Origin of the sequence: Massilia sp. LMS1-1-1.1 (assembly GCF_040815535.1) — a bacterium.
Lineage (GTDB): Bacteria > Pseudomonadota > Gammaproteobacteria > Burkholderiales > Burkholderiaceae_D > Janthinobacterium > Janthinobacterium aestuarii.
In genome coordinates this window covers 1-227,596 of record NZ_JBFPNG010000023.1, presented here as the reverse complement: position 1 = coordinate 227,596, position 227,596 = coordinate 1, and the positions used below count along the sequence as shown (strand labels likewise).

At 63.3% G+C, this 227,596-nt stretch carries 208 protein-coding genes, 3 tRNA genes and 1 rRNA gene (1 of these 212 cut by a window edge); 138 read left to right on the top strand and 74 right to left on the bottom strand.

Annotated features, from left to right (window positions below):
* The 5 genes in view from MRBLMS1_RS16045 to mutM are tightly spaced (at most 23 nt apart) and all read right to left on the bottom strand, a layout consistent with a single transcriptional unit that may run on beyond the window.
* Positions 1–562: the 5' portion of a response regulator transcription factor gene (locus MRBLMS1_RS16045; protein WP_128141093.1), read on the bottom strand. The gene continues 53 nt to the left of window position 1, outside the view; 562 of the gene's 615 nt are visible here — the first part of the coding sequence; its start codon is at positions 560–562; its stop codon lies off the left edge, out of view.
* Positions 559–2,361: a sensor histidine kinase gene (locus MRBLMS1_RS16040; protein WP_485880366.1), complete on the bottom strand. Its 1,803-nt coding sequence runs from the start codon at positions 2,359–2,361 to the stop codon at positions 559–561. The genes MRBLMS1_RS16045 and MRBLMS1_RS16040 overlap by 4 nt, the downstream gene beginning before the upstream one ends.
* Positions 2,361–3,524 carry an A/G-specific adenine glycosylase gene (gene mutY / locus MRBLMS1_RS16035; protein WP_485880364.1) on the bottom strand — a complete coding sequence of 388 codons (1,164 nt, stop codon included), beginning with the start codon at positions 3,522–3,524 and terminating at the stop codon, positions 2,361–2,363. The genes MRBLMS1_RS16040 and mutY overlap by 1 nt, the downstream gene beginning before the upstream one ends.
* Before the next feature lie 23 nt (positions 3,525–3,547).
* Positions 3,548–5,449 (bottom strand): dynamin family protein, encoded by a 1,902-nt coding sequence (locus MRBLMS1_RS16030; protein WP_485880362.1) that lies wholly within the window; start codon positions 5,447–5,449, stop codon positions 3,548–3,550.
* A gap of 21 nt (positions 5,450–5,470) precedes the next feature.
* A complete protein-coding gene (gene mutM / locus MRBLMS1_RS16025) occupies positions 5,471–6,307 on the bottom strand; it encodes a bifunctional DNA-formamidopyrimidine glycosylase/DNA-(apurinic or apyrimidinic site) lyase (protein ID WP_046681687.1) in 837 nt (278 codons plus the stop codon).
* A 167-nt stretch (positions 6,308–6,474) separates the two neighbouring features.
* Here mutM and MRBLMS1_RS16020 point away from each other — a divergent pair, with 167 nt between their 5' ends.
* From MRBLMS1_RS16020 to pth, 7 genes are all read left to right on the top strand, one after another.
* Positions 6,475–8,265: a tetratricopeptide repeat protein gene (locus tag MRBLMS1_RS16020; protein WP_485880360.1), complete on the top strand. Its 1,791-nt coding sequence runs from the start codon at positions 6,475–6,477 to the stop codon at positions 8,263–8,265.
* A 78-nt stretch (positions 8,266–8,343) separates the two neighbouring features.
* The gene (locus tag MRBLMS1_RS16015) at positions 8,344–8,994 is read left to right on the top strand and encodes an outer membrane lipoprotein LolB (protein WP_485880358.1); all 651 of its coding nucleotides are present in this window, start codon (positions 8,344–8,346) and stop codon (positions 8,992–8,994) included.
* A complete protein-coding gene (gene ispE / locus MRBLMS1_RS16010; RefSeq protein ID WP_485880356.1) occupies positions 8,991–9,875 on the top strand; it encodes a 4-(cytidine 5'-diphospho)-2-C-methyl-D-erythritol kinase in 885 nt (294 codons plus the stop codon). The genes MRBLMS1_RS16015 and ispE overlap by 4 nt, the downstream gene beginning before the upstream one ends.
* A 78-nt stretch (positions 9,876–9,953) precedes the next feature.
* A tRNA-Gln gene (locus MRBLMS1_RS16005) sits at positions 9,954–10,030 on the top strand.
* Between the two features lie 149 nt (positions 10,031–10,179).
* Positions 10,180–11,130 (top strand): ribose-phosphate pyrophosphokinase, encoded by a 951-nt coding sequence (locus tag MRBLMS1_RS16000; RefSeq protein WP_034753270.1) that lies wholly within the window; start codon positions 10,180–10,182, stop codon positions 11,128–11,130.
* 166 nt (positions 11,131–11,296) lie between these two features.
* Positions 11,297–11,905, top strand: coding sequence for a 50S ribosomal protein L25/general stress protein Ctc (locus tag MRBLMS1_RS15995; RefSeq protein ID WP_128141099.1), 609 nt, complete (start codon positions 11,297–11,299; stop codon positions 11,903–11,905).
* Between the two features lie 115 nt (positions 11,906–12,020).
* The gene (pth, locus tag MRBLMS1_RS15990) at positions 12,021–12,605 is read left to right on the top strand and encodes an aminoacyl-tRNA hydrolase (RefSeq protein WP_034753275.1); all 585 of its coding nucleotides are present in this window, start codon (positions 12,021–12,023) and stop codon (positions 12,603–12,605) included.
* Here pth and MRBLMS1_RS15985 read toward each other — a convergent pair whose 3' ends face one another.
* Positions 12,606–13,703 carry a serine hydrolase domain-containing protein gene (locus MRBLMS1_RS15985; RefSeq protein WP_485880353.1) on the bottom strand — a complete coding sequence of 366 codons (1,098 nt, stop codon included), beginning with the start codon at positions 13,701–13,703 and terminating at the stop codon, positions 12,606–12,608. It abuts the gene before it with no gap.
* A gap of 118 nt (positions 13,704–13,821) precedes the next feature.
* Here MRBLMS1_RS15985 and MRBLMS1_RS15980 point away from each other — a divergent pair, with 118 nt between their 5' ends.
* The 12 genes from MRBLMS1_RS15980 (at position 13,822) to MRBLMS1_RS15925 (ending at position 27,410) form a co-directional block, all read left to right on the top strand.
* A complete protein-coding gene (locus MRBLMS1_RS15980; protein ID WP_485880351.1) occupies positions 13,822–14,397 on the top strand; it encodes a hypothetical protein in 576 nt (191 codons plus the stop codon).
* Positions 14,397–14,630, top strand: a complete 234-nt coding sequence (locus tag MRBLMS1_RS15975) for a helix-turn-helix domain-containing protein (protein ID WP_034778346.1) — start codon at positions 14,397–14,399, stop codon at positions 14,628–14,630. The genes MRBLMS1_RS15980 and MRBLMS1_RS15975 overlap by 1 nt, the downstream gene beginning before the upstream one ends.
* A gap of 154 nt (positions 14,631–14,784) precedes the next feature.
* Positions 14,785–15,876, top strand: coding sequence for a redox-regulated ATPase YchF (ychF, locus tag MRBLMS1_RS15970; protein WP_034753282.1), 1,092 nt, complete (start codon positions 14,785–14,787; stop codon positions 15,874–15,876).
* 196 nt (positions 15,877–16,072) lie between these two features.
* Positions 16,073–16,591, top strand: a complete 519-nt coding sequence (locus MRBLMS1_RS15965) for a sigma-70 family RNA polymerase sigma factor (RefSeq protein WP_072457695.1) — start codon at positions 16,073–16,075, stop codon at positions 16,589–16,591.
* Positions 16,592–16,594: 3 nt separating this feature from the next.
* Positions 16,595–17,563, top strand: coding sequence for a FecR domain-containing protein (locus tag MRBLMS1_RS15960; RefSeq protein ID WP_485880348.1), 969 nt, complete (start codon positions 16,595–16,597; stop codon positions 17,561–17,563).
* Between the two features lie 103 nt (positions 17,564–17,666).
* Positions 17,667–19,433, top strand: a complete 1,767-nt coding sequence (locus MRBLMS1_RS15955; RefSeq protein ID WP_485880346.1) for an ABC transporter ATP-binding protein — start codon at positions 17,667–17,669, stop codon at positions 19,431–19,433.
* Positions 19,427–21,205 (top strand): ABC transporter ATP-binding protein, encoded by a 1,779-nt coding sequence (locus tag MRBLMS1_RS15950; RefSeq protein ID WP_485880344.1) that lies wholly within the window; start codon positions 19,427–19,429, stop codon positions 21,203–21,205. Before MRBLMS1_RS15955 ends, MRBLMS1_RS15950 begins: the two co-directional genes overlap by 7 nt.
* Entirely contained in the window at positions 21,202–22,158 is a 957-nt protein-coding gene (locus MRBLMS1_RS15945) for an ABC transporter permease (protein WP_485880342.1), read from the top strand. The genes MRBLMS1_RS15950 and MRBLMS1_RS15945 overlap by 4 nt, the downstream gene beginning before the upstream one ends.
* Entirely contained in the window at positions 22,155–23,105 is a 951-nt protein-coding gene (locus MRBLMS1_RS15940) for an iron chelate uptake ABC transporter family permease subunit (protein ID WP_485880340.1), read from the top strand. The genes MRBLMS1_RS15945 and MRBLMS1_RS15940 overlap by 4 nt, the downstream gene beginning before the upstream one ends.
* Positions 23,102–23,872 (top strand): iron ABC transporter ATP-binding protein, encoded by a 771-nt coding sequence (locus tag MRBLMS1_RS15935; RefSeq protein WP_485880338.1) that lies wholly within the window; start codon positions 23,102–23,104, stop codon positions 23,870–23,872. Before MRBLMS1_RS15940 ends, MRBLMS1_RS15935 begins: the two co-directional genes overlap by 4 nt.
* Position 23,873: 1 nt before the next feature.
* Positions 23,874–24,857: a siderophore ABC transporter substrate-binding protein gene (locus MRBLMS1_RS15930; RefSeq protein WP_485880336.1), complete on the top strand. Its 984-nt coding sequence runs from the start codon at positions 23,874–23,876 to the stop codon at positions 24,855–24,857.
* Positions 24,858–24,956: 99 nt separating this feature from the next.
* Entirely contained in the window at positions 24,957–27,410 is a 2,454-nt protein-coding gene (locus MRBLMS1_RS15925) for a TonB-dependent siderophore receptor (RefSeq protein WP_485880334.1), read from the top strand.
* 12 nt (positions 27,411–27,422) lie between these two features.
* Here MRBLMS1_RS15925 and MRBLMS1_RS15920 read toward each other — a convergent pair whose 3' ends face one another.
* A complete protein-coding gene (locus tag MRBLMS1_RS15920) occupies positions 27,423–28,259 on the bottom strand; it encodes a MipA/OmpV family protein (RefSeq protein ID WP_485880332.1) in 837 nt (278 codons plus the stop codon).
* On the bottom strand, positions 28,256–28,648 hold the full coding sequence (locus tag MRBLMS1_RS15915) for a hypothetical protein (protein ID WP_485880330.1): 393 nt from the start codon (positions 28,646–28,648) through the stop codon (positions 28,256–28,258). Before MRBLMS1_RS15915 ends, MRBLMS1_RS15920 begins: the two co-directional genes overlap by 4 nt.
* 133 nt (positions 28,649–28,781) lie before the next feature.
* Between MRBLMS1_RS15915 and MRBLMS1_RS15910 the strand changes: the two genes are divergently transcribed.
* The 3 genes from MRBLMS1_RS15910 (at position 28,782) to MRBLMS1_RS15900 (ending at position 32,042) form a co-directional block, all read left to right on the top strand.
* Positions 28,782–29,876, top strand: coding sequence for a type II asparaginase (locus MRBLMS1_RS15910; protein WP_034753307.1), 1,095 nt, complete (start codon positions 28,782–28,784; stop codon positions 29,874–29,876).
* Positions 29,877–29,998: 122 nt separating this feature from the next.
* On the top strand, positions 29,999–30,850 hold the full coding sequence (locus MRBLMS1_RS15905; protein ID WP_485880327.1) for an MOSC domain-containing protein: 852 nt from the start codon (positions 29,999–30,001) through the stop codon (positions 30,848–30,850).
* A gap of 34 nt (positions 30,851–30,884) precedes the next feature.
* On the top strand, positions 30,885–32,042 hold the full coding sequence (locus MRBLMS1_RS15900) for a GGDEF domain-containing protein (RefSeq protein WP_128141114.1): 1,158 nt from the start codon (positions 30,885–30,887) through the stop codon (positions 32,040–32,042).
* A 14-nt stretch (positions 32,043–32,056) separates the two neighbouring features.
* On the opposite strand, the gene MRBLMS1_RS15895 is transcribed toward MRBLMS1_RS15900, so the two are convergent.
* A complete protein-coding gene (locus MRBLMS1_RS15895) occupies positions 32,057–34,036 on the bottom strand; it encodes a cation:proton antiporter domain-containing protein (RefSeq protein WP_485880325.1) in 1,980 nt (659 codons plus the stop codon).
* Between the two features lie 84 nt (positions 34,037–34,120).
* Between MRBLMS1_RS15895 and MRBLMS1_RS15890 the strand changes: the two genes are divergently transcribed.
* The 8 genes from MRBLMS1_RS15890 to MRBLMS1_RS15855 all read left to right on the top strand — a co-directional run bounded on the left by MRBLMS1_RS15890 (position 34,121) and on the right by MRBLMS1_RS15855 (position 40,838).
* Positions 34,121–35,155 (top strand): KpsF/GutQ family sugar-phosphate isomerase, encoded by a 1,035-nt coding sequence (locus tag MRBLMS1_RS15890; protein ID WP_374106893.1) that lies wholly within the window; start codon positions 34,121–34,123, stop codon positions 35,153–35,155.
* Complete coding sequence (locus MRBLMS1_RS15885) at positions 35,155–35,688, top strand: KdsC family phosphatase (protein WP_046681707.1); 534 nt, start codon at positions 35,155–35,157, stop codon at positions 35,686–35,688. Before MRBLMS1_RS15890 ends, MRBLMS1_RS15885 begins: the two co-directional genes overlap by 1 nt.
* A 42-nt stretch (positions 35,689–35,730) precedes the next feature.
* Entirely contained in the window at positions 35,731–36,342 is a 612-nt protein-coding gene (gene lptC / locus MRBLMS1_RS15880) for an LPS export ABC transporter periplasmic protein LptC (protein ID WP_139092212.1), read from the top strand.
* Positions 36,343–36,367: 25 nt separating this feature from the next.
* A complete protein-coding gene (gene lptA, locus MRBLMS1_RS15875; RefSeq protein ID WP_128141118.1) occupies positions 36,368–36,949 on the top strand; it encodes a lipopolysaccharide transport periplasmic protein LptA in 582 nt (193 codons plus the stop codon).
* A complete protein-coding gene (lptB, locus tag MRBLMS1_RS15870) occupies positions 36,949–37,704 on the top strand; it encodes an LPS export ABC transporter ATP-binding protein (RefSeq protein ID WP_034753325.1) in 756 nt (251 codons plus the stop codon). The genes lptA and lptB overlap by 1 nt, the downstream gene beginning before the upstream one ends.
* Positions 37,705–37,708: 4 nt before the next feature.
* A complete protein-coding gene (locus MRBLMS1_RS15865) occupies positions 37,709–39,187 on the top strand; it encodes an RNA polymerase factor sigma-54 (RefSeq protein WP_072457685.1) in 1,479 nt (492 codons plus the stop codon).
* A 69-nt stretch (positions 39,188–39,256) separates the two neighbouring features.
* Positions 39,257–39,616 carry a ribosome hibernation-promoting factor, HPF/YfiA family gene (gene hpf, locus MRBLMS1_RS15860; RefSeq protein WP_086139003.1) on the top strand — a complete coding sequence of 120 codons (360 nt, stop codon included), beginning with the start codon at positions 39,257–39,259 and terminating at the stop codon, positions 39,614–39,616.
* Between the two features lie 136 nt (positions 39,617–39,752).
* Complete coding sequence (locus MRBLMS1_RS15855) at positions 39,753–40,838, top strand: enoyl-CoA hydratase/isomerase family protein (protein WP_485880320.1); 1,086 nt, start codon at positions 39,753–39,755, stop codon at positions 40,836–40,838.
* Here MRBLMS1_RS15855 and rapZ read toward each other — a convergent pair whose 3' ends face one another.
* The 5 genes from rapZ to ilvA form a co-directional block, all read right to left on the bottom strand.
* On the bottom strand, positions 40,839–41,702 hold the full coding sequence (gene rapZ / locus MRBLMS1_RS15850; protein ID WP_034753336.1) for an RNase adapter RapZ: 864 nt from the start codon (positions 41,700–41,702) through the stop codon (positions 40,839–40,841).
* A 243-nt stretch (positions 41,703–41,945) separates the two neighbouring features.
* Entirely contained in the window at positions 41,946–42,881 is a 936-nt protein-coding gene (gene hprK, locus MRBLMS1_RS15845; protein ID WP_034753337.1) for an HPr(Ser) kinase/phosphatase, read from the bottom strand.
* Between the two features lie 36 nt (positions 42,882–42,917).
* Positions 42,918–43,400, bottom strand: coding sequence for a PTS sugar transporter subunit IIA (locus MRBLMS1_RS15840; RefSeq protein WP_034753339.1), 483 nt, complete (start codon positions 43,398–43,400; stop codon positions 42,918–42,920).
* A gap of 344 nt (positions 43,401–43,744) precedes the next feature.
* Positions 43,745–44,587 carry an NADPH-dependent 7-cyano-7-deazaguanine reductase QueF gene (gene queF / locus MRBLMS1_RS15835; RefSeq protein WP_128141387.1) on the bottom strand — a complete coding sequence of 281 codons (843 nt, stop codon included), beginning with the start codon at positions 44,585–44,587 and terminating at the stop codon, positions 43,745–43,747.
* A 112-nt stretch (positions 44,588–44,699) separates the two neighbouring features.
* Positions 44,700–46,235 (bottom strand): threonine ammonia-lyase, biosynthetic, encoded by a 1,536-nt coding sequence (gene ilvA, locus MRBLMS1_RS15830; RefSeq protein ID WP_139092208.1) that lies wholly within the window; start codon positions 46,233–46,235, stop codon positions 44,700–44,702.
* A 201-nt stretch (positions 46,236–46,436) separates the two neighbouring features.
* Here ilvA and MRBLMS1_RS15825 point away from each other — a divergent pair, with 201 nt between their 5' ends.
* The 29 genes from MRBLMS1_RS15825 (at position 46,437) to MRBLMS1_RS15685 (ending at position 75,767) form a co-directional block, all read left to right on the top strand.
* A complete protein-coding gene (locus tag MRBLMS1_RS15825; protein ID WP_034753347.1) occupies positions 46,437–46,928 on the top strand; it encodes a YqaA family protein in 492 nt (163 codons plus the stop codon).
* A gap of 257 nt (positions 46,929–47,185) precedes the next feature.
* Positions 47,186–51,226, top strand: a complete 4,041-nt coding sequence (locus MRBLMS1_RS15820; protein WP_436483102.1) for a DUF3683 domain-containing protein — start codon at positions 47,186–47,188, stop codon at positions 51,224–51,226.
* Positions 51,223–51,666 carry an HIT family protein gene (locus MRBLMS1_RS15815; protein WP_070305338.1) on the top strand — a complete coding sequence of 148 codons (444 nt, stop codon included), beginning with the start codon at positions 51,223–51,225 and terminating at the stop codon, positions 51,664–51,666. Before MRBLMS1_RS15820 ends, MRBLMS1_RS15815 begins: the two co-directional genes overlap by 4 nt.
* A gap of 9 nt (positions 51,667–51,675) precedes the next feature.
* The gene (locus tag MRBLMS1_RS15810; RefSeq protein WP_485880314.1) at positions 51,676–52,125 is read left to right on the top strand and encodes a gamma-butyrobetaine hydroxylase family protein; all 450 of its coding nucleotides are present in this window, start codon (positions 51,676–51,678) and stop codon (positions 52,123–52,125) included.
* A gap of 97 nt (positions 52,126–52,222) precedes the next feature.
* Entirely contained in the window at positions 52,223–52,567 is a 345-nt protein-coding gene (locus tag MRBLMS1_RS15805; RefSeq protein ID WP_485880312.1) for a YciI family protein, read from the top strand.
* A 2-nt stretch (positions 52,568–52,569) separates the two neighbouring features.
* Entirely contained in the window at positions 52,570–53,811 is a 1,242-nt protein-coding gene (locus MRBLMS1_RS15800) for an RNA polymerase sigma factor (RefSeq protein WP_485880310.1), read from the top strand.
* A 29-nt stretch (positions 53,812–53,840) separates the two neighbouring features.
* Positions 53,841–54,575, top strand: coding sequence for a bifunctional demethylmenaquinone methyltransferase/2-methoxy-6-polyprenyl-1,4-benzoquinol methylase UbiE (gene ubiE / locus MRBLMS1_RS15795; RefSeq protein ID WP_034753359.1), 735 nt, complete (start codon positions 53,841–53,843; stop codon positions 54,573–54,575).
* 31 nt (positions 54,576–54,606) lie between these two features.
* Positions 54,607–55,548 (top strand): Tim44 domain-containing protein, encoded by a 942-nt coding sequence (locus tag MRBLMS1_RS15790; protein WP_485880308.1) that lies wholly within the window; start codon positions 54,607–54,609, stop codon positions 55,546–55,548.
* A gap of 179 nt (positions 55,549–55,727) precedes the next feature.
* The gene (locus MRBLMS1_RS15785; protein ID WP_128141389.1) at positions 55,728–56,339 is read left to right on the top strand and encodes a ubiquinone biosynthesis accessory factor UbiJ; all 612 of its coding nucleotides are present in this window, start codon (positions 55,728–55,730) and stop codon (positions 56,337–56,339) included.
* Positions 56,336–57,907, top strand: a complete 1,572-nt coding sequence (gene ubiB, locus MRBLMS1_RS15780) for a ubiquinone biosynthesis regulatory protein kinase UbiB (RefSeq protein ID WP_128141126.1) — start codon at positions 56,336–56,338, stop codon at positions 57,905–57,907. The genes MRBLMS1_RS15785 and ubiB overlap by 4 nt, the downstream gene beginning before the upstream one ends.
* A gap of 18 nt (positions 57,908–57,925) precedes the next feature.
* Positions 57,926–58,528, top strand: a complete 603-nt coding sequence (locus MRBLMS1_RS15775; protein ID WP_485880305.1) for a methyltransferase — start codon at positions 57,926–57,928, stop codon at positions 58,526–58,528.
* A gap of 79 nt (positions 58,529–58,607) precedes the next feature.
* The gene (locus MRBLMS1_RS15770; protein WP_070221636.1) at positions 58,608–58,916 is read left to right on the top strand and encodes an FmdB family zinc ribbon protein; all 309 of its coding nucleotides are present in this window, start codon (positions 58,608–58,610) and stop codon (positions 58,914–58,916) included.
* Between the two features lie 39 nt (positions 58,917–58,955).
* The gene (locus tag MRBLMS1_RS15765; protein ID WP_034753372.1) at positions 58,956–59,597 is read left to right on the top strand and encodes a DUF502 domain-containing protein; all 642 of its coding nucleotides are present in this window, start codon (positions 58,956–58,958) and stop codon (positions 59,595–59,597) included.
* Positions 59,598–59,666: 69 nt separating this feature from the next.
* Entirely contained in the window at positions 59,667–61,463 is a 1,797-nt protein-coding gene (gene aspS / locus MRBLMS1_RS15760) for an aspartate--tRNA ligase (protein WP_035824170.1), read from the top strand.
* 84 nt (positions 61,464–61,547) lie between these two features.
* Positions 61,548–62,012, top strand: coding sequence for a dihydroneopterin triphosphate diphosphatase (gene nudB, locus MRBLMS1_RS15755; RefSeq protein ID WP_046682129.1), 465 nt, complete (start codon positions 61,548–61,550; stop codon positions 62,010–62,012).
* A gap of 19 nt (positions 62,013–62,031) precedes the next feature.
* On the top strand, positions 62,032–62,325 hold the full coding sequence (locus tag MRBLMS1_RS15750) for a hypothetical protein (RefSeq protein WP_072457749.1): 294 nt from the start codon (positions 62,032–62,034) through the stop codon (positions 62,323–62,325).
* Between the two features lie 85 nt (positions 62,326–62,410).
* Positions 62,411–63,232 carry an endonuclease/exonuclease/phosphatase family protein gene (locus tag MRBLMS1_RS15745; RefSeq protein WP_034753381.1) on the top strand — a complete coding sequence of 274 codons (822 nt, stop codon included), beginning with the start codon at positions 62,411–62,413 and terminating at the stop codon, positions 63,230–63,232.
* Positions 63,233–63,241: 9 nt separating this feature from the next.
* Positions 63,242–64,405, top strand: a complete 1,164-nt coding sequence (clsB, locus tag MRBLMS1_RS15740; protein ID WP_034753382.1) for a cardiolipin synthase ClsB — start codon at positions 63,242–63,244, stop codon at positions 64,403–64,405.
* On the top strand, positions 64,402–64,791 hold the full coding sequence (locus tag MRBLMS1_RS15735; RefSeq protein ID WP_485880300.1) for an RNA-binding S4 domain-containing protein: 390 nt from the start codon (positions 64,402–64,404) through the stop codon (positions 64,789–64,791). The genes clsB and MRBLMS1_RS15735 overlap by 4 nt, the downstream gene beginning before the upstream one ends.
* A 258-nt stretch (positions 64,792–65,049) precedes the next feature.
* On the top strand, positions 65,050–65,652 hold the full coding sequence (locus MRBLMS1_RS15730) for a TetR/AcrR family transcriptional regulator (RefSeq protein ID WP_034753385.1): 603 nt from the start codon (positions 65,050–65,052) through the stop codon (positions 65,650–65,652).
* A 78-nt stretch (positions 65,653–65,730) separates the two neighbouring features.
* Positions 65,731–67,521 carry an acyl-CoA dehydrogenase C-terminal domain-containing protein gene (locus MRBLMS1_RS15725; protein WP_034753387.1) on the top strand — a complete coding sequence of 597 codons (1,791 nt, stop codon included), beginning with the start codon at positions 65,731–65,733 and terminating at the stop codon, positions 67,519–67,521.
* 14 nt (positions 67,522–67,535) lie between these two features.
* Complete coding sequence (locus MRBLMS1_RS15720) at positions 67,536–69,935, top strand: 3-hydroxyacyl-CoA dehydrogenase/enoyl-CoA hydratase family protein (protein WP_139092198.1); 2,400 nt, start codon at positions 67,536–67,538, stop codon at positions 69,933–69,935.
* A gap of 62 nt (positions 69,936–69,997) precedes the next feature.
* Positions 69,998–70,444: a PaaI family thioesterase gene (locus tag MRBLMS1_RS15715; protein WP_034753657.1), complete on the top strand. Its 447-nt coding sequence runs from the start codon at positions 69,998–70,000 to the stop codon at positions 70,442–70,444.
* 69 nt (positions 70,445–70,513) lie between these two features.
* Positions 70,514–71,710 carry an acetyl-CoA C-acyltransferase gene (locus MRBLMS1_RS15710; RefSeq protein WP_485880297.1) on the top strand — a complete coding sequence of 399 codons (1,197 nt, stop codon included), beginning with the start codon at positions 70,514–70,516 and terminating at the stop codon, positions 71,708–71,710.
* 73 nt (positions 71,711–71,783) lie between these two features.
* Positions 71,784–72,563 (top strand): enoyl-CoA hydratase, encoded by a 780-nt coding sequence (locus tag MRBLMS1_RS15705; protein WP_402720055.1) that lies wholly within the window; start codon positions 71,784–71,786, stop codon positions 72,561–72,563.
* 143 nt (positions 72,564–72,706) lie between these two features.
* Complete coding sequence (locus tag MRBLMS1_RS15700; RefSeq protein WP_485880295.1) at positions 72,707–73,096, top strand: hypothetical protein; 390 nt, start codon at positions 72,707–72,709, stop codon at positions 73,094–73,096.
* 107 nt (positions 73,097–73,203) lie between these two features.
* Positions 73,204–73,812 (top strand): TetR/AcrR family transcriptional regulator, encoded by a 609-nt coding sequence (locus tag MRBLMS1_RS15695; protein WP_485880293.1) that lies wholly within the window; start codon positions 73,204–73,206, stop codon positions 73,810–73,812.
* Between the two features lie 91 nt (positions 73,813–73,903).
* The gene (locus MRBLMS1_RS15690) at positions 73,904–75,067 is read left to right on the top strand and encodes an iron-containing alcohol dehydrogenase (RefSeq protein ID WP_485880291.1); all 1,164 of its coding nucleotides are present in this window, start codon (positions 73,904–73,906) and stop codon (positions 75,065–75,067) included.
* 22 nt (positions 75,068–75,089) lie between these two features.
* On the top strand, positions 75,090–75,767 hold the full coding sequence (locus tag MRBLMS1_RS15685; protein WP_485880289.1) for a type 1 glutamine amidotransferase domain-containing protein: 678 nt from the start codon (positions 75,090–75,092) through the stop codon (positions 75,765–75,767).
* Between the two features lie 30 nt (positions 75,768–75,797).
* Here MRBLMS1_RS15685 and MRBLMS1_RS15680 read toward each other — a convergent pair whose 3' ends face one another.
* Positions 75,798–76,394, bottom strand: coding sequence for a TetR/AcrR family transcriptional regulator (locus MRBLMS1_RS15680; protein ID WP_485880287.1), 597 nt, complete (start codon positions 76,392–76,394; stop codon positions 75,798–75,800).
* A 41-nt stretch (positions 76,395–76,435) separates the two neighbouring features.
* On the opposite strand from MRBLMS1_RS15680, the gene MRBLMS1_RS15675 reads away from it, so the two are divergent.
* Positions 76,436–76,963 carry a dihydrofolate reductase family protein gene (locus MRBLMS1_RS15675; protein ID WP_456148365.1) on the top strand — a complete coding sequence of 176 codons (528 nt, stop codon included), beginning with the start codon at positions 76,436–76,438 and terminating at the stop codon, positions 76,961–76,963.
* Here the strand turns inward: MRBLMS1_RS15675 and MRBLMS1_RS15670 are convergent.
* Positions 76,960–77,763: a metallophosphoesterase family protein gene (locus MRBLMS1_RS15670; RefSeq protein WP_485880285.1), complete on the bottom strand. Its 804-nt coding sequence runs from the start codon at positions 77,761–77,763 to the stop codon at positions 76,960–76,962. The genes MRBLMS1_RS15675 and MRBLMS1_RS15670 overlap by 4 nt on opposite strands.
* Positions 77,764–77,889: 126 nt before the next feature.
* On the opposite strand from MRBLMS1_RS15670, the gene bla reads away from it, so the two are divergent.
* The 3 genes from bla (at position 77,890) to MRBLMS1_RS15655 (ending at position 80,506) form a co-directional block, all read left to right on the top strand.
* Positions 77,890–78,834, top strand: a complete 945-nt coding sequence (bla, locus tag MRBLMS1_RS15665) for a subclass B3 metallo-beta-lactamase (RefSeq protein ID WP_485880283.1) — start codon at positions 77,890–77,892, stop codon at positions 78,832–78,834.
* Positions 78,835–79,112: 278 nt separating this feature from the next.
* A complete protein-coding gene (locus MRBLMS1_RS15660; RefSeq protein ID WP_485880281.1) occupies positions 79,113–80,321 on the top strand; it encodes an RtcB family protein in 1,209 nt (402 codons plus the stop codon).
* A gap of 11 nt (positions 80,322–80,332) precedes the next feature.
* On the top strand, positions 80,333–80,506 hold the full coding sequence (locus MRBLMS1_RS15655) for a hypothetical protein (protein ID WP_485880279.1): 174 nt from the start codon (positions 80,333–80,335) through the stop codon (positions 80,504–80,506).
* Here MRBLMS1_RS15655 and MRBLMS1_RS15650 read toward each other — a convergent pair.
* Positions 80,503–81,306 carry a metallophosphoesterase family protein gene (locus MRBLMS1_RS15650; RefSeq protein WP_485880277.1) on the bottom strand — a complete coding sequence of 268 codons (804 nt, stop codon included), beginning with the start codon at positions 81,304–81,306 and terminating at the stop codon, positions 80,503–80,505. The two genes, MRBLMS1_RS15655 and MRBLMS1_RS15650, sit on opposite strands and share 4 nt — an antisense overlap.
* 46 nt (positions 81,307–81,352) lie before the next feature.
* Positions 81,353–82,258 (bottom strand): LysR family transcriptional regulator, encoded by a 906-nt coding sequence (locus MRBLMS1_RS15645; protein ID WP_485880275.1) that lies wholly within the window; start codon positions 82,256–82,258, stop codon positions 81,353–81,355.
* 119 nt (positions 82,259–82,377) lie between these two features.
* Between MRBLMS1_RS15645 and MRBLMS1_RS15640 the strand changes: the two genes are divergently transcribed.
* Positions 82,378–83,244, top strand: coding sequence for a pirin family protein (locus MRBLMS1_RS15640; RefSeq protein ID WP_139092187.1), 867 nt, complete (start codon positions 82,378–82,380; stop codon positions 83,242–83,244).
* A gap of 78 nt (positions 83,245–83,322) precedes the next feature.
* Complete coding sequence (locus MRBLMS1_RS15635) at positions 83,323–84,024, top strand: isochorismatase family protein (RefSeq protein ID WP_198511246.1); 702 nt, start codon at positions 83,323–83,325, stop codon at positions 84,022–84,024.
* Positions 84,025–84,030: 6 nt separating this feature from the next.
* Here the strand turns inward: MRBLMS1_RS15635 and MRBLMS1_RS15630 are convergent, their stop codons facing one another.
* The gene (locus MRBLMS1_RS15630; protein WP_485880273.1) at positions 84,031–84,786 is read right to left on the bottom strand and encodes a substrate-binding periplasmic protein; all 756 of its coding nucleotides are present in this window, start codon (positions 84,784–84,786) and stop codon (positions 84,031–84,033) included.
* 248 nt (positions 84,787–85,034) lie between these two features.
* Between MRBLMS1_RS15630 and MRBLMS1_RS15625 the strand changes: the two genes are divergently transcribed.
* The 3 genes from MRBLMS1_RS15625 (at position 85,035) to MRBLMS1_RS15615 (ending at position 89,344) form a co-directional block, all read left to right on the top strand.
* A complete protein-coding gene (locus tag MRBLMS1_RS15625; RefSeq protein WP_485880271.1) occupies positions 85,035–85,775 on the top strand; it encodes a PEP-CTERM sorting domain-containing protein in 741 nt (246 codons plus the stop codon).
* Positions 85,776–85,855: 80 nt separating this feature from the next.
* Positions 85,856–86,446 carry a nicotinamide riboside transporter PnuC gene (gene pnuC, locus MRBLMS1_RS15620; RefSeq protein WP_485880269.1) on the top strand — a complete coding sequence of 197 codons (591 nt, stop codon included), beginning with the start codon at positions 85,856–85,858 and terminating at the stop codon, positions 86,444–86,446.
* Positions 86,447–86,776: 330 nt separating this feature from the next.
* The gene (locus tag MRBLMS1_RS15615) at positions 86,777–89,344 is read left to right on the top strand and encodes a TonB-dependent receptor (RefSeq protein ID WP_485880267.1); all 2,568 of its coding nucleotides are present in this window, start codon (positions 86,777–86,779) and stop codon (positions 89,342–89,344) included.
* Here MRBLMS1_RS15615 and MRBLMS1_RS15610 read toward each other — a convergent pair.
* Entirely contained in the window at positions 89,341–90,144 is an 804-nt protein-coding gene (locus MRBLMS1_RS15610) for a response regulator transcription factor (RefSeq protein ID WP_485880265.1), read from the bottom strand. The two genes, MRBLMS1_RS15615 and MRBLMS1_RS15610, sit on opposite strands and share 4 nt — an antisense overlap.
* A gap of 12 nt (positions 90,145–90,156) precedes the next feature.
* Positions 90,157–90,285 carry a hypothetical protein gene (locus MRBLMS1_RS15605; protein ID WP_257620510.1) on the bottom strand — a complete coding sequence of 43 codons (129 nt, stop codon included), beginning with the start codon at positions 90,283–90,285 and terminating at the stop codon, positions 90,157–90,159.
* 208 nt (positions 90,286–90,493) lie between these two features.
* On the opposite strand from MRBLMS1_RS15605, the gene MRBLMS1_RS15600 reads away from it, so the two are divergent.
* Genes MRBLMS1_RS15600 through MRBLMS1_RS15585 form a run of 4 tightly spaced genes read left to right on the top strand, consistent with a single transcriptional unit; the run spans position 90,494 to position 95,167 of the window.
* Complete coding sequence (locus MRBLMS1_RS15600; RefSeq protein WP_485880263.1) at positions 90,494–91,024, top strand: Csu type fimbrial protein; 531 nt, start codon at positions 90,494–90,496, stop codon at positions 91,022–91,024.
* A gap of 12 nt (positions 91,025–91,036) precedes the next feature.
* Entirely contained in the window at positions 91,037–91,765 is a 729-nt protein-coding gene (locus MRBLMS1_RS15595) for a fimbrial biogenesis chaperone (protein ID WP_223279080.1), read from the top strand.
* A 46-nt stretch (positions 91,766–91,811) separates the two neighbouring features.
* Positions 91,812–94,160, top strand: coding sequence for a fimbria/pilus outer membrane usher protein (locus MRBLMS1_RS15590; protein WP_485880261.1), 2,349 nt, complete (start codon positions 91,812–91,814; stop codon positions 94,158–94,160).
* Positions 94,160–95,167: a Csu type fimbrial protein gene (locus tag MRBLMS1_RS15585; protein WP_128141147.1), complete on the top strand. Its 1,008-nt coding sequence runs from the start codon at positions 94,160–94,162 to the stop codon at positions 95,165–95,167. Before MRBLMS1_RS15590 ends, MRBLMS1_RS15585 begins: the two co-directional genes overlap by 1 nt.
* On the opposite strand, the gene MRBLMS1_RS15580 is transcribed toward MRBLMS1_RS15585, so the two are convergent.
* Positions 95,164–95,400: a hypothetical protein gene (locus tag MRBLMS1_RS15580; protein WP_128141148.1), complete on the bottom strand. Its 237-nt coding sequence runs from the start codon at positions 95,398–95,400 to the stop codon at positions 95,164–95,166. The genes MRBLMS1_RS15585 and MRBLMS1_RS15580 overlap by 4 nt on opposite strands.
* Positions 95,401–95,653: 253 nt before the next feature.
* Here MRBLMS1_RS15580 and MRBLMS1_RS15575 point away from each other — a divergent pair, with 253 nt between their 5' ends.
* From MRBLMS1_RS15575 to MRBLMS1_RS15565, 3 genes are all read left to right on the top strand, one after another.
* A complete protein-coding gene (locus MRBLMS1_RS15575; protein WP_034753667.1) occupies positions 95,654–96,211 on the top strand; it encodes a winged helix-turn-helix transcriptional regulator in 558 nt (185 codons plus the stop codon).
* Between the two features lie 156 nt (positions 96,212–96,367).
* A complete protein-coding gene (locus tag MRBLMS1_RS15570; protein WP_485880260.1) occupies positions 96,368–96,805 on the top strand; it encodes a CHRD domain-containing protein in 438 nt (145 codons plus the stop codon).
* 99 nt (positions 96,806–96,904) lie between these two features.
* Positions 96,905–97,858, top strand: a complete 954-nt coding sequence (locus MRBLMS1_RS15565) for an AEC family transporter (protein ID WP_485880259.1) — start codon at positions 96,905–96,907, stop codon at positions 97,856–97,858.
* On the opposite strand, the gene MRBLMS1_RS15560 is transcribed toward MRBLMS1_RS15565, so the two are convergent.
* Positions 97,842–98,495 (bottom strand): FMN-binding negative transcriptional regulator, encoded by a 654-nt coding sequence (locus MRBLMS1_RS15560; protein ID WP_485880258.1) that lies wholly within the window; start codon positions 98,493–98,495, stop codon positions 97,842–97,844. The genes MRBLMS1_RS15565 and MRBLMS1_RS15560 overlap by 17 nt on opposite strands.
* A complete protein-coding gene (locus MRBLMS1_RS15555; protein WP_485880256.1) occupies positions 98,496–98,957 on the bottom strand; it encodes an OsmC family protein in 462 nt (153 codons plus the stop codon).
* Positions 98,958–99,063: 106 nt separating this feature from the next.
* Here MRBLMS1_RS15555 and pdxR point away from each other — a divergent pair, with 106 nt between their 5' ends.
* The 11 genes from pdxR (at position 99,064) to MRBLMS1_RS15500 (ending at position 110,381) form a co-directional block, all read left to right on the top strand.
* On the top strand, positions 99,064–100,545 hold the full coding sequence (gene pdxR, locus MRBLMS1_RS15550) for a MocR-like pyridoxine biosynthesis transcription factor PdxR (protein WP_485880254.1): 1,482 nt from the start codon (positions 99,064–99,066) through the stop codon (positions 100,543–100,545).
* 38 nt (positions 100,546–100,583) lie between these two features.
* Positions 100,584–101,147, top strand: coding sequence for a DNA-3-methyladenine glycosylase I (locus MRBLMS1_RS15545; protein ID WP_485881020.1), 564 nt, complete (start codon positions 100,584–100,586; stop codon positions 101,145–101,147).
* Positions 101,147–102,778, top strand: a complete 1,632-nt coding sequence (gene mnmC1 / locus MRBLMS1_RS15540) for an FAD-dependent 5-carboxymethylaminomethyl-2-thiouridine(34) oxidoreductase MnmC1 (RefSeq protein ID WP_485880252.1) — start codon at positions 101,147–101,149, stop codon at positions 102,776–102,778. The genes MRBLMS1_RS15545 and mnmC1 overlap by 1 nt, the downstream gene beginning before the upstream one ends.
* Before the next feature lie 185 nt (positions 102,779–102,963).
* On the top strand, positions 102,964–103,461 hold the full coding sequence (locus tag MRBLMS1_RS15535; RefSeq protein ID WP_485880250.1) for a rhodanese-like domain-containing protein: 498 nt from the start codon (positions 102,964–102,966) through the stop codon (positions 103,459–103,461).
* A 19-nt stretch (positions 103,462–103,480) separates the two neighbouring features.
* Positions 103,481–104,467 (top strand): serine O-acetyltransferase EpsC, encoded by a 987-nt coding sequence (gene epsC / locus MRBLMS1_RS15530; protein ID WP_070305407.1) that lies wholly within the window; start codon positions 103,481–103,483, stop codon positions 104,465–104,467.
* A 7-nt stretch (positions 104,468–104,474) separates the two neighbouring features.
* Positions 104,475–104,699 carry a helix-turn-helix domain-containing protein gene (locus tag MRBLMS1_RS15525; RefSeq protein WP_034784364.1) on the top strand — a complete coding sequence of 75 codons (225 nt, stop codon included), beginning with the start codon at positions 104,475–104,477 and terminating at the stop codon, positions 104,697–104,699.
* 104 nt (positions 104,700–104,803) lie between these two features.
* On the top strand, positions 104,804–105,733 hold the full coding sequence (locus MRBLMS1_RS15520) for a family 2A encapsulin nanocompartment shell protein (RefSeq protein ID WP_128141157.1): 930 nt from the start codon (positions 104,804–104,806) through the stop codon (positions 105,731–105,733).
* Positions 105,708–107,483: a family 2A encapsulin nanocompartment cargo protein cysteine desulfurase gene (locus tag MRBLMS1_RS15515; protein WP_485880247.1), complete on the top strand. Its 1,776-nt coding sequence runs from the start codon at positions 105,708–105,710 to the stop codon at positions 107,481–107,483. The genes MRBLMS1_RS15520 and MRBLMS1_RS15515 overlap by 26 nt, the downstream gene beginning before the upstream one ends.
* A 156-nt stretch (positions 107,484–107,639) precedes the next feature.
* A complete protein-coding gene (locus MRBLMS1_RS15510) occupies positions 107,640–108,359 on the top strand; it encodes a sensor histidine kinase (protein ID WP_070305412.1) in 720 nt (239 codons plus the stop codon).
* A gap of 11 nt (positions 108,360–108,370) precedes the next feature.
* Positions 108,371–110,101: a response regulator gene (locus tag MRBLMS1_RS15505; RefSeq protein WP_319992222.1), complete on the top strand. Its 1,731-nt coding sequence runs from the start codon at positions 108,371–108,373 to the stop codon at positions 110,099–110,101.
* Entirely contained in the window at positions 110,085–110,381 is a 297-nt protein-coding gene (locus tag MRBLMS1_RS15500; protein WP_223279079.1) for a hypothetical protein, read from the top strand. The genes MRBLMS1_RS15505 and MRBLMS1_RS15500 overlap by 17 nt, the downstream gene beginning before the upstream one ends.
* A 21-nt stretch (positions 110,382–110,402) precedes the next feature.
* On the opposite strand, the gene MRBLMS1_RS15495 is transcribed toward MRBLMS1_RS15500, so the two are convergent.
* The gene (locus MRBLMS1_RS15495) at positions 110,403–111,122 is read right to left on the bottom strand and encodes a PhaM family polyhydroxyalkanoate granule multifunctional regulatory protein (RefSeq protein WP_485880244.1); all 720 of its coding nucleotides are present in this window, start codon (positions 111,120–111,122) and stop codon (positions 110,403–110,405) included.
* 149 nt (positions 111,123–111,271) lie between these two features.
* Here MRBLMS1_RS15495 and MRBLMS1_RS15490 point away from each other — a divergent pair, with 149 nt between their 5' ends.
* From MRBLMS1_RS15490 to MRBLMS1_RS15455, 8 genes are all read left to right on the top strand, one after another.
* Positions 111,272–112,390 (top strand): DUF3108 domain-containing protein, encoded by a 1,119-nt coding sequence (locus tag MRBLMS1_RS15490; RefSeq protein ID WP_485880242.1) that lies wholly within the window; start codon positions 111,272–111,274, stop codon positions 112,388–112,390.
* Positions 112,391–113,155, top strand: a complete 765-nt coding sequence (locus tag MRBLMS1_RS15485; RefSeq protein ID WP_139092169.1) for a DUF3108 domain-containing protein — start codon at positions 112,391–112,393, stop codon at positions 113,153–113,155.
* Positions 113,156–113,359: 204 nt separating this feature from the next.
* A complete protein-coding gene (locus MRBLMS1_RS15480; protein ID WP_128141393.1) occupies positions 113,360–114,730 on the top strand; it encodes a hypothetical protein in 1,371 nt (456 codons plus the stop codon).
* On the top strand, positions 114,723–115,457 hold the full coding sequence (locus MRBLMS1_RS15475; RefSeq protein ID WP_034753458.1) for a hypothetical protein: 735 nt from the start codon (positions 114,723–114,725) through the stop codon (positions 115,455–115,457). The genes MRBLMS1_RS15480 and MRBLMS1_RS15475 overlap by 8 nt, the downstream gene beginning before the upstream one ends.
* An 8-nt stretch (positions 115,458–115,465) precedes the next feature.
* A complete protein-coding gene (locus MRBLMS1_RS15470; RefSeq protein ID WP_485880239.1) occupies positions 115,466–118,297 on the top strand; it encodes an ATP-binding protein in 2,832 nt (943 codons plus the stop codon).
* Positions 118,297–119,301 (top strand): DUF4424 family protein, encoded by a 1,005-nt coding sequence (locus MRBLMS1_RS15465; RefSeq protein ID WP_070305422.1) that lies wholly within the window; start codon positions 118,297–118,299, stop codon positions 119,299–119,301. The genes MRBLMS1_RS15470 and MRBLMS1_RS15465 overlap by 1 nt, the downstream gene beginning before the upstream one ends.
* A gap of 2 nt (positions 119,302–119,303) precedes the next feature.
* Positions 119,304–119,882, top strand: a complete 579-nt coding sequence (locus MRBLMS1_RS15460; protein WP_485880237.1) for a nucleotidyltransferase family protein — start codon at positions 119,304–119,306, stop codon at positions 119,880–119,882.
* Between the two features lie 86 nt (positions 119,883–119,968).
* Positions 119,969–120,784 carry a hypothetical protein gene (locus tag MRBLMS1_RS15455; protein ID WP_485880235.1) on the top strand — a complete coding sequence of 272 codons (816 nt, stop codon included), beginning with the start codon at positions 119,969–119,971 and terminating at the stop codon, positions 120,782–120,784.
* A gap of 10 nt (positions 120,785–120,794) precedes the next feature.
* On the opposite strand, the gene MRBLMS1_RS15450 is transcribed toward MRBLMS1_RS15455, so the two are convergent.
* Positions 120,795–121,313: a CcdC protein domain-containing protein gene (locus MRBLMS1_RS15450; protein ID WP_485880233.1), complete on the bottom strand. Its 519-nt coding sequence runs from the start codon at positions 121,311–121,313 to the stop codon at positions 120,795–120,797.
* A gap of 221 nt (positions 121,314–121,534) precedes the next feature.
* Here MRBLMS1_RS15450 and MRBLMS1_RS15445 point away from each other — a divergent pair, with 221 nt between their 5' ends.
* Together MRBLMS1_RS15445 and MRBLMS1_RS15440 are read left to right on the top strand one after the other, a co-directional pair.
* Positions 121,535–121,687: a hypothetical protein gene (locus MRBLMS1_RS15445; protein ID WP_181877959.1), complete on the top strand. Its 153-nt coding sequence runs from the start codon at positions 121,535–121,537 to the stop codon at positions 121,685–121,687.
* A gap of 24 nt (positions 121,688–121,711) precedes the next feature.
* Positions 121,712–121,951 (top strand): hypothetical protein, encoded by a 240-nt coding sequence (locus tag MRBLMS1_RS15440; protein WP_034753464.1) that lies wholly within the window; start codon positions 121,712–121,714, stop codon positions 121,949–121,951.
* A gap of 159 nt (positions 121,952–122,110) precedes the next feature.
* On the opposite strand, the gene MRBLMS1_RS15435 is transcribed toward MRBLMS1_RS15440, so the two are convergent.
* Both MRBLMS1_RS15435 and MRBLMS1_RS15430 read right to left on the bottom strand, forming a co-directional pair.
* Positions 122,111–126,526 carry a translocation/assembly module TamB domain-containing protein gene (locus MRBLMS1_RS15435; RefSeq protein WP_485880230.1) on the bottom strand — a complete coding sequence of 1,472 codons (4,416 nt, stop codon included), beginning with the start codon at positions 126,524–126,526 and terminating at the stop codon, positions 122,111–122,113.
* Positions 126,527–126,534: 8 nt separating this feature from the next.
* On the bottom strand, positions 126,535–128,433 hold the full coding sequence (locus MRBLMS1_RS15430; RefSeq protein WP_139092591.1) for an autotransporter assembly complex protein TamA: 1,899 nt from the start codon (positions 128,431–128,433) through the stop codon (positions 126,535–126,537).
* Between the two features lie 220 nt (positions 128,434–128,653).
* Between MRBLMS1_RS15430 and queC the strand changes: the two genes are divergently transcribed.
* Entirely contained in the window at positions 128,654–129,367 is a 714-nt protein-coding gene (queC, locus tag MRBLMS1_RS15425) for a 7-cyano-7-deazaguanine synthase QueC (protein ID WP_230516679.1), read from the top strand.
* Between the two features lie 77 nt (positions 129,368–129,444).
* A complete protein-coding gene (locus tag MRBLMS1_RS15420; protein ID WP_485880228.1) occupies positions 129,445–130,362 on the top strand; it encodes a sterol desaturase family protein in 918 nt (305 codons plus the stop codon).
* Here the strand turns inward: MRBLMS1_RS15420 and MRBLMS1_RS15415 are convergent.
* Positions 130,346–131,065: a helix-turn-helix domain-containing protein gene (locus MRBLMS1_RS15415; RefSeq protein ID WP_485880226.1), complete on the bottom strand. Its 720-nt coding sequence runs from the start codon at positions 131,063–131,065 to the stop codon at positions 130,346–130,348. The genes MRBLMS1_RS15420 and MRBLMS1_RS15415 overlap by 17 nt on opposite strands.
* 220 nt (positions 131,066–131,285) lie before the next feature.
* Between MRBLMS1_RS15415 and MRBLMS1_RS15410 the strand changes: the two genes are divergently transcribed.
* Positions 131,286–134,324: a sensor domain-containing diguanylate cyclase gene (locus MRBLMS1_RS15410; protein WP_485880224.1), complete on the top strand. Its 3,039-nt coding sequence runs from the start codon at positions 131,286–131,288 to the stop codon at positions 134,322–134,324.
* Here MRBLMS1_RS15410 and MRBLMS1_RS15405 read toward each other — a convergent pair whose 3' ends face one another.
* Positions 134,325–134,699 carry a hypothetical protein gene (locus tag MRBLMS1_RS15405; protein ID WP_051991406.1) on the bottom strand — a complete coding sequence of 125 codons (375 nt, stop codon included), beginning with the start codon at positions 134,697–134,699 and terminating at the stop codon, positions 134,325–134,327.
* 211 nt (positions 134,700–134,910) lie between these two features.
* Between MRBLMS1_RS15405 and MRBLMS1_RS15400 the strand changes: the two genes are divergently transcribed.
* Positions 134,911–135,147 (top strand): hypothetical protein, encoded by a 237-nt coding sequence (locus MRBLMS1_RS15400; protein ID WP_072457088.1) that lies wholly within the window; start codon positions 134,911–134,913, stop codon positions 135,145–135,147.
* 121 nt (positions 135,148–135,268) lie between these two features.
* Positions 135,269–135,778: a hypothetical protein gene (locus MRBLMS1_RS15395; RefSeq protein ID WP_034753470.1), complete on the top strand. Its 510-nt coding sequence runs from the start codon at positions 135,269–135,271 to the stop codon at positions 135,776–135,778.
* A 165-nt stretch (positions 135,779–135,943) separates the two neighbouring features.
* Here the strand turns inward: MRBLMS1_RS15395 and MRBLMS1_RS15390 are convergent, their stop codons facing one another.
* From MRBLMS1_RS15390 to MRBLMS1_RS15370, 5 genes are all read right to left on the bottom strand, one after another.
* On the bottom strand, positions 135,944–139,114 hold the full coding sequence (locus MRBLMS1_RS15390; RefSeq protein ID WP_485880221.1) for an efflux RND transporter permease subunit: 3,171 nt from the start codon (positions 139,112–139,114) through the stop codon (positions 135,944–135,946).
* Between the two features lie 25 nt (positions 139,115–139,139).
* Entirely contained in the window at positions 139,140–140,345 is a 1,206-nt protein-coding gene (locus tag MRBLMS1_RS15385; RefSeq protein WP_485880219.1) for an efflux RND transporter periplasmic adaptor subunit, read from the bottom strand.
* 12 nt (positions 140,346–140,357) lie between these two features.
* The gene (locus MRBLMS1_RS15380; protein ID WP_485880217.1) at positions 140,358–141,590 is read right to left on the bottom strand and encodes a TolC family protein; all 1,233 of its coding nucleotides are present in this window, start codon (positions 141,588–141,590) and stop codon (positions 140,358–140,360) included.
* A 91-nt stretch (positions 141,591–141,681) separates the two neighbouring features.
* Positions 141,682–142,056 carry a cation efflux protein, CzcI family gene (gene czcI / locus MRBLMS1_RS15375; protein ID WP_456129397.1) on the bottom strand — a complete coding sequence of 125 codons (375 nt, stop codon included), beginning with the start codon at positions 142,054–142,056 and terminating at the stop codon, positions 141,682–141,684.
* 42 nt (positions 142,057–142,098) lie between these two features.
* Positions 142,099–143,646, bottom strand: a complete 1,548-nt coding sequence (locus MRBLMS1_RS15370) for a C13 family peptidase (RefSeq protein WP_485880215.1) — start codon at positions 143,644–143,646, stop codon at positions 142,099–142,101.
* A gap of 185 nt (positions 143,647–143,831) precedes the next feature.
* Between MRBLMS1_RS15370 and MRBLMS1_RS15365 the strand changes: the two genes are divergently transcribed.
* Positions 143,832–145,778, top strand: coding sequence for a GAF domain-containing sensor histidine kinase (locus tag MRBLMS1_RS15365; protein ID WP_485880213.1), 1,947 nt, complete (start codon positions 143,832–143,834; stop codon positions 145,776–145,778).
* A 263-nt stretch (positions 145,779–146,041) separates the two neighbouring features.
* Here the strand turns inward: MRBLMS1_RS15365 and MRBLMS1_RS15360 are convergent, their stop codons facing one another.
* On the bottom strand, positions 146,042–147,547 hold the full coding sequence (locus tag MRBLMS1_RS15360) for a DUF3369 domain-containing protein (RefSeq protein ID WP_485880211.1): 1,506 nt from the start codon (positions 147,545–147,547) through the stop codon (positions 146,042–146,044).
* Positions 147,548–147,985: 438 nt separating this feature from the next.
* Here MRBLMS1_RS15360 and MRBLMS1_RS15355 point away from each other — a divergent pair, with 438 nt between their 5' ends.
* Positions 147,986–148,489 (top strand): DUF3016 domain-containing protein, encoded by a 504-nt coding sequence (locus tag MRBLMS1_RS15355; RefSeq protein ID WP_230516667.1) that lies wholly within the window; start codon positions 147,986–147,988, stop codon positions 148,487–148,489.
* 323 nt (positions 148,490–148,812) lie between these two features.
* Here the strand turns inward: MRBLMS1_RS15355 and MRBLMS1_RS15350 are convergent, their stop codons facing one another.
* Both MRBLMS1_RS15350 and MRBLMS1_RS15345 read right to left on the bottom strand, forming a co-directional pair.
* Positions 148,813–149,256, bottom strand: a complete 444-nt coding sequence (locus MRBLMS1_RS15350; RefSeq protein ID WP_034753479.1) for a thioesterase family protein — start codon at positions 149,254–149,256, stop codon at positions 148,813–148,815.
* Between the two features lie 157 nt (positions 149,257–149,413).
* A complete protein-coding gene (locus tag MRBLMS1_RS15345; RefSeq protein ID WP_485880209.1) occupies positions 149,414–150,865 on the bottom strand; it encodes a PQQ-dependent sugar dehydrogenase in 1,452 nt (483 codons plus the stop codon).
* A 275-nt stretch (positions 150,866–151,140) separates the two neighbouring features.
* Between MRBLMS1_RS15345 and MRBLMS1_RS15340 the strand changes: the two genes are divergently transcribed.
* Both MRBLMS1_RS15340 and MRBLMS1_RS15335 read left to right on the top strand, forming a co-directional pair.
* Entirely contained in the window at positions 151,141–152,247 is a 1,107-nt protein-coding gene (locus MRBLMS1_RS15340; protein ID WP_485880207.1) for an S-(hydroxymethyl)glutathione dehydrogenase/class III alcohol dehydrogenase, read from the top strand.
* A 116-nt stretch (positions 152,248–152,363) separates the two neighbouring features.
* Positions 152,364–152,597, top strand: coding sequence for a hypothetical protein (locus MRBLMS1_RS15335; RefSeq protein WP_034784311.1), 234 nt, complete (start codon positions 152,364–152,366; stop codon positions 152,595–152,597).
* Between the two features lie 4 nt (positions 152,598–152,601).
* Here MRBLMS1_RS15335 and MRBLMS1_RS15330 read toward each other — a convergent pair whose 3' ends face one another.
* Positions 152,602–153,606, bottom strand: coding sequence for a GlxA family transcriptional regulator (locus MRBLMS1_RS15330; protein WP_139092606.1), 1,005 nt, complete (start codon positions 153,604–153,606; stop codon positions 152,602–152,604).
* Between the two features lie 115 nt (positions 153,607–153,721).
* Here MRBLMS1_RS15330 and MRBLMS1_RS15325 point away from each other — a divergent pair, with 115 nt between their 5' ends.
* The 3 genes from MRBLMS1_RS15325 (at position 153,722) to MRBLMS1_RS15315 (ending at position 158,002) form a co-directional block, all read left to right on the top strand.
* Positions 153,722–156,658 (top strand): DUF6701 domain-containing protein, encoded by a 2,937-nt coding sequence (locus MRBLMS1_RS15325; RefSeq protein WP_485880204.1) that lies wholly within the window; start codon positions 153,722–153,724, stop codon positions 156,656–156,658.
* Positions 156,659–156,746: 88 nt separating this feature from the next.
* Positions 156,747–157,445, top strand: coding sequence for a dienelactone hydrolase family protein (locus MRBLMS1_RS15320; RefSeq protein ID WP_485880202.1), 699 nt, complete (start codon positions 156,747–156,749; stop codon positions 157,443–157,445).
* Positions 157,446–157,585: 140 nt separating this feature from the next.
* Complete coding sequence (locus tag MRBLMS1_RS15315) at positions 157,586–158,002, top strand: SRPBCC family protein (protein WP_034753486.1); 417 nt, start codon at positions 157,586–157,588, stop codon at positions 158,000–158,002.
* Between the two features lie 91 nt (positions 158,003–158,093).
* Here the strand turns inward: MRBLMS1_RS15315 and MRBLMS1_RS15310 are convergent, their stop codons facing one another.
* Entirely contained in the window at positions 158,094–159,710 is a 1,617-nt protein-coding gene (locus MRBLMS1_RS15310; protein ID WP_485880200.1) for a M28 family peptidase, read from the bottom strand.
* A gap of 135 nt (positions 159,711–159,845) precedes the next feature.
* Here MRBLMS1_RS15310 and MRBLMS1_RS15305 point away from each other — a divergent pair, with 135 nt between their 5' ends.
* The 3 genes from MRBLMS1_RS15305 (at position 159,846) to MRBLMS1_RS15295 (ending at position 165,182) form a co-directional block, all read left to right on the top strand.
* On the top strand, positions 159,846–160,727 hold the full coding sequence (locus tag MRBLMS1_RS15305; protein WP_139092610.1) for an alpha/beta fold hydrolase: 882 nt from the start codon (positions 159,846–159,848) through the stop codon (positions 160,725–160,727).
* 200 nt (positions 160,728–160,927) lie between these two features.
* On the top strand, positions 160,928–163,090 hold the full coding sequence (locus tag MRBLMS1_RS15300) for a DEAD/DEAH box helicase (RefSeq protein ID WP_139092611.1): 2,163 nt from the start codon (positions 160,928–160,930) through the stop codon (positions 163,088–163,090).
* Positions 163,091–163,526: 436 nt separating this feature from the next.
* Complete coding sequence (locus tag MRBLMS1_RS15295) at positions 163,527–165,182, top strand: methyl-accepting chemotaxis protein (RefSeq protein WP_485880197.1); 1,656 nt, start codon at positions 163,527–163,529, stop codon at positions 165,180–165,182.
* 67 nt (positions 165,183–165,249) lie between these two features.
* Here the strand turns inward: MRBLMS1_RS15295 and bamE are convergent, their stop codons facing one another.
* Genes bamE through MRBLMS1_RS15270 form a run of 5 tightly spaced genes read right to left on the bottom strand, consistent with a single transcriptional unit; the run spans position 165,250 to position 168,693 of the window.
* The gene (gene bamE, locus MRBLMS1_RS15290; protein WP_139248476.1) at positions 165,250–165,558 is read right to left on the bottom strand and encodes an outer membrane protein assembly factor BamE domain-containing protein; all 309 of its coding nucleotides are present in this window, start codon (positions 165,556–165,558) and stop codon (positions 165,250–165,252) included.
* On the bottom strand, positions 165,555–166,343 hold the full coding sequence (locus MRBLMS1_RS15285; RefSeq protein WP_485880195.1) for a hypothetical protein: 789 nt from the start codon (positions 166,341–166,343) through the stop codon (positions 165,555–165,557). The genes bamE and MRBLMS1_RS15285 overlap by 4 nt, the downstream gene beginning before the upstream one ends.
* Positions 166,344–166,403: 60 nt before the next feature.
* Positions 166,404–166,763, bottom strand: coding sequence for a nucleotide pyrophosphohydrolase (locus MRBLMS1_RS15280; RefSeq protein WP_485880193.1), 360 nt, complete (start codon positions 166,761–166,763; stop codon positions 166,404–166,406).
* On the bottom strand, positions 166,760–167,221 hold the full coding sequence (locus MRBLMS1_RS15275; protein WP_485880191.1) for a GNAT family N-acetyltransferase: 462 nt from the start codon (positions 167,219–167,221) through the stop codon (positions 166,760–166,762). Before MRBLMS1_RS15275 ends, MRBLMS1_RS15280 begins: the two co-directional genes overlap by 4 nt.
* A gap of 35 nt (positions 167,222–167,256) precedes the next feature.
* A complete protein-coding gene (locus tag MRBLMS1_RS15270; RefSeq protein WP_485880189.1) occupies positions 167,257–168,693 on the bottom strand; it encodes a cytochrome P450 in 1,437 nt (478 codons plus the stop codon).
* A gap of 108 nt (positions 168,694–168,801) precedes the next feature.
* On the opposite strand from MRBLMS1_RS15270, the gene MRBLMS1_RS15265 reads away from it, so the two are divergent.
* On the top strand, positions 168,802–169,659 hold the full coding sequence (locus tag MRBLMS1_RS15265) for a helix-turn-helix domain-containing protein (RefSeq protein WP_485880187.1): 858 nt from the start codon (positions 168,802–168,804) through the stop codon (positions 169,657–169,659).
* 139 nt (positions 169,660–169,798) lie between these two features.
* Here the strand turns inward: MRBLMS1_RS15265 and ilvB are convergent, their stop codons facing one another.
* On the bottom strand, positions 169,799–171,550 hold the full coding sequence (ilvB, locus tag MRBLMS1_RS15260; RefSeq protein WP_485880185.1) for a biosynthetic-type acetolactate synthase large subunit: 1,752 nt from the start codon (positions 171,548–171,550) through the stop codon (positions 169,799–169,801).
* Between the two features lie 99 nt (positions 171,551–171,649).
* Here ilvB and MRBLMS1_RS15255 point away from each other — a divergent pair, with 99 nt between their 5' ends.
* Positions 171,650–172,111, top strand: coding sequence for an Lrp/AsnC family transcriptional regulator (locus MRBLMS1_RS15255; RefSeq protein ID WP_034784295.1), 462 nt, complete (start codon positions 171,650–171,652; stop codon positions 172,109–172,111).
* Positions 172,112–172,205: 94 nt separating this feature from the next.
* Positions 172,206–174,704 carry a TonB-dependent receptor gene (locus MRBLMS1_RS15250; RefSeq protein ID WP_485880182.1) on the top strand — a complete coding sequence of 833 codons (2,499 nt, stop codon included), beginning with the start codon at positions 172,206–172,208 and terminating at the stop codon, positions 174,702–174,704.
* On the opposite strand, the gene MRBLMS1_RS15245 is transcribed toward MRBLMS1_RS15250, so the two are convergent.
* Positions 174,701–175,348, bottom strand: coding sequence for a response regulator (locus MRBLMS1_RS15245; RefSeq protein ID WP_485880180.1), 648 nt, complete (start codon positions 175,346–175,348; stop codon positions 174,701–174,703). The two genes, MRBLMS1_RS15250 and MRBLMS1_RS15245, sit on opposite strands and share 4 nt — an antisense overlap.
* A gap of 8 nt (positions 175,349–175,356) precedes the next feature.
* Positions 175,357–176,268 (bottom strand): histidine kinase, encoded by a 912-nt coding sequence (locus MRBLMS1_RS15240; RefSeq protein ID WP_485880178.1) that lies wholly within the window; start codon positions 176,266–176,268, stop codon positions 175,357–175,359.
* A 429-nt stretch (positions 176,269–176,697) separates the two neighbouring features.
* Here MRBLMS1_RS15240 and MRBLMS1_RS15235 point away from each other — a divergent pair, with 429 nt between their 5' ends.
* The 5 genes from MRBLMS1_RS15235 to MRBLMS1_RS15215 all read left to right on the top strand — a co-directional run bounded on the left by MRBLMS1_RS15235 (position 176,698) and on the right by MRBLMS1_RS15215 (position 182,854).
* Positions 176,698–177,513 (top strand): NF038120 family PEP-CTERM protein, encoded by an 816-nt coding sequence (locus MRBLMS1_RS15235; RefSeq protein ID WP_181877962.1) that lies wholly within the window; start codon positions 176,698–176,700, stop codon positions 177,511–177,513.
* 1 nt (position 177,514) lies between these two features.
* The gene (locus tag MRBLMS1_RS15230) at positions 177,515–180,679 is read left to right on the top strand and encodes a S8 family serine peptidase (protein ID WP_485880175.1); all 3,165 of its coding nucleotides are present in this window, start codon (positions 177,515–177,517) and stop codon (positions 180,677–180,679) included.
* A 157-nt stretch (positions 180,680–180,836) separates the two neighbouring features.
* Positions 180,837–181,454, top strand: a complete 618-nt coding sequence (locus MRBLMS1_RS15225) for an AIM24 family protein (RefSeq protein ID WP_181877963.1) — start codon at positions 180,837–180,839, stop codon at positions 181,452–181,454.
* Positions 181,455–181,471: 17 nt separating this feature from the next.
* Positions 181,472–182,113 (top strand): AIM24 family protein, encoded by a 642-nt coding sequence (locus tag MRBLMS1_RS15220; protein ID WP_034753503.1) that lies wholly within the window; start codon positions 181,472–181,474, stop codon positions 182,111–182,113.
* 3 nt (positions 182,114–182,116) lie between these two features.
* A complete protein-coding gene (locus MRBLMS1_RS15215) occupies positions 182,117–182,854 on the top strand; it encodes an AIM24 family protein (protein ID WP_128141197.1) in 738 nt (245 codons plus the stop codon).
* A gap of 1 nt (position 182,855) precedes the next feature.
* Here the strand turns inward: MRBLMS1_RS15215 and MRBLMS1_RS15210 are convergent, their stop codons facing one another.
* The gene (locus tag MRBLMS1_RS15210) at positions 182,856–183,656 is read right to left on the bottom strand and encodes an enoyl-CoA hydratase (RefSeq protein WP_485880172.1); all 801 of its coding nucleotides are present in this window, start codon (positions 183,654–183,656) and stop codon (positions 182,856–182,858) included.
* A gap of 42 nt (positions 183,657–183,698) precedes the next feature.
* Entirely contained in the window at positions 183,699–184,328 is a 630-nt protein-coding gene (locus tag MRBLMS1_RS15205) for a head GIN domain-containing protein (protein WP_485880170.1), read from the bottom strand.
* Positions 184,329–184,503: 175 nt separating this feature from the next.
* On the opposite strand from MRBLMS1_RS15205, the gene MRBLMS1_RS15200 reads away from it, so the two are divergent.
* Positions 184,504–185,061, top strand: coding sequence for a flavin reductase family protein (locus MRBLMS1_RS15200; RefSeq protein WP_034753508.1), 558 nt, complete (start codon positions 184,504–184,506; stop codon positions 185,059–185,061).
* 50 nt (positions 185,062–185,111) lie between these two features.
* Here MRBLMS1_RS15200 and gdhA read toward each other — a convergent pair whose 3' ends face one another.
* The 6 genes from gdhA to MRBLMS1_RS15170 form a co-directional block, all read right to left on the bottom strand.
* Positions 185,112–186,455: an NADP-specific glutamate dehydrogenase gene (gdhA, locus tag MRBLMS1_RS15195; protein WP_034753510.1), complete on the bottom strand. Its 1,344-nt coding sequence runs from the start codon at positions 186,453–186,455 to the stop codon at positions 185,112–185,114.
* Positions 186,456–186,668: 213 nt separating this feature from the next.
* Complete coding sequence (locus MRBLMS1_RS15190) at positions 186,669–187,916, bottom strand: DUF819 family protein (RefSeq protein WP_485880167.1); 1,248 nt, start codon at positions 187,914–187,916, stop codon at positions 186,669–186,671.
* A 182-nt stretch (positions 187,917–188,098) separates the two neighbouring features.
* Entirely contained in the window at positions 188,099–189,460 is a 1,362-nt protein-coding gene (trhP, locus tag MRBLMS1_RS15185) for a prephenate-dependent tRNA uridine(34) hydroxylase TrhP (protein ID WP_485880165.1), read from the bottom strand.
* 129 nt (positions 189,461–189,589) lie between these two features.
* On the bottom strand, positions 189,590–190,531 hold the full coding sequence (locus MRBLMS1_RS15180) for a hypothetical protein (RefSeq protein ID WP_485880163.1): 942 nt from the start codon (positions 190,529–190,531) through the stop codon (positions 189,590–189,592).
* 180 nt (positions 190,532–190,711) lie between these two features.
* The gene (locus tag MRBLMS1_RS15175; protein WP_485880161.1) at positions 190,712–193,096 is read right to left on the bottom strand and encodes an acyl-CoA dehydrogenase; all 2,385 of its coding nucleotides are present in this window, start codon (positions 193,094–193,096) and stop codon (positions 190,712–190,714) included.
* Positions 193,097–193,254: 158 nt separating this feature from the next.
* Positions 193,255–193,330: transfer RNA gene (locus tag MRBLMS1_RS15170), tRNA-Phe, on the bottom strand.
* Positions 193,331–193,449: 119 nt separating this feature from the next.
* Between MRBLMS1_RS15170 and MRBLMS1_RS15165 the strand changes: the two genes are divergently transcribed.
* Positions 193,450–194,220, top strand: a complete 771-nt coding sequence (locus MRBLMS1_RS15165) for a hypothetical protein (RefSeq protein ID WP_485880159.1) — start codon at positions 193,450–193,452, stop codon at positions 194,218–194,220.
* A 20-nt stretch (positions 194,221–194,240) separates the two neighbouring features.
* Here the strand turns inward: MRBLMS1_RS15165 and MRBLMS1_RS15160 are convergent, their stop codons facing one another.
* Positions 194,241–194,681 carry a hypothetical protein gene (locus tag MRBLMS1_RS15160; RefSeq protein WP_230516634.1) on the bottom strand — a complete coding sequence of 147 codons (441 nt, stop codon included), beginning with the start codon at positions 194,679–194,681 and terminating at the stop codon, positions 194,241–194,243.
* 220 nt (positions 194,682–194,901) lie between these two features.
* Between MRBLMS1_RS15160 and MRBLMS1_RS15155 the strand changes: the two genes are divergently transcribed.
* Entirely contained in the window at positions 194,902–195,885 is a 984-nt protein-coding gene (locus MRBLMS1_RS15155; protein ID WP_485880157.1) for a cytochrome-c peroxidase, read from the top strand.
* Between the two features lie 45 nt (positions 195,886–195,930).
* Here MRBLMS1_RS15155 and MRBLMS1_RS15150 read toward each other — a convergent pair whose 3' ends face one another.
* From MRBLMS1_RS15150 to MRBLMS1_RS15140, 3 genes are all read right to left on the bottom strand, one after another.
* Positions 195,931–198,324, bottom strand: a complete 2,394-nt coding sequence (locus tag MRBLMS1_RS15150) for a S9 family peptidase (protein ID WP_485880155.1) — start codon at positions 198,322–198,324, stop codon at positions 195,931–195,933.
* A 92-nt stretch (positions 198,325–198,416) separates the two neighbouring features.
* Positions 198,417–200,681 carry a putative bifunctional diguanylate cyclase/phosphodiesterase gene (locus MRBLMS1_RS15145; protein ID WP_485880154.1) on the bottom strand — a complete coding sequence of 755 codons (2,265 nt, stop codon included), beginning with the start codon at positions 200,679–200,681 and terminating at the stop codon, positions 198,417–198,419.
* Positions 200,682–200,815: 134 nt separating this feature from the next.
* The gene (locus MRBLMS1_RS15140) at positions 200,816–201,622 is read right to left on the bottom strand and encodes a YggS family pyridoxal phosphate-dependent enzyme (protein ID WP_485880152.1); all 807 of its coding nucleotides are present in this window, start codon (positions 201,620–201,622) and stop codon (positions 200,816–200,818) included.
* A 92-nt stretch (positions 201,623–201,714) separates the two neighbouring features.
* On the opposite strand from MRBLMS1_RS15140, the gene ptsJ reads away from it, so the two are divergent.
* Positions 201,715–203,016 (top strand): MocR-like B6 salvage transcription factor PtsJ, encoded by a 1,302-nt coding sequence (gene ptsJ / locus MRBLMS1_RS15135; RefSeq protein ID WP_485881018.1) that lies wholly within the window; start codon positions 201,715–201,717, stop codon positions 203,014–203,016.
* A 31-nt stretch (positions 203,017–203,047) separates the two neighbouring features.
* Entirely contained in the window at positions 203,048–203,767 is a 720-nt protein-coding gene (locus MRBLMS1_RS15130) for a glutamine amidotransferase-related protein (RefSeq protein WP_485880150.1), read from the top strand.
* Positions 203,768–203,814: 47 nt separating this feature from the next.
* Here the strand turns inward: MRBLMS1_RS15130 and MRBLMS1_RS15125 are convergent, their stop codons facing one another.
* On the bottom strand, positions 203,815–204,120 hold the full coding sequence (locus MRBLMS1_RS15125; protein WP_034753527.1) for a PsiF family protein: 306 nt from the start codon (positions 204,118–204,120) through the stop codon (positions 203,815–203,817).
* Positions 204,121–204,384: 264 nt separating this feature from the next.
* Between MRBLMS1_RS15125 and MRBLMS1_RS15120 the strand changes: the two genes are divergently transcribed.
* Positions 204,385–204,924 carry a DUF2058 domain-containing protein gene (locus MRBLMS1_RS15120; protein ID WP_034753528.1) on the top strand — a complete coding sequence of 180 codons (540 nt, stop codon included), beginning with the start codon at positions 204,385–204,387 and terminating at the stop codon, positions 204,922–204,924.
* A 99-nt stretch (positions 204,925–205,023) separates the two neighbouring features.
* Here the strand turns inward: MRBLMS1_RS15120 and MRBLMS1_RS15115 are convergent, their stop codons facing one another.
* The 3 genes from MRBLMS1_RS15115 to MRBLMS1_RS15105 all read right to left on the bottom strand — a co-directional run bounded on the left by MRBLMS1_RS15115 (position 205,024) and on the right by MRBLMS1_RS15105 (position 206,132).
* Positions 205,024–205,455 (bottom strand): VOC family protein, encoded by a 432-nt coding sequence (locus MRBLMS1_RS15115; protein ID WP_128141211.1) that lies wholly within the window; start codon positions 205,453–205,455, stop codon positions 205,024–205,026.
* Positions 205,456–205,475: 20 nt separating this feature from the next.
* Positions 205,476–205,928 (bottom strand): helix-turn-helix transcriptional regulator, encoded by a 453-nt coding sequence (locus MRBLMS1_RS15110; RefSeq protein ID WP_128141212.1) that lies wholly within the window; start codon positions 205,926–205,928, stop codon positions 205,476–205,478.
* A gap of 128 nt (positions 205,929–206,056) precedes the next feature.
* Positions 206,057–206,132, bottom strand: a tRNA-Phe gene (locus MRBLMS1_RS15105).
* Positions 206,133–206,318: 186 nt separating this feature from the next.
* Here MRBLMS1_RS15105 and dkgB point away from each other — a divergent pair.
* The 9 genes from dkgB to MRBLMS1_RS15060 all read left to right on the top strand — a co-directional run bounded on the left by dkgB (position 206,319) and on the right by MRBLMS1_RS15060 (position 216,273).
* Positions 206,319–207,143, top strand: coding sequence for a 2,5-didehydrogluconate reductase DkgB (gene dkgB / locus MRBLMS1_RS15100; protein WP_485880147.1), 825 nt, complete (start codon positions 206,319–206,321; stop codon positions 207,141–207,143).
* Position 207,144: 1 nt separating this feature from the next.
* Positions 207,145–207,279 (top strand): hypothetical protein, encoded by a 135-nt coding sequence (locus tag MRBLMS1_RS15095; RefSeq protein WP_485880145.1) that lies wholly within the window; start codon positions 207,145–207,147, stop codon positions 207,277–207,279.
* A 66-nt stretch (positions 207,280–207,345) separates the two neighbouring features.
* Complete coding sequence (locus tag MRBLMS1_RS15090) at positions 207,346–208,590, top strand: FAD-dependent monooxygenase (protein WP_485880143.1); 1,245 nt, start codon at positions 207,346–207,348, stop codon at positions 208,588–208,590.
* 171 nt (positions 208,591–208,761) lie between these two features.
* A complete protein-coding gene (locus MRBLMS1_RS15085; protein WP_223279140.1) occupies positions 208,762–209,478 on the top strand; it encodes a DsbC family protein in 717 nt (238 codons plus the stop codon).
* Between the two features lie 132 nt (positions 209,479–209,610).
* Entirely contained in the window at positions 209,611–210,069 is a 459-nt protein-coding gene (locus MRBLMS1_RS15080; RefSeq protein ID WP_099378614.1) for a (2Fe-2S)-binding protein, read from the top strand.
* Positions 210,070–210,079: 10 nt separating this feature from the next.
* Positions 210,080–212,353, top strand: a complete 2,274-nt coding sequence (locus MRBLMS1_RS15075) for a xanthine dehydrogenase family protein molybdopterin-binding subunit (RefSeq protein ID WP_485880140.1) — start codon at positions 210,080–210,082, stop codon at positions 212,351–212,353.
* A 13-nt stretch (positions 212,354–212,366) separates the two neighbouring features.
* The gene (locus MRBLMS1_RS15070; protein WP_456148435.1) at positions 212,367–212,975 is read left to right on the top strand and encodes a nucleotidyltransferase family protein; all 609 of its coding nucleotides are present in this window, start codon (positions 212,367–212,369) and stop codon (positions 212,973–212,975) included.
* Between the two features lie 27 nt (positions 212,976–213,002).
* The gene (locus tag MRBLMS1_RS15065) at positions 213,003–214,883 is read left to right on the top strand and encodes a M61 family metallopeptidase (RefSeq protein WP_485880137.1); all 1,881 of its coding nucleotides are present in this window, start codon (positions 213,003–213,005) and stop codon (positions 214,881–214,883) included.
* Positions 214,884–215,070: 187 nt separating this feature from the next.
* Complete coding sequence (locus MRBLMS1_RS15060; RefSeq protein ID WP_485880135.1) at positions 215,071–216,273, top strand: GGDEF domain-containing protein; 1,203 nt, start codon at positions 215,071–215,073, stop codon at positions 216,271–216,273.
* Here the strand turns inward: MRBLMS1_RS15060 and MRBLMS1_RS15055 are convergent.
* The 7 genes from MRBLMS1_RS15055 to rpe all read right to left on the bottom strand — a co-directional run bounded on the left by MRBLMS1_RS15055 (position 216,224) and on the right by rpe (position 222,362).
* Positions 216,224–216,688, bottom strand: coding sequence for a hypothetical protein (locus MRBLMS1_RS15055; RefSeq protein ID WP_139092641.1), 465 nt, complete (start codon positions 216,686–216,688; stop codon positions 216,224–216,226). The two genes, MRBLMS1_RS15060 and MRBLMS1_RS15055, sit on opposite strands and share 50 nt — an antisense overlap.
* A 20-nt stretch (positions 216,689–216,708) precedes the next feature.
* Positions 216,709–217,509 carry an indole-3-glycerol phosphate synthase TrpC gene (gene trpC / locus MRBLMS1_RS15050; RefSeq protein ID WP_456148437.1) on the bottom strand — a complete coding sequence of 267 codons (801 nt, stop codon included), beginning with the start codon at positions 217,507–217,509 and terminating at the stop codon, positions 216,709–216,711.
* 34 nt (positions 217,510–217,543) lie between these two features.
* Positions 217,544–218,587, bottom strand: a complete 1,044-nt coding sequence (gene trpD, locus MRBLMS1_RS15045) for an anthranilate phosphoribosyltransferase (protein ID WP_034753540.1) — start codon at positions 218,585–218,587, stop codon at positions 217,544–217,546.
* A 65-nt stretch (positions 218,588–218,652) separates the two neighbouring features.
* The gene (locus MRBLMS1_RS15040) at positions 218,653–219,216 is read right to left on the bottom strand and encodes an aminodeoxychorismate/anthranilate synthase component II (protein ID WP_092719017.1); all 564 of its coding nucleotides are present in this window, start codon (positions 219,214–219,216) and stop codon (positions 218,653–218,655) included.
* 1 nt (position 219,217) lies between these two features.
* Entirely contained in the window at positions 219,218–220,714 is a 1,497-nt protein-coding gene (gene trpE, locus MRBLMS1_RS15035; protein ID WP_485880131.1) for an anthranilate synthase component I, read from the bottom strand.
* 269 nt (positions 220,715–220,983) lie between these two features.
* Positions 220,984–221,688, bottom strand: coding sequence for a phosphoglycolate phosphatase (locus tag MRBLMS1_RS15030; protein ID WP_319992283.1), 705 nt, complete (start codon positions 221,686–221,688; stop codon positions 220,984–220,986).
* The gene (gene rpe, locus MRBLMS1_RS15025; RefSeq protein ID WP_485880129.1) at positions 221,688–222,362 is read right to left on the bottom strand and encodes a ribulose-phosphate 3-epimerase; all 675 of its coding nucleotides are present in this window, start codon (positions 222,360–222,362) and stop codon (positions 221,688–221,690) included. The genes MRBLMS1_RS15030 and rpe overlap by 1 nt, the downstream gene beginning before the upstream one ends.
* Positions 222,363–222,526: 164 nt before the next feature.
* Here rpe and apaG point away from each other — a divergent pair, with 164 nt between their 5' ends.
* A complete protein-coding gene (apaG, locus tag MRBLMS1_RS15020; RefSeq protein WP_034753698.1) occupies positions 222,527–222,901 on the top strand; it encodes a Co2+/Mg2+ efflux protein ApaG in 375 nt (124 codons plus the stop codon).
* Positions 222,902–222,926: 25 nt separating this feature from the next.
* Here apaG and MRBLMS1_RS15015 read toward each other — a convergent pair whose 3' ends face one another.
* Positions 222,927–223,073, bottom strand: a complete 147-nt coding sequence (locus MRBLMS1_RS15015; RefSeq protein ID WP_485880127.1) for a hypothetical protein — start codon at positions 223,071–223,073, stop codon at positions 222,927–222,929.
* A gap of 49 nt (positions 223,074–223,122) precedes the next feature.
* Between MRBLMS1_RS15015 and mltA the strand changes: the two genes are divergently transcribed.
* Entirely contained in the window at positions 223,123–224,349 is a 1,227-nt protein-coding gene (mltA, locus tag MRBLMS1_RS15010; protein WP_485880125.1) for a murein transglycosylase A, read from the top strand.
* A gap of 32 nt (positions 224,350–224,381) precedes the next feature.
* Here mltA and MRBLMS1_RS15005 read toward each other — a convergent pair whose 3' ends face one another.
* Positions 224,382–224,819: a universal stress protein gene (locus MRBLMS1_RS15005; protein WP_034753546.1), complete on the bottom strand. Its 438-nt coding sequence runs from the start codon at positions 224,817–224,819 to the stop codon at positions 224,382–224,384.
* 137 nt (positions 224,820–224,956) lie between these two features.
* Entirely contained in the window at positions 224,957–226,258 is a 1,302-nt protein-coding gene (locus MRBLMS1_RS15000; protein ID WP_223279143.1) for an MFS transporter, read from the bottom strand.
* A 76-nt stretch (positions 226,259–226,334) separates the two neighbouring features.
* Here MRBLMS1_RS15000 and MRBLMS1_RS14995 point away from each other — a divergent pair, with 76 nt between their 5' ends.
* Both MRBLMS1_RS14995 and MRBLMS1_RS14990 read left to right on the top strand, forming a co-directional pair.
* The gene (locus tag MRBLMS1_RS14995) at positions 226,335–227,111 is read left to right on the top strand and encodes an enoyl-CoA hydratase (RefSeq protein WP_139092644.1); all 777 of its coding nucleotides are present in this window, start codon (positions 226,335–226,337) and stop codon (positions 227,109–227,111) included.
* 376 nt (positions 227,112–227,487) lie between these two features.
* A 16S ribosomal RNA gene (locus tag MRBLMS1_RS14990) occupies positions 227,488–227,596 on the top strand; the annotation flags it as partial.

The following is a 227,596-nucleotide window of genomic DNA, read 5'->3' as shown; positions in this document are numbered from 1 at the left end:
GGCCCAGTTTTTCCATCGTGTTATGGCGGTGCACCTGCACCGTCTTGTCGCTGATGCCCAGCTCGCGGGCGATGACTTTCGATGCTTTGCCTTCGGCCATCAAGAGCGCCACTTCGCGTTCGCGCGCCGTCAATGTCGCCAATGCTGCCTGTGCCGTATTTGTGCTGGCGGCGCTGCGGCTTTCTTCCACGCTGCGGGCCACGGCCCGGCTGACGGCGTCCAGCAGCACCTGGTCCTTGCATGGCTTTTCCAGAAAATCGCAGGCGCCTGCCTTCATCGTCTGCACGGCCATGGCCAGGTCGCCGTGGCCGCTCAAGAAAATCACTGGCAGCGCGATGGCGTGGCGTGATAGTTCCTGTTGCAGTTCGAGCCCGCTCATCAAAGGCATGCGCACGTCGAGCAGCAAGCAGCCGGGCGCATGGCCTTCATAGCGCTGCAGGAAATCGCGCGCCGACTCGAACGTCTGCACTTTCCATCCGGCTGAATCGAACAGATAGGCCAGCGAGCGGCGCATGGCCGCGTCGTCGTCGACGACAAAGATGATCGCATCGCTTTCATTCATGGTGTTTCCTCTTGGTTTTCCTTGTGCGCTTCCATGCCGGTATCTTCGGGCAGGCGGAACCAGACCGTCAAGCCTGGCGCATCGGCGTTGGCGTGGGCCGACAGGCTGCCGCCGAACGATTCGATGATGCTTTTGCTGAGCGACATGCCCAGTCCAAGGCCTTCGGTCTTGGTGGTAAAAAACGGTTCGAACAATCGCGCCATCTGCGCCGCTGGCAGGCCGCATCCCGTGTCGCGCACGGCCACCGTGCAGGCGCCGTTTTCACGGTGCAGCAGCACGCCGATTGGATGCTGCGGATTGCCGTTTTCCACTTGCGCATCGAGCGCATTTTTCAGCAAATTGAGCAGCACCTGCTGTACTTGCTGCGGGTCGGCCAGCACGTGCGCCTCAAGATTGCTGCCGTCGTGGTTCCAGCTGATATGGGCGTGCGGGTGGGCCGCGCGGAACAGCGATACGGCTTGCTCGACGGCGTCGGCCAGCGCGAAGGCCGTGCTGTGCGCGGGACGCTTTTGCGCCATCGCGCGGATGTGGCGGATGATGGCACCCGCGCGCTCGCTTTGCGTGGCGATTTCCTGCGCGCCGTCGAGCAGGGGCGCCGCGTCGAGCCGGCCCGCCGTGATGCGGCGCGCCATGCCGCGCGCGAAATTGCCGATGGCCGCCAGCGGCTGGTTCAATTCGTGCGCGATGGCGCTGGCCATTTCACCCAGGATCGCCAGGCGCGCCGTGTGGTCGAGCGTGGCCTGGCGCTGGCGCGCCTGTTCTTCCAGCGCGCGCTGCTGGTGCTGGGCCGCGCGCAATTGCTCCGTGCGCCGGCTGACCAGGTATTCCACGCGCACCGTGTGCACGGCCCAGGCGACCAGCAGGGCCAGCACCAGCAGCATCCAGCCCCAGTAGCGGCGCAGCGCCGTCTCGAAGGTCAGCTTGTCCAGATAGGCGTAGGGGCCGATGTGCAAGTCGCGAAACAGTTCATCGACAATCTGGTAATCGCTGGGCACCGTCCAGCTGTAGCCTTCACCGGTGCGCGGCATGGCCAGCAGGGCTTGCGCCACTTTTTTCGCCAGCGCGGGCGGCGTCTGGCGCAGGGCCACGAAGGGCCAGTCCGGATACAGGCGCGACGAACTGGCGCAGCGAAAGCCGGGTATCGGGCGCGTCGTGATCACGCGCAGTTCCTCGGCCCGCACTTCGCCGCGTGCCACCATCTGTTCGAGCAGGCAGGTGCGCACGATGCCCGCATCCATGTGCCCGGACCTTACGGCGTCGACGATCTGCTGCGAGGGAAAGCCGCTGTAGCGCAGGCTGGCAAAATCGTGCGTGGGATCGATGCCCGCTTCGCGCAGTTCGCGCGCGGCGATCTGGTAGCCGCCAAAGGCGTCGGGCGCCACGGCCATCACGTTCTTACCTGCCAGGTCGGCCAGGTCATGCAGCGGCGACGCGCTGCGCACGACGATGGCCGAGCCGATGGCCTGGCGCGGCGAGTCCGTCCATGGCGATTCCAGGGTGGCAATGCGGCTGGCGCCGTCGCTGTGTTCGAGCGCCACGTAGTGGCCGCTGCTGGTGATGGCGAAGGCGATCGCTTGCGATTGCACGGCGCGCGTCAGGCCCGCCTGGTCGTAGTCGGCCAGGATGAAACGGATGCCGGGAATGCTGGCTTGCAGGTGGCGCGTCACGTACGACCAGTCCTGCTGCACGGCGTCGCCGCCCTTGTAGGCGAGTACGCCTATTCTCACTTCCGGCAGCACCGTGTCGGCATGCACTGGCGAGAACAGGATCGCCAGCGCCAGTACGGCAAGCCTGCGCACTAAAACATGCTGCGTTGCGCCGAACGCGCATCGCCGAACAGGTCCAGCAGCAGTTTCTTGATGGGGGCTGGCAGCGGCGCATCGGCGATTTTCGCGCCGTCGTACCAGACGTGCGTCGCTTCTCCTGCCAGCGCCAGACGGCGCGCCACGGTGATGCGGCAGGGGACGATGTGCAGCTTGTAGTGGGTGAAGACGTGGACGATGGGCAGCAGCCGTTCCTGCGATTCGATTTCGCCGAACGGCGCCACGGCGCGCACCAGCGCATCCTGGTCGATGTCGCGCGGACAGTCCTCGCCGGCCAGCACGTGGCCATCGAGTTCGGGCAGGGACAGCAAGCCGCCCCAGATGCCCGAGCCGGGACGCTGTTCCAGCAGCACCTGGCCATCGTCGATGATGACGAGCATGACAGCGTGTTTTTCCGGGCTGGTTTTCTTCGGTTTGCGCACTGGCAGATCCTTGGTGCGGCCGGTGGCGTAGGCCACGCAGCGCGGCTGCAAGGGGCAGCGGCCGCAATCGGGGCTGCTGCGCGTGCACAGGGTGGCGCCGAAGTCCATCAGGCCCTGCGTGTAGGCTTCGATGCCGGTTTCAGGCAGCAGCGCTTCGGCGCGGCGCCACATGGCTTCCTCGACCCGCTTTTCGCCGGGATAGGCGTCGATGCCAAACGTGCGCGCGAACACGCGCTTGACGTTGCCATCCATGATGGCAGCGCGCGTGCCGCTGGAAAACGCGGAGATGGCGGCGGCCGTCGAGCGGCCGATGCCGGGCAGGTCGGCCAGCAGGGCCGGGTCGCTGGGGAACACGCCGTCGTATTCGGCCACCACGCGCTGCGCGCACTTGTGCAGGTTCCGCGCCCGCGTGTAGTAGCCAAGGCCGCTCCACTGCGCCATCACGTCTTCGACGGGCGCGCTAGCGAGGTCGCGCAAGGTGGGGAAGCGTTCGAGGAAGCGCGCGTAGTAGCCGAGGACGGCGGTGACCTGCGTTTGCTGCAGCATGATTTCGGACAGCCAGATCAGGTAGGCATCACGCGTGTTTTGCCAGGGCAGCGCGTGGCGGCCATGCTGCTTTTGCCAGGCGATGACGGTGGCGGAAAAAGTCGGGTCGACATAATCTTCAAAAGGTGCCATGCCCGTGGCGGGCGAGAGCGGATGCAGCAAACGTTTCATGCAGGGTTCCAGTGTTCTGTTGTCTATGTTGCGCTGGCCGCACGCAGGGTGGCCAGCAATTGCGCCAGCTGCGCCTTGTCGCGTTCGAGCTCCGCCAGGCTCGCCTCGAAGCCGGCGATTTTCTGTTCCAGGCTGCCCGTCGCGTCGTGGATGCGCTGGATCGAGGCAAAGCGCAGTTTCAGCTGTTCCTTGTACTCGACGATCTGCGCTTCGAGCGGCGCCATGATGACTTTCAGCCAGGCGCTGGCGTCGTCATTGGCGTTGGTGAAACTGCGGCGCACGCGCGAGGCGATGGTGTCGAAGAATTTTTCCATCAGCACGACGCGGCTGGTGGTGAGCAGGGTCGCCGTGCCGAACTGCTTATGGTAGACGGCTTCGATGTCGGCGATCTCCTGGCGGTAGCGGGCCAGCGAAAACGGCATCGGCAAGGCCAGCGCCAAACCATGTTCGGAGGCGAATTTGCGGTACATCACGTTCATCATTTCCGTGATCTCGGCCGTCTTGCCTTCCGAGCGGTCCAGGTTGCTGGCGATGCGCTCGAAATACTGGCGCACGGCTTCGCGCAGGCCCGTGAAAAAGCGGCTGCGCTGCATGGCGGCGCGCACGCCGTCGATATCGTCGCGCACGATGTCCATGCCCAGGCTCGTATAGAGTTCCGTCGACAGGCGGGTAAACACGGCGCGCGTCGCCTGCAGCTTGAACAGGCTGCTGTCGAATTCCTTCTTCTCGATATCGATGCGCCGCATCATGTGCGCGATCACGCTCTGGTTCTTGCCGCGCAGGCTGTGCAGCTCATGCAGCTGCTCGGCGATGCCGCGCGCGCGGGCCGCCGCCTGCACCTGCTGCGCCGCCTCGATGGCGTCCAGGTCGAATGCCAGCTGGCGCCGGATGATGTCCTTGCGCGCGGGGATCAGCTCTTCGAACAGGGCCGTCTCCAGCGGCAGCAAGCGGCTCTTTTCCAGCAGCGCCGCATCGTCGTTGATCTTGCCCACGAGGGCCTTTTGCGCCGAGACGGGAAACACCTGGCTCGCGTCGAGTGTCAACAGATGCGCCACGCTGGCTTGCTGGCGTTCGATCGCCTGCGCCACCTCGGCATCGCCGCGCAATTCATCCCACATGCTGTCGATCTTGTTGAGCACCACCAGGCGCCCCGCACCGGCGCCGATATGGTTGCGCCATACCTCGATATCGCTGCGCGTGACGCCCGTGTCGGCCGCCAGGATGAACAGCACCGCATGTGCATTCGGAATCAGGTTCAGGGTCAGTTCCGGTTCCGTGCCGATGGCGTTCAAACCCGGTGTGTCGAGGATGACCAGGCCCTGTTTCAGCAGCGGATGGGGGAAGTTGATGATGGCGTGGCGCCACATGGAGATTTCCACCTGGCCGTCCTCGTCGAGCATGGCGGGAGCATCCGCGTCGTCCGCGTCGTACAGGCCGTAGCGCGCCGCTTCCTCGACGCTGACTTTTTTCGTCAGGCTGACCTGGCGGATCGCTTCCTGCATGTCGCCGCCCGCCTCGATATTCAGTGGCAGAATGGTCCAGGCGGCGGGCAGGTCGCGGTAGTCGCTGGTCGACAGGTTCTGCGCGCGCGTCTCGATGGGCAGCAGCCGGATCGATGGCGGCCAGGCCGCGTCGTACAGCAGCTCGGTGGGGCACATGGTGGTGCGGCCCGCGCCCGATGGCAGGATGCGCTGGCCGTAGCCGGCAAAGAAGATGGCGTTGATCAGTTCGGATTTGCCGCGCGAGAATTCCGCCACGAAGGCGACGGATAAACGGTCATCGAGCAGGCGGGAACCACAGCGCGCCAGGCGCAGCGCGGACGCGCCGTCGACCAGGCCTGCCGCGCTGGCGGCTTGCCGGTATGCCTGCAAGGCGGCCTGCACGTCCTGCCGCCATGCGCTGTACTGTTCCAGGTCTCTGACCATCTGCTCCCCTTTACCTATGACTTACTTTTGACAATTCACGCAGTAGAACGTGGAACGCTGTCCCTGCACGATCTGGCGTATCGGCGCGCCGCACACGCGGCAGGGCTTGCCCGCGCGGTTGTACGTGAAATACGTCTGCTGGAAGTAGCCGGACTGGCCGTTCACGCCGATGAAGTCGCGCAGGGTACTGCCGCCCTGCACGATGGCTTCGGCCAGCACGTCGCGGATCGCTTGCGCCAGTTTCTCATAGCGGGCCAGCCCGATGCGCCGCGCTGGCGTCTTCGGGTTGATCCCCGCGCGGAACAGGCTTTCGGAACAATAGATATTGCCCACGCCGACGACGATGTCGCCCGCCATCAGCACCTGCTTGATGTTGGTGCCCTTGTTGCGCGTTTTTTCGAACAGCAGCTGGCCCGTGAAGCCGCCTTCCAGCGGTTCCGTGCCGAGTCCCCGCAGCAGCGCGTGGCCGTCCAGCGGGCCGTCGGCCTCGTCGTGCCACAGCACGGCGCCGAAGCGGCGCGGATCCGTCATGCGCAGCACCTGGCTGCCGCCGTCCGCGTCTTCCACGACGAGGTCGAAATGGTCGTGCTTTTGCGCTTCCGTCCCCGTCGGCAGCACGCGCAAATGGCCGGACATGCCCAGGTGGATGATCAGGGTGCCGTGGCGGAAGTGGATCAGCAGGTATTTGCCGCGCCGCCCCGTCAGGCCGATGGTTTGCCCCGACAATTGTTCGCCCAGGGCAGGGGGGAAGGGCCAGCGCAAGCCGTCGCGGCGCAGCACGACGGAGCGCACGGCGCGCCCTTCGAGGTGGGGCGCGACACCGCGCCGTGTGACTTCGACTTCTGGCAATTCTGGCATAGGGCTCGAATGGTTGAAAACCGGGTAAAAAACAGGAGGCTTGCAGGCCGAGGGCTGGCCCTGGCAAGCTACGCCGCCACGACGTATATATTTCGTTACATACGTGAAGTACGCGATAGCCGCGTTGGGCGTAGAATCAAACTTTGCCGTTTAGCCAGGATCAGCCTTTGAAAAACGCTTTCGCCATTGTAACCTTGTCCGCCCTGATGGCCACGCATGCCATGGCACAGACGCCTGTCGCCCCTGCCGATGCCGCGGCCAGCCCCTCTGCGTCCGCGCCCGCCGCGCCGCAGGAGGAGGGCGCCGAGTCCAAGGTGGACGCCAAGGCGGACGGCTTGCCCAAGGTCGAATTGAGCAGCGACTTGCTGTACAAGCTGACCCGCGCAGAAATGGAATTCAAGAGCGGCCAGTGGCAAGGGCCGTACGTGACGATGATGGTGGCGGCGCAGCAGACGCGCGACCCGCGCCTGGCGCGCCGCGCGTCCGAAATGGCGCTGGCCGCCAAGCAGGGCAGCGAAGCGCTGGCGGCCATCCGCCTGTGGCGCGAGCTGGCGCCCGACTCGGACGAGGCAACGCAATTCTTCCTCGGCTTTGTCGTCCTGACCGACAAGATCGAGGAAGCGGAACCGATCTTCGCCGAACGCCTGGCCAATGCGCCCGCAGGCGCGCGTGGCGTGGCCCTGTTCCAGATGCAGCAGATTTTGTCGCGCTCGAATGACAAGCTGTATGCCTATTCGATGATGACGCGCCTGGTGCAGCCTTACCTGGACATGTTCGAAGCGCACCTGGTGCTGGCGCAGGGCGCCTTGTCGCTTGGCGAGCGTGACCGCGCCATCCGTGAAGCGAACAAGGCGCTGGCCATCAAGCCGAACTCCGAACTGGCCGCGCTGACTCTGGCGCAGGTGACGGGCGAACCCGAGGCGGCAAACAAGGTGCTGGCCACGTTCCTGCAAAAGAATCCGGACGCCGTCGAAGTGCGCGGCGCGTATGCGCGCCTGCTGGTCGAGCAAAAGCAGCTGGAGCCGGCGCGCGAACAGTTCCTGCTGCTGCTGAAAAGCCAGCCCGATAACGTGGGCGCCCTGTACGCGCTCGGCATCGTGGCGCTGCAACTGGAAGACACCAAGGGCGCGGAGCAGTACTTCAAGCGTTTCCTGGCCGTGCTGGAGAAAAATCCTGGCGACACGCGCGATCCGTTCAAGGCCCTGATGATACTGTCGCAGATCGCCGAGACGCGCGGCGACACGGCCGGCGCTATCGCCTGGCTCGATAAGGTCGACAACAGCGCGTCGGCCGGCTATGTCGAGGCGCGCTTGCGCCGTGCCCAGCTGATCGCCCGTGGCGGCAATCTCGATGCGGCACGCAAGGCGCTGACGGAAATCGAAACGGACGATCCGGCCAGCCAGGCGCAGGTGCTGCTGGTCGACGCGCAATTCCTGCGCGACGCCGGCTACGTGCAAAGCGCGTACACGGTGATGGAAAACGCCCTGCTGCGTTTCCCCGACAATCCGGAACTGCTGTACGACTACGCCTTGCTGGCCGAGCGCCTGGACAAATTCGAGCTGATGGAAGCGAGTCTGCGCCGCGTGATGGCGCTGGCGCCCGACAATCAGCACGCGTACAACGCGCTCGGTTATTCGCTGGCCGAACGGGGCCTGCGTCTGGAAGAAGCCCATGCGCTGATCGAGAAAGCCTTGCAGATGGCGCCCGGCGATCCGTTCATCATGGACAGCATGGGCTGGGTGCAATTCCGCATGGGTAACCTGGCCGCCGCGGAAAACGCGCTGCGCCGCGCCTATGCCGTGCGCAGCGATCCGGAAATCGCTGTCCACCTGGGCGAAGTGCTGTGGCAGAAGGGCGACAAGGCCGAAGCGCAAAAGCTGTGGCGCGAAGCGCAAAGCAAGGACCCGAAAAACGATGCGCTGAAAAGTACGCTGGCGCGCTTGAATGTCAGTTTGTAGCGCAATGTTAACTAAAATCAGGGGTCAGACCCGCCGGGTCTGACCCCAGCTTTAAGCTGCTGGTTCTTTATAATTCCCATGTCAAAAAACCTCTTTGCTCTCACCGCCCTTTGCCTGTCCCTCTCGGCCTGTTCGACCCTGACTTCCCCCTTTTCGTCCGGCGCCGCGCCATCCGCTCAAACCGTCGCCCCCTACCGCGAACAGGTCGAGCTGACGGGCCGCCTGAACGTCGTGTACCAGAAGGATGACAAGCCCGAATCGGCCACCGTCAATTTCAACTGGCAGCAGACTGCACAGCGCACGGACGTGACCCTGTATTCGCCCGTCGGCAGCACCCTGGCGACGATTGCCGTCACGCCGCAGCAAGCCGTGTTGACGCAAAGCGGCAAGGCGCCGCGCAGCGCGCCCGATGTCGATGCCCTGAGCGCGCAGCTGCTGGGCTGGTCCTTGCCCGTGTCGGGCTTGCGCGACTGGCTGCAAGGCCATGCCGTGGGTGCCGACGGCAAGCGCTTCGTCGCTTCGCCGGCCAACGACAGCGTCACCACGAAAGACGGCTGGCGCTTGCGCTATGTGTCGTGGCAAGAAGTAGGGCAAAATGCGGCCGACAATACATCGGGCGCTTTGCCCCAACCGCGGCGTATCGATGCCGAACGCAATGCCAGCGCGCAGGCCGATGCTGTCTCGCTGCGCATCGTGCTCGATCCCGCTCCATCGGCTCAAGCACAATGACGTTGACTACCCTGAATAACTGCCCGGCCCCGGCCAAGCTGAACCTCTTTTTGCACGTCAACGGCCGCCGTGCCGATGGCTACCATCTGCTGCAGACGGTGTTCCAGTTGCTCGACCATGGCGACACCCTGCACTTCGTGCTGCGCGACGACACGGCGATCCGCCGCGTGACGGAACTGGCCGGCGTGCCGCAAGAGCAAGACCTGATCATCCGCGCCGCGACACTGCTGCAGGCCGAAGTGCTGCGCCGCACGGGCGCCTTGCCGCGCGGCGTCGATATCGCCATCGACAAGGTGCTGCCCATGGGCGGCGGCCTCGGTGGCGGTTCGTCCGACGCTGCCACGGCCCTGATGGCCTTGAACCGCCTGTGGCAGGCGGGTTTGAGCCGCGAGGAATTGATGGCGCTGGGCTTGCCGCTGGGCGCCGACATCCCGTTTTTCATCTTTGGCGAGAATGCCTTTGCCGAAGGCGTGGGCGAGGCCTTGCAGCCCGTCGCCACGCCCGAGTGCTGGTATGTCGTGATCGAGCCTGGCGTGCAAGTGCCGACCGCCGCAATTTTTTGCGCGGAAGGCTTGACGAGAAATACCGAACCCGTCACAATAGCGGACTTTTCCAGGCACCTCGCAGAAGGAAACGATGCGGGCGGGTTTGGTAAGAATGATTTACAGCAAGTGGCATGCAGTCTTTTCAAGCCGGTAGCAGATGCGGTAGAATGGCTGGGTGCTTACGGTGAGGCCAGGATGACTGGTTCCGGTGCTTGTGTGTTTAGTGCGTTTGGCAGTCAGGAAGAAGCGGATGCGGTGCTCAGCAATGTGCCACCAGTCTGGATCGCCTGGAAGGCAAAAGCCCTGAATCGCCACCCGATGCTCACCATGTTGTAGAGAGCAAAAAAAGATTTTGCTTAGCGTCAAATAGTCGGTATAATACTGGCCAACATGACGGCAAGCAGTCAGTAACGTAGGGGAATCGCCAAGCTGGTTAAGGCACTGGATTTTGATTCCAGCATGCGAAGGTTCGAATCCTTCTTCCCCTGCCACCATTTCACCGTAGTCTGTCGATGCGAAGTTGGCGTCCAGTACGGGAAAAAGCAGATGTGCCGCCACGCGGCATATTCTAAACATGACTGACCGGGCCTATGCCCGGTTAGTGCTTTTCAAGACTTCTATATCACCTCTTGGGACTCCCATGGCTTACGAAAACCTGATGGTTTTTACCGGCAACGCGAATCCAGCGTTGGCAGAGGGGGTCGCAAAAAACCTCGGCATCCCTCTCGGTAAAGCAAACGTTTCGAAATTCTCCGACGGCGAAGTAATGGTCGAGATTAACGAAAACGTACGCGGCAAGGATGTTTTTGTTTTGCAATCCACCTGTGCTCCAACCAACGACAGCCTGATGGAAATCATGCTGATGGTTGATGCCTTGAAACGTGCTTCCGCTGGCCGCATCACCGCCGCCATTCCTTACTTCGGCTACGCCCGCCAAGACCGTCGTCCACGCTCCGCGCGTGTGGCGATTTCGGCCAAGGTGGTGGCGAACATGCTGGAAGAAGCCGGTGTCGAGCGCGTCCTGATCATGGACTTGCACGCTGACCAGATTCAAGGTTTCTTCGATATCCCAGTCGACAATATTTACGCTTCGCCAATTTTGCTGGGCGACCTGCAAAAGAAAAACTACCAGGATCTGCTGGTGGTGTCGCCGGACGTCGGCGGTGTGGTACGTGCGCGCGCCCTGGCAAAACGCCTGGGCTGCGACCTGGCCATCATCGACAAGCGTCGTCCAAAAGCGAACGTGTCCGAAGTGATGAACATCATCGGTGAAGTCGAAGGCCGCAACTGCGTGATCATGGATGACATGGTCGACACGGCAGGCACCTTGACCAAGGCTGCCGAAGTGCTCAAAGAGCGCGGCGCGAAAAAAGTCGTGGCGTATTGCACACACGCGGTGCTGTCGGGCCCGGCGATCGACCGTATTTCGGCCTCGCCACTCGATGAGCTGGTCGTGACCGATACGATCCCACTGTCCGAAGCGGCCCTGGCCTGCGGCAAGATCCGTCAATTGACGTGCGCGCCGCTGCTGGCCGAGACGTTCAAACGCATCATCAAGGGTGACTCCGTCATCTCGCTGTTCATCGACTGATTCGATCAGCAGTAACAGACGTAATGCCTGCGGCGCGACCGGCTTTTTGCCTGTTGCGCCGCAGTGTTTTAATTTTCGGGGTGTTTTGCACCCCATTTCCGAGGATTCCTGGTCGCGGGCATCCTCATAACACAAGGCGCAAGCCTTGTTCTTCTTGGAGTTTCACATGAAAGTTATCGCATTTAAACGCGAATTGCAAGGTTCCGGAGCGAGCCGCCGCCTGCGCATTTCCGGCCAAACCCCTGGTATCGTCTACGGTGGCGCTGAAGCCCCTGTGCTGATCTCGCTGGATCACAACGCCCTGTACCACGCGTTGAAAAAAGAAGTGTTCCACTCGTCGATCCTGGATCTGGAAATCGACGGCGTTTCCCAGCAAGTTCTGCTGCGCGACTTCCAAGTCCACGCATACAAACAACTGGTTCTGCACGCTGACTTCCAGCGCGTTGACGCTAAGCAAGCTATCCACGTGAAAGTGGCGCTGCACTTCGTAAACGCTGACGTTTCCCCAGCAGTCAAACTGCACGGCGCGACCATCAGCCACGTAGCCAACGAAATCGAAGTTTCGTGCCTGCCAGGCCAACTGCCAGAATTCATCAACGTTGACCTGTCGAACATCGACGTCGGTCACTCGCTGCACGTAGGCGACCTGGTCCTGCCAGCTGGCGTGACCGCTGTCACCCACGGCGCCAACCTGACCATCGCTACCGCTTCGGTACCGGCTGGCCACGTTGCTGCTGAAGCCGCTGCTGCTGAAGTTGTTGCTGACAAGAAGTAATTTTGCCGCCGCAGCAATGCGGTAGTCGCAAGGAAAAACCCGCCAGGTTCGCCGCGCGGGTTTTTTTCTGCCTGTTTTCACCGATAATGCTTTCTTTTACATTGCAGACACAGCCATGCCCATACGCCTGATCGTCGGCCTCGGCAACCCGGGACCCGAATACGAACAAACCCGCCACAATGCCGGCTTCTGGCTGGTGGACAATCTTGCCAACAGCTTGCCCGGCACGCGCTTGCAGCGCGACTCGCGCTACAACGCCATGCTGGCCAAGACCTCCATCGGTGGCAACGAAGTCTGGCTGCTCGAACCGCTGACCTTCATGAACCGTTCGGGCCAGTCCGTGGGCGCGCTGGCGCGCTTCTTCAAGATCGCCGCCGATGAAGTGCTGGTCGTGCACGACGAACTCGATCTGATGCCCGGCATCGCGCGCCTGAAAAAGGGCGGCTCGGCCGGCGGCCACAATGGCTTGAAAGACATCACGGCCGCGCTGGGCACGCAGGATTACTGGCGCTTGCGCCTGGGCATCGGCCATCCGCGCACCCTGAGCCTGCAGCAGCAGGTGGCCGACTTCGTGCTGCACCGCCCGCGCCGCGAAGACCAGGAGCTGATCGAGCAAGCGATCGACAAATCCTTGCAGGTGATGCCGCAGATCGTCGAAGGCAAGTTCGAGGCCGCGACCATGAAGCTGCATACCGCCTAGTTATTTTCCTGCCTGGCCGAAGCCGGCCATGATGGTTTTCGCCATCTGCTGCTGGCTGGCCTGGGCGCTGCTGCCTTCGCCCGCGTTGGCGGCGATCAGCAAGCCGTCGCCGCTGCCGGGCGCCAGCGCGATCAGCGCGTGCCAGTAGCCGTTCGAGCCCAGGTGGGTGAGCACACGCTGCGGCGCTTGCGGTGGAAAATGCATCACGCCCCAGCCCAGGGCTGCATTCGTGTCGCCCTGCGCCGTGTGCAGCAACACATACGTTTCCCGTTTCAGCAGCTTGCCCTTGCCTTGTTCGCCGTGCAGTTGATCAAGCGCAAACTTGGCCCAATCTTGCATGCTCAGGTGGATCTCTCCATCGGGCGCCATCATCAGCGGATTGCTGGCCATCAAGCCGGCAATCGGCTTGTCTTCCTTATGCCCCAGATTTTGCCCGCGCACGGTGGGGCCGAACGCGGCCCGCATGCCCAGCGGGCCGAACACTTCGGCCTGCATCAATTCTTCATACGTCTTGCCCGTGGCCTGTTCCGCGATGGCGGCGGCGATCATGGCGCCGCTGTTCGAGTAGTGCGATTCGCCGCGCGGCGCGGCCACCGGCGCGTCGGCCAGTGCGCGCTGCGCATATTCCTGGCGCAGCAGCGGCAAGGGGCGCGTGTCCGCGTAGGTGGAATTGATCCACGCTTCATCGGGATTGGGCGGCAGGCCGGCGCGGTGCGACAGCAGATCCATCAGGTTGACGTCGCGGTACTCGGTCCGCATGCCGCCGGCCAGTGCGGGCAGCATGCGCGACAGCGGCGCGTCCCACGACAACACGCCCCGTTCCACCAGCCGCGCGATCAGGGTCACCGTCATGGCCTTGCCGTCCGAGCCGATATTCCACACGTCATCGGCGCGCACGGCATCGTGGCCATCATTGGCGCGCACGCCAGCTTGCGCCTGCGCATCGATCTTGCCGTCGCGGATCACGAGTATGGCCATGGCCGGCACGCTCTTGTCGGCCAGCGCCTGCTGCAGCATGGCGTTCACGTCATGGGCGCGGGCGGTGCCGCTGAGCAAAAAGGCGGTGCTGCAAACGAGCGAGGCAAGCAGGGTTTTCATGGTGTCTCCAGTCGATAGGGGTGGGCGAACATGTTAAAATGGTCGCAAAACATGATTTAATTATTGTTTTACGATAATTTATTCTAACGACACCAGCCGCTTTCGTATACTTTTAAATATGAAAAAAAATCAGATGGGCCCCGCGGCGCTGAGCCGGCGCGTGCGCTACGGCGTTTCGGGATTCTTTGTCTTGTACCTGTTGTTGACGGTGCTGGGCTGGCTGGCGCCCGCGCCGGCCGTGCAGGGAGCCGTCGGCGGCGCCGGCATGTATGAACTGTTGCTGCAATTGCAGAGCCAGCCATTCGAGCGCCTGGCCGCCATGCCTTTGTGGCAGCGGGGACTGGGCCTGGCGCTGGCCTTGCCGGCCTTGTGCGTGCTGGGCGACGCCGTGCGCCAGCTGGCCGCGGTCTTGCGCCAGTTCGAGCAGGGCGTGTTTTTTACGCCGCAGGTGGCGCGGCACTTTCGCCGTTTCGCCGGCGGCTTGCTGCTGGGAACGGTGTTGACTTTGCTGGAACCCACCGTGCGCGGCATGCTGTTCGGCTTGCTGGAAGAGGGGACGAGCCAGTTGCGCCTGGTCATCGACATCACGGGCGGCGACCTGTGGACCTTGCTGCTGTGTTCCGTTTTCTTTGCGCTGGCGCAAATCCTCCATGAAGGCCAGCGATTGGCCGATGAAAACAGCGGGTTCATCTGATGGGTATCGTCGTGCGCCTCGACCTGGTACTGGCCAGGAAAAAAGTGAAATCGAAGGAACTGGCCGCCTTCATCGGCATCACGGAACAGAACTTGTCCCTCTTAAAATCGGGCAAGGTGCGCGGCGTGCGTTTCGACACCTTGTCGAAAATTTGCGAAATGCTCGAATGCCAGCCCGGCGACATCCTGGAATTCGATGCGTCGCAGCCGGACGACGGGGATGGCGACAGTTAGCGGCACAGAGGGCGGTTTTTTTGAAGAGTAGGGTGCATAGAGGTACAATTGACCCTTACGAGCATTAATACAGCAAGATTATCCAGAAAACGCCGGTACAGGCCGTTTTTGCACCAGCCGCTTGCCGGCAAAATTGATTAATTAAAGGTTTTCCATGAGTCTCCAATGCGGTATCGTCGGCTTGCCGAACGTCGGCAAGTCCACCCTGTTCAATGCACTGACGAAAGCCGGCATCCCGGCTGAGAACTATCCGTTCTGCACCATCGAGCCGAACGTCGGCGTCGTCGAAGTGCCGGATCCGCGCATGGATGCGCTGGCCGCCATCGTCAAGCCGGAACGCATGGTCAACGCCATCGTGGAATTCGTCGACATCGCCGGCCTGGTGGCCGGCGCATCGAAGGGCGAGGGCCTGGGCAACCAGTTCCTGTCGCACATCCGCGAAACGGACGCCATCGTCAACGTCGTGCGCTGCTTCGAAGATGACAACGTCATCCACGTGGCCGGCAAGATCAACCCGCTCGACGATATCGAAGTCATCCAGACCGAACTGGCGCTGGCCGACATGGGCACCGTGGAAAAAGCCATCCACCGCGAAAACAAGAAAGCCCGCTCGGGCGACAAGGATGCGGCCAAGCTGCTGGCCATCATGGAACGCATGATGCCGTACCTGAACGACGCCAAGCCCGTGCGCGCCATGGGCCTGGACGCGGACGAAATGGAACTGATCAAGCCGCTGTGCCTGATCACGGCCAAGCCGGCCATGTTCGTGGCCAACGTGTCCGATTCGGGCTTCACGGACAACCCGCTGCTGGACCAGCTGACGGCCTATGCGCAATCGCAAAACGCGCCTATCGTCGCCATCTGCGCGGCGCTGGAAGCGGAAATCGCCGATCTGGACGATGCCGACAAGGGCGCTTTCCTGGCCGACATGGGCATGGAAGAGCCAGGCCTGGACCGTCTGATCCGCGCCGGCTACAAGCTGCTTGGCCTGCAAACCTACTTCACGGCAGGCGTGAAGGAAGTGCGCGCGTGGACCGTCCCTGTGGGCGCCACGGCACCGCAAGCGGCCGGCGTGATCCACACCGATTTCGAACGCGGCTTCATCCGCGCGCAAACCATCGCCTATGACGACTTCATCGCCTACAAGGGCGAGGCGGGCGCCAAGGAAGCGGGCAAGATGCGCGCCGAAGGCAAGGAATACGTGGTCAAGGATGGCGACGTGCTGAACTTCCTGTTCAACGTCTAAATCCCGACCCGCTCCCGTACGGAGCCGCCACGAACCCTGCAAGTCATTGATTTGCAGGGTTTTTTATTGCCCGGATGACCCAGCGGGCGCGTGATATGGTTGCGGCTGTCCTGTTTTTCACTATATAATGAGAATAATTCTCATTTATAATCCGATGCGCCTGTTCTTGCCGGCCGTTGGCGACAGGAAGGGTATCGTGAGCACCGCCGAGTTAGCGCTTCAGCAGCAAGTCAGCAGTCTGTACACCGACCACCATCACTGGCTGCGTGGCTTGCTGCGCCGTAAACTCGGCAATGCCTTCGATGCGGCCGACCTGGCGCATGACGTGTACCTGCACCTGATGAAGACGGGCAGGGTGCCTCCGGCCGGGGAGTCGCGCCGCCATCTGACGCAGATCGCCAACGGCATGGTTATCGACCTGTACCGCCGCCGCCAGATCGAGGCCGCCTACCTGGAAGTGCTGGCCCTGGTGCCCGAAGCGCTGGCGCCGTCCGAGGAAGAGCGCGCGCTGGTGATCGAGGCGCTGACGGAAATCGATGCGGTGCTGCACCAGCTGCCCGCCAAGGCACGCAAGGCCTTGTTGCTGTGCAAACTCGATGGCCTGAGCTACCGCGATATCGCCACCGAATTGCAGGTGTCCGTCTCGTCCGTCGAAAAATACATCGCCGCCGGCCTGCTGGCCTGTTACCAGGCCATGCACGCCCAAGGTGCCTGAACCATGGATGTGGTGATTGCACCGGCCATCGTGCAGCAGGCGGCCCAATGGATGGCGCGCCTGTGGTCCGACGACGCCAGCGACGAAGACCGGGCTGCCTGTGCACGCTGGTGCGCCGCCCATCCGCACCACGCCATCGCCTGGCAGCGTTTACAGGCGTTCGAGGGCAAGCTGCACAGCGTGCCGCGCGACGCGGTCCGGCACGCGCTGCGCGAACCGGCGCCAGCCGCCTACCTGAACCGCCGCCGTGCCCTGAAACTGCTGGCCGTGCTGCTGCCCGTGGGCGGCATGGCCTACATGCTGCGCGGCACGGATGCGTGGCAAGTGGCCACGGCAGGGCATGGTACGGCCACGGGCGAGATCCGCGAGATGACCTTGCCGGACGGCACGCGCGTGATGCTCGCTTCCGCTTCCGCCATCGACGTGCGCTTCAGCGCCAGCGAGCGCTTGCTGATCCTGCGCAGCGGCGAAATCCTCGTCACGACGGCGCACGATCCCGATCCGGCCCAGCGGCCTTTCCGCGTGCAGGGCCGCCATGGCACGGTGCAGGCGCTGGGCACGCGTTTTACTTTACGCCAAGACGAATACACGTCGCGCGTGGCCGTCTTCGAGGGCGCCGTCGAAGTGCGCCTCGCGCATGCGCCGGGCCGTCCCGTGCGCATCGACACGGGCCAGGGCGCCGTCTACTCGGCCGACATCGTGCAGTCTGGCACACCCGCGTCCGCCAGCGCCGCGGCCTGGACCAAGGGCGTGCTGGTGGCCGACAACATGCGCCTCGATGAGCTGCTTGCGGAACTGGCCCGCTACCGTCCCGGCCTGCTGCGCTGCGACCCGGCCGTGGCCAGCCTCACCGTCAACGGCGTGTTTTCCTTGCGCGATACGGACCGCGCGCTGCACAACCTGGCGCTGGCCTTGCCCGTGCAGATCGTTGCGCGCACGCGCTACTGGGTGACCGTCCAGGCCGCTGCCTGACAATTTCGCGGACCCGATTGAGGGTTTTGCATTCTCGTTCGGGATATAGGGTGAGAGCCACCCTTATCCATTGAACTTATGCACGCTTTTTCCCGTTTTTCCCATGAGTAGCCACAGCAGCCAGGCCGGCCCAATCAGCCGGATACTGCAGCCCATCCGCGGGCGCCTGATCGCCGCCGCCGTGCTGGCCGGTACGGGTTCCATGCTGACTCTGGTGCCGCTGGCCGGCATCGCGCACATCGCCAGCATCGCCCTGGCCCCTGCGGCCACGCAGCTTGGCATCTGGCCCACCATTCTCGCCAGCGTCGCCTGCCTGTTTGCCGGCATGGCCCTGATCACGCTGGGCGAGCTGGCCGCGCATCTGGCCGACAACCGCCTAACCCATCAATTGCGTCTGCAAGCCATGCAGCGCCTGGGGCAGGTGCCGCTGGGCTGGTTCACCAGTCGTGCCTCGGGCGAGGTCAAGCAGGCGATGCAGGACGATATCAATACCTTGCACAGCCTCACCGCGCACTTTTATACGACGACGGGACGCGCCGTGGGCGCCATCGCTATCTCCGTCATTTACTTGTTCGCCATGGACTGGCGCCTGGCCCTCGTCGCCATCCTGCCATTTCCCGGCTTTTTCCTGTTCTTCGGCCGCGCCATGAAGGCCAGTGGCGGCAATATGGAGCAATTTGTCGCCGGCATGGGGCGCATCAACAATGCCGTGGTGGAATTCGTCAACGGCATCCCAGTGGTCAAGGCCTTTGGCGCCACGGGACGTGCGCACGGCAGCTACCGCGCCGCCGTCGATGCGTTTGCCGAGGCGTTTGCCGCGTTTACGCGCCCCTTGGTTGGCTCCATGGCGAATGCCAATGCGCTGATTGCGCCCGTCGCCGTGCTGGGCGTGGTGGTGCTCGCCGGTACCGTGTTCGTGGCGCTGGAGGCGATGGCACCCGTCGATATCCTGCCGTTCGCCCTGGTGGCGCCCGGCATTTCCGCACCGATGCTGTTGCTGCACTACCTCACGCATGACCTCAACAACGCCACGGGCGCGGCCCAGCGCGTGCAAGCCTTGCTCGACACGCCCGTGCTGGCGCAGCCGGCGCCAGGCCAGCAGCAGTTGCCAGTTGGTACCGAGATTCGCATGGAAGGCGTGGGCTATGCCTACGATGGGCAGAACAAGGTGCTGTCGGACATCACGCTGACTTTGCAACCCGGCACGGTGACGGCCATCGTTGGCGCTTCCGGTTCCGGCAAGTCGACGCTGGCGCGGCTGCTGCTGCGCTTTTTTGACCCGACAGAAGGGCGCATCACGCTCGGCGGCGCCGACCTGCGGCACATCGCCACGCCCGAGCTGTACCGGCGCATCGGTTTCGTGTTGCAGGAAGTGCGATTGATCCACGCCAGCGTGCGCGAGAACATTGCGCTGGGCCGCCCATCGGCCAGCACGCACGAGATCGAAGAGGCGGCGCGCCTGGCGAACATCCACGAGCGCATCCTGGCCTTGCCGCGCGGCTACGATTCCGTCATCGGCGAGGATGCGCAGCTGTCCGGCGGCGAGTTGCAGCGCGTGAGCATCGCCCGCGCCGTGCTGCTCGATCCATCCGTGCTGGTGCTCGATGAAGCGACGGCCGCAGCCGACGCGGAAAACGAAGTGGCGATCCAGGATGCGCTGTCGCGCTTTGCTCAAGGCCGCACCCTGCTGGTGATCGCGCACCGGCTCGACACGGTCATGCATGCAGACAATATCGTCGTCGTCGAGAACGGCGCCATCGCCGAGCAGGGCAGCCATGCCGGCTTGCTCGCCCACCAGGGCCGCTATGCGCAACTGTGGGCGCTGGGCGGCTATCAGGATTCCCAGGAAGATGCGGTGCTCCCATGCTGAAAACGTTTATTCAACTGCTGGGCGATGATGCGCCCGTGTTCCGCCGCTATTGCGCCATGGCGCTCGCGTATGGCGTGCTGAGCGGGCTGACGATCACGGCGCTGGTATTGGCCCTGGGCCGGCTGCTGGCCGGCGATACGGGCGGCGCGGCCCTGTGGCTGATCGTGCTGCTGGCCGGGCTGGTCGCTTGCTGGGCCTGGCGGCGCCAGGTGGAGAAAGCGGGCGTGCGCGTGGGCGTGACGGTCTTGCAAGGGGCGCGCCAGCGCCTGGGCGACCACGTGGCGCGCCTTCCCGTCGGCTGGTTTACGCCGGAGAATACGGCGAAGCTGGGCCACGTCATCACGCAAGGCATGATGAATGTCGCGCAGCTGCCGGCCCACGTGCTCACGCCCGTGATTTGCGGCGCCGTCACGCCCGTGGTATTGCTTGCCGCGCTGTTTGCGCTGCATTGGCAGCTGGGCGTGGTCGCGCTGCTGGCGCTGCCCCTGCTGGCCGGCGCCTTGCGGCTCACGGCGCATCTGGGCCAGCGCGCCGATGACGCCTACCACCATCATTTTGCCCAGACCAGCCAGCGCCTTGTGGAGTTTGCGCAAGCGCAATCGGTGCTGCGCGCCTTCAATGGTAACGGCGGTGGCGCAGCTGAAGGCGGCACGCGTTTCCTGCAGCAAGCCATCGACACACAGCGCCACGCGGGCACGCGGCTCATTTACCTGTCGGCGCTGTCGTCGGTGCTCAACGCCTGGACCGTGCAAGCCATCTTCGCGGTCTTGCTGGCCGTTGCCGCGAGCCTGCTCGGTACGGTAGCGTTGGCAGACGCCATCACCGTCATCGTGGCATTGCTGCTGGTGGTGCGCTTTGTCGACCCGCTGCAGGAAGTGGCCAGCTATGGCGAAGTGCTGCGCGGCGCGCGTGGGCCGCTCGATGCGGCACGCGATATTTTCGCCGTGCAGCCCTTGCCGGAAGCACACAAGCCGCAAGCGCCGCGCGATGCTTCGGTCGAATTGCGTGGCGTGCACTTCCGCTATGCGCCGGACCAGCCCGATGTCTTGACGGACATCAATCTGCAGATTGCGCCGGGCAGCATGACGGCACTGATCGGCGCTTCCGGTTCAGGCAAGACGACCCTGGTACGCCTGATCGCGCGCTTCTTTGACGCCAGTGCAGGTACGGTGCTGGTGGGTGGCGTCGATGTGCGCGACATGTCCAGCGAGCAATTGGCCGGCCAGATCAGCCAGATCTTCCAGGACAGTTATCTGTTCCAGGGCAGCATCGGCGACAACATTCGCATCGGCAAGCCGGACGCCACCGATGCCGAGGTGCTGGACGCTGCGCGCCAGGCTGGCGTGGCGGAGATCATCGCCCGCTTGCCGCAGGGGCTTGCGACGCCGGTGGGCGAGGGCGGCGCGCGCCTGTCCGGCGGCGAACGCCAGCGCATCGCCATCGCGCGCGCGCTGGTCAAGGATGCACCGATTCTGCTGGTCGACGAGGCGACGGCCGCGCTCGACGCGGAAAACCAGGCCGCCATCGCCGAAGCGCTGGCGCGGCTGCGCGGCAAGCGCACGGTGATCGTCATCGCGCACCAGCTGTCGACGGTGGCCATGGCCGACCAGATCGTCGTGCTCGATGGCGGCACCCTGGGCGAGCAGGGCGCGCCAGCCATCTTGCGCGCGCAGGGCGGCCTGTATGCGCACTTCCTGGCCCAGCGCCAGGCGGCCAAGGGCTGGCGCATCGCCGCGCCCGCGCGTCCGGCTGGAACGGAGTCCGGCATTTGACACACGCGCGTCTGCTTTTCCTTTTCGTGCTGCTGTGCTGCGCCTCCTTGCTGGTTGGCGCCAGGCAGATGGAGTGGGCACAACTGTTGTCATCGTCCGGCGCGCTGTCTGCCGATGCTTGGCTGACCCTGACGGCCAGCCGTCTGCCCCGTTTGGCGGCGCTGGTGCTGACGGGCGTGGGCCTGTCCGTGTGCGGCGTCATCCTGCAGCACATCGTGCGCAACAAATTCGTCGAGCCGGCCACTTCGGGCGGCCTCGACGCGGCCAAGCTGGGCATCCTCGTTGCGCTGACCGTGGCGCCGGCAGCGGGCGCGGCCGGCAAGATGGCGTTCGCGCTGGCCTTCTGCCTTGCCGCCAGCGTACTGTACGTGGCCCTGATCCGCCGCATCCGTTTCAAGAACACGATTCTGGTGCCCGTGATCGGCCTCGTGTATGGCGGCGTGCTCAGCGCCGTGGCCGAGTTTTATGCCTACCGCAACAACATCCTGCAAAGCATGCAGGGCTGGCTGCTCGGCGACTTTTCGCGCATCGTGCAGGGCAACTATGAAATCATTTATCTGATCCTGCCCATCGTTGCCCTCACGTATGTGTACGCGCAGCGTTTTACCGTGCTGGGCATGGGCGAGGGCATGGCGACCAGCCTGGGCCTGAATTATGCGGGCACGGTGGCGCTGGGCCTGATGCTGGTGGCCGTCACGGTGGCGGCCACGGTGATCACGGTGGGAGCGATCCCGTTCGTCGGACTGGCCATCCCGAATCTGGTGGCCTTGCGCTATGGCGACAAGCTGGAGCGTACCCTGCCCATCGTCGCGCTGTGCGGCGCGTCGCTGCTGCTGGCCTGCGACATCGCCGGGCGCTTGCTGATCTACCCATTCGAAGTGCCGATCGGCCTGACGGCCGGTGGCGTGGGCGGCCTGCTGTTCCTCATCCTGATCATCCGGGGGCGGCGATGAGGCGGTTCTTGAATCAACGGATGCTGTGGCTGGCCGTGTTTGCTTTGGCGCTCGCTTTCCTCTTCCTCGGCGCCAATCTCGACTTCGATTACGTCATTCCCAAACGATTGTCGCGCCTGGCCGCCATCGCCATCGGCGGCGTCTGCGTGGCTGTGTCGTCGATTGTTTTCCAGACCATCGCCGGCAACCGGATACTGACACCGGCCGTCATGGGTTATGAAGCCGTGTACCTGCTGCTGCAATCGCTGCTGATCTTCGTGATGGGCATGCACAGCGTGGTGCTGCTGGGACAGAACGGCAATTTTGTCGTGTCGATTGCGCTGATGCTCGCGTATTCCTGGGCCATCCACTCTTGGCTGTTTCGTGATGGCAAGAACAACGTGTATTTTCTGCTGCTGCTGGGTTTTGTGCTGACGATGGTGATCGGCACGTTGACCCAGTTCATCCAGCTGCGCATCAGCCCCGGTGAATTTGCCATCTTGCAAGGCTTCAGCCAGGCATCGTTCAACAAGGCGCAGCCTGCACAATTGCTGTACTCGGCCCTGTTGGCGGGCGCCGCCTGCGTGGCTGTCGTGAAAACTTTGCCGGCGCTCGACGTGCTGGCGCTGGGGCGCGAACAGGCGATCTCGCTCGGCATCGATTACCGGCGCATGGTGCGGCTGCAGCTGGCGCTGATCGCCGTGCTGGTGGCCGTGTCGACCAGTCTGCTGGGCCCCACGGCCTTCATGGGTATCTTTGTGGCGAACACAACGTATGCCCTGGCCCGCACGGGGCGTCACCGCGCCACCTTGCCGCTGGGCTGCGCCATCGCCATCGTCATCTTCCTGGCCGCCCAGCTGCTGGTCGAGCACGTTTTCAACTACCGGACCACGGTTGGCATCCTCGTCAACCTTGTATGTGGCGCGTATTTCCTCGCGCTCATGGTCCGCACCCGGGGCACCGCATGATCCACATCAACCAGATCGAAAAAAGCTACGGCGCCAGGCGTGTGCTGGACAACGTCAGCGTGCAGTTTCCCAAGGGAAAAGTGACGTCCTTGATCGGCCCGAATGGCGCCGGCAAGACCACCTTGCTGATGCTCATCGCGCGCTTGCAGCAAGCGAATGGCGGCGAGATTGCGATAGACGGGCGCAGCATTGCGGCCATCAAGATCCAGGACTATGCGAGACTGGTGGCCACCCTGCGCCAGTCGCCCGATTTTCATTTGCGCCTGACGGTGGAAGAGCTGGTCGCCTTCGGCCGCTTTCCCTACAGCCGGGGTAACTTGACGGCGCAAGACCGGCAAGCGATCGACGAGGCCATCGCCTTTTTGTCGCTGGACAATCTGCGTCTTGCCTACGTCGATGAGCTGAGCGGCGGCCAGCGCCAGATGGCCTTCCTGGCCATGACGATCGCCCAGCAGACCGATATTTTGCTGCTCGACGAGCCGCTCAATAATCTCGACATGCAACACGCCGTGCAGATCATGCGCGCGTTGCGCCGCCTGTGCGACGAGCAGGGCCGCACGGTGATCCTGGTGATCCACGACATCAATTTCGCCGCCAATTATTCGGACCACATCGTCGCCATGCAGGGTGGCGCCGTGCGCTTTTCCGGCCCTGCCGACGAGGTCGTCACCGAGGCACGCTTGCGATCGTTGTACGGCATCGATTTTCACATCGTGCGCAATGAGCGAGGCTGCGTCTGCAATTACTTTACCCCCACAGGAGCTTGAGATGATCTGGAACAAATCCCGTTGCGCGCCGGCCGTGCTGCTCGCCGCCATGGCCGCCCTGCAAGGCTGCACCGACAAGGTCGCCACGGCGCCGCCGGCGCCTGCCGCATCCGCGTCGGAGCAGGCATTTACTCCCGTCACCATCGTGCACAAGCTGGGCACGACGGTGATCAAACATCGTCCCCAGCGCGTGGCCGTGCTCGACATGAACGAAGTCGATTTCCTCGACCAGCTGAGCGTGCCCGTGGCCGGCATGGTCAAGGATTACGTGCCGCATTTCCTCACGCGCTACAAGGACGACGCGAATATCCGCGACCTGGGCGCCATCGTGCAACCCAATCTCGAGCATATCCACGCGCTCCAGCCCGATCTGGTGCTGATGACGTCGATTCAGGCCAACCATTACAAGGAACTGAGCCAGATCGCGCCCACCTTGCATTTCGACGTGGATTACCAGAACAGCGAAAGCAAGCATATCGATGTGGTCAAGCAGCATTTGCTGACGCTGGGACGTATCTTTGGCAAGGAAGACCTCGCCAACCGGAAAGCGCAGGAGCTTGACGCCAAGGTGGCGGACGCGCGCAAGGTGACCCTGGACCGTCCCGAGAAAGCACTGATCGTGCTGCACAACAATGGTGCCTTCAGCTCATTTGGCGTGCAGTCGCGCTACGGTTTTGTCTTTGATGCGCTGGGCGTGAAACCCGCCAGTTCGGCCATCGAAGCGGGCTTGCATGGCCAGCCCATTTCCAGCGAATTCATCCAGCAAGCCAACCCCGACATCATTTATGTTGTCGACCGTACGGCCGTGATGGAACACCGTCCCGTCATGATGGCCGAACAGATGGGCAATCCGCTGCTGCGCCAGACCAAGGCCTGGAAGAACGGCCGCGTCGTCTTCGTCGATGCGGATGCCTGGTACATCACGGCGGCCAGCGTGACGTCGCTGAAACGGGTGATCGACGACGTGCTCAAAGGTTATCAATAATTTTTTCGTAATGATTCGTATTTAGATTGAGGGTTTTGCCTTTTCGTTCGGGAGATAGGGTGAGAACAAGCAATCATCCCATCTGAAAGGATTTACTGTATGACACACCGCATGGCAACGCGCCACCTTCCCGCCTTGAACTTGAGCCGCATCGCCACCGCCGTGCAACTGGCGCTCATCACGGGCTTGACCGTGGGGGCGCTGGGCGTGGCGGCCCCGTCAGCCTACGCGCAAGCGGGGGCGGGCCCGGCCCGGCAAGCGTTCAGCGTGCCGGCCGGTGCGCTGGGCTCGGCGCTCAACATTTTCGCCGCCGAGGCTGGCGTGGAATTGACGGTCGAGGCTAGCCTGCTGCAAGGCAAGAATAGCGCCGGGCTGTCCGGCAGCTACAGCGTGCCCGAGGGCTTTTACGAATTGCTGCGCGGCCACGGCTTGCAAGCCGTGCGCGAGGGCAATGGCAGCTATACGGTACGCCGCGAAGCGGCGCACAGCGCCGCCGCCGAGGCCGCCGCCACCATGCCGGCCGTGACGGTGTGGGGCAAGGGCAACACGGTGACGGATGCTTATGCCGGTGGACAAGTGGCGTCCGGCGGCCGCGTGGGATTCCTGGGCGACAAGGATTTCATGGAAACCCCGTTCAACACCATCAGCTATACGGATAAATTCATCGAAGACCGGCAGGCGCGCGACATCACCGATGTGATTTCCGCCACCGATCCCACCGTCTTCAGCAGCGGCATGACGGGCATCATCGGCGAGAATTATTCGATACGGGGCTTCAGCTCAAATATCGGCGACGTCGCGTTTGGCGGCCTGTACGGCATCTCGCCCTACTACCGCACTTCGCCTGAAATGTTCGAGCGCATCGAGGTGCTGAAGGGACCGTCAGCATTGCTCAACGGCATGCCGCCGGGCGGCTCGGTAGGCGGCAGCATCAATCTCGTGCCCAAGCGCGCGGGTGATACGCCGTTGGCGCGCATGACGGCATCGTATATGTCGGACGCGCAATGGGGCGGTCATGTGGACCTGGGTCAGCGGTTTGGTGAGAATAAACAGTTCGGCATCCGCGTCAACGGCGTCTACCGCGATGGCGAGGGCGCCATCGACCATCAGAAAAAGAAGACCAAGCTCGTCTCCGTGGGCCTGGACTGGCGTGGCAACGGTGCGCGCCTGTCCGCCGACCTGTACCACAGCGAGGACCGCGCCGATGGTTTGAACCGGGGCGTCAACCTGGCCCCCGGCTTGCCCGTGCCGCGTCCGCCAAAAGCGGAAACCTTGTTGAATCCCAGCTGGGCGTTCTACGATACCAAGGACAAGGGCGCCATGCTGCGTGGTGAGCTGGACCTGAACGGGCAAGTGATGGCGTATGCCGCCGTGGGCGCCAGCCGGGCCGACTACCAGTCGACGGGCGCGTACCTGATCCAGGTGTTCAACACGGCTGGCGACTACCGCACCAATCTTGCCGACCTGGGTTTTGATGTGGAAAAGCAGTCGGCGGAAGCGGGCTTGCGGGGCAAGCTGCGCACGGGCGATATCGGCCATCAATGGGCCGTCAACGCCACGTATTATCACCACACGGACAAGCAGTACGGGCGCAGAAATACCCTGGCAAAAGACTGGATCACGAATATCTATAACCCAGTCTGGGGTCCGGCGACGCGCTTCGAGGCGCCGCAAATTTCCAAGGCGGAACTCCGCCTGGCCAGTATCGGCCTGGTCGACACGCTTTCTTTTGCGCAAGACAAGGTGCAGCTGACGGTGGGCTTGCGCCGCCAGGAAGTGCTCAGCGATAACTTCAACATCAAGACGGGCGCGCGCACCTCGCGCTATGACGAAGGCGCCACCACGCCGGCCGTCGCCCTGCTGGTCAAGGCGAGCCAGACGATTTCCCTGTATGGCAATTACATCGAAGGCTTGAGCCAGGGCGCCACGGCGCCGTTGACGGCGGCCAACTCGGGCGAGGTCTTTGCGCCGTACAAGTCGAAGCAGGCGGAGCTTGGCTTCAAGGTCGACCTGGGCGAGTTCGCGCATACGGTCAGCATGTATGAAATCAAGCGGCCCAGCAGCTATGTCGATCCCGTCAGCAATATCTTTTCCTTTGGCGGTGAGCAGCGCAACCGCGGCATCGACTGGGGCTTCTTCGGTTCGCCCCTGCGCGACGTGCGCCTGATGGGCGGCGTGGCGTATGTCGACCCGGTGTTGAGCAAGACGCCGGGCGGCGCCAACCAGGGTAAGCAGGCAACGGGCGTGCCCAAGCTGCAAGCCAAGCTCGGTGTCGAATGGGATACACCCGCCATCCCCGGTGTGACCCTGACGGCGAATGCGACGGCGGCATCGAAGCAATACATCAATGCCGACAATTCGATGTCCGTGCCGGGCCGTACCGTGTTTGATCTGGGCGCCCGCTATGCGACGAAGGCGGCGGGCCGGCCGTTGACCGTACGCGCCAGCGTGACGAACGTCGGCAACAAGGCATACTGGGCGCTGCCGCAATGGACCAGCCTGGGCCTGGGCGCGCCACGCACGGTCATGCTGTCGGCCACGACGGCGTTTTAAGCCATCCCGCCGCTAGTCGTCCGTGCCCCGCGCCAGGCTGTCCGAGCGCCGCCACGTCCACATCAGCCCGATGCCAGCCGAGGTGCCGCTGTTCTGACGCAGCAGGGGGCTGGCGCGGTTGGCGGCGCCTGTGTAGTTGTCGTAGCGTAAAAAGGCAAAGGCGCGCCAGTCCTGGTGCAGCCGGTACGAACCGCCCAGGCCCAGCCGCGTGAGCATCAGCCCGCTTTTTGCCGCATACGCTGGCCGCTGAGCGGTGACAAACGCGGGGCTGACGCCATAAAAATAATCATTGATGGCGGCATTGCCCAGCACGGCGCCCAGGCTGGCGTCCACATGCCATGCCTGCTGCCCGCCTTGCAGCGCATACACGAGGCGCGGCTCGAACGTGGCGCCCTGGCGGCGCAGGCCGCCACGCGCTTCGATGACGGCGCGCAACGGCAGTTCCAGGCCCAGGCGGCTGTGCTGCGTCGGCTCGGCCAGCCTGATTTTCAGGCGCGGGCCAAATTCCACCAGGGTGCCCAGGTCGGGCATGCCGCGCCGGGCCGGCACGTCGCTGGAGCGGGCCGGCAAGGACAGGGCAAAACCGATATCGAAGTCGAGGCGGTCCGTATCGAGCAGGCGCGCGCCCACGCCCGAGCGGTCGGCGCGCAACACTTTCCCGCGATAAATCAGATAGGGCAGGGCCAGGCTGCGCGTCGAGCGTTCGCTGGCGCCGGGATAGGCGGGCGTGACGGCCGTGCCGCCAAATACGCCCGCTTCCCATAATGGGAGCGGTGCTTCGGCGGCTTGCGCCGGCGCCATGGCGGCAAAGAGGGTGCTGGCGGCCAGCAAGGTGCGGACGGTGTTCATCGAAGGACTGTGCAAGGTTTGCCGGACTGTAGCGACTCCAGCGCCTTGTCGCTGAGGGCGCTCGATTGACCGCCTTTCTTGGCCAGCGCGATGGCGCGGCGGAAATGAAAGGCGGCCGCCTCGTCGCGGCAGGCGGCGCTGGCGGCGCGTCCCGCCTCGTGGTGCAGCCGCGCCTGCCAAGCGAGATCGCCATGGCCCAGTTCGGCATTGCCGGCGGCGTCCGCGTAGTTGCGCATGGCTTGCGCCCAGTCGCCCTGGCTGGCCGCTTCCCGCGCGAACTGCTCCTGCTGCGCCGCCGTGCGCAGTTCGATTTGCGTGGCGCAGGCGCCCAGCGCCATCAGGACGAACAGCAGGACGAGGCAAGACCGGAAGGACAAGAGTGTGGACATGGCGCCACTGTAGCGCATGGGAAGGGGCGCACGTTTGCGCTGAACGCGTGAATCGGGGCTTTTTTGTAGCACTGATGACATATAATTTGCACACGACTTTGTTATCTTTGACACATCACCGAACAGGAGCACCATGTTTTCACGTAAATTTCATTCTTGTGCACAGCTGATGCTGGCTACCTTGCTGATGGGCTTTGTCGCGGCCTCCCCTGCGCGTGCGCAACAGGCTGCCGTCAAATTGCCGAACGTGGTGATCCTGGCAACGGGCGGCACCATCGCCGGCAGCGGCGCCGACAGCACCACCACCGTCGGCTACACCTCGGCCACCGTGGGCGTCGAGCGCCTGATCGCGGCCGTGCCGGAACTGAAGAAAGTGGCAAACGTAAAAGGCGAGCAAGTGTTCCAGATCGCCAGCGAAAGCATGGGCAACAGCCATTGGCTGACCCTGGCCAAGCGCATCAACGTGCTGCTGGCCTCGAACGATGTCGATGGCGTGGTCGTCACGCACGGCACCGACACCATCGAGGAAACCGCGTATTTCCTGAACCTGACCGTGAAAAGCCACAAGCCGGTCGTGGTCGTGGGCGCCATGCGTCCGTCGACGGCCATCTCGGCTGACGGCCCGATCAACCTGTACAACGCCGTGTTGCTGGCCGGTAGCAAGGAAGCCGTGGGCAAGGGCGTGCTGGTGGCCTTGAACGACCAGATCAATGCCGCGCGCGAAGTGAGCAAAACCAACACCTCGACGACCGATACCTTCAAGTCGCCGGAACTGGGCATGCTTGGCTACATCCAGGGCAGCAAGCCTTTCTTCTACCGCCAGTCGACGCGCAAGCACACGCTGGAATCGGAATTTGACATCAGCAAGCTCGATGCCTTGCCGCAAGTGGACATCGTCTACGGCTACGCCAACATGAACCGTGTCGGCATGGACGCCTTCATCGCCGCTGGCGCCAAGGGCATCATCCACGCTGGCGTGGGCGATGGCAGCGTGGCCGCACAAATGAAGCCGGCCCTGGTGGAAGCGCGCCAGAAGGGCGTGCTGATCGTGCGTTCGAGCAGAGTCGGCCAAGGCATCGTGGCGCGCAATGGCGAAGCCAATGACGATGAACTCGACAGTGTCGTCTCCGACACCCTGAACCCGCAAAAAGCCCGCATCCTGCTGATGCTGGCCCTGACCAAAACGAACAGCACGCAAGAAATTCAGCGTATTTTCTACACGTATTAATCACTGCTACGCCACACTCAGCCTTATTGGCTCAGTGTGGCTGATTTACGCTTGCCCGCTTTGCTGCCATACTTCGCTTCTGAATAATTTCCTGACAGAAGCTGCAACACTGTCTCCGGTTCATGGCCATCCTGTCCGACATCATTCTGTATCCCATCAAATCGTGCGCCGGCATCCATTTGCGCGAGGCGGTCCTGACGCGTTCAGGGCTGATGAGCGAGCACGTGTTCGACCGCGAATGGATGGTGGTCGATGAGCAGGGCCGCTTCCTGACCCAGCGCGAGCATCCGCGCATGGCGCTGATCGTGCCGTCCATCAAGGCCACCACCCTGGAATTGCGCGCACCGGGCATGCTGCGCCTGGAAATCGAGCTGGGCTTGCCCCATCCGCAACACTCGCCCATGCTGGAGGTGCAAGTGTGGGACGATTGCGTGCGCGCCTACGATTGCGACGACGTCACGGCCACCTGGTTTTCCAACGCCATCGGCGTGCCGTGCCGCCTGGCGCGCTTTCACCCGGACGTGGTGCGCGCCACCAGCACCAAATGGACGGACGGCATTGCCGCCGAGACCATGTTTGCCGATGGCTACCCGGTGCTGATCGCCGGCGCCGCTTCGCTGGCCGACGTGAATGACAAGCTGCGCGCCGCCGGCCGTGAAGCGCTGCCGATGAACCGCTTCCGCCCCAACCTCGTCATCGGCGATATCGGCGCCTTCGAGGAAGACTACGCCGACTTCCTGCAATTCGGCGCGACCGTGCTAAAACCCGTCAAGCCGTGCTCGCGCTGCCCGATTCCGTCGGTGGACCAGGCCACGGGCGTGCCCGGACCGGACCCGCTCGACGTCATGCATGGCTATCGCGCCAAGCCCGAGCTCGACGGCGCCATCTGCTTCGGCATGAACGCCATCGTTACCGAAGGCGGCGATGAGCGTATCGTGGTGGGGCAGGACATCGGTTTCGAACTGGCATTTTAAGCATGGCGCCCGCATACAAGGGTTTAAGGTTTCTATGAATCAAGCAATACCGCCGGACCCGCGCATTGCCAGCCTCGAAGCCGAAAACCAGGCCTTGCGCGCACGCATGGCTTTCCTGCTGGAACAGGCCGAGCGCAACCATGACATCATGTGCCGCCACCAGGCGTTCGACCTGGAAATCGTCAGCGCGTCCACGTTTCCTGAATTGATCGGCACCATCTTCCGCACCTTGCCCGTGATTTCCGACCTCGACGGCGTGACTTTGAGCCTGCTCGACGAGGATGACGATATCGTGCTGGTGATGGAAAAGCTCGGTGTCGATTTCAGCGCCTTCCCGCAGTTGCTGTTCGTGCATGCCGTGGCGGAGCTGGGTTTTGCCGCACCAAAGCCCGTGGCCGAGGGCGAAGCGGCCTTGCCGCCATCGCCGCTGCTCGGTGCCTTCGATGCGGCCGTGCATGGCCCGCGTTTTCCGCAGATCGACGCGCTGCGCAGCGTGGCGCTGGTGCCCTTGCTGCGCAACAAGCGCCTGATTGGCAGCCTGAACCTGGCCAGCAGCGACGTGACGCGCTTTACGCCCGCGCTGGGCACGGATTTCATCAAGCACATGGCGTCCATCATCGCCATTTGCCTGGAAAACGTGATCAGCAATGAAATGCTCAAATACATCGGCTTGACCGATTCCCTGACGGGTGTCTACAACCGGCGCTATATCGACCGCCGCCTGCTGGAAGAAATCGCCCGCGCGCGGCGCCAGAATTATTGTATTTCATGCATGTATATCGACATCGACCATTTCAAGCTGGTCAATGACACGCATGGCCACCAGGGCGGCGATGAAGTGCTGCGCGAAGTGGCCACGCGCATCCGCACGGAATTGCGCCGCTCCGATGCGCTGGGCCGCTTTGGCGGCGAGGAATTCGTCGTGCTGCTGATCGACGCCGATCTCGACAGTGCGACCTTCGTGGCCGAACGCATCCGCGCCAGCATCGCCGGCACCATGTTCGACTTGCCGGGCAGCGCGCAGGCGTGGGTCAGCGTGTCGATCGGCGTGGCCAGCCTGGAAGCGGACGCGGCGCTGTTGCCGATTGAAACGGTGGCGCAGCAACTGGTGGCGCACGCGGACCAGGCCCTGTACCAGGCCAAGGCCGATGGCCGCAACAAGGTCGTCAGCTGGAAAGCGCAGCGCAGTTGATCAAGATCGGCTGATTATTTCAACAGCAAGGTCTCGGCTTTGGCCACGGCGTCGGCCGTGCCGCGCAGCACCACCACGTCGCCGCTGGCCAGCTGCGTCTCGGGGGTAACTTCCAGGCGGCCGCGGCCGCGGCGGATGGCCGTCACAAACGCGCCGCAGCCGGCCACGTCGACCGCACTCAAGGGCAGTCCCACGCAATGCGCGTCCTCGCTGACGGTGACCGTATGCAGGCGTTCGAGCTCGGCATCATCGCCCGCGTCGCTGGAACCGTGGAAATAGCCGCGCAGCGAGGCATAGCGTTCCTCGCGCGCCGCCTGCACTCGATGCACCACGCGGCGCAAGGGCACACCCATCATGATCAAGGCATGTGAAGCGAGCATCAGGCTGCCTTCCATCAATTCCGGCACCACTTCGGCCGCGCCCGCCTTCTTCAACTGGTCGAGGTCGGTATCGTCATGGCTGCGCACGATGACGGGCAGGGTTGGCGCCATTTCGTTAAGCAGGTGCAATAACTTCAGTGCCGAAGGCGTGTTGGCATACGTGATTACGACGGCGCTGGCCCGGTAGATGCCGGCCGCCACCAGGCTTTCGCGCCGGCCCGCGTCGCCATACGACACGTTGGCGCCGGCCAGCTGCGCTTCCTGTACCCGTTCCGGGTCCAGGTCCAGCGCGTGGTATTCGATCTTTTCTTCCGCCAGCAGGGTGGCCAGGCTTTGCCCGCTGCGCCCGAAGCCGGCGATCAGCACGTGTTTCTGCGATGCCATGGTGCGCGTGGCGATCCTGGTCAGCGCCAGCGATTGCATCATCCAGTCGTTGGCCGCCAGCTTCATGACGATGGCGTCCGACTTGGCGATGAGGAAGGGCGCCACCAGCATCGACAGCACCATCGAGGCCAGCACCACCTGCACGACGAACGGGTCCATCAGCTTGATGCCGCCAGCCAGGTTCAGCAGCACGAAGCCGAACTCGCCCGCCTGCGCCAGCCCCAGTCCCGTGCGTAGGGCCACGCCGTTGCTGGACCCGAACAGCCGCGCCAGGCCCGCGATCAGGGCGAATTTCAGCAGCACGGGACCGCACAGCAAGAGCAGCACCAGCCACCAGTTATCGAGCACCACGCGGATATTGAGCAGCATGCCGACGGTGATGAAGAACAGGCCCAGCAGCACGTCGCGGAAGGGCTTGATATCCTCTTCCACCTGGTGCTTGAATTCCGTCTCGGAAATGAGCATGCCGGCAACAAACGCGCCCAGGGCCAGCGACAGCCCGGCCCGTTCCGTGATCCAGGCCGCGCCCAGCGTGATCAGCAGCAGGTTAAGCATGAACAATTCTTGCGAGCGGCGCTTGGCAACGATGGTCAGCCAGCCGCGCACCATTTTCTGGCCAATGAACAAGAGCAAAATGAGTACGACCAGGGCCTTGCCGCCGGCCCAGGCCAGGGTTTCGGCCAGGTTGTCCGAATCGCGCGTGAGGGCGGGGATCAGGATCAGCAGCGGCACGACGGCCAGATCCTGGAACAGCAAAATGCCGATGATCTTGCGCCCGTGTTCGCTTTCGAGCTCGAGCCGCTCCGTGAGCATTTTCGAGACGATGGCCGTCGACGACATGGCCAGCGCGCCGCCCAGGGCGAACGCGGCTTGCCAGCTCAGGTGGATGTAGGCGGACAGGTAGCGCCCGACGAACCAGCCGAAGACGACGGTGGCGATGATGGTGGTGACCACCTGCGCCATGCCAAGGCCGAAGACGATGCGCCGCATGGCGAGGAACTTGGGCAGGGAAAACTCAAGCCCGATGGAAAACATCAGGAAGACGACGCCGAACTCGGCCAAAGTGTGGCTGGCTTCGTTTTCGGCCGCCAGGCCCAGCGCGTGGGGGCCGATGACGATGCCAACGGCCAGGTAGCCCAGCATGGGCGGCAAATGCAACATTCTGAAAGCGACCACGCCCAGCACGGCGCTGCCGAGTAACATCAGGGTCAGTTCAAGCGAGGAAAACATGGGTTGCCCGGTACGGTCAATGGAAATCGTTGTTTGTTGTGACTGGCAAGTTTTTTGCTTTCCTAATTCGTTTATACTTTGGGCATGAGTGTAACCCATGAAAAAACAATGCTGAAAGCTTTTGATCGAATTGACATGCAAGCGACGACCGAGCGCGCTGTCGCGCTGGCCCGCACCACCTTGCAGATCGAGTCCGACGCCATCGTTGCGCTGCACGCGCGCCTGGCCACGGACGACAGCGTGGGCCGCGCCGTGGCGCTGTTGCTGCAATGCAAAGGAAGAGTCGTCGTCTCCGGCATCGGCAAGTCCGGCCATATCGCGCGCAAGATTGCCGCCACCCTCGCTTCCACCGGCACGCCGGCCCTGTTCGTGCATCCGGCCGAAGCGGCCCATGGCGACCTGGGCATGGTCACCTCGGACGATGCCTTTATTGCCATCTCGTATTCGGGCGAATCGTCCGAACTGATGGCCATCATGCCTGTCGTCAAGCGCATGGGCGGCGTACTGATTTCCATGACGGGCAAACCGAATTCCAGCCTGGCCCAGCTGGCCGACGTGCACCTGGATATTTCTGTTGAGAAAGAAGCCTGTCCGCTGAACCTGGCGCCGACGGCCAGCACCACCGTCACCCTGGCCTTGGGCGACGCGATCGCCGTGGCCTTGCTCGACTTGCGCGGCTTCAAGGAAGAAGATTTCGCCCGCTCGCACCCTGGCGGCGCCCTGGGCCGCCGCCTGCTCACGCACGTGCATGACGTCATGCGCAGCGGCGAACGGGTGCCGAAAGTGCCGGTAGAGGCATCCTTGCTGCAGGCGCTGGAAGAAATGACGAAGAAGGGCATGGGCATGACGGCCATCGTCGATGCGGACAACCGCCCCGTGGGCGTGTTTACGGATGGCGACTTGCGCCGCATGTTCGAGCGCGTGCAGGATTTCACGCAAGTGGCGATCCGCGACGTCATGCATGCGCAGCCGCGCAGCATCGCGCCCGAACGCCTGGCCGTCGATGCCGTGGCCGTGATGGAGCAGTTCCGCATCAACCAGATGCTCGTCGTCGATGCCGACGGCAAGCTGGTGGGCGCCCTGCATATCCATGATCTGACGCAAGCGAAGGTGATCTGATGGACAGCGTAGCGGACAACCTGGCGCGCGCGGCCAAGGTCAAACTGATGATCTTTGACGTCGATGGCGTGCTCACCGACGGCAGCCTGCATTTCGGCCCCGATGGCGAGATGATGAAAACGTTTAATGTGTATGATGGCCTGGGCATCAAGCTGCTGCAGGAATCGGGCGTGCAGACGGCCATCATCAGCGCGCGCCGCTCGGCCATTACGGCACGCCGCGCGCAAGACCTGGGCATTACCCATGTGCACCAGGGCGGCCACGACAAGCTGACGCCGTTTCGCGAACTGCTGGCGCTGACGGGCTTGACGGAAGAACAATGCGGCTACATCGGCGACGACGTCATCGATGCGCCCATCCTGAAACGCGTGGGCTTTGCCGTCAGCGTGCCGGGCGGGCGTCCGGAAGCGCAGGACCTGGCGCACCATGTGACGCAGGCCGGCGGCGGCCGCGGCGCGGTGCGCGAAATCTGCGAATTCCTGCTGCGCGCCCAGGACAACTATGCGCGCGTCATGGCGCCGTTCCTGGAGTGAGGCGTACCTTGCCGCCAGTGATATTTGAAAGAGTGAAACCCTATGCGTAAGCCAGGAGGCGCCCATCGCTGGCGCACCATTTTTACCCTGCTGGGCGCGGTTGTTGTCGCGCTGGCCAGCTTTTGGCTGCTCGAAGTGATGAACAAGAATAGCCAGGATATCAAGGCCAGCAAGCATCTGGATGAGCCTGACTATTTCATCACCAATTTCAGTCTGGTGCGCATGGATCTGACGGGTAAGCCCAGCTATATCGTGTCGGGCAACAAGCTCACGCATTATCCGCTGGACGATTCGTCCGATATCGACCAGCCCTTCGTGCGCAAGCTCACGCCCGGCATGCCGCCGTTGAACATGAATGCGGAACTGGCGCATATCGACCAGGACAATACCCGGCTGCAACTGCACCGCAAGGTCGTGATCGACCGCGCGGCCAGTCCGAAGGCGCAGAACCTGACGGTCAGGACGGAGGCGCTGACGGTGTTTCCGGACGAGGAAAGAATGGAAACGGACGTGCCTGTCGATATCCTGACGGGCACCTCGCGCCTCAATGGCATCGGCATGAAGGCCAATAACGCCACCGGCGTGGTGGAAGTGCAGAATGCGCTGCGCATGGTCCTCCCGCCGAAACCGCGCCCGGCCGCGGCGGCACAATGACAGAATGAAACAAGGAAACCCTACTATGAAGAACATCTTGCTGTTGACCGTATTTTCGCTGGCCATCATGGGCGTGGCGCATGCCGAGAAGGCCGATTCCGAGAAGGAAGCCGTCATCACGGCACGTAGCGGCCACGTCGATGACGTCAAGCAAGTGCGTACCCTGACGGGTGACGTCGTGCTGGTCAAGGGCACCCTGACCATGAAGGCGGGCCGGGCCCTGATCACGGAAGACCCGCAAGGCTACCAGTTCATCACCTTCTGGGCCGATCCCGGCAAGCTGGCCACGTTCCGCCAGAAGCGCGATGGCGCGGGCGACCTGTGGGTCGAGGGCGAGGCGGAGCGCGTGGAATACGACAACAAGACGGAAGTGGTGAAACTGTTTTCCAAGGCCAAGCTGACGCGCCTGGAAGGCACGAAAGTGACCGACGTGGCCAATGGCGCCTTCATCTCGTATGACAGCCGCCAGGAAGTATTCAAGATGGAAAATTCCGACAGCGGCACCAGCACCTCCGATGGCGGCAGCGTGCGCATGGTGATCCAGCCGAAGACCAAGGCGCCCCAAGCGGAGAAAGCGCCGGCCACGCCTGCGCCAGGAAAGAAATAATGGACAATACTCGTTGCGGCAGCACCCTGATCGTTCGCGGTCTGCAAAAAACCTATGGCAAGCGGCAAGTCGTGCATGATGTCTCGCTGCAAGTCGAATGCGGCGAAGTGGTGGGTTTGCTGGGCCCGAACGGCGCCGGCAAGACCACCTCGTTCTACATGATCGTCGGCCTGGTGCCGTCGGACGGCGGCAGCATCGACATCAGCGGCGTGGACATTTCCAGCCTGCCGATCCACCGCCGCGCGCAGATGGGCTTGTCCTATCTGCCGCAGGAAGCGTCCGTCTTCCGCAAGCTGACGGTGGAAGACAATATCCGCGCCGTGCTGGAAATCCAGACCGTCGAAGGCCGTCCTTTGAAGAAGGCCGAGATCGAGGAGCGCCTGGATAAACTGCTGGCCGATTTGCAGATTGAAAAGCTGCGCGAGAACCAGGCCCTGTCCCTGTCGGGCGGCGAGCGCCGCCGCGTGGAAATCGCCCGCGCGCTGGCCACCGATCCCCGTTTCGTGCTGCTCGACGAACCGTTCGCCGGCGTCGATCCGATCGCCGTGATCGAGATCCAGCGCATCGTGCGCTTCTTGAAGGAGCGCAATATCGGCGTGCTGATCACCGATCATAATGTGCGCGAGACGCTGGGTATTTGCGACCGTGCCTACATCATCAACCAGGGCTCGGTACTGGCGTCGGGACGCCCCGACGACATCATCGCGAACGAGTCGGTACGCCGGGTCTATCTGGGCGAACACTTCCGCATGTAAGCCAATGAAACAATCATTGCAGCTGCGCACTTCGCAGCACCTGGCACTGACGCCGCAGTTGCAGCAATCGATACGCCTGTTGCAATTGTCGACCCTGGAATTGCACCAGGAGCTCGAGCAACTGCTGACGGACAATCCCTTGCTCGAGCGCCTCGACGATCCGCTCGACCGTTCGCTGCGCCTGCTGTCGGACGGGGCCTTGAGTTCCACGGCCGCGCCGGCCGAAGCGCCGCCCCAGCCGCCAGGCCAGGAGGCGCCTGCCGCGCCGGCCGAAGCGGAAACCTTTGACGGCGAGGCGGGCGAGGGCCCGGCCGCTGCGGACGGCGGTGACAGCGACTGGAGCGAGGCGAGCCGGGGCAAGGCGCCCGACGACGAAGATTCGCGCCCGCAACTCGAGGCCCATCACTGCACCCTGCGCGAACACCTGATGGAGCAGATGCGCGTGACGGTGCTCGAGTTGCGCGACCGCGCGCTGGTCGAGCTGATCATCGACGCGCTCGACGACAATGGCTATCTGGAAGAGACGCTCGACGACATCCTGGCGCGTCTGCCGGAAGAGCTGGAAATCGATGCCGACGAGATGCGCACGGCCTTGTCGCTGCTGCAAAGTTTCGATCCGCCCGGCGTGGGCGCGCGCAATGCGTCCGAATGCCTGGCGCTGCAGATCAAGCGCTTGCCGCACATCGCCATGGTGACGCGGCGCATGGCCCTCGTCATCGTGGAAAAGCACCTGGCCTGGTTTGCCCAGCGCGATTTCAACAAGCTGAAAAAAGCCCTCGACTGCGACGATGAAGACTTGCGCGAAGCGCAGACGGTGATTCGCCAGTGCAATCCGCATCCGGGCGCCGTATTCGCATCGGACGTGTCCGATTACGTGGTGCCCGACGTCGTCGTCAAGCGCGCGCGCAATGGCTGGCAAGTGACCCTGAACAACGACGTCATGCCGCGCCTGCGCGTCAATGCCATGTATGCCAACTTGCTCAAGCAGGGCAAGGGCGAGGGCGCCATGGGCGCACAGTTGCAGGAAGCTAAGTGGTTGATCAAGAATATGCGCCAGCGTTTCGACACGATCCTGCGCGTGGCACAGGCGATAGTAGAAAGACAAAAGAACTTTTTCTCGCACGGAGCCGTTGCCATGCGCCCCCTTGTGCTCCGTGAAATAGCTGATACACTGGGTTTACACGAGAGTACTATCTCGCGGGTAACAACTCAAAAGTACATGCTGACCCCGCACGGCATGTTCGAGTTGAAATATTTCTTTGGTAGCCACGTCGCCACCGAAGCGGGGGGCGAAGCGTCATCGACGGCGATACGGGCATTGATCGTGCAACTGACAGGAGCAGAAGACCCTAAAAATCCTTTATCCGACAGTAAGATTGCGGACATGCTGGGGGAACAAGGCATGGTGATTGCGCGACGTACTGTTGCCAAATACCGGGAAGCGTTGAAAATTCCGCCAGTGAGCCTGCGTAAGTGTTTGTAAGTTTTTTTCGGTTCCTCTGCGGGCCGGATAGGATGGACCGCACGAACCCGATCATCTTTAGGAGTGTGTATGAATCTCACCATCAGCGGACATCATCTCGAAGTGACACCAGCCATCCGTGAATACGTACAAACGAAGCTGGAGCGCGTGAAACGTCATTTCGATCAAGTTATCGATATCGCCGTGATTCTGACCGTGGATAACCTCAAAGAGAAAGAAAAACGTCAAAAGGCCGAAGTCAACCTGCGTTTAAGTGGCAAAACTGTCTATGTGGAAAGCCTGGCACAAGACCTGTATGCCGCGATCGATGCCCTGATCGACAAGCTCGATAGGCAAGTGATGAAATACAAAACCAAAGTGCAAGGGCACGGTAAAGAGGCGATCAAGCATCTGCCAGACAGCTCGGAAGAAGAATTCGCCCCCGCCTAAGCGGCCCGCGACTTTCAACCGGTTGTGATCAACTAAGGGCGCACATTGCGCCCTTTTTTGCGCCCCTGCCTTTTGAACGCAATGTTCCCCGCGCAGGCGCTAAAATGTTTGTACTTTCACTTCTTTCACGCCTGCCATGAGCGACTTCGTCCAGACTACCATCCGCAACCGCACGGGGCACATCGTGCTCGACCGTCCGAAAGCCTTGAATTCCCTGTCGCTGGAGATGGTGCGCGCCCTGAGCGCGGCCCTGCTGGCCTGGCGCGACGATCCGCAGGTGGACGCCGTGGTGATCCGCTCGAGCAGCGAAAAAGCCTTGTGCGCCGGCGGCGACATCCGTTTCTTTTACGATGCGGGCCTGGCCACGCCGCAAGGCGGCAGCGCCTTGCTGGAAGATTTCTTTACGGAAGAATACGCGTTAAATCATGTAATTCATTTCTATCCGAAACCGTATATCGCCGTGATGGATGGCGTGGTGATGGGCGGCGGCATGGGCGTGGCGCAAGCCGGGCCCGGCAACCGCTTGCGCATCGTCACGGGCCGCACGCGCATGGCCATGCCTGAAGTCAATATTGGCTTGTTTCCCGATGTGGGCGGCAGCTATTTCCTGTCCCGCCTGGCCGGCCAGCTGGGCCTGTACCTGGGCTTGACGGGCTTGACGATCAGCGCGGCCAACGCCCTGTACACGGACCTGGCCGATGTCTACCTGCCCGAGGCGCAGATGGGGGCGCTGCTGGCCCTGATCGAGTCGACGCCGGGCGAGGCCTTGCCGGTGGCCATCAAGGCGCTGGCGGCGCCATTCCAGGCACAGGCAGGCGTCTCCTCGCTGGCGGCGGCGCGCGCGGCGCTGGACCGCCATTTCGGTGCGGGTTCCGTGGCGGCCATCATGGACTCGCTGGCACAGGACGACAGCGCGTTCGCCAGCAAGGCTTTGGCGGCCATGCGCCTGCGCTCGCCCTTGATGATGTCGGTGACCCTGGAATTGCTGCAGCGGGGGGCTCACTTGGGCGTGGCCGATTGCCTGCGTCTGGAACGCACCGTGGTGCGCCACAATTTCGAGCATGGCGAAGTGCTCGAGGGCGTGCGCGCGCTGGTGGTCGACAAGGACAACGCGCCGCGCTGGAATCCATCAAGCCTGGACGAGGTCGACGCGGCCATGGTGGCGCGCTTCTTCGCGCCCGTCTGGCCGGCTCAAGCGCATCCGCTGCGCCACCTGAATTAACTAGGAGCGCTCGCGGTGGCGCAACACTACCCGTTCATTCGGGCCGAAGTATTGCGCCAGCCGTTCCGCCATGTACACGGAGCGGTGCTGGCCGCCCGTGCAACCGAGGGCCACCGTCAGGTAGCTGCGGTTGTCGGACTTGAATGACGGCAGCCATTTCTCGATGAAGGCGCGGATGTCGGCCAGCAGTTCCAGTGCGCTCGGCTGCGCGTCGAGGAAGGCGATCACGGGTGCGTCGCGGCCGTCGAGCGGGCGCAGCGCCAGGTCGTAATATGGGTTCGGCAAGGCCCGCACGTCGAAGACGAAATCGGCGTCCAGCGGCACGCCCAGCTTGAAGGCGAACGATTCGAAGAACAGGGTCAGCGGCGCACGCTCGGAGGCGATCATATCCTTGATCCAGGCGCGCAATTTGTTGGCGCTCAGCTCCGACGTGTCGATCACGTGGCCCAGCTGCTCGATGGCCGACAGGCGTTCGCGCTCTTCCGAGATGCACTCGATCAGTGTGCGGCGGCTGGCCGGATTCTGGTTCGGACGCAATTCATGCGACAGTGGATGGCTGCGCCGTGTTTCCGAGAAGCGCGCCACCAGCGAATGCGTGGTGGCCGTCAAAAACATGACCTTGACGTCGTGGCCCTGGTCGCGCAGCAGCGCCACATTGTGCGGCAAGCTGACGAGCGACTCGGCGCTGCGCGCATCGACGGCGACGGCCAGTTGCGGTGTACCTTCGTCGAGCAGGGTTTGCACCAGGCTGGGCAGCAAGGCCGGTGGCAGGTTGTCGACACAATAATAGCCGGTATCTTCCAGCACATTGAGCGCGACGGATTTACCGGAGCCGGATATTCCGGTGATAAGGACGATATGCATAGCCCGATCATACAATAAAGATCGGCGCTCTGCTCCTAAGGCAACTATCTTTACAAACTATTGCAATTTCATATGTGTATTTCGTAGGTCGGCTTAGCGCAAAGCGGTGCAGCAGGGAATTCACGCAGCATGGCTGCGTGCCTGCGTAACGGTCCTCGCTTGCAAGCGAGGGCTCCTGCCGACACCCGCTAACAATGTCGTCGGATTACGCGGGGCCTTGCTCCGCTAATCCGACCTACGTTGCTAATCACCACTCATGGCCAACCTCTGCCGCTCCATGAACTCCTGCAAGGTATCGATGCCGCGCAGCTGCAAAATCGTATTGCGCACGGCCGCTTCCAGCAGCACGGCGATGTTGCGGCCGGCGGCGACGGGGATGACGACCTTGCGCACGGGCAGGCCCAGCACGTCTTCCGTGGGGAACAGGAAGGGCAGGCGCTCGACTTCTTCTTCCAGCGCGTTGCGGCGCACGAGGTGCACGATCAGTTTCAAGCGCATCTTGCGGCGCACGGCCGTTTCGCCAAAGATGGCCTTGATGTCGAGCAAGCCCAGGCCCCGCACTTCGAGCAGGTTTTGCAGCAGAGGCGGGCAGCGGCCTTCGATCATGTTCGGTGCGATGCGCGAGAATTCGACGGCGTCGTCTGCCACCAGGCCGTGGCTGCGCGAGATCAGTTCCAGCCCCAGCTCGCTCTTGCCCAGGCCCGAATCGCCCGTGATCAGCACGCCCACGCCCAGCACGTCCATGAACACGCCATGCATGATGATGCGCTGCGCCAGTTTTTTGGACAGGTAAACGCGCAGGAAGTCGATCACTTGCGCGGCCGGCAGCGGGGTGGAGAACAGGGGAATGTTTTGCTCGTCGCAGATGGCGAGGATGTCGGGCGGCGTTTCCAGCCCCTGCGCGATGATCAGCGCGGGCGGACCGCCGGCGATCAGCTCGCCGATCACGTGGGTGCGCGTATTGACCTTCAGGCGCTGGTAGTAATTGATTTCCTGGTGGCCGAAGACCTGGATGCGGCCCGGATGGATCAGGTTCAAGTGGCCCACCTGGTCGGCGGCCGACGAGACGTCGCCCGAGATCAGGCGTTCGCCGCCGGGGAAGCCGGCGAACCAGCCCAGTTGCAGACTTTCACGATTGTCGTCGTACAGGCGTTGTATCGTCAGCGGCGTTTGCAACATGGCAGTCTTCTTCAGGAGTGGAGGAATACCTGAAGTTTAACCCGCCGCTTGCAGACTGGGTTGCCAATTGACGATGCGCGAATGCACGGATTTCGGTTCCGGATCCGTGGCCAGTGCCGTGCGGAAGGCATCGTCGGAAAACATTTCGGCGATTTCCGACAGGATTTCCAGATGTTGCTGGGTGACATGATCAGGAATCAGCAGGAAAAACAGCAGATTGACGGGCTTGCCATCGGGCGATTCGAAGGGAATCGGTTCGGCCAGGCGCACGAAGGCGCCCAGTGGCGATTTCAAGGTTTTACTGCCCTTGACTCTACCATGCGGCACGGCCACGCCATGGCCCAGACCCGTCGAGCCCAGGCGTTCGCGGGCAAACAGATTGTCCGAGACGGTAGAGCGGGCGATGCCGTAATTGTTTTCGAAGATCAGGCCGGCTTGCTCGAAGGCGCGCTTTTTACTGGAGACTTCCAGGTCCAGCAGGACGTTTTCGAGGGATAGTATTTTGCTAAGATTAGTCATGACACTCAATGAAATGGTGCAATGCGCAGAGGGCTTGCGAGCCGAATTATAGGCCTGTTTCGGCGGCCTGTAACGCCAATTCTCAACAGTATACGCCCGCTACGGGCGCAGTGGGCGCTACAGCCCACGTGACCATCATTTTAGCAAAAAAATAACATCGGCGTGTATCGGCTATTTCCTGATTAAAAACACGCGGCGCGCCGGTTTTTCCGCCGCCGAATGCCGATTTTCCAATTTTTCAGCGTCTGTGACATGCTCTGCGGCACTACTGCAACGTTGTTTTAAAACACAGCCAACATTCTTGCTGGCATGGTTTTACGGTGTTGCTGGGTGTTGCTCGGTTGTTACTGGCGCGCGTTGCGCAGATTGCCCGGCATCGTACCCGTGCTGAAGTTGCTGCGCCATGGATTGATATCGAGGCCGCCGCGGCGCGTGTAGCGCGCATACACGGACAGTTTTTGCGGCTTGCACTGACGTAAGATATCGACAAAGATGCGTTCCACGCATTGCTCGTGGAATTCATTGTGCTCACGGAAACCGATCAGGTAGCGCAACAGGCTTTCCTGGTCGATTTGCGGCCCCGCATAGTCGATTTGCACGCTGCCCCAGTCGGGTTGGCCCGTCACCAGGCAATTTGATTTGAGCAAGTGCGAGACGAGTTTTTCTTCCACGGGCGCTTCATCCAGGGCGGCTTTCAGCAGCAGCGGCGAAGGCGTGTATTGCGTGATTTCCAGATCCAGGCGGTCGAGCAGCACGCCGTCGAATTCGCCCATTTTCAGCTTGCCGAAATCTTCCTGCAAGGTCAGTTCCACTTGCACGGGCGCGCCGAAACCGTTCGATAAATCCTGCTTGAGCAGGGCCAGCAGCGCTTCGGGGCTGTCCAGCTTGGTCTGGTTGAACGAGTTCAGGTACAGCTTGAACGATTTCGATTCGATGATGTTCGGCGAATCGGCCGGCGCGCTGACCTTGGCGATGGCCACCTGCGGCTTGCCGCGCTGGTTCAGCCACGACAGTTCATACGCATTCCAGATATCGAGGCCGAAGAACGGCAGTGTGCCGTGCAGCTCCAGCTCGTCGCGCTTGCCCTGGCGCGGAATCGGAAACAGCAATTCCGGCGCGTAATCGGTGCGGTAGGCGGAGCTTTTACCCAGGGGAGATTGTTCGGCGAGATCGTTGGTGGTGGTCATGGTCGTGTGGCGTGAATTCAGTCAAGGACGCATGGTAGCCTATTTCAACCCAACGGCGACGGCTGGGGTCGTACCCTGCAGGGTACGACCCCAGTATTTGCAGTTGGGCTTATTACCCGAGGAACAGCTTATACACAGGATTGCTGCTCTCATCCCAGTAACGGTACCCCAAGGTATCGAGGAAGCGCGCAAACTCGCCCATCTCATCGGGCGGCACTTGCAGGCCGATCAGGATGCGGCCCACGTCGCCGCCCTGGCTGCGGTAGTGGCACAGGGAAATATTCCAGTTCGGCGCCATGCTGTCGAGGAAGCGCATCAGCGCACCGGGGCGTTCGGGGAATTCGAAGCGGTACAGCAACTCGTCCTGCGCCAGCCGGCTCTTGCCGCCCACCAGGTGGCGGATGTGCGACTTGGCCAGCTCGTCGTGGGTCAAGTCCAGGGTCTTGAATTCGTGTTCCTCGAAGGTTTTCGCCAGCACGCTCGACTCATGCCGGTCGGCAATCTGGATGCCGACGAATACGTGCGCGGCTTTTTCATCGCTGATGCGGTAATTGAATTCCGTCACGTTGCGCGCACCGATGAGCGAGCAGAAACGCTTGAAGCTGCCCCGCTGTTCGCGCATGGTGACGGCAAACACGGCTTCGCGGAATTCGCCCAGTTCCGCCCGTTCCGCGACGAAACGCAGCCGGTCGAAATTCATGTTCGCACCGCTGGCGATGGTGACCAGGGTTTCGTTGTTGACGGGGTGCTTGGTCAGGCTGGCCCGTTCCACATAGGCCTTGGCGCCGGCCACGGCCAGCGCGCCGGACGGCTCCAGAATGCTGCGCGTATCCGTAAACACATCCTTGATGGCGGCGCAGATGGCGTCCGTGTCGACGGTGATGATTTCATCGACATATGCCTGCACCAGGCGGAAGGTTTCCTCGCCGGCCAGGCGCACGGCCGTGCCGTCGGCAAACAGGCCCACGTCGTTCAGGGTCACGCGTTCGCCGGCCTTCAGCGAGCGGGCCATGGCGTTCGAATCGACGCTTTGCACGCCGATGATCTTGATGTCGGGGCGAATCTGTTTCACGTAGGCGGCAATGCCGGCGATCAAGCCGCCGCCGCCGATGGGGGCGAAGATGGCGTGGATGGGGCCGGCGTGCTGGCGCAGGATTTCCATGCCGATCGTGCCCTGACCGGCGATCACGTCCGGATCGTCGAACGGGTGCACGAAGGTCAGCTTCTGTTCCTTTTCCAGGGTCAGTGCATGGTTGTAGGCATCCGTGTAGGACTCGCCGTGCAGCACTACTTCCACGTTCACGCCGCCGCGTCCCTTGACCGCCTCGACCTTCACCAGCGGCGTGGTGGTTGGCATGACGATGACGGCGCGGCACCCCATGCGCGCGGCCGACAGGGCCACGCCCTGGGCATGGTTGCCGGCCGAGGCGCAAATCACGCCGCGCTTGCGTTCCGCTTCGCTGAGCTTGGACATCTTGTTGTAGGCGCCACGAATCTTGAAACTGAACACGCTTTGCATGTCTTCGCGCTTGAAGTAAATCTGGTTGTTCAGGCGCTGCGACAGGGCAGGGGCCAGTTCCAGCGGCGTTTCGGTGGCGACGTCATAGACGCGGGCGGTCAGGATTTTCTTGAGGTAGTCGATGTTCATAGTCTGCAAGCAAGTGATTCTGGGCCAGAAAGGGTCTGGAGCGTGTCTGTCGATAGCGGCGGCGCGGCGGCGGATAGCCTGGCGACAATAATGCTCTGTGGAACTGCGGGCGGGTATGCCTTTGCCGGCCGGCGCGATGTGTGCGGCGCCCAGGCTGCTCTTCATTATAATGGAGAGCCTTACTGCATCGCGAAGTGTTCCATGATCGAATCCGCAATCGCCTGGCTGCTGCAGCTGATCGCCGCACCGGAAGTCGGGCTGACATCGGTCTTTCTGATCAGCTTTATTTCCGCCACCTTGTTGCCGCTCGGCTCGGAGCCGGCCGTGTTTGCCGTCATCAAGGCCAATCCCGCGCTGTTCTGGGCCGCCATCGGCGTCGCCACCCTGGGCAATACCCTGGGCGGCATCGTCGACTACTGGCTCGGCTATCGGGCCAAGCAGGCGTTCGCCAAGGAGCGCGACACGCGCTGGTTCCGCTGGCTGGCCCGCTATGGCGCCAAGACCATGCTGCTGGCCTGGCTGCCGCTCGTGGGCGACCCCCTGTGCACTTTGGCTGGCTGGCTCAAGCTGCCGTTCTGGCCCAGCGTGGCCTACATGGCCGTCGGCAAGTGCGCGCGCTACCTGACCATGACGGGCTTGCTGCTGTACGTGCCCGATGGCGTATGGCACCGGATCGGCCAGATGCTGGCCTGAATGGGACTGCCTGCAACGCCGATTTGCCCCATTTTGGGCAGTTCGATAGTTTGCAGTGGAGTCCGATTCTTGGCATTTTTGCGTCAAAAAATCTTGGAAACTGGTTTTTTATTCATGCAAAGGAAGGTTTTTCCGTATTTTCTATGATGGCGGATCAGGTGCTTAAACCTTGGGCGGCATAAGGCTGTTCCCGCATGGTGCGGCGCAATAAGATAAAATGGCCCTTTAGGGTCCAGTCTATATCGTCACCACACTCCATGAACGCTCCCGCACAAATCCAAGCTTTACTGGCAGAAACGCCGAATGGTCCCGCAGCAAGCCGCCTGCGCGAAATCCCGTATAACTACACGTCGTTTTCCGATCGCGAGATCGTCATACGCCTGTTGGGGGAGGACTCCTGGCGCCTGCTCGACGAGCTGCGCGGCGCCCGCCAGACGGGCCGTTCGGCCCGCATGCTGTACGAGGTGCTGGGCGATATCTGGGTCGTGCGCCGCAATCCGTACCTGCAGGATGACTTGCTCGACAATCCGAAGCGCCGCCAGGGCTTGATCGATGCCTTGCATCACCGCCTGGCCGAAGTCGACAAGCGCCGTCTGAGCATCGATGCGGCCGGCGGCGACGCGCTGGCAGCCGGCGAAGCGCCGGAAGTGGCCAAGGCGCGCAGCGCCAACGTGGAGCTGCTGCTGAAGGCGGCCAGCAAGGCGGTGGCCGACTTTGGCGACGAATTCCGCAAGACCTACGACTTGCGCAAGCGCACGGTCAAGGTGCTGGGCCGCTACACGGAAAAACACAATGTGCGCTTCGACGGCATGACGCGCGTGTCGCACGTGACGGACGCCACCGACTGGAGGGTGGAATACCCGTTCGTCGTGCTCACGCCCGACACGGAAGAGGAAATGGCCGGCCTCGTCAAAGGCTGTATCGAGCTGGGGCTGACCATCATCCCGCGCGGCGGCGGCACCGGTTACACGGGCGGCGCGATTCCGCTGACGCCGATGTCGGCCGTCATCAACACGGAAAAACTCATCACCCTGGGCGCCGTGGAAATGACGGTCTTGCCGGGCCTGACGCACGAATACGCGACGATCAATTCGGGCGCGGGCGTGATCACGAACAAAGTGTCGGAAGCGGCGGAAAAGGCCGGTTTCGTGTTTGCCGTCGATCCTACCTCGGCCCACGCCTCTTGCATCGGCGGCAACGTCGCCATGAATGCGGGCGGCAAGAAAGCCGTGCTGTGGGGCACGGCGCTCGACAACCTGGCCTCGTGGCGCATGGTGGACCCGAACGGCGACTGGCTCGACGTCACCCGCCTCGACCATAACCTGGGCAAGATCCACGATATCGCGCTGGCACGCTTCCAGCTGGAATGGCGTCACCCGAGCACGCGCGATGCGACAAAACCGAACGCGCCGTTCAAGACGGAAATTTTGGAAATTCCAGGCCGCAAGTTCCGTAAAGAGGGACTGGGCAAGGACGTCACCGATAAATTCCTCGCCGGCTTGCCGGGCATCCAGAAAGAGGGTTGCGACGGCCTGATCACGTCGGCGCGCTGGATTTTGCACAAGATGCCGAAATTCGCCCGTACCGTTTGCCTGGAATTCTTTGGCCAGGCGCGCGACGCGATCCCGTCGATCGTGGAAATCAAGGATTACCTCGACGGCTTGCCGGCCAAGGGCGAGCAATACACGAGCATCCGCCTGGCGGGCCTGGAGCATCTGGACGAGCGCTACCTGCGCGCCGTCGGCTACGCCACCAAGTCGAAGCGGGGCGTGTTGCCGAAGATGGCCCTGTTTGGCGACATCGTCGGCGACGATGAAAATGCCGTCGCGCAAGCGGCGTCGGAAGTGGTGCGCATCGCCAACACCCGCGTGGGCGAAGGTTTTGTGGCCGTCAGCCCGGAAGCGCGCAAGAAATTCTGGTTAGATCGTGCCCGCACGGCCGCGATCGCCAAGCACACCAACGCTTTTAAAATCAATGAAGACGTCGTCATTCCCCTGAACCGCATGGGCGAATACACGGATGGCATCGAGCGCATCAATATCGAACTGTCGATCAAGAACAAGCTGCAACTGGCCGACGCCCTGAGCGCGTTCTTTGCCAAGGGTAACTTGCCAATCGGCAAGAGCGACGATGCGTCGGACGACCGCGTGGACGATGCGGAAATGCTGGGCGACCGCGCCGAGCAGGCGCAGCAGTTGCTGGCGCAGGTCACGGCACGCTGGACCTATCTGCTGGCCCAGCTCGACCGTCCGCTGGTCGACGCGAAGGGTGAATTGGCTGAACTGGGCATGGAGCGCTTGCTGCCCGTGTTCGATGCGCGCCTGGAAACGCAGCCGAACGCCACCCTGTTCGACGTGGTGCAGGACCGCACCGTGCGTATCACGTGGAAGCAGGAAATCCGCGCCCAGTTGCGCCAGATCTTCAACGGCGCCGCGTTCAAACTGATCCTCGACGAGGCGACGGCCATCCATGCGCGCATCCTGCGTAGCCGCGTGTTCGTTGCGCTGCACATGCATGCGGGCGACGGCAACGTGCACACGAACTTGCCCGTCAACTCGGACAACTACGAAATGCTGCAGGACGCCCACGAAGCCGTGGGCCGCATCATGATTTTGGCCCGCTCGCTCAATGGCGTCATTTCCGGCGAACACGGCATCGGCATTACCAAGCTGGAATTCCTGACGGAAGAAGAAATCGGCGACTTCCGCAGCTACAAGCAGCGCATCGATCCGGAAGGCCGTTTCAACAAGGGCAAACTGCTGAACCTGCCGGGCATGGGCGCCGATTTGCGCAATGCCTACACGCCATCGTTCGGCCTGATGGGCCACGAATCCTTGATCATGCAGCAAAGCGATATCGGCGCCATCGCCGACAGCGTCAAGGATTGCTTGCGTTGTGGCAAGTGTAAACCCGTGTGCTCGACCCATGTGCCGCGCGCCAACTTGCTGTATTCGCCGCGCGACAAGATCCTGGCGACCTCGTCCCTGATCGAAGCCTTCCTGTACGAAGAGCAGACGCGCCGCGGTATTTCCATCAAGCATTGGGAAGAGTTCGAAGACGTGGCCGACCATTGCACGGTCTGCCATAAATGCGTGACGCCTTGCCCGGTCAACATCGATTTCGGTGACGTGTCGATGAACATGCGCAATCTGCTGCGCAAGATGGACAAGAAAAGCTTCAATCCGGGCACCAAGGCCACGATGATGTTCCTCAACGCCACCGATCCGGTGACCATCAATGCCACGCGCAAGGTCATGATCGGCTGGGGTTACAAGGCGCAGCGCCTGGGTCATGATTTGCTGAAGAAGTTTGCCAAGAAGCAAACCAAGGCGCCGCCGCCATCGACGGGCAAGCCGCCCGTCAAGGCGCAGGTGATCCACTTCATCAACAAGAAAATGCCGGGCAACCTGCCGAAGAAATCGGCGCGCGCGCTGCTCGACATCGAAGACGACAAGGTCATCCCGATCATCCGCAATCCGAAGACGACGACGGCCGATACGGAAGCCGTGTTCTACTTCCCCGGTTGCGGTTCGGAGCGCCTGTTCTCGCAAGTGGGCCTGGCCACGCAAGCGATGCTGTGGGAAGTGGGCGTGCAGACGGTCTTGCCACCGGGCTACCTGTGCTGCGGTTATCCGCAGCGGGGCGCGGGCGAGTTCGACAAGGCCGAGAAGATGATGACGGACAACCGCGTCCTGTTCCATCGCATGGCCAACACGCTCAATTACCTGGACATCAAGACGGTGCTCGTGTCGTGCGGCACTTGTTACGACCAGCTGGCCACGTATCAGTTCGAGAAGATTTTCCCTGGCTGCCGCATCATGGATATCCATGAGTATCTGCTGGAAAAACAGGTGAAGCTGGAAGGCGTTAACGGCACCCGTTATATGTACCACGAGCCATGCCACAATCCGATGAAGCTGCAGGAATCGGGCAAGACCATCAATTCCCTGATCAGCACGGTAGATAACGTCAAGATCGAGAAGAATGACCGTTGCTGCGGTGAATCGGGTTCCCTGGCCGTCACGCGCCCCGACATTTCCACGCAAGTGCGTTTCCGCAAGGAAGAAGAGATGGTCAAGGGCGCGGACAAGCTGCGCGGCGACGGTTTCACGGGCGACGTCAAAATCCTCACCAGCTGCCCGTCGTGCCTGCAAGGACTCTCGCGCTACAATGACGATTCGGGCACGACTGCCGATTACATCGTTGTCGAGATCGCCAAACACTTGCTGGGAGAGAACTGGATGCCGGATTACGTGAAACGCGCCAATGACGGCGGTATCGAACGGGTGCTGGTGTGACCTGCGATCTGTGCACATTGCTGGACGGCTTTGCCAACAAGCAGGGCTGTGAAGCCTTGCTGTGGCGCAGCGAGCGCCTGTCCGTCGTGGCCGTTGATGACGCCGCCTATCCCGGCTTTTGCCGCGTGATCTGGAACAAGCACGTGAAAGAAATGACGGACTTGACGCCTGGCGAGCGCAACTACGTCATGGAAGTCGTGTGGCAAGTCGAGCTGGCCGTGCGTGAAGTGATGCAGCCGGAAAAGGTCAACGTGGCCAGTTTCGGCAACATGACGCCGCACGTGCACTGGCACGTGATCCCCCGTTACCGCGACGACGCGCATTTCCCGAATCCCAGCTGGGCCGTGGTCCAGCGCGAGACGGCGCCCGAAGTGCTGGCCGCGCGCCGCGCCCTGCTGCCAGCCTTGCGCGACGCCATCATTCAACGTTTATCCGCATAAAGCATCGTCATGACTGAAAAAACAGCAACACCGCAACCGACCGGCTTGACCGTGCACAACCAGTCGCGCGTGCTCGACGTGGCTTTCGACGATGGCAGCGAATTTGCGCTGCCGTTCGAATACCTGCGCGTGTATTCGCCCTCGGCCGAAGTGCAGGGCCATGGCAAGGGCCAGGAAACCTTGCAATTAGGTAAACGCCTGGTCGGCATCACGGGCCTGGAGCCGGTCGGCAACTACGCCGTGCAGCCCACCTTCAGCGATGGCCATAATTCCGGCCTGTACACCTGGGCATACTTGTACAAGCTGGGCGTGGAAAAAGACAAGCTGTGGCAAGCCTACCTGGACCAGCTGGCGGCAGCCGGCTACCCGGGCGACAGCGGCCGCGACGCCAAGGCGGACATGACGGTCAAGCAATCTTCCGGCCACGTCCACGGACCGAGCTGCGGTCACAAACACTAGGGTAAAAAATAATGCGGTAATCTTGTCGGATTGCCGCCGCCCCGTTCGTCGTATGAATGCCCGCGCTTGCGGGCATTTTTCTTTTGGAGAAGAGACTATGGAATACCTGATCCTGATCTACGCGGACGAGGCGCGCTATGCCGCCATGCCAGACGAGCAGATGGCCAGCCTGATGGCCGACTTTGCCAGCTATACGCAGGCGCTGGAGGCGGCCGGCGTGTTGCGCGGGGGCGCCGAGCTGGCGCCCGTGGGCAGCGCCACCAGCGTGCGGGTGCGCAATGGCAAACCCGTCATCACGGATGGGCCGTTCGCGGAAACCAAGGAGCAGCTGGGCGGCTACTATCTGCTAGCCTGTGCCAATCTGGACGAGGCGCTGGTCTGGGCCGGGCGTTGCCCGGTGGCCTCCTTGGGCACCATCGAAGTGCGGCCCGTGACGGCTTGACGATGGCCGGCGACGCCATTGCGGCCGTCGAACACGTCTTTCGCCAGGAAAAGGGCAGGGTGCTGGCCGGCCTGATGCGGCGTTTCGGCGACCTGGGCCTGGCGGAAGATGTGTTGCAGGAAGCGTGCCGCAAGGCGCTGGAGCTGTGGCCGCGCACGGGCATCCCCGATAATCCCGCCGCCTGGCTCAGTTCCGTGGCGCGCAATGCGGGGCTCGATCACGTGCGCCGGGCGGGCAAGAGCGTCAGCGATGCCGAGGCCGTGCTGTCCGGCCTGACTGTATCCGTGGAAGAGGAAACGCCGGCCATCGGGGACGATCGCCTGCGCCTGCTGTTCATCTGCTGCCATCCCGCGCTGGCGCCCGAGGCGCAGGTGGCGCTGGCCCTGCGCACCTTGTGTGGCCTGTCCACGGGCGAGATCTCGCGCGCCTTCGGCGTGGCGGAAGCGGCCCTGTCGCAGCGGCTATTGCGCGCCAAGCGCAAGATCGCGGAAGCGCGTATCCCCTTCGAGTTGCCGCCGGAACAAGAATTGCAGCCACGGCTGGCGCAGGTGCTGCACGTGATTTACCTGGTATTCAGCGAAGGCTATTGCGCCAGCGGCGGCGAGACCCTGCTGCGCGCGGACCTGTGCGCCGAGGCGCTGCGCCTGGGACGCTTGCTCGACAGCCTGCAACCGGGCCAGCCCGAAGTGCAGGGGCTATTGGCCCTGATGCTGCTGCAGGCGTCGCGCGGCCCGGCCCGGCTATCGCCTGAAGGCTATCTGCTGACCCTGGAAGAGCAGGACCGGCGCCTGTGGCAAGGGGACTTGATTGTCGAGGGACTGGCGCTGCTGGAACTGGCCTTGCCGGCGCGTGTGCCAGGGCCATATCAGCTGCAGGCGGCCATTGCCGCCTTGCACGCCAAAGCGCCCACGGCCAGCCAGACAGACTGGCGCCAGATCAGCGCCCTGTACGGCGCCTTGCTGCGGCACAAGCCGGAACCGTTGATCTTGCTCAATGCCGTGATCGCCTGCGCCATGGCGCATGGCGCCGCACACGGGCTGGCGTGGCTCGATCGCCTGGAAGCCGTGCCCAGCCTGGCGCTATCGCATTATCTGCATGCGGCCCGGGCCGACTTGCTGCGCCGCCAGGGCGACCGGCCGGAGGCGCTGGCGGCGTATGCCCGGGCGGCCATGCTGGCGTCGAATGCAGTGGAAAGGCAATACCTTCTCCGGCGTCACGGGGAAATGCGCCTGCCGCTTGTATAATGCTCCCAAGTTCAAACAGACTGCCTACCATGACCAATACGACCCATTTCGGATACAAAACAGTTGCAGAAGACGACAAAGTGCGCGAAGTCGCCAAGGTGTTCCATTCCGTCGCTGCCAAATACGACGTGATGAACGACTTGATGTCGGGCGGGCTGCACCGTCTGTGGAAGACGTTCACCATTGCCAACGCGGGCGTGCGCCCCGGTTTCAAGGTGCTCGACATTGCCGGCGGCACGGGCGACCTGTCGAAGGCATTCGCCAAGCAGGCGGGCCCTACCGGCGAAGTCTGGCTGACCGATATCAATGAATCGATGTTGCGCGTGGGCCGCGACCGCCTCTTGAATCGCGGCTTGCTCACCCCCACCTTGTTGTGTGACGCGGAAAAACTGCCATTCCCCGATAATTATTTCGACCGTGTCAGCGTGGCCTTTGGCCTGCGCAACATGACGCACAAGGATGTGGCGCTGGCGGAAATGCGCCGCGTGCTGAAACCGGGCGGCAAGCTGCTGGTGCTGGAGTTTTCCAAGGTGGCCGCTCCCCTGCAAAAGCCGTACGACCTGTATTCGTTCTCGGTCTTGCCGTGGTTCGGACAGAAAATCGCCGGCGACGCGGAAAGCTACCGCTACCTGGCGGAATCGATCCGCATGCACCCGGACCAGGAAACCCTGAAGACCATGATGGAAACGGCGGGTCTGGAACGCGTGCAGTACTACAATTTGACGGCAGGCATTGCCGCCTTGCACACCGGTATCAAGATGTAATGCATCAACGTTGGTGATTTTAGGAGATGGAATGAAATTGAAGAAATTTATGGTCGGCATGATGCTGGCCGCGACCACGGTATCCATGCTGGGCGAGGCGCTGGCCCGTCCCATGGGCGGTGGCCGTTCGATAGGCCGTCAGTCGCAAAGCGTGAGCCGCCAGGCGCCCGCGCCGGCCCCAGCGCCGGCACCGGCTGCCACGCCACGCCAGGCGCAACCGGCGCCGGCTCCTGCGCCAGCACCTGCCGCCAAGGCACCGAGCCGCTGGAAGGGTTTGCTGGGCGGCGCCTTGCTGGGTCTGGGTCTGGGCGCGCTGCTGTCGCACTTCGGCCTGGGCGGCGCCCTGGCCAGCATGATCAGCACCTTGCTGATGGTGGCTTTGCTGGCCGGCGTGGTCTTCTTCATCTACCGCATGGTGCGCGGCAAGCGTGCTGGCAACAGCAGCGGCAATACGCCGTTCGCCGGCTTCGGCAACCAGCCTGCGCCAGCGGGCAACCTGCCTGACATCGGTTCGCGCATTCCACCGCTGCCACCGCTGCAGCCCGTCTCGTCCGGCGTCGGTCTGGACAAGCCGGTGCCGGCTGCCGCGCCATGGGGCGTGCCAAGCGACTTCGACAAGGATGCCTTCCTGCGCCACGCGAAAAGCAATTTCATTCGCCTGCAAGCGGCCTGGGACAAGGCTGACGTCAACGATATCCGCGAATTCACGTCGCCGGAAGTGTATGCGGAACTGCGCATGCAAATCCAGGAACGGGGTGCGCAGCCAGACTTTACCGATGTCGTCACCATCGATGCCGAACTGCTGGGTATCGAGACGAGCGTCAACGATTACCTGGCCAGCGTGAAGTTTGTGGGCCTGATCCGTTCGGCGCCGGGCGCCGCGGCGGAACCGTTCGCGGAAGTGTGGAATATGTCGAAACCCGTCAGCGGCAATAGCGGCTGGGTCCTGGCAGGCATCCAGCAATTGAATTAATTGCAAAAACTTGCTGAATATTGGCTTAAGTCCATGCGGAATGCATGATGCTTAACAGATATTGCCTGCTGAACTGGTAAGATCGAAACCGCCCACGTTGTTTTACGGGCGGTTTTTTCTTTTTAGGGGCGCGCCTGGCGCGCTGTATATAGATGGCACCACTTTCCGACCTTTCCCTGATGACGCCTGTCATTGCAACCATCAACCACTTGCTGGCGCAAGAGCCGTGGGCGCGCCAGCAGCTGGCCGTGCACGCCGGCAAGCTGGCTTGCATCGACACGGGCGCCGTGGCCCTGCGCCTGCGCGTCGACAGCGCAGGCATGCTGGAAGCGGTGCCGGCTGACATGCCGGCCAACGTCACCATCCGCGTAAAATTGTCCGACGTGCCGCTGATCCTGCAAAACCGCGAGCGGGCGTTTTCCTACGTCAAGATCGAAGGCGATGCCGAGTTTGCCAATGCGATTTCGCAATTGAGCAAGGGTTTGCGCTGGGAAGCCGAGCACGACCTGGAAAAGGTCGTCGGGCCCATGCTGGCCACGCGCCTCGTTGCCGGCGCGAAGGATGCGGCCGCGTTTGTGCGCACGGGCCAGCAAAAGCTGGCGGAAAACGTGGCCGAATATTTTCTCGACGAACAGCCCATGCTGATCCGTCCTTCTACCCTGCAAGAGTATTCCGCTGGCGTGACGCGCGTGCGCGATGACGTCGAACGCCTGGCCAAGCGCCTTGCCCGGCTGGAAAAGGCGGCCGCCGCCGTCCAGCCGCAGTCTTCCTCACCGGATTTGTCTACATGATATTGAAATTCCTGCGCCTGTTTAAAATCATCCGTGTTTCCATCAAGTACGGTCTGGATGAGATAGCGATTTCTGGTCTGCAAGTTCCCCGCACCGCCAAATTGATCGACACCCTGATTTTCTGGCGCGACCTGTCGTCGCCACGGGGCTTGCGCCTGCGCCTGGCGCTGGAAGAGCTGGGCCCGATTTTCGTCAAATTCGGCCAGGTGCTGTCGACCCGGCGCGACCTGATGCCGCTCGACATCGCCGAAGAACTGGCACGGCTGCAAGACCGGGTGCCGCCTTTCGATTCCGATCTGGCCATCGCGCAAATCACCAAGTCGCTCGGCGCGCATCCGGATCAGTTGTTTGCCCACTTCGAGCGCGAACCGGTGGCGTCCGCCTCGATTGCCCAGGTGCACTTCGCTACCTTGAAAGATGGCCGCGAAGTGGCCGTGAAGGTCTTGCGTCCAGGCATGAAAAAGCTGATCGACGAGGACGTGGCCCTGATGCACATCGCCGCCGACTGGACCAGCCGCCTGTGGGCCGACAGCAAGCGCTTGAAACCGAAAGAGGTGGTGGGCGAGTTCGACAAGTACCTGCACGACGAGCTGGACCTGATGCGCGAAGCGGCCAACGCCAGCCAGCTGCGCCGTAATTTTGCCAACTCGGACTTGCTGCTGGTGCCGGAAATGCACTGGGATTACTGTTCCAGCAGCGTCATCGTCATGGAGCGTATGGTCGGCATTCCCGTGTCGCAGACGGAGCGCCTGGTAGCAGCCGGCGTGGATTTGCGCAAACTGTCCAGCGATGGCGTGGAGATTTTCTTCACGCAAGTGTTCCGCGACGGCTTTTTCCATGCGGACATGCACCCGGGCAATATTCTCGTGTCGATCGCGCCGGAATCGTTCGGCCGCTACATTGCGCTCGACTTCGGCATCGTGGGAACGTTGAATGACTACGACAAGGATTATCTGTCGCAAAACTTCCTCGCCTTCTTCCGCCGCGATTACAAGCGCGTGGCCGAGGCGCACATTGAATCGGGCTGGGCGCCGAAGGACACGCGCGTCGATGAGCTGGAAGCGGCCGTGCGCGCCTGCTGCGAGCCGATCTTCGACCGTCCGCTGAAAGATATTTCTTTTGGGCAAGTTCTGCTGCGTTTGTTCCAGACCTCGCGCCGCTTCAACGTGGAAGTGCAGCCGCAGTTGGTGCTGCTGCAAAAGACCCTGCTCAATATCGAAGGCCTGGGCCGCCAGCTGGACCCGGAACTGGATCTGTGGCAAACGGCCAAGCCCTACCTGGAAAAATGGATGAGCAATCAGGTGGGCCCGCAAGGCTTCATGGAGCGCCTGCGCGCCGAGGCGCCCCGTTATGCGCACATCTTCCCACAACTGCCGCGCTTGCTGCACCAGGCCTTGACCGTGCATGGCGAGCCGCGCGAAAACGATGTGGAATTGATGAAAACCTTGCTGGCGGAGCAACGCCAGACGAACCGCTTGCTGAGCTTTATCGTGTACTTCGTGGGCGCCTTCGCCCTCGGCGCGCTGGGCTTGCAAGTGTTCATGCGCTGGCATCAACTGCCGTTTTAAAGGCTGAGGACGTAAGTGATGGCTGACTTCAATACCCGCGATCCGCTCTCGCCCGCCTTCTGGGACGAGCGTTTCGAAAAGCAATTTACGCCCTGGGACCACGGCGGCGTGCCGTCGCGCCTGCGCAGCTTCGTTGCCGGTAGCCCGGCGCCGCTGCGCTGCCTGATCCCCGGCTGCGGCTCGGCCTATGAGCTGGTCTTCATGCTCGATCACGGCTGGGATGCCACGGCCATCGACTTTTCGCCGGCCGCCGTGGCCGCCGCGCGCGTCATCGTCGGCGAACGGGCAGGGCAGGTGGTGGAAGCCGATTTCTTTGCCTGGGAACCTGTCGCACCGCTGGACCTGATCTATGAACGGGCCTTTCTTTGCGCCATGCCGCGCGCCATGTGGCCGCAAGTGGCGGCCCGCTGGGCGCAGCTGTTGGTGCCGGGCGCCATGCTGGCCGGTTACTTTTTCTTTGACGACAATGCCAAGGGACCGCCATTTGGTATTTCAAAGGAGAAACTGCAGGAATTGCTGGCCCCGCATTTCAACTGCCTGGCCGATGAAGCCGTCGACGATTCCATCGCCGTCTTCGCCGGCAAGGAGCGCTGGATGAGCTGGCGCCGCCGGGCGGACTGAGGCGGACCGGTCAATTTCCGTTGGGGGCAAAGGAAAAGCTTTATAATTCAGGGTTTTTGATGATTTTCTCGGAGTAGAGATGCCGATTTACGCTTACCGTTGTGACGAGTGTGGTTTTGCCAAGGACGTCTTGCAAAAGATCTCCGATCCAGTACTGACGGTGTGCCTGTCGTGCGGCAAGCCCAGTTTCAAGAAACAATTGACGGCCGCCGGTTTCCAATTGAAGGGCACTGGCTGGTACGCGACCGATTTCCGCGGCGGCACGGCGCCCACCACGGCCATTCCGACGGGCCCGGCCGATAACGCCAAGCCTGCCCCGGCCGCCGAGAGCGCGCCTGCTGCCGCACCTGCGCCCGCCCCGGCTGCCACCGCGCCGAAAGCGGACTGAGCGCGCGCCGCGCCGATACGATCCATTACCGAGAAACTGATGCGTAAATACTTTATTACCGGATTACTGATTTTGGTGCCCCTGGCCATTACCGCCTGGGTCCTGAATCTGGTGATCAGCACGATGGACCAGTCGCTGTTGCTGGTGCCCGGCAGTACGCAGCCCAGCGTCTGGTTCGGCCACAAGGTTCCCGCGCTGAGCACCATTCCCGGCCTGGGCACGGTATTGACGGTACTGATCGTGTTCTTCACGGGCTTGCTGACGAATAACCTGGTCGGCAATTACGTGGTGAAGCTGTGGGAAAAATTGCTGCAACGCATACCCATCGTCAATTCCCTGTATTCGAGCGTCAAGCAAGTGTCGGATACCCTGTTTTCCCCGTCGGGCAATGCGTTCCGCAAGGCCGTGCTGGTGCCGTATCCGCACCAGAACTCCTGGACCATCGCTTTCCTGACGGGCGTGCCGGGCGGCGATGCGGCGAACCACCTGGTGGGCGACTTTGTCAGCGTGTATGTGCCGACGACGCCGAACCCGACATCGGGCTTTTTCCTGATGATGAAGCGCAGCGATGTCGTCGAACTCGACATGAGCGTCGATGCGGCGCTCAAATATATCGTCTCGATGGGCGTGGTGGCGCCTGCGGAAGTTGTTGCTGTACCGGCCCCGGCAGCCAAAGAATAAAGGCAGGCGTCCCATGCGGGACGTGGCCGGATTGAACACTCACTAACCTGAACTGAGAATTTTATGTCTATGCGTACTGAATACTGCGGCCTCGTTACCGAAGCCATGCTGGGACAAACCGTCAGCCTGTGCGGCTGGGTACATCGCCGCCGCGACCACGGCAGCCTGATTTTCATCGACTTGCGCGACCGTGAAGGCCTGGTGCAAATCGTCTGCAATCCGGAACAAGCGGAGATGTTCAAGGTCGCCGAAGCCGTGCGCAATGAATTCTGCCTGCGCGTGACGGGCGTCGTGACCAACCGTATCGAAGGCACGATCAACAACAACCTGAAGTCGGGCAAGATCGAAGTGGTCTGCTCGGAGCTGGAAGTGCTGAACCCTTCCGTGCCCGTGCCGTTCCAGCTGGACGACGACAACCTGTCGGAAACGACGCGTTTGACGCACCGCGTGCTGGACCTGCGCCGCCCGCAAATGCAGAACAACCTGCGCCTGCGCTACAAGGTGACGATGGAAGTGCGCAAGTACCTCGACGCGCTGGGCTTCATCGACATCGAAACGCCGATGCTGACCAAGTCGACGCCAGAAGGCGCGCGCGATTACCTGGTGCCGTCGCGCGTCAACGCGGGCAGCTTCTTCGCCTTGCCGCAATCGCCACAGTTGTTCAAGCAACTGTTGATGGTTGCTAACTTCGACCGTTACTACCAGATCACCAAGTGCTTCCGCGACGAAGACTTGCGCGCTGACCGCCAGCCTGAATTCACGCAGATCGACTGCGAAACCTCGTTCCTGACGGAACAGGAAATCCGCGACCTGTTCGAAGACATGATCCGCGTCGTCTTCAAGAACACGCTGGACATCGACCTGCCGAACCCGTTCCCGGTGATGGATTTCGCCGAAGCGATGGGCCTGTACGGTTCCGACAAGCCGGACATGCGCGTCAAGCTGGCCTTCACGGACTTGACGGAAGTCATGAAATCGGTCGAGTTCAAGGTCTTCAACGGCGCCGCCAACATGAAAGGCGGCCGCGTGGTTGCCCTGCGCGTACCGCAAGGCGGCAGCATGCCCCGTTCGGAAATCGATGCCTACACCCAGTTCGTCGCCATCTACGGCGCCAAGGGCCTCGCTTACATCAAGGTCAACGAGAAAGCCAAGGGTCCTGAAGGCTTGCAGTCGCCGATCGTCAAGTTCCTGCCTGCCGACGTGCTGGCCACGATCCTCGAGCAGACGGGCGCGCAAGACGGCGACCTGATCTTCTTCGGCGCGGACAAGGCCAAGGTCGTCAACGACGCCATCGGCGCGCTGCGCGTGAAAATCGGTCACAGCGAATTCGGCAAGAAAGCCGGCCTGTTCGAAGACGTGTGGAAGCCATTGTGGGTGGTCGACTTCCCGATGTTCGAGCACGACGAAGAAGCGGACCGCTGGACGGCGACCCACCATCCATTCACGGCGCCGAAAGACGGCCATGAAGACATGCTGGAAAGCGATCCGGGCGCCTGCATCGCCAAGGCCTACGACATGGTCTTGAACGGCTGGGAACTGGGCGGCGGTTCGATCCGTATCCACCGCGAAGAAGTGCAGTCGAAAGTGTTCCGCGCGCTGAAGATCGATGCCGAAGAAGCGCAGCTGAAGTTCGGCTTCCTGCTCGACGCCCTGCAATACGGCGCGCCACCGCATGGCGGCCTGGCATTCGGCCTGGACCGTATCGTGACCATGATGACGGGTTCCGAATCGATCCGCGACGTGATCGCCTTCCCGAAAACCCAGCGCGCGCAAGATTTGCTGACGCATGCGCCGTCGGAAGTGGACGAGAAGCAACTGCGCGAACTGCACATCCGTTTGCGCAGCGCCGAGCCAAAAGTAGTGTAATGAAACATGCGGCTGCCCTGGCGGCCGCTGTTTGATCCACTATGCAAAAAAAGGCGCTGTCGTGGCGCCTTTTTCATTGTTGATATGACTCATAAAATTCCTGTTTCCGTGCTGGTCGTCATTCATACGGCTGACCTTGACGTCTTGCTCATCGAACGCGCGGGCCAGCCCGGTTTCTGGCAATCGGTGACGGGTTCCGTCGATGCCGTCGATGAACCGCTGCTGCAGACGGCCGCGCGCGAACTGTTCGAGGAAACCGGCATCGTTGCCGATGGACACGACATCGTGCTGCGCGACTGGAATCTGTCGAACGTGTACGAGATCTATCCGATCTGGCGCCACCGCTATGCGCCCGGCGTGACGCGCAACACGGAACACGTGTTCAGCGTGCAAGTACCGCGCGATATCGCCATCACCCTGAGCCCGCGCGAACACTTGCAATACGCGTGGCTGCCGTACTTGGCGGCGGCCGACCGTTGTTTCTCGTCGTCCAACGCGGAAGCGATTTTGCAATTGCCGGCCATGACGGGCCTGGCGCGTCCCACCTGATTTCCCTAGAAAGCATTCCATGTTGAACTGGTTACATTTGACTGCGCAGCAAAAACTGCTGGGCACCCTGGGCATTGTTTTTTGCCTGTGCTTTATTTTCCTGCTGTTCAGTTCCACCGTGCCCGGCCGTACGCCACCGATCGGCATGCCGCTGATGGCCATCGGCTGGCTGCTGCACCCGGGCGCGTTTGCCAAGGGCAAGCGCACGGTGGCCTGGCGCGGCGCGCCGTTGCTGGTCAAGATCGTCTGGGCGGCTGGTATCACCGCGCTGCTCGTCAGCGTGACGGCGGGCGTGGGACGCATGCTGGCCTGATTGCGTTCGTGATTGTGTCAGTTTAGGTGCGCACGCGCACCTACGCTGGCGCCGCGCGGGGCCCGTCTGGGAGTAGAATCAATGCATGAAAATCCGCGTAGCAACTTATAATATTCACAAGGGTGTCTCCTCCGTGCGAGGCTTGCCCCGCGTACATGCTTTAAAACAGGCGATCGCCCTGTTTCATGCCGATGTCGTCTTTTTGCAGGAAGTGCAAGGCAAGCACGACCGCAATGCGGCCCGCTATGGCGCCGAGAAAAATGGCCACAAGCATTGGCCGGAAGCGTCGCAGCACGAGTTCTTTGCCGGCGCCGAGCACCATTCCGCGTATGGCATGAATGCCGTGTACGATCACGGCCACCATGGCAACGCCTTGCTCAGCAAGTTCCCCATCGCCTCGCAAACCAACCACGACGTCTCCGACCATGCCTACGAGCAGCGCGGCATCCTGCATTGCGTGCTCAAGACGCCGCAGGCCGACGTGCATTGCTATGTCGTTCACCTGGGCCTGTTCGAATCGGGACGGGGCCGCCAGACGCAGGCGCTGATCGACGCCGTGATGGAATCGGCGCCCGATGGCGAGCCCGTCATCATTGCCGGCGATTTCAACGACTGGCGCAACACGCTCAGCGACAAGCTGCGCAATGCGCTGGGTGTGGTCGAGGTATTCGACCAGCGCGCGTCGAACTCGGCCTTGGGTGACCTGGTGCGCACCCTGGCGCGGCGCCAGACGAAAACGCCGATCCCCGTGCCGGCGCGCACCTTTCCCGCCGCCTTGCCGTGGTTCCGCCTGGACCGCATCTATGTGCGCGGTTTCCACGTGGAAGGCGCGCAAGTGATGCATGGCACCCTGTGGGCAAAATTGTCGGACCACGCGCCGATCGTTGCCGCTTTGAAACTCGCGTAGACTGCCGGCATGCGTACAGTCAATTTCATCGCCCACAACGACATCAAGCTGCTGTATTGCGGCACCGATTACTTTCCTGCGCTGATCGCCGCCATCGATGGCGCGCGCTCGGAAGTCTATTTCGAAACGTATATCTTTGCCGACGACGCGACGGGCACCCTGGTGCTCGACGCGCTCAAGCGTGCCGCCGCGCGCGGCGTGCTCGTGTGCATGATCACGGACTGGTTCGGCACGGGCAACCGCCGGGTCAATGCCATGCATGCGCAACTGGAAGCGGCCGGCGTGCACCACCGCATCTTCAACCCGTGGTTCCGGCGCGGCATCACGCGCACGCACCGCAAGATCTGCGTGGCCGATGGCGAGATCGCGCTGGTGGGCGGCATCAATATCAATGATGACATGTTTTGCGACTACGACCACAACATCAGCCTGGAAGCGCCGCGCTGGGATTTTGCCGTGCAGGTGAAGGGCCCGCTGGTCGACGCCATCCACGAAGAGGTGCAGGCGCAGTGGGCGCGATTGGGCAAGATGAATCTGGTACGGCGTATCAAGCTGTACCGCAAGATGCGCGTCGTCAGCAAGGAGCTGGCAAAAAATCCCGTCGTGGCCGGCTTTGTCGTGCGCGACAACCTGCGCAACCGCCGCACCATCCAGCGCGCCTACCTGCAGGCGCTGGGCCAGGCGCGCAAAAGCGTGATGCTGGCCAACCCGTATTTCGCGCCCGGACACAAGCTGCGCCACGCCTTGGCCCAGGCGGCCCAGCGGGGCGTCGACGTGGTGCTGCTGATCGGCGTGGGCGAATTCCGCATGCAGGATGCCGTGGCGCACTCGTTTTATCCGAAACTGCTGGCCGCCGGCGTGAAAATCGTCGAATACCGCAAGACGCAATTGCACGCCAAGGTGGCCGTCGTCGATGACGACTGGGCGACGGTGGGCTCCAGCAATATTGACGCGCTGAGCCTGTTCCTGAACCAGGAAGCGAACGTGGTGATCAAGGACGTGGCCTTCGCGCAAAGCTTGCGCCAGCATATCGAACAGGGCGTGGCCGACGGCATCGTCATTCACCAGGACGATTTCAAGCACATCGGCCGCTTCCGGCGCATCGGCTATGAAGCCGCGTTCCTCGCGTACCGGCTGGTGATGCGCATTTTTTCAGTAGGCAAGTACGCATGAGCGAGATGACAACGGTAAGGCTGGACAAATGGCTGTGGGCGGCGCGCTTCTTCAAGACGCGCTCGCTGGCCAGCGAAGCTGTCGACACGGGCAAGGTCAAAGTGGGCGGCGAGCGCGTGAAACCGGCGCGCAGCGTGCGCTTGGGCGACGAGCTGGCCATCGACAATGGCGCGGAGACATGGGAAGTGGCTGTGCTGGGCCTGTCCGACAAGCGCGGCGCGGCGCCCGTGGCGCGCCTGCTGTATGCGGAAACGCCGGCCAGCATCGCCCGCCGCGCGCAGCTGGCCGAGGACCGCAAGCTGTTCCGCGAGCCAGGCAGCACCATCAAGGGGCGGCCGACCAAGCGCGACCGCCGTCAATTGAGCAAGGCAGGCGACCTCGACTGAGGCGCGCTGCTACCCAGGCGGCAAGGGCGCGCGACGCTTTTGCCTGTCTGAAATCGCTACAAACACGCGGCCAAAAAATGCTGCGCTGCACCAATAGAACACTGGCTCTAAAGTTCCCGTTTGACTTTTACGTGGTAGTGGATAATAGTACGAGCGTTCGGATTTTTTCGAGGCGTGCTTTTTTTTACCCTCGCTTCCGTCCGCCAGATCGGCAACCTCACTTTGAGAACGGACCTCTTGAATACTTCAGTCAAATTCATGCGCAAGGGCGAACTGACCCGTGCAGCCATCCTCGACGTGGCGCTGGACCTGTCCAGCCGCGACGGCCTGGAAGGCCTGACCATCGGGTTGCTTGCGGACAAAATGAACATGAGCAAGTCGGGCGTGTTTGCCCACTTTGGCTCGCGCGAAGACTTGCAGATGGAAGTGCTGAAGCTCTATCACTATCGTTTCGAGCAAGAAGTCTTTTTCCCCAGCATGAAAGAACCACGCGGCATCCAGCGCTTGCAATCGATGTTTGCGCGCTGGGTCAAGCGGGTCAGCGTGGAAATCGCTTCCGGCTGCATTTATATCAGCGGCGCCGTCGAGTATGACGACCGTCCCGGTCCCATCCGCGAGGCCCTCGTGGCCATGGTGCGGGCCTGGCAGGGCGCGCTGCTGCGCTGTGTCGAGCAATCGATCGCCACGGGCGACCTGAAAGCGGACACGGACGCGCAGCAGCTGGTGTACGAGATGTATGGCCTGATCCTGGCCCTGCATCACGACGCGCGCTTCCTGCGCGTGCCGGGCAGCATCGAACGGGCGCAAGCGGGCTTTATCCGCCTGCTGGCGTCGTACCAGAATTCCGTCACAAGCAAATAAGCCGTCAGGCAGTATCCGCAACAACGCACACGCACTTACAAGTACAACACTTTAGCTAATCGCCTTCAGGAGAAAATTATGGGTCAATACGTCGCGCCAATCCGGGATATGCAATTCGTCCTGCATGAGTTCCTGCAAGTGGAAGAAGAACTGAAGCAAATGCCGTCGTACGCCGACGTCGACGCCGACATCATCAACCAGGTGCTGGAAGAGGGCGGCAAATTCACTTCCGAAGTACTGTTCCCGCTGAACCACTCCGGCGACCGCGAAGGCTGCCACCACGACCCGGTCACGAAAAGCGTGACCACGCCGAAAGGTTTCAAGGAAGCTTACAAGCAGTACGTCGAAGGCGGCTGGGCGGCCTTGGCTTGCGATCCGGAATACGGCGGCCAGGGCTTGCCTGTCGTGCTGAACAATTCCTTCTATGAAATGCTGAACTCGTCGAACCAGGCCTGGTCCATGTACCCTGGCCTGTCGCACGGCGCCTACGAGTGCCTGAAGGAACACGGCACCGACCACCAGAAGGAAGTGTACCTGCCGAAACTGGTGTCGGGCGAATGGACGGGCACCATGTGCCTGACCGAACCGCACTGCGGCACCGACCTGGGCCTGCTGCGCTCGAAAGCGCTGCCTGAGGCGGACGGTTCCTGGACCATCACCGGCAACAAGATCTTCATCTCGGCCGGCGAACACGACATGGCGGAAAACATCCTGCACCTGGTGCTGGCCCGCGTGCCGGACGCGCCGGAAGGCTCGAAAGGCATCTCGCTGTTCCTGGTGCCGAAATTCCTGCCGAACGCGGATGGCACGGTCGGCGAACGCAACCCGATCACCTGCGGCGCCATCGAAGAAAAAATGGGCATCCACGGCAATTCGACCTGCCAGATGAACCTGGACGGCGCGAAAGGCTGGATCATCGGCCAGCCGAACAAGGGCTTGAACGCCATGTTCGTCTTCATGAACGCGGCCCGCCTGGGTGTGGGCATGCAGTCGCTGGGCCTGACGGAAATCGCCTACCAGAACGCGCTGATCTACGCCAAGGACCGCACGCAAATGCGTTCGCTGTCCGGCATCAAGAACCCGGAACTGCCGGCCGACCGCATCATCGTGCACCCTGACGTGCGCCGCATGCTGCTGACGGGTAAAGCCTACGCCGAAGGCGCGCGCGCTTTCACCTCGTACGTGGCGCTGCAGATCGACCGCGAACTGCACCACCCCGACGCCGACGTGCGCAAGGAAGCGGCCGACGAAGTGGCGCTGCTGACCCCTGTCATCAAGGCCTTCATTACCGACAACGCCTGGATCGCCACTTCGGACGCGATGCAAGTGTTCGGCGGCCACGGCTACATCTCGGAATGGGGCATGGAACAGTACGTGCGCGACGCGCGCATCAACATGATCTACGAAGGCACGAACACGATCCAGTCGCTGGACCTGTTGGGCCGCAAGATCCTCGGCGACAACGGCGCCAAGCTGCGCAAATTCGGCGAAAAGATCAAGGCTTTCGTCGAAGACAACGGCACCGATGAAGCGATGAGCGAATTCGTCACGCCACTGGGCGACCTGGGCGACAAAGTCACCAAGCTGACCATGGAAATCGGCATGAAGGCCTTCCAGAACCCTGACGAAGTGGGCGCGGCATGCGTGCCTTACCTGCGCGTCGTCGGCCACATGATCTACAGCTACCTGTTCGCGCAGATGGCCAAGATCGCCCTCGAAAAAGAATCCAGCGGCGACAAGTTCTACACCGCCAAACTGGCTACCGCACGTTTCTACTTCGCCCGCTTGCAGCCTGAAACGGCAACCCTGATCCGTCAGGCGCGTTCCGGTTCGGCCAACCTGATGGCACTCGACGCAGACCTGTTCTAAGACTTGAGGAAAATATGACCAATTTCATCGTTAAAAAAGTAGCCGTCCTCGGCGCCGGCGTGATGGGCGCGCAGATCGCCGCCCATTGCATCAACGCGAAAGTGCCGGTCGTGCTGTTCGACCTGCCGGCAAAAGAAGGTCCGAAAAATGGCATCGTGCTGCGCGCCATCGAGAACCTGAAAAAGCTGTCGCCTGCCCCGCTGGGCAACAAGGATGACGCCGCGCTGATCCAGGTCGCCAACTACGAAGACAACCTGGACCTGCTGGCCGGTTGCGACCTGATCATCGAAGCCATCGCCGAGCGCATGGACTGGAAACACGACCTGTACCAGAAGGTCGCCCCGCACATCGGCCCGAACGCGATTTTCGCTTCGAACACCTCGGGTCTGTCGATCACCAAGCTGGCCGAAGGCTTCGATGCCGACCTGAAATCTCGCTACTGCGGCGTGCATTTCTTCAACCCGCCGCGTTATATGCACCTGGTCGAAATCATCCCGACCGAGTTCACCAAGCCGGAGATCAGCGACCAGCTGGAAGGCTTCTTGACCACCACCCTGGGCAAGGGCGTGGTTCGCGCCAAGGATACGCCGAACTTCATCGCCAACCGCGTGGGCGTGTTCGGTATCCTGGCCATCGTGCACGAAGCTGAAAAATTCGGCCTGTCCGTGGACGTCGTCGATGATTTGACGGGCGCCAAGCTGGGCCGCGCCAAGTCGGGCACCTTCCGCACGGCGGACGTGGTTGGCCTGGACACCATGGGCCATGTGATCAAGACCATGCAGGACTATCTGCCGAACGATCCGTTCGCCGCCGTCTACAAGACGCCGGAAGTGCTGGCCAAGCTGGTGGAAAAAGGCGCGCTGGGCCAGAAGAGCGGCGCAGGCTTCTACAAGAAGGTCGGCAAGGAAATTCAACGCCTGGACTTCGCCACCGGTGAATACGTTGCCGGCGGCGCCAAGGCTGCCGACATCATCGCCCGCATCCTGAAAGAAAAGGACCCGGTCAAGAAGATGAAGGCGCTGCGCGAATCGACGAACCCGCAAGGCCAGTTCCTGTGGGCGATCTTCCGCGACGCTTTCCACTACATCGCGATCCACCTCGACACCGTGGCCGACAATGCGCGCGACATCGACTTCGCCATGCGCTGGGGCTTCGGCTGGAACGTCGGTCCGTTTGAAACGTGGCAGGCATCGAACTGGCTGCAAGTGGCCAACTGGGTCAAGGAAGACATCGACGCCGGCCATGCGCTGTGCAACGCACCGCTGCCAGCCTGGGTCTTCGAAGGTCCGGTTGCAGACAAGGGCGGCGTGCATACGCCGGAAGGTTCGTACTCCGCCGTGTCGAACAGCTTCGTGCCACGTTCGACCCTGTCCGTATATGACCGCCAGCCATTCCGCGCGCCTGTCCTGGGCAGCGGTGCCATCGACGGCAAGACCGCCGGCACCACCGTCTTCGAAGACGAATCCGTGCGCGTCTGGCATACGGGCGACGATGTCCTGATCATCTCGTTCAAGACCAAGATGCACGTGATCGGCGAAGGCGTCATCAATGGCCTGAAACTGGCCTTGGCCGAAGCCGAGAAGAACTTCAAGGGCCTGGTGATCTGGCACGCCGACGCAGCCGAAGGCGGCGCGTTCTCGGCCGGCGCCGACCTGCAATCGGCCCTGCCGGCGTTCATGCAAGGCGGCGTGAAAGCCGTCGATCCGATCATCGCCGAACTGCAGAACACCTTCATGTCGCTGAAATACGCGAACGTGCCGGTGATCGCCGCGGTCGCTGGCCTGGCACTGGGCGGCGGTTGCGAACTGGCCCTGCACGCATCGAAGCGCGTGGCCTCGATCGAGTCGTACATCGGCCTGGTGGAAGTGGGCGTAGGCCTGATTCCTGCCGGCGGCGGCTTGAAGGAAGCGGCGCAGCGCGCCTACAAGGAAGCCAAGGGTAACGACATCCTGCAATTCCTGAAGACGGGCTTCACCAATGCAGCCACCGCCAACGTGTCGAAATCGGCGCTGGAAGCGAAGAAGATGGGCTACCTGAAGGAAGACGACGTCATCGTGTTCAACGCCTACGAGCTGCTGCACGTGGCCAAGGTCGAAGCGCGCGCCATGTTCGACGCGGGCTTCCGTCCAGCGCTCCCTTCGCTGATCCAGGTCACGGGCCGTTACGGCTGGGGCACCATCAAGGCGCAGCTGGTCAACATGCGCGACGGCGGCTTCATTTCGGCGCACGATTTCAAACTGGGCGAGATGATCGCCGAGATCGTATCGGGCGGCGACGTGGACCAGGGCAGCTTCGTCAGCGAACAGTGGCTGCTGGATATGGAACGCAAGGCATTCCTGGAGCTGTTGAACCATCCGAAAACCCAGGAACGGATCATGGGCATGATGCAAACCGGTAAGCCGGTACGCAACTAAGCCTGACGTCGATGACGATCCTGTCCATTATTTTTAAAGTATTGCTGCGCGTGAGGCCAAGCATGGTGTATGACCGTATCAAACAACAGATGATGGACACCTTGCCCTTCGTGCGGCTGCTGGGGATCAGCATCGACGACATCGGCGCCGGCACCTCGAAGGTGTCGATGCCGGAAGATCCAAAACTGAATAATCACCTGGGCACGCAGCATGCGGGCGCCTTGTTCACCCTGGCCGAAACGGCTTCCGGCGCGGCCATGGCTGGCGGCTTCGCCGAGCTGATACTGGGCTTGCGCCCGGTGGCCAAGGAGTCGCGCATCCAGTACCAGAAGGTGGCCCGGGGCGCGACGCGCGCCGAAGGCCGGGTACCGGGCGACCTGGCTGCCTTGAAGGCGCAGCTGGCGCAGGACGGCAAGGTGGCGTTTCCCGTGGCAGTCGATATTTTCGACGCCGAAGGCACGCTGGCGGCACAGGTGACGGTGGACTGGTATTTGTCGCAGAAGCGATAAGAGATTATCTGAGCAGTCCCGGACATTCGACAGAACACGAATCTCGTTCAACATCTTTGAAAGAAAAAAATGAGCAAACAACTTCAAGACGCGTACATCGTCTCTGCAACCCGCACCCCGATCGGCAAGGCGCCGCGCGGCATGTTCAAGAACACCCGCCCGGACGACCTGCTGGTGCGCGTGCTGCAATCGGCCCTGGCGCAAGCGCCTGGCCTCGACCCGGCTTTGATCACCGACGCCATCATCGGCTGCTCGTTCCCGGAAGCGGAGCAGGGCTTCAATATCGCGCGTAACTCGGTGCTGCTGGCCGGCTTGCCGAAAACCGTGGGCGGCGTCACCGTCAACCGTTACTGCGCTTCGGGCATCACGGCGATTGCCATGGCGGCCGACCGCATCCGCGTGGGCGAAGCCGACGTCATGATCGCCGGCGGCATCGAATCGATGTCGATGGTGCCGATGATGGGCCACCACCCATCGATGAACCTGGACATGTTCAGCGACGAGAACATCGGCATGGCTTACGGCATGGGCCTGACGGCCGAAAAAGTGGCGCAGCAATGGAAAGTGTCGCGCGAACAGCAGGACGCGTTCTCCGTTGAATCGCACCGCCGCGCCATCGCCGCGCAGCAAGCCGGCTTCTTCAAGGCGGAAACGACGCCCGTGGAAATCATCACGCGCACGCCGAACCTGGCCACCGGCCAGGTCGATGTAACGCGCCGTACCGTCGACACGGACGAAGGCGCGCGCGCCGATTCGTCGATGGAATCGCTGGCAAAACTGAAGTCTGTGTTCGCCGCCAAGGGTTCCGTCACGGCCGCCAACAGCTCGCAGATGTCCGACGGCGCCGGTGCGCTGTTGATCGTCAGCGAAAAAATCCTGCGCGAGCACAACCTGACCCCGCTGGCGAAATTCTCCTCGTTCGCCGTGCGCGGCGTGCCGCCGGAAATCATGGGCATCGGTCCTAAATTCGCCATTCCCGCGGCATGCGCCGCCGCCGGCATCACGCAAGACCAGCTGGACTGGATTGAGCTGAACGAAGCGTTTGCCGCGCAAGCCCTGGCCGTCATCGGCGACCTGGGCCTGGACCCATCGAAGGTCAACCCGATGGGCGGCGCGATCGCCCTGGGCCACCCGCTGGGCGCGACCGGCGCCATCCGCGCCGCCACCGTGATCCACGCACTGCAGCGCACCAAGCAGAAGTACGGCATGGTCACGATGTGCGTGGGCGCAGGCATGGGCGCAGCCGGAATCTTCGAGCGCGTTTAAGTTCGACGGACCAAAGCAATAAAACAGGGCGCTGCGGGATTACCCTGGCGCCCTTTATCTTTTTGGAGACGACATGGATATTTTGTGCAGCAAGAGCGAGGGCATTCTGACCCTGGAATTCAACCGCCTGGAACGCAAGAATGCGATCACGGGCGCCATGTACCAGACCCTGGCCGATGCGCTGGTAGCGGCCGAGACGGACGACGACGTGCGTGCGATCCTGATCTGCGGCAAGCGCGAGATTTTCACGGCCGGCAACGACCTCGATGACTTCATGAAGACGGCGCGCCCGAAGGATGGCTCGCTCGACCATGACCGCCCCGTGTTCCAGTTCATGCGCGCCCTGTACGGCAGCAGCAAGCCCGTGGTGGCCGCCGTCTCCGGCCCGGCCATCGGCATCGGCACCACCTTGCTGATGCATTGCGACCTCGTTTACGCGGCCGACAATGCCAGCTTCTCGATGCCGTTCACGCAACTGGGCCTGTGCCCGGAATTCGGCTCCAGCCTGCTGCTCACGCAACTGGCCGGCTACCCGCGCGCGGCGGAAAAGCTGATGCTGGGCGAAGCGTTCCCGGCCAGCGAAGCGTTGGAAATGGGCCTGGTCTCGAAAGTCGTGCCCCTGTACGAATTGATGACCTTCGCCCAAGGCCAGGCCGCCAAGCTGGTAGCCCTGCCAGCCGCCTCCATCCGCGCCACCAAGCGATTGATGAAACAAAGCCGCATGGAACCGATGAAGGCCGCTATCGCCGACGAAAACAAACTGTTCAGCGCCATGCTGGGTGGCGCCGAAGCGAAGGAAGCGTTTACGGCGTTCTTTGAAAAGCGGAAGCCGGATTTCAAGAAGTTCACCTGATCGCTTGGTCCCGCTACTATTGCTCGTTGAAAAACAGGCCGATAATGCATTCTAGACGACTGGTCTAGTCGTGCTATGCTTTGCCTCATGAAAGCTGAATACACCGACGTCCGCCAGCACATCCTTGAGCAGGGCAAAGTCACATGAGGAACGAGTATAGTTTCGCGGCGCTGGTAAAGCAGGACGTCGCGCCGGGACCATGCGCCGATGCGCTTTTTTTCAGCATGCTGGCGCTGGTCTTGCGCGGTGGTCCGCTGGCCGCATATGATTCGATTGCTGCTTTGCGCGCGCAATTGACGGCGCCCGCGTATTACGTGGCGCACAAGCTGGTGGCTCATGCAGGCAAGCGTGCCATCTTCCAAGGCCGTGTGGTACAGGCCAGCGCCACCGACCTGCTGGTATTTCTCGATGCGGCAGTGGTAAGTGGTGATCTGCGTCCCATGCTGCTTGCGCCTGTGTTTGAAGGAATACCGGCGCAGGTGATACACATCGATGAGGATGTGCTGCATGTCTACACTGCAAGCCCGGCCTGACGAGGCGTGCCTCCAGCGGACATATGCAATATTCAATCGACCAGCGTCGCTTCACATTTCGCTCATTATTTGTAGACGACTGGTCTAATTGTGCTACAATGCCTCGCATGAAAGCTGAATACACCGACGTGCGCCAGCACATTATCGACCAGGGCAAGGCCATCATCACGCGCAAGGGGTTTGCCGGGGTGGGGCTGAACGAGATCCTGTCGGCCGCCGACGTGCCCAAAGGCTCGTTCTACCATTACTTCAAGTCCAAGGAGTTGTTTGGAGAAGCGATGCTGGAAGATTATGTCGCTGGCTACCTGGCGAAAATGGAAGACGTGCTGGGCCAGCCGGGCCAGAACGCGGCGCAGGCGCTGATGGCGTATTGGGCCAGCTGGACCAGCGAAAGCCTCGACGGCAGCGGCTGTGATTGCCGCTGCCTGGTCGTCAAGCTGAGCAGCGAAGTGGCCGACATGTCGGAGCCGATGCGCGTGGCGCTGCTCGACGGCACCCACCGCATCATCGCCAGGCTGGCCCTGGCCATCGCGCGGGGCAGGGTGGACGATACCTTGCCATCGGTGGCCGATCCGGCGCAGATGGCAGCCACCTTGTACCAGCTGTGGCTGGGCGCGGCCATGCTGACCAAGCTGCGGCGCGACGCCAGCGCCTTGCAAACGGCCTGGCGGGCGACCCTGGCCATGTTGCAGCTGCCGCCGGATAGCGACCGATAGGCCGCAAACCAAGCAAACAAGCGGACGCACCACGTCCGCGTTCTTTGAATCGCATTCTAGACGACCAGTCTAATAATAAAGGAGCAGCAGCATGAAGAATTTTGAATTCCATAACCCGACGAAGATCGTGTTCGGCGCCGACACCGTCGCCAAATTGTCCACCCTGGTGCCGCACGGTGCGCGCGTGCTGATTTTGTACGGCGGCGCCAGCGCGGAAAAGACCGGTACCCTGGCCGAGGTGCGAGCTGCTCTTGCGGTGGGCCAGCGCAGCGTGCAGGAGTTTGGCGGCATCGAACCCAATCCCAGCTATGAAACCCTGATGCGCGCCGTGGCCCAGGTGCGCAATGAAAAGCTGGACTTCCTGCTGGCCGTCGGCGGCGGCTCCGTGATCGACGGCACCAAGTTCGTTGCCGCCGCGGCCCTGTACGACGGCGAGCCGTGGGAAATCGCCGAGCGCGGCGGCGCCAATGTGCAGCGCGCCTTGCCGTTCGGCACGGTGCTGACCTTGCCGGCCACGGGATCGGAAATGAACAGCGGTGGCGTGGTGACGAAAAAAGCCACGCATGCCAAGCTGAGTTTTCGCAACCCGCTGCTGTACCCGCAGTTTTCCGTACTCGACCCGAGCAAAACGTTTACCTTGCCGGCCACGCAGGTGGCCAATGGCCTGGTCGACGCCTTTGTCCATACCACGGAGCAGTATCTGACCTATCCGGTGCAGGCGCGGGTGCAGGACCGCTTTGCCGAAGGCCTGCTGCAGACCCTGATCGAGATCGCGCCGCAGGCGGTCGCTTCGCCCGACGACTACGAAACACGCGCCAACCTGATGTGGACCGCCACCCTGGCCCTGAATGGCTTGATCGGCGCCGGCGTGCCGCAGGACTGGGCCACCCACATGATCGGCCACGAGCTGACGGCCCTGTACGACATCGACCATGCACGCACCCTGGCCCTGGTGCTGCCGGCCCTGCTGGACGTACAGCGCGAGCAGAAACGCGGCAAATTGCTACAGTATGGTGAACGTGTCTGGAACATCACCAGCGGCAGCGACGATGAGCGCATCAATGCCGCCATCGCCAGCACACGCGCCTTCTTTGAAGGCCTCGGCATTCCGACCCGTTTGTCGGCTTATCAGCTGGGCCAGGAAGCGGTGGAAGCGGTACTGACGCAACTGGAAGCACATGGCATGACCTCACTCGGCGAACACCGCGATATCGACCTCGCGCGCAGCCGCCGTATCCTCGAAGCAGCACTGTAACCCTGACATAAAAGGACACAACATGAACATCCTGATGGTACTGACCTCGCACGACCAACTCGGTAATACCGGCAAGAAAACCGGTTTCTGGCTGGAAGAATTCGCCGCGCCCTACTATGCCTTGCAAGAAGCGGGCGCCAAGCTGACCGTGGTCTCGCCCAACGGCGGCCAGCCGCCGCTGGACCCGAAAAGCGACGAACCCGAGTCGCAAACGGACGCCACGCGCCGCTTCAAGCAGGACGCCGATGCGCAAGCCGTGCTGGCCAACACGGGCAAGCTGGCCGACGTGAAGGCAGCGGACTTTGACGCCGTGTTTTACCCGGGCGGCCATGGCCCGCTGTGGGACCTGGCCGAAGATCCGCACTCGATCGCGCTGATCGAGCAGATGATCGCCGCCGGCAAGCCCGTCGCCGCCGTCTGCCATGCGCCAGGCGTGCTGCGCCACGTGAAGGCAGCTGACGGTACGCCGCTGGTGCGCGGCAAGCAGGTGACGGGCTTTACGAATACCGAGGAAGACGCCGTCGGCTTGACGGCCATCGTGCCTTTCCTCGTCGAGGATATGCTCAAACAAAACGGCGGCGTCTACTCGAAGCTGGGCGACTGGCAGCCGTACGCCGTCACCGATGGCTTGCTGGTCACGGGCCGGAATCCCGCGTCGTCGGAAGCGGCCGCGCAGGCGCTGCTCAAGCTGCTGGGCTGATGCCAGGGTAGTGCGTCCGGCCGCTGGACGTCACACCGCAGTGCGTCCGGCGGCCATGCCCGCCAGGATCAGGTTGACCGAAGCATGCCAGGTGGTTTCGCTGGCGGGCCTGCCCGCCAGCGCATAGCCGTGCAGGAAATCGACGAGCGTATCGCGCCCGCGCAGCCGGGTTTTCTTGTCCAGCGCGAGACCGTCGAGGGCCTGCTCAAACAGCGCCGTAAACCGCTGGGCCACGTCGGCTTGCTCCACCAGCCCGCGCGCCATCAGGCGCACGAAATATGGCGTGGCGCTGACCAGTTCCAGGTACAGTGCGCACAGCGCCAGCACGCGCCGTGGCGCCGCCTGGCGCCGCGTAAATGGCGGCTGGCGCGGATCGAGCGCGGCAAAACGCTGCGCCATCAAGGCCAGCAATAATTCCTCTTTCCCCGCGTAGTAGTGATACACGGCCATGGCGTCGACGCCCAGGCTGTGCGCCAGCGCGCGCATGGAAAACGCATCGCCTTTTTCTTCCAGCAGGGCCAGGGCCGCTTGCAGGATGGCGGCGCTGTCCAGCGCGGGGGCAACGCGGCGTGGACGCCCGGCGCGGCGTACGGCAGATTCCAGGTCTTGAAGTTTTTGGGTTTTCATGCGCATAATTCTACACTGTAGAATTAAATCAAGGAGAACCCATGCAAAAACCTTTTGTCAGTGTTTTTCTCGGCATCAGCCTCGATGGCTGCATCGCGGGAGAAAACGGCGACCTGTCCTGGCTGGCCGAACTGGCGCCCGACTCGCCCGATGCCACCGGCTACACGGCATTGATGGAGCAGGTCGATACCTTGCTGATCGGCCGCACCACGTATGACGCCGTGCTGGGGTTCGACCCGTGGCCGTATGCGGGCAAGCGCGTGGAGGTATTGAGCCACCGCAGTTTCGCGCCGCGCCATGGCGAGCAGCGCAGCGAAGGCAGCGTGCGGAAAGTGCTGGAGAGGCTGGCAGAGGAAGGTTGCCGCCACGTGTATCTTGATGGCGGCGCCGTCATCCGCGCCGGCTTGCGCGAGGGCGTCATCGACAACCTGACCTTGTCCGTGCTGCCCGTGGTGCTGGGCAAGGGCGTGCGCCTGTTCGAGGACGGCTTGCCGCGCAGCGACTGGCGCCTGGACGGCACGCGCCAGCTGCCCAGCGGCGTGGTGCAACTGCGCTATCGGAAAAATTAGACCGCGCTGGCGATGTCGACGATAAAGCCGGGATCGTAGCGTTCATTTTCCGGCGTGCCGTCGGGCCGCTTGTAGCCGCAAGGGTTGCACACGACGCGGCAATCCTGGACGCGGTAGTCGAGCGAGGCATGCATGTGGCCATGCACCCACAGGTCGGCCTGGGCCACCACATCGTCCAGCTGCGAGGCGAAAGCGGGCGAGCCCAGGTTCGCCGCGTATTGCTCTTCCACCGACAGCATCGATGGCGCCATGTGCGTGATGACGACCGTCTTGCCATCGAACGGTTGCGCCAGCTGCCGTTCCAGCCAGGCGCGGTGCTGCGCGTGCAGCTGCGCCGTGTCGGCGGCGCACAGCAGGCGCGGCGTGTCGCCGCCCGTGCTGATGCGTTTGTAGTCGGGCATGTAGGCTTGCGCCGCGCTCAAGGCTTCGTCCCGGCGCTCGGCGCCGAACAGCAGGAAATCCGTCCACAGCGTGACGCCGAGGAAGCGCACGCCGCCGAGCGTCACCGCGTCGCCGTCGAGCAGGCGGATGTTGGCGCCCTGTGCATTCGCGCTGGCGCAGGCTTCGCGCACGGCGTCCTGCATGTGCTCGAGCTGGTGGCCATAGCCTTCGTGGTTGCCATGCACGTACAGCACGGGCAGGGCGCCAAAGGTGCGCGCGGCCCAGGCGATGGCGTTGCTGCCCGTGTCGATGTCGCCGGCCAGGATCACCACGTCGGGTCGGCAGGCGGCAAGGTCGATGGCGGGGGTGTCGTCACCCCAGACTTCCAGGTGCAGGTCGGACAGGATCAGCAGACGCATGGCGATAGGGGAGCAGTGACTGGGCCTCTATCGTAGCGCAAGTCGCCGCGCCCGTCTGCTTGACCGCACGAGGGTAGCGACGTTACCCTGTGGCATCGATTACCGCACACTCATTACTGGAGCCGCATGCCGCCTTTTTTCCTTCCCAAGACCTTGCTCAGCATCGCGCTGGCCGCCATGGCGCTGCCGTTTGCCGCGCATGCGGAAACGCCCGCCATTGATCCCTTGACGCAGCCGATCGCCTCGCCCTATGCGGCGCAGTGGAACCGCCCGCAGCAGCCGGCGCGCATCCACGGCGACACGTATTACGTGGGCGTGGGCGGCTTGAGCGTGGTGCTGATCGACACGCGCGAGGGATTGATCCTCATCGATGGCGCGCTGCCGCAATCGGTGGCCGCCATCAAGGAGCATATCCTCGAGCTGGGTTTTCGCCTGGAAGACATCAAGTTCATCCTGAATACGGAAGCGCATTTCGACCATTCGGGCGGCATCGCAGCCCTGGCCCGCGACAGCGGCGCGCAAGTGGTCGCCAGCCCGCTCGGCGCGCAGGCGCTGCGTGCAGGCTCGGTGCTCGCCATGGATCCGCAAGCGGGTGAAATCGACCCCATGCCGGCCGTGGAAAACGTGCGCGAAATCGCCGATGGCGAAACCCTGCAACTGGGCGACGTGACCATCACGGCACGCTACACGCCCGGCCATACGCCGGGCAGCACCAGCTGGACCTGGGTGTCGTGCGAGGATGCGGAGCGTACGGACTGCCTGAACGTGGTGTTCGGCGCCAGCCTCACGCCGGTGGCGGCCGACGATTTTCACTACCTGGGCGATGAGCGCCACGCGGACCTGACGCCGGCCTTCCGCCAGGTCATGCGGGAATTCGCCAAACTGCCGTGCGACATCCTGATCTCGGCCCATCCCGACCACTCGGGCGGCGACCGCAAGCTGACGCAATTGCTGGAAGGCGTCACGCCGAATCCTTTCATCGATACGCAGGCGTGCAGCAGCTACGCGGCCAAAAATGAAGCGAAGCTCGATGCGCGCATCGCCAAGGAAAAAGCGGCTGCGACAAAATAACAACGTTGGCGCGTTCGCCATGAAAAGCGGTTGACGCACCGCAGCATCCGGTGCAGAATCATCGTCCGCAGTGCAGATTAACCAACAAAAGAAAGGATACCCATGTTCGAGCAGGCTGGCAGCAAGTCGTACCTCCACTAGCCCCGCGCATGACGCTCGGGGCCATCGGCATCTTGCCGATCCCGAGCCGGTGTCCTTGAAAACCCCGGTGAGGAAACTCGCCGGGGTTTTTTGGTTTACCAGGACCCCGGCATAACGCAGACATCAGGAACACCGTTATGCCCATTCATCAGACACTGCGCGGCGCCCATGTGCCCGTGCATATTTTTACCGACGATATCGACGCGCAGGCATTGCACCAGCTGCGCAATATCGCCAGCCTGCCCATCGTCCATCCATATGTGGCGGCCATGCCCGACGTGCATGCCGGCATCGGCGCCACCGTCGGCAGCGTGATTCCCACGCGCGGCGCCATCATTCCGGCCGCCGTGGGCGTGGACATCGGCTGCGGCATGAACGCCGTGCGCACCACCCTGACGGCCAGCGACTTGCCCGACAACCTGGCGCGCCTGCGCAGCGCCATCGAAGCGGACGTGCCCGTCGGCTTCGAGCAGCACGACTGGAGCCGCGTGCAGGGTTCGCGCCATGCACGCGCCGCGCGTCCCCTCGCCGGCCGCCTGGAGCACATCGTCGAGCGTCACCGCGGCATCGCCAAGATGCTGCGCCAGTTCGAACGCACGTGGATCTGCCAGGCCGGCACCCTCGGCGGCGGCAACCATTTCATCGAGATCTGCCTCGACGAGGAGCAGCGGGTATGGATCATGCTGCATTCGGGCTCGCGCGGCATCGGCAACGCCATCGGCCGATACTTCATCGCCGCCGCGCAGAAGGACATGCGGCGCCACCAGCTGCAGTTGCCGGACGCGGACCTGGCCTATCTGAGTGCAGGCTCCACGGTGTTCGACGACTATGTGGAAGCGGTGGACTGGGCGCAGGATTATGCGCTGCTCAACCGCAGCGAGATGATGCGCCGCGTGCTCGACGCGCTGGCGAAGTTTGCGCCGCCGTTCCAGCTCGACGGAGAGGCCATCAACTGCCACCACAACTACATCGCGCGCGAAACGCATGGCAATGCCGACTTGTACGTGACGCGCAAGGGCGCCATTTCGGCGCGGCAGGGGGAGCTGGGCATCATCCCCGGCAGCATGGGCGCGCGCAGCTTCATCGTGCGCGGCAAGGGCAATCCGAAGTCGTTGTGTTCCTGCTCGCACGGAGCGGGACGCAGCATGAGCCGCAGCGAGGCGAAGCGCCGTTACGACCGCTTCGATCTGGCCGAACAGACCGCCGGCATCGAATGCCGCAAGGATGGCGGCGTGGTCGACGAGATTCCGGCCGCCTATAAAAATATCGACGCCGTGATGGCGCACCAGAGCGACCTGGTGGAGGTGGTGCATACCTTGCGCCAGGTCGTCTGCATCAAGGGTTGAAAGGAGAGCATATGAAAATCAAAGTGAAAGCCACGTCCAAGCCGCGCAACCCGCTGGTGGCGGCCGCGAAACTGCGCGGCGGCGCCGGCGCGCACCAGTCGGAGGCGTCGCCGCGCGCGGCGCGCCGGGCCGGCAAGCACCGCCTGCAGCAAATGCTGGCGGGCCGTTTGAAGCCGGACGATTAGCGTACCGGCAGTTCGACGATGAAGTTCGGATCAAAAGCGGGATTTTGCGGCGTGCCGCTGCGCGTCCTGTAGCCGCACGGGTTGCTGACGACGCGGCAGGGGCCGATGCGGTAATCGCGCGAGACGTGGAGGTGGCCATGCACCCACAGGTCTGCTTGCGCGGCCAGGCCGTCCAGGCGCGAAGCGTAGGCGGGCGAACACCCCTCGCTGCCGTAGGCATCGTCGACGGACAGCAGCGACGGCGCCATGTGGCTGATGACTACCGTGCGCCCGTCGAAGGGCTGCGCCAGTTCGCGCGCCAGCCACGCTTTTTGCTGCGCGTGGAACATGGCCGTGTCGGCCGCGCGCAGCTTGCGAAAGCCCATGCCGGCCAGGCGGATGCGCTTGTAATCGTTCATGACGGCCTCTGCGTCGCGCATGGCCGCTTGCCGCGTGTCGTCGCCCAGCAGGCGGAAATCCGTCCACAGGGTGGCGCCCAGGAAGCGCACTTGCTTGCCTGCCTGGTCGGTGATCACATAGGACTCCGCATCGAGAAAATGCACGTTGGGCGTGGCGGCGCAGGCCGCGCGCAGCTCCTGGCGCACCTTGTCCAGGTGGTGGCCGTAGCCTTCATGGTTGCCATGCACGTACAGCACGGGCAGGCCCGCGAACGTGGTGGCGGCCCAGGCGACGGCGCGGGTGCCCGTGTCGATGTCGCCGGCCAGGATGACGGCGTCGGGGCAGCTGAGCGCGAGGTCCCCCTGTGGCGCTTCATCGCGCCATAGCTCGTGGTGCAGGTCCGACAGTATCAATAAACGCATGCTGTTTTCACGCCTGTTGAAAGAACACCATCGTACCTGAAAACCCTCATTCTTCCGGCAGTGCGGCGAAGCTGTGCGCCAGGTAGTCGATCAGTGCGCGCACGGCCGGCAGCAGGCCGCGCCGCGAGGGAAATACGGCGTGGATGATTTCGCGCTGCGGCCGCCATTGCTCCATCAGCTGCAGCAGGCTGCCATTGGCCACCTGCTCGGTGATCATCATGGTCGGCAGCTGCACCACGCCCACGCCGGCCACGGCCGCGTCGCGCAGGGTCAGCATGTCGCCCGTGACGAAGCGCGGCGTATGGCGCAGCTGCGCGCGCGCCCCATCGGGGCCATGCAAATCCCACTGGTAGTGCTGTTGCGGCATGCCCAGGGCCAGGCTGGGCCAGTCGGCCAGGTCGGCCGGCGCTTTCGGCAGCGGTGCACCGGCGAACAGCAAGGGGCTGCCCACCATGCACTGGCCCCGTTCGGCCAGCACGCGCAGCACCAGGTCGCTGTCGGGCAGCGGCGGCGGACGCACGCGGATGGCCACGTCGATGCCCTCGGCCACCAGGTCGACGCGTCGGTTACTCGCTTCCAATAACAGAGTCACCTGCGGATGCGCGCGCATGAAACCGGCCAGCATGGGCGCGACCAGCGATTGCAGCAGGGCGATGGGACAGGACAGGCGCACCGTGCCGCGCGGCGCGGCCCGCGTCAGTTCGATCGCTTCCTGCGCCGCCTCCGCTTCCACCAGCATCGCCTTGCAATGCTCGTAAAACGTCTGTCCCACGTCGGTGACGGAAAAATGCCGCGTCGTGCGCTGTAGCAGGCGTGCACCGAGGCGCTCTTCCAGCAGCGCGATGCGCCGGCTCAGTTTGGATTTCGGCATGCCCAGCGCGCGCCCGGCCGGCGCAAAGCCGCCATGGTCGACCACCTGCACAAAGTAATACAAGTCATTCAGGTCCTGCATGCCGCCTCCATGATCGTTCTATTTTTGGAACGCTGATGGCCTATTTTACTGTCTACCAGCTTCATCGTTGCAAGCGTATTCTGTCTCCATCGTAATGCAAACCTCAACAGGAGATCGAGATGAACAAAGTCACAGGTATCTACAGCGCACCGCGCCAGCACTGGGTAGGCGATGGTTTCCCCGTGCGCTCGATGTTTTCGTATAACGGCCATGGCAAGCAGCTGAGCCCATTCCTGCTGCTCGACTATGCCGGCCCCGCCGAATTTGCACCCGGCACCCGTCCGCCCGGCGTCGGCTCGCACCCGCACCGCGGCTTTGAAACGGTGACCATCGTCTACAAGGGCGAAGTGGCGCACCGCGATTCGACGGGCCAGGGCGGCGTGATCGGCCCCGGCGACGTGCAGTGGATGACGGCCGGCGCCGGCATCCTGCATGAAGAGTTTCACTCGCCTGCCTTCACGCAGTCGGGCGGCACCCTGGAAATGGTGCAGCTGTGGGTAAACCTGCCGGCGAAAAACAAGATGACGGCGCCCGGCTACCAGGCCATCACCAGCGACACGATACCCACGCTGGCGCTGCCCGACGATGCAGGTTCCGTGCGCGTGATCGCCGGTGATTTCGCTGGCCAGCATGGCCCGGCCCGCACGTTCTCGCCGATGCAGGTGTGGGATGTGCGCCTGGCCCAGGGCAAGCTGACGGAGCTGCCCGTGACCCGCGGCTGGAGCACGGCGCTGATCGTCCTGCATGGCACGGTGCTGGTCAATGGCGAAAGCGTGGTGCGCGAAGCGCAGATGGCGCTGTTCGAACGCGACGGCGACAGCATCACCGTCGAGGCGAACAATGACGCCGTGGTGCTGCTGCTCAGTGGCGAGCCGATCGATGAACCCATCGTCGGCCATGGCCCCTTCGTCATGAACACCGAAGCGGAAATCGCGCAGGCGTTCGAGGATTTCAACAGCGGCCGCTTCGCCCGCATCGCGAAGTAATTTGTGCAGTGAATTTGTGTAGCGAATTTGTGTAGTACCTGTGCCGCATCCCGCGGCACGGTTTTTCAGGAGACCACCATGAGCACCCCCGCCAACTTCCAAGGTTTGCCACCGATGATCGATCCCGACGACGCCGTCATGCTGCTGATCGACCACCAGAGCGGCTTGTTCCAGCTGGTGCGCGACATCGAGCAGCACGTGCTGCGCGGCCACGTCACGGCGCTGGCCAAGCTGTCGCGCCTGGCCAAGATGCCGACGTTTACCACCGCTTCCGTGCCTGACGGCCCGAACGGCCCCTTGATCCCGGAAATCCACCATTTCAACCCGGAAGCCGTCTACATCCCGCGCACGGGCCAGATCAACGCCTGGGACAATCCGGCCTGGGTCGAAGCGATTGAAAAGACGGGCCGCAAGACCCTGCTGATCGCCGGCACGCTCACCAGCGTGTGCATGGCTTTCCCCACCATCAGCGCGCTGGCGGCCGGCTACAAGGTGTTTGCCATCATCGACGCCTCGGGCAACTGGTCGAAGATGGCCACCGACATCACCATGGCGCGCGTGACGCAAGCGGGTGCCGTGCCGATCGACACGTATGCCGTGCTGGCTGAAGTGATGAGCACCTGGAACCGCGCCGACGCGATGGAATTCGCCGCCATCATGACCGACCACATCGTGCCGCCGTACCGCGCCCTGATCGAAAGCTACGACAAGGCGCAGGGCGTGCAAAAGAATGGCCGCGAAACGAAGCTGGAAATCCTCGAGGCGGCATCGAAGGGCTGACCGCCGCTACGGTGCTTCATAGCTGCTGCGTATCGCCGCCAGCACGCCGCGCTGTTCCAGGCGCGTGATGGCGGCGTTCAGCTGCGCCAGGTCGGCGGCGCTGGTCGTGCGCGCGTTGAGCATCAGGTGCACGGGCGCGCGCAGTGCCAGGAAGGGCAGGGTGTTCAAGGCAACACCCTGCAGACGCGCTTCGTGGCGCACGGCCAGCACGTCGCCCAGCAACAGGTCGGCGCGGCCTGCGTCGAGCATGAGGATGCCTTGCCGGAAGCTGCCGAAGGTATTCAGGCGGCCATCTTTTTCCATTGCCGGACGGGCCGCCGCGTAGTCGGCCCCGTACCAGCCCACCTTGGGCGCGAGCAGGGTGGACTTGCCGCGCGCGAGCTGCGCGAAGCTGGCGACCTGGCGGTGGTTGCCGGGCGCGCCGGATTTGCTGAAGACACCGACGGCTTCATCGCGATACGAGAGGGAAAAGCGGGCATAGGACTGGCGTTCCGGCGTCTCGGACGCGGCGGGCAGCAGGTCCAGTTCGCCTTTCTGGAACAGCAACTGGCGCCGCGCCGTGGGCAGTTCCGGCACGGTCAGCAAGGTGCAGCGCGCTTCCTTGAAGATGGCGCGCAGCAGTTCCAGGTCCAGGCCCGTATAACTGCCCTGGGCGTCGCGGTAGACATACGGCGGCCATTGCTCGAGCGCCATCGTCATGCGGCAGGCTGCGGCGGGCAGGGCGGAGACGCCGAGCATTGCCGCAAACAGGAGATGGCGCATGCGCATAGGGTGTTTCCATGGAGGTTCAACTGGTATTCAATTTGCCAGAATGTCCACGCAAGTCAAGCACGGGATCCACTTTTCCCCATGCGGGCGGCTCATCGCGGCCTGTCACCATGGCCGTGCGCAGCAAGCGCCGGTAGCCAGCGACGATTTTTCTCTATCGAAAATAACGATTTGATAATATTAAAAAACAGTGGTTTAATTGTTTTGTTGCTAATTTTGGCAACTGCCACTTCGAGGAATATATGTCACATAAATTGTCGGCTCTGGCTGCCGTTCTGGCTTTTTCCCTCTCATCCAGTGTATTGGCTGGCACTACGATAGGAACGCAAGGTTTTACGATTGACGATACTGCGGGCGATAGCATCAGGTTGCTCTCCGACAGCAACAATGTGGCCAAGTTCGACCTGACGAATATGGCTACTATCAACTATTCGGTAACGGAGAGATATGACTGGAACGGTGGCGACATGAAATTTGATTTTTTTAGTGTCAGCGCGCGCGATGGCTATCGTGTGACCAATATTGAGTATAGCGGCGTGATCATTGGCGAATTGATACCTGCACCTTATTACCCCGATAGTGGGCCCAATTATTGGGGCAACGGCACCGCGACAAACCAATCGCAGACAACCTTTAGCGCCTATGACCCAAATGCCAATCCGCCTAATTATGTGCAAAAAATATTAACTTTCAACAATCTGAATGAAACGGTGCCGTTTTCCCTGCAAAACAGCACGCTGTTGCTGCCACAAGCGTTTCAGATTGACCTTAACGTCTCTGCGTGGCTTGGAATCACGCCAGGTCGCGGGGAATGGCATGAAGGTTCCTGGATGACGCCATCAACTACCAAGCTGCGCATTCTCAATCCCGTCCTGACACTCACCTATGCGCCGCTCTCGGCCGTACCGGAACCATCCACGTATGCGATGCTGCTTGCCGGCCTGGCTTTATGTGGCATCGTGCGCCGCCGTCGGGCGGGCTGACACCGCTGACGTGATGCGGGGGAGCAAATCGGCTATAGTGGCGCCGTGCATCCATCCACTGCCTCGCAAAGGACTACCGTTTGACTCCCCCGCTCGAGATCGCCGCCAATGTCTTGATGACTGTTTCCATCGTCCTGGCTGGCCGTAACAACATTCATTCCTGGTGGATCGGCATCGTCGGCTGCGTGCTGTTTGCCGTGCTGTTTTTCCAGGTTAACCTGTACGCCGACGTGATGCTGCAGCTGTTTTTCATCGTCACCTGCGTCATCGGCTGGGTGCAATGGCGGCGCGGCGCCGGCGGCAAACCGTTGCCGATCACGCGCACAGGCTGGCGCAGCCTGGCCTGGATAGTTCCGGCCGGCATCGCCTCCGTGGCGATCTACGGCATGCTGCTGCACCGCTTCACGAATGCCTACGCGCCGTTCATCGATTCGGCGGTGTTGGTATTTAGCATCATCGCGCAATTCCTGCTGATGAGCCGGCGCATCGAGACGTGGGCCTTCTGGTTGCTGGTCAACACGGTGGCCGTGCCGCTCTACTACAGCCGTGGCCTGCACCTGACGGCCGTGCTGTATGCGGCCTACTGGGTCAACGCCGTCATTTCCTGGTACTGGTGGAGCGTGCAGGCACGCCGCGCGGCGGCCGCGCCACAGGCGCTGGTCGACGCCTGATATTGCCAAAAACCAAGTCCTTAGATCCAAATCGTATATACATTCAATTTTTAATTCGTTCACCCCATAAAGACACCGGGATATAGTGGCCTTTCCCCGCTTACCGGTGTCTTTTATGTTGCGTTTTACCCTTTCTGCCTGTTTTTACGCCACCCGGCACCAGCTGACCATGCAATGCATGGCGCAGTGGATGCCGGTGCGTGGCCGTCCACGCATCCCGTAATTCCGTCATCCCCCCGTCGTCGTTTTTCCCGCAGACCCACCCGGTCCGCGTGCCCCTGCTCGGCCTTTTTTATGTGAAAAAGGCTGCAATCCCAATAAGAGGAAACCATGTTCAAACCACTCGCCATCAGTCTTGCCATCGCCGCCGCCTTTCCCGCCGTTTCGACCATCGCCCACGCCGAGGACGACATGCTGCGCGTCAACGTGACCGGATCGAATATCCGCGTCAGCGAAAAAGAGGGCGCCAGCGCCGTGCAAGTCATCACGGCCAAGGAATTGAAAGCCAGCGGCAAGACCAGCGTGTCGGATGTGCTGCGCGCCATATCCGCCAACAGCGGCAACAGCTACAACGAACAATATACGGGCAGTTTCTCGGCCGGCACCTCGGGCCTGTCGCTGCGCGGCATCGGCCAGAAAAATACCCTGATCCTGGTGAATGGCAAGCGCGTGGCCAGCTATGCGACGGCGCAAAACCTGCAGGAAACCTTTGTCGACCTGAACAGCCTGCCGATGGCGGCCGTGCAGCGCATCGAGGTGCTCAAGGATGGCGCCTCGTCGATCTACGGTTCCGACGCCGTGGCCGGCGTCGTCAATATCATCCTGTACAAGGAATTCACGGGCACGGACATCACGGCGCAGTGGGGCGGCTCGACCGAAGGCACGGGCCAGCATGAAAAGAGCGCGGCGCTGCAGACGGGTTTCGGCAAGCTCGAGGAAGACGGCTACAGCCTGGTCTTCTCGATTGACGTGCAGCAGCGCGACAAGCTGCAGCAAAGCGACGTGGCGTGGATGCGCGATGCGGACTTCCGCAAGCAGCAGCGTGGCGCGCTGGGCTGGGTAGCCACCAATTATGCGGGCAGCGATCCGACGCGGACCCTGGGCGGCGTGCGCGGACCGCTGCAACTGGTCAATTATGGCGACATCACGCCCGGCAAGACGGGGCAGGTGCTCGCGTATAACCCGTCGCCGTATAAAACCCTGATCCCCGGCATCCAGCGCGTGCACACGGCCGCGCGCGCCACCTTCAAGCTGAACGCGGACACGGAAGCGTACGTCGACTTGCTGCATAGTTATTCGCGCGCCGACCAGACCTTCAGCGCGCCGCTCACCGTCAACAATGCCACGCGCGTGTGGAACAACGCCACCCAGGCGCTCGACACCATTCCCGTCGTGCTGCCGGTCGGCAACCCGAACAATCCGGGCGCCACGCCTTTGCCGTTCACGGCCACCCTGTTCGACCTGGGGCCGCGCCTGAAACAGGACAAGGTCACCTTCTACCGCGCGCTGGCGGGCGTCAAAGGCGCGCTGGCGGGCTGGGACTGGGATGCGGCCGTGGGCCACTCGAGCAGCAAGCTGGAAGAAACCGTGCAGAACTTCGTCAACCGCTACGAATTCCAGAAGGTGCTGGCCGACGGCAGCTATAACTTCTTCGACCAGTCGCAAAACAGCGAAGCCGTGCGCAACCGTCTGCGCTTGTCGACCCTGCGTCCGGCCGAGTCGACTCTCGACACCGTCGACTTCTCGGCCGCGAAAGACCTGTGGCAATTGCCTGCCGGTCCGCTGGGCTTTGCCGCCGGCGCGCAGTGGCGCCGCGAAAAGATGGATTCGCAAACCTCGACGGCCGTGCTGTCGGGCACCGAGCTGCGTCCGGCCATCAACATCATCAACGGTTCGCGCAGCGTGTCGGCCCTGTTTGCCGAATTCAACGTGCCCGTCGTAAAAGACCTGTCCGTCAATCTGGCGGGCCGCGCCGACCATTACAGCGATTTCGGCAATGCGTTTTCGCCGAAGGCCAGCGCGCGCTACCAGGCGGCGCCGTGGCTGCTGGTGCGCGGTACCGTGTCGCGCGGCTTCCGCGCGCCGTCGCTGCCGGAAATCACCGACAGCACGGCCGTCAGCTATACCGGCGTGATCGATCCGCGCGACCCGATTACGCCCACGCAGTCGCGCGGCGTGACGGTGATGACCATCGCCAATCCGAAGCTGCGCCCCGAGCGGTCGCATAACCTGAATCTGGGCGTGGTGGTATCGCCGACCAGCAGTTCGAGCATCGGCCTCGATTACTACCGCATCAAGCAGGATGGCGTGATCGGCACGGAAAGCGCCACCACCACGCTCGCCAACGAAGCGTCGGCGCCGCAGAAGATCACGCGCGATGCCGATGGCCGCATCACGACCCTGTACCGCCAGTACCGCAACCAGGGGCAGCGCGAAGTGTCCGGTATCGACCTCGACCTGCGCCAGCGCTTCGTCGACAAGAACTGGGGCAAGCTGACCCTGGCTGGCCAGTTGAGCCGCGTGCTGCGCTTTGCCGAACCGCTGTCCGACGGCGCGCCGCTCACCGATGGCGCCGGCACCAATTATTTCGGCTCGATTCCGAAATGGCGCGGCGTCACCTCGGCTACGTGGGAGCAGGGCAAGTGGTCGTCCACGCTCACGTGGAACTACGTGGGCAGCTATGCGCAAAACACGCATCTCGATGAATCCGTGGCCGCCTTCAGCACCTTCGACGTGACCACCAGCTGGCAGGTCACGCCAGCGGCGAACGTCACCTTCATCGTGCAAAACCTGGCCAACAAGCGCGCGCCGTGGGATTACTCGGCCTCGGGCTTCGACTATACGCAAGCCGACCCGCGCGGCCGCTTCGCCTCGCTCAAGCTGAACTACAAGTTCTAACCGGCCGTTGCCTGCCGCTGGCCCGTCTGCTCCTGCAGGCGCTGGCGGTAGGCGCTGGGCGTGACGCCCATGCGTTCGCGGAAGGCCGTGGCGAAGTTACCCGCGTTGTGAAAGCCGATCAGCAGGGCGATGTCCTGCACGTCGATCTCGGTCTGCTGCAGCAGTTCCACGCCGCGGGCGATGCGCGCCTCGCGGATGAAGGCGAAGACCGTCATGCCCGTTTGCTCGCGGAACATCAGGGTCAGCTTTTCGCGATAGGTGCCCACGCTGCGGGCAATTTCGGACAGGTTCGGCAGGCTACCCAGGTTGTCGAGGATCAGTTGTTTGACGGCATTGACGAACACGAGGTCCGGATGCTGCTGCCGCTCGCTGATCGGAGTCGCTGTCGGTGGCGTGCTGTTGCTTCTACGTATCAATCCCAGGTGGATATGGATGCGCGCGGCCAGTTCTTCCGGCAGGAAGGGCTTGGAAATGTAATCGACGCCGCCCACCTGCAAGCCCATGATGCGTTCCTTGGCGGCATCGGCGCCGCTGAGAAAGATCACGGGTATCGGTTCCGTTTCGGGATTGGCCTTGAGCAAACGGCACGCCGTGTAGCCATCCATCTCGGGCATGCGCACGTCAAGCAGGATCAGGTCGGGATGCGTGGCCAATGCCAGCTGGTAGCCCTGGTAGCCATTGAATGCAATGCTGAAGCGATAGGGCTGCTCGCTGAGCAGCTCCATCAGCATGCGCTGCTCGAACGCGGAATCGTCCACGAGCAGGATATTCTTTTTGATGGTTTCGCTGGTCAATGGCATGGTATGAATGACTTAACCAAATAGCAAGTTGTTGCTTATTATGCCCTGCTTTTTCTTTTTTTTCTGCTTTTCTCGTGTTTCAAAAGATGTTTCTCCGCCAGAAGAAGCGCGGATTTCCCAGATCGCCAATAATTCGCTCATGCATTGATTTTAAGCAATGTCGCTTGCCAAAAAATCTGTTTTGCCAATGCTGCAAAAAATGCCGGAGTCCCCGGGTTCCTGACTCTCGGTAAAAGTTTTTTGTCGTCCTGGTTTGCGTGCCCGAGAAAACGCCGGCAATACCGTGACTATCCTCGATGCCCTTCATATTGGTGGGCTCATTAATGATGTTCCATCATCAGGAGGTATCATGTTGCGAGTTATTTTTCCCCGCCTTGTCGTTGCCGCCAGTGTGGCGGTTGCCGCCACGGCGCTCCTGCCGCGTGGCGCCGACGCCGCCGTGTATTTGAATGGCAGCGCCACCACCACCTTTGACGTCACCCTGAAAATCATCGCCAATTGCACCATCGCGGCGGCCAATCTCGACTTTGGCCAAAGTCAGGGTGTACTGGCTACTGCCGTGAACGTCAATACGACCGTGAACGTCACCTGCACCAATACCACGCTGTATAACGTGGGCTTGACGGCCGGCTCGGGCAGCGGCTCGAGCGGCACCACGCGTTATATGAGCGGCACGGGCGGCAATCTGGGGACGGTGCAATTCAATCTGTACCAGACGGCCGGCAGCACCTTGTGGGGAGATACACAGGGCACGGATACCGTCGGCGGCACCGGCAACGGCTCATCGCAGCCGATCACGGTGTACGGCAATATTCCGCCGCAGGCGACACCGGCGCCCGATACCTACAAGTCGACCATCACGGCCACCGTTTACTTTTAAGCCAGGCGCTGCGTGAAGGCCGCTGCTGTTTCCCTGATGAAAAGCGTGCTGGCGCTGCTGGCCTGCTGCGCCGCTGGCGTTCAGGGCGCCAATCTGCAGATTTCGCCGGTGACGCTCAATTTGCGCGCGCCACAGAATGCAGCGGGCATCAATTTGCAAAACCTCGGCGACCAGCCCATCTACGGACAGGTGCGGGTGTTCGCCTGGGAGCAGCGCGATGGTGAGGAAACCTTGGCGCCGACGCAGGAACTGGTGGCCAGTCCGCCGATCGTGGAAATCGCCGCCAACAGCCGGCAGACCATCCGCCTCGTGCGTGCCCAGGCTGGCCCCGTGGCGCAGGAAAAGACGTATCGCGTGCTCATCGATGAAGTCAGCCGCGAAGATGGGGCGGGCCGCAGCGGCATCGATATCCGCCTGCGCTACTCGGTGCCCGTGTTCGTGCTGCCGGCCGGTGCGCCGGGCAAGGAAATACTCGACTGGCAAGTGTTTCGCGAGCGGGGCGAGTGGATGTTGCGTGTCAAGAACAGCGGCAACTTCCATGCGCAGATCGGTGCGATGACGCTGACGAACCAGGCGGGCAAGGAGTTTGTCATCAGCAAGGGCCTGTTTGGCTATGTCCTGGCGGCACGCATGCGCGTCTGGCGCCTGCCCGTCGCCAGGGAGGCCGAACTGGATGGACCGTTGAGTATTGCGGCAAACGTGAACGCAAAGGCGCTCGTTGCCACGAATTCGACACCTTGAACCGGGCCGCCATGGCGGGCGGGCTTGCCGCGAACCGGGTTAAACCATGAGACGCGCACTGGCATCCTTGCTGTTGCTGTTGCTGGCCATGGCACCGGTGGCCAAGGCCGATGGATCGGCCGCCGAAACGGGTGCCGATCCGGGACCGGCCAGCTTGCCGAGCGATCCGATGGCGCCGAATGAACTGTATCTGGAGGTGACTGTGAATGCTGAATCAACCGGGCTGATCTTGCGCTTTACCCAGGTGGGCAAAGGCTTGCGCAGCAGTGTGGCGAACTTGCAGCAGCTGGGGCTGGACCCGGCGCGCCTGCTCGCACCCGGTCAGACCGAAGTGGCGCTCGATGCGATTCCCGGACTCAGCTATGACTATGATGCGGCGCGCCAGAGCGTGTCGCTGCAGGTGGCGGACGACTTGCGCTCGCCGTACCGCATCAACGCGCGCCTGGCCCCGCAGACGCCGCCGCCGCGCGTCACGCCCGGCGCCGTCCTCAATTACGAAGCCTATGCGGAACTGGGCCGGACGCGGCGCGCCGCCATCTTCAACGACTTGCGCTATTTCAATGACAGCGGCGTGTTCAGCAACACCGGCACTTTGAACCTGGGGTCGGAGCAGCGCAAATACATGCGTTTTGACACGTTCTGGAGCCATGCCGACCCCGAGACCCTGCAGACGTGGCAAGTGGGCGACCTGATTTCGTCTTCGCTCAGCTGGAGCCGCGCCGTGCGCGTCGGTGGTCTGCAGTGGCGCAAGAATTTCCAGCTGCGCCCCGACCTGCTGACCTTTCCCGTCGCCTCCGTCGATGGCACGGCGCTCGTGCCCTCATCACTGAGCCTGTACGTCAATGGCGTGCAGCAATATGCTGCCAGCGTGCCCAGCGGTCCGTTCGTGCTGAACCAGGTGGCCGGCATCAATGGCGCCGGGCAAGCCACCCTCATCACGCGCGATGCCCTGGGGCGCAGCGTGACGACCGTGCTGCCCCTGTATGTCGATACGCGCATGCTGGCTGCCGGCTTGAGCGATTATTCGGTCGAGGCGGGCGCCATGCGGCGCGACTATGGCCGCCGCCTGTTCGGCTATGAGCGGCAGCTCGTTGCCAGCGCTTCCGTCCGCCATGGCGTCAGCGACAGCTTCACCATCGAAGGACATGCGGAACTGGCTGCCGGCCTGTATCAGGCGGGGGCGGGCGCGCTGGTGCGGCTGGGCCAGGCGGGCGTGCTCAGCGGATCGTTGTCGGCCAGCGCCGGCCATAGCCGTGGCGCGCAGCTGGGCGCCGGCTACCAGTACATGGGGCCGCGCTTCAGCGTCGACGTGCAAAGCGTGCGCGCGAGCGCCGGCTTTGGCGACCTGGCCTCGTGCGACGGCAGCCCCGTGGTGCGCGCGGCGGACCGCTTCACCGTCAGCCTGCCCTTGCCGGCGGGTAGCAGCATCAGCAGCAGCTATATCAGCTACCGCACACCGGGCGCGCCGCCATCGAAGTTGGCCACCTTCGGCTATTCGGCCACCCTGTTTCACGGCCTGTTCCTGAACGCCAGCCTGTTCCAGGATTTGCGGCAACGCGAGAAGCGGGGATTTTATGTCGGCCTGAGCATGGCTTTCGACAATAATCTGTCCATCAGCACGAGCGCCAGCCGGCAAAACGGCGAGAGCGGACGCAGCGTCAGCGCTCAGCGCGCGGCGGACTTTGGCGGCGGCTTCGGCTGGAACTTGCAAGCTGGCACGGTGGGCGGCAATACTTACCGGCAGGCGCAAGTGGAATACCTGGGCAACGACGGGCGCGTGAGCGCGCGCACGCAAAGCAGCAGCATGGGCACGGCCTCCTCGCTGGGCGCGGCTGGCGCGCTGGTGCTGATGGATGGCCATGTCGAGACGGCGCGCCAGGTGGGCAACGGTTTCGCGCTGGTCTCCACTGGCGGCGTGGGCAATATTCCTGTGCTGCATGAAAATCGCCAGATCGGCGTGACGGGCAGGAGCGGCTACCTGCTGGTGCCGAATTTGAATCCCTATGGGAATAACCAGATCAGCATCGCCACGGATGAACTCGATGTCGACGCGCGCGTACCCGTGACCAATATGACGGTCGTGCCGCAGCAGCTGGCCGGCGTGCTGGCGGCGTTTCCCGTCGAACGCTACAGCGCCGCCACCGTCATCGTGCAGGGCGCCGATGGCAAGCCGCTGGCCACGGGCATGCCCGTGGTGCATGTGCAAAGCGGCAGGCAGACGGTCGTGGGCTTTGACGGCATCATTTTTGTCGACGAGCTGCGCGAACAGAATCAGTTGCAAGTGGGCGAGGAGGACAGCGCGTGCACGGTTGGTTTTGCGTATGTGCGTCCGGCCGCAGGCGGCTTGCCCGTGATCGGGCCGTTGCGCTGCGCTGCCACCGGAGGAGGCCGCTGATGCGCCGCCTGCTGCCATGGCTGACCTTGCTGCTGGGCTGCGCCTGGGGTAGTGTGGCGCAGGCGGCCGATACCTGCACGGTCAGCATGACGAATATCAATTTCGGCTCCGTCAGCCCGATTTCCGGCACCGATTACGTGGCGCAGGCCACGGGTACCTTCAGCTGCCTGTTTTCGTCGCTGAACCTGGGACAGTTACTTACGCCTAATGCGCAAGTGTGCATCTCGCTGGGGCTGGGCACGAATTCCACCTCGGCCCTGCCGCGCAAGCTGGGCAATGGAAGCAACCGCATGGAGTACAACGTGTACGTGGACAGTTCATATGCGACGGCGAAGATCTGGGGCGGCGCCGGCGTGACGGGCGCACCATCGACCTTCGGCATGACCCTGTCGGCCGGCTTGCTGGCCCCGCCCGGCACGTATTCCACCACCTTTACCGTGTACGCGAAGATTCCTGCCGGTACGGCCCTGGCCGCCGTGCCCACGGTCGCCAACGCCAATACCGTCTATGCGTCGAGCTTTGCCGGCGTGGGCACCTACACGTACACCACGTATGGCCTCGTCAACCTGCAGGGGTGCTCGGCCACCAGCGGCAGCTTCGGTTTCACGGTAAGTGCCACGGCCGTCAACGACTGCACCATCGCGGCCAGCCCGATGGCATTTGCCAACGCCTCCATCCTGACGGGCAACTTGCGCAGCACCAGCACCTTGTCCGTGCGCTGCGTGAATAACAACGCCTACCAGATTGCCCTGAACGGCGGCAGCGTGGCGGCCAATGTGGCCAACCGGCAAATGAAAAACCTCTTAACGACGGACAAGGTCAGCTACCTGCTGTCATCCACGCTCGATGGTGCGCCCTGGGGCGATGGCACGGCAGGCACGAGCATGGTGACGGGGACGGGCACGGGCGCCAGCGTGCCGTTGACGATTTACGGCCGCGTGCCGGCGCAGGTGTCGCCGCGCCCCGGCGACTACAAGGACACGGTGACGGCAACGATTTATTTTTAGAACGTGACGGTAACGAGGCCGGCGCCCGATGGCGTCGCCTGCTGGTGCAGCAGATAAGGCGTGTTGTGCTGGCAGCGTACCTGGGTGATGTTGCGCTGCGAGACGATGGTGCACGCTTCCTGCACGACGAAGGTGGCCTGCAGCGTTGCGGAAGAGGTGGTACCGGCGGTGGTGGTCTGGCACAGGGACAGGGCGAGCAGGGCAGGCAGTACGGCAAGCTTCAAAGGGGTCATCGTGAACGCATCGAGTGAAAAACGGGCGTGGGCAGCAGCGCCGGAAGGCGTGGCTGGCACCGTTTTTCGCACCGGGATTGGGAGAGCAGAACCAGCCATGATTGTACTTGAACAAGGAAAGTGTGAGTTTTCGTGTATTTTCAGCCCGCCGCAGGGGCAAGCACCTCACTTTCAAAATGATAGTAACTAAGTTTCCGTGTTGCAACTGAAATTTTTTTCGATTGTTGTGTTGAATCAATGTGAGGAGATGGCCATGAAACATACCAACTTTAATAATTTGCCTTGCCCGATTGCGCGCAGCCTGGGCAAGGTGGGCGAATGGTGGAGCATCCTCATCCTGCGCGAAGCGTTTTACGGCAAGACGCGCTTCGACGAATTTGAAAAAAGCCTCAAGATCGCCCCGACCATCCTGACGCGCCGCCTGGCCGACCTGGTGGAGGGCGGTTTGATGACGCGCCGCCTGTATTGCGCCAAGCCACCCCGCTACGACTACGTGTTGACCAAGTCCGGGCGCGCCTTCAAGCCCGTCTTGCTGGCGTTTATCGCTTGGGGCAATGAAAACTTCGCGCCCGAAGGCGCCAGCCTCGTCATCGCCAGCCGCGATACGGGCCTGGCCGCCGATCCGGTGCTGGTCGACGCCACGACGGGCTTGCCCATCAATGACGAGTATTACGCGTTCGCGCCAGGGCCTGCCGCCAGCGACAGCATGCGCAGCATCATCCTCGACGCGGAAAAAAGCAGCGGCATCGCGCCCAAGCCGAAGGCGCCGGCCGCCAACCGCGGCTGGGTGGCGGAAGGGCACCTGGCCTGAGACGCGCTGGCGGAGGTGCGCCGAGTTTGGCGCAAAGCAAGACGGACTGCACGGCATGGCGTTACCGTCGCACTATGCAATGCAAGTGCGGCGCAGGCCCGGCTGTGCAGGGTGTGGCGCCATCCGTGCCCCGATGTCCGTTGAAGGAGTACTGCGATGACTACATTGCCACAACACGCTCGCCGCGCCGCCACCGTGCTGGCGCTGGCTGCCCTGCTGGGCGCCTGTTCCCATGGCCCGCACCACCCGGGCGGCCAGGACGTCACCTTGACGGGCGCGCAGGAAGTGCCGGCCAATACCAGCACGGCCAGCGGCAGCGGCAATATCCGCGTCGCCCATGACCGCAGCGTCAGCGGCGGCGTGCGCTACACGGGCATGGTGGCCACCGTCGCGCATATCCATGAAGCGCCGGCCGGCGCCAACGGCCCCGTCATCATGCCCCTGGTGAAAACGGCCGAAGGCATGTTTGCCGTGCCGGCCGGCGCCATGCTCACGCCGCCCCAGTATGCGAGCTACCAGGCAGGCAATCTGTACGTGAACGTGCACAGCGCCGCCTACCCGGCCGGCGAGATCCGCGCCCAGCTCAAGCCCTAGCCGGCCGCCGGCGTTTTCCCCGAAACCTCCTTGGGCCGCGCGAGCGGCCTTTTTTTGCGCCCGGCGGCCAGCCGCAGCACCGCGCTACAATGGCGCTTCATGCTGACCATCCTCGCCATCACCTTTCCCTTCTTCGCCCTGGTACTGTGCGGCTACCTGGCCGTGCGGCGCACGCTGCTGCCGCTGGCCGCCATCGGCGGCTTGAACAGTTTTGTCCTGTACTTCGCGCTGCCGTGCATGCTGTACCGCTTCGGCGTCGCCACGCCCATCGCGCAGCTGCTCGATGGCAGCGTGTTCGGCGTCTACCTGCTGTGCGCGCTGATCATGGTGGGTGTCACGATGGCCATGACCCTGAGCCACCGCATCGACTGGAACAACGCCGCCTTCGGCGCGCTGGTGGCGGCCTTTCCGAATACGGGCTTCATGGGCGTGCCCCTGCTGTTGACCCTGCTGGGCCCCCGGTCCTCGGGCCCCGTCATCGTCACCATCATCGTCGACATGCTCATTACCAGCTCGTTGTGCATCGCCCTGTCGCGCATCGGCAGCGGCGGCGCGCACGGCAGCCGCGCCGCCGTCGCCAACGCCATGAAAGGCATGCTGGGCAACCCGATGCCGTGGGCGATCGTGCTGGGCGCCATGTCGTCGTGGCTGGAACTGGCCTTGCCCAAGCCATTGATGCAGACGGTGGGTTTGCTGGCCGACGCCGCCTCGCCGGTTGCCTTGTTTACCATCGGCGCCGTGCTGGCCCGTTCGCAAATGAGCACGGCCGACCCGGCGCCGCTGGGCGAGTATGTGCCCGTGGCGCTGAAAAAACTGCTGCTGCATCCGCTGCTGGTGTGGGGTATCGGCCATGCGGCCATCGCGCTGGGCGCGCCGCTCGATCCGTTCGCGCTGACCTGCATGGTGCTGGTGGCGTGCCTGCCCAGCGCCAGCAACGTCTCGCTGCTGTCCGAGCGCTTCGGGGCAAATACGGCGCGCATCGCCCGCATCATTTTAGTCTCGACCGCGCTGTCGTTCCTGACGTTTTCGGCGGCCGTCAGCTGGCTGGCGTGACGTTGGCGGCGATCAGCGCGCCGAGTGCCTGCGCCGCGCCGGGCTGGGTGCCGGCGGCCAGTTCGCGCGCCATGGTGGCCTGGTCCTGCATGCTGCGGTTCTGCCCCAGCTTCCATTTGCCCGTGATGCGCGTGAGGGGGATTTCGATGCCGACGATGGCTTTCAAGAGTTTCTCGATATAGCCGGGCGGTGCATCGCTCACCCGCCATGGCGCGGCTTGATCTGCCTCATGGCGCGCCGTCAGCCGCTCCACCAATCCCAGCAGCCACGCCGCATCGTCGATGGCGCGCAGGGGACCGTGGGCGTGCACGACCGCGTAATTGAAGGTCGGCACCTCCTTGCCGCTGCGCTGCTTTTCCGCATACCAGGCGGGCGTGATGTAGGCATGCGGGCCCTGGAAAATCATCATGCAGTCATCGTTCCCGCCGGCGGCGCGCCACAGCGGATTGGCGCGCGCCACGTGGGCGCGCAGGGTGCCGAATGGGGCGTCAAGCGTGGGCGCGGCGATCTCGAATGGCAGGTGGTCGGCGCACAAGCCATCGGCATTGTGGCGCACCAGCGCGCCCAGTGGATGCGCGTCGATCAAGCCATGCAGCACGTCGAGGCGTTCTTCGCGAAAGCTGGCGGGCGAGTACATTTAATCGGTTCCTTCCACGACCACGTCGGCCGTCAGCGAATTGGCGATGTAGCAGCGCTCGTGCGCGTCGTGGTGCAGGGCGGCCAACGCTTCGGGCGAGGGCGGCGTTCCCGCAAACGCAATGCGCGGACGCAGCACGATGCGCGTCATGGCCAGGCGGCCTGCCGCATTTTTCCCCAGGTCGCCGGTGGCTTCGTCGCGGTAGTCGTCGATGACGTAGCCGCGCTGCGCTGCCAGCGACAGGAAGAACAGCATGTGGCAGCTCGACGTGGCGGCCACCAGCGCTTCTTCCGGATCGATATTTGCCGCCACCGACATGGGCAGCGGCACGGACAGGGGCGACGACGAGGCGGCTACCGTCAGGCCGCCGTCGAACTGCCATTCATGGCCGCGGCTGTAGCGCTGGCCGGCAAAATCCTGGCCGTCGCGCTGCCAGGCCACGGTGGCGAAAAACTGATGCATGGGTGCTCCGCAAGAGTAGAGGGGATGCGCCATCTTAGCGCCAGTCTTGGCTATTTAAAACAGCCAATAAGTGCTATCTTTAAGCTACCAATTCAAAAGTGCCGCCATGCCAGCTTCCCACCTGCACCAGATCATCGCCACCTTGCCGCTGCAGCGCGGCGCCAGCGAGCCGCTGTTCCGCCAGCTGTATGCGGCCATCAAGGCCGCCATCCTCGATGGCCGCATGAGTCCCGGCATGCAGCTGCCGCCCACGCGCGATTTTTGCCGCCTGCTGGCCGTGTCGCGCCAGACGGTGCTCAATGCGTATGCGCTTCTGACGGCCGAAGGCTACCTCGATGGCGCCGTGGGGCGCGGTACTTTTGTCAGTCGCGACGTTCCGCTGCCGGCGCCTGTCCCTGCCGCCGCGCCTGGCCTGCTGCGGCCCCTGTCGGCGCGCGGCCAAGGCGTGGTGACGGCCATGCGCCAGGTGGCGTTCCACCGTGGTCCGCTGCGGGCTTTCCGTGTCGGCATGCCGCGTATCGACCATTTCCCGTTCGACGTGTGGAACCGCCTGGAAGCGCGGCGCTGGCGCCGGCCCGACCACCATTTCGGCTACAGCGATCCGGCCGGCTACCTGCCGCTGCGCGAACTGCTGTGCGTGTATCTGAAAGCGTCGCGCGGCGTCCAGTGCACGCCGCAGCAAATCGTCATCACCTCCGGTTCGCAGCAGGCGCTGTTCCTGCTGTCGACCATCCTGCTGGCGCCCGGCGACCCGGTCTGGATGGAGTCGCCCGGCTACCGGGGCGCCAGCGGCCCCTTGCGCGCGGCCGGCGCACGCGTGTTCCCCGTTCCCGTCGATGCGCAGGGACTGGACGTGGCCTACGGCGTGGCGCACTGTCCGCAGGCGAAGCTGGCGTACGTGACGCCATCGCACCAGATGCCGCTGGGCGTGAGCATGAGCTTGCCCCGCCGCCTGGCCTTGCTGGCCTGGGCCGCGCACAACAAAGCCTGGGTGGTGGAAGACGATTACGACAGCGAATACCGCTACGCGGGCGCGCCATTGGCTTCGCTGCAAAGCCTGGACCGGGCCGGCTGCGTGGTGTATGTCGGCACCCTGTCGAAAGTGCTGTTCCCTGGCCTGCGCCTCGGCTATATGGTGGCGCCGCCCGCGCTGGCCGAGGCGCTGGTACAAGCGAAGGCCGTGATGGACCGGCACACGGCCATCGTGCCGCAGATGGCGCTGGCCGACTTCATCGCCGAGGGCCACTTTGGCCGCCATATCCGCCGCACGCGCGACAGCAATGCCGAACGGCGCGACTTGCTGGTGCGCGGCATCGCGCGCGAACTGGGCGACCAGCTCGCGTGCGGCCCGGCCGACAGCGGCCTGGAACTGTGCGCGTATTTTCGCGCCGGCCACGATGAAGAAACGGTCGCGCGCGCGGGGTTGGAACGCGGCATCGAGTTGCGTCCACTGGGCCACTATGCCGATCCGGCGGCGGGGCTAGAGTGTGCCACGCCGCCCGGGCTGCTGCTGGGCTTTGCGGCCATTCCCCCCACCGAGATACAGCACGGCGTGCAGGAACTGGGACGCATCCTGCGCGGCCGATAAACTATACTGGCACTTGCCTGCACATGAAGAACACGACCATGACCACCATCCGCTGCTCCTGGGCCAACCCGGCCAATCCCCGCTATCTCGACTACCACGATACGGAGTGGGGCGTGCCCTGCCACGACGAGCGACGGCTGTTCGAGATGCTGAACCTGGAAGGCGCGCAGGCTGGCCTGAGCTGGGAAACCATCCTCAACAAACGTGACACCTACCGCGCCGCGTTCGATGACTGGGACGCGGACAAGATCGCCGCGTATGGCCCGGACAAGGTGGCGCAGCTGCTGGCGGACCCCGGCATCGTGCGTAACCGCCTGAAGGTGGCGGCCGCCATCACGAATGCGCAAGCCTATTTGCGCCTGCGCGCACAAGGGCAGACCCTGGACAGTTTTTTGTGGGCGTATGTCGATGGCCAGCCCATCGTCAACAGCTGGCAGCCGGGTGAATTCCCCGCCAAGACGGCCCTGTCCGACCAACTGTCGAAAGACTTGCTCAAGCTGGGCTTCAAGTTCGTCGGCTCGACCATCATCTACGCCTACATGCAGGGCATCGGCATGGTCAATGACCATGCGCCCACCTGCTTTTGCCGCGCGGGGCGCTGATGCACCGCGCGCTCGTCCTGCTCGACACGGATTTCGACGGCGCGCGCTTGAGCGCCGTCTGTGCGGCGCATGGCGGGCGCCGCCTGCATTACATCGCGCTGGCGCCGCGTCCCGTCGACGCGCGCCACTTGCCCGAGCAGTGGCGTGCGCAATGGCCGCCCTGCGTGCCGGGCCTGCACCGCATGGTGTCGCACGATGGCCTCGTCACGCTCGATGTGCTGATCGGCGAGGCCGATGCCTGCCTGGCGCAACTGTCGGCGCGCGTCGATGAAGTGCACCTGGCCTGGGTGCCGCCAGCCACGCCGGTGCTGGCGCGCCTGATGGCCGATGGCGCCCGCCTGCAAGCCGTGCACCTGGACGAGGCGCAGCGCATGGCCCTGCAAAAGCATGGTTTTGTCTTCGACGAGAGCCGGCTACGCGCCATGTTTTATGCGCGGCGCGGAGAATCCGTGAGCGCGGTGGTACCCGAGCGGCGCGCCATCGTCATCGGCGCGGGCGTGGCCGGTGCGGCCGCCTGCGAGCGGTTGGCCGCGCGCGGCTGGAAGGTGACCCTGGTCGAACGCCACGCGCAGCCGGCCAGCGAGGCCTCGGGCAACCTGGCTGGCATCTTCATGCCCCTGATGTCGAAGGACGACAATATCGCCACGCGCCTCGTGCGCGCCGCCTACCTGTATTCGCTGAACCGCTGGAAAGACCTGGGCGGTATCGGTGCCGCTTTTGATGGCGCCCAATGCGGCGTGCTGCAACTGGCGCGCGATGGCGCGCATGCGCAGGTGCAGCGGCAGATCGCCGCCAGTGGCCTGTATCCGCGCGAATTCGCCCGCTGGCTGGAAGCGCCCGAGGCGACCGCCATGCTGGGCGCGCCGGCGCCCGATGGCGCCTGGTGGTTCGAGCAGGGCGGCTGGGCGCGCCCGTCCTCCGTCTGTGCCGCCATGCTGGACGCCTGCGGCGGCTTGCTCACACGGCACTTTTCCAGCAGCGCCCTGCGCCTTGAGCGTGGCGACCAGGAATGGCTGGTGCGCGATGCGGACGGCACCCTGATCGCGGCCGCACCCAACGTCATCCTGGCGGCAGGCACGGGTGCCATCGATTTTGAGCAGGCGGCCGGCCTGCCTCTGGATGCCGTGCGCGGCCAGGTCACGCACCTGGCCGAAGGCAGCTTGCCACCGTTGCCGTTCGTCGTCTGCCGCGAAGCCTACATGACGCCGGCGCACGAGGGCATCGTGTGCGTGGGCGCCAGTTACGATGCGGACGCGGACGCCAGCTTGCGCCCATCGAGCCAGGAAGACAATATCGCGAAGATCGCCGACATTCTGGACGTGGCCCCGTTCGCCGCGCCGCTGGCCGGGCGCACGGGCTTTCGCTGCGTGGCGCCGGACCGCCTGCCGCTGGCGGGTGCCTTGCCCGACCCCGGTGTATCGGGCCGCTGCGAGCGCCTGCGCGACGTGCCGCGCTGGCCAGGCCTGCATGGCTTGCTCGGTTACGCCTCGCGCGGCCTGATCTGGGCACCGCTGGCGGCCGAGCTGCTGGCGTGCCAGCTGGAGGGGGAGCCGCTGCCGCTGGAACGCCAACTGGCAGAGGCGCTGGATCCTGCGCGGTTTCTACTTCGCGAACGCCGCCGCGCTATTTAAGCGGTGCGGCAGATCAAGTGAGAGCTGGGGTCAGACCCGGCGGGTCTGACCCCGGCTTTACGCTGCAATATCTCCATATACGTTTTTCAGCTTTCCAAACTCTTTTTAATTTGTTTTCCGAACAACATAAGTTCGCTACAGTGGACTCGTGCTGGTTTTTGACGACGGAATAAAGAGGTGGAAAGATGGCTGCTGCAGAACTGATTTTCGATCCCCGCGCCGCGCATGGCGAGGCGGCGTTTGATGAAGTGCTCAATCTCGCCCGCACCCAGGCGCAGGCGCAAGGCTTGCCGTATGCGGGCATCGTCAGCGCGCAGGATGCGTGGCAGCTGGTGCAGGCCGGCAAAGCCGTGCTGGTCGACGTGCGCACGCATGAAGAACGCACTTTCGTCGGCTACGTGCCCGCCTCGCTGCACGTGGCGTGGGCCACCGGCACGTCCATGAACCGCAATCCCCGCTTTACGCGCGAACTGGAAGCGAAGGTGGGCGGCAAGGATGCCGTCGTGGTGCTGCTGTGCCGCAGCGGCAAGCGCTCGGCCGCGGCCGCCGAAGCGGCCGCCAAGGCCGGTTTCACGCACGTCTTCAATATCGCGCAAGGCTTCGAGGGCGACCTCGACGAACAGCAGCAGCGCGGCCACAGCGGTGGCTGGCGCTGGCATGCGCTGCCCTGGCTGCAAGATTAATTTTCTTCCCGGGATCACCATGAACCAGCGAGCCATTCCCCCGGCCTCCCTTGCCGCGCAGCCGCAATGGGAACTGCGCCAGATCGTCGATGAATTGCGCGCCGTGCGCGAGCAGTGGCGCGAAGGGCTGGCCAGCAATCAGGAGTGCGGCGCGCGCGAATTCCCGTCGCGCCAGCATTTGCACGACATCATCAAAGCCCTGTGCGCGGCCCTGTTCCCCATGCGCCTCGGGCCCCTCGACCTGCAGCAGGAGAGCGAGGATTTCTTCGTCGGCCACACGCTCGACACGACCCTCACGGGCTTGCACGAACAGGTGCGGCGCGAACTCAGCTACCACGCGCGCCAGCACGGCTTGCAGCAGACGGTGTCCATCGAACAGCAGGCGCTGGCCATCGTGCAGCGCTTCGCCCGCGCGCTGCCGCGCATCCGCGCCCAGCTCGACACGGACGTGGCGGCCGCCTTCCATGGCGACCCGGCCGCGCACAGCGTCGATGAAGTGCTGCTGTGCTATCCGGGCATCCTGGCCATCATCCATTACCGCCTGGCGCATACCTTGTATGCGCTCGGCGCGCCGCTGGTGGCACGCATCATCGCCGAAGTGGCCCATTCGCAGACGGGCATCGACATCCACCCTGGTGCCATCATCGGCAGCAGTTTTTTCATCGACCATGGCACGGGCGTGGTGATCGGCGAGACGGCCATCATCGGCGAGCGGGTGCGCATTTATCAAGCCGTCACCCTGGGCGCCAAGCGCTTTCCCGCCGGCGCCGACGGCGTGCTGAAAAAGGGACTGGCGCGCCACCCGATCGTGCAGGACGACGTGGTCATTTATGCGGGTGCGACGATCCTGGGACGGGTGACCATCGGCCAGGGCTCCGTCATCGGCGGCAATGTCTGGCTGACCCGCAGCGTGGCGCCCGGCAGCCATGTCACGCAAGCGCACAACCAGCAGGAGGCTCCGGAATTGCCGGCGCCATCCCACCCCGCCTTTGCCCACCACCCATGAGGACAGCATGTTGATCAAACAGTTTGGACTGGCCGTGCGCCAGTTGCGCGAAGGGCATGGCTGGTCGCAGGAGCGCCTGGCCGAAGCGGCCGACTTGAACCGTTCGTTCATCGGCGAAATCGAACGGGGCGCCGCCACGCCGTCGCTGCTGACGGTGGAAAAGCTGGCTGGCGCGCTGGGCATCGGCCTGGCGGGTTTGATGGCGCGCTGCGAGCCGGAGTTGGTGGACTAAAAGGCCGCGTTGGTGGCGATAGCATGTTGAGAAGAATGGGGAGACGCTCGATACTTTATTCGTTTTTCAGATAAGCATATTCACTTTTCTCATCAGGAGTAGTCATGACAGTAGCAACAGAGAACCAGTTCGCGCTGGGCGATAACGCCGCGCGCCAGCTGGCCAATGCAAGCAAGAGCGTCCCCCAGTTATCCACGATCACGCCGCGCTGGCTCGTGCATTTGCTGCAATGGCTGCCCGTGGAAGCGGGTATCTACCGCCTCAATCGCGTAAAAAACCCGAAGGACGTGCGCGTGGCCTGCTCGCAGCGCGACGAGTCGGAACTGCCGCAAACCTTCGTCGACTACGACGACCAGCCGCGCGAATATTTTCTCAATGCCGTCAGCACGGTGCTCGACGTGCACACGCGCGTGTCGGACCTGTACAGCAGCCCGCACGACCAGATCAAGGAGCAGCTGCGCCTGACCATCGAGACGATCAAGGAGCGCCAGGAAAGCGAATTGATCAACAATCCCGATTACGGCCTGCTGGCCAGCGTGCATGACGACCAGCGCATCTTTACCCTGACGGGCGCGCCCACGCCGGACGACCTCGACGAACTGCTGACGAAAGTGTGGAAGGAGCCGGGCTTCTTCCTCGCCCACCCGCTGGCCATTGCCGCCTTTGGCCGCGAATGCACGCGCCGCGGCGTGCCGCCGCCGACGGTCAGCCTGTTCGGTTCCCAGTTCCTCACGTGGCGCGGCGTGCCGCTGGTGCCATCGGACAAACTGCCGATCGAAGACGGCAAGACGAAGATCATTTTGCTGCGCGCGGGCGAACAGCGCCAGGGCGTGATCGGCCTGTTCCAGCCTGGCCTGGCGGGCGAGCAAAGCCCGGGCCTGTCCGTGCGTTTCATGGGCATCAACCGCCACGCGATTTCGTCCTATCTGATTTCGCTGTATTGCTCGCTGGCCGTGCTGACCGACGATGCGCTGGCCGTACTGGAAGACGTGGAGATCGGTAAATACCATGACTACCCAGACACCTACAAGTGATGGCGCGGCGGGCTTGCCTGCCGTCCCGTTCTTGCCCGACGAAGCGACCCTGAACCGCCTGGCCGGTGAATTCTTTGCCCGCCTGCCGGGGTTGGCCCCCGCGTTGGACAAGTCGCCCAGCCTTGGCGGTTCCGGCAGCGTGCTCGATGCCGCACCCCGCTACGCGAACCGTCCGCCGCCGCAGCCCGGCCCTTCCTTCGCCGCCATCGCCCCTGGCGTGGCGACGGCCCAAGTGCCGCCCGTGACGGCGCCGCTGGAAGCACCGATTGCGCCGGCGCCCGCATCGATTCCCACGCCGCGTGCGTCCGCCGTCAGTGCGCCGTCGCCATATTATTTTGTCGGTGGCGCGCATGGCTATCCGGCGTCGGACGGCAAGCTCGATGGCCTGGCGCAGCAGGGTCTGGGACAGGCCGCGCCGCAGCAGGCACCCGCGCGCCAGCTGCCCGTATCGCCGGCGAACAGCCAGCCCGTGTTCTATTTCCAGACCGAGCTGCCCTCGGCGACGAAGCCGGGCCAGCACCAGACGCCGGCGCCGTTCGACGTGCATGCCGTGCGGCGCGATTTTCCCGTGCTGGCCGAGCGGGTCAACGGCAAGCCGCTGGCCTGGTTCGACAATGCGGCCACCACGCACAAGCCGCAGTCGGTGATCGACCGCGTGTCGTATTTTTATGCGCACGAGAACTCGAACATTCACCGCGCCGCGCACGCATTGGCGGCGCGCGCCAGCGACGCATATGAAGCGGCACGCGCCAAGGTGGCCAATTTCCTTGGTGCGGCTTCGCCCAATGAAATCATCTTCGTGCGGGGTGCCACCGAGGGCATCAACCTGGTCGCCAATACGTTCGGGCGCAAATACATCGGCAGCGGCGACGAGATCATCGTCTCGCAGCTCGAGCACCACGCCAACATCGTGCCGTGGCAGCAGCTGGCGGCGGAGAAGGGTGCAACCCTGCGCGTGATTCCCGTCGACGACAGCGGGCAGATCATCCTCGATGAATTCCGCAAGCTGCTTAACGGACGCACCAGGCTGGTGTCCGTGACGCAGGTGTCGAATGCATTGGGCACCGTGACGCCCGTGGCGCAGATCATCGCGCTGGCGCATGCGGCTGGCGTGCGCGTGCTGGTCGACGGGGCGCAAGCCGTGTCGCATTTGCGCGTGGACGTGCAGGCGCTGGGCGCGGATTTTTACGTGTTCTCGGGCCACAAGGTATTTGGTCCGACGGGCATCGGCGCCGTGTATGGCAAGGCGGACTTGCTCGAGCAATTGCCGCCATGGCAGGGCGGCGGCAACATGATCGCCGACGTCACGTTCGAGCGCACCGTCTACCAGGGCGTGCCGAACCGTTTCGAGGCGGGCACGGGCAATATCGCCGATGCCGTGGGCCTGGGCGCGGCCATCGACTACGTGCAGCGCATCGGCCTGGAAAATATCGCCGCCTACGAGCACGCGCTGCTGGAATACGCGACGCACCAGCTGCAATCGATTCCCGGCGTGCGCCTGATCGGCACGGCGTTCGAGAAGGCGAGCGTGGCCTCGTTCGTGCTGGCCGGCTACGAGCCGGCGGAAGTGGGGCGCGCCCTGAACGACGATGGCATCGCCGTGCGCTCGGGCCACCATTGCGCCCAGCCGATTCTGCGCCGTTTCGGCGTGGAAGCGACCGTGCGGCCATCGTTCGCCTTCTACAACACGTATGAGGAAATCGACCGCATGATCACCGTGGTCAAGCGCCTGGCGGGTGCGCGCCGCTGATCTTGCCTGTTTGTCAGCCTGATGCAGCCCCTGCGCAAGCGGGGGCGGCATTGTTGCGTCATGTCACGGACTTTGCGCGCGGCTGGCTGGCGCTTGCAGGCTGGCGGTATAATTTATCCTTGGCAATATTGAAGCTGCGGCCCAAGGAGATATCCGGTGGAAGATCAACACAGCTCGCCCGAGCTTTTCCTGTTCCTGGCGTCGACCGTGCACGACATGAAAAACTCGATCAGCGTGGTCAGCGGCACTCTGGAGTCGCTGCTGGCGGCCGAGCAGGCGAAAACAGCCCCCCAGGCCGACCCTGCCTACCTGCAGATGGCGCAGATGCTGTACCAGACCAAGCGTCTCAACGATAACCTGATCCAGCTGCTGGCCCTGTACAAGGAAGTGGGCAAGCCCGGCTACCCGTTCGACGTGCAGCCGCAGCTGGTGAGCCAGGTGGTCGACCAGGTGGTGGACCAGGAAAAGATCCTGCTGGCCTCGAAAGGCATCGCCCTGGAGACGGCCTGCCCGCCAGAGCTGATCTGGACCCTCGATGAAGACCTGGTCATCGGCGTGCTCGCGCATGCGATCAATAACGCCATCCGCTACACGAAAGACACGATCCGCCTGTCCGTGCGGGAGCACGGCGGCATGCTCGAGCTGCGCGTGGAAGACAATGGCGACGGCTATACGCAGGCCTTGCTCGACGCAGGCAGCGCGGCCATGGATGGCATGGCGGCCGGCGTGAATTTTTCGACCAACAGCACGGGCCTGGGCCTGTATTTTTCCAGCGAAGTGGCAAAGATGCACAAGCACCGTGGCAGCAGCGGCAGCATCGCCCTGGAAAACGGCGGCGCCCTGGGCGGCGGCTGTTTCATCCTGCGTCTGCCCTGAACGAGGACTCCATGACGACAGACAGCCACGCCACGGCCGCCGAAGCGGGCAGCACCGACTGGGCCGACAAACATTATCTGCTGGTCGACGATTTCATCGGCATCCGCATCCTGCTGCGCGAATCGTTGCGCAATCTGGGCGCGCGCCATATCGACCAGGCGGCCAGCGGCGGCGAAGCCATGAAGCTGCTGGCCAAGACGCGCTACGACGTGGTGCTGTGCGACTACAACCTGGGCGAAGGCAAGAACGGCCAGCAAGTACTGGAAGAGACGCGCGTGCGCAACCTGACGGCGCCGTCCAGCGTATGGCTGATGGTGTCGGCCGAGAAAAGCGTGGAGTCCGTGATGGGCGCGGCCGAGCACCAGCCCGACGCGTATCTGATCAAGCCGATCACGGAAGGCGTGCTGCTGACGCGCTTGAACCGCGTGTGGCACAAGAAGCAGGTGTTTCGTGAAATCGACCAGGCCTGCATGGAAAAGGATTATCTGCGCGCAGCCAAGCTGTGTGACGCGCAGATCGAGCTCAACAAGCTGCACGAGCTGGAATTGCTGCGCATGAAGGCCAGCTTGCTGCTGAAAAGCGGCGAGCCGGAAAAGGCCCGCGCCGTGTACGAAAAAGTGCTGGCCGACCGCGATTACAGCTGGGCCAAGGCGGGCCTGGGCAAGATCCGCATGAACAACGGCGAGCACGAGGCGGCGCGGCAAATCTTCCAGGGCGTGATCGTCGAAAACAAGTACTACATCGATGCCTATGACCAGATGGCCGTCGCCTACCAGCTGATGGGCCAGCACGAAGAAGCGTGCGGGGTGCTGGAAAAGGCGGCGCGCCTGTCGCCCAATTCCGTGCCGCGCCAGCGCAATCTGGGACTGGCGGCCCTGAAAGTCGGCAATGTCAGCATGGCGGAAAAGGCTTTTCGCAAATGCATCTCTATCGGCGAGTTTTCCGTCATGAAGACGCCGGATGCCTACCTGGGTCTGGCGCGCGTGTGCGGCTTGAAGAAGGATGCCAAGGAGGCGCTGCAATGGCTGCTGCTGGCGCAGCGCGAGTTTTCGCCCGAGCAGATCGGGCTGCGCGCGAAGATCACGGAAGGCATGGTGCACCACGAAACGGGCGACTACCGGCGCGCGCGCAAGTGCGGCGATGAACTGGAAGCCATGCTGGCCGAAGACCCGGCGCGGCCCGAGAAAAGCATTTGCATGGAACTGGCGACCCTGTTGTTTGCCGTCGGCGTCAAGGATGCGCCGGCCGGCCTGCTGTGCTACGTGGTGAAGAACAACCACGACAACCAGGTGGTGCAGGATGAGGTGCAAAAGATCTTCGACAAGGCGAAGATGGGCGACGAAGGCACCAGCCTGATCATCGCCTCGCGCAAGGAAGCGTCGGATTTGATGAACAAGGGCGTGCTGTTGTGGAAGACGGACAAGCTCAACGAAGCGGTGGCCTGGATGCGTACGGCGCGCGAAAAGCTGCCGAACAACCTGCGCATCCTGTTCAATTCCGCGCAAATCATCGTCTCGTTCCTGGAGCAGCGCGGCTACCAGGCGGAATTGGCGGCCGAAGCCATGGAAGTGTTGTTGTATGTGGACAAAATTGCACCAGGCCAGCAGCGCTTCGCGCAATTGATGGAGCAACTGGTGCAGCTGACGCCGCCGCCCGGGCCGGAAGAGGCCGTCGTGGTAGCGGAAAAAGCGCCGCCGGTGCCGGAAAAAGGGGGAAAAGTCGTGCGTGAGCGTGCCGGATGATAAACTAGGGGCCAGCGTGGGTTCGCCTGCGCTTGAGTTGCTCTACAACAATAAGGAAGAAACTATGCGTGATGTGGTCAATGAAGTATACAAAAAAATGAAAGTCGGCGCCGTTGCCTGGGTACGCCCGGTCGCCGCCAAGGGAGACACGCTGGAAACATTCCAGTCTTCGTACGAGCACGCCAAGGCGCTGGCCGACGAAGGCCTGATCACGATCGGTGACGTAAAACGCCAAGCCGACAATCAGATCGAGGCGATCCGCATTCATCGTATCGCCTGATCATATCGCCAGCTTGAAACATCAGGCCTTGCCTGGTGCTTTCGACTTGGGTGCCGCGCGCTTTGCCGGCGCCTTGCGCAGCGGGGCCTTGGCCTTGGCTGCCGTGCCTGCTTCTGCCGGCTTGGCGGATTTGCCGGCCGCCGGCTTGGCCGCCGCTCCAGCCGCTCCACCGCCAAAACTGGCAGCATCGGGCGACATCGCTGTCGACACGGCCTGCTTGAACTGATCTTGTAACAAATTCCACCAGGCACTTGGATTGGCCAGCTGGGCTGCCGCCTGGCTGCCGGCATCGTTGGGCGCTGCTGCGGCCGGTTCCGGCGCGGGTGCAGGTGCAGGCGCCGGTTTCGGTTCAGGCGCTGGCGCCGCAGCTGGTGCCGCTTGCTGGAAAAACGCGGAAGCGTAGGGCACCGATTCAAACACGGATTTCTCGCTGGCGCCGGGCTGGGTGATGGCCGCCGCCAGGGAAGCACCCATCGATTTCAGGGTGGCGATGGTGCCGCGCTGCACTTCCAATGCCTGGATACTGCCGCGCAGCATGCTGGTATTGAGGTTCAGCCAGGCTTCGACGGCTTTCAAGTCATTGATTTTCTTGTCCAGCTCTTCCACCGACATGGTGGGCGCCGTGATGCCGGGCACGCCCATGCCGGGCACGCTCATGCTGCCCCACAGGTTCTTGACGAAGTCGAGGGTGTCGGTCACAACTGCTGCGCCCGGCATTTGGGGCATTTGCGGGTTTGCCATGCGAAATCTCCTGGTAGGTGGATGTGCCTAGCGTAGCAGATATCAGCTTGCTACTGACGCAAAGCCGCCAACATTTTCTTACATAAAACAGTAGGAGTTGAGCACGGGCAAGAAGCAGGAAGTGAGGGTAAGGCGGTACACTACGGCCTATGATGCCTGACTCCTTCTTTTCACCACCGCGCCGCCGCACCGTCATTTTTGTCGCGATCATCGGCGCATTGCACTACGTGGCGCTGGAATGGCTCACCTCGCGTGCCAGCATGGTGCCGCTGGGGCAGGATCATGCGCAGGTGGTCAGCATGGCGCTGATCGCCGAGCCACCCAAACCCGTGCCGGTGGCGCCGCCGCCGCCGAAGCTGCAGCCCTTGCCCGAGCCCCGCTTGCCGCCACCGCCGCCGCCACCGACGGAACTGCCGTCGAGCGAAGCGCCGCAGTTGACTGCGCCCGCCAGCGACGTGCCGGAAGGACCGGCCACGACCGAGCCTGCCGCCGTGGCTGCCCCGGTCATCACGGCGCCGGCACCGGCTGTGGCGGCCGCGCCCGTGCCGGCCAGCGCGCCGCCACCACCGCCCGTCGAGCAGGCGCGGCGCTACAAGACGAATGCGCCTGCCTCGGCCCAGTTCGACCTGCACGTGGACCGGCGCGATGCGGACGGCACCAAGTGGCAGGGCGTGGCCGCCATGGCGTGGGACAACCGCGGCGACACGTACCAGCTGAAACTGGAAGTGGGCTTGAGCATGCTGATCACGCGCATCAATCTGCTGGTGCTGACCAGCGAGGGCCTGATTGATGACGGCGGCATCGTGCCCGTCACGGCCACGGAAAAACGCAAGGGCCGCGCACAAACGGCCACGCATTTCAACCGCGACGCCAAGGCCATCACGTTTTCTGCCACGACGGCCACAGTGCCATGGCAGGAGGGGACGCAAGACAAGGCCACCGTGCCATTCCAGCTGGCCGCCATCGGCCGCGCGGACGTCAACCAGCTGGCGGGCAATATCGATATCCTCGTCGGCGAGGAAAAGGAAGCGACCGTCTTCCGTTTCCAGCTGGTGGGCGAGGAAGAACTGGAGACCAAGATGGGCCGCCTGGTGACCTGGCATTTGCGCCGGCCACCGAAGCCCGGCACGTATTCGTCGCAGCTCGATATCTGGCTGGCGCCGTCCATGCAATGGTATCCGGTACAAATACGCAATACCGAAGCGAACGGGGCGCTGACCACGCAAACCGTGACCCAAATTCGCGTCAATGACGCTACAGGAAAATAGATGACTACTTTGATAAATTTGAAACGCGTTCTGATCGCCAGTCTGCTGGCCGCCACCCTGAGCCCCGCCATGGCGGCGGACGAGCCCGTGGACCACCCCGTCATCAAGCGCCCGTACAAGCTGGCGCCGTCGGCCGACCTCGTGTATTCGATCAAGGCCAGGCAGCGCGGCATTGCGCTGTCCGGCGAATCGGTCAGCAACTGGCGCGCCGGCGATGGCAAGTACTCGCTGCTGGCCGAAACCAAGGCCGCCCTGTTCGGCAAGATCCTCGAGCAGCGCAGCGAAGGCGCGATCGACGATTTCGGCCTGGCACCGGCCCAGTTCGTGGAAAAACGTTTCCGGAAGGAAGCGGCCACGACCACCTTCAAGCGCGACAGCAAAACCATCGTCTTCAGCGAAGGCGATGACAGCTATCCGCTGAAAGGCGGCGAGCAGGACCGCAACAGCACCGTCTGGCAACTGGTCAGCATCGCGCGCGCCACGCCCGAGAAATTTACGCCCGGTTCGGAATGGAGCTTTTTCGTTGCCGGCCGCCGCGACGCCGAGCCATGGACCTTCAAGGTCGTCAAGCAGGAGACCGTCGCCACAGGCCAGGGTCTGGTGGAGGCCGTGCACCTGACCAAGGCGCCGCCGCCGGACAAGAAAGGCCAGCAAGTGGACCTGTGGCTGGCGCCGTCGCTGGAATGGTATCCCGTGAAGGTGACGTTCGCCGATGAAGACGGTGATTACGTGGAGCAAACCTTGCAAAAGGTCGTGCAGAAGTAGGTTTCCACGCTTGTTGCATTCGATTTTGTTGCCCCAAAGCAAGTGCTGGGGTCAGACCCGCCGGGTCTGACCCCGGATTTCCGCCGCTGGCCATCAGTCAAATTGCATGTCAGAACTGATATACTGACGCCCCCGCCCCGCAGCGCTGCGTTAGCCCGCTGCGCCGCCCGCTGAACACTCATCCGGAAAAGAATGATTGATATAATGGCAAGTGCAGCCGTGGCTACGGATGCAAATCAGACAGAGCAAGAGCATCACGATTCCTTGCAGGCGCATTTCCAGCCCAATATTTCGGCCGATGAAATTGAGCAAGTTTTTCACTTGAAGCGGGCGCAGCCCCTGCTGCAAGTGTTTACGGCCCTGTTTCACGGCGGTTTCGATGGCGTGCTGGTGCGTCTGCTCGTGTTGCGCGAACTCGCGTCCGATGCGGCCACGTCCGCCTATACGCGCGCCGATATCAATACGAAACTGGCCTATCTGTTGCCGGAAAGCCTGGAAACGGTCTTGCTGCGCCTGCGCTCGAACCAGTTGCTGGCCTGGGATGCGCAGCAGGGCGTGTACCGCGTCACGCCGATGGCGCGCAACGTGCTGTCGGCCATCGACAGCTTGCTGGGCCTGGGCCAGACGGAAGACGAAGCGGAAATGGGCTTTCTGCTGTCGCAGGTGGCCGGTGCGCAAGCCGTCGGCGGCGTGTCGGTTGAACAACTCCAGCATTTGCTGGGACGCCTGGTGGACTTGACGGAGGAGTTCTCCGACGCCATCGCGTCCGGTTCCGAATTCCGGCTGCGCACGGCGCAAGCGAAGTGGAACATGGCGTGCGACTGGGTCGAGAAGGGTTCCGAGATTCTCGTGGCCATCACGTCCGACGAAAACGCGGACAGCGCCACGCACAAGGCGGCGCAGGCGATCGGCCGCGCGCAAAGCAAATTGCTCAACATGCAAGGCATGTTTTCGCGCGCGCTGAACCAGATCGAGCGCCAGCGCGTGCACCTGGGCCAGTCTGGCCTGTCGACCACCGACATCAAGCGCTGGCTCTTGCTGCACGAAGACCTGGCCAGCCTGGCCGAAGGCGCCATCGATCAGCCCGTCGTGCCGCTGTTCTCCACGCCAGCCGAGATGATCGACGTTGCCGAAACGGAACTGCTGTCCGAACGGGCGGCAGGCATTACCAACACGGGCCTGCCCAGCGGAGAGGATGCGCCCACCACCATCAGCGACGGACCCGCCATGCAGCTTGAACTCGATGACCTGTTGGACCGCCTGTCGAACTTCGCCAGTCTGGGCAATTTCCCCAGCATCGGCGAAGAGGGGCCGAAATCGGTGCCCGTGCAGGATTCCTTGCTGCCGGCCAGCTTTGCTGTCGCGTCGTACCGCGCCTCGATGCTGCCGCTGCTGGGCGACGTCTCCGAAGCGAGCTTGCAAGGCTCGACGGCCGAACTGGCCCGCCTGCCGATTACCTTTACACCGACCGACGAGATGGTCCAACTGACCGACCCCCACGTGGCGGCCATGTCGATCGCCTCGCTTTCACTGAATGTTTCACTTGATTTAGATAGCGGCACCGCCGATGAATGACGATTCCCAAATCCTGATTGCGCGCCTGCTCACGCATCAAACCCTGCGCCGCGACGACAAGCTCGTCAAACGCGTGCTGTCCGACGAGCTGTTCCGCGCCGAGATCGATGCGCGACTGCTGGCCTGCGGCTTGAAGCTGCTCGACAACGTGTATGCCGACCACGTGACTTTGGCCCTGACGCGCACCATCGAGCCGAAGATTTTCGGCGCGCGCGACGTGTGGCAAAACAATAACTTCGGTTTGGCGCGCGATGGCGTGGCCTTGCTGGTGGTGCTGTGGGCGCAGATCATCCTGCCCAAGCGTGAACGCCAGGAAACGCACCAGCACGCGGACGATGACCAGAACGATATGTTCGGCACGGAAAAGCCGCTGCCGCGCGCGGAAGACGCGTCGATCGGCATTTCCTACAAGGCGCTGCTGTCCGACTTCGGCGACAAGCTGGGCAAGAAGACGCGCATGGACATGAACCTGGGTACCCTGGCCAAGCTGGGCTTCATCGAACGGCGCGGCGATTTCATCCTGGAAGGTCCGCTGCTGGACCTGATGATGGACACGGACGTGTTGAAAGAGCGCATCATCAACGGCGCCCTGGCCGACGTATTCAAGCGGGCGCCGGCGCGCCTGGTGGCCGTCGACCTCGATGCTGACTTGTCCGCTGATTTGTCCGCCGACATCGGCGACCTGCCTGATGCTGGCGACGAGCCCGCGTCCGACCTTCCTCACTGAAAGCGCCCATGTTTCATATCAAATCACTTGAACTGGTGCACTGGGATTACTGGCAGCGCATCAAGAATATCCCGCTCGACGCGAAGATCATCACCATCGCGGGGCAGAACGGATCGGGCAAGACCACCTTGCTTGACGCCTTGCGCACCCTGTTCGGCCTCGACTGTTCGATGGGGCGCACGTACAAGCACTATGCGCGCCACTCGGGCCAGCAGACGGCCTGGCTGCGCGCGGTGGTCGACAACAAGAACGTGGGCAAGCAGCTGTCGAACCGGCCATTCCGCAGTTCCGGCTTCTTCAGCGACGATGAAGTGACCCTGTTTTGCCAGATCCAGAAAAATGGCGGCGACTGGAAGCGCCAGTATCTGATGCGTCCGGGCAATGTGCAGATCGAAGACATCACGGATGCCAACGATTGGCTCGGCGTGGAAAACTACCGCAAGCGCCTGGCCAACGCGGGCCTGTCGCCAGCCATGTCGAAAGTGCTGGCGCTGGAGCAGGGCGAGACGGACAAATTGTGCGAATATGCGCCACGCCAGCTGCTCGATCTGGTCTTCCAGGTGTTTGGCGACAAGGAAGTGCTGGACGCCTACGACGAAGCCAAGCGCCACCAGCGCGACACGGAAGTGGAGCTGAAACGCTTCGAGACGGAACTGGAAGCGTCGAAAACCAACCTGGAAGGCTTGCGCCTGCGCGTGGCCAATTACCACCAGTGGGAAGGGCTGCATAAAGAGCGCCGCAACCTGCTGGAAGAAGTGCTGCCCAGCCTGCAATACCACGAGGCGCGCGAAAAAGCGGCCATCGCCAGCCGGCAATTGCGCGATGCGCGCAAGCCGATGGCGCAGGCGGACCAGCAGCTGACGGATAAACGCAATGCGCTGGCCGCGCAAGCGAAGGCGCTGTCCGACGCGCAGATGAACGAGACCTTGCTGGAGCAGGAATCGATCGGCCTGCAGAGCCGCTTGTCACTGATCAATGCCAAGCTGAAACCGCTGGACAGCCTGCTGGAACAGAAGGACCGCCTGCAGAAGCTGGCGGCGGACTCGGGCAGCGACATCGCCGAAGTGGCGGCCCAGCTGGAACAGAAGGAAGCGGAACTGCTGCGCCAGCGCCAGCAGCGCGACGCCTTGTCGGCCCGCATCGCGGGCGAACAGGCGACGATTGCTGCGCTGCAAGGCAAGACGGCCATGCCGGAGCCGGACAATGTGCGCGGCATGCGCCGCGCGCTGCGCGACGCGGGCATTCCCCACGCGATGCTGTCGGACATCGTCGAAGTGACGGACAGCCGCTGGCAGGGCGCCGTCGAAGGCGTGCTGGGCGGTTACGCCTCGGTTGTCTTGCTCGACAAGGCCAAGGATGCGGCCGCCGCTTACCGTCTGGCCGAGAAGGAACGCTACCGCCACTTCATCGTGCCCGACCTGGTCACGGCGCCCGTGGCGAAGGATGAGAGCTTGCTGGCTGTGGTGAAATTTTCCGCGCCCGTGCCCAGCTGGCTGATCGAGCAGCTGTCGCGCATTTCGCGCGTCGATTCCGTCGAAGCCGGTTTCAAGCTGGGCAACCACGAAGAGTGGATCACGCCCGAGGCCTACCACCGCGAACGCCGCGGCGGACGCTCGCTATTCGTCGAAGCATCGCGCTACCGCTTCGGCCAGGCTGGCCGCAGCGGCCGTCTGGAAGCGCTGCTGCGCTCCTTGCCAGGCCTGGAAGGCCAGGAAGACACGCTCACCTTGGCGATCTCGAAGCTGGCGGCCGAAGTGGGCGCCTTGAAGGCGCGCATCGCCGGCGTCGACGCGGCCAAGGAACTCAGTGCACGCCAGGAAGAATTCGCCGAAGCGCTGCGCAATTCCAAGCCGCTCAAGGAAGAGCGCCTGGAAGTGGGCGGCCGCCTGGGCGAGTTGCAAAACCTGACGAAGAACGCCACCGTCGCGCGCACGCGTGCCGATACGGTCTGGCAAAACGCGCGCCTGGCCTTGTCGGAAGCGGAAGCCGGTTCACGCCTCGGCTACAAGAAGCAGATTGAACAGCGCGCCGAGCATGCGCGCGCCTTGCTGGCTCTGCGCCATGCGTGGCGCCACTTGCCGAAAAGCTGGCGCCGTCCCGCACGTCGCGCAGCCCTCGTGGCCGAGCACCAGAATGCGCACCAGGTCGATCTGCGCGTGGCCAGCCTGCAAAACAGCCTGGCGCGCGACGACTGGGAACTGGACGCGACCGTCATTGACCAGCACCACCGCCTGTCGGACCAGCTGCATGGCCGCCAGTCGGAAACGGACGAGCGCCGCTACCAGAACAACCGCGCCATCGAAGCGACGGGCAATGCCCGCGGCGCCTACATGGAGCGCTTGCGCTACACCATCAAGACCTACAGCAAGAACATCAAGGAGCTGGGCGAACTGGCCGGCATCGAAGTCCATGCCGACCCCGTGCGCCTGGAAAACGACGACGTGCAACTGTCGCAGGCGGGCTTGCACGTGCGCTTCAAGTTCGATGGCAAGGGCGTCATCGGCATGAACGATGGCGAAGCGTCGGGCGGCCAGCAGGTGATGAAGTCGCTGGTGTTGTTGATCGGCCTGCTGAAATCGGAAGACGGTTCCGGCGGCTTCGTCTTCATCGACGAACCGTTTGCCCATTTGGATATCCGCAACATTCAGCTGGTCGGCGAGTTCCTGAAGAACACGGAAGCGCAATACCTGATGACGACGCCATTGACGCACAACACGGACGTCTACGATCCGTCGGAGCTCACTTTGATCACCAGCAAGAAGAAAAAGGATACCCAATGGGCGCAACCGATTTTCGTGCTGCAGCGCCGGGTCGAACCCGCGCCGGGCAAGGTGGCGTGATGCTTGTACGCACTTTGCTGGCATCTGCCGTACTGGCGCTGGCGTGCTCGGCGCCAGCCGTGGCCAACGATGGCATCGGTTCCGTGAGCGCGGGCGGCATCCTGTTCGGCAAGACGGATGCCGTGGCCATGAAAAAGGAAGTGCTCAGCGTGAGCACGGACTTGATCAAGGTCGAGTATGAATTCCTCAATGAGTCCGCCAAGGATGTGGAAGAGACGATCTTCTTCCCGCTGCCCGAATACTCGGCCGGCTACCATGGCTCGCCCACGTATTACGGCCAGCCGCAGCAGTTCACCGTCGACGTCGATGGCAAGCGCAAGGACTATCAAACGACCTTCGTCGCCAAGCTCGATAGCGCCGACGTGACGGCCCGCTTGCGCCAGCTGGGCCTGTCCGATGCGCAGATCGCGTATTTCCCTTCGCACACGCCGTTCGACAAGAAGGTGGCGCCGCTGACGGCCGCGCAGAGCAAGATCATGATACGCGAAGGCTTGCTGGCCCAGCTGTATGACGAGGAATGGGTACCGGCCTGGACCGTCAAAGTCATCTATCTGTGGCAGCAGAAATTCCCCGCCGGCAAAGTCGTGCGCGTGCGCCATCAATATGCGCCGTTCGTCGCGGCCGGTCCGGGCGCGTCCTACCTGGGCGATGGCGATACATTTGAAAAGAAATACTGCGGCGACAAGGCCTTCTACAAGACGTGGAACCGCCTGGCGGCCAAGCAGGGCGAAAGCGGCTTCGTCAATGCCGTGTGGGTATCGTACATTTTGACGACCGGTAACACGTGGAAGAATGGCATCGAAGACTTTACCTTGAACCTGATCAAGGGCAAGCCGGACGAACTGGTCAGCCTGTGCTTCCCCGGCACGTTCACGAAAATCAACCCCACCACCTTGCAAGTCAAGCTGCGCAACTTCCATCCAAAGCAGGATCTCGACGTGTACTTCGGCAATGTCGAAAGCGCGGGCGACCACGACGGCGTGGCGCCACGGATCCGGCCATAGGAATGAGCACGCAGGAAGCGCTGGCCGCGCGCCTGCGCGCCATCGCCCGCGCCACGCCGTGGTGCATGCAAGCCCTGCGCGCCGTGGCGCAGCTGGGCTTGCCGCACTGCTGCATCGGTGCCGGCGCCGTGCGCAACCTCGTGTGGGACGCCTTGTACGGCTATGCGCAACCATCGGCATTGAGCGACATCGACGTGGCGTATTTTGATGCGCACGATGTGCATCGGGAAAGTGAAACGCAGTTGCGCCAGCGCCTGGAAACGGTGCTGCCCGGTGTGCCGTGGGAAGTGTGCAACCAGGCCCGGGTGCACCTGTGGTTTGAAGATTACTTTGGCTACGCCGTGCCACCGCTGTTGTCGCTCGACGACGCCATCGCTTCCTGGCCCGAGTTTGCCACTTCGGTTGGCATCTATCTGCAGCCTGACGGCGAGATCGGCATCATCGCGCCGCATGGCCTCGATGACCTGTTCGCCATGGTGGTGCGGCGCAACCCCGCGCGCATCAGCGAAGACGGCTATGCGCAGCGCCTGGCCAGCAAAAATTATGCGGTGCGCTGGCCGCGCGTCACCATCATCGCTTAAGAAATACTGGCGTAAAAGCAATTAAATGCACTGTGGATACAGATTGCCTATAATTGGCAGCTATCCAATAGTGTTTTCCTGATCTCATGTCCCTGTCCCTGTCCATTTCCATGCCGCTGCGCCGCCTCGGCCGTTTGTTCTGCCTTTCCTCCGCCCTCGTGGCACCCGCCGCCTGGGCCGACAGCTACAGCGATTTCCAGCAAGCAAGCGGCCAGCTGGAAGCGCTGATGGCCAATGCCACGCCGCAAAGCGGCTTGCCGCGCTTGGGCGACCCTGGCGTGGCGCAGCTGTTTGCCCATATCGCCGACGGCCCGCGTCTGTTCCGGGCGCCCGTCGCGGCGCTGCAGGACGTCAACCAGAGCGTGGCCCTGTGCGAACGGAGCACCAATCTGGGCAAGTCCTATTACCAATTTGGCCTCACGCGGCCGCTGCCGTTGTCGGGCGCCGAATTGCAGCAGGCGCGCAGGGAACAGGTGACGCAGAACCTGGCCGATTACGGCGATGAAATGGCCGCCTTGTTCGCCTTTGGCATGCATTGCCATGCGCACTTGATTGGCCTGATGGAAAAGGAGTTCAGCAGCCAGCCCTTGCAGGAAGTGAGCAGTGCAGAGCGCATGCGCGCCCGCGCCTTCAGCAAGGGATCGAGCACCATGTTTGTGAACGTGGTGCAGTTCGTGCAAGTGCCGTTCTGGAACGTGGCGCAAAAGAAGCGGATGCTGGAAGCGGCGGCGCAGCACGCTGCGGCGAATGCCAATTTGATGGCGCCGCCCTTGCGCGAGCGTTTGCTGACCAGTCTGGCCGATGCGGACAAGGATCTCGATCCTGCCCTGGCGCCGGCGCTGGCGGCGATACGCCAGGCGCTGTCGGTGACGACGTGTACTGGCCTGTGCCAGTACTACTGACCGATGTGACTTACTCGGATGCCTGCAGGGGCTTGTTGCGCTGGCGCCAGCGCACGAGGCCCCACGCATACACGGCGTAGTAGCCGATGACGAGGCCGTAGGCGGCCATGGTCAGCGGGCTCTGGCCGAATGGCGGCGGCGGCACGGGCACGTCCTGGCGCGTGTTCAGGTAGATTTCCATGCCGCGGTACAGCAGACGGGCGATGAACAGCATCGTGACGGCCAGGCCCAGGTAGCGGTGCTGGGTAAAGAAGAAATCTTTGCCGACCTGTTCGAAGCGCGTCAGCTTCAAGCCCAGCACGCCCAGCCAGCCGCCGGCCAGCGCGCCTGCGCCCAGGCTGGACAGGGGCAACAGCTCGAATTTCGTCGTCGTCGCCAGGAACAGCAGCAGCGCGGGAAAGGCGATGGCCACGCTCCAGTGGCGCCACAGCTGCGACTTCTGGCGCGCCACCAGTTTCTTCAGGCGCGAATAAATGCGCCAGACCAGCAGCGGGACCAGGAACAGCAGGGCGAGGGTAGTGGTTTCCATGTAGACATTCGGGTGCGGGTAAAACAGCGATTGTAAGCCAGATGGGGACGGGCGGCGATGCTTGTCAAACAGCAAAAGTTGCTGGTTGACATTTACATGGCATGAACGCACTATGCCCTGTTACATCATGCTGTGGCCGCGGACGCGAGGCCGGCAGGCAAATATGGGCAGCGGCGCGCATCTCGTGGTATGGTCTTCCTTTGCCCGCAGGGAGGCCAGCCATGTCAGTCATCCATAGCCACCGCGCGCCCGACCCGGCGCCCGTCGATGAACCCATGCCGGCGCCGGAGCCGCAAGAAGCGCCCGGGCGCCAGCCGGGGCCCGTGCACCCGGTGCCCCAAGACGATCCGGTACCGCACCCGCACCCCAGTTAATCTCTTCAAGAAAGGCTGTTTTAGATGGCAATTGTCAAGGAAGTCTACACACGCAAAGTCAGCGGAGAATCGTTCGACTATGAACTCGATTACACCCAGGGCGCGGACGTGGCCTGGATTGCGCGCGTGTACCACGACGGCGTGCTGAAAGGCTCGCCGCACGGCGCGCTGACGGCCAACGTGCTGTCCGGTCCCGCACTGGAACAATACCTGCGCGCCTACGTCGAAGGCATGATCGAGCGGGGGCTCGACGTGGCTGAGTAAGCTGTTTGCAGCAGTCAAACAAAAGGGCGCCCAGGCGCCCTTTGTTTTTTGTTGATGCTGTGTTTGAGACCTTGGCCAACAATGTTGTCGGATTAGCGGGGCAACGCCCCGCGTAATCCGACAACATCGTTGGCACCCGGGCCGCTGGCCACGACCAATCTAATCAAACGCCCACGTATACAACACGTCCAGCGCATTGTTCGTGCCCGTCTGGAATTGCAGGGTGATGCGGCGGTTCAGTTTATAACGGAGCTTGACCAGGCTTGTCGCCGTGCTCGTGCCTTGCTCGAACGTCAGGTAGGCGCGCGAGGACAGGCGCTTGCCGACGGTGACGACCGTGCTTTCCAGCCCTTGTGCCTGCGACAGGCCCACTTCGTCAAGGCCCAGCGAATTGGCCAGCTTGCCTTGCAAACCGCCGCCGGAGCCGCCGAAGAGGGCGCCGGCCGCCGTCGTCAGGAGGGCCATTTCATCGCCGGCCGCCGTTTCCGCACCGTGACCGAGGATCAGCCAGGCCAGCTTGTCGCTGTCCGACACGCTCGGCGTGGACACCAGCTTGGCCGTCGGCGCCTGCGCCGTACCGCGCACTTCCACGCCCGCTTCCACGTTCGTTTCCGACAAGGCTTCGCCTTCGGGACGCTTGCGCACGGCCAGGATATTGAGCGACGGGTTATCGTAGGCGCCCGTGAAGGCGATCAAGCCCCGTTCGATCGACAGCTTCTGCCCGTAGGCTGCGTACTGGCCGCTGGTGACCTTGATGCTGCCCGTCACGCGCGGTGCGGCGCGGTTGATGACTCTGGCGCGCACATTGCCGGCCAGATCCGCGTCGATGCCCATGCCGCGCAGGTGGAAGGCATTGCCCAGGTCGAACTCGAGGTCGATATTCAGGGGCAGCGACGGCGCTTCCTTGCTGCCCTTGACTTCCTTGCCCAGCACCACCACGTCGCTGCTTTGCGTCGGCGTGTCTTGCGGCGCCAGTTCGATCAGCGCGCGGTTGGCCCTGAACTTGCCCTCGAAGCTGAAGCGTTTGTCGTTGCGCACCAGGGTGCTGTTGCCCGACAAGACCAGGGTACGGTCGGGCCGCGACAGCGCCTGCAGGCGGTCGGCCAGCAGTTTCAGTTCCAGGCTTGCCTCGCCATTCGCAAAGCGTACCCAGCCATCGGCCTGCACCTTGCCATCGCCGCCGTCAAAACTCAGGCGCTGCAGTTGCAGTTGATCGCCGGCCAGCTTGGCTTGCAGCACGCCATTGCGCAATTTCAAGCCCTGGTCGGCCCAGTTGACCAGCAGCTTGCTGCCGTTGATGTCGCCATTCAATTGCGGTGCGCCGATGGTGCCGCTGCCGGACAGTGCCACCTTCAGGGCGCCGCCCAGTTCCAGGCCCGGCTGGCCCGTCAGCGGCGCCAGCCACGCCAGCGAATCGATATTGGTGGTGCCCGTCAGGGAGAGGGCGCTGTCGTTGCTGATGCGCCCGCCCAGCATTTGCACGGTGGCATTGATGTCGCTCTGGCCCGCGCGCGCGCCATCGAGTTTCACGGCCAGGCGCAGCTGCTGGTTGGCCACGTCGACTCTCGCATCGAGGGTGCGCAAGCCCAGCGCCAGCGGCTGTTCCACGCCCACCGTCACGTCGCCTTTTTCGCGGTAGATGTGGAGCATGCCAGCCAAAGAGGGATCTTTCTGCTTGGCCGTCGGCACCTGCATGTCGAGCGACCATTGCGCGCCCAGGGTCAGGTCGCTGCGTGCATTGGCTTGCAGCGCGGGAATCACTTGCGCCAGGTAGGTCAGCGCCACGCCGGCCGCCTGGCCGGAACTGGTCCAGCGGGGGCCGTTCTTGACGAGGCTTTGCATGGTGATGCTGCCTGCCGGCAGCTTGATGACAGTGTTGCCCACGCTGATCTGCTCGGGCTGGCCCAGGCCCGCCACGCCGCTGTTGGCAGGGCCTGCCACTTTCACGGGCACGGGCGCTTGCAGCACGAGCGCATAGCGGCCCTTGTTTTGCAGGCTGTCGATGGTGCCCGTCCAGCTGGCGCCGCTCTGGCTGCCGCGCACTTGCACGGTGGCGTCGAAATCGTCATTGCGCGCCGCCAGGCTCACCGTATGGCTGCCGCGCGTGCCCGTCGTGCCCAGGCGGGCGCTGGCCAGTTTGAAGGTGGGCGTGCTGTAGCCCGTGATCTCCAGGCTGCTGACCATGGGGTCGAGCGCGCCCTGGCCGGCGCCCACGCTGGCGCTGCCTTTCACGGCTTTCAATTGCTGGTCGCCAAAGAAGGTCAGGTCCTTGCCATCCAGGGTCAGCTGGGCTGCGGGCGCATCCATCTTGCCCGAGACGGAGCCGGCCGCATGCAGCACGCCGGCAAAGCGCGGGCCCAGGGTCGACAGTTGCGGCGCATCGAGTTTCCACGTCAGCTGGTCCGTGGCGCCGCCCAGCGCGCCCTTGGCCAGCAGGCTGTTCGGTCCCAGGCGCAATTCCGTATCGACGCTGTCGATGCGTTTTGCATTGGCCGACAGCTTGGCGTAGCCGGCCAGCGGCGCGTTTTGCAAGGTCGATTCGCGCAGGGCCAGGTTGAGGGCCACTTGCCAGTCGCTCGTCAGGCGGCCGTTGCCGTTGAAATCCGCATTGACATTGCCGTTCGGCAGCGATGCGCCAAACGCGGCCGGGTTGATCTTTTGCAGGGACCCCGCCATTTTCAATTCCGCTTGCTGCTTGGCTCCCGTCAAGCCCACTTCGCCGCTGGCGTGGATGGCGCTGTCGGGCGCAGGGCGCTTGCCGCTGGTGAGACCCAGGCCCTTCGCATCGGCAACAAAGCTCGTGCGCGGCTGCTGCATGGTGCCTTGTACCACGCCGCTGGCCAGCACCGTGCCCAGCAAGTCGCCCTGCAAGGCGGAAAGTTGCCGCGCATCGACGTTCCAGTTGAGTTTTTCGCCGGCGCCGCCAAAGTTGCCCTTGGCCGTCACGTTGTTCTTGCCCAGTGCCAATTGCACGTCGATGCCGCTGAAATGGGCCGCGTCGGCCGTCAGCTTGCCCTTGCCGGACAGGGGCTGGTCGAGCAGCTTGCTGGCGCGCACGGTGAAGTCCGCATTTGCCAGCCATGTTGGTGCCACGTGGCCATTCGCGCGCACGTCGAGGTTCAGGTCGGCTACGGGGAAGGCGCCGAAGTCGGCGGGATTGAGACGGCTGGTGCTGGCCACGGCCTTGAACGGTTGCTCGTCCTTCAGGCTGATCTGGCCCGTCGCATTGACGCTGCTTTTGCCCGCTTGCAAGGTCGCCTTGCGCAGTTGCACCAAGGAGTCGGCCAGGGTGGCTTCCACGTCCAGGCGCAGCTTGGCTTCACCGAGTTTGGCACGCAGGGTCTGCGTCTTGCCGTCGCTGTCGAGCACGATGTCGCCGACGATCTTCGTACTGTTGATGCTGCTGTAAATGTGCTGCAAGTCGATCTTGTCCGTGTGCAAGGTCAGCTGCGCATTGCCGATGGGCGCGTCGGCCGCGTCGCGGTTAAGCTTGCCGCTCCCCGTGAATTTGCCCGCGTTGCCGAAATCGATGATGGCCGACTCCAGGGTCGTGGCCGTCAGGGTGCCGCCCAGGCGCGCCTCGAACTGGCGCAGCGGCAGCTTTTGCTGGTCGATGGGGCCCGGCGTGGCGTGGTTGAGGATGGCCAGCTTGCCCGACACGGTTTGCGCGTTGGGGCGCGTGTCGATGGTGGCATCGAGTTCCAGGCTCAGGTCCGCCTGTGGCAAGGTGGCGTCAAACTTGCCCGGATTGATGTTGCGGCCTTTGATGCTGGCCGAGCGCAGGATGATGACGGGATCGAACGGCGCCAGCGCCAGCCGGGCGTCGGCCGTGGCCGCGCCCGCGTTGCCCTTGGCCGTGACGTTCAGCACGTTCAAGTCGCCGCCCAGCTGCAAGGCGAGCGCGGCCGGTTTTTCGCCGGCGGCGGGGTTGAGCTGCGTCAAGCCTGCCTTGCCTGACAGTTTGAATGGCTGCGTGGCGGCTATCGTCGCGCTGGCCGTGGCCTGGCCGAACGGCGTCAGGGCAGACGCGTCTTCCAGCTGCCATTGCGACTTGTCGCCCGACAGGGTGAAATGGATTTTTTCAAACACCGTGTTGCCGCCTGGGCTGACCAGGGTCACCTTGTCCAGGCGCGCGTCGGCAATGCCGATCTTGAACGGCGCGGCCAGGCTGGTGGGCATGGTCGACGGTTCCTCGGACGGCGCCGTGCTTTCGACGGACAGGCTGGCCACATGCAGTTCGCTGATGGCAATGCCTTCCGAGAAGAACTGGAACGGCGACCAGTTGATGTCGATATTGTCGGCCGTGATGTGCTGCGTCTTGCTGCGGTAGCTGACGTGGCCCAGGTGCATGCGGTTGTACAGCGAGCCGGAGACGCCCGACACTTCGATGTCGCCACCGCTGGCGCTGGCCACTTTTTGCACCAGCATCTGCAAGGTCGATTCGCGGCCCAGGAACCAGAAGGCGCCGCCCAGCAGCACGGCCAGGCTGGCGACGGCGATCAGTACGTAGCGCACCCAGCGGCGCGGTTTTTTGGCCGGCGGCGGAGGGATGGCGCCGGGGGATTCGGTAGTCATATCGGACATCAGAAAGTGAATCCCAGAGAGAAGTGCAAACGATAGGCGTGGACGGCGTGGCCATATGCCACGTCGACATTGATGGGACCGACGGGGCTCTTGTAGCGCCCGCCCAGGCCGTAGCCCGATTTCGGCGTCATGGCCTCTTTCACGGTGTCGGCCGCGTTGCCGGCGTCATAGAAGGCGGCGATGGCCCACTTCGGCTTGAACCAGTACTGGTATTCGGCGCTGCCGGTGAGCATGTAGCGCCCGCCGACGGTGGCGTCGCCCTCTTTGACGCCCAGTTCCTGGTAGGCATAGCCGCGCACCGACTGGTCGCCGCCCGCGCGGAACAGGTAGACGGCCGGCACGCCGCGTTTTTCCTTCGAGCCCAGCGCGCCCATTTCGCCGCGCACGATCAGCTCGCCCTTTTCACCGAGCGGGCGGTAATACACGGCCTTGCCGGCCACGCGCACGAAGCGCTCGTCCGTCAGCACGGGCAGCAGGGCGCCGCCCACCTGGGCGTTGATGACATAGCCCTTGGTGGGGAACAGCAGGCTGTCGAGGCTGCGCTTGGTGATCGCATAGGTCAGCGGCAAGCTCTTGCTGCGCGTCTGTTCCAGGCCCACGACGGTTTTGTTTTCGCTGAGGAACTCGAACGTCAGGCTGCGCTCGAGGTTGGTGCCGCCCCAGTTGCGCTTGGCCGAGATGGTCGTCACGGCCGTGATTTCGTTGGAAATGTCGCTGCGCTCGAACGAGGCGCCCGCGCTGTCGTTGTAGCCGCGTTCGGTCGTTGGAAAGTAGAAATTGGCGTGCGCCGCCTGCTTCTTCGTTTCCATGGTGAGAGCGCTCTTGAAGCGCGTGCCCCACACGTTCAGGTTGTCATAGTTGAGCTGGGCGCGGTTACCCGTGTTGGTACTGAAACCGAGACCGGCGCTGACGTTCTGCTGCTTGTTTTCCGTCACGCGCACGACCAGCGGTAGCTGCGGCGCGGGGCCGCGGTTGGCGGGCTTGGCGTCGGGCGCGGCGCCGGCGGCATCGGCTTGCTGGCTTTCCTGGCCCGCCTCGATCTGCTCGCTGAGGATGCTGCTCATGTCGGCGCTCACTTCCACGCTGGCAAAGTAACCGGTGTCCTGCAGGCGTGCCTGGAATGATTGCAGCGCCGATTCGCTGTAGTACTCGCCCGGACGTATCTTGTCGAGGTTGCGGATGATGCTGGCATCGTAGCGCTTCAAGCCTTCGATGCGCAGTTCGCCAAAGCGCAGCTCGGGGCCGCTGTCGAGCACTACCAGCAAGGAGACCTTGTGCGTTTCCGGGTCGACCACGGCTTGCGTATCGACCAGCTGGGCGCGCGGGTAGCGCGTCTGCACCACTTCGCGCAGCAGCGCGCGCTTGGCCGCTTCCCAGTCGGACTGGCGAAACACGCTGCCCGTCTTCAGGGCCCAGCTGCGCTTCAGGGCTTCCGTATCGTAAGGCTCGCTGGCGGCCAGCGGCGGCGTGGGATCGAAGCCGCGCAATTCCAGCTCGACCTTGTCGATGGTCGCGGGCTGGCCCGGGTCGACGTCGACGATGACGACGGGTTTGGCGCCCGTCGTATCGACGCGTACCGTGACGACGGGCGTATAGTAGCCGGCCGTGGCGATGAGGTTTTTGGCTTCCTCGGGCGTAGCGCGCACGAGGCGGCGCAATTGCTCGCGGTCCATGCGCGGGTTGCCGCGGAAGCGTTCCAGGTCCAGGTTTTTTTCGAGCAACTCATCGAGGTCGCCGGGCGCGTTGACCTTGACCTCGTACTGCAGCGGGGCAGGCGCCGCTTCCGTGGCGCTGGCGCTCTCTGGAGCAGCATCTTGCGTGGCCTCTTGTGCGGCAGCATGGGCGGCAGGAAACAGCAATATGGCACCGCCGGCGGCCGCCAGTGTCAGTTGACCCATTACTTTTGCCACTACTTGTGCCAAAATTCGTGGTCGTATCGCCTTGCCGGCAGCCGTATGCCGTATGGGTCGTGCAGAAAACATGGTGCTCCAGATAAGTAAATGCTGACTGCATGTTACCGGAATAGGTAAACTGATGGCGGACGAATAAGTATTTTTTGCGCAGGGAATCATGTTTTCCCGCGCACTCGAACAGAATAAAACTGAAAAGAAAGAAATTATGCTAGCAACGGACTCCGCACTGGTGCTCTTTAGCGGTGGACAAGATTCCACCACCTGCCTGGCCTGGGCCCTCAAGCACTATAGCCGCGTCGAAACCATCGGCTTTGATTATGGCCAGCGCCACGCGATCGAACTGACCGTGCGTCCAGGCGTGCTGGAACAGATGCGCCAGCAGTCGCCCGAGTGGGACAGCCGCCTGGGCCAGGATCACATGATCGACCTGTCGCTCATTTCCGCCATTTCCGATACGGCCATGACGCAGAACGTCGAGATCGTCATGCAGGAAAACGGCTTGCCGAATACTTTTGTTCCTGGACGCAACTTGCTGTTCATGACCGTGGCCGCCACCGTGGCCTACCGCCGCGGTTTGACGGTGTTAGTGGGTGGCATGTGCGAGACGGATTTCTCCGGCTATCCGGATTGCCGCGATGACACGATGAAGGCGCTGCAAGTGGCCCTGAACTTGGGCATGGACACGCGCTTGAAGCTGGAAACGCCGCTGATGTGGCTGGACAAGGCGCAAAGCTGGGACCTGGCGGAAGACCTGGGCGGGCAGCCGCTGGTCGACCTGATCCGCAGCGGCACGCATACGTGCTACCTGGGTGAGCGGGGCCAGTTGCACGACTGGGGCTATGGCTGCGGCACTTGCCCTGCCTGCGCCCTGCGCGCGAATGGCTACCAGCAATATGCCGCGAGAAAAGCCCTGAAGTAACAGGTTGCGCCGTTTCTTCAAGCGGCGCGGCAGGGGAAGCAGCCATGCTGTGGTTTTTGCCACAGGAGCGTCTTGCCATGAAATCCCTCTTTGCCGCGCTGTACGGCCCCGTGTTCTGGGCCGGCTTCATCGGCGCCGCCGCTTGCCTGATCGCGGCGTGCCACTATTCTCTGTGGGTCTTGCCGCCCTTGCTGCTGCTGGCCCTGCTCACTTCCTTTCTTGCCGAACGCTATCTGCCGTATGACGGCGCGTGGAACGACGGTCACGGCGACGGCTGGCGCGATACGCTGCACGCGCTCGTCAATGAAGCGCTCTACCTGCTGGGCCTGGCGGCCTTTCCCCTGCTGGCCGGGCATTTGGCGCTGGGCCCATTCTGGCCAGTCCAGTTGCCGTTCTGGGCGCAGCTGCTGCTGGCGATCCTGATTGCCGATTGCGGCATCACGCTCGTGCATTACCTGAGCCACCGCTATTATTTTCTGTGGAAACTGCATGCCGTGCACCACAGCGTGCAGCGCATGTACGGTTTTAATGGCTGGATGAAACATCCGCTGCATCTGCTGCTCGAAGCGGCGGGCGGCATGCTGCCCTTGCTGTTGCTGGGCATACCGGAGAAGGTCATGGCCGTGCTGGCGTTTGCCGTGGCGATCCAGCTGTTGCTGCAGCACGCGAATGTCGACATGCGCATGGGGCCGCTGCGCCACGTGTTCGCCTGGGCGCCCTTGCACCGTTTTCACCACATGAAGTATGGCACGGCCGGCGACGTGAATTTCGGCCTGTTCTTTACGTGCTGGGACCGTCTGCTGGGCACGGCGTTCGACGCGCCCGGCTACCGCATGCGGGGCGAGGACCTGGGCATCGGTAGCCGTCCCGATTATCCCGTTGCTTATGGACCGCAGCTGCTGGAACCGTTCCGCTCGGAAGAGGGCATACGTGCGCCCGAGCTGCCGGCCGGCTTGCAGCAGGCGCTCAATCGTGCCGTCAATCGAGCAGCTTGACGTCGAGCTGGCGCAAGCTGCGGTCGGCGCGCACCCCGAACAGGCTGCGCATGGTGCGCGAAAAATGCGCGGCATCGGCAAAGCCGGCGCCGTGGGCCGCCTGCGTCAGGGTACTGCCGAGCAAGATGAAACGGATGGCCAGGCGCAGGCGGCGCCACAGCACCAGGCGCCGCACGGGCAAGCCCAGCTGGGCGCTGAACAGGCGTTCCAGCTGGCTCAGCGACAAATGCGCGGCCTCGGCCACTTCCGCCGCGCTGACCTTGCCGGACAATAGCGCATCGACCTTGTCCAGCGCCCGCAGCAGGCGGGGATCGGGCAAGCGCTCGCGCGGCTGCGCCTGCAGCGCGGCGGCCAGGCTGTCGAGGCTGGGTACGCCGGCGTTGCCGGCCGCCGCCAGCAGGGCCGCGCCACCCAGGCGCTGCGGCTCCGCATAGATGGTCAGCATGGGGTCCGGCGCGGTGATGATGGCGTGCGGGCGCAGGCTGTCGACGAGCAAGTGCCGCGCCGTGTGGACGATGCCGTCGAGCTCGGCCGTGAAGGGCGCTCCCGTGCTCAGCATCAGCTGGTGCGCATAATGGGCGTGACTGTCCGTGGCGCCCGCTGCGCCATGCAAGATGGCGAAGTCCGGCGCCAGCCAGAGTGTTCCCTGCCAGCTATCTTGTTGCAAACGCGGCTCCTCGGTGATGGATTGCGGGGCGATCATACCAGTGTCGGGCGATGGTTATCATGGCATCGAATTTTCCTGGAGTACACATCATTGCGTTCACGAAATATGTACTCTTTTTAATACAATATTCAGCATTGCAAGGGCGCCCGCTGTAACGTACTATCATTCTCATCGACTACCGATGGTAGTTGTACAGCCCGCTGCCAGCCCTGTTGCTGGCCGTGAAATGGTTTGATGTCCGTCCTGTCAGCCTGTCATGTCTACACGCGCGTCTTCGTCGTGGTTTGCCAAGCCAGTGTCGCACTGGGTGGGACCGCGCGCGTTGGCCGCGCTGGTGCTGGCGCTGTGTCTGGGGTTGACCTACGGCGCCTGGCGCAACGCCCATGATGCCAGCGAACAGCAGGTGCAGGCCGATTTCGATTTCCGCGTGCGCGAACTGGTGGGCAACATCGCCGGCCGCATGCAGACCTATATCCAGGTGCTGCACGGGGTGCAGGGACTGTATGCCAGTTCGCAGGAAGTCACGCGCCGCGAATTCCATGCCTATCTGTCGGTGCAGCAGGTGGACCGTCACTTTCCCGGCATCCACGGCATCGGCTTCCTGCCGCTGTTGCCCGGCGCCGCCCTGGCGCGGCACGAGGCCAGCGTGCGCGCGGAAGGCTATCCCGGTTATGCCGTGCGTCCGCACGGCCAGCGCGCCTGGCATGCGCCCATCACCTATCTGGAACCTTTAAGCGACAGCAACCTGCTGGCCTTCGGCTATGACCTCTGGTCCGAACCCGTGCGCCGCGCCGCGCTCGAGCAGGCGCGCGATACGGGGCGGGCCGCCATGACGGGCAAGATTCACCTGGTGCAAGATAGCGGCAGCGCCCAGGCGCATGGCTTCCTCGTCGTGCTGCCCGTTTACGAGAATGGTGTGCCGCATGGCACTGTGGAACAGCGGCGCGCCGCCTTGCGCGCCTGGGTGTTTGCGCCGTTCCGCATGGGTGACCTGATGGCGGGCGTGGGCGGTGAGGCGGCGCGCCAGCTGGACCTGGAAATCTATGACGGCGCGCAACTGGCCGAGGCGGCCCTGATGTATGACAGCTTGCCGGGCGGCTTTTCCTCTGCCGCGTCGGACAGCCTCGTGTCGCGGCAAGTGATCACCATCGCCGGCCGCCCCTGGACCTTGCGCGTGCGCGCCATGCCGGGTTTCGATGGCGAGCTGCTGGCGCGGCCCCGTCTGGTGGCCTGGACCGGTGTGCTGGCCAGCATCGTGCTGGCGCTGGCCGCCTGGCTGCTGGCGGCGGGCCGTGCCCGCGCCCAGGCGGCGCTGGCGCGCTCGAGCGAGCTGACCGGCCAGCTGGAGCAGGGGCAGGCGAGCGTGCTGGCGATGGCCGAGGCGGCGCAGCGCAGCCAGGCCATGCTGCGCAGCATCCTCGATTCGACCATCGACGGCATTCTGGTCGACAATATCAACGGCCGCATCTTCACGTCGAACCGGCGCTTCCGCGACCTGTGGCAAGTACCCGACGCGCTCGACTGGCAAGCCGATGGCACGGCGCTCGTGCGCCACGTGGAAAGCCAGCTCGAGCAGGCGGCGCCTTTCCTCGGAGCACGCACCCACGCGCCGCACGGCCACCGCGAGCGGCGCGACGTGCTGCACCTGCGCGATGGACGGGTGGTCGAACAATATGTGCGCAGCATGCAGTTGGGCAATGAGCAGGCGCGCTTGTGGACTTTCCGCGATATCAGCGAGCGCAGCCAGATGGAACGGCGCGAGCATACGCGGCGGCAAGTGCTGGAAATGCTGGCCACGGGCGCGCCGCTGGAACGGGTGCTGGAAAGCGTGGTGCTGAGCGTGCAAGCCGACCATCCCGCCATGCTGTGCAGCATCTTGCTGCTCGATGAAAGCCGCCACCGCCTGGTGCTGGGCGCGGCGCCGAGCTTGCCCGCGTTTTTCAACCTGTCCAGCCATGGCCATGACCTCGACACTCTGCAGGGCGTGCACGGCATCGCCGCGCAAGCCGTGCGCGACGGCCAGCGCGTGATCGTCGGCGACTTGCATGCCGCTGCGCAGGAAACGATGGAACTGGCGTGCCGGGCCCAGCTGCAATCGTGCTGGGCCGAACCCGTGCGTGGCGGCTCGGGCAAGCTGCTCGGTGTGCTGATGGCGTATCACCGCCAGCCGACCCTGCCGGGCGCGGCCCATCTGGCGCGGCTGAGCGAGGCGGCGCACCTGGCCGGCATGGCCATCGAGCAGGCGCAGGTGGCGCTGGCCCTGCGCGCCGGCGAAGCGCGTTTCCGCAGCCTGTACGACCATGCGCCCGTGGCCTTGTGGGAACAGGACTGGTCGGCTGTGCGCGCCGCGCTCGATGCTATCGAGCAAGCGGGCGTACGCGACCTGGGCGCCCACTTCCAGGCCAATCCGGATGTGCTGCGGCGGCTGGCGGGGCTGGTGCGCATCATCGACGCGAACGGCGCCGCGCTGGCGCAAGTGCGGGCCAACGAGGACGACCAGCGCCGCGGCGCGCTGAGCCTGGCGCAGAATTTCGACGACAGCGCCTTGCCCCGTTTCGGCGATGCGCTGCTGGCGCTGGCTGGCGGCGCCCACCTGTACGAGTGCGAGAGCAGCTTCGTGCGTCTCGATGGCGCGGCGCGGCAAAATGAATTGAGCTTGCTGGTGATGCCTGGCCATGCGGATAGCCTCGATTTCGTCATGGTGTCTTCGCTCGACATCACCGAGCGCAAGCGCATGAACGCGGAACTGCTGCAGCTGGCCACCACGGATTTCCTGACCGGCTTGCCGAACCGGCGCCACTTCATGGCGTCGCTGGAAAACGAGCATGCCCGCTTGCAGCGCGAACTGGCCAGCTCCGCCAGCGTGCTGATGCTCGACATCGATCACTTCAAGCGCGTCAACGACGAGTATGGCCATGCCGTCGGCGATGCCGTGCTGCGCCACCTGGGGGCGCTGATGTGCCAGGCGCTGCGCAAGGTCGACGTGCCGGGCCGCGTGGGCGGCGAGGAATTTGCCATCTTGCTGCCGGGCACGGATCTGGGCGCCGCCGCCGTGTTTGCCGAACGGCTGCGTCGGCGCGTGGCGGAAAGTTCGCTGACCATCGATGGCGGCACGGTGATCACCATCACGGTGAGCATCGGCATGGCCGCCATGGCCGGTACCGATGCCGATTGCGACGCCGTGCTGGCGCGCGCCGACGAGGCGCTGTACCGGGCCAAGCGGGGCGGGCGCAACCGCATCGAACAGAATGATGGCGGCGGCGACGGCGTGCTCAGCAAGTTCATGGCGCAGTGATTACAGGCTGTGCTGACGCGCTTGCGTCTGCTTGCGGTTGCGGCTGACGATCAGCCAGACGATGGCGACGGGTATCAGCAGCGGCAGCAGCACGGGCGTGCTCAGCGCGAGCGCCAGCACGACGCACAGGGCCACGGCGGCGATCAGCACCACGCTCACGCCGGCCAGCACCACGCCCGCCACGATGGCGGCGCACACCACCGCAATGGCGGCGATCAGCAAGCCGCCGCCGGCAAACACGAGGCCGAACAGCCACTCGAGCGGACCGTCGACATCGTCGCCGTTGAACTGCATGTGCATGTCGCTGCCGCCGACCTTGTCGAGGAACAGGCAGGCGAGCATGACGATGAGGACGAAGGTGAGCAGTTTTTTCATGGTAGGCCTCGCAGTGTGGGTGATCGGGTATTGCATGGTCACACTGTAGGGGCGCGCCCGGTTTGCCGCCAGCGGCGTGCGACAGGCCGTCATTTTCACGGTATGGAAGGCGCTGGAGGCCAGAAAACGCTGATCTGGAGCAAGATTTCTTTTCTTGTAATGTGCGCAAGCCGTCCTATACTGAATACCTCACTCTCGCAAGGAGGGCAACATGCTTTTGTTTGCAGATACCGGGGATCAATCGCTATCCCCCCCTGACCATCGAATCACGCGCCAGCGTAGCGCCACGCAGTCCTGCGCCGAGCCCGTCGGTGCGCCATCGGCGATACCGCCGATCATCATCAATCCGTTTAATTACCATGCGCCGCTGCCGGCCATCGACCCGCGCTGGGTGCCGCCGGGCCCGCCGCTGACCTGGCCCAACCGGCCTGCCATGTCCATGTGCTGACAGTCGCCTGGGAAGATGCCGGACGGAAGTGTTAAACGTTCACCCATGCCGCCGGGAACGCGGCACGGGCGGGCGTTTTCGACTATCATGCTAGCCCCGACCTTCCATCACGAGCACCGCCATGAGTACCGATTTCCCCGACTTTTCCGACGAAGCAGCCGAGCAGGACAATGACGCCCCGATCCAGGAGCCGCGCCTGTGGGTAGGCAATGGCTGGACGGCGAGGGTGATCAAGAACGAGGAAGATGAAGGCTGGGCCGTGGCCATGATCAAGGATGGCGAACCGGAGCCGGCGCTGGTGGGCCCGTGGACCATGGGCCGCGACAAGAAAAATCCGAAGCCGCTCGACGTCAACGCCTTCAATACCCTGGTCAAGACGGCGTCGGAAGTGCTGCGCCGCCACGAGCAGCAGCTGCATGCGCAATTGCACAAGAACCTGTTCGTCGCCACGGACGAGGGGCAAGTCAAGGTGATGTTCGACATCGTCCCCGACGAAGACCACCCGTACGCGGAACTGAGCGCCTACGACGCCGACGGCGAACAGATCGCCAAGGTGCGCACGTCGGCCGCGTTCAAGTTCAATGCGACGTCAGCGGCGAACTGGATTGAGGGTGGCTACCGCCGGCCGTAATCCGACGCCACCACCGGCGTCAACAATGTGTCGGATTACGCGCTTGCGCGCTAATCCGACCTACCTCTTGCGGCATACGCGAGCCGGTACAGCAGCGGCAGGCGTAGGTCGGATTAGGCCTGAAAGGCCGTAATCCGACGCCACCAGTGCCAACAATGTGTCGGATTAAGAGTGCCCTTCGGCCACGCTAATCCGACCTACCTCCTCTTCTTTCCTGCGATACGCGAGCCGGTACAGCAGCGGCAGCACCAGCAAGGTCAAGGCCGTCGACGATAAAATGCCGCCGATCACCACGGTGGCCAGCGGACGCTGCACTTCGGCGCCCGTGCCCGTGGCGATCGCCATCGGCACGAAACCCAGCGACGCCACCAGCGCCGTCATCAAGACGGGCCGCAGCCGCGTGATCGCGCCTTCCCTTATGGCATCGTGCAAGGGCATGCCCTGTTCGCGCAGCTGGCGGATGTAGGCGATCATCACGAGACCGTTCAGCACGGCCACGCCGGACAGGGCGATGAAGCCGACGGCCGCCGAGATCGACATGGGGATGTCACGCAGCCACAGGGCCACGATGCCGCCTGTCAAGGCGAACGGGATGCCGCTGAACACCAGTAAACCATCCTTCACATTGCCGAACATGGCGAACAGCAAGACGAACACGAGGGCCAGCGCCACGGGCACCACCAGTTCCAGGCGTTTCGTGGCCGACTGCAGCTGCTCGAACTGGCCGCCCCAGCTGGTCCAGTAGCCGGCGGGAATGGCCACTTGCGCTTGCAATTGCTGCGTGGCGTCGGCCACAAACGAGCCGATATCGCGCCCGCGCACGTTGGCGCTGATGACGATGCGGCGCTTGCCGTCTTCGCGGCTGATCTGGTTCGGTCCCGGCGCCACTTGCAGGCTGGCCACTTCACCGAGCGGAATGAAGCGGGCACGGCCTTCCGCCGCTGCACCCTGGGGCAGGGCGATGGGCAGGCGTTTCAGCTGCTCGAGGTCGCTGCGCAGACTGTCGGGCAGGCGCACGACGATGTCGAAGCGGCGGTCGCCCTGGAACAGGGTGCCCGCCTCTTGCCCGCCGATGGCCGTGGCAATCGCCGCTTGCACGTCGGCAATATTGAGGCCATAGCGGGCCGTCTGCTCGCGGTCGATCTGCACCGTCAGCATGGGCAGGCCCGTCGTCTGCTCGACCTTCACTTCCGTCGCGCCGGGAATCTTGCCCAGTACGCCGGCGATCTTCGCGGCCGTGCTGTCGAGCACGGCCATGTCGTCACCGAACAGTTTCACGGCCACGTCGCTGCGCACGCCGGAAATCAGTTCATTGAAGCGCAGCTGGATCGGCTGCGAAAACTCGTAGTTGTTGCCGGGCAAGCTGGTGGCCGTCGCTTCGATTTCCGCCAGCAATTGCTCGCGCGATTTTCCCGGTTCCGGCCATTCGTCGCGGGGTTTGAGCATGATGTAGCCATCGGAAATATTCGGCGGCATGGGGTCGGATGCGATCTCGGCCGTACCCGTGCGGGCGAACACGCGCGCGATTTCCTTGTGGTTTGCCATGAGCTTGCTTTCCAGCTGCTGCTGCATGGCCAGCGACTGGCTCAAACTGGTGCCGGGGATGCGCAGGGCCTGGATGGCGATGTCGCCCTCGTTCAGGCTGGGCACGAATTCGCTGCCCATGCGTGTTGCCAGCAAGCCTGACAGCACGACAGCCACGGCCGCGCCCGTCAGCACGACGGGCGTGTTGCGCATGACCTTGTCCAGCAGCGGCGCATACCAGCGCTTGGCCGCGCGCATGATGGCGTTTTCCTTTTCCGCCACCTTGTCGCCGATGAACAGCGCCACGGCGGCCGGGATAAAGGTGATCGACAGCAGCATGGCGCCCAGCAGGGCGATGACCACCGTCAGGGCCATCGGCGTAAACATGCGGCCTTCCACGCCCGTGAGCGCGAAGATGGGCAAGTACACGACCATGATGATCAGCTGGCCGTACAGCAAGGGGCGGCGCGCTTCTTGCGAGGCGGCAAACACTTCCTGAAAACGCTCCTGCAAGGTCAGCGGCCGTCCCAGTTTCTGCTGCGCATGGGCCAGGCGGCGCACGCAGTTTTCCACGATCACGACGGCGCCATCGATGATGATGCCGAAGTCCAGCGCGCCCAGGCTCATCAGGTTGGCGCTCACATGGTATTGCACCATGCCCGTAAACGTGAACAGCATGGCCAGCGGAATCACCATGGCCGTGATGACGGCCGCGCGGATATTGCCGAGGAACAGGAACAAAATGGCGATCACCAATACCGCGCCTTCCAGCAGGTTTTTCTTCACCGTATTGATGGCTTTGTCGACGAGCACCGTGCGGTCATACACGGTGACGGCGTGCACGCCTTTCGGCAGGCTGCGGTTGATCTCCACCATCTTTTTGTCGACGGCTTGCGAGACGGCGCGGCTGTTCTGCCCGATCAGCATGAAGACGGTGCCGAGCACCACTTCGCGGCCGTTTTCCGTGGCCGCGCCCGTGCGCAGCTCGCGTCCCAGCACCACGTCGGCCACGTCGCGGATGCGGATCGCCACGCCTTGCACATTGGCGACGACGATGTTGCCGATGTCGCTTTTGGACGCCACCTGGCCCGGCGCGCGTATCAGCAGCTGCTCGCCCTGTTTTTCGATATACCCGGCGCCCACGTTGCTGTTGTTGCGCTCGAGCGCCGTCACCACGTCTTGCAGGCTGATGCCGTAGGCGGCCAGTTTTTCCGGGTAGGGCGCCACCTGGTATTGCTTGGCGTAGCCGCCGATGGCGTTGATTTCCGTCACGCCCGTGACGTTGCGCAACTGCGGCTTGATGATCCAGTCCTGGATTTCGCGCAAGTCCGTCGGCGTGTACGGCGTGCCGTCCGGCTTTTTCGCACCGTCCTGCGTTTCCACCGTCCACAGGTAGATTTCGCCGAGGCCCGTGGAGACGGGGCCCATCTTGGGCGTGATGCCGGACGGCAGGCTTTCCTTGGCTTCCTGCAAGCGCTCGTTGATCATCTGGCGCGCGAAATAAATGTCCGTGCCATCCTTGAAGATCACGGTCACTTGCGACAGGCCATAGCGCGACAGCGAGCGCGTCTGTTCCAGGTTCGGCAAGCCGGCCATGGCCGTCTCGATGGGGAAGGTCACGCGCTGCTCGGTTTCCAGCGGCGAATAGCCGGCGGACTGGGTATTGATTTGCACCTGCACATTGGTGATGTCGGGCACGGCGTCGATGGGCAGCTTTTGATAGCTGTAGATGCCGAGGCCGGCCATGGCGGCCACGGCCAGCATCACCAGCCAGCGCTGGTCGATGGCGAAGCGGATCAAGCGTTCAAACATGATGGTTTCCTTTAGTTTGACGTGATCAGTGTTCGTGGCCGGCGGAGTCTTTGCCCAGCTCGGACTTCAGAACAAAACTGCCTTGCGCCGCGTACGGCGTGCCGGCTGCCAGGCCCTGCTTGATGTGCGTCAATGTGCCATCGCTGCGGCCCAGCACCACGGGCGTGGCCTGGTAGCCATCTTTTACCTGCACGAAGACGACGGGCTTGTCTTCCACCGTCTGGATGGCCGTGCTGTGCACGGTGACGGGCGCGTCCGCTTCCCCGGACACCACTTCCACCGTGACGAACAGGCCCGGGCGCCACGCCATGTCCGGGTTCTGCAAGCTGATGCGTGCCTTGGCCGTGCGCGTCTGTTCGCCCAGCAGCGCGCCCACGTAGGTGATCGTGCCTTGCGCGCTGGCGTCAAACGCGGACGCTTTCACTTCCGCCTTGCCTCCCATGCGCACGGTGGCCAGGTCTTTGGCCGGCACGGCGATTTCCGCCCACACGGTCGACAGGTCGGAAATGACGAAGATGTTCGCGTCTTCCTTGACGGCTTCGCCCAGGGTGATGTGTTTTTCCAGCACCATGCCGTCGAACGGCGCGCGGATGTCATAGCGGTTCAGCGGGCCTTTGCTGGTACTCGTGGCGCCCAGGGCGCTGAGCTTTTGCTGCGCATTCTGCACGGCGATTTCCGCTTCGCGCCATGCCTGCTGCGCCTGCAGATAATCCTGTTCGGCCGAAATTTTCTCGCGCCACAGTTTTTCCTCGCGCTCATACGTGGAGCGGGCCAGCGACAAGCGCCGCTGCGCCGACAGCAGCGCGCTGCGCTGTTCCGACAATTCCGTGCTGGCGATGACGGCCAGCACTTGCCCTTTTTTCACCAGCTGGCCCAGGTTCGCCTGCACGGCTTCGACCACGCCGGCCAGGCGCGGCACGACATGGGCCGTGCGGTCTTCATTGAACCGGATTTCACCGGGCAGGGCGACCGTCGTCTTGATGCGGCCGGGCGCGGCCGTGGCGATGACGACGCCGGCGGCCTTGCTTTGCGCGGCCGTCAATTCCAGCTTGCCTTCCACTTCTTCGTGGCCATGTTCGTCTTTCTTTTCAGCATGTGCTTCCGCCTTGACGGCAGGAACCGAAGGGGGGCTGGACTTGCCCGTGCCGAGGATGAGGATTGCCAGGACGATGCCGGCGGCCGCGATGGAAGCGATGGCGATCGTCTGCTTTTTGTTGAGTGTGATGTTCATGGATGGTGTTCCTTACAGGGGAGCTGGTGTGCCCAGCAGGCGCTCGATGTCGGCGGCGGCGTGCTGCGCTTCCGTCAGCGCGCGCAGGTATTGGTTTTTGGCTTGCAGCAAGGTGCGCTGGGCATCGAGCACGTCGAGGAAGGCGAACTTGCCGAACTCGAAACCTTTGCTGGCCGCGTCATAGGCGCTTTGCGCGCCAGGCAAGATGTCCTGGCGCAAGCTTTCCACGTCGAGCCGGGCCGTGGCCAGGCGTTCGGTGGCGGCGGCCACGTCCGTTTGCACGGCGATGCGGGCGGCGGCCAGCTCGTCGCTAGCCTTGTCGCTGCGGCGCAGGGCGTCGAGTTTGTTGCCGGCGTTGCGGTCGAACAGGGGCAGCGGCAGGGCCAGGCCGATGATGGCCTGGTTGCGTCCCAGCTCTTCCGAGCGCTTCATGCCGATGCTGACTGTGACGTCGGGCGTGGCGCGCCGCTGTTCCACGTCCAGCATGGCTTGCCGCTGGGCCAGCGCGCTTTGCGCCTGGCGCACGGCCGGCGCCTGGGCCAGGCGCGCCGCCAGTTCGCTGGCCGGTGGCAGCTCGGGCAAGGTTTCCAGGCGTCCCTCGGCGACGCTGAAGCGTGGCGTGGCGTTGCCCCACAGGGCGGCCAGGCGCTTGCGGGCGCTGGCCAGGGTGCTGCGGGCCAGGTTCAGCTCCAGCCGCACGCTCGCTTCCGCGACCCTGGCGCGGGTTTCCTCGACGGGCGAGGCCTTGCCGGCCGTTACCCTGCGCGCCGTGATGTCGCTGGCGCGCGCGGCCAGGGCCTGTGCGCTGTCGGCCAGGCGCAAGCCTTCCTGCGCTGCCAGCACGTCGACAAAGGCGGAAGTGACGGCGGCGCGCGTGTCGGCTTGCTGCATTGACAGGCCCGCTTGCGCCAGGTCTGCGCCGCGCTGGGCGACGGCGGCGCGCGCACCGCGTTTGCCGCCCAGTTCGATGAGCTGGTTCAGTTGCACGGTGGTGCTGCGCGTGGCGCGCCGCGTGTCTTCCAGCACGGTTTGCAATTCCGGATTGGGCAGGGCGCGCGCCTGTTGCAAGGCGCCGCTCTGCGCCGCCAGTTCGTGGCGGGCTGCCGACAGGGTGGCGTTGCCGCCCTCGGCCAGGGCCAGCGCGGTGGGCAGGGTCAACGGTGCGGCGGCTTCCACGCTGGATTGTGCGTGGGCAAGGTTGCCGGCCAGCAGGCCAGCGGATAGTAACAAGATGGATCGGTACATCGAATTCTCCAAAAGCATGGAAAAGAATTCGACGGGACGCGCAGGCCTGCGCCTGACTTACTGCGATAAGTGATTGAAACGTCCCATCGGCCTAGATGGCCGACGACCAGTCGGGGCGCTTGGGAGCGTCCGGGATGTGGGATGCGTAAAAGAAGGGGGAAGTGTCCGCGTTGACGGACGCCGTGTCGCCGACGGGGAGGCTGGAGCCGGCTGGCAGCCATGCGTGGCCAATGCCATGGCAGACGTTGCAGTCGCTGTGCGGCTGGCCTTTTTTCTGCTGGTCCGCCACTTTTTTGTCGCCGGCAGGCTGCTTGTCCGCATCGGACTCGGCCTTGTGCTGGTGGCTGTGGTGGCCCAGGTGCTGCGCCGCCTTGCCTTCCTCGTGCAGGCAATACGCGCTCGCCGCGGCCCAGGACATCTGGAGCGGAAGCACGAACAGCAGAAAAATGAGGAAGAATCGGCGCATGGTGACGGCTATTGTACAGAAAGAAAGAAGGCCGTGCCCATGTCAGCGCGGCTGGGCGCGCCACGCCTTCAGTTGCGCGGCGATGGCCTTGCCCTGGAACAGCTGCGGCTCGGAATGCTCTTCCGTCTCCATGCCGCCTTCGCGGAAATCGGCCGCCTCGCGCGCCTGCACCAGCACTTTGGCCTTGTCGAAGGCCTCCGCAAAGCCGGCGCTCTTTGGCAGCGCTTCCTTGAAATACGCTTCGCTGAAGTAGGTAAAATCGTTCTGGTCGTCGCAGCCGAACGAGGTGCGGTCGCTGCGCGCGGCCGTGATGATGAGGGTATTGTCATCTTTTAAGGGCGCAATGAAGCCGCCCGCATAGCAGGCGGAAACGACGATGACTTTCCAGCGGATGCCGCTGTGCTTGAGCATGCTGGCCAGCTCTTGCGCGGGCAGGCTGTGCAGATCCATGCCGTTTTGCGCCAGCGCCAGTTCGTGCTCGGGCGAGCCGTGGCTGGTGAGGAACAGAAACAGGATGTCGTTGGCCTTGTCCATCTTCGCGCCCAGCGCGTCGAGGCTGGCGGCGATGCTGGTGCGTGTGGCCATCGGCTGCTGGGCCACCGTGTTGCGGCTGTTGACGAGCATCAAGGAGCGGCCCACGGTACCGTAATCGCGGTCGAACTGGCGCTGCACGAAGGCCGTTTCGCGGTGAAACACTTCCTGCGCGCCATCGCCGGCCACGCCCAGCAGATACAGATTGATTTTTTTCGCAGGATCGCGCGGCGTGATGCGGGCCAGGGCGCCGTCGAGCAGGCTGCGCTGGTTGTACAGGGCCAGTTCGATATTGTCGCGCGTGAGCTTGTCCAGGGCCGGGTCGTCCAGCTGGCCTTCCGTCCAGTTGCCGCTGTCTTCGCGCCGGCCGTCCGCCTGCGCCACGGCGTAGCGCAGCACGCCCTTGCCGTCGAACTGGCCATTCTTGAAGCCGCCCCGGTATTCGTCGCCGTCAGCCGTGCGCAGCACGCCTTCGCCTTCGAATTTCCAGTCTTTCAGCTCGCCTTCGTAATGGATGCCGTCGCTGGTGGTGACCTTGGCCTTGCCTTGCACCTGGCCCTGGACGAATTCTCCTTCGAAGACGGTGCCGTCCGTGTCGGTCAGTTTGCCGGCGCCGTGCGGGCGCCAGTGCTTGAAATGGCCTTCGAAGGTGGCGCCATCGGCGCCCTGGAAGCGGCCTTGTCCCTCGAAGCTGCCCTTGACGAAGCTGCCCGCATAAATCTCGCCCTTGGGCGAAGTGTAGCGGCCGATGCCATCGAAGGCGCCCTGGCGGAAGGCGCCCGTGTATTCGACGCCGGAGGCCTGGCGCAGCTTGCCCTGGCCAGAAAACACGCCGCGCGCGAAACCGCCTTCGTAAAACGCGCCGCTCGCATACTCGAGCCGGCCCTGGCCATGCATCTTGCCCGCGACGAGGGGGCCGAAATAGCGTCCGCCATCGGCCGTTTCCGCCGCCGGCGCCTTGGCTGGCGCGGCGCACAGCGGCGGCATGCCCAGCGCGGCAAAGGCCAGCAGGCCGGCGAGGGTGTAGGGACGAAGCGAGGCGCGTAGCGTGGCGGTCATGAGGACGGTCTGGTCTGTAGGAAGGGGCCTAGTCTGCCACTGTATTGCCAGCGTTGCAAATGTGCGCGTGGCGTGCGTTGCTCAGCCTCAAGGCAAGATTCTCCGTTTTATGCCGTGCCAAGGCCGGGCTGAACTGATAATATTGATTTTCAGAACATATACTTGCACAAGGTACATAGTCACCCATGGAAAGCCGCCTCAGCCGTCTGGAAGCCGTTCAAACCGTGTTGCTGGAGATCGGGCAGCGCTCGAGCACCTGCAGCGATATCAGCGAATTCCTGCAGGCGGTGCATGCGGCACTGGGACGCATCATGTATGCGGCGAACTTTTACGTGGCGCTCAGCGACCATGACGACGGCCTCGTGCGCTTTCCCTATTTTGTCGATGAATTCGACGCCGCGCCCGACCCGGACGAGGGCGTGCGCCTGGCCAGCGCCGCGCAATCGCCCACGGCGTGGGTCATCGTCAACCGCAAGCAGCTGGTGATGACGGCTGACGACGACGCCATGCGCGCCATCGGCGGCGGCGCCTGGGGCGGCGGCACGGCGGCCGAGCACTGGATAGGCTGTCCGCTGCTGGACCAGCAGCACCAGGTGCTGGGCGCCATCGTCATTCAGAGCTATGACGCGCAGCACCGCTTCAGCCTGGAAGACCAGGCCCTGTTCGCGCTGATCGCCACGCACGTGTCGAGCGCCCTGCAAGGCATGCAAAGCATGGACCGGCTGGAAAAGGCGGTGCAGGAGCGCACGGCCCTGCTGGCGCACGAGGTGGCCGAGCGGCGCCGCGCGGAAAACCTCCAGCATGCGCTGTATGAAATCGCCAACCTGTCGGCGCAGGCGGCCGACGCGACGACCCTGTATGCGCGCCTGCACGCCATCATCAGCGAACTGGTGACGGCAAAGAATTTCCTCATCGCCCTGTACCACCCGGACAACAAGGACATCACGATCCCGTATTTCGTCGACGAGAAGGATGCGCAGGCGCCCGTGAAACGCTTTCATTACGGCATCGGCATGAGTTCGTACGTGCTGGCGCGGCGCAAGGCTTGTCTGCTCGATGCCAGCAGCTATGCGGCGCTGGTGGCCAGCGGCGAGATGGACGAGCCGCTGGGCAATGTCGGCATCGCCAGCTGGATGGGCGCGCCCATGCTGCTGGGCGAGCGCAAATATGGCGTGATCATCGTGCAAAGCTACGACGAATCCGTCGTGTATGGCCAGGCGGAACTGGACGTGCTGGCCTTCATGGCCAGCCACGTGGCCGTGGCGATGGCCCGTATCCAGGCCGACAGCGCCATGCGCCAGGCCAAGGAAGCGCTGGAAGAGCAGAACGCGGCCCTGAACAGCGCCCTGAGCGCCTTGCAGGAAGCGCAGTCGGAACTGGTGCGCCAGGAAAAGCTGGCGTCCCTGGGGCGCCTGGTGGCGGGCGTGGCGCATGAAATCAATACGCCGTTGGGCATCTGCGTGACGGCCACCAGCCACCTGGTGCAGGAATTGAAACTGACGCGCGAAGATCTGGAAGGCGGCCAGCTCGACGAGGACGGCTTGCGGCAATTTTTCGACATCATCGACCAGACCCTGCGCATCATGACGACGAACACGCAGCGCGCAGCGGCGCTGGTGCGCAGCTTCAAGCAGGTGGCCGTGGACCAGTCGTCGGACGAATTGCGCAGCTTTAATTTGCGCAAATACCTCGATGAAGTCCTGCTGTCCCTGCAGCCCAAGCTGAAAGGCAAGCCGGTCAAAGTGGAGATCGACTGCGCGCCCGAAGTGCAGCTGCGCAGCTATCCGGGCGCCGTCTCGCAGATCGTCACGAACATGGTGGTCAATTCACTGGTGCATGGCTTTGCCGAAGGCGAGCCGGGCAAGATCAAGATCGGCGTGCGGACGGCTGGCGACATGCTGGAACTTGACTACAGCGACGATGGCATGGGCATGGACAGCGCCACCCTGGGCCAGCTGTTTGACCCCTTCTTCACGACGAAGCGGGGCTCGGGCGGCAGCGGCCTGGGCGCGCATATCCTGTATAACCTGGTGACGGGACCGCTGGGAGGGACGGTGAAGGTGGTCAGTGCGCCCGGCATGGGCTTGCATTACAAGATACGCTTCCCGCTGGAGCCACGTAGGTCGGATTAGCGCTTGCGCGTAATCCGACGCCGGCGGCGGTTTCAATGATGTGTCTTTGAAAACCTGAAAACGGCGGGCCGGAGACGCGGGCCTGAGAAAATGCCGATGGCGGCGTTGCAGCTCCTTGCCGTACATGCGTACTGTCTGCGTCGCTGCGCCTTGCCCTCGACATTTTTCAGGCCCGCTTGGCCCGGAGTGCCCGTGTTGGGGGCTTGGGCCGAAACCACGTAGGTCGGATTAGCGGCGCAGCCGCGTAATCCGACGTACGCATGCTAATCCGGGAAACGCTGATTCAGCGCCAGCGCTTCATCGAGATTCGCAATCAACAACTCCACATACTGCGGATCGAGGTGGCTGCCGCTCACTTCGCGCAGGTAGCTGACGACGCGTTGCAACGGCCAGGCGTCCTTGTAGCAGCGCTTGTGCATGAGGGCGTCGAAGACGTCGGCGACGGCGGCGATGCGCGCGTATTTGTGGATGTTTTCGCCGACGAGACCTTGCGGGTAGCCGCTGCCGTCGAATTTTTCATGGTGCTGGTGGGCGATCACGGCCGCTGCCTTCAGGAGCGGGCGCTGCGAGCCGTCGAGGATGGACATGCCCACCGTCGGATGCTGCTTCATGATTTCCCATTCGGCGGCGTCTAGCTTGCCCGGTTTGAGCAGCACGGCGTCGGGCGTGGAAATCTTGCCGATGTCGTGCATGGGGGCCGCGTGGCGCAGCACCATGGTTTCCTCTTCCGACATGCCGGACGCCTGCGCCAGCAGCTGGCACACTTCGGCCATGCGGCGCACGTGGTTGCCGCCTTCGTGCGAGCGCGATTCGACCACGTCGCCCAGGCGCAGGATCAGCTCGGCCTGGGTATCGGTGATTTCCTGCGTCAGCAGGATATTGTCGAAGGCGATCGCCACGCCCGAGCAGAATACTTCCAGCAATTGCGCGTCGAGGTCGGAGATTTCTTCCACGCCTTTCAAGACCAGCAGCGAGGCCTTGCCGCTGCTGTTCGGGAAATAGCCGACATAGGTGTCGCCGTGCAGGCGCGAAATCTTGTTGCTCTTGGCGTCGTCCAGCTGCGACAGCAGGGACGGGCTGAGAATGCCATCGTCCGTGTCGCCGATCTGCGCAAGGATTTCATAGTCCTGCTCGCCCGAGATGGCGCTGGCGCCGCGCAGGCGCAGCAGCATGCTCGTTTCCAAACGCAGCAGGGCGACGACTTGCTGCAGCAGGCCGCTGGCAAAGTCGCGTAAGTTGCGCTGCTTGAAGATGTGCGCCGAGGCGGCGATGACGCGCTCGAGGCCTTCGCGGTAATGGAGCTGGGCCTGGCGCGCCTCTTCCACCTTCATGATGTCGCGGTAGGCGCGCAGGGCGGCAAAAGTGGTGGTGAACAGCTTGGTGCGGTCCAGTTCCGTCTTTTCCTTGTAGTCGTTGATGTCGTAGTTGACGATCACGCGTTCTTCCGGCGCCTGTCCCGGCTGCCCAGTGCGCAGCACGATGCGCGTAAACTGGTTGCCCAGGTCTTCGCGCATCCAGCGCGCCACTTCCAAGCCGCTGTCTTCGCGTTCCATCACCACGTCGAGGAAGACGAGCGCGATACCTTCTTCGCGCGCCAGCACCTGCTTCGCTTCGGCGCCGCTGTACGCGTGCACGAAGCTCAGCGCGCGGCCTTCGAGGCGGAAACGGCTCAGCGTCAGTTTGGTGATGTCGTGGATGTCGGGTTCATCGTCGACGAGCAGGACTTTCCAGGGAGGTAACTTGGGCGATGCTGAAGACAAAAATGACATAAGGGCAAGTTCCGCTAAAAGGCATAACTGACGCAATGCTGAGACGCCCGCGCCAGGAATTCCTGTGCGCCACTACCGGCGTTGCGCGTTTTTCAGGCGCATTTTGTCGATTGTAGACTGACAGCTAAGTATTAACAATAAGCAAGAACAATTGACTAAAATCATGCAACACACGTGCTAAAAAAGCACTTTAAATCCGCGCTGCCGACACTATCTATACTTTATCGCTTAGGCAACTATATTTTCAAGACAATACTTTGTTTTAATTAATATTGCCAATGAATCTGCAAAAAAGTCTGCACCTGGTCTTGTCAAAGTTGCCGTAGGAAAAGGTAACAAGGTATGAATTTCGCTTTGAACGGCGGCGCATGGGGGTATAGTGAAGCGGATCCAAAGTGGCTCATGCGCCACCCACATTTTTCCTGAAAGGATTACATCATGAAAAAGAAGACAACGCGCGCCCTGATTGCCGGCCTGGCCTTGCTGGCCAGCAGCGCGGCCTGGGCAGGAACTGAAGTGCATTTCAGCAAACCGGATCAATTCACGGATGTGCCGTTCGACCCGCAAGAACGGGAAGACGTACTGAAGGAGCTGACCCGGCATTTCGAGAAGCTGGGTACGGCGCTGCCGCCCGGGCGGACCTTGAAAATCGACGTCACGGACGTGGATCTGGCGGGACGTGAAAATCCCTCCCTGCGTGCCGGCCATGATATCCGCGTCATGAATGGCCGGGTCGACTGGCCGCGCATGCGCTTGCAGTATGTGCTGGAACAGGATGGCAAGGTCATCAGCAGCGGCAATGCGGCCCTGTCCGATATGTCGTACTTGAGCCGTATCAATCCTTACTTCAGCAATGAAAAGTTGCGCTATGAAAAGCTGATGATCGACGACTGGTTTTCCGATACCTTCGGCGTCAAGCTGAAGCGCCACGCGCGCAAGTAGTGAATCAGCGCAAGTAAGCTCCTTCGATGCGCGCCAGCTCGCCATTTTGCCGCATGGCGAGCAGGGCGGTATTCATCTTCTCGATGAACCCGTGTTGACGCCGATGGTCAGGCCCGCAAAGTCGGTCGGGAAGTGCGTGCGCGGCGTGCGCATGACGGCGTCATGGCAAAACAGCGCCCTAGGATGACGGTTTGCGGCGCGGCCAGGGCGCACGGCAAGACGCCCAACAACGCCAGAGGGAGGCACAATCCTGCCCTTATCGGTAATCGCATGCCGCTCCGGAATTAATTATCTTCCTGGAGCAGGGCGGCCTTGAGCTGCTGTCAATCGATCCAGTTCACCTGCGGGAACTTGCTGCCGAACTCTTCCGGCATGGGAACGACCTGGCTGCGCTTGTAGTTGAAGAAGACAAAGCCGGACTTGGCCATCGCGATCAAGGTGTTGTCGCGCGGGCGCGTGATGCGGAAGGTGATGTCGCCGCCATACTTGTTGAAATCCATAACCCCCACTTCGAACAGCAGCTGGTCGCGCGCATGGGCTTCGGCGCGGTAGGTGGTGGCCAGGTCGGTGACGATGATGCCGGTGCCGTCCGCTTCGATGTCGCGCACGCCATATTCGAACAGGAAGCGGGCGCGCGCCTCGGAAATCATGGAAATCATGGAATCGTTGCCGAGATGGTTGCCGGCGTTGATGTCCGTCGTGCGTACCGTCAGTTGCGAGGAATAGCAGTACTGGTCTTCGGGAAATTCAAGTTTCAAACGGGCCATGGTGTTCTCTTGGGCTGGTGCGCAGGGCGCGGCGGAAAAATCCAATTCTAGCCGGTTCCCCGCGCTCCGTCGAAAAACGCCGCCTCAGGCGTGCGTCGCCATGACTGCTTGCACATGCTCATTGGCCCACCTTATTGGCCCACCTTTTTGCGTACGCTTATTTACGTACAATCTTGTACACCTTGCCCGTGCCGCTCAGCATGTACAGCTCGTTTTGCGCATCCTGGCCGAACGACAGGATGTTGCCCACGTTCGTGATGCCCCAGTCTTTCACGGCCGATGCCGTGCCATTGCTATAGCTGAAACTCTTCAGCCAGGCGCTGCAGTAATCCGAATACAGGTATTGCCCCGTCAGTTCCGGCAAGGCCGCTCCCCGGTACACATAGCCGCCCGTGATCGAACAGCCGTTGGCCGTATCGTTGTTGTACGTGATGGCGGGCAATACCAGCCCTGCCTGGTTGCAGCTGGTGCTGTTGTAGCACTGCGTGCCTTCCATGATGTTCCAGCCATAGTTGTTGCCCGCCTGACCCACGGGGCGCACGTCGACCTCTTCCAGATTGGCCTGGCCCACGTCGGCGATGTACAGCAGTTGGGCCGGCACGTCGAAGGCATAGCGCCACGGGTTGCGCAAGCCGTAGGCCCAGATTTCAGGACGCCCGCCTGCCGTGGCAAACGGGTTGCCCGGAGGAATGGCGTACGGCTGGGCGGCGCTGCTGGCGTTGACGTCCAGGCGCAGCAGCTTGCCCAGCAGTACATTCGTGTTTTGCGCGTTGCGTGGCGGGTCGCCCGCGCCGCCGCCATCGCCCGTGCCCGCATACAGATAGCCGTCCGGCCCAAAGCTGAGCAGGCCGCCATAGTGGTTGCTGAACGTGGGGTGGGGAATCGTCAGGATGGTCAGCGCGGACAGGGGATCGGCCACGTTGGCGTTGCCGGCCGACACCTGCCGGCGCTCGATGACGATATCGCCGGCCAGGTTGGTGTAATACAGGAAGAAATAGCCATTGCTGGCGTACTGCGGATGGAAGGCCATTGACAGCAAACCCCGCTCGCCGCTGGTGGTGGTCAGGGCGCTGATGTCGAGGTAGGGCGTGGCCAGCAGATTGCCATTTTGTACCACGCGGATGCGGCCGGCCCGTTCGAGGATGAACAAACGGCTGTCGCCGGGCGGCGCCGTGAGGAAGATGGGCATGTTCAAGCCGCTGGCCACCTCCTGCAGGCCCAAGGCCAGCGACGTGGCCGCCGCATACTGGATGCCGGCGCTGGCCGTCGCCCCCGCATTGACTTGTACCTGCTGCGTGACGGGCGTGGGCCCCAAGGTCCCCGTGCCTTGCGCCACGCTGGCGGCGTTGAGCGTATAGGCGCCAGGTACCAGGTCCGTCAAGGTGGTGCTTGCCGTCAATGTCTTGCTGTAGGACGCAGGTCCCGTGACCGTGACGGCACCGGCCACGCCGGCCGGCAAGCCGCCGATGCTGACCCCCAGGCTGCCTGTGGTGGGGCCGGGCGCGGGATCGTCGTCGCCACCGCCGCCACAGGCGGCCAGCAGGGCCAGGCAGCATGCCAGCAGCAGGGCCAGCCAGGGCCGGGGAAAGCGGGGAAGGAAATCGCGCATGTCAGTCTCCTGCGGGAACGGCGCAACGGTGGCTCAATCGGGTAGCCTGTGCCAAGAATGCGCGTCTTTGCAATGGGTAGGTTGAGCTGGCGCAAACAGACATCGCACTGGCGCCAGCATACGCCCCGCGCGCGCCGCGCTTCCGTGCGCTGCTGCACCGTGCGGCACCATCGGACAAATGCGCCGCGTTTTCAGACAAGCGCGGCGCCCGCTGTGCCACCGCGCCCGCTGGCGCCCGATAATGGCGCATCTGAAACCGAGCAGGAAGACACACCATGAAAACCAAAGCCGCGATTGCCTGGAAGGCGGGCGCCCCGCTGACGATCGAAGAAGTCGACCTGGCCGGCCCGCGCGCCGGCGAAGTGCTGGTCGAGCTGAAAGCCACGGGCATTTGCCATACCGATTACTACACCCTGTCCGGCGCCGATCCGGAAGGCATTTTTCCTGCCATCCTCGGCCATGAAGGCGCCGGCGTCGTCGTCGACGTGGGCCCTGGCGTGACGACCCTGAAAAAGGACGATCACGTCATCCCGCTGTACACGCCGGAATGCCGCCAGTGCAAGTTCTGCCTGTCGCAAAAGACGAATCTGTGCCAGGCCATCCGTTCCACGCAGGGCCGCGGCCTGATGCCGGACGCCACCAGCCGCTTCTCGCTCAATGGCCAGCCGCTGTTCCACTACATGGGCACGTCCACGTTCTCGAACTACATCGTCGTGCCGGAAATCGCTCTCGCAAAGATCCGTTCCGACGCGCCATTCGACAAGGTGTGCTACATCGGCTGCGGCGTGACGACGGGCGTGGGCGCCGTCCTGTTCTCGGCCAAGGTGGAAGCGGGTGCCAACGTGGCCGTGTTCGGCCTGGGCGGCATCGGCCTGAACGTGATCCAGGCGGCGAAAATGGTCGGCGCCGACAAGATCATCGGTATCGACATCAACCCGGCGCGCCAGGCCATCGCGCGCAAGTTCGGCATGACGCATTTCATCAACCCGAACGAAGTGGAAAACGTCGTCGACGCCATCGTGCAGCTGACGGACGGCGGCGCCGATTATTCGTTCGAATGCGTGGGCAACACCAACTTGATGCGCCAGGCGCTCGAGTGCACGCACAAGGGCTGGGGAAAATCGTTCATCATCGGTGTCGCGGCGGCGGGCCAGGAAATTTCCACCCGTCCATTCCAGCTGGTGACGGGGCGCGAATGGCGCGGTTCGGCCTTCGGTGGCGCGCGGGGACGCACGGACGTGCCGAAGATCGTCGACTGGTATATGGAAGGCAAGCTCAACATTGATGACCTGATCACGCACCGCTTGCCGCTCGAACGCATCAATGAGGGCTTCGACCTGATGAAGAGCGGCGAATCGATCCGTTCCGTCGTGTTGTATTAATTTTATCGGACTGTACTCATTGCGCAACACATGACGGACGGGGCAGGGCGGCACGCTGTACTTCGCTGCCTGCCCCTGCTAGTGTGAAGACATCCGCCTTGCTTTGGGAGCCGTCCATGTTTGCCACTGCCTATCTCGCGACCTTGCGCCGCATGCTGCCCGTCTTCCTCGGCGCGGCCCTGTCTTCCCTGCTGGCCTTGTGGTGGAGCAATGCCGCCAGCCTTGCCACGCCCGCCATCTGGCTGGCGCTGCTGGCCACCTATCTGCTGTGCGCACTCCTGTTTACACCGCTGGCCCGGCAGAGCCGCCAGTTGGCCACGCGCCACGTGCGTCACGGCAAGCCGCGCTGACCTGCTAGCGCGCCGTGCTGGAAAAGCGCTCGCGATAGTCGCGCGGCGTGATGGCGAGTTTCTTTTGAAACAGGCGGCGCAGCCTGTCCTCGCTATGCAAGCCCGCCTGCACGGCCACCTGTTTTAAGGAAGACACATTGTCTTCCAGCAAACGGCGCGCCACTTCGAAGCGGGCCGTGTCGATGAATTCCGTGGGGCTGGTGCCCGTTTCGCGCTGGAACACGCGCGTAAAATTGCGCTCGCTCATGGCCAGTCTGGCTGCCAGCAGCGGCACGGTGAGCTCGTCGGCAAGATGTTCCATGATCCAGCCCTGCAACTGGCGGATGGTGGGATGCGTCGTCATCTGGCTCGACAGGTGCACGGAAAACTGCGACTGGCCGCCGGGCCGCTTCAAATACACGACCAGGTCGCGCGCCACTTCCAGCGCGATATCGCGGCTGAAATCGTCTTCCACGAGGGCCAGCGCCAGGTCGATGCCGGCCGTCACGCCCGCCGACGTCCAGAATTTCCCTTCCCGCACGAAAATCGCATCGGCATTGACCTGTATCAATGGATAACGCTGGCGCAGGCTATCCACGGCGCTCCAGTGCGTGGCCGCGCTCTTGCCGTCGAGCACACCGGCTTCGGCCAGGAAGAAGCAGCCCGTGCACAGGGCCGCCAGGGTATCGATGCGGGGCGCCGCTTCGGCCACCCAGGCGGCCAGGGCGGGGATGTCCTGCAAGACTTGCTCGACGTGGTGGCAGCCGACGATGACGGCCAGGTCGGGCAGGCGGCTGGCGTCGAGCGCCTTGCTCGCGTGCAGCGACATCAGTGTGTCCGATTCGACCGGGCCGATGGCCGTCGAGGCGATGCGCACGTCGTAGCCGCCGGGCAGCTTGCGCAGGCGCAGATGGGTGTTGGCGTAGTCAAACACCTTCATGGCGCCGATGGCTTCGAGCGCCTTGAAGCCGGGATAGACGATGATGTCGACGGTGCGCAGGGGGAATTCTTTGGGGCTTTGCTTGATCATGCGATATGCGCGAGGGGGATAAATACTGCCATAATGCAACAACAGCGATGGCGTAGGTTAGCATGAAATAATCGACGCGCCCGCTGGCTCCCCACCCACCGGATTTCTCGATATCGTGCGCTTACTCCACATTTTTGCCGCCCTGACTTTGCTGTTGGGCTCATCCCTTGCCCACGCGGCCACGCTCAACTTCAATGGTGGCGCCGTCAACGGCTGCAGCCTGAGCCAGGATGGCTTGCAATACACATGCTCGTCGCTGGCGCTCGGTTCTACGGACGTCATCGTCATCGGCAGCGCGTATGGCGTGACGGTCAACAGCTCCTTGTCGATGAGCTATAACCAGGGTTTGACGATGAGCGGCAACGCCGCGCTGACGGTCAAGGGCAATCTCGATATCAAGGATATCAATCCGCCGAACCTGAAGGTGACGGGCGGAAACCTGACAGCCGAGGGCGGCACTTTCTTCCTGGGCGCGCAGGAACAGACCATCACGGCGAATATCTCCGCCACCAGCATCAAGATGGGCTCGAACAACGTCACGGTGACGGGCAAGATCAGCGCCAAGGGCCCGGTGGAAATCGCCTCGGGTTCGGTCATCAACGGGCCGATCAGCGGCACCATCGTCAATATCCTGGCCGCCAGTACCCGCATCCAGGGCGATATCACGGCGACCACTTCGCTGACCATCGGCTCCGGCAGCCAGGTGACGGGCAACCTGAAATCGCCGACGATCGACCTGAAAGCGTCCGGCCTGCTCGTCACCGGCGACGTGGAGGCAAGCAATTCCTTGTCGATCGCTTCCGGCAATGGCATCAAGGGCAATGTGGACGCTGGCGAGGTAACGCTCGACTCGTCCAACGCCTATATCACTGGCAACGCCAAGGTCGACCACATCACCCTGGGCTGGCAGGGCCGGGTGCAGCAAACCATCACTTGCAAAACCTATACACCGTCGTATCCGTGCAGCTGCGTGACGAACAACAGCGGCTGGGCCTTCAATGAACCGATGGGGCCGAAATGCGGGCCGGGCACGCAGGCGGGGCCTCACCATTTCCAGATTGAGCACCCGCTGACGGCGCTTACTTGCCAGGTTCCCACAGTGAAGGTGACTGCCTGCGCCGATGCCAGCTGCAGCGCGGTCTACAAGAATGGCGTGAGTGTTACTGTCAGCCCGGGCGGCGTGCCGACGCAGATCGATACCAGCGGCGTCAACGCCAATGTCACGGTGCGCCAGACCACGGTGGGCATTGCCACCCTCGGTCTGGTCAGCACGCCTGCCACGACGGGGGCGCTGGTGTGCAAGAGCGGCGGCAGCACGAGCAATTGCCAGATCAGCTTTCTTGCCAGCGGCTTCCAGGTGAGCGGCGTTCCGCGCTACGCTGAGGATGAGGCCATACTGGAAATCAGCGCCTTGCAGGCCTCGTCCGGCAACAAGGACGTGTGCGTGCCCATGTTCGCCAGCCAGAAGAAGGACTTGAACCTGAATTGCGCGTACAGCAATCCGGATAAGGGGACATTGCCTGCGCGCATTTTTGACAGCGCCAAAAATAGTTATGTTGCCCTGGCTGGCAGCGACCAGAGCAGCTGTGCCGACCTGAGCACCAAAGTGACCGTGACTTTCGGCGCCGATGGCGTGGCCAGGCCGAACATGCTGTATGCCGATGCGGGAGCGCTGCGCCTGACGGCCGCCTACAATTCTAAGAGCGGCAGCGATAACGGCCTGGACATGAGCGGCAGCGGTACGGTCATCGTGGCGCCTAAAAAATTCCTGTTCACGAAGCTGGCGCCGACGCAGCGCGCGGGCCAGGCGGCAGCGCCCTTCGAGCCGGGGACGACAATCACCTTGTCTGCCGTCAACGCGACGGGTGCCGTGACGAAGAACTTTGGCAATGAAAGCGGAGTCGATGTGCAAAAAGTCGTGCTCGATCGTATCCTGCTGGCGCCGCTCTACACAGGCGTAATCAATCCAGAAGTCGGTGGCGATCTCGATTTTGTGAAGAAAGGGGGCGTCATCACGGCGCCGCCGCTGGTCTGGCCCGAAGTGGGCAAGATCAATTTCACGGCCGCGCTGAAAAACGGTTATCTGGGCAGCAGCCTGACGTCGCCGGGCGCCAGCGATGCCGTGCTCTTTTATCCGCATCACTTCGTCACGGAGCTAGTCATCAAGGACGTGCCCATCACGGAGGGGGCGAAGACGGAGTTTCCTTTCTTGTGCAGTGCGCCGCTCGTCTGCGCTGGCAACCGTGCCGTCTACTCGCGCCAGCCCTTCGACCTGACTATCCGCGCTCAGACGGCCGCTGGCAAGGAGACGAAGAACTTCGACGCAAGGAATGGCGATATCAACAAAACGCAAGTGCTGCTGCTTCCCTATGACGCGCCCAAGGGGGGGAACGCCTATCCGCCGACGGATCCGTCCGGCAGTACGCTGACGGATGGGGAAACAGTGCCTGCCGCCGTGACGGGCGTACTTGTCACCAGGTTCAAGGAAGGCGTTGCCACACGCACCATCGCCTACAGCTTTCCCGCCGCCTATGCCGTGCCCAAAGAGCCGAAAGCACTGGCATCGCCGACGGATGTATTGCTGCGCGCGACGTATGCCTACCCTGCCGCCGGAAATGTGACCTCGGCGCCGGCCGAGGGCAAGGAAGCGCAGCTGACCGTGCTCACGGGCCGTCTGATGGTCCCGCATGACTATGGTTCCGAACGCTATCCCGTGCGGCTGGCCGTGCAGGCGCAGTACTGGGATGGCAAGACTTGGGTGACCAGTCTGCTGGACAGCATCAGTGCGTTCAGCAACACCCAGGTGGTGTTTGCCAATTGCAAGAAAACACTGGTGTGCACGGATTTCAAGCTGCCCGCTGGCACTTATACGGTCGGCAAAGGTACCTTGCCGCTGAATAAACGCTTGACCCTGGCGGCGCCTGGCGCCGGCAAGAGCGGCAGCGTCGATGTTTCCGTGTCCGGCATAGGGCACTTGCCCAGCACCATCGGCACCGTCGTCTTCGGCGTCTTCAAATCGGGCCCCGTGATTTACCTGCGCGAGATGTATTAGCCTGTACCAAGGGCAGGCGCAGACAGCGCGAAAAACCAGTAACATGGCTGGCTGTGGCATTCCCCCCAACCTCAGACTGGAGTTTTCTATGAGCACAACTTCGCAGTGGATCGATATCGCCGGCCCGGACGGCAGCTTCCAGGCTTACCTGGCCGTGCCGCACGTGGGCAAGGGCCCCGCCATCATCCTGTTGCAGGAAATTTTCGGCGTCAACGAGCACATCCGCGCCGTGGCTGACCAGTATGCGGCCGATGGCTACGTGGTGCTGGTGCCGGACCTGTTCTGGCGCGCCGGCGCGCACATTGAGCTGGGCTATGATGCGGACGGCTGGAAGCGCGCCGTCGAGCTGATGCAGGCCACCGACAATCCGCAGGCCGACGCCGATATCGCCGCCACCATCGCTGTCCTGCGCGCGCGCCCGGAAGTGACGGGCAAGCTGGCTTCGGTCGGCTACTGCTTCGGCGGCCGGCTGTCGTATCAGGCGGCCGCGGCCAGTCTCGTCGATGCGGCCATCGCCTATTACGGCGGCGGCATCCAGAACAAGCTGGACCTTGCCGACCAGATCAAGGTGCCGCTGCTCATGCATTTCGGCGGCCAGGATAGCCATATTCCGCCGGAAGCCGTGCAAAAGATCGCCGAGCGCTTCGAAGACCGCCAAGACGTGGAAATCCATATCTACCCGGGCGCCGAGCACGGTTTTAACTGCACCCACCGCGACAGCTACCAGCAGCGCGCCGCCGCCCAGGCGCATGGCAATTCGTTGATTTTCCTGGCGGAAAACCTGTAAGACAGCCACCCCAGGCTGGCCAGTTGCCATAGTTTGCTCAGCAGCAAAGCGGCATGGGCGCTAAAATAGCGGCTGTGCCGGGCAACTCCGGCCGGCCGGGCGCGGCGCCCGGCAAACCTGGATGAGGAACCGAATTAAAGATGGCCCAAGTAATTGTTTCTGTAACATTGGCGGCAAGCGCCGAACGAGTGTGGGATTTTATCGGCGGCTTCCAGTCGCTGGCTGAATGGTCGAGCTCGATCAAAACCAGCTTGTCCGAACACGGCGGCCGCGTGCGCCGCCTGAAAACCACGGACGGCGCCATCATCGCCGAACGCCTGCAAAGCTACAGCGAAGCGGACAAGAGCTACAGCTACACCATCGTCTCTGGCCCCATCCCCGTCAAGAACTACCGTTCCACCTTGCGCGTCACGGGCGAGCCGGGCGCGAACGAGTGCGTGGCCGAATGGTCGAGCGAATTCGACGCGGCCGAAGGCGTGGAAGAGGTCATGGTCGGCGCGTTCCAGCATTTATACGAAACAGCGTTCGTCGATCTGAAACGCATCATGGCAATCTGATTTACCTGGCCCAACGGCAAATACTGGGGTCAGACCCTGAGGGTCTGACCCCGGCCTTTTTTGCTTTGCGGGTTAATTCACCGCTATCTGCTTACCGTTTTACCTTCCCAAACGCCTCGCCCTTGTTCCATACCGGCGAATTCTTGTCGTTCGCCACTTCATAGCCGAGGTTCAGGGTGAACTGCGCCTGTTGCACCATGCCCGACAAGTCCCACGACGGGTTGTACTCGTCGGTGACCTGGTGGTAGTCCTTTTTAAAGGCCACCAGGCGCTCGCCCGACGCTTTCGGCTCCTTGACGAAGTCGAACGAGCCGTCGCCGGAAAATACGGCCGAGCCCACGTTGAAGGCGGGCACGCCAGCCTTGGCAAACGCAAAATGGTCGGCCCGGTAAAACGCGCCGGACAGGTCGGGGATGGTCGGTGCCAGACGCAGGCCCATGCGCTTGGCGACCTTGGCGGCGCTCGCGTACAGGCTGCTGCGCTCGGCGCCGGCCACGCCGATGTCGTGCGTCTTGCCGACAAAATTCATGCTGTCGAGGTTCAGGTCGGCGGCCGTCTTGGCCAGCGGCCACAGGGGCGTGCGCGTGTAGGCCGTGCTGCCCAGCATGCCCGTTTCTTCGCCTGCCGGCCACAGGAAGATCTGCGTGCGGCGCGCCGGCTGTTTCACGGCCACTTGCGCCATGGCCAGCAAGGCCGCCGCGCCCGACGCGTTGTCGATGGCGCCGTTGTAGATGTGGTCGCTCTGGCCAGCGCGCTGGCTGCCTTCGTCATCCTTGCCCAGGTGGTCCCAGTGGGCCGAGTAAATGACGGCCTCGTCCTTGAGTTTCGGATCCGTGCCCGGCACGATGCCGGCCACGTTGAATTGCTCGATGCTGCGCACCTGGCTGTCGAGCGCCACCTTGACCGTGGCGTTCAGGGCCACGGGGCGGAACTCGCGCGTTTCCGCCTGCGCGCGCAAGGCGTCCAGGTCCTGTCCGCCCGCCTGGAACAGCGTGCGCGCCATGTCTTCCTGCAGCCAGCCTTCCATCGCATTGCCCGCACCGGCCAGGTTGAAGCGTTCATGGCCGAAACCGTTGGCCGGTACCGACCACGGATACGAAGCCGATGCGGTCGTGTGTATCAGCAGCACGCCGGCGGCGCCCTGGCGCAGCGCTTCCTCGTACTTGTAGACCCAGCGGCCGTAATAGGTCAGCGACTTGCCGGCGAAGCGCTGCGGTTCGGCGCTTGTGGGTTGCGGGTCGTTGACCATCATGATGACGAGCTTGCCCTTCAGGTCGAGACCCTTGAAATCGTCCCAGTTTTCTTCTGGCGCGCGGATGCCGTAGCCGGCGAACACGACGGGCGCGTCGAACGCCACTTTCTGCTGGCCATTTGCCGCGCCAAAGACGATGTCCTTGCCGAAGGCGGGCGACAAGGTCTTGCCGCTCGCGCTGAACGTGACTTTGCTTGATGGCAAGGCCTTGCTGCCGACGATGGTCAGCGCCTGGCGGTACGTGCCCTCCTTCAACGGTTGCAGGCCGGCCACGGCCGCCTGCGTCTCCAGGTAGCGCACGGCCAGGTCGCCGCCGCGCTGGCCCGTGCCGCGTCCTTCGAGCAAATCATCGGCCAGGAAGGACAGGTGGGCGCGCAAGGGCGCTTCGGCCACGAGCGGTTGGGCGAGGGCGGCCGTGCTGAACAGGCTGGCGGCAAGGACGAGGGGAAAGCGCATGACGACTCCAAAAGTGAATACGGGAAAGCAAAGCAGCGACAATCTTACTCTACCGCAATGCCTTGGCGTAGCGCGCGGCGCGCGCGGGCCGATTGCGGCCACAATGGCTGCTCGTCCACCGACAAGGAGCGTTCCATGACTGCCACTGACTTGCAATCGAGCAATACCCTGCGTACCGCCGACGGCACATTGATCCACTACAAGGACTGGGGCAGCGGCCCGCCCGTCGTCTTCAGCCACGGCTGGCCATTGTCGTCCGACGCGTGGGAAGACCAGATGTTTTACCTGGCCTCGCGCGGCTACCGCGTCATCGCACACGACCGGCGCGGCCATGGCCGCTCGAGCCAGCCGTTCGACGGCAACGACATGGATACCTATGCCGACGACCTGGCCGCCCTGATCGACGCGCTGGACCTGGCGGGCGCCACCCTCGTCGGCCACTCGACGGGCGGCGGCGAAGTGGCGCGCTACATCGGCCGCCATGGCACCGGGCGCCTGGCCGGCGCCGTGCTGGTGGGCGCCGTGCCGCCGCTGATGCTGCAAACCACGGAAAACCCGCTGGGCTTGCCCCTATCCACATTTGACGCCATCCGCGCCGGCGTGCAAGCCGACCGCAGCCAGTTTTTCCAAGATTTGAGCGAGGCCTTCTATGGCTACAACCGGCCCGATGCGAAGCCCTCGCAGGGCGTGCGCGACGGTTTCTGGCGGCAAGGCATGCAGGCGGGCATGCCGGCATCCTACCTGTGCATCAAGCAATTTTCCGAGACGGATTTTACGGCGGACCTGGCCAAATTCGACGTGCCGACCCTGGTGATCCATGGCGACGACGACCAGATCGTGCCGATTGCCGCCTCGGCGCGGCGCACTGCCGAACTCATCATCGGCAGCAAGCTGCTCGTGTATGCGGGCGCGCCGCACGGCCTGGCAACGACGCACAAGGACAGGCTGAACGAGGACTTGCTGGATTTTTTGCGCCACTCGGTCGATGCGGCAAGCAATATCGAGGCGCATCTGTAAAGTAGCCGAATCTATTGCAAAACACATAATATTGCTTGGTTTTTGCACCAATTGCGTGCGGATCGCCGATTTTTCTGCGTTTTAGACTGCAAAAAATGGCGTTCTGCCGCCCCGTTCCACCCGGTAAGGTCCAGTAAAGAGTAAACTAGCGGATACACTCTTTCGCATTGGGCGATTCGAGCGAACTTGTGAGTGATTTCATGTCTGATACACCAATTTCCTTATTTTCCGACCTTAACCTGAGCGAGCCGCTGATTCGCGCGCTCAAGGATGTCGGTTACGAAACACCGTCGCCTATCCAGGCGGCCACGATTCCATTATTGCTCGCGAACCGCGACGTGCTGGGCCAGGCGCAAACGGGTACGGGTAAAACCGCCGCCTTCGCCTTGCCGATCCTGTCGCGCATCGATCTGAAACAAAGCTCACCCCAAGCCCTGGTCCTGGCACCGACGCGCGAACTGGCCATCCAGGTCGCCGAAGCGTTCCAGGTGTACGCCGCCCACATCCCCGGCTTTCACGTGCTGCCGATCTACGGCGGCCAAAGCTATGGCCCGCAACTGTCGGCCCTGCGCCGCGGCGTGCACGTCATCGTCGGCACCCCAGGCCGCGTCATCGATCACCTGGACAAGGGTTCGCTCGACCTGTCCAAGCTGAAAACCCTGGTGCTCGACGAAGCCGATGAAATGCTGCGCATGGGCTTTATCGACGACGTCGAACGCATCTTGAAAGAAACGCCGGAAGGCCATCAAACGGCCCTGTTCTCGGCGACCATGCCTTCCGTCATCAAGCGCATCGCCACGACCTACCTGGTGAACCCGGCCGAAGTGACGGTTGCCGCCAAGACGGGCACGGCCGACAACATCCGCCAGCGCTACTGGCTGGTGTCGGGCATGCACAAGCTCGACGCGCTGACCCGCATCCTGGAAGCGGAAGCGTTTGACGGCATGATCATCTTCGCCCGCACCAAGCTGGGCACGGAAGAGCTGGCCGGCAAGCTGCAAGCCCGTGGCTTCTCGGCTGCCGCCATCAATGGCGACATCCAGCAAGCCCAGCGCGAGCGCACGATCCAGCAGTTGAAAGACGGCAAGATCGACATCCTCGTGGCAACCGATGTGGCCGCCCGCGGCCTGGACGTCGAGCGCATCAGCCACGTCGTCAACTACGACGTGCCGCACGATCCGGAAAGCTATACCCACCGCATTGGCCGCACGGGCCGCGCCGGCCGCAGCGGCGAAGCGATTTTGTTCATCACCCCGCGTGAAAAGAACTTGTTGAAAGCCATCGAACGCTCGACCCGCCAGCCGATCGGCATGCTGGAACTGCCAACGATCCAGGCCGTCAACGACGTGCGTATCGCCAAGTTCAAGGAGCAAATCAGCGAAACCCTGGCCCTGGGCGAACTGGAACAGTTCCAGTCGCTGATCGAAGATTTCGAACGCGAACAAAACATTCCCGCCATCGAAATCGCCGCCGCCCTGGCGAAGATGGCGCGTGGCAATGTGCCGCTGCTGCTGGACAAGAACAAGGCGCGCGAGCAAGCCACGTGGCAAGACGACCGTCCAGTGCGCCAAGACCGTTTTGACCGCCCTGAGCGCAATGACCGTTTCGAACGTAATGACCGCTTCGACCGCAACGAGCGCAGCGAACGCCCGGCCTTCCCGAAAAAGGAACGCATCCAGCGTCCAGCCGACGCCGGCATGCAGACCTTCCGCATTGAAGTTGGTCATCAACATGGCGTGAAACCAGGCAATATCGTGGGCGCCATTGCCAACGAAGCGGGCATCGATTCGAAAAACATCGGCCGCATCGAAATCTATGACGACTACAGCGTCCTGGACTTGCCGGACAGCATGCCGAAAGAATTGCTGGACCAGCTGAAAACCGTGTGGGTCGCGGGCCAGCAGCTGCGCATCAGCCGCGACGGCGACGCGCCGGACCTGGCACCGCCAGCCGCGCCGCGCAAGCCGTTCGCCGCCAAGTCCGCGCCAGCGTTCAAGGATGCGCCTGCGGATGCGGGCGACGCAGCCCCTGCGCCGCGCGCGCCGAAGAAGGAACGTCCACGCCCAGGCGTGACGGCCTACCGCATTGAAGTGGGCCGCGAGCACGCCGTGACGCCAAGCAACATCGTCGGCGCCATCGCCAACGAAGCGAACCTGGAAGCCAAGCATATCGGCCGTATCGATATCTTTGACAACTTCAGCGTGCTGGACCTGCCGGAAGGCATGCCGCCGGAAATCCTCGACCATCTGAAATCGGTCGTGGTCTCGGGCCAGAAACTGCGCATCAGCCTCGACGACGGGACGACGGAGCGCAAGCCTGCGCCACCGCGTCCGAAGTCGCCTCCCCGTAAGACCTACAAGTAAGCCATCCCCACGGGCGCTCCGGCGCCTGTGTCGCGGATTGGAGACAGTTCCCCTACTGGCGCATTCGCGCCAGTTTTTATTTTCCCTCAAGAAATGAATATTGTTGCCGCGTTATTGTTGGCAGCAGGCGTCGCCATGTTCCGGCCATTGCGCCAGTTCCCTTGCGCCTTTTTATCGGTGCGTACGCCGTATTTATTACCTGTCGCGCCAACAAATAATTTTTTATTAATTATTGTCTCTGCGCGCAATTTGAATTTTACATTCAATAAAATCAATCAAGTTGAGTCAAAGTAAATTCTAAAACATAAATGAATTGGCTTTTATTAAATTATTTGACCAGTGTCACTGTCGCCGGGGAGATATATCATGGGTGCTTGATGTGGTATATTGTTTTTATGATTTTGTTATGCTAGTTGATAAAAATAGAGGAGCGACGATGCGGGTCAATACGCCTATCACGCAAAATGAATACGTATTAAATGAAGGCATGACGATTGTTTCCACAACGGATTTACAGGGAAACATCAATTACGCCAATCAGTATTTCATTGAAGTCAGCGGTTTTTCAGAAATGGAACTGCTGGGTGCGCCACAGAATATTCTGCGTCATCCCGATATGCCGGCCGAAGCGTTTGCCGACTTGTGGGACACCATCAAGACGGGCATGCCATGGACCGGCATGGTCAAGAACCGCTGCAAGAATGGCGATTTCTACTGGGTCTTCGCCAATATCACGCCCGTCATCGAAAACGGCCGCCCGATCGGCTATATGTCCGTGCGCACCAAGCCCACGCGCGAGCAGATCAACGAAGCGGCAGCCCTGTATAAAAGTTTTAAAGACGGCAATAGCGCCAACTTGGCGATCCGCAATGGCCGCGTCGTGCGCCAGGGCTGGGCCGCCAAGCTGGCCGGGTGGCGCAAGCTGACCCTGTCGCAAGACCTGGCCCTGCATTGCATCGTCTTCGGCGTGGTGCTGGCCATTCTCGGCTGCGCCGTGTGGAATATCGATGGCGACACGAGCACGGCCACGCGCAGCTGGCTCAGCGGCGCCGCCGCCGCGGCCGTGGCGCTGATGCTGTATTTCTGGGCCCACCTGCACAGTTCCCTCGTCGCACCGCTGGGCGAGGCCATCACGGTGGCGCGCAAGATGGCTGGCGGCGACTTGACGGGCGTCATCGACAAGGTGCGCGACGACGACATGGGCCAATTGATGGCGGCCTTGCGCCAGACGAATATCAATCTGCACAGCATCATCGGCGACGTGCGCGCCAACTTCGAGGATATCCGCGTCACCACGGCCGAGATCGCCACGGGCAATATGGATTTGTCCAGCCGCACGGAATCGCAGGCGTCCAGCCTCGAGCAGACGGCGGCCAGCATGGAAGAGCTGACTTCCACGGTGCAGAACAGCGCCGACCACGTGGACACGGCCAATAAGCTGGCGGCGCAGGCGTCTACCGTCGCGGCCAAGGGCGGCACCATCGTCAGCGAAGTGGTGACCACGATGGACGAGATCAGCACCTCGTCGCGCAAGATTCTCGACATCATCGGCTTGATTGACGGCATCGCCTTCCAGACGAACATCCTCGCCTTGAACGCGGCCGTGGAAGCGGCCCGCGCGGGCGAACATGGCCGCGGTTTCGCCGTCGTGGCCGGCGAAGTGCGCAGCCTGGCGCAGCGCTCGGCAACAGCGGCGAAAGAAGTGAAAAACCTGATCGACCATTCGATCGCCACCGTGAACGCGGGCAGCGTGCTGACCAGCAATGCGGGCGCCACCATGACGGAGGTGATCGCCTCGGTAGCCCGCGTGACGGAAGTAATGGACGAGATTTCCTCGACCACGCGCGAGCAGAACCAGGGCATCGGGCAAGTCAACCAGGCCGTCATCCACATGGATGGCATCACGCAGCAGAATGCGGCGCTGGTGGAGCAGGCGGCCGCCGCCGCCACCAGCCTGGCGCAGCGCACCGACAGCGTGGCCCAGTCGATCGGCATCTTCAAATTGAAGGCGTCGCCCAAGCGCAAGACGGCTGGCGTGGGACGCAGCGTGGGCGCGGGCGTGGCGTCGCGCGCTTTGCTGAAAGCACGCTAATTACCCCAACGGCGAAAGGCTGGGGTCAGACCCGTCGGGTCTGACCCCGGGTTTTGTCTGGGTACTTTTACTGCTTCACCCGATACACCTCTCCGCTGCGCACCTTCTTCACCACCCCATCCCCGCCAAACAGAATCACGTATTCTCCCTGCGCGCCCGAGGCGGCCGGGTAGGTGTACATCCAGACTTCATTGCCGCTGTCGAAGCGGATGGACGTGCTCTCTCCCAGCGCGGCGCGCACCTGTTCGCGCGTGCTGCTGCCCGGTTGCACCGTCTGTTCCAGGGTTGCGTAAGGCACGTTCTTGCTTGCCTGCAAGGCGCGCGTGCCGGAGCAGGCGGCCAGCAGCATCAGCATGGCGATCAGCAGCCATTTCATGGCGCCACCTCGTCCATGTAAGTAAATTCCAGCAGGGTGTCGTCGGGCCAGCTGACATCCCACAGGGGCGCGTAATACGTGCGGTCAAGCAGGACCTGGCAATCGCAATAGGGCAGCGAGGCGGGCGTCTGCTCGCCGCCCGCGTACAGCATCCTGAACTGCAATGCCAGGCGGCGCTCGCCATGCACGAGGGTGACGCCGAACAGGGGCCGGTCCGTGAAGAACAAATAATTGCCGTCCGGCTCGGAACACACCTTGTCCGTGCTGTAGAGCATGCTGGACAGCCAGGCGATGATTTGCGGGTCGTTCGAGATCAGGCCGGAATCCATGCCGGCGCGGCATTCCAGGCGCAGGTCGCCCAGGCGCCGCGTGCCGGGCGGCAAGCCGGGCGTGATCACTTGCGCGCGCCAGCTCATGGTGGTCGCCTTGCGGTTGGCAATCAGCACGGCGTCTTCGCGCGCCGCTTGCGCATTGCGCACGGGGGCAAAGCTGTTGTCCTCGGCCAGGGGTAACGGGATGCTGACGGTGTCGCCGGCGATGCGCAGCTGCACGCCCGTCATGTCCACGCCGGGCTGGCGCGGCAGCAGGCGAAAGCGCAGGCTCGCCTGCGGCGCCAGCGCACGGTCGCGCTCGAAACGGTCCACGCCCTGCAGCATCTTGCGGTAGGATTTATCGACGGGGTCGCGCGTGGCGTCTACTTTGACCTGCGGCACGGGTGCGGTTTGCGCCAGGGCAACCGGGCCAGGGAGCAGGCAGGCAAGCAGCAGGGAAATAGGAATACGCATGGCTCGATGCTACGCTTTTTTGCGCATCAGCCACGCACGGGTGGGTGACTCAGTATTCGCTCAGTATTCGCTATATTTGCGCGCGTCGCCGCGCACCTGCGCCGCCGGGTATTTCTGCGCATTGAGTTCCATCTTTTCCAGCACGGCCGCGTGCAGGTCGACGCCGCTCTTGTCGGCCAGGCGCACCAGATACATCAGCACGTCGGCCAGTTCGTGGCGGATGCCCGTGCGCTTCGCTTCGTCCAGCTCGGCGTCCGCGCCCGTGGGCAGCCACTGGTAGTGCTCGACCAGTTCCGCCACTTCCACGGACAGGGCCATGGCCAGGTTTTTTGGCGTGTGGAACTGGTCCCAGTCGCGCTCGTCGGCAAAGGCGCGCAGGCGCGCGCGGATGTCAAACAGGCTGTCGTCAGGCGCGTTCATGCGGCCATCTGCAGCGATTTTTCCATGAAAACACTGAATGGATCGTCGGGATAGTCGCCGTACGGCCCGCGCCGCTGGTAGCCGTAGCGCGCGTACAGGGCGATGGCTTCGGGCTGGTGGATGCCCGTCTCCAAGGTCAGCAAACGGCAGCCGCGCGCCAGCGCCTGTTCTTCCAGCAAGGCCAGCAGGCGCTTGGCCAGGCCCAGGCCGCGGCTGTCCGGGTGCACGTACATGCGCTTGACTTCGCCGAAATCGGGCGTGACGACGATGGCGCCGCAGGCCCGCGCCGCGCCTGCCGCATCGCGGGCGACGGCAAACAGCAGGGTATCAGGCGGCACGGACGCCAGGTCCAGCGAATAGACACACTCGGCCGGATACAGGGTCTGTTGGTAGGCGTCAAGCTCGGCGATCAGGGTTTGCACGTCGGCTTGCTGCGGCGATTCCAGGCGGATGGTCATGGGAAGGTCGAATGAATGGGACTTCCCCCATGGTATCACTGCGGCCGCGCCAGGCGCATCGTCAGGCCGATGGGCGACATCACGAAACCCATCAATTCCTGCGCTTCGCCGCCATCGGGCGTGTCGACGCCGGCGATGTCGAAGCTGCCCAGCAGCATGGCCATGGCGATCTTGATTTCCAACAAGGCCAGGTAGCGGCCCGGGCACGTGCGCAAGCCGGCGCCGAAAGGCATGGCGGTGCGCTTGTTGTTCGCCTCGCCGCTTTCGGCCAGCCAGCGTTCGGGCTGGAAAGCCTGTGCATCGGGAAAGTGTGCATCGGACACGCTGTCGTGGCGCATCACGCACCACAGCATGCTGCCGGCGGGCACGGCCACGTCGCCCACCACCGTGTCGCGCAGCGCTTCGAGCGGAATGTAGGGTGCCACCGGTTTCAAGCGCATGGCCTCGCTGGCGCAGGCGCCCAGGTAGTCGAGGCTATCCATTTGCGTCATGGTGAACTGCGCCACGTCGGGCGCCAGGCGCCGTACTTCCTCGCGCGCCTTGGCCAGGCTGTGCGGATGGCGCTGCAACAGGTAGATGATCCAGGAAATCGTGTGGGCCGTCGTGTCTTCGCCGGCCAGCAGCATGGTCAGCACATTGCCGGCCACGGCGCGGTCGTTCACGCCGCTGCCGGGTTCGTCGGCGGCGGCGATCATGGCTTCGAGCAGGTTGGGCGGGCGCACGCGCCGCGCGGGGTCTTGTTCCATGCGTTCGCGCGCCTGTCGCACCAGTTGCGCCACGGCCACGTCCAGCGCCGCCACGTCGCGGTCCAGGCGCCGGTCGACGGGCAGCTTGACGTAGCGCCAGTACGGCAGCATCGACAGGCTGCGCCGCGCCACGGCTGGCAGGATGGCGTCCAGGTGGCGCTGGATCACGTCCTCGCCCGATTCTAGCGTGTTGACTTCCGTGCCGAAAGCCAGGCCGGCGATGATGTCGACCGTGTAGCGCTTCAGGTCGCCATCGAGGGCAATGGACTGGCCTTGCGTGGCGGCATGTTGCCAGCGCCGCTGCAGGCGCTGCGCCACCGTCACCAGCGCGGGAAAATACGCCTTGATGGCGCCTGGCGCCATGCCGGCCATCACCATGCGGCGCTGGTTGCGCCACTCGCTGCCTTCGGCCAGGAAGACGCCGGGATTGCCGCCCATTTCCTCCGAGACGATGTAGCTGCTGAGGGGGCGGCGGAAACCATCGGGGCGGTCGCGCAGCACGGCGGCCACCGCCTCGCTGTCGGCCACCACCAGTACCAGGGTGCGGCCGAACCAGGCACGCATGAAAGGTCCATAGCGGCGTACCCAGCCTTCCACGTCGCGGTGGATGCGCGGCAGCCGCACTTGCATGGCGTTGCCGATGATGGGCAAGGCGAATGGCCCCGGCAACTGGCGGATCTGGCGCAGCGTGGTGGCGGGTGCGGCGGCGTGGTCGAGTGGCGGCATGGAAAGCTCCTGTGGGAACGATGGCTAGACTCTAGCGCGCTTGCTGGCGCGCGTCTTGAACGAATACGACATCGCGCGCGGCCAAAAATTGCCGGTACAATCATCGCCATGCCTGCCGCCCCCACGCCCCTGACCCGCTTGATCGCGCCGCGCACCGCGCTCGCTTCCTGCGTGCGCGCCTTCCTCGTGCGCGACACCACGCATTGCGCGCCGCTGCCGCCCGCGCAGCGCCTGAACCGCTTTCCCGCCACGCCCATGTGCTGCCTGCTGTGGACGGTCGCGGGCGACGTCGAGGCGGCCGCGCCCGGCCCCGACCTGCTGCACGTGCGCATGCCGCCCGCCCTGTTCAGCGGGCCGCGCGGCTATCCGCTGGTCAGCTACAACCCTGGCCCCGTGCACTCGTTCATGGTGATGCTGTATCCGGCCGCCCTGCACGCGCTGACGGGCATCGACATGGCGGCCCTGTTCGACCAGGTGCGCCCGCTGGAACCGCTGTTCGACGCCGACTGGCTGGCCTTGTCCGACGCCGTGCTGGCCGCGCCCGACGATGCAGCGCGCATCGCGCTGGTGGAAGCATTCCTGGTGCCGCGCTGGGCGCTGGCGCGCAAGAGCGGCGACCATCCCACCGGCGCCATCCAGGACTGGGTGCGCCGCCTGGGCGTACAGGCGGCCTCGACGGGCCTGGCCAGTGGCGCGCGCAACATCGAGCGCCGCATCAAGGCCTGGGCCGGCCAGCCCATGCGCACCCTGCGACGCATGCGCCGCGCGGAACAGTCGTTTCTCGACTCACGCGAGGCCATGCTGCAAGGCAATGCTTCATGGACCGATATCGCCGCCGAGGGCGGCTACGCCGACCAGGCCCACCTGTGCCGCGAAGTGCGCGCCATCACCGGCCTGAGCCCCACCGAACTGGCACGCGCCAGCCGCGAAGATGAAAGTTACTGGATCTACCGAATATGGGCGTAATCCGGCCGGTGGTGATGTCTGATTACGCGGCGTACCGCCGCTAATCCGGCCTACCCGTGGGGGCGAGTAGGTCGGATTAGCGTGGCAACGCCACGCGTAATCCGACAACATCGTTGGCGTGGCCGGTGGTCATGCCGGCCTACCGCTCGCTGTACACCTGTCCCTTGGACAGGGTCACTTCATGATGGCCCGCGCCGGGCGCCATCATGGGGAAACAATTTTCTTCGCCATGCACGCGCACGTCTAGGAAATACGGGCCTTCGGATGTCAGGCAGGCCGCCAGCGCTGCGTCGAGGTCTTCGCGCCGGCTCACCGTATGCGCCTGCCAGCCGAACGCGCGGGCCAGGGCGACGAAGTCGGGCAGCGCTTCCGTATAGCTGTGGCTGTAGCGCCCGCCATGGATGAGTTCCTGCCACTGGCGCACCATGCCCATGTAACCATTGTTCGACAGCACCACTTTCACGGGCAGACGGTGCTGCACGGCCGTGGCCAGTTCCTGGATATTCATCAAAATCGACGCGTCGCCGCTCACGCACACGACGCGCTTGCCCGGATGGGCGATCTGCGCACCGATGGCGGCCGGCAGTCCATAGCCCATGGTGCCGGCGCCGCCCGAGGTGAGCCAGCGGCGTGGCTGCTCGAAGCGCAGGTGCTGCGCCGCCCACATCTGGTGCTGGCCCACGTCGGTGGACACGATGGCGTCCTGTCCGTCCAGGGCCGCCTGCAGCCGGCGCATCAGCGCCTGCGGCGCGATCACGTCCGGCGTGTCGTCGAACGCCAGCGAATTCTCCGTGCGCCAGCCATCGATACGCTGCCACCACGGCTGGCGGTCCGCCAGCAAGCGGCCGCGCAACTGCGCCAGCAGGGCTGTCAGCACGGGCGCGCAATCGCCGTGCAGGGCCACGTCGGTGCGCACCACCTTGCCGATCGACGCGGGGTCGATATCGACATGGATGATTTTTGCGCCGGGGCAGAAGGCGTCCAGCCTGCCAGTCACCCGGTCGTCGAAGCGGGCGCCCACGCAGACGATCACATCCGCATGGTGCATGGCCAGGTTCGCTTCCAGGGTGCCGTGCATGCCCAGCATGCCGAGGAAGGCCGGGTGCGAGGCGGGAAAGGCACCCAGTCCCAGCAGGGTCAGGGTGCATGGCGCGGCGGCCAGTTTCACCAGCTGCTGGAAAGCGGCGCAGGCATCGAGGCCGGAATTGATGAGGCCCCCGCCGCCATAGAACACGGGCTGACGCGCGTTGGCGATCAGGCTGGCGGCCTGCTCGATATCGGCCGCGTCGGGCAAGGGGGCGGCCGTTGCGGCGGCGGACGGCAACGGTGTGCTGGCCGTAACGGGCGCCAGCTGCATATCCTTGGGAAAATCGATCAGTACGGGACCGGGCCGGCCTTGCGTGGCTTGTGCGTACGCTTCGTGCACGACGTCGGCCGTCTCGTCGGCCGTGCGGATTTGCCGGTTCCACTTGGTGACGGGGCGCGAGATGCCCAGCGCGTCGCATTCCTGGAAGGCGTTCGTGCCGATGCTGGTGGTGGCCACCTGGCCGCTGATGCAGATGACGGGAATCGAATCGCACAGGGCGTCGAGCAAGCCCGTGGTGGTATTGCTCATGCCGGGGCCGGACGTGACGAAGACGACGCCGGGTCGGCCCGTGCTGCGTGCATAACCCTCGGCCGCATGCACGGCCGCCTGTTCGTGCCGCACCAGCACGTGGCGCAGGCGCGGCTGCGCGTGCAGCGCATCGTACAGGGGCAGCACGGCGCCGCCGGGATAGCCGAAGACGGTGTCGACGCCCAGGGCCAGCAGGGTGTCGATCAGGGTACTGGCGCCGTTGCGCGGCGCAAGGTCGTGGGCGGGAGCGAGGAGGGGAGCGGGATCGGGTTTCATGTGTCTATTTTCTGCTTGCCTCGGCAGAAAAGGCTGCTGGTTTTCTCGTATAAAATGCATAGTTCAGCAAAATTTGCTGCAAACATGGGAAATTGCAAAATGAAGCTCGATAAATTCGACCTCGCCATCCTGACGGCCCTGCAGCAGGATGCCCGCATCAGCCTGCACGAGCTGAGCGCCAAGGTGGGCCTGACCTCGTCGCCATGCTGGGCGCGCATCAAGCGCATGGAAGACGATGGCGTCATCGAAGGCTACACGGTGAACGTCAACGCGGCCAAGGTGGGGCTGGCCGACACCGTCATCGTGCAAGTCACCCTGGACGACCATTCCGACCAGGCCCTGTTCGAGTTCGGCCACGCGCTGGCCATGATCCCGGAAGTGCTCGAAGCGTTTCTCGTCTCCGGCGATTACGACTACTACCTGCGCATTGCCGTCAGCGACACGCGCGACTATGAACGCCTGCTGCGCGAGCGTTTATACAAAATCCCCGGCATCCGCCACAGCAAATCGAGTTTCGTGCTGCGCCAGCTCAAGCAGAGCTATTTGCCCTTGCAGCGATAGCCTGCCCGCACGGCGGGAGTTTTTCCCTAGTTCATCGATGGTGACTGTCCGATACTGGACAGACATAAAAACCATGATAAAACTGGGGACCCGCATGAAACTGACTTTATTGGCCGCTGCCGCCATGGCGCTGTGCCAGGCGCAGGCCGCCGAGCCTGCTGCCGCCAGTCTGGCCGCGAACCTGGCCGCCTCGGGCGACTTGCCCACCGTCATCATCACGGGCAGCATGCCGCTGCCCACCGTGGAGCAGCCGCGCGATACCTTGGCCGCGCCCGTGCAGACGGCCAGCGCGCAGCAGATCGCCTCCAACGGCGCGCTCGACATTTCCGCCTTCCTGCGCCGCAACCTGGGCAGCGTCTACGTGAACGAAGTGCAGAACAACCCATTCCAGCCCGACGTCAGCTACCGCGGCTATACGGCCTCGCCGTTGCTGGGCACGCCGCAGGGACTGTCCGTGTACCTGGACGGCATGCGGCTGAACCAGCCGTTTGGCGACGTCGTCAGTTGGGACTTGATCCCGCGCATGGCGATCAAATCGCTGACCTTGATGCCTGGCTCGAATCCCCTGTTCGGCCTGAATACCCTGGGCGGCGCGCTGGCCTTGCAGACCAAGGATGGTCGCAGCAATCCCGGCACCGCCGTCGAGGCGCGCCTGGGTTCCGATCAACGTCGCGCCGTGGAGGTCGAGCATGGCGGCAGCAATGCGCAGGGATGGCACTGGTATGTGACGGGCAACCGCTTCAAGGAAGTGGGCTGGCGCGACGATTCGCCATCCGACGTGCGCCAGGTGTTTGGCAAGCTGGGCTGGGGCGATGCGCGTACCGATATCGCCGTCACGCTCGCCCACGCGGACAATGCGCTGACGGGCAACGGCTTGCAGGAACAGCGCATGCTGGCCCGAGACTACCGCAGCGTCTACACCAAGCCAGACTTGACGGAAAACAGGTCGACCTTGCTGAACCTGACGAGCAAGCACCAGGCCAGCGCCGCCTTGCTCTTGTCCGGCAATGTCTACTACCGCAAGATCGACACGCACACCTACAACGGCGACCTGAACGACGAGTCGCTCGACCAGTCCGTCTACCAGCCCGGCGCGGCCGAGCGCGCTGCCCTGGCGGCGGCCGGCTACACGGGCTTTCCCGCCAGCGGGGCAAATGCATCCAATACGCCTTTCCCGAAATGGCGCTGCATAGCCAACGTGCTGCTGAATGACGAGCCGGCCGAAAAATGCAATGGCATGATCAACCGCAGCCATATCGAGCAGGAAAACTATGGTTTTTCAGGCCAGTTCACCGCGCTGGCCGACGTGGCGGGCGCGCGCCACGCCGTCACGGCCGGCGCCGCCTTCGATGCCAGCCAGGCCACCTTCCGCCAGACGAGCCAGTTCGGCTATCTGAACCCGGACCGCGGCATCACGCCCGTCGATTTCTTTGCCGACGGCACACAAATCGACGACGATGGCACGCCCGTCGACAACCGGGTCGACTTGAGCGGGCGCATGCGCACCTGGAGCGTGTATGCGAGCGACAGCATCGCGCTCAAGCAAGACTTGACCCTGACCATCTCCGGCCGCTACAACCGCAGCACGGTGCGCAACCGCGACGCCATTACGCCGGGCGGCAGCAGCGGTTCGCTCGATGGCGACCACCGTTTCAGCCGCTTCAATCCCGCCATCGGCCTGGCCTACGCACCGGTCGCAGGCATCAGCGCCTACTTCGGCTACAACGAAGGCAGCCGCACGCCGACGGCCATCGAGCTTGGTTGCGCCGACCCGGACAACCCCTGCCGCCTGCCCAACGCCATGGCCGGCGACCCGCCCTTGAAACAGGTGGTGACGAAGACGTGGGAAGCGGGCGTGCGGGGCCAATGGGGCGAGGTGGCGCGCTGGAGCGCCGGCGTGTTCCGCGCGGAAAACCACGACGATATCCTGTTCGTGGCCGACAACCAGGCCGGTTTCGGCTACTTCAAGAATTTCGGCAAGACGCGCCACCAGGGCATGGAGCTGGCGCTCGACGGCAAGGCGGGCGTGCTGGACTTCGGCGTCAACTACACGTGGCTGCAGGCGACGTACCAAAGCCGGGAAACCGTCAACGGCAGCGCCAACAGCAGCAGCGACGCCGAGGCGCCCGGCCTGGAAGGCAATATCGCCATCACGCCGGGCAACCGGATTCCGCTCACACCCAGCCATATCCTGAAGGCGCACGTGGAGGTTCAGGGTGGACGCGGCTGGACGGTGGGCCTGGCCATGACGGCCGTGTCGAGTTCCTATGCGCGCGGTAATGAAAACAATGCGCACCAGGCGGGCGGGCCAGCGTACCTGGGCGCGGGCAAGAGCGGCGGCTACGCCGTGGTGGAACTGAACGGCAAATACCAGCTGACACGGCAACTGAGCGTGTTCGCCCAGGTCAACAACCTCTTCGACCGACACTATGCGACGGCAGCCCAGCTGGGCGCGACGGGTTTCGACGCCACCGGCAACTTTGCCGCCCGGCCGCTGCCTGCCGTGAACGGCGAGTATCCGATGGTCAACGCGACCTTCTATGCGGCCGGCGCCCCGCGCAGCGTGAATGTGGGCTTGCGCTACGTGTTTTAAGGGTGGATCTGTTCAATGACGCCATTGCGCAAGGCCAAGTGGACGAGGGCGGCGGGGCCGGGCACGTCGAGCTTTTCCTTGATGCAGGTCTGGTGGTTGGCCACCGTCTTGCTGCTCAGGTGCAGCAGGCGGGCGCAGTCGGCGGCGCTGCGGCCTTCGGCCAGCAGGCGGAAGATTTCGAATTCGCGCTGGCTCAGGCTGCTCAAGCGCTGCGCTTCCATGCGGGCCGTGCCGTGCAGCACGCCCGGCGCGCTGTGCGGATCCAGGTAGCGCCGGCCCGCGTGGGCGGCGCGCACGGCATCAACCAGGTGTTCCGGGTCGGCCTGCTTGCTGACGAAGCCGCAGGCGCCGCCGTCAAACGCGCGGGCGATCAGCTGCGGCGTGTCGTGCATGCTGAACACGAGCACGCGGGCGCCGGCGTCGCGGGCGATCAGCTTGCGCAGCAATTCCAGGCCGCCGATGCCGGGCATGGACAAATCCGTCACGCAGACGTCGGGCGCGTGTTCCAGATGCAAGCCATACGCCGTTTCGCCATTGCCCGCTTCGGCCACGACGGCGATGTCGCCACCCTGTTCCAGCAGGCGCCGGTAACCGGTGCGCACCACCGGGTGGTCGTCGACCAGCATCACGCGGATCGGTGTCATGGCCGCGTTCATGCCGCACCGGCCGCCAGCGGCATCGCCACTTCGATGCGCAAGCCGTTGCCCAGCGCGCTGATCCAGCGGATATGGCCGCGCAGGCCAGCCACGCGCTCGCGCATGCCCAGCATGCCGAAGCCATCTGCCGGTGTTTTGTCTGGATGCAAACCCTGGCCATTGTCTTCGATGGCCAGGTGCAGCAAGCCGTGCGCATCGGCGCGCAATTCCACCGTGGCCCGGTCGGCGCCCGCGTGGCGCGCCACGTTCGTCAAGCCTTCCTGCACCAGGCGGTAGATGGCGGTGGCCGTGCTGTCGTCGAGCTTGGCGGGGATGGCGTGCGGCGCGAAATGGCAAGCGATGCCGTGCTGCTGGGCCCAGCTGTCGCACAGTGCCTGCAGGGCCGGCGCCAGGCCCAGGCTGTCGAGCACGGGCGGGCGCAGCCGGCGCAGCATGGTGCGCACCATCGCATGCAGCGCTTCCGACGAGCGGGCGATGCTGGCCGCGCACGCCTGCACGTTCGCCTGGTCGCCATCGCGCGCGCGCAGGATGTAGCTGGCGGCGGCGCGGATGGCCGTGCAGTCCTGTCCCACTTCATCGTGCAGCTCGCGCGCCAGCGCGCAGCGCTCCTCTTCCTGCGCGCGCAGCAGGCGCTGCGTGAGGGCGCGGTTTTGCGCCAGCAGCAGCGCCACCTGGCGCCCGCGCCGCACGGCAAAGCCGGCCAGGGCAAGCGCCAGCAACAGCAGGCTCAGGGCCAGTTCATCAAGTTGCCAGTGCTCATGGCGCCACAGCGCGTAGGTCAGCCGTTCGGCCAGGTCCAGCCTGGCGGCTAGCAGGAAAAAAGCCAGCGCCAGCGCGCAGCACACGAGGAGGCGCCGGGCCGGCCGCGTGCCAGAGCGGCCGTTGCCGGCCAGTTGGTAGTGTTCCATGATGCAGCTCCCTGTGCACGGTCGATCTCTTCGTTGTGCAAGCTTCATGCCATCGGCGCAGGGGCTGTGGCTGGGCGCGCAGGGGAGAGACAAGTGTTCCAGGATGGAACAGGTGTACCGCGATGTGACGGGTGGTGCCATGGCGCGGTGGGCGCGGTTTTCGAGCTTATCTGAAGTCGCGCCGGCATGCTGGCGCACACGTCTGCAGTGTGAGGCATTGTTGTTCCAATGTAACGTTGAGATTGCTCAAGCTTTCATAGATAAAACAAAACAAAGTATCGCAGAGTTAGATAAAAAATAAATAAATGATATTAAAAATATGTTATTTGTTTTATGCGATTTGCTATATTTGTTGACACTTTTGTGAAAAAGCTGAAAGCGGGCGCCAGACCTGCCGACCTATCTATCCACAACAAACAAGGGAATAGAATGAATCGTCCATCACATGCGCGGGTATCTCCCGCCACTGCCCATCCGCCCGCTACCCGCGGTCGCGCCACCATCCTGGCCGCGCTGGCCACCTTGTCCGTGCTGGCCTCGGCGCCGGCCATGGCCGATGTCCTGACCTTCGATAATTTGCGTCCCGACGTGTATGAAAGCGGCCAGACGCTCAATACGTCGAGCTACAACCTGCTGTTCCTGGCCGACCCGACCACGGCGGCCGGCGGCGGCGTCAGCGGCGTGGGCGCCATCCTCGATGGGCGCGCGGGATCGTCGTGCGATATCGCCGCCTGCCCGCAGGGCGGCACCGGCAACTACCTGGCCATCCTCAACGATGGCGGCGTGAATTTCGCGCGTGCCGATCACCAGGCGTTCAGCCTGGCCGGTTTCGACTATTCCTTCATCGCGCCCGTTTCCGGCTTGCCCAACATGCAGTGGGGCCAGCTGCAGCTGAGCGGCACCCTCAGCAACGGCCAGGTGGTCAGCACCTCGCTGGCGTTCCCGGGCCAGGGCAGCGATGGCAACTACCATTTCCAGGGCGCTTCCCTGCTGGGCGGCTTCAGCAACTATGCGTTCACGGGCCTGACCTTCAACGCGTGTATCTTCAACGATACGGGCGCGTGCAGCAATTCCATCGATTTCCCCGCCTTTAACCAGGGCCAGTTTGCGCTCGACAATATCAACATCAGCGCCGTGCCGGAACCGTCGACCTACATGCTGCTGCTGGCCGGCCTGGGCGCCATCGGCATGCTGTCGCGCCGCCGCGCTGGCAAGTTCGCCGCGTTCACCGTGCAAGGAGCATGAGATGAAATTACGTCCCGTTTCACTCGCTATCCTCCTGCTGGCCGCCAGCCTGGCGCAAGCGGCGCAGGCGCAGGAACGCCGTTCCTACATCGTGCAGCTGGTCGACAAGCCGGCCGCCACCTACACGGGCCAGGTCGACGGCCTGGCCGCCACCAGGCCGGCGCCGGGCGCGCGCATCAACGTGGGCGCCGCCGATGTGCAGGCCTACCTGAGCTACCTCGACACCAAGCAGGCCGCCGTGGCCGGCACCGTCAGCGCGGCGGAAATCACGCACCAGTACAGCGTCGTCTTCAACGGCTTTTCCGCCTTGCTGACGGACGATGAAGTGCGGGCCCTGAAGAAAAACAGCGGTGTGGCCAGCATCAGCGCCGACTCCATCCTGCAGCTCGACACCAGCTACACGCCCACCTTCCTGGGTCTGGACAAGCCGGGCGGCCTGTGGGAACAACTGGGCGGCAAGACGCACGCGGGCGAAGACATCATCATCGGCATCGTCGACAGCGGCATCTGGCCCGAGAACACGGCCTTTGCCGACCGCCTCGACGAGAACGGCGTGCCCAGCCACAGCGGCAGCAACGTCGTGTACGGCGCGCCGCCGGCCAGCTGGCAGGGCACTTGCCAGACGGGCGAAGGTTTCAGCGCCGAGAATTGCAACAACAAACTGATCGGCGCACGCTACTACCGCGCCTCCACGGCGGCGCTGCACTGGACGGAATTCCGTTCGCCGCGCGATTCCGTCGCCGGCCTGACGGGGCACGGCGGCCATGGCACGCATACGGCGTCCACGGCTGGCGGCAACAATGGCGCCTTGGCCACCTCGAACGGCGTGTCGCTGGGCAAGGCCTCGGGCATGGCGCCGCGCGCGCGCATCGCCGCCTATAAAGTGTGCTGGACGGCCGCATCGACGGGCCGCAACGGTTGCGCCACGGCCGACAGCGTGGCCGCCATCGACCAGGCCGTCAAGGATGGCGTCAACGTCATCAACTTCTCCATCGGCCCGAACGCGGGCGGCGGTGCCTTCGACGAACCGACGGAAGTCGCCTTCCTCGGCGCGGCCGCGGCCGGCGTGTTTGTCGCCACGTCCGGCGGCAATTCCGGTCCATCCACGCCGGCGCCCGACGTGCCGGCGCCCGTCTCGCACATCAGCCCCTGGCTGGCGACGGTCGCCAATTCCACCCACAACCGCCTGTACGCGGGCAATGTCATCCTCAGCAACGGCACCAGGCTGGAAGGCGCATCGAGCAATGCGAAGACGCCGGCCCTGCCGCTGATCCGCTCGCGCGATGCGGGCCTGGCCGGCGTGCTGCCGACGGACCTCAATCTGCTGCGCTGCTTCGGCGGGGCCGATGCCACCTCCGCTTATCTGGACCCGGCGAAAGTGGCGGGCAAGATACTCGTGTGCGACCGTGGCGGCAACGTGCTGGTCAACAAGAGCGCGAATGCCAGGACGGCGGGCGCGGCGGGCGTGGTCATCGCCAACGTGGCTGGCGGCGCCAACACCATCATCAACCAGGCGCACACGCTGTCGACCGTGCACCTGGCGCAGGCGCAGGGCGACGCGCTGAAGGCTTTCATGGCGTCCACTCCGGACGGCACGGCGGCATTGGGCGAGATCCATACCATCCCCGACACGACGGTGCAGGCGCCGATCGTCAGCGACCGTTCCTCGCGCGGACCGAACGTGGCCAACGCGAACATCCTGAAACCGGATCTGTCGGCGCCCGGCACCAACATTCTCGCCGGCGTGACGGCCGACCTGACCCCGGCGCAGCGCGATGCCGTGGCGGCCGGTGGCGTGGCGCCAGTGGCCGAGTGGGATTTCTACTCCGGCACTTCGATGGCCAGCCCGCACGTGGCCGGCGTGGCGGCGCTGCTCAAGCAGCAGCATCCGGGCTGGTCGCCCGCGGCCATCAAGTCGGCGCTGATGACGACGGCCTTCAGCACGTATCCCGATGGCTTGAACGGTTCCGTGTCGTGGGATGCCACGGCGAAGAACTCGGGCCAGCTGCCATGGGGCCAGGGCGCCGGCCACATCGCGCCGAACAGCGCGGCCGATCCCGGCCTCGTGTACGACGTGTCGGAAATCGACTATGCGCGCTTCCTGTGCGGCCTGAACCTGAAGGTCTACAGTCCCGCCACGTGCCAGGCCGTCGGCACCATTCCTGCCTACAACCTGAACCTGGCGTCGCTGACGGCGGCCAACGTGCTGGGCACGCAAGTGCTGACGCGCACGGTGACCAACGTGGGCGCCAGCAGCGCCGTCTATAACGTCTCGGCCAGCCTGCCCGGCTACACGGTGGCGGTAACGCCAACGAGCCTGAGCCTGGCGCCGGGCGCCAAGGGCCAGTACCAGGTCAAGCTGACGCGCACCACGGCGCCGGCCAATACCTGGACCTACGGCGCCCTGAGCTGGACGGATGGCACGCACACGGTGCGCAGCCCGCTGACGGCGCGCGGCACGTCGCTGGCCGCCATTCCGCTGGTCAGCAGCGAAGCGGCCACGGGCAGCAAGGTGCTGACCCTGGGCACGGGCTTCACGGGCGCGCTGGTCGGCGTCAAGTCGGGTCTCGTCGAAGCCGTGCGCCAGACGCGCACGATCGGCCAGGCGGTGACGGGCGCTGCCGCATCGGCTGCCTGCAAGGCCGGTGGCGCCACGGGCGTGAACGTGCACAACGTGGTGATCCCGGCCGGCACCCTGGCGGCGCGCTTTGCCACCTACGACTCGGAAACGACGGGCGGCGCGAATACCGACCTGGACATGGAGGTCTACAACGCCGCCAATGTGCTGGTCGGCAGCAGCGGCAATGAAAGTTCCAATGAGCAGGTGGAACTGCGCCTGCCCGCCGCCGGTACCTACAAGGTGTGCATGATCGGTTTTGCGCCGCAAAACGGCCAGGCCGACTACGCCTTGTCGTCGTGGGTGCTGGCGCCGGGCTTGAACAACGGCAGCTTCAAGGCGCTGATGCCGGGTACGGCCTTCATGGGCGGCACGGCGTCTGTTTCGCTGAGCTGGTCCAACCTGGCCGAAGGCAAGCGCCACCTGGGCGCCGTCGGCTACCAGGTAGCTGGCGTGGTGCAGGGCGTGACGGTGGTCGAGGTCAATACCAATGATCCCGTGCCGCTGTTCCAGAACGCGCGCGGCGCCAAGCCGGTGCTGGCTGAATAAACCGTTCATGGTGTGAACGCAAGGCGTGCCTCCGGGCACGCCTTTTTTTTAACGGAGACCCCCGTTCGGGAGGAATAGCACTTGCATGGCGGTAACGCCCCCGGTATCTTGTCGGCTAGCCAAGGCTTTGTGGCCTGGCATTCTTGGGGAGTCGCGCGTGACCAGTTTCCGCACTAATACCGACCGCCTGCTGGAAGTGCGCCTGCAGGATGAAAAAGTGCTGGCGATTGCCGGCGCGATGGTCGCCTATACGGGCGCCATCAAATTTGAAAAGTCCCTGCTCGGCGGCGAGGGCCTCTTCGGCGCGCTCAAGCGCAAGGTGACGAACGAAGGCATGCAGGTGATGCAGGCCTCTGGCACGGGCACCGTGTTTTTCGCGCAGAATGCGGCCGAGATCACCGTCATGGCCCTGGCCGGTGAAAAGCTGACCATTGAAAGCAGCAGCCTGCTGGCCTACGACACGAGCCTGAAGACGGGCACCAGCTTTGCGGGCCTGCGCGGCGCCAGTTCGGGCCAGGGCCTGTTTTCCACCACCGTCGAAGGCAACGGCAACCTGGCCGTCATTTCGCGCGGCAACCTGATCATGCTGGAAGTGACGCCCGCGCATCCGCTGCGCGTGGACCCGGACGCTTTCGTCGGCTTCAAGGGCGACATCCGCCAGGAATTCGTTTTCGACGTCAACTGGCGCACGATGATCGGCCAGAGCTCGGGCGAATCGTACCAGCACAAATTCACAGGCCAGGGCGTGGTGTTCATCCAGCCCGCCGAACGTTAAGTTAGCGAGGACCCGTCATGCCTGTCTATCAGCAGATCAATGAAAAGATGCTTGAGGTCAAACTCGGCAATGAAGAAGTGTTCGCGCGCAAGGGCGCCATGGTGTCCTACCAGGGCGACGTGGCGTTCAGCCGCTCCTTCCTGGCCGGCCAGGGCGTGCAAAGCCTGGCCATGCGCGCCGTCACGAACGAAGGCTACGCCATGATGTCGGCGCGTGGCACGGGCAGCGTGTTTTACGCCCAAGGCGGCCTGTTCGTCACCATCGTCCCCGTGCGCGGCGAAACGTTTTACGTGGAAAGCGATTCCCTGCTGGCCTTCGATGCGCGCCTGACGGCCGGCACCATGTTCCTCGGCAACCAGGGCGGCGTGCAGGGCGTGGTGCGCGGCATGGCCTCGGGCCAGGGCTTGTTTACCACCACCTTGCAAGGCACGGGTGACGTGGCGATTTTGTCCGACGGTAACGCCATCGGCTTGCCCGTCACGCCGGACGTGCCCGTGTTTGTCGACCCGCAAGCGTATATCGGCCACACGGGGCAGCTGAGCTCGACCATCGTCACGGACCTGAACTGGAAAACTTTCGTCGGCCAGGCGTCCGGCGAATCCTACCAGGTGAAGTTCACGGGCCAGGGCACGGTCTACATCCAAGCGAGCGAAAGGTAAGCCATGACGATTTACACTCCCGATACCTTGCCGAAGAACGATAACCTGAACCGTTTTTCGTATGTCATCGACGTCAAGGAACAGATCTTCATTCGCAAGGGCAAGATGATCGCCTTTTATGGCGAACTGCGCTTCGAAGCCATGGGCAGCAGCGTGCTCGACCTGATCGTGCGTAACGCCTTCAATGCGCCGAAATACGTGCACCACTTTGTCGTCGCGCAAGGGCAGGGCCAATTGATTTTGGGCGACAACGGCAACGACCTGGCGTGCTATGACCTCGACAACGCCAACATGACCATCCGCGCGAAAAACCTGCTGGGTTTTACGAAGGATGTGATTTGCCAGGAATCGACCTTGCCCGGCTACCTGACGATGATAGGCACCGGTAAAGTGATCGCCTCGTCGAACGGCCCCGTGCATTTCCTTGAATTGCCGTGCCGCGTGGACGAGCAGGCCGTGCTGGGCTGGGCCGATTGCCCCAGCCCCTCGTATCACTACGATTACGCCCACGTGCAGGGCTGGGCCTCGGCCGCTGGCGCGCTCACGGGTTTTACCCTGTCGGGCGAGGAGAAGCAGATCGACTTCACGGGCGCCGGCACGGTGCTGGTGCAATCGTCCGAGCTGGACGTGACGGGCAGCTCGGCCCTGGCCAACCTGCTGGCGCAATTGCCGATGCTGGGCAAGGAAGACCTGGGGACCTTGAGCTTGTCCGTCCAGCAGCAGATGAAGCAGGAACGTTAAGCTACTTGACGGTCGCCCATCCGGGCGGCCGTTTTTCCAGGAAGGCGCTCACGCCTTCGTCCGCATCCTCTTCCATCATGTTGCGCGCCATCACGTCGCCCGCATACGCATACGCGTCGTCCAGCGGCAGCTGGCGCTGCCGGTAGAACATTTGTTTGCCGTAGCGGATGGCCGTCGGGCTTTTCGCCATGATCTGCTGCGCTAGGCGCGCCACAGCCTCGTCGAGCGCCGCGTCGGCCACCGTTTCATTGATCAGGCCCCAGTCGGCGGCCGTGTCGGCATCGATGAAGCGGCCCGTCACCAGCATGTCGAAGGCCCGCTTGGGCGACACATTGCGCGACAGGGCGACCGATGGCGTGGCGCAGAACAGGCCCACGTTGATGCCGGAAACGGCAAAGCGGGCGGACGCACCCGCCACGGCCAGGTCGCAGCTGGCGACCAGCTGACAGCCGGCCGCCGTGGCGATGCCGTGCACGCGGGCAATCACGGGCACGGGCAAGGTTTGAATGGCTTGCATCACGCGCGAGCATTGCGCGAACAGGGTTTGATAATACGCAAGCTGGCGCGTGGCCTGCATCTGGCGCAAATCGTGGCCCGCGCAAAAAGCCTTGCCTTCGGCGGCCAGCACCACGCAGCGCACGTGCGGCTGCTGCGCGATGGCATCGAACGCTTCCTGCAGCGCGGCCAGCATGGCTTCGGACAGGGCGTTGAATTGCAGGGGGCGGTTCAGCCGAAGGGTGACGAGGCCGCCCTCGTCCTCGCGCAGCACCAGCGGCGCTTCGGTATCATGTGTTGCGGTCATGCGGTCTCCAGTGGCCTGATGGCCTTGTTGTTCTAGGAAATCTTATTTGGCGGCATTGACGCTGCCGATGCCGGCGACCGACTTGTGCACGATCTTCGGCTTGCCGTAGTAGGTCAGTTCGCCCATGCCGCGCACCACGGCGTTCAGTTCGCCCGAGGAATACACCTTGACGGAGCCGATGCCTTCGAAATTGACGTCGACGTTTTTCGCCAGCAAGGCTTTCGTATCGACTTCGCCCACGCCTTGCGCCTTCAGGCGCAGCCAGTCGACCTGGCCATCGGCGGCCAGGCGGCCCGCGCCCTTGTAGCTGATGTCGACTCTAGGACCATTGAGCTTGGTGAGGATTTTTTCGCCCGCGCCTTCCGCGATCAGCTTGCGCAAGGTGGGCATGGTGATGATGACCCGCGGGTCGCCCTCGGTCTTCTTGATGTCCTTGTCCTTCATGGAAATTTTCAGCTCGCCATCGACCACTTCCGTGATCACGCCGCTGAGGAATTTCTGGTCGCCGCGCAGCAGCAGGCTTTGCTCCTTGCCCGATTCCACTTCGATGCTGATGGGGCCGCGGATGTCGATGGCGTTGAAGGCGGCTACCGTGCGGGTTTGCTCGTCGGCATGCGCGACGGTAGCGAGGCAGGCGAGGGACAGGACTGACAACAGGAACAGAGGACGCATGGCGGTTTCCTTGAGTAGTTGATCAGTGTATTCTATTGTGCAACATCTCGATTGGGGAGAAATTTGCGACGAACGGCACAAATCGCGGTGCCGATGACACGGCGGCGCCGGCCAGCCGCGCGCCCGGCAAGGCGCCGTTGGTCTATGCTATGGCGTACCGCGTCCTGGAGAGCAGATGAAAAATTACCACAAAGAAGATTATCCCGTCGCCGATATCCGGCGCTTTCTCGAACCGGGGCCGGTGGTGCTCGTCAGTTCAACGTGGCAGGGCGAAAGCGACGTCATGACCATGGCTTGGCACATGCTGATGGAATTCACGCCATCGTTGCTCGGCTGCTTCATTTCTGACGCGAACCACAGCTATGAAATGATCAAGCGCAGCATGGAATGCGTGATCAACCTGCCCACGGCCGACATGGTCGACCAGGTCGTCGCCATCGGCAATTGCAGCGGTGAAGACACGGACAAGTTCACGGCCTTCGGCCTCACGCCCCAGCCCGCCGAGCTGGTGGGCGCGCCCCTGATCGCCGAATGCTACGCCAACTTCGAATGCAAGCTGGCCCAGGTGGCGGGCAATCCGAAAGGCGGCTTCTTCATCTTCGAGTGCGTGAAAGCCCACGTGGCCACCTCGCCCAAGCTGCCGGAAACGTTACATTACCGCGGCAACGGCGAGTTCATGGTGTCGGGCCGGACCATCAGCCGCAAGAGCTTGATGAAACCTGAAATGTCGTAGGTCGGATTAGGTTCGAAGAACCGTAATCCGACACCACCGTTGGCCGATGATTAAATCACGCCCTGCGCCAGCATCGCATCGGCCACTTTCACGAAACCGGCGATATTCGCGCCATCGACATAGCTGACCGTGCCATCGGCACGCGTGCCGTATTGCTTGCACGCGGCATGGATGCCTTGCATGATCTGCAGCAAACGCGCATCGACTTCTTCGCGCGGCCAGGAAATTCGGGCCGCGTTCTGGCTCATTTCCAGGCCGGACGTGGCCACGCCGCCCGCATTGCTGGCCTTGCCCGGCGCGTACAGCACGCCGGCCGCTTCGAAGGCTTTCGCTGCCTCGATGGTGGTGGGCATGTTGGCGCCTTCGGCCACGCATTGCACGCCATTGGCGATCAAGGTGCGCGCATCGTCGATATGCAATTCATTCTGCGTGGCGCAGGGCAGGGCGATGTCGACCGGTACATGCCATGGCGACACGCCGGCCTCGAAGCGCACGCCCGTGCGTGCGGCGTAGTCGCTGACCCTGCCATACAAATGGTTCTTGACCTCCATCAGGATGGCCAGCTTTTCCGGGGTAAAGCCTGCCTCGTCGATGACGGTGCCGCTCGAATCGGAGACGGTGATGACTTTCGCGCCCATGGCCATGGCTTTTTCCACCGCATACTGCGCCACGTTGCCCGAACCGGACACGGACACGCGCATGCCTTCGAACGAGCGGCCCCGCGTTTTCAGCATTTCCTGCGCAAAGTACACGGTGCCGTAGCCCGTCGCTTCCGGCCGCATCAGCGAGCCGCCGAAGCTGGCGCCCTTGCCCGTGAACACGCAGTCGGCGCGGTTGCTGAGCTTTTTCATCATGCCGGCCATATAACCGACTTCGCGCCCGCCCACGCCGATGTCGCCGGCCGGCACGTCCGTGTCCGAACCCACGTGGCGGAACAGTTCGCTCACGAAGGCCTGGCAGAAGCGCATCACTTCGCCCGGGCTCTTGCCCTTCGGATCGAAATCGGAGCCGCCCTTGCCGCCGCCCATCGGCAAGGTCGTCAGGGCGTTCTTGAACGTCTGTTCGAAGGCGAGAAATTTCAGCACGGACAAGGTCACGGAAGGGTGGAAACGGATGCCGCCCTTGTACGGCCCGATGGCCATGCTGTGCTGGATGCGGTAGCCGCGGTTGACTTGCACTTGCCCGTGATCATCGACCCACGACACGCGGAACATCACCACGCGCTCCGGCTCGATCAAGCGTTCCAGCAAGCCTTGTTCCGCATATTTCGGGTGCTGCTCCAGGAACGGCCACAAGCTCTCCATGACTTCGGTGACGGCTTGCAGAAACTCGGGTTGACCTGGATTGCGTGCGGCGACATGCTGGACATACTCGTGAGCAGATGCGTATTTCATCAGAATTCCATGGAGGTAATCGGTTATTTGGGCAACTATCATCGCAGATTTCGCACAAAAATGGTGCGGAAATTTGGTTTTGAGGGGTTTCTGCTACATTGTGGGGATTTTTTGGGGAGTGGTGGCCGATGCGAGCCGTAAACGACAACGCCAGCCCGAAGGCTGGCGTTGTCGTCATTCTTGCGTGCCTGGCTCGTCAAGCCAGGACAGCGATCACCCCGCCATGCCGCGCAAGATCAAGCCCGTGATGTAAGCGCCGTAGGTGCCCAGCGCGTAGCCGAGCACGGCCAGCAGCACGCCCACGGGAGCCAGGGCCGGGTGGAAGGCGCTGGCGATGACGGGGGCCGAGGCTGCGCCGCCGATGTTCGCTTGCGATCCCACGGCCATGAAGAACAGGGGTGCGCGGATCAGCTTGGCGACGAGCAGCATCAGGCCGCCATGCACGGCGATCCAGATCAGGCCGAGCAGGAACAAAAATGGCTTGTCGAGCAGGGCGCCCAGGTCCATGTGCATGCCGATGGTGGCCACCAGCACGTACAGCATGGCCGAGCCGATGGTCGAGGCGCCCGCGCCTTCCAGACTGCGCGCTTTGGTAAAACTCAGCAGCAGGCCGAAGGTGGTGGCGAGCACGACGATCCAGAAGAAATTCGACGTCAGGCTGTAATCCTGCAAGCGCCATGCGGCGGGCAGGGTGTTGATCCAGCCGATGATGGGGCCGGCCAGGAAATGGGACAGGCCCGTCACGCCCAGGCCCACGCCGAGGATGATCATGATGTCGGTCAGGTTGGCGATGCGCGCGTGCTGCGTGCGGTAGCTTTCGATGCTGTCCTTGAGCGCATTGATGGCCGTCAAATCGGCACCGGTCCAGCGGTCGAAGGCGCCCGCGCGGCCGGCCAGGAACAGCAGCACGGCCGTCCAGACGTTGGCCACCAGCACGTCGACGGCGACGAACTGGCCAAACAGGGTGGCGTCCACTTCAAACACTTCCTTCATGGCCGCCTGGTTGGCGCCGCCGCCTATCCACGAGCCGGCCACGGTGGTCATGCCGCGCCACGTGTCGCCCGCCACCGTTTCCGGGTGGATCAAACGCAAGGCTTCGAACGAGACGAGGGCGCCCAGCATGACGCCCAGGGTGCCCGTCAAAAACATGATGATGGCCTTGGGGCCGAGGCGGATGATGCCGCCGAAGTCGATGGCCACGCACAGCAGGACCAGCGCGCTGGGCAGCAGATAGTCGCGCGCCACGGCGTACAGGCCGGACGCGTTGCCGTCGATGATGCCGAAGGTGTTCAGCAACGCCGGGATCAAATAGCACATCAACAGCGACGGGATATACGTGTAGAACTTTTTCCAGAAGCCGTCTGGGCGGGAAGCGCTCCAGAAGACGGCTCCCAGGGTCATGGCGAGCAGGCCGAGGACGACGGCGTCATTGGTGATCAGGGCGGGTGTGGCAGGTGGCATCGGGGATTCCGGTGAACGTGTCAGGGACGCACGGATGCCGATAAGGCCCCCGGGCGCGGGTGGCCGTATCGTATAGCAATGTTGAAGCCTAAACAAATTATTTAGGCCGTGCCAGTGGAAATTTTTCTTGTCAAATCAAACACTTGTGGACTGCTTCGCCACACTGTACGCCAGACTGGCGGTTACAAATAGCGCGCCAGCAAGGCCTTGTCGAGAGCGCCGTCGAGCTCGATGCGCACGAAGTGGCCGCTGCCGGGCGCCACCTGGATCTCGCTGCCGTCATCGCTGAGCATGCGGGTAATGGTGAAATCGCGGTTGCCGCCCGGATGCACGGCCTCGATGCGGTCGCCCACGGAGAATCGGTTCTTCACTTCCACCCTGGCCCAGCCGTCCGCCACGCCCAGCACGTCGCCCACGTACTGGCTGCGATCCGCCTCGGACGCGCCGCGCATGTAGTTCTGGTGCGCCTGGGTATGGTGGCGCTGGTAAAAACCGTCCGTGTAGCCGCGGTTGGCCAGGCCTTGCAGCTGGCCCAGCAGGCCGATATCGAAAGGGCGGCCCGCGACGGCGTCATCGATGGCCTGGCGGTAGACTTGCGCCGTGCGCGCCGCGTAGTACAGCGACTTGGTGCGGCCCTCGACCTTCAGCGAATCGACGCCGATTTTCACGAGGCGCTCGATATGCTCGACGGCGCGCAAGTCCTTCGAGTTCATGATGTAGGTGCCGTGCTCGTCTTCGAGTATCGGCATCAGCTGGCCCGGGCGCTGGGCTTCTTCAATCAGGTAGGGCTGGTCGGCCAGCGGGTGGCGCGGCTGCTGGTGCAGGGCGGAAAACGCATTGTTGTCGGCCTCGGCCAGCGCCTGATGGAATTCCAGCGGCACCACCTGCATGCCGCCCAGGTCGCCGCTGGCGTCTTCCGTGGCATTTTTCACCTTGTAATCCCAGCGGCAGGAATTCGTGCACGTGCCCTGGTTCGGGTCGCGGTGGTTGAAATAGCCGGACAGCAGGCAGCGGCCCGAATAGGCGATGCACAGGGCGCCGTGGACGAAGACCTCGAGCTCCATTTCCGGGCAGCGCTGGCGGATTTCCTCGATCTCGTCGAGCGACAGTTCGCGCGACAGAATCACGCGCGTCAAACCCATGCGGTGCCAGAATTTGACGTCGGCCCAGTTGACGGCATTCGCCTGCACGGACAAGTGTACGGGGACGTCCGGCCACTTGTCGCGCACCATCATGATGAGGCCCGGGTCGGCCATGATCAGCGCGTCGGGGCGCATGGCGATCACCGGTTCCATGTCGCGCAAATACGTTTTCAGCTTGGCGTTGTGGGCGAAGATATTGCTGGCGACAAAGAACTGCTTGCCGCGCGCATGGGCGCCATCGATGCCCTCCTGCAAGGCTTGCAAGGTCGAAAAATCGTTATTGCGCACGCGCAAGCTGTAGCGTGGCTGGCCCGCGTAGACGGCGTCGGCGCCATAGTCGAAGGCGGCATGCATCTTGGCCAGGGAGCCGGCAGGCAGAAGGAGTTCGGGAGCGTGGCGCATGGAGGATGGGCAAAGCCGGCGATCTTATGCTGGCTGGCCGCATATTGCATTGCCTAACGTCAAGAAATTGCACTAATTCGACACCATGGGAATGCATTTTCCTGCGTCGAAACAGACGGTCGTTTTTAACTAAGTTACGCGTGTAATTTGTGTCGCGAGAGCTGGCCAGAGCGATAGTTTATGAGTAATGAATGATTTGAATCGGTACTGCTCCGGTTTGCTCGACGCTAATATCTCTCCTGCTTTTGCCTTCCACATACCGAAGACTACAACCTCATCACCAGTATTGAGTTTTGCCAGCCAGTCAGCATTCTCGCACCAGACACTGGCTTCGACGCCGATACCAATTTCCGGATCATTGGCATCCGCAAGGTATTTGTTTTTTGTGAGGTTCAATACATTGCTTGTTTGATTCTTGCCTATGCCAATGCGCTTCGATTTGACCGTGCCATGCAAGGCGATAGGGTGTTGTACTGTATTGCGTATCGCATTTCTGTAGGCATCAAGATGGCGCTCTGTCTCGAAATAGAAATGAGACCATGGTACGGTCGTGTTACCTTCGAATATCAATTCCAGATACATCGCAATCTCTTCGTCCTCATCGCAGAGTGCACGTAATTGCAGCACACGCTTGGCCGAGTTGATATAGGCGGGAAGTTTTCCTCGTGAACTTTCAAATGTTTTGCTACTGCCGTTTGCAGATTTTTCGTCACTATTCGTTGCTTTTTTGCTCAATTCTGACAATGCGTCTCTGATCATGACTAGGCGCAGCCGGTATTGGCCATTGCGGATGCTTTCAAAGAGCCCCGTCGATTCGTTTGCTATCGATTTGACCTTGTCGTTGATGGCATGCTTGCATCCCTCTGCATGATGGCCGCCAGGAAGCAAGCGGAAATAAGCAGATACCAGATAAGGTTTGTCGTCCCGCTCCCGCGTATGTGCATTCTGATGGGTGACGTGAACAGAGCAATGGGAGCAACGAAGGGGCTCCGTGCCTTTTCCCTTCGAATAAGTTTCGGCGGTCCATTCAATGCCAGCACTATCGAGTGCTGTGTTCATTTTGATACCCATTACAGTTCCTTTTGTTGGCCTCGAGCAATCATTCTAGCTGCCACCTTGAGAATTGTGCCCCTGGGTATGTCGCTAAAGGAATCCTTGAGTTGGCTTTCAACATAAAAACCGGCGCAGTCGGGCAATTAGACTATTTGTCCGCATCATTAGTGCCCAATAGCCAGAAAGAAGATTTTCCAGTTAGGCGGCACGGTTTTCACCAGCAGGAGATTCTCCACCAAGGACATGCACGATCGGGCTGGTGTCACTGCCATGTGCCTGTCGCATCGTCTCCGGCGCAAAATCGTCGACCTGTATCAAGCCGTCGACCAAACGCGCATATTCCAGCAAGATATTGTGCTCCTGGCAGCTGACCGAGCCTGCCGCCTTGGCCGTCGCCAGCCACTGCTGCATGGCGGACAGGCTTTGCGGCAGGTGTCGCAGGGCCGCGCCTTCGGGTGTATCCTTCAGGCGTTTTTCGATGTGCAGGACGTCGGGCAGCAGGGCCAGCGCCCGCTCGGCGCAGGCCACGGGATCTGCCGCGTCGCTGGCCACATGGCCGTCGGCCAGCAGGCGTTCGCGGTCGGCGCCCGGGGTTTGCAGGGCCAGCGCCACTTCACTGCCCAGTTCGTCGGACGGTGGACGGTGGGGCAGGCCAAACGGGAACAGCAGGGTGCGCAGCAGCATGGCCAGCACGCGCGCCGGGAAATTGTCGAGCACGCCCGTCAAACCCTGCTGCGCCTTGACCAGCGCATCTTGCAGCGACCAGTGCACATAGGGCAGGTCGGCCTCGGGCCGGCCATCATCCTCGTAGCGCTTCAGTACGGATGACGCCAGGTACAGCTGCGCCAGCACGTCGCCCAGGCGGGCGGACAGCCGTTCGCGGCGCTTGAGTTCACCACCGAGCACGAACATCGACATATCCGTCATGACGGCAAACGCCGTCGACAACCGCGTCAGGGCGCGGTAGTAGGGCATCAGTACAGGTGCGCCGGCATCGGGCACGGCCGCCAGGCGCGCGCCGCCCAGTCCGTACCACAAGCCCCTGGCCAGGTTGCCCAGCACAAAGCCGACGTGGCCAAAGAAGGCCGCATCGAAATCGCGCAAGGCCTTGCGGCCGTCGCTTTCGCTGACGGCGGCCATTTCCCTGAGCACATACGGATGCGCGCGGATGGCGCCCTGGCCGAAGATGATCAGGCTGCGCGTGAGGATGTTGGCCCCTTCGACCGTGATGGCGATAGGGATTTGCTGGTAGGCGCTGGCGAGGAAATTGTTGGGGCCGATGCAGATGCCTTTGCCGCCGAGAATGTCCATGCCGTCGTTGACGAGCGCGCGGCCCCGTTCCGTGACGTGGTATTTGACGATGGCGGAAATGACGGCCGGTTTTTCGCCCAGGTCGACGGCGTGCGCGGCCAGGGTGCGGGCCGCATCCATCAGGTACAGGTTGGCGCCCATGCGGGCCAGCGCTTCCTGCACCCCCTCGAATTTTCCGATCGGCATGTTGAACTGGCGCCGCACGGCCGCATACGCGCCGGTGCCGCGCACGGCCATCTTGCCCATGCCCACGCTGGACGAGGGCAGCGAAATGGCGCGCCCGGCCGCCAGGCACTCCATCAGCATGCGCCAGCCTTTGCCCACCTGCGCCTGGCCACCGATGACCCAGTCGATGGGGATGAACACATCGTTGCCCGACGTGGGGCCGTTCTGGAAAGCGGCGTTCAAGGGATGGTGGCGGCGCCCGATCACCACGCCGTCGTGGCTGGTGGGGATCAGCGCGCAAGTGATGCCGGGCGCATCGTTGTCGGACAGCAGATGCTCGGGGTCGCTGGTCTGGAACGCCAGCCCCAGCAAGGTCGCCACGGGCGCCAGGGTGATGTAGCGCTTGTTCCACGTGAGGCGGAAACCGAGGGTAGGACGCCCTTTATGCATGCCCATGCAAACCACGCCCAGGTCGGGAATGGCGGCCGCATCGGAACCCGCGTACGGGCTGGTCAGGGCAAAGCAGGGAATCTCGGTGCCGGCGGCCAATCGCGGCAGATAATGGTTTTTCTGTTCTTCTGTGCCGTAGTGCAGCAGCAGTTCGGCCGGTCCCAGCGAGTTGGGCACCATCACGGTCACGGCCAGCGCCGAGCAGCGGCTCGACAGTTTCATCACCACCTGCGAGTGCATATAGGCGGAGAATTGCTTGCCTCCGTATTGCTTCGGGATAATCATGCCGAGGAAACCTTGCGCCTTCATGTAGTCCCAGGCCTGGCGCGGCAAATCCTGCGCCTGCTGCGTTTCCCAGTCGTTGACCAGTTCGCACAGCCGCTCGACGTCGTGCTCAAGAAAGTGGCGCTCTTCGGCCGTGAGCGAGGCGCGTCCATACGCCAGCAGCTTGGGCCAGTCGGGCTTGCCGGAAAACAGGTCCGCATCCCACCACGTGGTACCGGCCTCGAGCGCGTCGCGCTCCGTGTCGGACATCGTCGGCAAAATGCGCTTGAACAGGGCCAGCAGGTGCGGGGTAATCAGGGCGCGGCGCACGGGGCCGGGCGCGAACAGTACAACCAGGCCCAGCAGGGCCACCACCAGTATGATCGTCAGCATGCGATATCTCCCTGTTATATGACAACAGGATAGGCCGAGATGGCGAATGTTACTGTGCGGTACAGCGCATTGGATTCATGGCCGGCAGCTTGCATGCGTCGCCTAAAACAAAAAAGCCAACCCGAAGGTTGGCTTTTTGCTATGTGCTGCTGAATTCTTGGTGGCCCGGGGCGGAATCGAACCACCGACACAAGGATTTTCAATCCTCTGCTCTACCGACTGAGCTACCAGGCCAAGGCGGCGAATTATAGCAGAAAGACTTTCTACCTGACCAGAGCTAGCTGTGTTCAAATGCAACAGATGGCCAAAACATGGTGTTTTGGCATCCTTGTATGACCCGAAGGGATGTGGCGATGCAGCGACGTATTGGAGTGCAGGGCCTGGCGGTGGCGGGCTTGTTCAGTTTGTTTTGCGGTGCGGCGCGGGCCGACGGGCTGGCCGATCTGAATGCGGCGCTGGCCCGATTGCAGGGCCAGATGCCGATCAAGGCGCAGGTGGAATCGAAAAGCTGGCGCCGCGAGGGCGAGGGCAGGGCGGCGGAAGAGGATAGCGGCCAGGCCACGGTCACCGTCGAAGGCGGGCCGGCAGGCTTGCAAGTGCTCTACGGCAAGGATTTGCTGGCGAAAGTGGAGGCCGAGCAGCGCGCCAGGGTGAAAGATCCGAAGGTCAAGACGCCGATCGGCTTTGCGCTGGGAGAAATGAAGGCGACGGAGCTGCGCTCCATGGTGTCGGCGGCGGACGCCCTGTCGCGCGAGATCGAGGAAGCCGTGTTCAGCAGTGAAAAGATGGATAGCTACAAGGGCAAGCCGGCGCGTCTGCTCAGCTTTACTTTATCGCTCGACAAGGTGCCTGAGAAAGACCGCAAGTATGTGAAGAAGTTCGAAGGCGGCATCGAGGTGTGGATCGCCGCGGACGGCACGCCGCTGGCCAGCCATTTCCACTTTGACGTGAGCGGGCGCGCCTTTGTCGTCGTCAGCTTTACGCAAAAGTCGGACGAGACGCGCCAGTATGGCGTCAGCGGCGACCATTTATTGTTGCTGCGCAAGGAGAGCAAGAACACCACCTCGGGCGCGGGCGAGAGGGTGGAGAGCAAGATCGTCAAGACCTTGCAACTGCAGTCCTGACGTGTTGCCGAATCATTTCATTACATGGCGGCGCTGCCACCCATGGCGCTCTTTTGCAGCACGCAGCGTCCCGCTTCGCAGGTGGCACCCGGGTCCGTGACGATGGAGCAGGTCGACATCATGCCGTCCGCTTGCTGCTGCTTGCGGCTGGCCTCGGCTTGCGCCTGGGCCAGTGCCTTGAGTTTCTTGCCGTCATTGCCCTTGCTGGACCAGGCCAGGTAGCGCTCGGGGCCGCCGCAAGCCTTGGCGCCGATGGCGATGGTTTGACATTGCTGGGTGGAATCGCAGGCGGCGGTGCCCACTTCCGCCTGGATTTGCGCCAGCAAGCCGGCATTGCCGGGGGCGGGCGGCGCATCATCTTGCGTGGGGGCACTGCCGCAGGCGCTGGCGGCCAGCAGCAGGAAGCTGGCGCACGTGGCGCGCAACAGTGGCAACAGGGTTGGGTAGGTAGGCGTTTGCATGCCCTTATCATGTGCCACGCTTGCGTAAATGGCAAGCGCGATTCGCACTTGGCCAGAACCTTGATCCCGGTCATTTCCATTGTCAACCAGTCAAAGTTAATATAAATCAACATCCAATCAGCGATGTACGGGTGGCGACCGGGCCGGCGCGCTGCATTCCCGCGCCGGCGCGCGCCGCCGATTCGGGAATGTTTCCAGGAGTTAGACTATGCGCAGCACCATGTCCCCCTTTCTTTTCATCGCCAGCCTCGCTCTCAGTGGCGTGTTGCACGCCGCCAGCAAGGAGCCGATCCAGCCCATCACTGCCGCCAAGGTGGCCAATCCAGCGATGGTCGAGCTGGGCAAGAAACTGTTTTTCGACCCGCGCCTGTCGCGCTCGGGCTTTATTTCCTGCAACAGCTGCCATAACCTGAGCATGGGCGGCACGGATAATATCAAGACATCGATCGGCCACAACTGGCAACGCGGGCCCATCAATTCGCCCACCGTGCTCAATGCCAGCATGAACGTGGCGCAATTCTGGGATGGCCGCGCCAAGGATTTGCAGGAGCAGGCGGGCGGCCCCATCGCCAATCCCGGCGAGATGGCTTTTACGCACGAGCTGGCAATCGACGTGCTGGCCTCGATTCCCGCCTACCGCGCGGAATTCCGGCAAGTCTTTGGCCAGGGCAAGCTGACCATCGAGCAAGTCACGCGCGCCATCGCCGCCTTTGAAGAGGTGCTGGTGACGCCCGGCTCCCGCTTCGATCAATGGCTGTCTGGCAAGAAAAGCGCGCTGACGAAAGACGAACTGGCCGGCTACCAGCTGTTCAAGTCGAGCGGCTGCATCGCCTGTCATAACGGCCCCGCCGTGGGCGGCAATACTTTCCAGAAGATGGGCGTGGTGGAACCGTACAAGACGGCGATGACGGCAGAAGGGCGCTCGGCCGTGACGGGCAAGGATGCGGACCGCTTCAACTTCAAGGTGCCGACCCTGCGCAACGTGGAGCTGACGTATCCGTACTTCCACGATGGCGAAGCGGCGACCCTGACGCAGGCCGTCGATGTGATGGGCCGTTTGCAGCTGGGCCGCACTTTTACGCCCGATGAAAACGCCAAACTGGTGGCCTTCCTGAAAACCCTGACGGGCAAGCAGCCGCACATCGTGCTGCCGATCCTGCCGCCATCGTCGGATACAACGCCGCGGCCGGTGCCGTTTGATTGAGTGCTTGCCTGGGGTCAGACCCGGCGGGTCTGACCCCGACACCAGTTACTTCAACGTACGCTGGAACAGCTGATAAATCCGGCGGTACTCGTCATACCACGCTTCCGGCTGCACGAAGCCGTGGCGCTCCATCGGGTAGCTGGCCATTTCCCAGTTGTCCTTTTTTAACTCGATCAGGCGCTGCGACAGGCGCACGGAATCCTGGTAGAACACGTTGTCGTCGATCATGCCGTGGGCGATCAGCAGGTTGCCCGTCAGCTTGTCCGCGTACTCGATCGGCGACGAGATTTTATACGCTTGCGGATCGATGTCCGGCGTGTTCAGGATGTTGGCCGTGTACTCGTGGTTGTAGGTCGTCCAGTCCGTCACGGGACGCAGGGCGGCGCCCGACTTGAAGATGTCCGGCGCGCGCATCAGGGCCATCAGGCTCATGAAACCGCCATAGCTGCCGCCATAGATGCCCACGTTCCGGATGTCGCCCTGGTGCTGCTGCGCCAGCCAGTTTGCGCCATCGACAAAATCTTCCAGTTCCGGGTGGCCCATCTGGCGGTAGATGGCCGTGCGCCAGGCGCTGCCGTAGCCGAGCGAGGCGCGGTAGTCGACGTCGAGCACGATGTAGCCTTGCTCGACCAGCAGGTTGTGGAACATCTGTTCGCGGAAGTAGACGGGATAGCGCTCGGTCACATTCTGCAGGTAGCCGGCGCCGTGCGCGAACATGACGATCGGGTAGCGCTTGCCCGCTTCCAGCTGCTTTGGCTTGTACAGCTTGGCCCAGATCGGTGCTGCGTCATGCGTGGACGGCACTTGTACCAGTTCCGGCATGACCCAGTTGCGCGCCTTGAAGGCGTCGCTGCGTGTATCGGTGAGGATAGTCGCCTTGCCGCCGGCAACGGAAATCGTGGCCAGCTGGGCCGGCATATAGCTGGTGGAATAGCGCAGCAGCAGTTTGCCGTTGTCGGGCGACAGGCCGAAGTTTTCCACGCCTTTCAAACTGGTGACTTCGCGCGCGCCGCCATCCTTGGCCGTGCTGGCGCACACTTCATACGTGCCTGGCGCTTGCCGGTTGCACATGAAATAGGCATTCTTGCCGTCGCGGCTCCATTCGACGGCGCTCACTTCCCACTGGCCGCTGGTCAGTGCGCGCGCCGGAGCCGCGCCCTGTTTCGTGTACAGGTGGGCGTAGCCGCTTTCCTCGGACAGATACCACAAGGTGGCGTTGTCTGGCAGCCAGCCGAATTCCTCGGCGCGGCGGTTGACCCAGGCCGTATCGCTGATGCGGTGCACGGGCACGAGGGTGCCGTTGGCCAGGTCGACGTTGGCGAGCCAGCCGTCCTTGTTGTCGATGGCGCGGATGCGCACGGCGGCCTTGCTGCCGTCATCGGTCCAGGCGATGCCGTCGCGCTGGGCGTCGATGCGCACGGCGCGGTTGCCTTTCAACGGCGGCAGCTTCTGTTCGGCGCGCAGGGAGGCCAATGGATCGGTGGCGATGCCGGGCAGGCTGTCAAAGGCGATCTCGCGCACCTGGCCCGTGCGCAGGTCCGCCAGTTTCAGGCTTTGCGCGATCGGCATGTTGCGGCCCACGCGCGTGCGCTCGTCGTCCGCTTCCGGGTAGCCCGTTTCCGTGACGTAGCGGGCCAGTTTGCCCAGCTTGCCTTTTTCGGCGGCCTTGTCTTGCGTGACGAACAGCAGCCAGCGGCCGTCCGGCGACAGGGCGCTGCCGGAAATCGTCACTTTCTCGCCCAGGTAGATCGGTTCCGGCGCGCGCGTGGCGTCCAGGCGGCGCTCTTCGTGGCGGCGTTCGCGGCTCGCGTCGCGGTCTTCCTTCTGGCGCGCCAGGTTGACGATCAGGCGCAGTTGCAGCTCGCGCAGGGCGTCCGCTTCCGGCTTGGCGTCCGGGTCCTTGGCCGCGCGCAGCAGGGCCACGGGGGCGCTCAGGCGATCGAGACGGTTCCAGCTGAACCCGTCCGTGCCGCTGCGGTATTGCACGGCGCCGCCGTCGCTGGAATATTGCGGATTGCTGATGGCCGTCACGCCGCGCGTAATCTGGATCAAGGCGCCGTTTTTCAGGTCGCGCTCGAACAGGTCGCCGTTGCGCAGCAGGATGGCGCGCGTGCCGGCCCGGTTGACGACCATCTGCTGGCCATCGAGATTGGCCAGCTGCGCATCGTCGACCTTCTTGCCGCTATTGAGCTTGGCATTCGCGCCGGAGACTTGAAACGTGTCGCGCAGGGGCGAGCCGAGGCGTTTTTGCTTGTAGTAGAGCTGGCCATTCCAGCCCCACCATGCCGCTTCGACGGGTGTGCCGATCCAGTCGGGATCGGCCATGGCCTGGTCCAAGGTGATCGGCGTGGGCGCAGTGGAGGTGGAGGAAGGGGCCGCATGCGCGGCGGGCAGCAAAGAGAGCAGCAGGAGCGGCAGCAGGGGAAGAACCAGACGCATCGGGGATCGCTTTAATCAAAGGGGATGGTGAAGGTACAGGCTATGAGGCCGGTATTCTAGCGGAGGAGTTGCGTGCAGGAAATGTCGGAAAGCTAAGCTTGACGCCCGGCCAGCCAGGCGAGAAAGTCGGCGAGCGGCATCGGCCGCGCATACAGGAAGCCCTGCAAGCCGTCGCAATCGTGGGCGATGAGGAAGTCGGCTTGCTCCTGCGTTTCCACGCCTTCGGCCACGACGCGCAAGCCCAGGTGGCGCGCCATGGCCAGTATCGCCTGCACGATGGCCGTGTCGCGCGCATCGTGCGGCGTGTCGTCGATGAAGCGCTTGTCGATTTTGAGTTCGTACAGCGGCATCGAGGTCAGGTAGGCGAGGCTGGAATAGCCGGTGCCGAAATCGTCGATGGAAAAGCGGATGCCCAGTTCCGCCAGTTCGCGCATGCGCGCCAGCGAGGCATCGCGCTGGTCGATCAGCAAACCCTCCGTCAATTCCAGGATCAGGGCGCCGGCCGGCGTGCCGTGTTCGGCCAGCGCGGCCTGCACGCGGGAAGCGAAATCGGGCTGGCGGAACTGGGCCGGGCTGACGTTCACGGACAGGGCGACGGGCGATCCCGCCTGCGCCAGCACCCTGGCGGCGCGGCACGCTTCGCGCAGAGCCCAGTGGCCCAGCTTGACGATCAGTCCCGATTCTTCGGCGATGGGAATGAAGATATCCGGCGCGATGTACGTGCCGTCCGCCTGCGGCCAGCGCATCAGCAATTCGGCACCCGTGACCCGGCCGTGACGGTCGACCTGCGGCTGCACGTGCATGCATAAAACATGGTCATCGAGGGCGCGCGCCAGCGCCCGTTCCAGGGTCAGCCGGCGCTCCACGCCCGCCTGCATGGCCGCTTCAAAGAAGGCGATGCCGTTGCGCCCTTCCGCCTTGGCGCGATACATGGCGATGTCCGCTTCGCGCAGCAGGTCGTGCGCCTGCTGCTCCATTTTCGGCAGCAGGGTCACGCCGATGCTGGCGCTGCAATGATAGGACTGCGCGCCGATCTCGAAGTCGCGCGCGATGGCGGCGCGGATTTTCTCGGCCACCTGGGCTGCTGCGCGCGCGGCGCTGTCCAGGTCATCGGCCAGGTGCGCCAGCAGCACGACGAATTCATCGCCGCCGATGCGCGCCACTGTGTCGGCCTTGCGCATCAGCTGCGCCAGCCGTTCGCCGGCCAGGCGCAGCAGCGCGTCGCCCGTGGCGTGGCCGCGCGCGTCGTTGATGTGCTTGAAGTGGTCGAGGTCGATGAACATCAGCGCGCTGATGGTATGGTTGCGCGGCGCGGCGGCCAGCAAGTGGCCGATGCGGTCCATCAGCAGGCGCCGGTTGGGCAGGCCCGTCAGCACGTCATAGAAGGCCAGGCGGTGGATGTCCGCTTCCGATTTCTTGCGCTCGTCGATTTCGCGCTCGACGGCCACCCAGTGCGTCTGCCTGCCGTCCGCATCCGTAAACGGCACCAGTTCCGCTTCGACCCAGTACGCCTTGCCGGCCTTGTTGTAATTCAGTAATTCCGCCCTGGCTGGCTGGGCGCGGGCCATGGCGGCGGCGACGCGCGCCAGTTCGTCCGCATCGGTGGCGGGGCCTTGCTGGAACAGCAGGCTGCGGCCCAGCACGTCGGCGCGCGCATAGCCGCTGCTGCGCTCGAAGGCATCGTTGACGAAGATGATGCGCGTGGCGGGCACCGTACCCGCGCCTAACGCGGTATCGGCCACTTCGGCGATCATCACCATGTCGTTCAGGCGGGCCAGCGCCGTGGCCGTCAGGCGCAGGTCGGCGTTCAGCTGTGACAGGGCCTGGCTGCTGCGTTCCAGGTGGCGCAGCAGGAAGGCGCAGGACAGGGTCAGCACGGCGGCGATGAACAGGAAGTTCAGGGCCACGATCAGCGCGCGCAGCACGGGTGAATCGGGCACGCCGCGCAATTGCAGCTCCACGTCGGGATGCAGGCCGAGCAGGAAGATGGTCAGCGACGTCAGGGCCAGGGTCGACAAGGCTGGCCGCATGCCCAGCAGCAGGGCCGCCAGCACGGGCATGAGCATCATGTAGATCTGGCTGACGGGGCCGATTTTCATCAGCAGGCCCACGCCCACCAGATAGGCGACGATGAGGAATTGCCACACGCGCCAGCGGTAGGGCATGGCGCGCAGATGCCAGATGAGGCCGATCCAGCCGATGGCCAGCAAGTCGAGGGCGACTATGGACCAGATAGCTTCGCGCGCGGCCAGCAGGGCGCTGGGAATGGCAGTGACGATGCCCAGCAGCAGCACCGCCTGCAGCAGGCGCGCAAAAATCTGTCCGCGCCAGTGCGCGAGGTCGTTTGACGCGGCCACGCTGCCGTCCTTTCCCCAGGGAGCTGTGCTGCCGAGCTGAGCAGTATGGTAAAAATATTACGCGGTATCTTTCTGCATGTCATCTTGATCATTCGGCATGATTGACGGCGCGACCACAAGGCGCATAGGGCCGCCTAGTCCGTTTGCGCCGTGGGCCAGTAGTGGCTATCGGGCGTATCGCGCGCGCCGAAGATGGCCTGGCCGACGCGCACGACGGTGGCGCCTTCTTCGATGGCGATTTCATAATCGCCGGACATGCCCATCGACAGCTCGTCGAGGCTGACGCCATCGGGGACGTCCTGGCGCAGCCGGTCGCGCAATTCGCGCAGCAGCACGAAGCAGCGGCGCACGCGCACGGCTTCCGCCGACAACAGCGCCAAGGTCATGAGTCCGCGCACGCGCAGCGCCGGGAAGGCGTGCAGCTGGCGCAGGAAAGCGGCCACTTCGTCCGGCGGCAAGCCGTACTTGCTGGCTTCTCCCGAAGTGTTTACTTGCACGAACACATCGAGTCCGCGCCCTTCCGCTTGCAGGCGCCGTTCCAGCGCCTCGGCCACGCGCAGGCTGTCGAGCGCCTGGAATTCGCTGGCAAAGCGCGCCACCAGCTTGGCCTTGTTGGTCTGCAAATGGCCGATCACCGACCATTGCAGGTCGGCCAGGTCCGCCATCGCTTCCCATTTGCGGCCCGCTTCCTGCGGCTTGTTTTCTCCCAGCATGCGGCAACCGGCGGCGTAGGCCAGGCGCAGGCTCGCCTCGGGCTTGGTCTTGCTGACGGGCAGCAGGCGCACGCTGGCCGGATCGCGCCCGACCCGCTGGCAGGCGGCCGCCATGCGCGCATGCACTGCCGCCAGATTGCGGCGGAAGTCGTCCACCGACACGGCTTGCGGCCAGCGCCCATGCCGCTCATGCATGGTGGGAGTGAGCAGGGGAGTGTCGTTGTGCATGTGTCAGCCTTGTATTTGCCTTATTAGCGGCAGGAGTCGCCGCAGTGATGTATTATTGTCCTATGCCAAAATATATCATGTCTGAGACTATCGTGAAGATTGCCGGAAAAACCGCTGCGGAACTGTTCGACAGCATCCGCGCGCTGACGCAGGCGGGCGAATTGCTGCCGGGCCAGGAGCTGCCGACCGTGCGCGAGCTGGCCGCGACCCTGGGCGTCAACCGCAATACCGTGTCGCTGGCGTACCAGCGCCTGGTGACGGCCGGGATCGCGGTCACGCAAGGGCGTTTGGGCACGGCCATCCGCGCGCAGCGCGATCCCGGCGAGCAGGAAGGCCTGCTGCCCGGCTCGCCGCTGGCTGACCTGGGCGGCGGCAATCCGAACCTGGCCTGGCTGCCCGACGTCGGCGCGGCCCTGTCGCGCAAGCCATACCGCCCGCGCCTGTATGGCGAAGCCACCGTGGACCCGGAACTGGAAGTGCTGGCGCGGCGCTGGCTGGCCGGCGATTGCCCCGAAGGCCACGACATCACCGTGACGAATGGGGCCGTCGATGCGGTCGAGCGCCTCCTGGGGGCGTACCTGGCCGCGGGCGACAAGGTGGCCGTGGAAGACCCGTGCTTCGTGAGCAGCATCAACACCTTGCGCATCGCCGGGCTGCACGCCGTTGGCGTGGCGGTCGATGCCGAGGGCATGCAGGCCGAGGCGCTGGAGCGGGCGCTGGCGCAAGGCGCGCAAGCCGTCATCGTAACGCCGCGCGCACACAATCCCACCGGCTGCAGCCTGAGCGCGGCGCGCGCGGATCAGCTGCGTGCCGTGCTGGCCGCCTACCCGCACGTGCTGGTCATCGTCGATGACCATTTTTCGCTACTGTCCACGGCCGGCTACCAGGACGTGATACCCCCTGCGGCCCGGCGCTGGGCGCTGATCCGTTCCGTTTCGAAGATCTTCGGCCCCGACTTGCGCCTGGCCGTTGTCGCCAGCGACGGGCAGACGGCACAGCGTTTGCGCCTGCGCCTGGCGCCCGGCACGAACTGGGTCAGCCATCTCTTGCAGGACGCCGTGAGCGCCTGCCTGTCTTCGCCCGACGTGTCCGCGCAGGTGGTCCTGGCCCGCGCCGACTATGCGCGCCGCCGCGACATGGTGGCGGCGGCGCTGGCGGCGCAAGGCCTGGTCTGCGCCAGTCCCGCCGATGGCCTGAACCTGTGGCTGCCGCTGCCGGACAGCAGCCAGGCGGCCGTGCTGGCGCTGGCCCGGCATGGCTGGCTGGTGCGCGGCGGCGAAGCGTTCGGCGTGCAGGCGCCGACGCACGGATTACGGATCACCGTATCGGCCATCGACGAAGCGGGCGCGCAGGCGTTCGCCGCGGTGCTGGCGCAGGTGCTGGGCCGGCCATAGTTTCATTTACTCGCTACAGAAGGGGAACATCATGAAAGTCCATTTCGTCGTGCATGAAGCATTCGAGGCGCCGGGCGCCTATGAGACTTGGGTGCGCGAACGGGGCCACGAGGCCACGTATTCCCGCGTCCATGCCCATGAGCCGCTGCCTGGTTCCATCGCGGACATCGACCTGCTGGTCGTCATGGGCGGGCCGCAGTCGCCGTCGACGACGCGCGAGGAATGCCCGCATTTCGATGCCGCAGCCGAACAGGCCCTGATAGCCGCCTGTGCCGCGGCGGGCAAAGCCGTCGTCGGCGTTTGCCTGGGCGCGCAGCTGATCGGCGCGGCCTTGGGAGCGCGCCATGCGCACAGCCCTGAAAAGGAGATCGGCAAGTTCCCCATCACGCTGACGGCAGACGGAAAGGCGAACGGCAAGTTCGCCCATTTTGGCGACGTCCTGGAAACGGGGCATTGGCACAGCGACATGCCGGGTCTGACCGGCAACGCGAAAGTCATCGCCTATAGCGAAGGCTGCCCCCGTCAGATCATCGAATACGGCAATCTGGTGTACGGCTTCCAGTGCCATATGGAGTTCACGCCGGAAGTGGTCGAACTGCTGATCGCCGCGTCAGCAGCAGAACTGGCCACGCTCACGTCGCACCGCTTCGTGCAGCAGCCAGCGGCCCTGCGCGCCCACGACTGGCAAGCGATGAATGGCCAGCTGTTTATCTTCCTCGACCGGCTGATGCAGGCTTACGCAGCGCAATAAAAAACGCCAGCATGACGCTGGCGTTGCTGGGGCAAGCGGCGAGGTGCTTATTTCTTTGGCGCGCTCAGGCATTCCTTCATGAACGCCTTGCGGGCGTCGCCCTTCATGTCCTTTGCGTCGACATTGCACGCCTTCATCTTGTTTTGCTGCGTCATGGCCGGCGCCGGCTTGGCGCTCAGGCATTCCTTCATGAAGGCCTTGCGCTCATCGCCTTTCTTGCCGGCGGCATCCGCATTGCAGGTGGTCATTTTTGACTGTTGGGCCGTCTTGGCGACGGGCGCCGCTTCCGGTGCGGCGGCAAAGGCGGTGCTGGCAAACGCGGCGGCGATGCAGAGGGCGATGAATTGTTTCATGGTAAATCCTTTAGGCGCAGTCAGTGGAAGGGGACATGCAAGCGGCAGGCAATGCCGATATGCAGAACGTAACTAACTATATGACATTTATCAACAAAATTTCCACTCGAGTGTGTCTTTTTGTTACTGACAGGCACAAGGCGCCTGCCGGCTGGCCCGGGCAGCCATGTTGCGGCGGCAGTGCCCCTGTTTTTTGCTATGCTAGCGACTTTCCACCGGCCGATGCCGCTGCCTTGGCCGGCGCACCCTCAATACGGAGTAGTTATGGTCTCGTTGCAAGAGCAGTTTTTAAAGGCCGGCCTGGTCGACAAGAAGAAGGTCAAACTGGCCAACCAGGACAAGAGCAAGCAAAAAAAGGACGAGCGCAAGAGCGGCACGCAAAGCGTCGACGAGGTGCGCCTGGCCGCGCTCGAGACGCAGCGCAAGAACGCGGAACGCGCGCGTGAACTGAACGCCCAGCGCGACGCGGCCGCCAACCAGAAAGCCATCGTGGCGCAGATCGCGCAAATGGTGCAGAAGAACCGCCAGAGCAAGGGCAACAACGGCGACGTGCCGTATAACTTCACGTTCAATAACAAGATCGAGCGCATCTACGTGACGGCGGCCGTGCAAGCCCACCTGGTGGCGGGCCGTCTGGTCATCGTCTGCCTGGGCGGCGCCGTGGAACTGGTGCCGCGCATCATCGCCGACAAGATCGCCGAACGCGACCCCGCCATCGTCGTGCGCGTCAAGCAGGCCAGCACGGAAGTGGATGAGGACGATCCGTACGCGGCGTTCCAGATTCCTGATGATTTGATGTGGTAAATGGGTGACCGCCCGGCGCGCCGCTTGCTCATATGCGGCAGCGCGAACAGCCAGCGATGGACAGCCATCGGTGGCTTTGACGTATCCCATGGCGCCGGTTCATGGTGATGTCCGCGCAGGCGGCTTGGCCGCGGCCCCGATCATTTTCCATCCATTGCCGGAAGGGTCGCGAAAGCCCGCATCCACCTGGCCGTAGCGGTCCACAGGCTCCTGCGTGAATTCGACGCCGCTCTTGCTCAGGCGCTCGTATGCGGCGCGGCAGTCGTCCACCAGCAGCACCAGTGGCGGCATGGCTCCCTTCGCGACGATTTCATGCAGGGCTTGCGCGGTTGGCGCGTCGTGTATCGGGGGGCCGGGATGGAACAAGCCGAGCTGGAACGAGGGCTGATCCGCAGGCTGGACCGTCAGCCAGCGATAGTCGCCGTTTCGGACGTCCGTGTGGACGCGAAATCCCAATTTTTCGACGTAGAACGCAAGCGCCTCGTCCTGATCGCGCACATACAGGCCGACCACATTCACACTTTGAGTCATATCAGCTCCTTGAATTGAAGCTACAGTTTGCCAGCTGCTTTCCTGCGCCGCTTCTCCAAAACTGCGATATTCAGATTGGGCCGTTCGGCGTCGCGCATGACGCACTCGGGAATATGCGCGCCCACGTGCTGGACTGAGCGTTCGCGCATTCGCAGCTCGCCCGGGCTTGCCCCGGTGATGTCGCGGAAGATGCGCCCGAAGGTGCCAAGGCTGGTCCAGCCGGTTTGCAGTGCGATCTGCGTAATGGGCAGGTCGGTGCCGCGCAGTAGTGCCGTGGCCCGCTCGATACGGCGGGTAAGCAAATAGCGATGTGGGGGGAGGCCGAAGGCCTTTTTGAATTCGCGCGCGAAGTACGCCACCGAGACAGCGCTCACTTGCGCTAGCCGGTGAACGGGCCAATCCTCATCGGGGGCGCCGTCCATTCTATCTTTCGCACGCAACAATCGCCGCAATAGCAGGGGACTCTGACCCATCCTATCCTCGCGCCAAACGGTTAGTTATCCGGGCCGCCCACAGGAGCGGGGGAGACCGACAAGGGACTTCTCGGCCACAAACGAAAACGCCAACCGGCGAGGGTTGGCGTTCTGTAACAACTAATTCTTGGTGGCCCGGGGCGGAATCGAACCACCGACACAAGGATTTTCAATCCTCTGCTCTACCGACTGAGCTACCAGGCCAAGGTGGCGAATTATAGCAGACCAAAACGGGAATGCAAGAGCCGGCGACGACTTTTCCCGGATTTCCTGCATGGTCATCACATTACTTGCTTGTGGATCAAATATGATTTGATATAAACGGTATTTTTCTCAATAAAGGATGGGCGCATAGTGTGCTCATCGTTACTGACTTGAGAGGACTGCCGCATGAATACCCCCACCAATCACACCGCCATCCCTGAAATCGGCCTGGGCACCTTCCGTCTGCAGGGCCAGGTCGTCATCGATTCCGTCACCACGGGCCTGGACGTCGGCTACCGCCATATCGATACGGCGCAAATCTATGGCAACGAAGCCGAAGTGGGCCAGGCGATCGCCGCCAGCGCCGTCCCGCGCGACGCGCTGTTCGTCACCACCAAGATCTGGATCGACAATCTGCAGCGCGACAAGCTGATTCCCAGCCTGAAGGCCAGCCTGCGCAAGCTGCGGCTGGAACATCTGGACCTGACCCTGATCCACTGGCCGTCGCCGAACGACGCCATTCCCGTGGCCGACTACATGGCGGCGCTGGCGGAGGCCAAGGCGCAGGGGCTGACCAAGGCCATCGGCGTATCGAATTTCACCAACGCGCAGCTGCGGCAAGCCATCGATACGGTGGGCGCATCGGAAATCGCCACGCAGCAGGTTGAGATCCATCCGTTCCTGCAAAACCGCAAGGTCATCGATTTTGCGCAAAGCGAGGGCATCCACATCACGGCCTACATGCCGCTCGCGTATGGCAAGGTGATGGCCGACCCCGTGATCGCGGCCATCGCCGCCAGGCACGGCGTGACGCCGGCGAAAGTGGCCCTGAGCTGGTCGCTGCAGCAGGGCTTTGCCGTGATCCCGTCGTCGACCAAACGCGCCAACCTGGAAGCGAACCTGCATTTCCAGCGCATCACCCTGTCGCCGGACGAGATGGCGCAGATGGCCACCCTGGAGCGGGGCGAGCGCCTGGCCAACCCGGACGGCCTGGCGCCGCAGTGGGACTGAGATGGGCGCCATGATGAGGCTGGGGCAGGGCGGTTTCAGTATCGGCCTGGAACTGCGGCAGAAGCGCCGCCCGTTGGCCGAGGCGATGCAGGAGATCGCGGACCACGTGCTGCCTGTCTTTCATGGCGCCGCTTGATCTGAGGCACGCGTTCTGTACTTCCGGACTATCTGAAACAGCTGGGGCAAACGCTATAATGGCTCCATGAACAGTTCCACTCCCCCCACCATGCGGCGCTTCATGCACAGCCACAGCGACGTTTGCATCGTCGGCAACGGCGCCATCGCGAAAACCACGGCGCTGGCGTTTGCCCAGGCAGGACAAAGCGTCACCCTGTTATCTCCGGCGAGCCCGCCGGTGACCGCATCCCCTTCGGCCGCCAAGCCGGTCGAAGCCAGCTGGGACGTGCGCGTGTATGCGCTCAATCACACGGCGCACGACTTGCTGTCGTCGCTGAAGGTGTGGGGCGCTTTAGAGGCCGACAGGGTGGCGCCCGTCGACGCCATGCTGGTCAACGGCGACGGCGCGCAGGCGGGCGGACTCGGTTTCGACGCCTATGGCGCCCATGTGGGCAGCCTGGCGTGGATCATCGAAGACCGCAACCTGGGCCAGGCACTGGACGCCGCCCTGAAATTCGCGCCGAACGTCAGCGTGCTGCAGGGCCGCGCCAGCCGTCTGGAATGGACGAATGACTCGGCCATCGTGCACCTCGATGGCGGCGACACCATCACCTGTGCGCTGGTGGTGGGTGCGGACGGTGCCCAGTCGTGGGTGCGGGGCCAGTGCGACATCGGCCTCGATTACCGCTCGTATGGCCAGCGCGGCGTGGTCAGCAACTTCGCCTGCGAAAAGCCGCACCATGGCGCGGCCCACCAGTGGTTTACGGGCAGCGAAGGCATCGTCGCGCTGCTGCCGCTGCCGGGCGAGCGCGTCTCTCTCGTCTGGTCGGCGCCCGATGCGCTGGCCGATACCTTGATGGCCGAACCGGCCGATGCTCTGGCCGCGCGCCTTGCCGCATACTGCCAGGACAAGTTGGGCAAGCTCACGCCTTTGCAGCCGGAGCTGGTGCGCGCGTTTCCCCTGACCCTGATGCGCCCGCACGCCATGGTGGCGCCGCGCGTGGCCCTGGTGGGCGACGCCGCCCACGTGGTGCACCCGATGGCTGGCCACGGCATGAACCTGGGCTTTGCCGACGTGGCACAGCTGGTCAAGACGATCGCTGAACGCGAAGCGCACCGCGGCATCGGCGACGAACGCGTGCTGGCCCGCTATGCGCGCGCGCGCAAGGAAGACGTGCTGCTGATGCAGCTGGCCACCGATGGCCTGGCGCGATTATTTGGCGCCGATCTGGAACCGTTGCGCGTGGTTCGCAATTTGGGATTAAACTTGCTGGATAAATTACCTGCCCTGAAGCGGAAAATGATTTCGCACGCCTTGGGACATCAGTAAATATCAGCGTATCTTAAGATATCGCCGGATAATGGCATTAGTGAAAATTCAAGGTCGCCGCAGCTGGTCTGCGGCGCTCGTTTTATTAAAGAGATAACGGCGCCGGGCCCCCTGACAGTTTCGCCGGGCGTTTCAAGTGGAGAAGTGATAGTGATAACAATGAACAGAAGCATGAGCAAAATCGCCTTGCTGATGGCCTCGGGCCTGATGATGTCGTGCGCTGGCGCGGAAACGCCGACGGAAGCGAACATCAAAAAGCTGATCGAGCCGCGCCTGGGCGAAGGCGCCAAGGTCGATTCGGTCAAGGAAACGCCGTACGGGGGCCTGTACGAAGTGCGCACGGGTGGCGACATCCTGTACACGGACAAGAGCGCGCAATACCTGTTCGTCGGCCACGTCTTTGACGCCAAGACGTCGCAGGATCTCACCAAGGTGCGCCTGGACGAAGTCAACCGCATCAAGTTCTCCGATCTGCCGCTCGATTCGGCCATGAAAACCGTCAAGGGCAATGGCAAGCGCGTGATCGCCGTGTTCGAAGATCCGAACTGCGGTTATTGCAAGCGCTTCCGCCAGAACGCGCTGAAGGAAATCGACAACGTCACCGTCTACACCTTCATGTACAACATCCTGTCGCCCGATTCGATCGTCAAGTCGCGCAATGTGTGGTGCGCGCCGGACCGCAACAAGGCCTGGGATGACTGGATGTTGAACGGCAAGGCGCCAGCCACGGTCGCGGCCACTTGCGCCAACCCGCATGAAAAAATCCTGGCCCTGGGCCAGCAGCTGCGCGTCTCGGGCACGCCAGCCATCTTCTTTGCCGACGGCAGCCGCATTCCGGGCGCGGTCGATGCGAAAACGCTGGAACAGAAATTCTCGACCATTAAGTAATCCGGGCTGTCGCCAGGAAGGCTGGACGGCGCGCCCTCGCAAGGCGCGCTTTTTTTTGCGTTTTTTTTCGCTGTCGTATCATCAAGTGTTGTTCGTAGACGCCATAACAATCCAAAAAAGGGGAAGCAGCAGATGATTACCTTGAATATCAACGGAAGCGACACGCAAGTCGACGCCGATCCCTCCACGCCCATCCTGTGGGCGCTGCGCGATAACCTGAACATGACGGGCACCAAGTTCGGTTGCGGCGCGGCCCTGTGCGGCGCCTGCACGGTGCACCTCGACGGCCAGCCTATCCGCTCGTGCATCACGCCGATTTCCTCGGTGGGCGCGCAAAAGATCACCACCATCGAAGCGATGGAAAACGACCAGGTGGGCAAGGCCGTGCAGGCAGCATGGGTGCGCCACGACGTGCCGCAATGCGGCTACTGTCAAAGCGGCCAGGTGATGAGCGCGACGGCGCTGCTGCGCACCAACAAGGCGCCCAGCGATGCCGACATCGACGGCGCCATGAGCGGCAATATCTGCCGCTGCGGCACCTATCAACGGATCCGCGCGGCCATCAAGGACGCGGCCAAGACCCTGGCCTGAGGAGAACGGCATGCGTATCGAATGGTTGAATCAGGAAGCATTGCAGCATGGCGGGGTGACCCTGGGCGCGGCGCTGGCATCGGCGCCGGTGGCTGTGGTTGGCGCGGCCGATGGCGTGTCGCGGCGCGGTTTCATGAAAGCCGGCGCGGTGGCTGGCGGCGGCTTGATGCTGGGCTTTTTCCTGCCGGGCGCAGGCAAGCTGGCGCAGGCGGCCGATGCCGCGCCCGCCAAGCCCGTGTATGCGCCGAACGCGTTTTTGCACATCGCCCCCGATAACACGGTGACGGTGCAGGTGAACCGGCTGGAATTTGGCCAGGGCGTGCAAACGAGCTTGCCCATGCTGATCGCCGAGGAACTCGACGCCGACTGGAGCCTGGTGCATGGCGCACTGGCGCCGGCCGGCGAGCAGTATAAGGATGCCGCCTACGGCATGCAGATGACGGGTGGCTCGGGCAGCATCGCCCACTCGTTTACGCAGTACCGCGAAATCGGCGCCAAGGCGCGCGCCATGCTGGTGGGCGCCGCTGCCGCACAGTGGAAGGTCAATCCCGACCAGGTGCGCGCCGCCAAGGGTGTGCTGTATGGGCCTGGCGGACAAAAGGCGACCTACGGCGAGTTTGCCGACGCGGCCATGCGCCAGCCCGTGCCCACCATCGTCAAACTGAAAGACCCGCGCGAATTTTCCATCATCGGCAAACCCGTGAAACGCCTGGACGCGGCCGCCAAGTCGACGGGCAAGCAGCAGTTCGGCATCGACTTCAAGCCGCCCGGAGCGAAAGTGGCCATGGTGGCGCGTCCGCCCGTGTTTGGCGCCAAGGTGGCGAAATTCGACGCCAGCAAGGCGAAAGCCATCAAGGGCGTGCTGGACGTGCTGGAAGTGAAGACCGACCGTGGCGGCAGCGGCGTGGCCGTCATCGCCGACGGCTACTGGCCCGCCAAGCAGGGGCGCGATGCGCTGGTGATCGAATGGGATACGAGCGCCGTGGAAAAGGTCAGCAGCGACAAGCAGCTGGCCGCCTTCAAGGCGCTGGCGAAAACGCCGGGCACCGTCGCCAGGCCTGCCGACATGGGCAAGCTGGCCAAGGCGCCGAAGAAGATCGAAGCCGTCTACGAATTCCCCTACCTGGCGCATGCGCCGATGGAGCCGCTCAACTGCGTCGTCGACCTGCAAGCGGACAAATGCACGATGTGGGTCGGTTCGCAATTCCAGACGGGCGACCAGGCGGCGATTGCCGCGACTTCCGGCCTGAAACCGGAGCAGGTGACCCTGCACACGATGATGGCAGGCGGCGGCTTTGGCCGGCGCGCCGTGCCCTCGTCCGACTACGTGGTCGAAGCCGTCAACGTCGCCAAGGCGTACCGCGCGGCGGGCAAGAGCGGCCCATTGAAATTGATGTGGAGCCGCGAGGACGACATCAAGGGCGGCTACTACCGGCCGTCGCATGTGCACCGCGCGCAGATCGGCCTCGACGCCAAGGGCAATATCCTCGCCTGGGACCACACCATCGTGGGCCAGTCCATCATGGCTGGCACGCCGTTCGAAGCCTTCATGGTGAAAAATGGCGTCGACGGTACCATGGTCGAAGGCATGGGCGAGCCGTACACCTTGCCGATGAAGCTGTCCGTGCACACGGCCAAGGCGAACGTGCCCGTGCTGTGGTGGCGCTCCGTCGGCTCGACGCACACGGCCTTCGTCATGGAAACCCTGATCGACGAGGCGGCGCACGTGGCGAAGATGGACCCCGTCGCCTACCGCAAGCAGCTGATCGACGCCAAGCACACGCGCCACATCGCCGCGCTGGACCTGGCCGTGGCCAAGTCCGGCTATGGCAAGAAGAAGCTGCCGAAGGGACAAGCCTGGGGCGTGGCCATGCACGAGTCGTTCAATTCCGTCGTCGCCTACGTGGTGACGGCCTCGGTGGTGGAAGGCGCACCCAAGCTGCACCAGGTATGGGCGGGCGTGCATTGCAACCTGGCCGTCAACCCCTTGACGATCGAGGCGCAAGTGCAGGGCGCCGCGCTGATGGCGCTGGGCATGACCATCCCCGGCGCGGCCATCACGCTCAAGGATGGCGTGGTGGAGCAGCAGAACTTCGGCGACTATCCGGTGCCGCGCATGCCCGACATGCCCGTGATCGAGGTGCACCTGGTGCCGTCGGGCGACGCGCCGACGGGCATGGGTGAGCCGGGCGTGCCGCCACTGGCGCCTGCATTCGCCAATGCGCTGTTCTCCCTGACGGGCAAGCGCCTGCGCAAGCTGCCGTTCGACCTGGCGGCCGCATGACGGCAGCGGTTTTTTGAGTACGGTCGGCATCTTGCTGGCAGCCGGAAGGGGACGCAGGTTCGACCCTTCCGGCATACAGAATAAATTATTACAGCCGCTGGCCGAAGGCCCGCATGCGGGCTTGCCCGTGGTGGTGGCGGCAGCAAAAGCCATGCTGGCCGCCTTGCCGCGCGTGCTGGCCGTGGTGCGCGCAGACGATACGCAGGTGGCGCGCGTGCTCGGCGCGCTGGGCTGCGAAGTGCGCGTCTGCCATGACGCCGACACGGGCATGGCCGCCTCGCTCACCTGCGCCATCGATTACGTGCGCGGCGCGCCGGGCTGGCTGATCGCCTTGGGCGACATGCCTTTCGTGGAAGCGGCTACAATCGCCGCCTTGTCGCAAGCCATTGGCGATGGCGCGCACATCGCCGTGCCCGTGTTCGAGGGACGGCGCGGCAATCCTGTCGCGTTTGGCGCCTATCACTTGCCGCTGCTGCTGGCGCTCGATGGCGACCAGGGCGCGCGCAGCATCGTCAACAGCCATGCCGTATGCGAAGTGACAGTGGACGACGGCGGCATCTTGCGCGATATTGATACACCTGACGATTTGTCGCCGGTGCATGGCGCGCCCGGGCGATTGTAGAATATCCATGCCAGACACGAGGAAAACATGAAGAAAGCACCGATTAAAAAAATCACCGCAAAAGCCTCCGGCAATGCCACAAGCAAAGCCGTTGCGAAAACCAAGACGAAAGCCGTACCGGCCGCCGGCATCATCTACAGCATCGCCGCAGCGGACCTGGCCGGCCACATGTTCAAGGTGACGTTGACCGTCAAGTCGCCGGCCGCCATCGGCCAGGTGCTGTCCCTGCCGGCCTGGATCCCGGGCAGCTACATGATCCGCGAATTTTCGCGCAACATCGTCAGCATCCGCGCCGAGTCCGAAGGCAAGGACGTGGCGCTGACCAAACTGGACAAGCACTCGTGGCAAGCCGCCCCGTGCAAGGGCCCGTTGACGGTCGAATACGACGTATATGCGTGGGATTTGTCCGTGCGCGCCGCCCACCTGGACCAGAATCATGGTTTCTTCAACGGCACCAGCGTGTTCCTGCGCGTGCTGGGCCAGGAATCCGACGCCCATGAAGTGCACATCGTGCAGCCCAAGGATGCGGCCTGCAAGACCTGGAAAGTGGCCACCACCTTGCCGGAGCTGAAAGCGAAGCGCTATGGCTTCGGCAGCTACCAGGCAGCCAACTATGATGAATTGATCGACCACCCGGTGGAGATGGGCGACTTCGCGCTGGCCACCTTCACCGCGCATGGCGTGCCGCACGATATCGTCGTCACGGGCAAGGTACCGAACCTGGACCTGGACCGTTTATGCCGCGACCTGAAAGCCATCTGCGAAACGCAGATCGCCTTCTTCGAGCCGAAGACAAAGAAGGCGCCGATGGACCGTTATGTGTTCATGACCATGGCCGTCGGCGACGGTTACGGCGGCCTCGAACACCGCGCCTCGACGGCGCTGATCTGCGCGCGCGCCGACTTGCCGACGACGGCGTCAAACGGCACCGAGATCGGCGACGGCTACCTGAAATTCCTGGGCCTGTGCAGCCACGAGTACTTCCACACCTGGAACGTCAAGCGCATCAAGCCGGCCGCCTTTGCGCCGTACAACCTGCAGGCGGAAAGCTACTCGCCGCTGCTGTGGCTGTTCGAAGGCTTCACCAGCTATTACGATGACCTGATGCTGGTGCGCGCGGGCCTGATCGACGAAGCGGCCTATTTCAAGCTGCTCGGAAAAACCGTCAACAGCGTCTTGCGCGGCAGCGGCCGCACCAAGCAAAGCGTGGCCGATTCCAGCTTCGACGCCTGGGGCAAGTACTACCGCCAGGATGAAAACGCGCCGAACGCCATCGTCAGCTACTACACCAAGGGTTCGCTGATCGCGTTGGCCTTCGACCTGACGATCCGCACGAAGACGAACGGCGAGAAATCGCTGGATGACGTGATGCAGGCGCTGTGGCAGCGCTATGGCCGCGATTTCTACAAGGGCAAAGCGCGCGGCGTGACGCCGGCCGAAGTCGAAGCCCTGTTCGATGAAGTTTCCGGCACGCGCATGAAGCCGTTCTTCGAGCGCTACATCCGCGGCACGGACGACGTGCCGCTGGCACGCATGCTGGCACCGTTCGGCGTGAAATACAGCGACGCGCGCAAGGCGGAAAAAGCCAGCCTGGACGTCAACCTGGGCCGCGACGGCAACGACGCCAAACTGGCACAGGTGCACCAGGGCGGCGCCGCCCACGCAGCCGGCCTGTCGGCGGGCGACGTGCTGGTGGCCGTCGATGGCTTGCGCGTGACGGGCACCAACCTGGACACCCTGCTGGGCCGCTACGCCGTTGGCGCCAGGGTGGCCATCCACGCGTTCCGCCGCGACGAGCTGATGACGTTCGCTGCCGTGCTGCAGGGCGACCGCGTGCCGGGCGTCAGCCTGGCCCTGCTGCCGGCGCCAAAGAAAGCCACGGGACCGAAGCGTCCTAGCGCTGTATAAGCTGTTCGTCACGCGGTAAGACAGAGAACCGGCCGTCACTGGCCGGTTTTCTATTTCAGGCTGCAATTTCTCAATGCAGCGTATCCGCCGGCATTGGTGTCTTGCCATCATTATTTACTGCATATGAACTAATTTTTCCTTAACTAAACTAAAATTGCCGAACTGCTTCTTTTAGATCGCGCCCAACGTGCAAACCCTCGATCCTCGAACCATCATGCTGATGACGACCCTGATGTGCGGGGCGATGAGCATCGTCATGTTCTCGGTGTATCGCAGCTTCCGGCGCGAGGTGCAGGGCCTCGGGCATTGGGCGGCCGGTCTGCTGTTGCTGGTGTGCGCATCCCTGCTGTTCGGCACCCGCGAGGTGCTGCCGCCGGCATTGTCCATGATGGCGGCCAACGCGACGCTGGTGGCCGGCATCGGCCTGTCGATGCTGGGCACGGAGAAATTCTTCGGCCTGGCGCCCAGCCGCCGCGCCTATCTGCTGATACTTGCACTGGCCATCGCCGGCAATAGCTGGTGGCTGCTGGCGCGCCCCGATTTCTCGGTGCGCGTGGCGGTCTTTTCCCTGCTGGTCTTCCTGTTTTACGCGCGCCAGGTGCAGCTGGTGTGGCGCCATGGCGAGCGCCACTTTTCCAGTTTTTTCTTTGGCGCGCTGATGCTGATGCAAGCCGTCGTGGTGCTGGCGCGCGGCGTGTCGGCCTTGCTGCATGGCGGCGCCAGCGTGAACCTGATAGTGGCCGGCACGCCGGCCGGCATCTATCTGGCGGTCGCCAATTTCATGGCGCTGCTGCTGACGGTGGGCTTCATGACGGTGGCCACGCGGCGCCTGCAGCAGATACTGGAGCGCCGTTCGACCCACGATCCGTTGACGCAGGTGCTGAACCGGCGCGGCTTTGGCGACGCCTATGCGCGCGAGACAGGCAATCTGCGGCGGCGCCGTTTGCCGCTGACACTGCTCAGCATCGACCTCGATTACTTCAAATTGATCAATGACCGCTACGGTCACGCGGTGGGCGACCAGGTGCTGGCGCACGTGGCCACGGTCATCGGCAGCGCCTTGCGCGAATCGGATTGCGTGGCGCGTTTCGGCGGCGAGGAGTTCGTCGTGCTGATGCCGGACATGCCGGCGCATAACGCGCTGGGCGTGGCCGAACGCATCCGGGCCTTGCTGCACGAGCCCAGTCATGCGGGCCTGCCGCCGTGTACGGTCAGCATCGGCGTCGCTTGCCAGGCATCGGTGGTGGAGGGGCTGGAACAGTTGCTGTCGCGCGCCGATGCGGCCCTGTACCTGGCCAAGGAGCGGGGACGCGACCGTATCGAACTCGATGCGTGCGCGGTTACTGAGGGCCGGACAATGTCCGCAGCTGGAAGCGGTACTGGTCGTTGAACAGGAAGGTTTCGGAAAAATCGAAGGTCCGGGCGTGGCGGCGCATCAGGTGCCCGGCCGGTGGAAACGCGTTTTGCACGCGCCGCACGGCGGCCAGCGCGGCGGCCGATGCTTCGCTGTTGCGCGAACGGTGCACGTGCACGCTTTTCAGTTCGCCGTCAGGGCCCACGCTCAGGTCGAGCACGACGATGGCCGGCAGCATGGGCGGCAGGCGCCCGCTGAACGTGTATTCTGCGTTGGCCGCCATGATCTGCTGCGCCACCAGCGATTTGTAGGCGTCGATGCTGGCGGCCAGCTGTATCGCGGCCGGCGTGCGAGGGGGCGTGGACGTGGGGGCGTTCACCGCTGGTGGCGGCGTACTTTGGCAGGCTGCCAGCAGGCTGGCGGCGGCAAGGACGGTGATCGCGTGTCTCATGGCTGCCAGCCTACCATGGTTTAGCTGAACAGGCGCTCCAGTTCCACGCCGGGGTCTGGCGCACGCATGAACGCTTCGCCCACGAGGAAGCTGTGGATGTGCGCATCGCGCATGCGCTGTACGTCGGCCGTGCTGTGGATGCCCGATTCCGTGATGATCAATTTGTCTTGCGGGATGCGCGGCAGCAGGCCGAGTGTCGTTTCCAGCGACGTCTCGAACGTGCGCAGGTTGCGGTTGTTGATGCCGATCAGCGCGCTCTTGAGCTTGAGGGCCGCCGTCAGTTCGTCGCCGTCGTGGCTTTCGATCAGCACGCCCATGCCCAGTTCGTGGGCGCACGCTTCCATCTCCGCCATCAAGCCATGGTCGAGCGCCGCGACGATCAGGAGGATGCAGTCGGCGCCCATGGCCCGCGCTTCATAGATCTGGTACATGTCGACCATGAAATCCTTGCGCAGCACGGGGATGGCGCAGGCGGCGCGCGCCTGCTGCAGATACTCCACGCTGCCCTGGAAGAACTGCTCGTCGGTCAGCACGGACAGGCAAGCCGCGCCGTGCTGGGCATAGCTGGCGGCGATGTCTGCGGGGCGGAAGTCGGCGCGGATCACGCCTTTCGACGGCGATGCTTTTTTCACTTCTGCGATGATGCCGGGCTTGCCGGCGGCGATGTGCTGGCGCAGGCTTGCTTCAAAGCCGCGCAAGCCGGCGCGCAGTGCGCTGTCGCTTTCCACGTCGCCGCGCAGGCTGGCCAGGCTGCGGCGGGCTTTGGCCTTGGCCACTTCATCGGCTTTGACGGCCAGGATTTTATCGAGTATGTCTGACATGATGGTCGCTATTCTATAAAGGAGGGCGGAGGACTTACGCTTGCGCCGGGGTGCCCAGCTGCTGCGTCACCTGCACGAATTGGTCGAGTTTCGCCAGCGCGGCGCCCGAGCTGACGGCGGTGCGCGCGCGCGCCAGGCCGTCTTCGATCGAGCTGGCCACGCCGGCTGCATACAGCGCCGTGCCCGCGTTCAGGGCGACGATGTCGGCAGCGGCACCGGGCTCGCCGCGCAGCGCTTCCATCATCTTCGCTTTCGATTCGGTGGAATCGGCCACTTTCAGGTTGCGGCTGGCGATCATCGACATGCCGAAGTCTTCCGGATGGATTTCATATTCGCGGATTTCGCCGTTGACCAGCTCACCGACGAGGGTAGAGGCGCCGAGCGACACTTCATCCATATTGTCGCGGCCATATACGACGATCGCATGCTGCGCGCCCAGGCGCTGCAGCACACGCACCTGGATGCCGACCAGGTCGGCGTGGAACACGCCCATCAAGATGTTCGGCGCGCCGGCCGGATTCGTCAGCGGCCCGAGGATATTGAAAATCGTGCGCACGCCCAGCTCCTTGCGCACGGGCGCCGCATGCTTCATGGCCGCATGGTGGTTCGGTGCGTACATGAAGCCGATGCCCGTTTGCGCGATCGACTGGGCGATCTGCTCGGGCTGCAGGTTGATGTTGACGCCCAGGGAGTCCAGCACGTCGGCGCTGCCGGACGAGGATGAGACGCTGCGCCCGCCATGCTTGGCCACGCGCGCGCCGGCCGCCGCCGCCACGAACATCGAGGCGGTGGAAATGTTGAATGTGTGCGCGCCGTCGCCGCCCGTGCCGACGATGTCGAGCAGGTTGGTGGTGTCGGCCATGGGCACCTTGGTGGAAAACTCGCGCATCACTTGCGCGGCGGCGGCGATTTCGCCGATGGTTTCCTTTTTCACGCGCAAGCCCATGGTGAGGGCCGCGATCATGGTGGGCGACATTTCGCCGGACATGATCTGGCGGAAAAGGTACAGCATTTCGTCGTGAAAGATCTCGCGGTGTTCGATGCAGCGCAGCAGGGCTTCTTGTGGTGTGATCGGCATGATGCTTCCTTCTTCAATGATGGCGCAGGAGGACACTGATGGCACGCCGGAGCGTGCGCATGGGATCAGCGCTCGAGAAAATTCTTCAGCAGGGCGTGGCCGTGTTCCGAGAGGATCGATTCGGGGTGGAACTGCACGCCCTCGATATCGTATTCCCGGTGGCGCACGCCCATGATTTCGCCGTCGTCCGTCCACGCCGTCACTTCCAGGCAGGAAGGCAGCGAGGCGCGTTCGATCGCCAAAGAGTGGTAGCGGATCACTGTGAAGGGGCTGGGCAAGCCTTTGAAGACGCCCACGCCCGTATGCGCGATGAGGGAAGTCTTGCCATGCATGACTTGCTTGGCGCGGATGACCTTGCCGCCAAACGCTTCGCCGATGGCCTGGTGGCCCAGGCACACGCCCAGTATCGGCTTCTTGCCGGCGAAGTGCTTGAGCACTTCCACCGAAATGCCCGCCTGCGCTGGCGCTTTCGGGCCGGGCGAGATGCAGATGCGGTCCGGGTTCAGCGCCTCGATCTGTTCGATCGTGATTTCATCGTTGCGGTAGACCCGCACGTCTTCGCCCAGCTCGCCGAAATACTGCACGATGTTGTAGGTGAAGGAGTCGTAGTTGTCGATCATGAGCAGCATCTTAAAACCCTCCATCCAGGCCATCTTGCACTTGTTCGGCGGCGCGCAGTACGGCGCGCGCCTTGTTTTCCGTTTCCTGCCATTCCATTTCGGGAATGGAGTCGGCCACGATGCCGGCCGCGGCCTGCACGTACAACATGCCGTCCTTGACCACGCCCGTGCGGATGGCGATCGCCACGTCCATTTCGCCGCCAAACGACAGGTAGCCGCAGGCGCCGCCGTAGATGCCGCGCTTGGTGATTTCCAGTTCGTCGATCACTTCCATGGCGCGCACTTTCGGCGCGCCCGTCAGGGTGCCGGCGGGGAAGGTCGCGCGCAGTACGTCGAGGTTCGACAAGCCTTTCTTCAAGGTGCCTTCCACGTTCGAGACGATGTGCTGCACGTGCGAGTATTTTTCGATGACCATGCGGTCGGTGACGTGCACGCTGCCCGTCTCCGCAATGCGGCCGATGTCGTTGCGCGCCAGGTCGATCAGCATCACGTGCTCGGCGATTTCTTTCGGATCGGCCAGCAGCTCGGCTGACAGCGCGGCGTCGCTCTCCGGCGTGGCGCCGCGCGGACGGGTGCCAGCGATGGGGCGCAGGGTGACTTTCTTGCCGCCACCGGCCGTGTTCTCGTTGCGCACCAAAATCTCGGGCGAGGCGCCGATGATCTGCATGTCGCCGAAATTATAGAAGTACATATACGGCGATGGGTTGAGCGAACGCAAGGCGCGGTACAAAGTCAGCGGCGAGTCGACATACGGTTTGCGGATGCGCTGGCCGATCTGCACCTGCATCAGGTCGCCCGCCATCACGTATTCATGCGCCTTGGCGACGGCCTTCAGATAGTCTTCCTTGGAAAAGTCGCGGATGGTTTCCGTGCGCACGGAAGCGCTGGTGACGGGCGCATCGACACCGCGGCGCAGCATCATGCGCAAATCCTTCAGGCGCTGCTGCGCTTTCGAAAACGACTCGGGCTGTGTCGTATCGGCGTAGACGATCAGGTAGAGCTTGCCGGACAGGTTGTCGATGACGGCCAGTTCTTCCGTCACCATCAGCTGGATGTCGGGCAGCTTCAAGTCATCTTTCGGCGCGCCGCCGGCCAGTTTTTTCTCGATGTGGCGCACGGTGTCGTAGCCGAAGTAGCCGGCCAGGCCGCCGCAGAAGCGCGGCATGCCGGGGCGCAGGGCGACCTTGAAGCGCGACTGGTACTGTTCGATGAAGTCGAGCGGATTGCCTTCGTGCTCTTCGATCACGACGCCGTTCTTGACGATTTCGGTGCGCTTGCCATGGCTGCGCAACACGGTCGTGGCGGGCAAGCCGATGAAGGAATAGCGGCCGAAGCGTTCGCCGCCGACGACGGATTCAAGCAAAAAGGTGTTCTTGCCGCCTTGCTGGGCCTGTGCCAGTTTCAGGTACAGGGTGAGCGGTGTTTCCAGGTCGGCGAACGCTTCCGCGATCAGGGGGATGCGGTTGTAGCCTTGCTGGGCCAGCGATTTGAATTCGAGTTCGGTCATGTTTCTCTCCATGCCGTCAGGGTATGCGTGTGCATGGTGCACAAACCCTGCGGTGGGTTATCAAAAAACTTGCCGGGGCACGCAACATGCGCAATGTGCGCAAACTATACGGGTGCAGCCGGCAGCAATCGTAACGGCTCGGCCCTTAAGCCTGCCAGGATTGCCAGCGTCGCCAAAGCCAGGCCTCAATCGAGCCGGTTTGGGTGACATTGTGTTTTTTGATGAGAAACGTGTTCACGATATGGTGGTGGGTTTGGTCAGTATGCCGGTTAGTTTTGCATGCTAATAAAACGGGCTGCTTCGAGCAGTGTCTTTACTATACCATCGGAATCGGTATCGTGTATAGAGTGTCCGTGATTGTAGCCATACGGTACCGTCAGTACGGGGCAAGCCGCAGCCCTGGCCGCTTGCGCGTCATTCGAGGAGTCGCCGATGGCCACCACTTTGGCGGGCGCCAGGTCGAAATCCGCGCACACTTGCAGCAGCGGCATCGGGTCCGGCTTCTTCCTCGGCAGCGAATCGCCGCCGTAGACGATCTCGAAATATTGGTCGAGATTTTTCTGCTTCAGCAGGGGCAGGGCGAAGGCGATCGGCTTGTTGGTGACGCAGGCCAGGCGCAAGCCCGCCGCCTTCATCGCCGCCAGTCCCGCTTCCACGTCCGGATACAGGGTGCTGAACTGGCCGTTGATGGCCAGGTAGTGGCGCTGGTAGCCGTCCATCGCCTGCTCGAAACGCTGTTCCACGCCGGCCGCATCGAAGTCGAGCGCCAGCACGGTGCGGATCAGGTTTTCCGAGCCCTTGCCCACCATCAGTTTGATGGCGTCGGCGCTGATGGGTGCCAGGTCCAGTTCCGCGCGCATGCCGTTGATGGCGACATGAAAATCGGGCACGGTGTCGAGCATCGTGCCATCGAGGTCGATGATGGCGGCGCGCACGCCGGCCAGTACGTGGTCTTTCACCGTGCCCGCTTGCATCAGGCGCCCTTGACGGCTGCCAGCTCGGCGCGCATGGCGTCGATGACGGCTTTGTAGTCTGGCTTGCCGAAGATGGCCGAGCCGGCGACAAAGGTGTCGGCGCCGGCAGCGGCGGCAGCGGCGATGTTGTTGATCTTGATGCCGCCATCGACTTCCAGCATGATGTCACGGCCCGATTCGTCGATCATGCGGCGCGCTTCGGCGATTTTCTTCAGCGCCTGCGGGATGAAGGACTGGCCGCCGAAGCCTGGATTGACGGACATGATCAGGATGATGTCGATCTTGTCCATCACGTGTTCCAGGTAGTGCAGCGGCGTGCCCGGGTTGAATACCAGGCCCGATTTGCAGCCATTGTCGCGGATCAGCTGCAAGGAACGGTCGACGTGATCCGACGCTTCCGGGTGAAAGGTGATGATGTTCGCGCCAGCCTTGGCGAAATCCGGGATAATGCGATCGACAGGCTTGACCATCAGGTGCACGTCGATGGGCACTTGCACGTGCGGGCGGATCGCTTCGCACACCAGCGGGCCGATGGTCAGGTTCGGCACATAATGGTTATCCATCACGTCGAAGTGGATGATGTCGGCGCCGGCGGTAACGACGTTGCGCACTTCCTCGCCCAGGCGGGCAAAGTCGGCGGACAGGATGCTGGGAGCGATACGGAATGTAGTCATGGTGGAGTAGCCAAAGGATAGAAAATGCGAAGATGCGCTATTTTACGCTTGACGCCGCTGCCATGCCTCATTGAAGCACGATGAAACACAGAATACACGGCGCGCCGTGGCCTATGCGGCACACGCGCCGCCATAATGACTGCAATGTCTGAATAGGAATGACGATGGCGACTTATGAATTTACGGTAACGGTCAAGACGCAATACCTGCCCGAGCAATCGGCACCGGACCAGGGGCGGCACGTGTTCAGCTACACGATTCGCGTCGTCAACACGGGCACGGCTGGCGCGCAACTGATTTCGCGCCACTGGGTCATCACGGATGCGAACAACAAGGTGGAAGAGGTGCGCGGCCTGGGCGCCGTCGGCCACCAGCCGCTGCTGCAGCCGGGCGAACAGTTCGAATACACGAGCGGCACCATGCTGGGCACGCCGCAAGGCTCGATGCACGGCGAGTATTTCTGCGTGGCCGAAGATGGCCATCAGTTTGAAGCGCCGATTCCCGAGTTCGTGCTGTCGGTGCCACGCACCCTGCATTGACGCAACGCCGGGGGGCTTGCGCCCCTTACTTCAGTTTTTCGGTGCTGTCCTGTTCTTCGCCGAGCTGCTTGCGCGCCGGTGGGACGGGTTTTTTACCCGAATACATGGTCCACCAGACTATAAATGCCAGCAAGAAGAACGCCATCAGCGCCTCTATCATCAAGATCCACATACGCACCCCTATGTTATTTACCCGCAGCTTAGTATTTACCCGCCGTCTGTTGACACGCGGTAGTCTACCCGTTTCAGTCGGCGCCGTCGCGCTTGCGCTGTCCGCCTGTACCACGCCGCCCGCGCCGCCCGCTGCCAGCGGCAAGGCGCCGCCCATCGCGCCGACCGTCGTCAGGCCAGTTCCGGCCAAGCCGGCCGACGCCAAGGACGCCGCGGATGTGGCGGCGCCCACCTTCGTGCCCGCCAAATTTTCCGCCTTGCCTGGCTGGGCCCGCGACGACATGCGCGCCGCCTGGCCCGCCTTCATGGCTTCGTGCGGCGTGCTTGTGAAACGTCCGGACTGGAAGGAATCGTGCACCATCGCGCGCCAGGTCAATGCCGACAGCGACAAGGCCATCCGCCTGTTCTTCGAGACGTTCTTTGTGCCGAATCAAGTCATCACCGCCGATGGCGCCAGTACCGGCTTGGTGACCGGCTACTACGAGCCGCTGCTGCACGGCGCGCGCAAGCGGGGCGGTCCATACCAGACACCGCTGTACAAGGTGCCCGACGACCTCGTCTCGGTGGATTTGTCCGGCGTGTATCCGGAATTGAAGAACATGCGCTTGCGGGGCAAGCTGGTCGGCAAGAAAGTGATCCCGTATGCGACCCGCGCCGACATCGAGCGCGCCACGTCCGTCACGGGCAAGGAATTGCTGTGGGTGGATGATGAAGTCGAAGCCTTCTTCCTGCAGGTGCAGGGCTCCGGCCGCGTGCAGCTGACCGATACGCAGGAAACCGTGCGCGTGGCGTACGCGGACCAGAATGGTCATCCGTATAAATCGATCGGCCGCTACCTGGTCGACAAGGGCGAGCTGACCCTGAGCCAGGCCTCCGCGCAGGGCATCAAGGCGTGGATCGCCGGCCACCCCACGCGCAAGGATGAATTGTTCAACGCCAATCCCAGCTATGTCTTCTTCAAGGAAGAGCGCCTGCCCGATCCGAAAGTGGGGCCGAAGGGGGCGCTGGGCGTGCCATTGACGCCGCAGCGCTCGGTGGCCATCGATTCGCGCTTCTTGCCGCTGGGCGCGCCCGTGTTCCTGTCCACCACGCAAGCCAATAGCGAGATTCCCATGCAGCGCCTGGTGATGGCGCAGGATACGGGCGGCGCCATTCGCGGGCCTATCCGTGTTGATTACTTCTTTGGTTTTGGCGCGGAAGCGGCCGAGAATGCGGGCCGCATGAAGCAGAGCGGCGCCGTGTGGGTGTTGTTGCCGAAGCAGGCGCCGGCGCGCTAGGGAAAGCGTCGCCGGGCAGTTCGTGGTGTCGCTTAGCGCAAGACCATCACTGGCAAGTGGGTATGCGCCAGCACTTTTTGCGTTTCGCTGCCCACGAACAGCTTGTTCAAGCCCTTGCGGCCATGCGAGGCCATCAGGATGATGTCGCAATGGTAGGTTTGCGCTGCATTGACGATTTCATCGTGCGGGCTTGGCGACACGGCGACCACGCCTTCGAAAGGTACGCCGGCGGCGCGCGCCGCTTCGCCGATCTTGTCGATGGCGCGTTGGGACGCTTCCTGCATCTGCTGTTCATACAGGCTGGCGTCGAGCACGATGCCGCCGTCCGCCATCGGCGAGAACGGAAACGGCTGCACCACGCTGATGGCGACCAGTTTGGCCTTGTTCAATTGGGCGAAGGCGAGGGCGGTCTCGGCGGCTTTGTCGGACAGCGGCGAGCCGTCGGTGGGAAATAAGATGGTGTTAAACATAGCGTGCTCCTCAAGTGATGTAAGACAGCTTATGGATTTACATCAATTAAAACCTTGATATAAATCAAACCTCACAGGCTTTGGCGTGAATAGTGTCGCCAAGGCAATCTTTTGCCAGTGTATTCCCGTTCACCGCTTCAGGTGCGCACGCTACGCAGCGGCGTGCCCCACACCATGGCCACCGTCAACACGATGCTGCCGGCCGCGATGCAGGCCAGGCCATTGCGCACGCCAAAATGTTCCGCTATCCAGCCGGCGGCCAGCGCACCCAGCGGCGCCGTGGCCACCGTCAGGAAGCGCATGGTCGACGTCATGCGACCCAGCATGGGGTCGGGTGTGACTTTCTGGCGCAAGCCCAGGTAGGGAATAAAGAACAGCATCACGCCGCAATCGAAAAAGAACATCAAGATGGCATACGCCACGGCGCTGGCGGCCGCGCTGCCGAACAGCGCGGCGGGTATCGTGGGCGTCAGGGCAAAACAGAGCGAGGTCGATGCCAGGCCGATCAGGATGGTGCGGCCGGCGCCATAGCGCTTCGTCAAGGGCTTGACGATGAAGGCGCTGAGCAGGACGCCGGCGCCGCCGAGCATCTGCGTCATGCCCAGCACGCCCGGACTCATGCCCAGGTCGCGTGTGGCGAACAGCACCGTCAAGGCCATGCTGGCGTAAAACAGGAAGTGCCAGATGCCGGCGCCCCAGGCCAGCGCGCGCAGCAGCGGTTCGCGCCAGACGAACAGCAAGCCGTCGGCGATGTCGCGCAAGGCGTGCTTGTCGGATGGAGCAGGGCGCGGGTCGCGCACGCTCATGGCGCGCAAATTGCAAACCGAAATCAGATAGCCGCACGCCGTGCACAGGATGGCGACGGGCGCCGACAGCACTTGCACCAGCACGCCGGCCAGGCCGGGACCGATCAGGCGCGAAGCCGATTCGGTGGCGGCAAATTTCGACTGCGCATCGATCAAGCCATCGCGGCCCACGAGGAAAGTCAGAAACACCTGTTCGGCGCCGCCACCGACGACGAAGCCCGTGCCGATGATGAAGCCCACTATATATAACCATGGCATCGACAGCACGCCGCACCAGTAAGCCACGGCGACGCTGGCCAGGGCCAGGCCCGACATGCTTTCGCTGAACAGCATGATCGGGTGCTTGCTGCGCCGGTCCAGCAGCACGCCGACGGGCAAGCCGAAGAGGGCGAACGGCAGCGCCTGCAGCGCAACCAGCACGCCCATCTGTTCCGGCGTCGCATGCAGCAAGAGCACCGCGCACAGGGGCAGGGCCAGCGAGGTGATCTGGGCGCCGAAGCAATTGAGGCCGTTGCTGAACCACAGGCGGCGGAAGTTGACGCTGGCGGCGCTGCCGTCGCCGCGCAGGTAGTGGGCGCAATACTGGAAGAGGGAGGAGAAAATATGCTGCTCGATAAAAAAGATCGGGCTCACAATAATAGCAGCGCACCTGCCGCGCCGCTGCCGTTAGCCGCTACAATCGTTGCACCGTTCATCGAGAGGAGACACCATGCAATACGAAGACCTGATCATCGATATCCAGGACAAAGTGGCGGTCATCCGCCTGAACCGCCCCAAGGCGCTCAATGCCTTGAATGAGAACATGATGAATGAGCTGGGCGACGCCTTGCTGAAGTTCGATGCCGACGAGAGTATCGGCTGCATCGTCCTCACGGGCAGCGAAAAAGCATTTGCCGCCGGCGCCGATATCGCCGCCATGGCCGATTACACCTACCCGGATACCTATGCCCAGGGCTACATCAGCCGCAACTGGGAGCATATCTTGCGCGTGCGCAAACCGGTGGTGGGCGCTGTGGCCGGCTATGCGCTCGGTGGCGGCTGCGAACTGGCCATGATGTGCGATTTCCTGATCGCCGCCGACAGCGCCAAATTCGGCCAGCCGGAAATCAAGGTCGGCGTCACGCCGGGGGCGGGCGGCACGCAGCGTTTGCCGCGCGCCATCGGCAAGGCCAAGGCCATGGATCTGTTGCTGACGGCGCGCACCATCGATGCTACCGAGGCGGAACGCATCGGCCTCGTGTCGCGCGTGGTGCCGGCTGACAAATTGCTGGAAGAAACCCTGGCCGCCGCCAAGACCATCGCCGCCATGCCGACCTCGGTTGCCATGATGATCAAGGATTGCGTCAACCGCGCGTTTGAAACGACATTGACCGATGGTGTCGCCTACGAGCGTCGTTTGTTCCAGGCTGCCTTCGGTACGCCTGCGCAAAAAGAAGGCATGCACGCTTTCCTTGAAAAGCGCTTGCCAAACTTCGATGGTCTTTGATATGATTCGCCTCCCCGATGAGACGCACTGGTTTGCGGCACAAAAGGGACGGCCTTCAGGGGCTGGGTAGTAGAAAAAGAAGGTTGACGAAATGCTGCAAACGCTTCATACTCTTCCTTCTTCGCAGCTGACAAACACAACGCTTTGTCGATAGCGCGAAAGCAGTACCGAATACAGTTCTTTAACAATTAACAGTCGATAAGTGTGGGCATTTGATGTAGTGCAGCGATGATCTTCGGATTGTCGTAATACTTAAAATATCAAATGTTCACAAGAAATAATGAAATAGGCGCTACGAAAGTAGTGGCCTGTCAGTTTTTTGAGTGAGCGACCCGTCGCAAGACGGTGCCAATAAAATGGCAAAGTAACAGAGATTAAACTGAAGAGTTTGATCCTGGCTCAGATTGAACGCTGGCGGCATGCCTTACACATGCAAGTCGAACGGCAGCACGGAGCTTGCTCTGGTGGCGAGTGGCGAACGGGTG

Bases quoted from the DNA above. Each gene is read 5' to 3' on its own strand.
- ilvA (WP_139092208.1), bottom strand. From the start codon at position 46,235: ATGAACATCGACTACCTCAAGAAAATCCTGACCGCCCGCGTCTATGAC.
- MRBLMS1_RS15840 (WP_034753339.1), bottom strand. From the start codon at position 43,400: ATGACTAATCTTAGCAAAATACTATCCCTCGAAAACGTCCTGCTGGAC.
- MRBLMS1_RS15415 (WP_485880226.1), bottom strand. From the start codon at position 131,065: ATGATCGCCCCGCAATCCATCACCGAGGAGCCGCGTTTGCAACAAGAT.
- MRBLMS1_RS15140 (WP_485880152.1), bottom strand. From the start codon at position 201,622: ATGCACAACGACACTCCCCTGCTCACTCCCACCATGCATGAGCGGCAT.
- ubiE (WP_034753359.1), top strand. From the start codon at position 53,841: ATGACCAATACGACCCATTTCGGATACAAAACAGTTGCAGAAGACGAC.
- MRBLMS1_RS15190 (WP_485880167.1), bottom strand. From the start codon at position 187,916: ATGCCACCTGCCACACCCGCCCTGATCACCAATGACGCCGTCGTCCTC.
- MRBLMS1_RS15175 (WP_485880161.1), bottom strand. From the start codon at position 193,096: ATGCTGACGATCATACTGGTGGTGGCCCTGCTGGGCCTGGTTGTACTG.
- MRBLMS1_RS15215 (WP_128141197.1), top strand. From the start codon at position 182,117: ATGACGATTTACACTCCCGATACCTTGCCGAAGAACGATAACCTGAAC.
- MRBLMS1_RS15770 (WP_070221636.1), top strand. From the start codon at position 58,608: ATGCCGATTTACGCTTACCGTTGTGACGAGTGTGGTTTTGCCAAGGAC.
- MRBLMS1_RS15455 (WP_485880235.1), top strand. From the start codon at position 119,969: ATGTCCCTGTCCCTGTCCATTTCCATGCCGCTGCGCCGCCTCGGCCGT.
- MRBLMS1_RS15625 (WP_485880271.1), top strand. From the start codon at position 85,035: ATGTCACATAAATTGTCGGCTCTGGCTGCCGTTCTGGCTTTTTCCCTC.
- MRBLMS1_RS15015 (WP_485880127.1), bottom strand. From the start codon at position 223,073: ATGTGGATCTTGATGATAGAGGCGCTGATGGCGTTCTTCTTGCTGGCA.
- MRBLMS1_RS15535 (WP_485880250.1), top strand. From the start codon at position 102,964: ATGGCTGCTGCAGAACTGATTTTCGATCCCCGCGCCGCGCATGGCGAG.
- MRBLMS1_RS15210 (WP_485880172.1), bottom strand. From the start codon at position 183,656: ATGACCGCAACACATGATACCGAAGCGCCGCTGGTGCTGCGCGAGGAC.
- MRBLMS1_RS15895 (WP_485880325.1), bottom strand. From the start codon at position 34,036: ATGTTTTCCTCGCTTGAACTGACCCTGATGTTACTCGGCAGCGCCGTG.
- MRBLMS1_RS15320 (WP_485880202.1), top strand. From the start codon at position 156,747: ATGAGCACAACTTCGCAGTGGATCGATATCGCCGGCCCGGACGGCAGC.
- MRBLMS1_RS15355 (WP_230516667.1), top strand. From the start codon at position 147,986: ATGAAAAAGAAGACAACGCGCGCCCTGATTGCCGGCCTGGCCTTGCTG.
- MRBLMS1_RS15935 (WP_485880338.1), top strand. From the start codon at position 23,102: ATGATCCACATCAACCAGATCGAAAAAAGCTACGGCGCCAGGCGTGTG.
- MRBLMS1_RS15890 (WP_374106893.1), top strand. From the start codon at position 34,121: ATGAGTGTAACCCATGAAAAAACAATGCTGAAAGCTTTTGATCGAATT.
- MRBLMS1_RS15660 (WP_485880281.1), top strand. From the start codon at position 79,113: ATGCCCATTCATCAGACACTGCGCGGCGCCCATGTGCCCGTGCATATT.
- mutM (WP_046681687.1), bottom strand. From the start codon at position 6,307: ATGCCAGAATTGCCAGAAGTCGAAGTCACACGGCGCGGTGTCGCGCCC.
- MRBLMS1_RS15715 (WP_034753657.1), top strand. From the start codon at position 69,998: ATGGTGTATGACCGTATCAAACAACAGATGATGGACACCTTGCCCTTC.
- trhP (WP_485880165.1), bottom strand. From the start codon at position 189,460: ATGCGCCACGCTCCCGAACTCCTTCTGCCTGCCGGCTCCCTGGCCAAG.
- MRBLMS1_RS15765 (WP_034753372.1), top strand. From the start codon at position 58,956: ATGCGTAAATACTTTATTACCGGATTACTGATTTTGGTGCCCCTGGCC.
- MRBLMS1_RS15485 (WP_139092169.1), top strand. From the start codon at position 112,391: ATGACTACTTTGATAAATTTGAAACGCGTTCTGATCGCCAGTCTGCTG.
- MRBLMS1_RS15615 (WP_485880267.1), top strand. From the start codon at position 86,777: ATGTTCAAACCACTCGCCATCAGTCTTGCCATCGCCGCCGCCTTTCCC.
- MRBLMS1_RS16030 (WP_485880362.1), bottom strand. From the start codon at position 5,449: ATGGTCAGAGACCTGGAACAGTACAGCGCATGGCGGCAGGACGTGCAG.
- MRBLMS1_RS15350 (WP_034753479.1), bottom strand. From the start codon at position 149,256: ATGGCCCGTTTGAAACTTGAATTTCCCGAAGACCAGTACTGCTATTCC.
- MRBLMS1_RS15265 (WP_485880187.1), top strand. From the start codon at position 168,802: ATGCCTGCCGCCCCCACGCCCCTGACCCGCTTGATCGCGCCGCGCACC.
- MRBLMS1_RS15040 (WP_092719017.1), bottom strand. From the start codon at position 219,216: ATGCTGCTCATGATCGACAACTACGACTCCTTCACCTACAACATCGTG.
- MRBLMS1_RS15470 (WP_485880239.1), top strand. From the start codon at position 115,466: ATGTTTCATATCAAATCACTTGAACTGGTGCACTGGGATTACTGGCAG.
- MRBLMS1_RS15695 (WP_485880293.1), top strand. From the start codon at position 73,204: ATGAAAGCTGAATACACCGACGTGCGCCAGCACATTATCGACCAGGGC.
- MRBLMS1_RS15720 (WP_139092198.1), top strand. From the start codon at position 67,536: ATGACCAATTTCATCGTTAAAAAAGTAGCCGTCCTCGGCGCCGGCGTG.
- MRBLMS1_RS15370 (WP_485880215.1), bottom strand. From the start codon at position 143,646: ATGACCGCCACGCTACGCGCCTCGCTTCGTCCCTACACCCTCGCCGGC.
- MRBLMS1_RS15120 (WP_034753528.1), top strand. From the start codon at position 204,385: ATGGTCTCGTTGCAAGAGCAGTTTTTAAAGGCCGGCCTGGTCGACAAG.
- MRBLMS1_RS15640 (WP_139092187.1), top strand. From the start codon at position 82,378: ATGAACAAAGTCACAGGTATCTACAGCGCACCGCGCCAGCACTGGGTA.
- MRBLMS1_RS15735 (WP_485880300.1), top strand. From the start codon at position 64,402: ATGAGCGAGATGACAACGGTAAGGCTGGACAAATGGCTGTGGGCGGCG.
- trpD (WP_034753540.1), bottom strand. From the start codon at position 218,587: ATGCCGATCACACCACAAGAAGCCCTGCTGCGCTGCATCGAACACCGC.
- MRBLMS1_RS15125 (WP_034753527.1), bottom strand. From the start codon at position 204,120: ATGAAACAATTCATCGCCCTCTGCATCGCCGCCGCGTTTGCCAGCACC.
- aspS (WP_035824170.1), top strand. From the start codon at position 59,667: ATGCGTACTGAATACTGCGGCCTCGTTACCGAAGCCATGCTGGGACAA.
- MRBLMS1_RS15090 (WP_485880143.1), top strand. From the start codon at position 207,346: ATGAACAGTTCCACTCCCCCCACCATGCGGCGCTTCATGCACAGCCAC.
- queC (WP_230516679.1), top strand. From the start codon at position 128,654: ATGCTAGCAACGGACTCCGCACTGGTGCTCTTTAGCGGTGGACAAGAT.
- MRBLMS1_RS15865 (WP_072457685.1), top strand. From the start codon at position 37,709: ATGAAACAATCATTGCAGCTGCGCACTTCGCAGCACCTGGCACTGACG.
- MRBLMS1_RS15745 (WP_034753381.1), top strand. From the start codon at position 62,411: ATGAAAATCCGCGTAGCAACTTATAATATTCACAAGGGTGTCTCCTCC.
- MRBLMS1_RS15430 (WP_139092591.1), bottom strand. From the start codon at position 128,433: ATGGGTCAACTGACACTGGCGGCCGCCGGCGGTGCCATATTGCTGTTT.
- MRBLMS1_RS15275 (WP_485880191.1), bottom strand. From the start codon at position 167,221: ATGACCATCCGCCTGGAATCGCCGCAGCAAGCCGACGTGCAAACCCTG.
- MRBLMS1_RS15395 (WP_034753470.1), top strand. From the start codon at position 135,269: ATGAGTACCGATTTCCCCGACTTTTCCGACGAAGCAGCCGAGCAGGAC.
- MRBLMS1_RS15775 (WP_485880305.1), top strand. From the start codon at position 57,926: ATGGCTGACTTCAATACCCGCGATCCGCTCTCGCCCGCCTTCTGGGAC.
- MRBLMS1_RS15245 (WP_485880180.1), bottom strand. From the start codon at position 175,348: ATGACACCGATCCGCGTGATGCTGGTCGACGACCACCCGGTGGTGCGC.
- MRBLMS1_RS15365 (WP_485880213.1), top strand. From the start codon at position 143,832: ATGGAAAGCCGCCTCAGCCGTCTGGAAGCCGTTCAAACCGTGTTGCTG.
- MRBLMS1_RS15150 (WP_485880155.1), bottom strand. From the start codon at position 198,324: ATGCGTCTGGTTCTTCCCCTGCTGCCGCTCCTGCTGCTCTCTTTGCTG.
- MRBLMS1_RS15655 (WP_485880279.1), top strand. From the start codon at position 80,333: ATGAAAATCAAAGTGAAAGCCACGTCCAAGCCGCGCAACCCGCTGGTG.
- MRBLMS1_RS15360 (WP_485880211.1), bottom strand. From the start codon at position 147,547: ATGTCATTTTTGTCTTCAGCATCGCCCAAGTTACCTCCCTGGAAAGTC.
- MRBLMS1_RS15400 (WP_072457088.1), top strand. From the start codon at position 134,911: ATGCTTTTGTTTGCAGATACCGGGGATCAATCGCTATCCCCCCCTGAC.
- MRBLMS1_RS15475 (WP_034753458.1), top strand. From the start codon at position 114,723: ATGAATGACGATTCCCAAATCCTGATTGCGCGCCTGCTCACGCATCAA.
- MRBLMS1_RS15985 (WP_485880353.1), bottom strand. From the start codon at position 13,703: ATGAAAACCCTGCTTGCCTCGCTCGTTTGCAGCACCGCCTTTTTGCTC.
- mutY (WP_485880364.1), bottom strand. From the start codon at position 3,524: ATGAAACGTTTGCTGCATCCGCTCTCGCCCGCCACGGGCATGGCACCT.
- MRBLMS1_RS15340 (WP_485880207.1), top strand. From the start codon at position 151,141: ATGAAAACCAAAGCCGCGATTGCCTGGAAGGCGGGCGCCCCGCTGACG.
- MRBLMS1_RS15160 (WP_230516634.1), bottom strand. From the start codon at position 194,681: ATGCAAACGCCTACCTACCCAACCCTGTTGCCACTGTTGCGCGCCACG.
- MRBLMS1_RS15200 (WP_034753508.1), top strand. From the start codon at position 184,504: ATGAAAAATTACCACAAAGAAGATTATCCCGTCGCCGATATCCGGCGC.
- MRBLMS1_RS15085 (WP_223279140.1), top strand. From the start codon at position 208,762: ATGAGCAAAATCGCCTTGCTGATGGCCTCGGGCCTGATGATGTCGTGC.
- MRBLMS1_RS15645 (WP_485880275.1), bottom strand. From the start codon at position 82,258: ATGCAGGACCTGAATGACTTGTATTACTTTGTGCAGGTGGTCGACCAT.
- MRBLMS1_RS15920 (WP_485880332.1), bottom strand. From the start codon at position 28,259: ATGAACACCGTCCGCACCTTGCTGGCCGCCAGCACCCTCTTTGCCGCC.
- MRBLMS1_RS15285 (WP_485880195.1), bottom strand. From the start codon at position 166,343: ATGCGTATTCCTATTTCCCTGCTGCTTGCCTGCCTGCTCCCTGGCCCG.
- MRBLMS1_RS15305 (WP_139092610.1), top strand. From the start codon at position 159,846: ATGACTGCCACTGACTTGCAATCGAGCAATACCCTGCGTACCGCCGAC.
- MRBLMS1_RS15950 (WP_485880344.1), top strand. From the start codon at position 19,427: ATGCTGAAAACGTTTATTCAACTGCTGGGCGATGATGCGCCCGTGTTC.
- MRBLMS1_RS15420 (WP_485880228.1), top strand. From the start codon at position 129,445: ATGAAATCCCTCTTTGCCGCGCTGTACGGCCCCGTGTTCTGGGCCGGC.
- ispE (WP_485880356.1), top strand. From the start codon at position 8,991: ATGACGTTGACTACCCTGAATAACTGCCCGGCCCCGGCCAAGCTGAAC.
- MRBLMS1_RS15630 (WP_485880273.1), bottom strand. From the start codon at position 84,786: ATGCGCCATCTCCTGTTTGCGGCAATGCTCGGCGTCTCCGCCCTGCCC.
- dkgB (WP_485880147.1), top strand. From the start codon at position 206,319: ATGAATACCCCCACCAATCACACCGCCATCCCTGAAATCGGCCTGGGC.
- MRBLMS1_RS15080 (WP_099378614.1), top strand. From the start codon at position 209,611: ATGATTACCTTGAATATCAACGGAAGCGACACGCAAGTCGACGCCGAT.
- MRBLMS1_RS15230 (WP_485880175.1), top strand. From the start codon at position 177,515: ATGAAATTACGTCCCGTTTCACTCGCTATCCTCCTGCTGGCCGCCAGC.
- MRBLMS1_RS15115 (WP_128141211.1), bottom strand. From the start codon at position 205,455: ATGACTCAAAGTGTGAATGTGGTCGGCCTGTATGTGCGCGATCAGGAC.
- MRBLMS1_RS15295 (WP_485880197.1), top strand. From the start codon at position 163,527: ATGCGGGTCAATACGCCTATCACGCAAAATGAATACGTATTAAATGAA.
- lptC (WP_139092212.1), top strand. From the start codon at position 35,731: ATGCGTAAGCCAGGAGGCGCCCATCGCTGGCGCACCATTTTTACCCTG.
- mnmC1 (WP_485880252.1), top strand. From the start codon at position 101,147: ATGCACCGCGCGCTCGTCCTGCTCGACACGGATTTCGACGGCGCGCGC.
- MRBLMS1_RS15005 (WP_034753546.1), bottom strand. From the start codon at position 224,819: ATGTTTAACACCATCTTATTTCCCACCGACGGCTCGCCGCTGTCCGAC.
- MRBLMS1_RS15335 (WP_034784311.1), top strand. From the start codon at position 152,364: ATGTTTGCCACTGCCTATCTCGCGACCTTGCGCCGCATGCTGCCCGTC.
- MRBLMS1_RS15955 (WP_485880346.1), top strand. From the start codon at position 17,667: ATGAGTAGCCACAGCAGCCAGGCCGGCCCAATCAGCCGGATACTGCAG.
- lptA (WP_128141118.1), top strand. From the start codon at position 36,368: ATGAAGAACATCTTGCTGTTGACCGTATTTTCGCTGGCCATCATGGGC.
- ubiB (WP_128141126.1), top strand. From the start codon at position 56,336: ATGATATTGAAATTCCTGCGCCTGTTTAAAATCATCCGTGTTTCCATC.
- MRBLMS1_RS15725 (WP_034753387.1), top strand. From the start codon at position 65,731: ATGGGTCAATACGTCGCGCCAATCCGGGATATGCAATTCGTCCTGCAT.
- MRBLMS1_RS15250 (WP_485880182.1), top strand. From the start codon at position 172,206: ATGAAACTGACTTTATTGGCCGCTGCCGCCATGGCGCTGTGCCAGGCG.
- MRBLMS1_RS15915 (WP_485880330.1), bottom strand. From the start codon at position 28,648: ATGTCCACACTCTTGTCCTTCCGGTCTTGCCTCGTCCTGCTGTTCGTC.
- apaG (WP_034753698.1), top strand. From the start codon at position 222,527: ATGGCGACTTATGAATTTACGGTAACGGTCAAGACGCAATACCTGCCC.
- MRBLMS1_RS16015 (WP_485880358.1), top strand. From the start codon at position 8,344: ATGTCAAAAAACCTCTTTGCTCTCACCGCCCTTTGCCTGTCCCTCTCG.
- MRBLMS1_RS15930 (WP_485880336.1), top strand. From the start codon at position 23,874: ATGATCTGGAACAAATCCCGTTGCGCGCCGGCCGTGCTGCTCGCCGCC.
- MRBLMS1_RS15405 (WP_051991406.1), bottom strand. From the start codon at position 134,699: ATGAAAAAACTGCTCACCTTCGTCCTCATCGTCATGCTCGCCTGCCTG.
- MRBLMS1_RS15910 (WP_034753307.1), top strand. From the start codon at position 28,782: ATGTTTTCACGTAAATTTCATTCTTGTGCACAGCTGATGCTGGCTACC.
- MRBLMS1_RS15440 (WP_034753464.1), top strand. From the start codon at position 121,712: ATGGCAATTGTCAAGGAAGTCTACACACGCAAAGTCAGCGGAGAATCG.
- MRBLMS1_RS15905 (WP_485880327.1), top strand. From the start codon at position 29,999: ATGGCCATCCTGTCCGACATCATTCTGTATCCCATCAAATCGTGCGCC.
- MRBLMS1_RS15075 (WP_485880140.1), top strand. From the start codon at position 210,080: ATGCGTATCGAATGGTTGAATCAGGAAGCATTGCAGCATGGCGGGGTG.
- MRBLMS1_RS15885 (WP_046681707.1), top strand. From the start codon at position 35,155: ATGGACAGCGTAGCGGACAACCTGGCGCGCGCGGCCAAGGTCAAACTG.
- MRBLMS1_RS14995 (WP_139092644.1), top strand. From the start codon at position 226,335: ATGCAATACGAAGACCTGATCATCGATATCCAGGACAAAGTGGCGGTC.
- MRBLMS1_RS15585 (WP_128141147.1), top strand. From the start codon at position 94,160: ATGCGCCGCCTGCTGCCATGGCTGACCTTGCTGCTGGGCTGCGCCTGG.
- MRBLMS1_RS15205 (WP_485880170.1), bottom strand. From the start codon at position 184,328: ATGCGTCCTCTGTTCCTGTTGTCAGTCCTGTCCCTCGCCTGCCTCGCT.
- queF (WP_128141387.1), bottom strand. From the start codon at position 44,587: ATGACCACCACCAACGATCTCGCCGAACAATCTCCCCTGGGTAAAAGC.
- ychF (WP_034753282.1), top strand. From the start codon at position 14,785: ATGAGTCTCCAATGCGGTATCGTCGGCTTGCCGAACGTCGGCAAGTCC.
- MRBLMS1_RS15460 (WP_485880237.1), top strand. From the start codon at position 119,304: ATGAGCACGCAGGAAGCGCTGGCCGCGCGCCTGCGCGCCATCGCCCGC.
- MRBLMS1_RS16000 (WP_034753270.1), top strand. From the start codon at position 10,180: ATGGCTTACGAAAACCTGATGGTTTTTACCGGCAACGCGAATCCAGCG.
- MRBLMS1_RS15270 (WP_485880189.1), bottom strand. From the start codon at position 168,693: ATGCCGCCACTCGACCACGCCGCCGCACCCGCCACCACGCTGCGCCAG.
- MRBLMS1_RS15705 (WP_402720055.1), top strand. From the start codon at position 71,784: ATGGATATTTTGTGCAGCAAGAGCGAGGGCATTCTGACCCTGGAATTC.
- MRBLMS1_RS15790 (WP_485880308.1), top strand. From the start codon at position 54,607: ATGAAATTGAAGAAATTTATGGTCGGCATGATGCTGGCCGCGACCACG.
- MRBLMS1_RS15525 (WP_034784364.1), top strand. From the start codon at position 104,475: ATGTTGATCAAACAGTTTGGACTGGCCGTGCGCCAGTTGCGCGAAGGG.
- MRBLMS1_RS15900 (WP_128141114.1), top strand. From the start codon at position 30,885: ATGAATCAAGCAATACCGCCGGACCCGCGCATTGCCAGCCTCGAAGCC.
- MRBLMS1_RS15030 (WP_319992283.1), bottom strand. From the start codon at position 221,688: ATGCAAGCGGGCACGGTGAAAGACCACGTACTGGCCGGCGTGCGCGCC.
- MRBLMS1_RS15240 (WP_485880178.1), bottom strand. From the start codon at position 176,268: ATGGAACACTACCAACTGGCCGGCAACGGCCGCTCTGGCACGCGGCCG.
- MRBLMS1_RS15280 (WP_485880193.1), bottom strand. From the start codon at position 166,763: ATGAACGCGCCTGACGACAGCCTGTTTGACATCCGCGCGCGCCTGCGC.
- MRBLMS1_RS15130 (WP_485880150.1), top strand. From the start codon at position 203,048: ATGAAAGTCCATTTCGTCGTGCATGAAGCATTCGAGGCGCCGGGCGCC.
- MRBLMS1_RS15685 (WP_485880289.1), top strand. From the start codon at position 75,090: ATGAACATCCTGATGGTACTGACCTCGCACGACCAACTCGGTAATACC.
- MRBLMS1_RS15750 (WP_072457749.1), top strand. From the start codon at position 62,032: ATGTTGAACTGGTTACATTTGACTGCGCAGCAAAAACTGCTGGGCACC.
- MRBLMS1_RS15450 (WP_485880233.1), bottom strand. From the start codon at position 121,313: ATGGAAACCACTACCCTCGCCCTGCTGTTCCTGGTCCCGCTGCTGGTC.
- MRBLMS1_RS15445 (WP_181877959.1), top strand. From the start codon at position 121,535: ATGTCAGTCATCCATAGCCACCGCGCGCCCGACCCGGCGCCCGTCGAT.
- MRBLMS1_RS15730 (WP_034753385.1), top strand. From the start codon at position 65,050: ATGCGCAAGGGCGAACTGACCCGTGCAGCCATCCTCGACGTGGCGCTG.
- MRBLMS1_RS15650 (WP_485880277.1), bottom strand. From the start codon at position 81,306: ATGCGTTTATTGATACTGTCGGACCTGCACCACGAGCTATGGCGCGAT.
- MRBLMS1_RS15410 (WP_485880224.1), top strand. From the start codon at position 131,286: ATGTCTACACGCGCGTCTTCGTCGTGGTTTGCCAAGCCAGTGTCGCAC.
- MRBLMS1_RS15315 (WP_034753486.1), top strand. From the start codon at position 157,586: ATGGCCCAAGTAATTGTTTCTGTAACATTGGCGGCAAGCGCCGAACGA.
- MRBLMS1_RS15380 (WP_485880217.1), bottom strand. From the start codon at position 141,590: ATGTACCGATCCATCTTGTTACTATCCGCTGGCCTGCTGGCCGGCAAC.
- MRBLMS1_RS15095 (WP_485880145.1), top strand. From the start codon at position 207,145: ATGGGCGCCATGATGAGGCTGGGGCAGGGCGGTTTCAGTATCGGCCTG.
- MRBLMS1_RS15825 (WP_034753347.1), top strand. From the start codon at position 46,437: ATGATCGAATCCGCAATCGCCTGGCTGCTGCAGCTGATCGCCGCACCG.
- rapZ (WP_034753336.1), bottom strand. From the start codon at position 41,702: ATGCATATCGTCCTTATCACCGGAATATCCGGCTCCGGTAAATCCGTC.
- pdxR (WP_485880254.1), top strand. From the start codon at position 99,064: ATGCCAGCTTCCCACCTGCACCAGATCATCGCCACCTTGCCGCTGCAG.
- MRBLMS1_RS15480 (WP_128141393.1), top strand. From the start codon at position 113,360: ATGGCAAGTGCAGCCGTGGCTACGGATGCAAATCAGACAGAGCAAGAG.
- MRBLMS1_RS15505 (WP_319992222.1), top strand. From the start codon at position 108,371: ATGACGACAGACAGCCACGCCACGGCCGCCGAAGCGGGCAGCACCGAC.
- bamE (WP_139248476.1), bottom strand. From the start codon at position 165,558: ATGAAATGGCTGCTGATCGCCATGCTGATGCTGCTGGCCGCCTGCTCC.
- MRBLMS1_RS15680 (WP_485880287.1), bottom strand. From the start codon at position 76,394: ATGAAAACCCAAAAACTTCAAGACCTGGAATCTGCCGTACGCCGCGCC.
- MRBLMS1_RS15580 (WP_128141148.1), bottom strand. From the start codon at position 95,400: ATGACCCCTTTGAAGCTTGCCGTACTGCCTGCCCTGCTCGCCCTGTCC.
- czcI (WP_456129397.1), bottom strand. From the start codon at position 142,056: ATGCGCCGATTCTTCCTCATTTTTCTGCTGTTCGTGCTTCCGCTCCAG.
- MRBLMS1_RS15805 (WP_485880312.1), top strand. From the start codon at position 52,223: ATGGAATACCTGATCCTGATCTACGCGGACGAGGCGCGCTATGCCGCC.
- MRBLMS1_RS15820 (WP_436483102.1), top strand. From the start codon at position 47,186: ATGAACGCTCCCGCACAAATCCAAGCTTTACTGGCAGAAACGCCGAAT.
- MRBLMS1_RS15435 (WP_485880230.1), bottom strand. From the start codon at position 126,526: ATGACTACCGAATCCCCCGGCGCCATCCCTCCGCCGCCGGCCAAAAAA.
- MRBLMS1_RS15575 (WP_034753667.1), top strand. From the start codon at position 95,654: ATGAAACATACCAACTTTAATAATTTGCCTTGCCCGATTGCGCGCAGC.
- MRBLMS1_RS15960 (WP_485880348.1), top strand. From the start codon at position 16,595: ATGGATGTGGTGATTGCACCGGCCATCGTGCAGCAGGCGGCCCAATGG.
- MRBLMS1_RS15590 (WP_485880261.1), top strand. From the start codon at position 91,812: ATGAGACGCGCACTGGCATCCTTGCTGTTGCTGTTGCTGGCCATGGCA.
- hpf (WP_086139003.1), top strand. From the start codon at position 39,257: ATGAATCTCACCATCAGCGGACATCATCTCGAAGTGACACCAGCCATC.
- MRBLMS1_RS15220 (WP_034753503.1), top strand. From the start codon at position 181,472: ATGCCTGTCTATCAGCAGATCAATGAAAAGATGCTTGAGGTCAAACTC.
- MRBLMS1_RS15055 (WP_139092641.1), bottom strand. From the start codon at position 216,688: ATGAGACACGCGATCACCGTCCTTGCCGCCGCCAGCCTGCTGGCAGCC.
- MRBLMS1_RS15925 (WP_485880334.1), top strand. From the start codon at position 24,957: ATGACACACCGCATGGCAACGCGCCACCTTCCCGCCTTGAACTTGAGC.
- MRBLMS1_RS15520 (WP_128141157.1), top strand. From the start codon at position 104,804: ATGACAGTAGCAACAGAGAACCAGTTCGCGCTGGGCGATAACGCCGCG.
- MRBLMS1_RS15675 (WP_456148365.1), top strand. From the start codon at position 76,436: ATGCAAAAACCTTTTGTCAGTGTTTTTCTCGGCATCAGCCTCGATGGC.
- MRBLMS1_RS15330 (WP_139092606.1), bottom strand. From the start codon at position 153,606: ATGATCAAGCAAAGCCCCAAAGAATTCCCCCTGCGCACCGTCGACATC.
- hprK (WP_034753337.1), bottom strand. From the start codon at position 42,881: ATGTTGCAAACGCCGCTGACGATACAACGCCTGTACGACGACAATCGT.
- MRBLMS1_RS15855 (WP_485880320.1), top strand. From the start codon at position 39,753: ATGAGCGACTTCGTCCAGACTACCATCCGCAACCGCACGGGGCACATC.
- MRBLMS1_RS15610 (WP_485880265.1), bottom strand. From the start codon at position 90,144: ATGCCATTGACCAGCGAAACCATCAAAAAGAATATCCTGCTCGTGGAC.
- MRBLMS1_RS15600 (WP_485880263.1), top strand. From the start codon at position 90,494: ATGTTGCGAGTTATTTTTCCCCGCCTTGTCGTTGCCGCCAGTGTGGCG.
- MRBLMS1_RS15545 (WP_485881020.1), top strand. From the start codon at position 100,584: ATGACCACCATCCGCTGCTCCTGGGCCAACCCGGCCAATCCCCGCTAT.
- MRBLMS1_RS15690 (WP_485880291.1), top strand. From the start codon at position 73,904: ATGAAGAATTTTGAATTCCATAACCCGACGAAGATCGTGTTCGGCGCC.
- MRBLMS1_RS15995 (WP_128141099.1), top strand. From the start codon at position 11,297: ATGAAAGTTATCGCATTTAAACGCGAATTGCAAGGTTCCGGAGCGAGC.
- MRBLMS1_RS15670 (WP_485880285.1), bottom strand. From the start codon at position 77,763: ATGCGTCTGCTGATCCTGTCCGACCTGCACCTGGAAGTCTGGGGTGAC.
- clsB (WP_034753382.1), top strand. From the start codon at position 63,242: ATGCGTACAGTCAATTTCATCGCCCACAACGACATCAAGCTGCTGTAT.
- MRBLMS1_RS15255 (WP_034784295.1), top strand. From the start codon at position 171,650: ATGAAGCTCGATAAATTCGACCTCGCCATCCTGACGGCCCTGCAGCAG.
- trpE (WP_485880131.1), bottom strand. From the start codon at position 220,714: ATGACCGAACTCGAATTCAAATCGCTGGCCCAGCAAGGCTACAACCGC.
- MRBLMS1_RS15810 (WP_485880314.1), top strand. From the start codon at position 51,676: ATGACTGAAAAAACAGCAACACCGCAACCGACCGGCTTGACCGTGCAC.
- MRBLMS1_RS15635 (WP_198511246.1), top strand. From the start codon at position 83,323: ATGAGCACCCCCGCCAACTTCCAAGGTTTGCCACCGATGATCGATCCC.
- MRBLMS1_RS15515 (WP_485880247.1), top strand. From the start codon at position 105,708: ATGACTACCCAGACACCTACAAGTGATGGCGCGGCGGGCTTGCCTGCC.
- MRBLMS1_RS15565 (WP_485880259.1), top strand. From the start codon at position 96,905: ATGCTGACCATCCTCGCCATCACCTTTCCCTTCTTCGCCCTGGTACTG.
- MRBLMS1_RS15490 (WP_485880242.1), top strand. From the start codon at position 111,272: ATGATGCCTGACTCCTTCTTTTCACCACCGCGCCGCCGCACCGTCATT.
- MRBLMS1_RS15465 (WP_070305422.1), top strand. From the start codon at position 118,297: ATGCTTGTACGCACTTTGCTGGCATCTGCCGTACTGGCGCTGGCGTGC.
- MRBLMS1_RS15980 (WP_485880351.1), top strand. From the start codon at position 13,822: ATGAAAAAAAATCAGATGGGCCCCGCGGCGCTGAGCCGGCGCGTGCGC.
- MRBLMS1_RS15180 (WP_485880163.1), bottom strand. From the start codon at position 190,531: ATGGGTATCAAAATGAACACAGCACTCGATAGTGCTGGCATTGAATGG.
- MRBLMS1_RS15940 (WP_485880340.1), top strand. From the start codon at position 22,155: ATGAGGCGGTTCTTGAATCAACGGATGCTGTGGCTGGCCGTGTTTGCT.
- MRBLMS1_RS15700 (WP_485880295.1), top strand. From the start codon at position 72,707: ATGAGGAACGAGTATAGTTTCGCGGCGCTGGTAAAGCAGGACGTCGCG.
- lptB (WP_034753325.1), top strand. From the start codon at position 36,949: ATGGACAATACTCGTTGCGGCAGCACCCTGATCGTTCGCGGTCTGCAA.
- epsC (WP_070305407.1), top strand. From the start codon at position 103,481: ATGAACCAGCGAGCCATTCCCCCGGCCTCCCTTGCCGCGCAGCCGCAA.
- trpC (WP_456148437.1), bottom strand. From the start codon at position 217,509: ATGTCAGACATACTCGATAAAATCCTGGCCGTCAAAGCCGATGAAGTG.
- MRBLMS1_RS15495 (WP_485880244.1), bottom strand. From the start codon at position 111,122: ATGGCAAACCCGCAAATGCCCCAAATGCCGGGCGCAGCAGTTGTGACC.
- MRBLMS1_RS15300 (WP_139092611.1), top strand. From the start codon at position 160,928: ATGTCTGATACACCAATTTCCTTATTTTCCGACCTTAACCTGAGCGAG.
- MRBLMS1_RS15310 (WP_485880200.1), bottom strand. From the start codon at position 159,710: ATGCGCTTTCCCCTCGTCCTTGCCGCCAGCCTGTTCAGCACGGCCGCC.
- MRBLMS1_RS15065 (WP_485880137.1), top strand. From the start codon at position 213,003: ATGAAGAAAGCACCGATTAAAAAAATCACCGCAAAAGCCTCCGGCAAT.
- MRBLMS1_RS15235 (WP_181877962.1), top strand. From the start codon at position 176,698: ATGAATCGTCCATCACATGCGCGGGTATCTCCCGCCACTGCCCATCCG.
- MRBLMS1_RS15975 (WP_034778346.1), top strand. From the start codon at position 14,397: ATGGGTATCGTCGTGCGCCTCGACCTGGTACTGGCCAGGAAAAAAGTG.
- MRBLMS1_RS15785 (WP_128141389.1), top strand. From the start codon at position 55,728: ATGACGCCTGTCATTGCAACCATCAACCACTTGCTGGCGCAAGAGCCG.
- MRBLMS1_RS15110 (WP_128141212.1), bottom strand. From the start codon at position 205,928: ATGGGTCAGAGTCCCCTGCTATTGCGGCGATTGTTGCGTGCGAAAGAT.
- MRBLMS1_RS15605 (WP_257620510.1), bottom strand. From the start codon at position 90,285: ATGAGCGAATTATTGGCGATCTGGGAAATCCGCGCTTCTTCTGGCGGA.
- MRBLMS1_RS15155 (WP_485880157.1), top strand. From the start codon at position 194,902: ATGTCCCCCTTTCTTTTCATCGCCAGCCTCGCTCTCAGTGGCGTGTTG.
- ilvB (WP_485880185.1), bottom strand. From the start codon at position 171,550: ATGAAACCCGATCCCGCTCCCCTCCTCGCTCCCGCCCACGACCTTGCG.
- MRBLMS1_RS15390 (WP_485880221.1), bottom strand. From the start codon at position 139,114: ATGTTTGAACGCTTGATCCGCTTCGCCATCGACCAGCGCTGGCTGGTG.
- rpe (WP_485880129.1), bottom strand. From the start codon at position 222,362: ATGACTACATTCCGTATCGCTCCCAGCATCCTGTCCGCCGACTTTGCC.
- MRBLMS1_RS15710 (WP_485880297.1), top strand. From the start codon at position 70,514: ATGAGCAAACAACTTCAAGACGCGTACATCGTCTCTGCAACCCGCACC.
- bla (WP_485880283.1), top strand. From the start codon at position 77,890: ATGCCGCCTTTTTTCCTTCCCAAGACCTTGCTCAGCATCGCGCTGGCC.
- MRBLMS1_RS15560 (WP_485880258.1), bottom strand. From the start codon at position 98,495: ATGTACTCGCCCGCCAGCTTTCGCGAAGAACGCCTCGACGTGCTGCAT.
- MRBLMS1_RS15385 (WP_485880219.1), bottom strand. From the start codon at position 140,345: ATGAACATCACACTCAACAAAAAGCAGACGATCGCCATCGCTTCCATC.
- MRBLMS1_RS15165 (WP_485880159.1), top strand. From the start codon at position 193,450: ATGCAGCGACGTATTGGAGTGCAGGGCCTGGCGGTGGCGGGCTTGTTC.
- MRBLMS1_RS15555 (WP_485880256.1), bottom strand. From the start codon at position 98,957: ATGCATCAGTTTTTCGCCACCGTGGCCTGGCAGCGCGACGGCCAGGAT.
- gdhA (WP_034753510.1), bottom strand. From the start codon at position 186,455: ATGAAATACGCATCTGCTCACGAGTATGTCCAGCATGTCGCCGCACGC.
- nudB (WP_046682129.1), top strand. From the start codon at position 61,548: ATGACTCATAAAATTCCTGTTTCCGTGCTGGTCGTCATTCATACGGCT.
- MRBLMS1_RS15345 (WP_485880209.1), bottom strand. From the start codon at position 150,865: ATGCGCGATTTCCTTCCCCGCTTTCCCCGGCCCTGGCTGGCCCTGCTG.
- MRBLMS1_RS15570 (WP_485880260.1), top strand. From the start codon at position 96,368: ATGACTACATTGCCACAACACGCTCGCCGCGCCGCCACCGTGCTGGCG.
- MRBLMS1_RS15800 (WP_485880310.1), top strand. From the start codon at position 52,570: ATGGCCGGCGACGCCATTGCGGCCGTCGAACACGTCTTTCGCCAGGAA.
- pth (WP_034753275.1), top strand. From the start codon at position 12,021: ATGCCCATACGCCTGATCGTCGGCCTCGGCAACCCGGGACCCGAATAC.